This window comes from Paractinoplanes rhizophilus, assembly GCF_042664765.1.
GTDB classification, from domain to species: domain Bacteria; phylum Actinomycetota; class Actinomycetes; order Mycobacteriales; family Micromonosporaceae; genus Actinoplanes; species Actinoplanes rhizophilus.
This window is the reverse complement of record NZ_JBHTBJ010000004.1, coordinates 1-224,817: the sequence shown is the minus strand read 5'-3', so window position 1 is coordinate 224,817 and position 224,817 is coordinate 1. Positions and strand designations below refer to the sequence as shown.

General features: G+C 71.5%; 220 protein-coding genes, 1 tRNA gene, 1 pseudogene and 1 riboswitch (1 of these 223 only partly in view). Of the genes and pseudogenes, 82 read left to right on the top strand and 140 right to left on the bottom strand.

Annotated features, from left to right (window positions below):
• Positions 1 to 916, top strand: partial view of a 2-oxoacid:ferredoxin oxidoreductase subunit beta gene (locus tag ACFQS1_RS08560; RefSeq protein WP_378965657.1) — the 3' portion only. Its footprint begins 107 nt before the window's first position; only the last 916 of its 1,023 coding nucleotides appear in the window; the start codon falls outside the window, past its left edge; the stop codon is at positions 914 to 916.
• A 35-nt stretch (positions 917 to 951) separates the two neighbouring features.
• Complete coding sequence (locus ACFQS1_RS08555) at positions 952 to 1,758, top strand: SAM-dependent methyltransferase (RefSeq protein WP_378965656.1); 807 nt, start codon at positions 952 to 954, stop codon at positions 1,756 to 1,758.
• Positions 1,759 to 1,778: 20 nt separating this feature from the next.
• Here ACFQS1_RS08555 and ACFQS1_RS08550 read toward each other — a convergent pair whose 3' ends face one another.
• The gene (locus ACFQS1_RS08550; RefSeq protein WP_378965655.1) at positions 1,779 to 2,792 is read right to left on the bottom strand and encodes a potassium channel family protein; all 1,014 of its coding nucleotides are present in this window, start codon (positions 2,790 to 2,792) and stop codon (positions 1,779 to 1,781) included.
• 166 nt (positions 2,793 to 2,958) lie between these two features.
• On the opposite strand from ACFQS1_RS08550, the gene ACFQS1_RS08545 reads away from it, so the two are divergent.
• Positions 2,959 to 3,459, top strand: coding sequence for a phospholipase (locus ACFQS1_RS08545; protein WP_378965654.1), 501 nt, complete (start codon positions 2,959 to 2,961; stop codon positions 3,457 to 3,459).
• Here the strand turns inward: ACFQS1_RS08545 and ACFQS1_RS08540 are convergent.
• Together ACFQS1_RS08540 and ACFQS1_RS08535 are read right to left on the bottom strand one after the other, a co-directional pair.
• Positions 3,425 to 6,172 (bottom strand): adenylate/guanylate cyclase domain-containing protein, encoded by a 2,748-nt coding sequence (locus ACFQS1_RS08540; protein ID WP_378965773.1) that lies wholly within the window; start codon positions 6,170 to 6,172, stop codon positions 3,425 to 3,427. The genes ACFQS1_RS08545 and ACFQS1_RS08540 overlap by 35 nt on opposite strands.
• Positions 6,173 to 6,854: 682 nt before the next feature.
• A complete protein-coding gene (locus tag ACFQS1_RS08535; protein ID WP_378965653.1) occupies positions 6,855 to 7,070 on the bottom strand; it encodes an FmdB family zinc ribbon protein in 216 nt (71 codons plus the stop codon).
• 145 nt (positions 7,071 to 7,215) lie between these two features.
• Between ACFQS1_RS08535 and ACFQS1_RS08530 the strand changes: the two genes are divergently transcribed.
• Positions 7,216 to 8,763, top strand: a complete 1,548-nt coding sequence (locus ACFQS1_RS08530) for a lytic murein transglycosylase (RefSeq protein ID WP_378965652.1) — start codon at positions 7,216 to 7,218, stop codon at positions 8,761 to 8,763.
• A 91-nt stretch (positions 8,764 to 8,854) separates the two neighbouring features.
• Complete coding sequence (locus ACFQS1_RS08525; RefSeq protein WP_378965651.1) at positions 8,855 to 9,874, top strand: GNAT family N-acetyltransferase; 1,020 nt, start codon at positions 8,855 to 8,857, stop codon at positions 9,872 to 9,874.
• Between the two features lie 16 nt (positions 9,875 to 9,890).
• Here the strand turns inward: ACFQS1_RS08525 and ACFQS1_RS08520 are convergent, their stop codons facing one another.
• The 9 genes from ACFQS1_RS08520 to ACFQS1_RS08480 all read right to left on the bottom strand — a co-directional run bounded on the left by ACFQS1_RS08520 (position 9,891) and on the right by ACFQS1_RS08480 (position 18,884).
• Positions 9,891 to 10,382: a helix-turn-helix domain-containing protein gene (locus ACFQS1_RS08520; RefSeq protein ID WP_378965650.1), complete on the bottom strand. Its 492-nt coding sequence runs from the start codon at positions 10,380 to 10,382 to the stop codon at positions 9,891 to 9,893.
• Positions 10,383 to 10,665: 283 nt separating this feature from the next.
• Positions 10,666 to 11,649, bottom strand: a complete 984-nt coding sequence (gene hemB, locus ACFQS1_RS08515) for a porphobilinogen synthase (RefSeq protein WP_378965649.1) — start codon at positions 11,647 to 11,649, stop codon at positions 10,666 to 10,668.
• A 24-nt stretch (positions 11,650 to 11,673) separates the two neighbouring features.
• Entirely contained in the window at positions 11,674 to 13,260 is a 1,587-nt protein-coding gene (locus ACFQS1_RS08510) for a bifunctional uroporphyrinogen-III C-methyltransferase/uroporphyrinogen-III synthase (protein WP_378965648.1), read from the bottom strand.
• Entirely contained in the window at positions 13,257 to 14,183 is a 927-nt protein-coding gene (gene hemC / locus ACFQS1_RS08505; protein WP_378965647.1) for a hydroxymethylbilane synthase, read from the bottom strand. The genes ACFQS1_RS08510 and hemC overlap by 4 nt, the downstream gene beginning before the upstream one ends.
• Complete coding sequence (locus ACFQS1_RS08500) at positions 14,180 to 15,469, bottom strand: glutamyl-tRNA reductase (protein ID WP_378965646.1); 1,290 nt, start codon at positions 15,467 to 15,469, stop codon at positions 14,180 to 14,182. The genes hemC and ACFQS1_RS08500 overlap by 4 nt, the downstream gene beginning before the upstream one ends.
• Complete coding sequence (locus ACFQS1_RS08495) at positions 15,466 to 16,212, bottom strand: redox-sensing transcriptional repressor Rex (RefSeq protein WP_378965645.1); 747 nt, start codon at positions 16,210 to 16,212, stop codon at positions 15,466 to 15,468. Before ACFQS1_RS08495 ends, ACFQS1_RS08500 begins: the two co-directional genes overlap by 4 nt.
• 221 nt (positions 16,213 to 16,433) lie before the next feature.
• A complete protein-coding gene (locus ACFQS1_RS08490; RefSeq protein WP_378965644.1) occupies positions 16,434 to 17,075 on the bottom strand; it encodes an HAD family hydrolase in 642 nt (213 codons plus the stop codon).
• A gap of 10 nt (positions 17,076 to 17,085) precedes the next feature.
• Complete coding sequence (locus ACFQS1_RS08485; RefSeq protein WP_378965643.1) at positions 17,086 to 17,334, bottom strand: glutaredoxin family protein; 249 nt, start codon at positions 17,332 to 17,334, stop codon at positions 17,086 to 17,088.
• Positions 17,331 to 18,884, bottom strand: a complete 1,554-nt coding sequence (locus tag ACFQS1_RS08480; RefSeq protein WP_378965642.1) for an AMP-binding protein — start codon at positions 18,882 to 18,884, stop codon at positions 17,331 to 17,333. The genes ACFQS1_RS08485 and ACFQS1_RS08480 overlap by 4 nt, the downstream gene beginning before the upstream one ends.
• Before the next feature lie 378 nt (positions 18,885 to 19,262).
• Here ACFQS1_RS08480 and ACFQS1_RS08475 point away from each other — a divergent pair, with 378 nt between their 5' ends.
• The gene (locus ACFQS1_RS08475; RefSeq protein ID WP_378965641.1) at positions 19,263 to 20,252 is read left to right on the top strand and encodes an ECF subfamily RNA polymerase sigma factor, BldN family; all 990 of its coding nucleotides are present in this window, start codon (positions 19,263 to 19,265) and stop codon (positions 20,250 to 20,252) included.
• Positions 20,253 to 20,433: 181 nt separating this feature from the next.
• Positions 20,434 to 21,678, top strand: a complete 1,245-nt coding sequence (locus tag ACFQS1_RS08470) for a DUF5667 domain-containing protein (protein WP_378965640.1) — start codon at positions 20,434 to 20,436, stop codon at positions 21,676 to 21,678.
• A gap of 115 nt (positions 21,679 to 21,793) precedes the next feature.
• Here the strand turns inward: ACFQS1_RS08470 and ACFQS1_RS08465 are convergent, their stop codons facing one another.
• The 5 genes from ACFQS1_RS08465 to ACFQS1_RS08445 form a co-directional block, all read right to left on the bottom strand.
• Positions 21,794 to 22,795 carry a lysophospholipid acyltransferase family protein gene (locus ACFQS1_RS08465; protein WP_378965639.1) on the bottom strand — a complete coding sequence of 334 codons (1,002 nt, stop codon included), beginning with the start codon at positions 22,793 to 22,795 and terminating at the stop codon, positions 21,794 to 21,796.
• Entirely contained in the window at positions 22,792 to 23,874 is a 1,083-nt protein-coding gene (locus ACFQS1_RS08460; protein WP_378965638.1) for an NAD-dependent epimerase/dehydratase family protein, read from the bottom strand. The genes ACFQS1_RS08465 and ACFQS1_RS08460 overlap by 4 nt, the downstream gene beginning before the upstream one ends.
• Before the next feature lie 69 nt (positions 23,875 to 23,943).
• A complete protein-coding gene (locus ACFQS1_RS08455; protein ID WP_007465623.1) occupies positions 23,944 to 24,045 on the bottom strand; it encodes a 30S ribosomal protein bS22 in 102 nt (33 codons plus the stop codon).
• A gap of 218 nt (positions 24,046 to 24,263) precedes the next feature.
• Entirely contained in the window at positions 24,264 to 24,476 is a 213-nt protein-coding gene (locus tag ACFQS1_RS08450; RefSeq protein WP_020512985.1) for a helix-turn-helix domain-containing protein, read from the bottom strand.
• A gap of 137 nt (positions 24,477 to 24,613) precedes the next feature.
• Complete coding sequence (locus ACFQS1_RS08445) at positions 24,614 to 25,534, bottom strand: proline dehydrogenase family protein (protein WP_378965637.1); 921 nt, start codon at positions 25,532 to 25,534, stop codon at positions 24,614 to 24,616.
• Positions 25,535 to 25,612: 78 nt separating this feature from the next.
• Here ACFQS1_RS08445 and ACFQS1_RS08440 point away from each other — a divergent pair, with 78 nt between their 5' ends.
• Positions 25,613 to 26,149: a CGNR zinc finger domain-containing protein gene (locus tag ACFQS1_RS08440; protein ID WP_378965636.1), complete on the top strand. Its 537-nt coding sequence runs from the start codon at positions 25,613 to 25,615 to the stop codon at positions 26,147 to 26,149.
• A gap of 104 nt (positions 26,150 to 26,253) precedes the next feature.
• On the opposite strand, the gene ACFQS1_RS08435 is transcribed toward ACFQS1_RS08440, so the two are convergent.
• Positions 26,254 to 27,087: a sugar phosphate isomerase/epimerase family protein gene (locus tag ACFQS1_RS08435; RefSeq protein WP_378965635.1), complete on the bottom strand. Its 834-nt coding sequence runs from the start codon at positions 27,085 to 27,087 to the stop codon at positions 26,254 to 26,256.
• 111 nt (positions 27,088 to 27,198) lie between these two features.
• Between ACFQS1_RS08435 and ACFQS1_RS08430 the strand changes: the two genes are divergently transcribed.
• Positions 27,199 to 28,038, top strand: coding sequence for a DUF3109 family protein (locus ACFQS1_RS08430; protein WP_378965634.1), 840 nt, complete (start codon positions 27,199 to 27,201; stop codon positions 28,036 to 28,038).
• Between the two features lie 26 nt (positions 28,039 to 28,064).
• On the opposite strand, the gene ACFQS1_RS08425 is transcribed toward ACFQS1_RS08430, so the two are convergent.
• Positions 28,065 to 28,748: a response regulator gene (locus ACFQS1_RS08425; protein WP_378965633.1), complete on the bottom strand. Its 684-nt coding sequence runs from the start codon at positions 28,746 to 28,748 to the stop codon at positions 28,065 to 28,067.
• A gap of 31 nt (positions 28,749 to 28,779) precedes the next feature.
• The gene (locus ACFQS1_RS08420) at positions 28,780 to 30,075 is read right to left on the bottom strand and encodes a sensor histidine kinase (protein ID WP_378965632.1); all 1,296 of its coding nucleotides are present in this window, start codon (positions 30,073 to 30,075) and stop codon (positions 28,780 to 28,782) included.
• A 176-nt stretch (positions 30,076 to 30,251) separates the two neighbouring features.
• On the opposite strand from ACFQS1_RS08420, the gene phoU reads away from it, so the two are divergent.
• Complete coding sequence (gene phoU / locus ACFQS1_RS08415) at positions 30,252 to 30,905, top strand: phosphate signaling complex protein PhoU (RefSeq protein ID WP_378965631.1); 654 nt, start codon at positions 30,252 to 30,254, stop codon at positions 30,903 to 30,905.
• A gap of 69 nt (positions 30,906 to 30,974) precedes the next feature.
• Here phoU and ACFQS1_RS08410 read toward each other — a convergent pair whose 3' ends face one another.
• Positions 30,975 to 31,730: a phosphoglyceromutase gene (locus tag ACFQS1_RS08410; RefSeq protein ID WP_378965630.1), complete on the bottom strand. Its 756-nt coding sequence runs from the start codon at positions 31,728 to 31,730 to the stop codon at positions 30,975 to 30,977.
• Positions 31,731 to 31,853: 123 nt separating this feature from the next.
• On the opposite strand from ACFQS1_RS08410, the gene ACFQS1_RS08405 reads away from it, so the two are divergent.
• Positions 31,854 to 33,101 (top strand): MDR family MFS transporter, encoded by a 1,248-nt coding sequence (locus tag ACFQS1_RS08405; RefSeq protein WP_378965629.1) that lies wholly within the window; start codon positions 31,854 to 31,856, stop codon positions 33,099 to 33,101.
• A gap of 461 nt (positions 33,102 to 33,562) precedes the next feature.
• On the opposite strand, the gene ACFQS1_RS08400 is transcribed toward ACFQS1_RS08405, so the two are convergent.
• The gene (locus ACFQS1_RS08400; protein ID WP_378965628.1) at positions 33,563 to 34,048 is read right to left on the bottom strand and encodes a type III secretion system chaperone family protein; all 486 of its coding nucleotides are present in this window, start codon (positions 34,046 to 34,048) and stop codon (positions 33,563 to 33,565) included.
• On the bottom strand, positions 34,042 to 35,310 hold the full coding sequence (gene mshA / locus ACFQS1_RS08395) for a D-inositol-3-phosphate glycosyltransferase (RefSeq protein WP_378965627.1): 1,269 nt from the start codon (positions 35,308 to 35,310) through the stop codon (positions 34,042 to 34,044). The genes ACFQS1_RS08400 and mshA overlap by 7 nt, the downstream gene beginning before the upstream one ends.
• 130 nt (positions 35,311 to 35,440) lie before the next feature.
• On the opposite strand from mshA, the gene ACFQS1_RS08390 reads away from it, so the two are divergent.
• Together ACFQS1_RS08390 and ACFQS1_RS08385 are read left to right on the top strand one after the other, a co-directional pair.
• Positions 35,441 to 36,193, top strand: a complete 753-nt coding sequence (locus ACFQS1_RS08390) for an SDR family oxidoreductase (protein WP_378965626.1) — start codon at positions 35,441 to 35,443, stop codon at positions 36,191 to 36,193.
• Positions 36,190 to 37,005, top strand: coding sequence for a class I SAM-dependent methyltransferase (locus ACFQS1_RS08385; RefSeq protein WP_378965625.1), 816 nt, complete (start codon positions 36,190 to 36,192; stop codon positions 37,003 to 37,005). The genes ACFQS1_RS08390 and ACFQS1_RS08385 overlap by 4 nt, the downstream gene beginning before the upstream one ends.
• On the opposite strand, the gene ACFQS1_RS08380 is transcribed toward ACFQS1_RS08385, so the two are convergent.
• From ACFQS1_RS08380 to ACFQS1_RS08370, 3 genes are all read right to left on the bottom strand, one after another.
• Positions 37,002 to 38,627, bottom strand: a complete 1,626-nt coding sequence (locus ACFQS1_RS08380) for a DNRLRE domain-containing protein (RefSeq protein ID WP_378965624.1) — start codon at positions 38,625 to 38,627, stop codon at positions 37,002 to 37,004. The genes ACFQS1_RS08385 and ACFQS1_RS08380 overlap by 4 nt on opposite strands.
• Positions 38,628 to 38,798: 171 nt before the next feature.
• A complete protein-coding gene (locus ACFQS1_RS08375) occupies positions 38,799 to 39,203 on the bottom strand; it encodes a response regulator (protein WP_378965623.1) in 405 nt (134 codons plus the stop codon).
• Positions 39,204 to 39,297: 94 nt separating this feature from the next.
• A complete protein-coding gene (locus tag ACFQS1_RS08370; protein ID WP_378965622.1) occupies positions 39,298 to 40,425 on the bottom strand; it encodes a S8 family peptidase in 1,128 nt (375 codons plus the stop codon).
• 309 nt (positions 40,426 to 40,734) lie between these two features.
• Between ACFQS1_RS08370 and ACFQS1_RS08365 the strand changes: the two genes are divergently transcribed.
• Together ACFQS1_RS08365 and ACFQS1_RS08360 are read left to right on the top strand one after the other, a co-directional pair.
• Entirely contained in the window at positions 40,735 to 40,947 is a 213-nt protein-coding gene (locus tag ACFQS1_RS08365; protein WP_378965621.1) for a DUF7455 domain-containing protein, read from the top strand.
• 56 nt (positions 40,948 to 41,003) lie between these two features.
• The gene (locus tag ACFQS1_RS08360; RefSeq protein ID WP_378965620.1) at positions 41,004 to 42,776 is read left to right on the top strand and encodes a sensor histidine kinase; all 1,773 of its coding nucleotides are present in this window, start codon (positions 41,004 to 41,006) and stop codon (positions 42,774 to 42,776) included.
• A 31-nt stretch (positions 42,777 to 42,807) separates the two neighbouring features.
• On the opposite strand, the gene ACFQS1_RS08355 is transcribed toward ACFQS1_RS08360, so the two are convergent.
• The 7 genes from ACFQS1_RS08355 to ACFQS1_RS08325 all read right to left on the bottom strand — a co-directional run bounded on the left by ACFQS1_RS08355 (position 42,808) and on the right by ACFQS1_RS08325 (position 48,174).
• Positions 42,808 to 43,665 carry an SRPBCC family protein gene (locus tag ACFQS1_RS08355; protein WP_378965619.1) on the bottom strand — a complete coding sequence of 286 codons (858 nt, stop codon included), beginning with the start codon at positions 43,663 to 43,665 and terminating at the stop codon, positions 42,808 to 42,810.
• Between the two features lie 89 nt (positions 43,666 to 43,754).
• Positions 43,755 to 44,480 carry a hydrolase gene (locus ACFQS1_RS08350; protein WP_378965618.1) on the bottom strand — a complete coding sequence of 242 codons (726 nt, stop codon included), beginning with the start codon at positions 44,478 to 44,480 and terminating at the stop codon, positions 43,755 to 43,757.
• A 149-nt stretch (positions 44,481 to 44,629) separates the two neighbouring features.
• A complete protein-coding gene (csrA, locus tag ACFQS1_RS08345) occupies positions 44,630 to 44,866 on the bottom strand; it encodes a carbon storage regulator CsrA (RefSeq protein WP_378965617.1) in 237 nt (78 codons plus the stop codon).
• A 54-nt stretch (positions 44,867 to 44,920) separates the two neighbouring features.
• Positions 44,921 to 45,319 (bottom strand): flagellar assembly protein FliW, encoded by a 399-nt coding sequence (fliW, locus tag ACFQS1_RS08340; RefSeq protein WP_378965616.1) that lies wholly within the window; start codon positions 45,317 to 45,319, stop codon positions 44,921 to 44,923.
• A 41-nt stretch (positions 45,320 to 45,360) separates the two neighbouring features.
• Positions 45,361 to 46,272 carry a flagellin N-terminal helical domain-containing protein gene (locus tag ACFQS1_RS08335; protein WP_378965615.1) on the bottom strand — a complete coding sequence of 304 codons (912 nt, stop codon included), beginning with the start codon at positions 46,270 to 46,272 and terminating at the stop codon, positions 45,361 to 45,363.
• 13 nt (positions 46,273 to 46,285) lie between these two features.
• Entirely contained in the window at positions 46,286 to 47,689 is a 1,404-nt protein-coding gene (gene flgK, locus ACFQS1_RS08330; RefSeq protein WP_378965614.1) for a flagellar hook-associated protein FlgK, read from the bottom strand.
• Positions 47,689 to 48,174, bottom strand: coding sequence for a flagellar protein FlgN (locus ACFQS1_RS08325; RefSeq protein WP_378965613.1), 486 nt, complete (start codon positions 48,172 to 48,174; stop codon positions 47,689 to 47,691). The genes flgK and ACFQS1_RS08325 overlap by 1 nt, the downstream gene beginning before the upstream one ends.
• A gap of 255 nt (positions 48,175 to 48,429) precedes the next feature.
• Here ACFQS1_RS08325 and ACFQS1_RS08320 point away from each other — a divergent pair, with 255 nt between their 5' ends.
• From ACFQS1_RS08320 to ACFQS1_RS08255, 14 genes are all read left to right on the top strand, one after another.
• Complete coding sequence (locus ACFQS1_RS08320) at positions 48,430 to 49,764, top strand: flagellin N-terminal helical domain-containing protein (protein WP_378965612.1); 1,335 nt, start codon at positions 48,430 to 48,432, stop codon at positions 49,762 to 49,764.
• A gap of 117 nt (positions 49,765 to 49,881) precedes the next feature.
• Positions 49,882 to 51,306, top strand: coding sequence for a flagellar filament capping protein FliD (gene fliD / locus ACFQS1_RS08315; protein ID WP_378965611.1), 1,425 nt, complete (start codon positions 49,882 to 49,884; stop codon positions 51,304 to 51,306).
• Between the two features lie 36 nt (positions 51,307 to 51,342).
• Positions 51,343 to 51,795 carry a flagellar export chaperone FliS gene (locus ACFQS1_RS08310; protein ID WP_378965610.1) on the top strand — a complete coding sequence of 151 codons (453 nt, stop codon included), beginning with the start codon at positions 51,343 to 51,345 and terminating at the stop codon, positions 51,793 to 51,795.
• 4 nt (positions 51,796 to 51,799) lie between these two features.
• Positions 51,800 to 52,117, top strand: a complete 318-nt coding sequence (locus ACFQS1_RS08305) for a hypothetical protein (RefSeq protein WP_378965609.1) — start codon at positions 51,800 to 51,802, stop codon at positions 52,115 to 52,117.
• 184 nt (positions 52,118 to 52,301) lie between these two features.
• Positions 52,302 to 52,649, top strand: a complete 348-nt coding sequence (gene flgB, locus ACFQS1_RS08300) for a flagellar basal body rod protein FlgB (protein ID WP_378965608.1) — start codon at positions 52,302 to 52,304, stop codon at positions 52,647 to 52,649.
• A 3-nt stretch (positions 52,650 to 52,652) separates the two neighbouring features.
• Positions 52,653 to 53,045 (top strand): flagellar basal body rod protein FlgC, encoded by a 393-nt coding sequence (locus ACFQS1_RS08295; protein WP_378965607.1) that lies wholly within the window; start codon positions 52,653 to 52,655, stop codon positions 53,043 to 53,045.
• 11 nt (positions 53,046 to 53,056) lie between these two features.
• Positions 53,057 to 53,392 (top strand): flagellar hook-basal body complex protein FliE, encoded by a 336-nt coding sequence (fliE, locus tag ACFQS1_RS08290; protein WP_378965606.1) that lies wholly within the window; start codon positions 53,057 to 53,059, stop codon positions 53,390 to 53,392.
• A 1-nt stretch (position 53,393) separates the two neighbouring features.
• Positions 53,394 to 55,010 (top strand): flagellar basal-body MS-ring/collar protein FliF, encoded by a 1,617-nt coding sequence (gene fliF / locus ACFQS1_RS08285; protein ID WP_378965605.1) that lies wholly within the window; start codon positions 53,394 to 53,396, stop codon positions 55,008 to 55,010.
• Positions 55,011 to 55,100: 90 nt separating this feature from the next.
• Positions 55,101 to 56,126 carry a flagellar motor switch protein FliG gene (fliG, locus tag ACFQS1_RS08280; protein WP_378965604.1) on the top strand — a complete coding sequence of 342 codons (1,026 nt, stop codon included), beginning with the start codon at positions 55,101 to 55,103 and terminating at the stop codon, positions 56,124 to 56,126.
• Positions 56,110 to 56,790, top strand: a complete 681-nt coding sequence (locus tag ACFQS1_RS08275; protein ID WP_378965603.1) for a FliH/SctL family protein — start codon at positions 56,110 to 56,112, stop codon at positions 56,788 to 56,790. The genes fliG and ACFQS1_RS08275 overlap by 17 nt, the downstream gene beginning before the upstream one ends.
• 19 nt (positions 56,791 to 56,809) lie before the next feature.
• Entirely contained in the window at positions 56,810 to 58,117 is a 1,308-nt protein-coding gene (locus ACFQS1_RS08270) for a FliI/YscN family ATPase (protein WP_378965602.1), read from the top strand.
• 131 nt (positions 58,118 to 58,248) lie between these two features.
• A complete protein-coding gene (locus ACFQS1_RS08265; protein WP_378965601.1) occupies positions 58,249 to 58,701 on the top strand; it encodes a flagellar export protein FliJ in 453 nt (150 codons plus the stop codon).
• Positions 58,698 to 59,705: a transglycosylase SLT domain-containing protein gene (locus tag ACFQS1_RS08260; protein ID WP_378965600.1), complete on the top strand. Its 1,008-nt coding sequence runs from the start codon at positions 58,698 to 58,700 to the stop codon at positions 59,703 to 59,705. Before ACFQS1_RS08265 ends, ACFQS1_RS08260 begins: the two co-directional genes overlap by 4 nt.
• A 38-nt stretch (positions 59,706 to 59,743) precedes the next feature.
• Complete coding sequence (locus ACFQS1_RS08255) at positions 59,744 to 61,483, top strand: flagellar hook-length control protein FliK (protein WP_378965599.1); 1,740 nt, start codon at positions 59,744 to 59,746, stop codon at positions 61,481 to 61,483.
• Positions 61,484 to 61,528: 45 nt separating this feature from the next.
• Here the strand turns inward: ACFQS1_RS08255 and ACFQS1_RS08250 are convergent, their stop codons facing one another.
• From ACFQS1_RS08250 to ACFQS1_RS08130, 25 genes are all read right to left on the bottom strand, one after another.
• Entirely contained in the window at positions 61,529 to 61,780 is a 252-nt protein-coding gene (locus tag ACFQS1_RS08250) for a hypothetical protein (protein ID WP_378965598.1), read from the bottom strand.
• Entirely contained in the window at positions 61,777 to 63,285 is a 1,509-nt protein-coding gene (locus ACFQS1_RS08245) for a flagellar biosynthesis protein FlhF (RefSeq protein ID WP_378965597.1), read from the bottom strand. Before ACFQS1_RS08245 ends, ACFQS1_RS08250 begins: the two co-directional genes overlap by 4 nt.
• Positions 63,263 to 65,305: a flagellar biosynthesis protein FlhA gene (gene flhA / locus ACFQS1_RS08240; RefSeq protein WP_378965596.1), complete on the bottom strand. Its 2,043-nt coding sequence runs from the start codon at positions 65,303 to 65,305 to the stop codon at positions 63,263 to 63,265. Before flhA ends, ACFQS1_RS08245 begins: the two co-directional genes overlap by 23 nt.
• Positions 65,306 to 65,397: 92 nt before the next feature.
• Positions 65,398 to 66,489, bottom strand: coding sequence for an EscU/YscU/HrcU family type III secretion system export apparatus switch protein (locus ACFQS1_RS08235; RefSeq protein WP_378965595.1), 1,092 nt, complete (start codon positions 66,487 to 66,489; stop codon positions 65,398 to 65,400).
• A 55-nt stretch (positions 66,490 to 66,544) separates the two neighbouring features.
• Positions 66,545 to 67,309, bottom strand: a complete 765-nt coding sequence (locus tag ACFQS1_RS08230) for a flagellar biosynthetic protein FliR (RefSeq protein ID WP_378965594.1) — start codon at positions 67,307 to 67,309, stop codon at positions 66,545 to 66,547.
• Positions 67,306 to 68,154: a flagellar type III secretion system pore protein FliP gene (fliP, locus tag ACFQS1_RS08225; protein WP_378965593.1), complete on the bottom strand. Its 849-nt coding sequence runs from the start codon at positions 68,152 to 68,154 to the stop codon at positions 67,306 to 67,308. The genes ACFQS1_RS08230 and fliP overlap by 4 nt, the downstream gene beginning before the upstream one ends.
• A gap of 3 nt (positions 68,155 to 68,157) precedes the next feature.
• A complete protein-coding gene (locus ACFQS1_RS08220; protein WP_378965592.1) occupies positions 68,158 to 68,532 on the bottom strand; it encodes a FliO/MopB family protein in 375 nt (124 codons plus the stop codon).
• A gap of 11 nt (positions 68,533 to 68,543) precedes the next feature.
• Complete coding sequence (fliN, locus tag ACFQS1_RS08215) at positions 68,544 to 69,293, bottom strand: flagellar motor switch protein FliN (protein ID WP_378965591.1); 750 nt, start codon at positions 69,291 to 69,293, stop codon at positions 68,544 to 68,546.
• Positions 69,290 to 70,237, bottom strand: a complete 948-nt coding sequence (locus ACFQS1_RS08210) for a flagellar motor switch protein FliM (protein ID WP_378965590.1) — start codon at positions 70,235 to 70,237, stop codon at positions 69,290 to 69,292. The genes fliN and ACFQS1_RS08210 overlap by 4 nt, the downstream gene beginning before the upstream one ends.
• Before the next feature lie 111 nt (positions 70,238 to 70,348).
• Positions 70,349 to 70,804 carry a flagellar basal body-associated FliL family protein gene (locus ACFQS1_RS08205; RefSeq protein WP_378965589.1) on the bottom strand — a complete coding sequence of 152 codons (456 nt, stop codon included), beginning with the start codon at positions 70,802 to 70,804 and terminating at the stop codon, positions 70,349 to 70,351.
• Positions 70,805 to 70,819: 15 nt separating this feature from the next.
• Positions 70,820 to 71,863: a flagellar motor protein MotB gene (locus tag ACFQS1_RS08200; protein ID WP_378965588.1), complete on the bottom strand. Its 1,044-nt coding sequence runs from the start codon at positions 71,861 to 71,863 to the stop codon at positions 70,820 to 70,822.
• A 3-nt stretch (positions 71,864 to 71,866) separates the two neighbouring features.
• Positions 71,867 to 72,658, bottom strand: a complete 792-nt coding sequence (locus tag ACFQS1_RS08195; protein ID WP_378965587.1) for a motility protein A — start codon at positions 72,656 to 72,658, stop codon at positions 71,867 to 71,869.
• On the bottom strand, positions 72,658 to 72,951 hold the full coding sequence (locus ACFQS1_RS08190) for a flagellar FlbD family protein (RefSeq protein WP_378965586.1): 294 nt from the start codon (positions 72,949 to 72,951) through the stop codon (positions 72,658 to 72,660). The genes ACFQS1_RS08195 and ACFQS1_RS08190 overlap by 1 nt, the downstream gene beginning before the upstream one ends.
• A 200-nt stretch (positions 72,952 to 73,151) precedes the next feature.
• Positions 73,152 to 74,414 (bottom strand): flagellar hook protein FlgE, encoded by a 1,263-nt coding sequence (locus tag ACFQS1_RS08185; RefSeq protein WP_378965585.1) that lies wholly within the window; start codon positions 74,412 to 74,414, stop codon positions 73,152 to 73,154.
• A gap of 32 nt (positions 74,415 to 74,446) precedes the next feature.
• Positions 74,447 to 74,956 carry a flagellar hook assembly protein FlgD gene (locus ACFQS1_RS08180; protein ID WP_378965584.1) on the bottom strand — a complete coding sequence of 170 codons (510 nt, stop codon included), beginning with the start codon at positions 74,954 to 74,956 and terminating at the stop codon, positions 74,447 to 74,449.
• Between the two features lie 122 nt (positions 74,957 to 75,078).
• Positions 75,079 to 75,567, bottom strand: a complete 489-nt coding sequence (locus tag ACFQS1_RS08175) for a hypothetical protein (protein WP_378965583.1) — start codon at positions 75,565 to 75,567, stop codon at positions 75,079 to 75,081.
• 7 nt (positions 75,568 to 75,574) lie between these two features.
• Positions 75,575 to 75,937 (bottom strand): response regulator, encoded by a 363-nt coding sequence (locus tag ACFQS1_RS08170; RefSeq protein ID WP_378965582.1) that lies wholly within the window; start codon positions 75,935 to 75,937, stop codon positions 75,575 to 75,577.
• A complete protein-coding gene (locus ACFQS1_RS08165; protein ID WP_378965581.1) occupies positions 75,934 to 76,422 on the bottom strand; it encodes a chemotaxis protein CheX in 489 nt (162 codons plus the stop codon). Before ACFQS1_RS08165 ends, ACFQS1_RS08170 begins: the two co-directional genes overlap by 4 nt.
• Positions 76,419 to 76,796, bottom strand: coding sequence for a response regulator (locus ACFQS1_RS08160; RefSeq protein ID WP_378965580.1), 378 nt, complete (start codon positions 76,794 to 76,796; stop codon positions 76,419 to 76,421). The genes ACFQS1_RS08165 and ACFQS1_RS08160 overlap by 4 nt, the downstream gene beginning before the upstream one ends.
• A gap of 15 nt (positions 76,797 to 76,811) precedes the next feature.
• Positions 76,812 to 77,657 carry a CheR family methyltransferase gene (locus ACFQS1_RS08155; protein WP_378965579.1) on the bottom strand — a complete coding sequence of 282 codons (846 nt, stop codon included), beginning with the start codon at positions 77,655 to 77,657 and terminating at the stop codon, positions 76,812 to 76,814.
• Positions 77,654 to 78,850 carry a protein-glutamate methylesterase/protein-glutamine glutaminase gene (locus ACFQS1_RS08150; protein WP_378965578.1) on the bottom strand — a complete coding sequence of 399 codons (1,197 nt, stop codon included), beginning with the start codon at positions 78,848 to 78,850 and terminating at the stop codon, positions 77,654 to 77,656. The genes ACFQS1_RS08155 and ACFQS1_RS08150 overlap by 4 nt, the downstream gene beginning before the upstream one ends.
• A gap of 13 nt (positions 78,851 to 78,863) precedes the next feature.
• Complete coding sequence (locus ACFQS1_RS08145) at positions 78,864 to 79,736, bottom strand: hypothetical protein (RefSeq protein WP_378965577.1); 873 nt, start codon at positions 79,734 to 79,736, stop codon at positions 78,864 to 78,866.
• Positions 79,736 to 80,173, bottom strand: a complete 438-nt coding sequence (locus ACFQS1_RS08140; protein ID WP_020513051.1) for a chemotaxis protein CheW — start codon at positions 80,171 to 80,173, stop codon at positions 79,736 to 79,738. The genes ACFQS1_RS08145 and ACFQS1_RS08140 overlap by 1 nt, the downstream gene beginning before the upstream one ends.
• The gene (locus ACFQS1_RS08135; protein ID WP_378965576.1) at positions 80,174 to 82,546 is read right to left on the bottom strand and encodes a chemotaxis protein CheW; all 2,373 of its coding nucleotides are present in this window, start codon (positions 82,544 to 82,546) and stop codon (positions 80,174 to 80,176) included.
• Positions 82,547 to 82,632: 86 nt separating this feature from the next.
• A complete protein-coding gene (locus tag ACFQS1_RS08130) occupies positions 82,633 to 83,331 on the bottom strand; it encodes a response regulator transcription factor (protein WP_020513053.1) in 699 nt (232 codons plus the stop codon).
• Between the two features lie 334 nt (positions 83,332 to 83,665).
• Between ACFQS1_RS08130 and ACFQS1_RS08125 the strand changes: the two genes are divergently transcribed.
• Complete coding sequence (locus ACFQS1_RS08125; protein ID WP_378965575.1) at positions 83,666 to 84,172, top strand: CAP domain-containing protein; 507 nt, start codon at positions 83,666 to 83,668, stop codon at positions 84,170 to 84,172.
• 11 nt (positions 84,173 to 84,183) lie between these two features.
• Here the strand turns inward: ACFQS1_RS08125 and ACFQS1_RS08120 are convergent, their stop codons facing one another.
• Positions 84,184 to 85,227 (bottom strand): UDP-N-acetylmuramate dehydrogenase, encoded by a 1,044-nt coding sequence (locus ACFQS1_RS08120; protein ID WP_378965772.1) that lies wholly within the window; start codon positions 85,225 to 85,227, stop codon positions 84,184 to 84,186.
• A gap of 107 nt (positions 85,228 to 85,334) precedes the next feature.
• Between ACFQS1_RS08120 and ACFQS1_RS08115 the strand changes: the two genes are divergently transcribed.
• The 3 genes from ACFQS1_RS08115 to ACFQS1_RS08105 all read left to right on the top strand — a co-directional run bounded on the left by ACFQS1_RS08115 (position 85,335) and on the right by ACFQS1_RS08105 (position 88,635).
• Positions 85,335 to 86,099 carry a maleylpyruvate isomerase family mycothiol-dependent enzyme gene (locus tag ACFQS1_RS08115; protein WP_378965574.1) on the top strand — a complete coding sequence of 255 codons (765 nt, stop codon included), beginning with the start codon at positions 85,335 to 85,337 and terminating at the stop codon, positions 86,097 to 86,099.
• A 96-nt stretch (positions 86,100 to 86,195) separates the two neighbouring features.
• The gene (locus ACFQS1_RS08110) at positions 86,196 to 87,620 is read left to right on the top strand and encodes a GH1 family beta-glucosidase (protein WP_378965573.1); all 1,425 of its coding nucleotides are present in this window, start codon (positions 86,196 to 86,198) and stop codon (positions 87,618 to 87,620) included.
• 4 nt (positions 87,621 to 87,624) lie between these two features.
• Complete coding sequence (locus ACFQS1_RS08105; protein WP_378965572.1) at positions 87,625 to 88,635, top strand: LacI family DNA-binding transcriptional regulator; 1,011 nt, start codon at positions 87,625 to 87,627, stop codon at positions 88,633 to 88,635.
• A gap of 872 nt (positions 88,636 to 89,507) precedes the next feature.
• Here ACFQS1_RS08105 and ACFQS1_RS08100 read toward each other — a convergent pair.
• From ACFQS1_RS08100 to ACFQS1_RS08060, 9 genes and pseudogenes are all read right to left on the bottom strand, one after another.
• Positions 89,508 to 90,308: an EI24 domain-containing protein gene (locus ACFQS1_RS08100; RefSeq protein WP_378965571.1), complete on the bottom strand. Its 801-nt coding sequence runs from the start codon at positions 90,306 to 90,308 to the stop codon at positions 89,508 to 89,510.
• Positions 90,309 to 90,333: 25 nt separating this feature from the next.
• On the bottom strand, positions 90,334 to 90,750 hold the full coding sequence (locus ACFQS1_RS08095; protein WP_378965570.1) for a hypothetical protein: 417 nt from the start codon (positions 90,748 to 90,750) through the stop codon (positions 90,334 to 90,336).
• A 67-nt stretch (positions 90,751 to 90,817) separates the two neighbouring features.
• Positions 90,818 to 91,705 (bottom strand): alpha/beta fold hydrolase, encoded by an 888-nt coding sequence (locus tag ACFQS1_RS08090; RefSeq protein ID WP_378965569.1) that lies wholly within the window; start codon positions 91,703 to 91,705, stop codon positions 90,818 to 90,820.
• Complete coding sequence (locus tag ACFQS1_RS08085; protein ID WP_378965568.1) at positions 91,702 to 92,016, bottom strand: DUF2516 family protein; 315 nt, start codon at positions 92,014 to 92,016, stop codon at positions 91,702 to 91,704. Before ACFQS1_RS08085 ends, ACFQS1_RS08090 begins: the two co-directional genes overlap by 4 nt.
• A 58-nt stretch (positions 92,017 to 92,074) precedes the next feature.
• A complete protein-coding gene (locus ACFQS1_RS08080; RefSeq protein ID WP_378965567.1) occupies positions 92,075 to 92,566 on the bottom strand; it encodes a hypothetical protein in 492 nt (163 codons plus the stop codon).
• Between the two features lie 41 nt (positions 92,567 to 92,607).
• A pseudogene (locus ACFQS1_RS08075) lies at positions 92,608 to 92,952 on the bottom strand (helix-turn-helix domain-containing protein); the annotation flags it as partial.
• An 88-nt stretch (positions 92,953 to 93,040) separates the two neighbouring features.
• Positions 93,041 to 93,874 (bottom strand): beta-keto acid cleavage family enzyme, encoded by an 834-nt coding sequence (locus ACFQS1_RS08070; RefSeq protein WP_378965566.1) that lies wholly within the window; start codon positions 93,872 to 93,874, stop codon positions 93,041 to 93,043.
• A 15-nt stretch (positions 93,875 to 93,889) separates the two neighbouring features.
• Positions 93,890 to 94,930 carry a CAF17-like 4Fe-4S cluster assembly/insertion protein YgfZ gene (ygfZ, locus tag ACFQS1_RS08065; protein WP_378965565.1) on the bottom strand — a complete coding sequence of 347 codons (1,041 nt, stop codon included), beginning with the start codon at positions 94,928 to 94,930 and terminating at the stop codon, positions 93,890 to 93,892.
• 1 nt (position 94,931) lies between these two features.
• The gene (locus tag ACFQS1_RS08060) at positions 94,932 to 95,327 is read right to left on the bottom strand and encodes a Fur family transcriptional regulator (protein ID WP_378965771.1); all 396 of its coding nucleotides are present in this window, start codon (positions 95,325 to 95,327) and stop codon (positions 94,932 to 94,934) included.
• A gap of 46 nt (positions 95,328 to 95,373) precedes the next feature.
• Here ACFQS1_RS08060 and ACFQS1_RS08055 point away from each other — a divergent pair, with 46 nt between their 5' ends.
• The gene (locus ACFQS1_RS08055) at positions 95,374 to 96,105 is read left to right on the top strand and encodes an aminotransferase class IV (RefSeq protein WP_378965564.1); all 732 of its coding nucleotides are present in this window, start codon (positions 95,374 to 95,376) and stop codon (positions 96,103 to 96,105) included.
• Between the two features lie 14 nt (positions 96,106 to 96,119).
• Here ACFQS1_RS08055 and ACFQS1_RS08050 read toward each other — a convergent pair whose 3' ends face one another.
• Both ACFQS1_RS08050 and mtfM read right to left on the bottom strand, forming a co-directional pair.
• On the bottom strand, positions 96,120 to 96,722 hold the full coding sequence (locus ACFQS1_RS08050; RefSeq protein ID WP_378965563.1) for a heme-binding beta-barrel domain-containing protein: 603 nt from the start codon (positions 96,720 to 96,722) through the stop codon (positions 96,120 to 96,122).
• Entirely contained in the window at positions 96,719 to 96,823 is a 105-nt protein-coding gene (mtfM, locus tag ACFQS1_RS08045) for a small membrane protein MtfM (protein WP_020513070.1), read from the bottom strand. Before mtfM ends, ACFQS1_RS08050 begins: the two co-directional genes overlap by 4 nt.
• A gap of 14 nt (positions 96,824 to 96,837) precedes the next feature.
• Here mtfM and ACFQS1_RS08040 point away from each other — a divergent pair, with 14 nt between their 5' ends.
• A complete protein-coding gene (locus ACFQS1_RS08040) occupies positions 96,838 to 97,212 on the top strand; it encodes a DsrE family protein (RefSeq protein ID WP_378965562.1) in 375 nt (124 codons plus the stop codon).
• Here the strand turns inward: ACFQS1_RS08040 and ACFQS1_RS08035 are convergent.
• Positions 97,206 to 98,018 (bottom strand): hypothetical protein, encoded by an 813-nt coding sequence (locus ACFQS1_RS08035; protein WP_378965561.1) that lies wholly within the window; start codon positions 98,016 to 98,018, stop codon positions 97,206 to 97,208. The two genes, ACFQS1_RS08040 and ACFQS1_RS08035, sit on opposite strands and share 7 nt — an antisense overlap.
• Before the next feature lie 56 nt (positions 98,019 to 98,074).
• On the bottom strand, positions 98,075 to 100,177 hold the full coding sequence (locus ACFQS1_RS08030; RefSeq protein ID WP_378965560.1) for an ATP-dependent DNA helicase: 2,103 nt from the start codon (positions 100,175 to 100,177) through the stop codon (positions 98,075 to 98,077).
• A gap of 55 nt (positions 100,178 to 100,232) precedes the next feature.
• On the opposite strand from ACFQS1_RS08030, the gene ACFQS1_RS08025 reads away from it, so the two are divergent.
• Positions 100,233 to 100,736 (top strand): DUF402 domain-containing protein, encoded by a 504-nt coding sequence (locus tag ACFQS1_RS08025; RefSeq protein WP_378965559.1) that lies wholly within the window; start codon positions 100,233 to 100,235, stop codon positions 100,734 to 100,736.
• Here the strand turns inward: ACFQS1_RS08025 and sigJ are convergent.
• Complete coding sequence (sigJ, locus tag ACFQS1_RS08020; RefSeq protein WP_378965558.1) at positions 100,719 to 101,603, bottom strand: RNA polymerase sigma factor SigJ; 885 nt, start codon at positions 101,601 to 101,603, stop codon at positions 100,719 to 100,721. The two genes, ACFQS1_RS08025 and sigJ, sit on opposite strands and share 18 nt — an antisense overlap.
• Positions 101,604 to 101,691: 88 nt before the next feature.
• On the opposite strand from sigJ, the gene ACFQS1_RS08015 reads away from it, so the two are divergent.
• The 3 genes from ACFQS1_RS08015 (at position 101,692) to ACFQS1_RS08005 (ending at position 104,391) form a co-directional block, all read left to right on the top strand.
• Positions 101,692 to 102,651, top strand: a complete 960-nt coding sequence (locus tag ACFQS1_RS08015; protein WP_378965557.1) for a PI-PLC domain-containing protein — start codon at positions 101,692 to 101,694, stop codon at positions 102,649 to 102,651.
• 108 nt (positions 102,652 to 102,759) lie between these two features.
• The gene (locus ACFQS1_RS08010; RefSeq protein WP_378965556.1) at positions 102,760 to 103,386 is read left to right on the top strand and encodes a DUF47 domain-containing protein; all 627 of its coding nucleotides are present in this window, start codon (positions 102,760 to 102,762) and stop codon (positions 103,384 to 103,386) included.
• Between the two features lie 3 nt (positions 103,387 to 103,389).
• Entirely contained in the window at positions 103,390 to 104,391 is a 1,002-nt protein-coding gene (locus tag ACFQS1_RS08005; RefSeq protein WP_378965555.1) for an inorganic phosphate transporter, read from the top strand.
• Positions 104,392 to 104,415: 24 nt separating this feature from the next.
• Here ACFQS1_RS08005 and ACFQS1_RS08000 read toward each other — a convergent pair whose 3' ends face one another.
• From ACFQS1_RS08000 to ACFQS1_RS07990, 3 genes are all read right to left on the bottom strand, one after another.
• Positions 104,416 to 105,831, bottom strand: a complete 1,416-nt coding sequence (locus tag ACFQS1_RS08000; protein ID WP_378965554.1) for an FAD-dependent monooxygenase — start codon at positions 105,829 to 105,831, stop codon at positions 104,416 to 104,418.
• A 191-nt stretch (positions 105,832 to 106,022) separates the two neighbouring features.
• Positions 106,023 to 106,316: a LacI family DNA-binding transcriptional regulator gene (locus ACFQS1_RS07995; protein WP_378965553.1), complete on the bottom strand. Its 294-nt coding sequence runs from the start codon at positions 106,314 to 106,316 to the stop codon at positions 106,023 to 106,025.
• A 25-nt stretch (positions 106,317 to 106,341) separates the two neighbouring features.
• Positions 106,342 to 107,322: a Gfo/Idh/MocA family protein gene (locus tag ACFQS1_RS07990; RefSeq protein ID WP_378965552.1), complete on the bottom strand. Its 981-nt coding sequence runs from the start codon at positions 107,320 to 107,322 to the stop codon at positions 106,342 to 106,344.
• 137 nt (positions 107,323 to 107,459) lie between these two features.
• On the opposite strand from ACFQS1_RS07990, the gene ACFQS1_RS07985 reads away from it, so the two are divergent.
• Entirely contained in the window at positions 107,460 to 108,224 is a 765-nt protein-coding gene (locus ACFQS1_RS07985; RefSeq protein WP_378965770.1) for an NUDIX hydrolase, read from the top strand.
• An 8-nt stretch (positions 108,225 to 108,232) separates the two neighbouring features.
• On the opposite strand, the gene pstB is transcribed toward ACFQS1_RS07985, so the two are convergent.
• The 4 genes from pstB to pstS are packed head-to-tail and all read right to left on the bottom strand — an operon-like array spanning position 108,233 to position 112,152.
• Positions 108,233 to 109,009 carry a phosphate ABC transporter ATP-binding protein PstB gene (gene pstB / locus ACFQS1_RS07980; RefSeq protein WP_378965551.1) on the bottom strand — a complete coding sequence of 259 codons (777 nt, stop codon included), beginning with the start codon at positions 109,007 to 109,009 and terminating at the stop codon, positions 108,233 to 108,235.
• A gap of 10 nt (positions 109,010 to 109,019) precedes the next feature.
• Entirely contained in the window at positions 109,020 to 110,054 is a 1,035-nt protein-coding gene (gene pstA, locus ACFQS1_RS07975; RefSeq protein WP_378965550.1) for a phosphate ABC transporter permease PstA, read from the bottom strand.
• Positions 110,051 to 111,055 (bottom strand): phosphate ABC transporter permease subunit PstC, encoded by a 1,005-nt coding sequence (gene pstC, locus ACFQS1_RS07970; protein ID WP_378965549.1) that lies wholly within the window; start codon positions 111,053 to 111,055, stop codon positions 110,051 to 110,053. The genes pstA and pstC overlap by 4 nt, the downstream gene beginning before the upstream one ends.
• Before the next feature lie 2 nt (positions 111,056 to 111,057).
• On the bottom strand, positions 111,058 to 112,152 hold the full coding sequence (gene pstS, locus ACFQS1_RS07965) for a phosphate ABC transporter substrate-binding protein PstS (protein ID WP_378965548.1): 1,095 nt from the start codon (positions 112,150 to 112,152) through the stop codon (positions 111,058 to 111,060).
• A 123-nt stretch (positions 112,153 to 112,275) separates the two neighbouring features.
• Between pstS and ACFQS1_RS07960 the strand changes: the two genes are divergently transcribed.
• Genes ACFQS1_RS07960 through ACFQS1_RS07950 form a run of 3 tightly spaced genes read left to right on the top strand, consistent with a single transcriptional unit; the run spans position 112,276 to position 113,312 of the window.
• Complete coding sequence (locus ACFQS1_RS07960; protein ID WP_378965547.1) at positions 112,276 to 112,425, top strand: hypothetical protein; 150 nt, start codon at positions 112,276 to 112,278, stop codon at positions 112,423 to 112,425.
• 42 nt (positions 112,426 to 112,467) lie between these two features.
• On the top strand, positions 112,468 to 112,899 hold the full coding sequence (locus tag ACFQS1_RS07955; RefSeq protein WP_378965546.1) for a MarR family winged helix-turn-helix transcriptional regulator: 432 nt from the start codon (positions 112,468 to 112,470) through the stop codon (positions 112,897 to 112,899).
• 2 nt (positions 112,900 to 112,901) lie between these two features.
• Complete coding sequence (locus tag ACFQS1_RS07950; protein WP_378965545.1) at positions 112,902 to 113,312, top strand: MarR family winged helix-turn-helix transcriptional regulator; 411 nt, start codon at positions 112,902 to 112,904, stop codon at positions 113,310 to 113,312.
• Here the strand turns inward: ACFQS1_RS07950 and mshD are convergent.
• Together mshD and ACFQS1_RS07940 are read right to left on the bottom strand one after the other, a co-directional pair.
• Positions 113,293 to 114,147 carry a mycothiol synthase gene (mshD, locus tag ACFQS1_RS07945; protein WP_378965544.1) on the bottom strand — a complete coding sequence of 285 codons (855 nt, stop codon included), beginning with the start codon at positions 114,145 to 114,147 and terminating at the stop codon, positions 113,293 to 113,295. The genes ACFQS1_RS07950 and mshD overlap by 20 nt on opposite strands.
• Positions 114,144 to 114,866, bottom strand: a complete 723-nt coding sequence (locus tag ACFQS1_RS07940; RefSeq protein ID WP_378965543.1) for a winged helix-turn-helix transcriptional regulator — start codon at positions 114,864 to 114,866, stop codon at positions 114,144 to 114,146. Before ACFQS1_RS07940 ends, mshD begins: the two co-directional genes overlap by 4 nt.
• A 286-nt stretch (positions 114,867 to 115,152) precedes the next feature.
• Between ACFQS1_RS07940 and ACFQS1_RS07935 the strand changes: the two genes are divergently transcribed.
• From ACFQS1_RS07935 to ACFQS1_RS07915, 5 genes are all read left to right on the top strand, one after another.
• A complete protein-coding gene (locus ACFQS1_RS07935) occupies positions 115,153 to 116,145 on the top strand; it encodes a hypothetical protein (protein ID WP_378965542.1) in 993 nt (330 codons plus the stop codon).
• Positions 116,146 to 116,208: 63 nt separating this feature from the next.
• Complete coding sequence (locus ACFQS1_RS07930) at positions 116,209 to 116,988, top strand: LmeA family phospholipid-binding protein (RefSeq protein WP_378965541.1); 780 nt, start codon at positions 116,209 to 116,211, stop codon at positions 116,986 to 116,988.
• Positions 116,989 to 117,057: 69 nt separating this feature from the next.
• Positions 117,058 to 117,135 carry an Ms5788A family Cys-rich leader peptide gene (locus ACFQS1_RS07925; RefSeq protein ID WP_322112171.1) on the top strand — a complete coding sequence of 26 codons (78 nt, stop codon included), beginning with the start codon at positions 117,058 to 117,060 and terminating at the stop codon, positions 117,133 to 117,135.
• A gap of 175 nt (positions 117,136 to 117,310) precedes the next feature.
• On the top strand, positions 117,311 to 118,159 hold the full coding sequence (locus tag ACFQS1_RS07920) for a sulfurtransferase (RefSeq protein WP_378965540.1): 849 nt from the start codon (positions 117,311 to 117,313) through the stop codon (positions 118,157 to 118,159).
• A 4-nt stretch (positions 118,160 to 118,163) separates the two neighbouring features.
• The gene (locus ACFQS1_RS07915) at positions 118,164 to 118,496 is read left to right on the top strand and encodes a DUF1416 domain-containing protein (RefSeq protein ID WP_378965538.1); all 333 of its coding nucleotides are present in this window, start codon (positions 118,164 to 118,166) and stop codon (positions 118,494 to 118,496) included.
• Between the two features lie 61 nt (positions 118,497 to 118,557).
• On the opposite strand, the gene ACFQS1_RS07910 is transcribed toward ACFQS1_RS07915, so the two are convergent.
• On the bottom strand, positions 118,558 to 119,832 hold the full coding sequence (locus ACFQS1_RS07910; RefSeq protein ID WP_378965537.1) for an AI-2E family transporter: 1,275 nt from the start codon (positions 119,830 to 119,832) through the stop codon (positions 118,558 to 118,560).
• A 183-nt stretch (positions 119,833 to 120,015) separates the two neighbouring features.
• Between ACFQS1_RS07910 and ACFQS1_RS07905 the strand changes: the two genes are divergently transcribed.
• Positions 120,016 to 120,312, top strand: coding sequence for a GroES family chaperonin (locus tag ACFQS1_RS07905; protein WP_378965769.1), 297 nt, complete (start codon positions 120,016 to 120,018; stop codon positions 120,310 to 120,312).
• Position 120,313: 1 nt separating this feature from the next.
• Here ACFQS1_RS07905 and ACFQS1_RS07900 read toward each other — a convergent pair whose 3' ends face one another.
• Positions 120,314 to 122,476: a PrsW family intramembrane metalloprotease gene (locus ACFQS1_RS07900; RefSeq protein ID WP_378965535.1), complete on the bottom strand. Its 2,163-nt coding sequence runs from the start codon at positions 122,474 to 122,476 to the stop codon at positions 120,314 to 120,316.
• 213 nt (positions 122,477 to 122,689) lie between these two features.
• Positions 122,690 to 123,859, bottom strand: coding sequence for an FUSC family protein (locus ACFQS1_RS07895; RefSeq protein WP_378965534.1), 1,170 nt, complete (start codon positions 123,857 to 123,859; stop codon positions 122,690 to 122,692).
• Positions 123,860 to 123,882: 23 nt separating this feature from the next.
• Here ACFQS1_RS07895 and ACFQS1_RS07890 point away from each other — a divergent pair, with 23 nt between their 5' ends.
• A complete protein-coding gene (locus tag ACFQS1_RS07890) occupies positions 123,883 to 124,530 on the top strand; it encodes an HD domain-containing protein (RefSeq protein ID WP_378965533.1) in 648 nt (215 codons plus the stop codon).
• Here the strand turns inward: ACFQS1_RS07890 and ACFQS1_RS07885 are convergent.
• Both ACFQS1_RS07885 and ACFQS1_RS07880 read right to left on the bottom strand, forming a co-directional pair.
• The gene (locus ACFQS1_RS07885) at positions 124,504 to 124,764 is read right to left on the bottom strand and encodes a DUF4031 domain-containing protein (protein WP_378965531.1); all 261 of its coding nucleotides are present in this window, start codon (positions 124,762 to 124,764) and stop codon (positions 124,504 to 124,506) included. The genes ACFQS1_RS07890 and ACFQS1_RS07885 overlap by 27 nt on opposite strands.
• Positions 124,761 to 126,575, bottom strand: a complete 1,815-nt coding sequence (locus ACFQS1_RS07880) for a glycerol-3-phosphate dehydrogenase/oxidase (protein WP_378965530.1) — start codon at positions 126,573 to 126,575, stop codon at positions 124,761 to 124,763. The genes ACFQS1_RS07885 and ACFQS1_RS07880 overlap by 4 nt, the downstream gene beginning before the upstream one ends.
• An 85-nt stretch (positions 126,576 to 126,660) precedes the next feature.
• Between ACFQS1_RS07880 and ACFQS1_RS07875 the strand changes: the two genes are divergently transcribed.
• Complete coding sequence (locus tag ACFQS1_RS07875) at positions 126,661 to 132,087, top strand: Ig-like domain-containing protein (RefSeq protein ID WP_378965529.1); 5,427 nt, start codon at positions 126,661 to 126,663, stop codon at positions 132,085 to 132,087.
• Between the two features lie 124 nt (positions 132,088 to 132,211).
• Here the strand turns inward: ACFQS1_RS07875 and groL are convergent, their stop codons facing one another.
• Complete coding sequence (gene groL, locus ACFQS1_RS07870; protein ID WP_378965527.1) at positions 132,212 to 133,834, bottom strand: chaperonin GroEL; 1,623 nt, start codon at positions 133,832 to 133,834, stop codon at positions 132,212 to 132,214.
• Positions 133,835 to 134,239: 405 nt separating this feature from the next.
• Between groL and ACFQS1_RS07865 the strand changes: the two genes are divergently transcribed.
• Complete coding sequence (locus ACFQS1_RS07865) at positions 134,240 to 134,701, top strand: GNAT family N-acetyltransferase (RefSeq protein WP_378965768.1); 462 nt, start codon at positions 134,240 to 134,242, stop codon at positions 134,699 to 134,701.
• Between the two features lie 71 nt (positions 134,702 to 134,772).
• Here ACFQS1_RS07865 and ACFQS1_RS07860 read toward each other — a convergent pair whose 3' ends face one another.
• The 4 genes from ACFQS1_RS07860 to ACFQS1_RS07845 form a co-directional block, all read right to left on the bottom strand.
• Complete coding sequence (locus tag ACFQS1_RS07860; RefSeq protein ID WP_378965526.1) at positions 134,773 to 135,750, bottom strand: GNAT family N-acetyltransferase; 978 nt, start codon at positions 135,748 to 135,750, stop codon at positions 134,773 to 134,775.
• Positions 135,751 to 135,992: 242 nt separating this feature from the next.
• Positions 135,993 to 137,273: a threonine synthase gene (thrC, locus tag ACFQS1_RS07855; protein WP_378965525.1), complete on the bottom strand. Its 1,281-nt coding sequence runs from the start codon at positions 137,271 to 137,273 to the stop codon at positions 135,993 to 135,995.
• A 10-nt stretch (positions 137,274 to 137,283) separates the two neighbouring features.
• Positions 137,284 to 137,422, bottom strand: a riboswitch (SAM riboswitch).
• Between the two features lie 76 nt (positions 137,423 to 137,498).
• Positions 137,499 to 138,356 carry an ABC transporter permease gene (locus ACFQS1_RS07850; RefSeq protein WP_378965524.1) on the bottom strand — a complete coding sequence of 286 codons (858 nt, stop codon included), beginning with the start codon at positions 138,354 to 138,356 and terminating at the stop codon, positions 137,499 to 137,501.
• Positions 138,353 to 141,097, bottom strand: a complete 2,745-nt coding sequence (locus tag ACFQS1_RS07845) for an alpha/beta fold hydrolase (RefSeq protein WP_378965523.1) — start codon at positions 141,095 to 141,097, stop codon at positions 138,353 to 138,355. The genes ACFQS1_RS07850 and ACFQS1_RS07845 overlap by 4 nt, the downstream gene beginning before the upstream one ends.
• 57 nt (positions 141,098 to 141,154) lie before the next feature.
• On the opposite strand from ACFQS1_RS07845, the gene ACFQS1_RS07840 reads away from it, so the two are divergent.
• Positions 141,155 to 143,416: an AAA family ATPase gene (locus ACFQS1_RS07840; RefSeq protein ID WP_378965522.1), complete on the top strand. Its 2,262-nt coding sequence runs from the start codon at positions 141,155 to 141,157 to the stop codon at positions 143,414 to 143,416.
• A gap of 52 nt (positions 143,417 to 143,468) precedes the next feature.
• On the opposite strand, the gene ACFQS1_RS07835 is transcribed toward ACFQS1_RS07840, so the two are convergent.
• From ACFQS1_RS07835 to ACFQS1_RS07820, 4 genes are all read right to left on the bottom strand, one after another.
• Positions 143,469 to 143,831: a DUF3263 domain-containing protein gene (locus ACFQS1_RS07835; protein ID WP_378965521.1), complete on the bottom strand. Its 363-nt coding sequence runs from the start codon at positions 143,829 to 143,831 to the stop codon at positions 143,469 to 143,471.
• A gap of 80 nt (positions 143,832 to 143,911) precedes the next feature.
• Positions 143,912 to 144,919, bottom strand: coding sequence for an ABC transporter permease subunit (locus tag ACFQS1_RS07830; protein WP_378965520.1), 1,008 nt, complete (start codon positions 144,917 to 144,919; stop codon positions 143,912 to 143,914).
• Complete coding sequence (locus tag ACFQS1_RS07825; protein ID WP_378965519.1) at positions 144,916 to 145,893, bottom strand: ABC transporter ATP-binding protein; 978 nt, start codon at positions 145,891 to 145,893, stop codon at positions 144,916 to 144,918. Before ACFQS1_RS07825 ends, ACFQS1_RS07830 begins: the two co-directional genes overlap by 4 nt.
• Before the next feature lie 142 nt (positions 145,894 to 146,035).
• Positions 146,036 to 146,821, bottom strand: a complete 786-nt coding sequence (locus tag ACFQS1_RS07820; RefSeq protein WP_378965517.1) for a DeoR/GlpR family DNA-binding transcription regulator — start codon at positions 146,819 to 146,821, stop codon at positions 146,036 to 146,038.
• Between the two features lie 192 nt (positions 146,822 to 147,013).
• Between ACFQS1_RS07820 and ACFQS1_RS07815 the strand changes: the two genes are divergently transcribed.
• The 3 genes from ACFQS1_RS07815 to nagA are packed head-to-tail and all read left to right on the top strand — an operon-like array spanning position 147,014 to position 149,971.
• Positions 147,014 to 147,937, top strand: a complete 924-nt coding sequence (locus tag ACFQS1_RS07815; RefSeq protein WP_378965516.1) for an SIS domain-containing protein — start codon at positions 147,014 to 147,016, stop codon at positions 147,935 to 147,937.
• A gap of 52 nt (positions 147,938 to 147,989) precedes the next feature.
• The gene (locus ACFQS1_RS07810) at positions 147,990 to 148,868 is read left to right on the top strand and encodes an ROK family protein (protein WP_378965767.1); all 879 of its coding nucleotides are present in this window, start codon (positions 147,990 to 147,992) and stop codon (positions 148,866 to 148,868) included.
• Positions 148,865 to 149,971 (top strand): N-acetylglucosamine-6-phosphate deacetylase, encoded by a 1,107-nt coding sequence (gene nagA / locus ACFQS1_RS07805; protein ID WP_378965515.1) that lies wholly within the window; start codon positions 148,865 to 148,867, stop codon positions 149,969 to 149,971. Before ACFQS1_RS07810 ends, nagA begins: the two co-directional genes overlap by 4 nt.
• Here the strand turns inward: nagA and ACFQS1_RS07800 are convergent.
• Positions 149,922 to 150,620, bottom strand: coding sequence for a phosphatase PAP2 family protein (locus ACFQS1_RS07800; RefSeq protein ID WP_378965513.1), 699 nt, complete (start codon positions 150,618 to 150,620; stop codon positions 149,922 to 149,924). The two genes, nagA and ACFQS1_RS07800, sit on opposite strands and share 50 nt — an antisense overlap.
• 10 nt (positions 150,621 to 150,630) lie before the next feature.
• On the bottom strand, positions 150,631 to 152,025 hold the full coding sequence (locus tag ACFQS1_RS07795; protein ID WP_378965512.1) for a trypsin-like serine peptidase: 1,395 nt from the start codon (positions 152,023 to 152,025) through the stop codon (positions 150,631 to 150,633).
• 116 nt (positions 152,026 to 152,141) lie between these two features.
• Here ACFQS1_RS07795 and ACFQS1_RS07790 point away from each other — a divergent pair, with 116 nt between their 5' ends.
• Positions 152,142 to 153,362, top strand: a complete 1,221-nt coding sequence (locus tag ACFQS1_RS07790; protein ID WP_378965511.1) for a DUF4032 domain-containing protein — start codon at positions 152,142 to 152,144, stop codon at positions 153,360 to 153,362.
• On the opposite strand, the gene ACFQS1_RS07785 is transcribed toward ACFQS1_RS07790, so the two are convergent.
• Positions 153,342 to 155,120 carry a potassium channel family protein gene (locus tag ACFQS1_RS07785; RefSeq protein WP_378965509.1) on the bottom strand — a complete coding sequence of 593 codons (1,779 nt, stop codon included), beginning with the start codon at positions 155,118 to 155,120 and terminating at the stop codon, positions 153,342 to 153,344. The genes ACFQS1_RS07790 and ACFQS1_RS07785 overlap by 21 nt on opposite strands.
• 114 nt (positions 155,121 to 155,234) lie before the next feature.
• Between ACFQS1_RS07785 and ACFQS1_RS07780 the strand changes: the two genes are divergently transcribed.
• Positions 155,235 to 156,371: a hypothetical protein gene (locus ACFQS1_RS07780; protein ID WP_378965508.1), complete on the top strand. Its 1,137-nt coding sequence runs from the start codon at positions 155,235 to 155,237 to the stop codon at positions 156,369 to 156,371.
• A gap of 81 nt (positions 156,372 to 156,452) precedes the next feature.
• Here ACFQS1_RS07780 and ACFQS1_RS07775 read toward each other — a convergent pair whose 3' ends face one another.
• From ACFQS1_RS07775 to ACFQS1_RS07760, 4 genes are read right to left on the bottom strand one after another with little or no spacing between them, the layout of a single operon-like run.
• Positions 156,453 to 156,881 carry a YkvA family protein gene (locus ACFQS1_RS07775; protein ID WP_378965507.1) on the bottom strand — a complete coding sequence of 143 codons (429 nt, stop codon included), beginning with the start codon at positions 156,879 to 156,881 and terminating at the stop codon, positions 156,453 to 156,455.
• Between the two features lie 9 nt (positions 156,882 to 156,890).
• Positions 156,891 to 158,069 (bottom strand): low temperature requirement protein A, encoded by a 1,179-nt coding sequence (locus ACFQS1_RS07770; protein WP_378965505.1) that lies wholly within the window; start codon positions 158,067 to 158,069, stop codon positions 156,891 to 156,893.
• Entirely contained in the window at positions 158,062 to 158,493 is a 432-nt protein-coding gene (locus ACFQS1_RS07765) for a GNAT family N-acetyltransferase (protein WP_378965503.1), read from the bottom strand. The genes ACFQS1_RS07770 and ACFQS1_RS07765 overlap by 8 nt, the downstream gene beginning before the upstream one ends.
• A gap of 35 nt (positions 158,494 to 158,528) precedes the next feature.
• Positions 158,529 to 158,927 (bottom strand): nuclear transport factor 2 family protein, encoded by a 399-nt coding sequence (locus tag ACFQS1_RS07760; protein ID WP_378965502.1) that lies wholly within the window; start codon positions 158,925 to 158,927, stop codon positions 158,529 to 158,531.
• A gap of 70 nt (positions 158,928 to 158,997) precedes the next feature.
• Here ACFQS1_RS07760 and ACFQS1_RS07755 point away from each other — a divergent pair, with 70 nt between their 5' ends.
• Together ACFQS1_RS07755 and ACFQS1_RS07750 are read left to right on the top strand one after the other, a co-directional pair.
• Positions 158,998 to 159,558 (top strand): TetR/AcrR family transcriptional regulator, encoded by a 561-nt coding sequence (locus tag ACFQS1_RS07755; protein ID WP_378965501.1) that lies wholly within the window; start codon positions 158,998 to 159,000, stop codon positions 159,556 to 159,558.
• A gap of 66 nt (positions 159,559 to 159,624) precedes the next feature.
• Positions 159,625 to 162,879: an Hsp70 family protein gene (locus ACFQS1_RS07750; RefSeq protein WP_378965499.1), complete on the top strand. Its 3,255-nt coding sequence runs from the start codon at positions 159,625 to 159,627 to the stop codon at positions 162,877 to 162,879.
• Between the two features lie 58 nt (positions 162,880 to 162,937).
• Here the strand turns inward: ACFQS1_RS07750 and ACFQS1_RS07745 are convergent, their stop codons facing one another.
• Positions 162,938 to 164,023, bottom strand: coding sequence for an ABC transporter ATP-binding protein (locus ACFQS1_RS07745; protein ID WP_378965498.1), 1,086 nt, complete (start codon positions 164,021 to 164,023; stop codon positions 162,938 to 162,940).
• Positions 164,024 to 164,159: 136 nt separating this feature from the next.
• On the opposite strand from ACFQS1_RS07745, the gene ACFQS1_RS07740 reads away from it, so the two are divergent.
• A tRNA-Thr gene (locus ACFQS1_RS07740) sits at positions 164,160 to 164,233 on the top strand.
• A 139-nt stretch (positions 164,234 to 164,372) separates the two neighbouring features.
• On the opposite strand, the gene rlmB is transcribed toward ACFQS1_RS07740, so the two are convergent.
• The 4 genes from rlmB to ACFQS1_RS07720 are packed head-to-tail and all read right to left on the bottom strand — an operon-like array spanning position 164,373 to position 171,238.
• Positions 164,373 to 165,491 carry a 23S rRNA (guanosine(2251)-2'-O)-methyltransferase RlmB gene (rlmB, locus tag ACFQS1_RS07735; RefSeq protein ID WP_378965497.1) on the bottom strand — a complete coding sequence of 373 codons (1,119 nt, stop codon included), beginning with the start codon at positions 165,489 to 165,491 and terminating at the stop codon, positions 164,373 to 164,375.
• Positions 165,491 to 166,903: a cysteine--tRNA ligase gene (gene cysS / locus ACFQS1_RS07730; protein WP_378965495.1), complete on the bottom strand. Its 1,413-nt coding sequence runs from the start codon at positions 166,901 to 166,903 to the stop codon at positions 165,491 to 165,493. The genes rlmB and cysS overlap by 1 nt, the downstream gene beginning before the upstream one ends.
• Positions 166,904 to 166,925: 22 nt before the next feature.
• The gene (locus tag ACFQS1_RS07725) at positions 166,926 to 168,281 is read right to left on the bottom strand and encodes a class II fumarate hydratase (protein ID WP_378965765.1); all 1,356 of its coding nucleotides are present in this window, start codon (positions 168,279 to 168,281) and stop codon (positions 166,926 to 166,928) included.
• Between the two features lie 41 nt (positions 168,282 to 168,322).
• Positions 168,323 to 171,238, bottom strand: a complete 2,916-nt coding sequence (locus tag ACFQS1_RS07720; RefSeq protein WP_378965494.1) for an AfsR/SARP family transcriptional regulator — start codon at positions 171,236 to 171,238, stop codon at positions 168,323 to 168,325.
• A gap of 404 nt (positions 171,239 to 171,642) precedes the next feature.
• On the opposite strand from ACFQS1_RS07720, the gene ACFQS1_RS07715 reads away from it, so the two are divergent.
• Positions 171,643 to 172,158, top strand: a complete 516-nt coding sequence (locus ACFQS1_RS07715) for a hypothetical protein (RefSeq protein ID WP_378965492.1) — start codon at positions 171,643 to 171,645, stop codon at positions 172,156 to 172,158.
• 174 nt (positions 172,159 to 172,332) lie between these two features.
• On the opposite strand, the gene ACFQS1_RS07710 is transcribed toward ACFQS1_RS07715, so the two are convergent.
• A complete protein-coding gene (locus tag ACFQS1_RS07710; protein ID WP_378965491.1) occupies positions 172,333 to 173,442 on the bottom strand; it encodes an ROK family protein in 1,110 nt (369 codons plus the stop codon).
• Between the two features lie 52 nt (positions 173,443 to 173,494).
• Here ACFQS1_RS07710 and ACFQS1_RS07705 point away from each other — a divergent pair, with 52 nt between their 5' ends.
• Complete coding sequence (locus ACFQS1_RS07705; protein ID WP_378965764.1) at positions 173,495 to 174,694, top strand: MFS transporter; 1,200 nt, start codon at positions 173,495 to 173,497, stop codon at positions 174,692 to 174,694.
• Between the two features lie 15 nt (positions 174,695 to 174,709).
• Here the strand turns inward: ACFQS1_RS07705 and hisC are convergent, their stop codons facing one another.
• The 3 genes from hisC to hppD form a co-directional block, all read right to left on the bottom strand.
• A complete protein-coding gene (gene hisC / locus ACFQS1_RS07700) occupies positions 174,710 to 175,798 on the bottom strand; it encodes a histidinol-phosphate transaminase (protein WP_378965490.1) in 1,089 nt (362 codons plus the stop codon).
• Positions 175,795 to 176,895 (bottom strand): RDD family protein, encoded by a 1,101-nt coding sequence (locus tag ACFQS1_RS07695; protein ID WP_378965488.1) that lies wholly within the window; start codon positions 176,893 to 176,895, stop codon positions 175,795 to 175,797. The genes hisC and ACFQS1_RS07695 overlap by 4 nt, the downstream gene beginning before the upstream one ends.
• Before the next feature lie 120 nt (positions 176,896 to 177,015).
• Entirely contained in the window at positions 177,016 to 178,164 is a 1,149-nt protein-coding gene (gene hppD / locus ACFQS1_RS07690; RefSeq protein WP_378965487.1) for a 4-hydroxyphenylpyruvate dioxygenase, read from the bottom strand.
• A gap of 142 nt (positions 178,165 to 178,306) precedes the next feature.
• On the opposite strand from hppD, the gene ACFQS1_RS07685 reads away from it, so the two are divergent.
• The 3 genes from ACFQS1_RS07685 (at position 178,307) to ACFQS1_RS07675 (ending at position 181,886) form a co-directional block, all read left to right on the top strand.
• On the top strand, positions 178,307 to 178,792 hold the full coding sequence (locus ACFQS1_RS07685; protein ID WP_378965486.1) for an Lrp/AsnC family transcriptional regulator: 486 nt from the start codon (positions 178,307 to 178,309) through the stop codon (positions 178,790 to 178,792).
• A gap of 63 nt (positions 178,793 to 178,855) precedes the next feature.
• Positions 178,856 to 180,157: an outer membrane protein assembly factor BamB family protein gene (locus ACFQS1_RS07680; RefSeq protein ID WP_378965484.1), complete on the top strand. Its 1,302-nt coding sequence runs from the start codon at positions 178,856 to 178,858 to the stop codon at positions 180,155 to 180,157.
• A 70-nt stretch (positions 180,158 to 180,227) separates the two neighbouring features.
• Positions 180,228 to 181,886, top strand: coding sequence for a fumarate hydratase (locus ACFQS1_RS07675; protein ID WP_378965483.1), 1,659 nt, complete (start codon positions 180,228 to 180,230; stop codon positions 181,884 to 181,886).
• Between the two features lie 56 nt (positions 181,887 to 181,942).
• On the opposite strand, the gene ACFQS1_RS07670 is transcribed toward ACFQS1_RS07675, so the two are convergent.
• The 4 genes from ACFQS1_RS07670 to ACFQS1_RS07655 form a co-directional block, all read right to left on the bottom strand.
• The gene (locus ACFQS1_RS07670) at positions 181,943 to 183,079 is read right to left on the bottom strand and encodes an outer membrane protein assembly factor BamB family protein (protein WP_378965482.1); all 1,137 of its coding nucleotides are present in this window, start codon (positions 183,077 to 183,079) and stop codon (positions 181,943 to 181,945) included.
• Between the two features lie 14 nt (positions 183,080 to 183,093).
• Positions 183,094 to 183,552, bottom strand: coding sequence for an SRPBCC family protein (locus tag ACFQS1_RS07665; protein WP_378965480.1), 459 nt, complete (start codon positions 183,550 to 183,552; stop codon positions 183,094 to 183,096).
• Positions 183,553 to 183,715: 163 nt separating this feature from the next.
• Complete coding sequence (locus ACFQS1_RS07660; protein ID WP_378965479.1) at positions 183,716 to 184,813, bottom strand: fumarylacetoacetate hydrolase family protein; 1,098 nt, start codon at positions 184,811 to 184,813, stop codon at positions 183,716 to 183,718.
• On the bottom strand, positions 184,810 to 185,655 hold the full coding sequence (locus ACFQS1_RS07655) for a hypothetical protein (RefSeq protein WP_378965477.1): 846 nt from the start codon (positions 185,653 to 185,655) through the stop codon (positions 184,810 to 184,812). The genes ACFQS1_RS07660 and ACFQS1_RS07655 overlap by 4 nt, the downstream gene beginning before the upstream one ends.
• A 96-nt stretch (positions 185,656 to 185,751) precedes the next feature.
• On the opposite strand from ACFQS1_RS07655, the gene ACFQS1_RS07650 reads away from it, so the two are divergent.
• Positions 185,752 to 186,912 (top strand): homogentisate 1,2-dioxygenase, encoded by a 1,161-nt coding sequence (locus tag ACFQS1_RS07650; RefSeq protein ID WP_378965476.1) that lies wholly within the window; start codon positions 185,752 to 185,754, stop codon positions 186,910 to 186,912.
• On the opposite strand, the gene ACFQS1_RS07645 is transcribed toward ACFQS1_RS07650, so the two are convergent.
• Together ACFQS1_RS07645 and ACFQS1_RS07640 are read right to left on the bottom strand one after the other, a co-directional pair.
• The gene (locus ACFQS1_RS07645) at positions 186,913 to 187,464 is read right to left on the bottom strand and encodes a hypothetical protein (RefSeq protein ID WP_378965475.1); all 552 of its coding nucleotides are present in this window, start codon (positions 187,462 to 187,464) and stop codon (positions 186,913 to 186,915) included.
• A gap of 24 nt (positions 187,465 to 187,488) precedes the next feature.
• Positions 187,489 to 188,688 (bottom strand): chitosanase, encoded by a 1,200-nt coding sequence (locus tag ACFQS1_RS07640; RefSeq protein ID WP_378965474.1) that lies wholly within the window; start codon positions 188,686 to 188,688, stop codon positions 187,489 to 187,491.
• Between the two features lie 202 nt (positions 188,689 to 188,890).
• On the opposite strand from ACFQS1_RS07640, the gene ACFQS1_RS07635 reads away from it, so the two are divergent.
• The 6 genes from ACFQS1_RS07635 to ACFQS1_RS07610 all read left to right on the top strand — a co-directional run bounded on the left by ACFQS1_RS07635 (position 188,891) and on the right by ACFQS1_RS07610 (position 195,508).
• On the top strand, positions 188,891 to 190,066 hold the full coding sequence (locus tag ACFQS1_RS07635; protein WP_378965473.1) for an ROK family transcriptional regulator: 1,176 nt from the start codon (positions 188,891 to 188,893) through the stop codon (positions 190,064 to 190,066).
• Between the two features lie 82 nt (positions 190,067 to 190,148).
• The gene (locus ACFQS1_RS07630) at positions 190,149 to 191,420 is read left to right on the top strand and encodes an ABC transporter substrate-binding protein (protein ID WP_378965471.1); all 1,272 of its coding nucleotides are present in this window, start codon (positions 190,149 to 190,151) and stop codon (positions 191,418 to 191,420) included.
• Positions 191,421 to 191,425: 5 nt separating this feature from the next.
• Positions 191,426 to 192,361 (top strand): carbohydrate ABC transporter permease, encoded by a 936-nt coding sequence (locus ACFQS1_RS07625; protein WP_378965470.1) that lies wholly within the window; start codon positions 191,426 to 191,428, stop codon positions 192,359 to 192,361.
• On the top strand, positions 192,358 to 193,242 hold the full coding sequence (locus ACFQS1_RS07620; RefSeq protein ID WP_378965468.1) for a carbohydrate ABC transporter permease: 885 nt from the start codon (positions 192,358 to 192,360) through the stop codon (positions 193,240 to 193,242). Before ACFQS1_RS07625 ends, ACFQS1_RS07620 begins: the two co-directional genes overlap by 4 nt.
• Entirely contained in the window at positions 193,239 to 194,495 is a 1,257-nt protein-coding gene (locus tag ACFQS1_RS07615) for a family 4 glycosyl hydrolase (protein WP_378965467.1), read from the top strand. The genes ACFQS1_RS07620 and ACFQS1_RS07615 overlap by 4 nt, the downstream gene beginning before the upstream one ends.
• Positions 194,492 to 195,508: an N-acetylglucosamine kinase gene (locus ACFQS1_RS07610; RefSeq protein WP_378965466.1), complete on the top strand. Its 1,017-nt coding sequence runs from the start codon at positions 194,492 to 194,494 to the stop codon at positions 195,506 to 195,508. Before ACFQS1_RS07615 ends, ACFQS1_RS07610 begins: the two co-directional genes overlap by 4 nt.
• 59 nt (positions 195,509 to 195,567) lie before the next feature.
• Here ACFQS1_RS07610 and ACFQS1_RS07605 read toward each other — a convergent pair whose 3' ends face one another.
• The 5 genes from ACFQS1_RS07605 to ACFQS1_RS07585 all read right to left on the bottom strand — a co-directional run bounded on the left by ACFQS1_RS07605 (position 195,568) and on the right by ACFQS1_RS07585 (position 199,136).
• Complete coding sequence (locus tag ACFQS1_RS07605; protein WP_378965465.1) at positions 195,568 to 196,797, bottom strand: tetratricopeptide repeat protein; 1,230 nt, start codon at positions 196,795 to 196,797, stop codon at positions 195,568 to 195,570.
• 118 nt (positions 196,798 to 196,915) lie between these two features.
• Positions 196,916 to 197,308 (bottom strand): PPOX class F420-dependent oxidoreductase, encoded by a 393-nt coding sequence (locus ACFQS1_RS07600; RefSeq protein WP_378965463.1) that lies wholly within the window; start codon positions 197,306 to 197,308, stop codon positions 196,916 to 196,918.
• A gap of 19 nt (positions 197,309 to 197,327) precedes the next feature.
• A complete protein-coding gene (gene ispF, locus ACFQS1_RS07595; RefSeq protein WP_378965462.1) occupies positions 197,328 to 197,801 on the bottom strand; it encodes a 2-C-methyl-D-erythritol 2,4-cyclodiphosphate synthase in 474 nt (157 codons plus the stop codon).
• Between the two features lie 115 nt (positions 197,802 to 197,916).
• Positions 197,917 to 198,609: a 2-C-methyl-D-erythritol 4-phosphate cytidylyltransferase gene (gene ispD, locus ACFQS1_RS07590; RefSeq protein WP_378965461.1), complete on the bottom strand. Its 693-nt coding sequence runs from the start codon at positions 198,607 to 198,609 to the stop codon at positions 197,917 to 197,919.
• 41 nt (positions 198,610 to 198,650) lie between these two features.
• Positions 198,651 to 199,136 (bottom strand): CarD family transcriptional regulator, encoded by a 486-nt coding sequence (locus ACFQS1_RS07585; protein WP_030443670.1) that lies wholly within the window; start codon positions 199,134 to 199,136, stop codon positions 198,651 to 198,653.
• Between the two features lie 333 nt (positions 199,137 to 199,469).
• Here ACFQS1_RS07585 and ACFQS1_RS07580 point away from each other — a divergent pair, with 333 nt between their 5' ends.
• Entirely contained in the window at positions 199,470 to 200,240 is a 771-nt protein-coding gene (locus tag ACFQS1_RS07580) for a hypothetical protein (RefSeq protein WP_378965459.1), read from the top strand.
• Between the two features lie 24 nt (positions 200,241 to 200,264).
• On the opposite strand, the gene ACFQS1_RS07575 is transcribed toward ACFQS1_RS07580, so the two are convergent.
• From ACFQS1_RS07575 to ACFQS1_RS07560, 4 genes are read right to left on the bottom strand one after another with little or no spacing between them, the layout of a single operon-like run.
• The gene (locus tag ACFQS1_RS07575) at positions 200,265 to 200,723 is read right to left on the bottom strand and encodes a DUF6023 family protein (protein WP_378965763.1); all 459 of its coding nucleotides are present in this window, start codon (positions 200,721 to 200,723) and stop codon (positions 200,265 to 200,267) included.
• On the bottom strand, positions 200,723 to 201,793 hold the full coding sequence (locus ACFQS1_RS07570) for a type III polyketide synthase (protein WP_378965458.1): 1,071 nt from the start codon (positions 201,791 to 201,793) through the stop codon (positions 200,723 to 200,725). Before ACFQS1_RS07570 ends, ACFQS1_RS07575 begins: the two co-directional genes overlap by 1 nt.
• On the bottom strand, positions 201,787 to 202,941 hold the full coding sequence (locus ACFQS1_RS07565) for an acyl-CoA dehydrogenase family protein (RefSeq protein WP_378965456.1): 1,155 nt from the start codon (positions 202,939 to 202,941) through the stop codon (positions 201,787 to 201,789). The genes ACFQS1_RS07570 and ACFQS1_RS07565 overlap by 7 nt, the downstream gene beginning before the upstream one ends.
• Positions 202,938 to 203,654 carry a methyltransferase domain-containing protein gene (locus ACFQS1_RS07560; protein ID WP_378965455.1) on the bottom strand — a complete coding sequence of 239 codons (717 nt, stop codon included), beginning with the start codon at positions 203,652 to 203,654 and terminating at the stop codon, positions 202,938 to 202,940. Before ACFQS1_RS07560 ends, ACFQS1_RS07565 begins: the two co-directional genes overlap by 4 nt.
• 46 nt (positions 203,655 to 203,700) lie before the next feature.
• Here ACFQS1_RS07560 and ACFQS1_RS07555 point away from each other — a divergent pair, with 46 nt between their 5' ends.
• From ACFQS1_RS07555 to disA, 4 genes are all read left to right on the top strand, one after another.
• Positions 203,701 to 204,528 carry a UbiA family prenyltransferase gene (locus ACFQS1_RS07555; protein WP_378965454.1) on the top strand — a complete coding sequence of 276 codons (828 nt, stop codon included), beginning with the start codon at positions 203,701 to 203,703 and terminating at the stop codon, positions 204,526 to 204,528.
• A gap of 92 nt (positions 204,529 to 204,620) precedes the next feature.
• Entirely contained in the window at positions 204,621 to 205,253 is a 633-nt protein-coding gene (locus ACFQS1_RS07550; protein ID WP_378965453.1) for a hypothetical protein, read from the top strand.
• A gap of 30 nt (positions 205,254 to 205,283) precedes the next feature.
• The gene (radA, locus tag ACFQS1_RS07545) at positions 205,284 to 206,696 is read left to right on the top strand and encodes a DNA repair protein RadA (protein ID WP_378965452.1); all 1,413 of its coding nucleotides are present in this window, start codon (positions 205,284 to 205,286) and stop codon (positions 206,694 to 206,696) included.
• Between the two features lie 83 nt (positions 206,697 to 206,779).
• Positions 206,780 to 207,967 carry a DNA integrity scanning diadenylate cyclase DisA gene (gene disA / locus ACFQS1_RS07540; RefSeq protein ID WP_378965450.1) on the top strand — a complete coding sequence of 396 codons (1,188 nt, stop codon included), beginning with the start codon at positions 206,780 to 206,782 and terminating at the stop codon, positions 207,965 to 207,967.
• Between the two features lie 48 nt (positions 207,968 to 208,015).
• Here disA and ACFQS1_RS07535 read toward each other — a convergent pair whose 3' ends face one another.
• From ACFQS1_RS07535 to ACFQS1_RS07515, 5 genes are all read right to left on the bottom strand, one after another.
• Positions 208,016 to 208,399, bottom strand: coding sequence for a GNAT family N-acetyltransferase (locus ACFQS1_RS07535; RefSeq protein ID WP_378965762.1), 384 nt, complete (start codon positions 208,397 to 208,399; stop codon positions 208,016 to 208,018).
• A gap of 105 nt (positions 208,400 to 208,504) precedes the next feature.
• On the bottom strand, positions 208,505 to 209,017 hold the full coding sequence (locus ACFQS1_RS07530) for a 2'-5' RNA ligase family protein (RefSeq protein WP_378965449.1): 513 nt from the start codon (positions 209,015 to 209,017) through the stop codon (positions 208,505 to 208,507).
• A complete protein-coding gene (locus ACFQS1_RS07525; RefSeq protein ID WP_378965448.1) occupies positions 209,018 to 209,725 on the bottom strand; it encodes an adhesin in 708 nt (235 codons plus the stop codon).
• Positions 209,726 to 209,864: 139 nt separating this feature from the next.
• Positions 209,865 to 210,392 (bottom strand): peptide deformylase, encoded by a 528-nt coding sequence (gene def, locus ACFQS1_RS07520; protein WP_378965447.1) that lies wholly within the window; start codon positions 210,390 to 210,392, stop codon positions 209,865 to 209,867.
• A complete protein-coding gene (locus ACFQS1_RS07515) occupies positions 210,389 to 210,892 on the bottom strand; it encodes a glycine cleavage system transcriptional repressor (RefSeq protein ID WP_378965446.1) in 504 nt (167 codons plus the stop codon). The genes def and ACFQS1_RS07515 overlap by 4 nt, the downstream gene beginning before the upstream one ends.
• A 21-nt stretch (positions 210,893 to 210,913) precedes the next feature.
• On the opposite strand from ACFQS1_RS07515, the gene ACFQS1_RS07510 reads away from it, so the two are divergent.
• Complete coding sequence (locus ACFQS1_RS07510; protein WP_378965445.1) at positions 210,914 to 211,837, top strand: HhH-GPD family protein; 924 nt, start codon at positions 210,914 to 210,916, stop codon at positions 211,835 to 211,837.
• Between the two features lie 30 nt (positions 211,838 to 211,867).
• On the opposite strand, the gene ACFQS1_RS07505 is transcribed toward ACFQS1_RS07510, so the two are convergent.
• Entirely contained in the window at positions 211,868 to 212,797 is a 930-nt protein-coding gene (locus ACFQS1_RS07505) for an arabinan endo-1,5-alpha-L-arabinosidase (protein WP_378965444.1), read from the bottom strand.
• Between the two features lie 238 nt (positions 212,798 to 213,035).
• Between ACFQS1_RS07505 and ACFQS1_RS07500 the strand changes: the two genes are divergently transcribed.
• Genes ACFQS1_RS07500 through ACFQS1_RS07490 form a run of 3 tightly spaced genes read left to right on the top strand, consistent with a single transcriptional unit; the run spans position 213,036 to position 215,070 of the window.
• Complete coding sequence (locus ACFQS1_RS07500) at positions 213,036 to 213,407, top strand: hypothetical protein (RefSeq protein WP_378965443.1); 372 nt, start codon at positions 213,036 to 213,038, stop codon at positions 213,405 to 213,407.
• The gene (locus ACFQS1_RS07495) at positions 213,338 to 213,937 is read left to right on the top strand and encodes a carbohydrate binding domain-containing protein (RefSeq protein ID WP_378965442.1); all 600 of its coding nucleotides are present in this window, start codon (positions 213,338 to 213,340) and stop codon (positions 213,935 to 213,937) included. The genes ACFQS1_RS07500 and ACFQS1_RS07495 overlap by 70 nt, the downstream gene beginning before the upstream one ends.
• The gene (locus ACFQS1_RS07490; RefSeq protein WP_378965441.1) at positions 213,862 to 215,070 is read left to right on the top strand and encodes a family 43 glycosylhydrolase; all 1,209 of its coding nucleotides are present in this window, start codon (positions 213,862 to 213,864) and stop codon (positions 215,068 to 215,070) included. Before ACFQS1_RS07495 ends, ACFQS1_RS07490 begins: the two co-directional genes overlap by 76 nt.
• Positions 215,071 to 215,127: 57 nt before the next feature.
• Here the strand turns inward: ACFQS1_RS07490 and ACFQS1_RS07485 are convergent, their stop codons facing one another.
• The 7 genes from ACFQS1_RS07485 to ACFQS1_RS07455 all read right to left on the bottom strand — a co-directional run bounded on the left by ACFQS1_RS07485 (position 215,128) and on the right by ACFQS1_RS07455 (position 224,520).
• On the bottom strand, positions 215,128 to 217,650 hold the full coding sequence (locus ACFQS1_RS07485; protein WP_378965440.1) for an ATP-dependent Clp protease ATP-binding subunit: 2,523 nt from the start codon (positions 217,648 to 217,650) through the stop codon (positions 215,128 to 215,130).
• Positions 217,651 to 218,052: 402 nt separating this feature from the next.
• Positions 218,053 to 218,409, bottom strand: coding sequence for a histone-like nucleoid-structuring protein Lsr2 (locus ACFQS1_RS07480; protein WP_378965439.1), 357 nt, complete (start codon positions 218,407 to 218,409; stop codon positions 218,053 to 218,055).
• 181 nt (positions 218,410 to 218,590) lie between these two features.
• Positions 218,591 to 220,099, bottom strand: a complete 1,509-nt coding sequence (lysS, locus tag ACFQS1_RS07475) for a lysine--tRNA ligase (protein ID WP_378965438.1) — start codon at positions 220,097 to 220,099, stop codon at positions 218,591 to 218,593.
• 53 nt (positions 220,100 to 220,152) lie between these two features.
• Positions 220,153 to 220,911: a type III pantothenate kinase gene (locus ACFQS1_RS07470; RefSeq protein ID WP_378965437.1), complete on the bottom strand. Its 759-nt coding sequence runs from the start codon at positions 220,909 to 220,911 to the stop codon at positions 220,153 to 220,155.
• Positions 220,912 to 221,040: 129 nt separating this feature from the next.
• Entirely contained in the window at positions 221,041 to 221,889 is an 849-nt protein-coding gene (nadC, locus tag ACFQS1_RS07465; RefSeq protein ID WP_378965436.1) for a carboxylating nicotinate-nucleotide diphosphorylase, read from the bottom strand.
• Complete coding sequence (locus tag ACFQS1_RS07460; RefSeq protein WP_378965434.1) at positions 221,886 to 223,532, bottom strand: L-aspartate oxidase; 1,647 nt, start codon at positions 223,530 to 223,532, stop codon at positions 221,886 to 221,888. The genes nadC and ACFQS1_RS07460 overlap by 4 nt, the downstream gene beginning before the upstream one ends.
• Positions 223,533 to 223,617: 85 nt before the next feature.
• The gene (locus ACFQS1_RS07455) at positions 223,618 to 224,520 is read right to left on the bottom strand and encodes a septum formation family protein (protein WP_378965433.1); all 903 of its coding nucleotides are present in this window, start codon (positions 224,518 to 224,520) and stop codon (positions 223,618 to 223,620) included.
• Between the last annotated feature and the right edge of the window lie 297 nt (positions 224,521 to 224,817).

The following is a 224,817-nucleotide window of genomic DNA, read 5'->3' as shown; positions in this document are numbered from 1 at the left end:
GCAGCGGTTCATGCCCGAGCTCGGCGTTCCGCGCGAAAAGATCGTCTTCATCTCCGGCATCGGTTGCTCGTCGCGCTTCCCGTACTACATGAACACGTACGGTATGCACTCGATCCACGGCCGCGCCCCGGCGATCGCGACCGGCCTGTCGTCCTCCCGCCCCGACCTGTCGGTGTGGGTGGTGACCGGCGACGGCGACGCGCTCTCGATCGGCGGCAACCACCTGATCCACGCCCTGCGGCGCAACGTCAACCTCAAGATCCTGCTGTTCAACAACCGGATCTACGGCCTGACCAAGGGTCAGTACTCGCCGACCTCCGAGCTCGGCAAGATCACCAAGTCGACGCCGGCCGGCTCGGCCGACTCGCCGTTCAACCCGCTCTCGCTGGCCCTGGGCGCCGAGGCCACGTTCGTCGCACGCACGATCGACTCGGACAACAAGCACCTGCAGTCGGTGCTGCGGCAGGCCGCCGAGCACGAGGGCAGCGCGTTCGTCGAGATCTACCAGAACTGCAACATCTTCAACGACGGCGCGTTCGAGCTGATCAAGGACCCGAACACCCGCGACGACCACCTGATCCGCCTCGAGCAGGGCCAGCCGATCACCTTCGGCAGCGAGCGCCAGTTCTCGGTGGTCCACCCGGCCGGCAGCTTCGGCCTCCAGGTGCAGGAGGGCGGCGACGCCCTGGTCCACGACGCCACCGTCGACGATCCCGCGTACGCCTTCGCGCTGTCCCGGCTGTCCGGCTCCGACCTGAACACCACCCCGATCGGCGTGTTCCGCGACGTCCGGCGGCCCACCTACGATCAGCTGATCCAGAAGCAGCTCCAGGACGCCAAGGCAAAGGCCGACGGCACACCCGACGAGATGCTCGACGCACTGCTCAACGCGGCCGACACGTGGACGATCATGTGACCGTCCACGAGGGAGACGCCACCAGGGGGGTTGCCATGACGGACGAGTCAGACCTGAACGCCTTGCTCAAGACCGACGTGCCGCACTCCGCCCGGCTGTGGAACTACCTGCTCGGCGGCAAGGACAACTTCGCCGCCGACCGCGAGGCCGCCGAGTACGCGCTGGCCCTGATGCCCGAGCTGGTGCAGTCGGCCCGGGCCAACCGCGAGTTCCTCGGGCGCGCCGTCCGCTTCCTGGCCGGCGAGGCCGGCATCCGGCAGTTCCTCGACATCGGCACCGGCCTGCCCACCGCCGGCAACACCCACGAGATCGCGCAGGCGACCGCCGCCGACAGCCGCATCGTCTACGTCGACAACGACCCGATGGTGCTCGTGCACGCCCGCGCGTTGCTGACCAGCACGGCCGACGGCGCCACCGACTACGTCGACGCCGACCTGCGCGACACCGCCAAGATCCTGGCCGACGCGGAAAAGACGCTCGACTTCGGCCGTCCGGTCGCCGTTATCCTCTCCGGCATCCTCAACTTCGTCGTCGACGACGCCGAGGCCCAGGCGATCGTCACGCGCCTGGTCGCCGCCGTTCCGCCGGGCAGCTATCTGGTCATCTCGCACCCGACCGAGGAGGTCAACGGCCCGGCCGTGCGCGAGTCGATGCGCCAGTGGAACGAGAGCGGCGCCGCGCCCATCACGGCCCGCACCCCGGCGGCGATCGCCGCCTTCTGCGCCGGCCTCGAGATCCTGCCGCCGGGCGTGGTGACGTGCACCGCCTGGCGCCCCGACCCGGCCCACCCCGGCATCACCGACACGGTCTCCGAGTTCGCGGTCGTCGCCCGCAAGGCCTGACGCAAGGTCATCGAGACCGCTCAGACGGTCACTCCGACGCTGCTGTCGTCGGCACGGATGTAGACCAGCATGTCGCCGGTCTCGATCGACATCGCCTGCTCGCCGCCCAGCGGCAGCACCTTGCCCCGGCGGATCAGGGCCACCACCAGCGTCACCAGTTCGCGCGGGTTCTGGCCGACCTCGCTGCGTTCCGCGCTCCGCATCGCCAGGGCCATGCCCTGGCCCGGGGTCAGCAGGTCCTCCACGACGTCGATCAGCGGGGGCGCGGTCGTGGTCAGGCCGAGCAGGCGGCCCGCGGTGGCCGACGAGACGATCACGTGGTGGGCGCCGCTCTGCTTGAGCAACGCGGCGTTCTCCTGCTCGCGGACGGCGGCGATGATGCGCACCTGGCCGGCGGTGAGCTGGCGGACCGTCAGCGTGATCAGCACGGAGGCCTCGTCGCTGTCGGTGGCGATGATGACGGCCTTGCAGTTCTTGACGTCGGCCTGGTTGAGGATCGCGGACCGGGTCGCGTTGCCTTCGATGGCGGCCAGGCCGTTGGCCGCGGCCTGGCGGATGCCGGCCTCGCGGTTCTCCACGACGACGATGCGGGACTTGTCGTACCCGTTCTCCAGCAGCGCGGCGACCGCGGCCCGGCCCTTCGTGCCATAGCCGCAGACGATGACGTGGTCCTTCAACTTTCGCCTCCACCGGCCGATCCGCAGGCTGTTGCGGTACTGGTCGGTGAGCACCTCGAGGGTCGTGCCGACCAGGATGATCAGGAAGAGCACCCGCGCCGGGGTGATCAACAGGACGTTCACCAGCCGGGCTCCCGGAGCGACCGGGGTGATGTCGCCGTAGCCGGTCGTCGAGAGCGTCACGACCGCGTAGTAGAAGCAGTCGAGGAGGCTCAGGCCGTCCCCGTTGATGTCCCGGTACCCATGCCGGTCGACGTAGATGATCAACACGGTGACCAGCACGAGGAGGACGGCCAGCGCCACACGGACGGCGAGCGCGCGCAGAGGGCCCTGGCGGACCAGGGGCAGATGGATCATTTGTCGTCCCGCACAGGCACACGATAGTTGCCGGTGTACAGGCCCGCCCTCCAGGACATCACATTAACGCCCGTTAAGGAATACCGGCCGGTAGCTTCGAGCGGCTGACGGCAAAGCGAATCGACACATCTATATGTCAACTGTGACCCCGGCCGAAACTGCCCGTATGACCCGACGCCTCCTCCTCGTTCTGGTCCTCACGATGGCAGCGCTGGTCCCCGCCGGCGCGGCGTTCGCAAGCACGGCCGACAAGGCCACCGTCCTCCTCGGCTGGAGCCAGCCCACCGCGGCCAGCACCAACGCCTGGAACGCGGCCCGCCTCGACCGCGCATCCTGGGAGTCCTACCACTTCGACTGGTCCACCGACTACTGCTCGGCCAGCCCGGACAAGCCGCTCGGCTTCGACTTCACGCTGTCCTGCTGGCACCACGACTTCGGCTACCGCAACTACAAGGCCATCGGGGCGTTCCCGGCCAACAAGGACCGGATCGACGACACCTTCTACGCCGATCTCAAGCGGAAATGTGCCACCTACAACGTGGTGGTCCGCTCGGCCTGCTACAGCCTGGCCTGGACCTATTACCAGGCGGTGCACAACTTCGGCTCGCTGTCCGCCGTCAAGCAGGCAGACCTCAATCGAGCGTCAGCCCTGATGCGGCAAACCTAGCCGCGCCCTCCTCCAGGTCCGGGTGCTCCACCGCCAGGGCCATCGCCACAATCCGATCAAACCCGAGACCAACACCATCGGCGTACGCGGCATCGAACGCCACATCGCCGAGCGAGGCCCGCAGCGCCACCTGCTGTTCCGACCAGAACCGCCCGAACATGTCGGTACGCCGGGCGCCGCGGGCCGCCTCGGCCCCGCCGAACAGGACGGCCGCCATCACCGCGTCGCCGCCGATCGAGCAGCGCACCGCGATCGCCGCGACCGCGTCCGCCGCCTCGCTCCGGAAGCCGTGACGCAGCCGCGACCGCAGCGCCACCACCAGGTGGTCGTGGGCGGCGACCAGGTCGCGGCGGCGAAGCGCCACCATCCCCAGCAGCCAGTCGACGGTGCGCCGGCCACGGTCCTCGGGCCGGCCGGCCTCCAGCTGGCGGGCCCCGCCGAGCAGCTCGGCGGCCTCGTCGATGGCGTCCCGCCGCCACAGCAGCCCGGCCAGGGTGACGACGGCCGGCAGCGCCGCCTCGGCCGCGCCGGCCTGCTCCGCCCGCGCCGTGATCTCCCGGCAGAACCGCTCGGCCTCCTCGTACCGCCGGTCCTCCAGCAGCGTGATCCGATGGCCGGCCAGCGCCCGGATCCGCAGATTCTCGCTGTCGGCGACGTCCCGGGCCCGCTCGAAGAAGCGCGCCCGCTCCTGGGGGTCGTCGGCGAGACCGGCGTGCGCCAGGTAGGCGCTCGCCAGATCGGCCGGGGCCACGGCGTCGTCGAGCCGCCGGTAGAGCCGGAAGAGCAGGTCACGGCCCTCCCGCGCGCCCCCGTGCTCGCGCCACCAGGGATCGAGAGCGCCGGCCAGCCGCAGGCCCGCCGCCACGCTGCCCTCGGTGGCGGCCCAGCGCAGCGCCGCGTGCCACTCGCCGACGAAAGGGGCAAGCTCCGTGAGGGAGACCGTGCGCGGCTGGCCGTCGGTGTCCACGGTGACCGCGCCGAGCGTGTGCAGCGACCAGGCCACGTGCCGGTCCCGCGCGGCGCGCTCGTCGCCGGCCGCGGCGAGCTGGCGGACCGCGTACGCCCGGACCTGCTCGGACATCCGATAAGCGGGACCGGGCACCACCTCGATCAGCGACTTCTCGGCCAGCTCGGCCAGCGAGCCGATCGCGTCGGCGCCGCACCATTCGATCGCGTCGAGGTCGACCGGGCCGGTGAAGACGCTCAGCCGGCGAAGCAGGGCGGCGGACCGCACGCTGAGCGTGCGATAGGACCAGTCGAGGCAGGCGGTCAGGCTGTCGTGCCGGTCCCCGCCGTTCTCCGGGTCGAGGTGCATCGGGCCGAGGTGCATCGGGTCGAGGTGCATCGGGTCGAGGGCGGCGATCGGATCGTCGAGGCGCGCCAGCAGCTGGGTGGCCGTGAACAGCCGCAGCCGAACGGCGGCCAGCTCGGCGGCGAGCGGCGAGCCCTCCAGCCGGGCGGCCACCCGGGCCAGGTCGGTGCTCTCGTCGACCGGCACGGGCCGTCCGCCGCGCGCGGCCTCGGCCCGCTCGGTGAGCAGCTGGAAGGCGTCGGCCGGGGAGAGCGGCGGAATCCGCCACACGACCTCGCCGTACACGCCGAGCGGCTCCCGGCCGGTGACCAGCACATCGACGCCCGGGCAGGCGGCCAGGAGGCGGCGCACCAGGCCGGCGCAGGCGGCGGGGGCGGCGTCGCAGGTCTGGAGCAGAAGCAGCATGCGCCGGTCGGCACAGTGGTCGAGCAGGGTGTCGAGCACCGGACGGCCCGGCTCGGGGCGCAGGCCGAGAACCGCGGCCAGCGTGGGGGCCAGGCCGGTTGCCGCGCTGACGGCATCGACCGTCCAAATTCCGTGCGCGTACGCGGTGAGCACGTGCTCCCCCACCGCATGCGACAGCCGGGTCTTCCCGGCGCCGCCCGGCCCCGCGATCGTGACGATGCGGTTGCCGGTGAGCAGGTCGGCGAGCTCGGCCACCTCGGCGCGGCGACCCACGAACGAGGTCAGCGGTGCGGGCAGGTTGTGGCGGGCCGCGCTCGGCGTGCGGGGGCGGGGGAACTCGCGGTCGAGGCCGGCCGCGACGACCTGGAAGAGGCGCTCGTCGTCGTCGAAGCCGCGCAGCCGGTGCGGCCCGAGGTCGAGCAGGTCGACGCCGGCCAGGGTGTCGGCGATCGGGCGCTCCAGGATGAGCGTCGCGGTATGCACGGCGCCCGTGGCCGCGCCGGCTCCCGCAGCCGCCGCCCCGCCGATTCCCGCATCTCCGACTGCTCGCGTCCCTGCGGCTCCGGCGTTTTCGGCTGCTCCGGCGTTTTCGGCTGTTCCCGCGTGGCGGACGGCCCGGGCGGTCGCGCCCGAGCACAGGATCTGACCACCGTGGGCCGCGGCGGCAACTCGGGCGGCACGGTGGACCTCGATGCTGGCGTACTCGTCGCCGTTCGGCTTCGCGTAGCCGGTGTGCATGCCCATCCGCACGCGCATCACGTCGCGTCCGGGCCACTCGTGTGCGGACAGTCGCCGCTGCGCCTCCACACAGGCCGCCAACGCCGCCCCCGCCTCACGGAACGCCACGAAGAAAGAATCACCCTCGGTGAAAAGCTCGACACCACCGAAGTCGGCCAAGGCATCCCGCAATAACGTTCGGTGAGCACCGAGGACGGGTCCGTAGTCGTCACCGAGCATGCGGGCCAGACGAGTCGAGCCTTCAATGTCGGTGAACATAAAGGTCACCAGGCCGCTCGGCAGCTCGGTCCGTCCCGACACGGTGAACCTCCGCCTCCTTTGGGAAGTCGTCACTCATGCTGCCGTATCACAGCGTCACTGTGCATCGTAGAAACGGACGGTAACGATCTCCGCCACGGCCGACCCCGCAGGGAGGACACTCGCCGGACGTAGTCATCAACGTTCTCTATGCACTACGCGTGACGTAACGAAATGGATCGAGCCAGGACACGCCGCACTCGGTCAGTTCCGGCCGACCGTTCGGACGTACCGCAGGGCCCATCGCACCCGCCGTCCCTCCACGTCGCACGGCCATTCCGCCCCGTGACCACCCCGGTTGATCGACCGCGCCGGGCACCATATGCCCGGCCGCCGCCGAAGGCCACCCTTTCTGGACGCCCTTCCCGGACACCAAACCCGCACGCGGACACCGCAATCACGTCCACGAGGCAGTTCCGGGCGAGGCACTCCGGGCGAGGTAGTTCCGGGCGAGGCAGCTTCCGCGGCACGCTCCCGCGCGGCCGCTCGTTGCAGGGGGCGATCTCGTTTATGCGACGCGAGGCCGACGAGCGCGGCACGCCCTGTCGCTGCACGCGCCCGACACCGTCGCTGGAGGCGACACACCCCGCCGCTCCGCCCGCCGCCGTCGCGAGAGCGACACACCCCGCTCGCCGGGCAGGCGTCAGCAGCCGCAGGCGCCGCCGCAACAGCCGCCGCCGGACGGGGCCGGGGCCGAAGGACCGCCGGCGGCGCCTCGGGCCACCGCGACGGTGGAGAGGAGCTTGACCGTGTCGTCGTGGCCCTGGGGGCAGGCGGCGGGCGCCGACGCCTCGACCATCGGGCGGCTGACCTCGAACGTGTCGCCACAGGCGCGGCACCGGAACTCGTAACGCGGCATGGGCAAAGAGTAGGCCCCCGGTATGACAGAACCGCACGCGGCGGCCCTACCCAGCCGTAACGCCATTCGCTCCCGTCGACGCGGGCTCTTGCGGTGAGCCTCCGGCGGGTATGGTCGGGCCGTGGCGAACGGGCAGGAGACACCGGTGGGACGACCTGAGCTGCGCGCTGCGGCGCCGCACCAGGGCGGACCACTCGGCAGTTCCGGCGCGGCCCCCGAGACGAGCGACCTGATGCCGCCCGAGCGGGCCGATGCGGCGGCGCCCGAGCGGACCAGCGCGGCCGGCATCACGAAAGAGGCCAAGCCCGCGGAAAAAGCCGAGCCCGCGGAAAAGGCCGGGCCCGCGGAAAAGGCCGGGCCCGCGGGCGCGCCGGTGACGGACGCCCCGGTGGCAGCGAGCGGACTGCCCGCCCAGCCGGCCGCCCCATCGGCCACGCAATCGACCGCCGCGCCTACCGCGGGAAGCCGGTTGCCGACCTCGGGTGAGGAATCCGAAAAGAGCGACAAAGCGGTCGATACCAAGCCGTCGGCCGCGACGAGCGGCAAGCACGCCGCGCCGGAGAACGCCGAGCTGTCCGCGGAGCAGCCGAAAACCGAGCAGCCGAAAACCGAGCAGCCAAAGGCGGAGCCGGCAAAGGCGGAGCAGCCGAAGAAGGCAGCGCCCACCGGGCTGCGCAACGCCTGGCCCGTGCGGGCCGTCCGGCAGGCGGGTCGCAGCACCTCGGCCTGGGCCAAGCGCCCCAGCGGCCGCCTCGTCCTGCCCGGCGTCATCGCCCTGCTGCTGCTCGGCGCGGCGGGCACGGCTGGGGCGTACCTCGTACCGCAGGCTCTTGAGGCCGCACCCACGCCCAGCGCGACCCCGGCCTTCCCGGGCGAAGCCGGCAACGGCGTGGGGGTGTCCGCGCCGCCGGGCGGCCTTCCCACCGACCTGCCCACCGGCTCCGTGCCCGCCGGCGGCGTCGGCGGCTTCCCCACCGGGACGGCGATTCCGGGCCAGACCGCGCCTGGTCAGACCATGCCCGGCCAGAACGGGCCGGGCCAGACCATGCCGGGTCAGACCATGCCGGGCCAGACCATGCCGGGCCAGACCGTGGCGGGCCCGTTCGGCGGGCAGGCCGGCGCGCGGCCGGCCGATGCGCTGGCGGGCTGGGCCGAGCAGATCGGCACCAAGGTCGGCATCCCGGTCGTGGCCGTGCAGGCCTACGGGTACGCCGAGCTCGTGGTCGGCAAGACCATGCCCTACTGCCACCTGAGCTGGACCACGATCGCCGCCCTCGGCAAGGTCGAATCCTCGCACGGCAGCGCGAACGGCGCGGTGCTCGGCGCGGACGGCTCGGTGCAGCCGCCGATCTACGGCCTTCCGCTGGACGGCAAGGGCGGCCGGCAACTGATCCGCGACACCGATCAGGGCACGATGGACGGCGACGCCACCTTCGACCGGGCCATCGGTCCGCTGCAGTTCATCCCGTCGACGTGGAACAGCTACAAGATCGATGCCGACAACAACGGCGTGGCCGACCCGAACGACATCGACGATGCGTCACTGACCGCCGCGACCTACCTGTGCCAGGGCGGCCGCGACCTGTCCAAGGCGGAATCCTGGTGGGACGCGATTCTCTCGTACAACGCGGTTCAGCCGTACGCCCAAAAGGTCTTCGAAGCGGCGAACGACTACGGCCGGCGGAGTCGATGATGGGCACCCAACGTAGACGCACAGTGACGGTACCCGCACATTTACGTTCCCGGCACTTCCCTGAAGGTCCGCTGCACGGCAAGCTGTACGGGTGAGGGTGCGTGAATGGGACCCCCGGTCGGCGTCGGACGGGGAGATCCGATCGCTCGTGGAGACGGTGAACTCGGTGCTGGCCGTGGATCTCCCCGACGATCCACCGTGGCAGGACGTGCAGGTCCGGGAGTATCTGGCCGAGACCGTCCCCGGCGAGCGCCGGATCTGCTGGGTGGCCGAGGACGACCGCCTCCCCGAGGGTGAGAGCGAGATCTTCGCGCACGTCAGCATCCTGTTGCTCGGCGACATCGGCGTGCTCGAGGTGATGGTCAAGCCGTCGCTGCGCCGCCGTGGCCTGGGCCGGCAGCTGGTGGCGGTGGCCGCCCGCCGGGCCTACCTCGAGGGGTTCTCGTCCATCGGCGTGGAGGCGATCGGCGACACCCCGGCGATCCCGTTCTACGAGTCGCTGGGCTTCGAGAAGGAGTACGTCGAGACCCGCAGCGTGCTCAACCTGGAGTCGGTCGACTGGCCGGCGCTGCGCGAGATGGCCGACAGCATCGCGGCCGGCTTCCGGGTGGAGTATCACCCCGGCGGCCCGCCCGAGGAACTGCTGGAGGCGTACGCGCAGGCCAAGCTGGAGGCGCAGGACGACGATGACGACCTCGACCTGGCGCCCCGATCGTCCGACCCGCAGCGCCTCAAGGATTCGCTGGAGACGCTGCACAAGCGCGGCCTGAAACCGTACATCGTGCTCGCGATCCACCAGGCGAGCGGCGACGTGGCCGGCCTGACCGAGGTGGTCGTGCCGGCGCAGCATCCCGAGCGCGCCGACCAGTACGACACGATCGTCGTGCGGGCACACCGCGGCTACGGCATCGACCGGTCGATCAAGGCGCGGATGCTGTTCGAGCTGCGCGCGGCCGAGCCGGGCCTGCGCGAGGTGCAGACCTGGAACGCGCACAACAACGAGTCGATGCTCAAGGTGAACGCCGAGCTGGGCTACCAGCCCGACCGCGACTGGTTCGAGTACGGCGCCGACGTCGCCCAGCTGGTCCAGATGCTCGAGCCGGTCGATTAGCGCGCCGTCGAACCGCTCAGTAATAATCTGGCACCTTGGGCGGCGGCGGTTCATGACGGTGCCGCGCCACCCGCACTTCCCACTGGCTCCGGCGTCGCTGCATGTCACGCCTTGACCGATCCCGATGGAAGGTCTCCGGTGGCCGCGCCAGGCCATAAATGTCGCCCCACCATTCACCGGGTTCGGGATCGAGGATGGTGTCCAGGTGGCTGGGGTACCGCCGGTCCGCGCCATCGTGAGCGTCGGCCCGGTCAAGCATCGGTCGGATCACCCTGCCCTCGTCGTTGACAACCACTATTCCGAGGCCGGCCACGCCGAGGATCCGTTCGAGCACGGGCAGGGTTGGCATCGACGTCCCCTTCTCAATGCGTCCGATCACCCCGTGGGAGATCCGCGCTGCCCGTGCCAGCTCGCGCTGGCTGATGCCGGCAATGCGCCGGACGCGGCGCACCAGCCCTGGGACGGGGAGAGAGTACGGATCTGGCTCTGCTCGTTTGCCAACTGACATGCCATGACTATCGCCCACGTGCCCGGCCGGATTCTGGCCCTGTGGACAGCCACCCTGGACCTGGGGATAACTCTTCCGGTCCGCCCCTCCGGGGCTGTCGTGGTGCTATGTAAATACGAGGTGGGTCGATCTTCATCCGTTAGTGACGGCTGAGGACGTGTCAGGCATGGCTACGCCGGGCCCGTGGGCTTTGGTGAACAAGCGGGCAGGGGAGCCCGGCGGCGAGACCGGGGCTGGCGTGGCCGTCCGGGCCGGTGGTTGGTGGGTGGTGGCGTCAGTGCGGTCAGCGCAGGCGCTGGGCGACCTCGGTGGCCCAGTAGGTGAGGATGATCTGGGCGCCGGCCCGCTTGATCGAGGTCAGCGTCTCGGTGATGACGCGGTCGCGGTCGATCCAGCCGTTGGCGGCGGCGGCCTCGACCATGGCGTACTCGCCGGAGACCTGGTAGGCGGCGACCGGAATGGTGACCCGGTCGCGGACGGCGGCGATCACGTCGAGGTAGGCCAGGGCCGGCTTGACCATGACGATGTCGGCGCCCTCGGCGACGTCGAGGTCGACCTCGCGCAGCGCCTCGCGCAGGTTCGGCGGGTCCTGCTGGTACTGGCGGCGGTCGCCCTGGAGGGTGGACTCGACGGCATCGCGGAACGGGCCGTAGAAGGCGCCGGCGTACTTGGCCGAGTAGGCCAGGATGGAAGTGTCCTGATAACCCGCTTTGTCCAGCGCCTGCCGGACGACGCCGACCTGCCCGTCCATCATCCCGGAGGGGCCGACCATGTGGGCGCCGGCGGCCGCCTGGGCGACCGCCATGTCGGCATAGATGGCCAGGGTGGCGTCGTTGTCGACCGAGCCGTCGGGGGCCAGCACCCCGCAGTGGCCGTGCGAGGTGAACTCGTCCAGGCACAGGTCGCTCATGATCACCGTGGCGTCGCCCACCTCGGCGACCAGGTCGCGGATGCCGACGTTGAGGATGCCGTCGGGGTCCAGGCCGACCGAGCCGGTCGCGTCCTTGTGCTCATTGGTGGGCACGCCGAAGAGCATCAGGCCGCCGACCCCGGCGCTGACCGCCTCGTGCGCGGCCTTGCGCAGCGACTCCCGGGAGTGCTGCACCACGCCGGGCAGCGAGCTGATCGGCTTGGGCTCGGTCAGCCCCTCCTTCAGGAAGAGGGGCAGGATCAGCTCGGCCGGGGCGAGGCGGGTCTCCTCCACCATGCGGCGCAGGGCCGGGGTGCGCCGGAGGCGGCGCGGGCGGATGTCCGGAAACGATGACATGTCAAACCTCAGCGAAAGCTAGAGCTATCGGAAACGCAGTGCGGTGGGTCCCTGGACCTTGGAGCCCCTTCGCTGCTTGGCCGGCATGGCGGCCAGCTTCTCGCGCAGTTCGACCGCGTACGACGCGAGCGCCTCGACCAGATCCGGCACCGACGCGTGCTGGGGCTGGACGTCGACGCGCAGGCCGAACTCGGTCGCGGTCTCGGCGGTCTTCGGGCCGATCACCGCGACGACCGTGCGAGCGTGCGGCTTGCCGGCGATGCCGACCAGGTTGCGTACGGTGCTGGACGAGGTGAACAGCACGGCGTCGAAGCCACCCGACTTGATCGCGTCGCGGATCTCGGCCGGCGGCGGGGCGGCGCGGACCGTGCGGTACGCCGTCACGTCGTCGACCTCCCAGCCGCGCTCGATGAGCCCGGCGGCGAGCGTCTCGGTGGCGATGTCGGCGCGGGGCAGCAGCACCCGCCCGACCGGGTCGAGGATCTCGTCGTGCGGGGAGAACTCGGCGAGCAGCCCCTCGCTCGACTGGTCGCCGGCCGGGATCAGCTCGGGCTGGATGCCGAAGGCGCGGACCGCCTCGGCGGTGGCCTCGCCGATGCAGGCGATCTTGACGCCGCCGAAGTGGCGGGCGTCGAGACCGTGCTCGCCGAACTTCTCCCAGACGGCCCGGACCGCGTTCACCGAGGTGAAGACGACCCAGGCGTACCGGCCGTCGACCAGGCCCTTGACCGCCCGCTCCATCTGCGCCGGGGTGCGCGGCGGCTCGACCGCGATGGTCGGCACCTCGCACGGGATCGCGCCGTACGCCCGCAGCCGCGCGCTCATCGCGCCGGCCTGCTCCTTGGTGCGCGGCACGAGCACCTTCCAGCCGTACAGCGGGCGGTTCTCCCACCAGCTCAGGGTGTCGCGCTCGGCCACGTCGGCGCCGACGGTCAGCACGACGCGGCCGGTGAAGCCGAGCGCGGCCGCGACGAAGCTGTCGACGGTGGAGGTGGTCGTGTACTGGGTCTCGCCGGTGCCGTCGCCGGTCACCGCGACCGGGGTGCCGGGCTCGACACCGGACGCGAGCAGGCCGTCCCGCACGGCGGCCAGGTCGCCGGCGTCGACCGCCACGGCGAACGAGCCCTTGCGCGACGAGGCGGCGAGCGCGTCGAAGTCGAGCGCGGCCACGTCGCCGACGTCGGCCGTGGTGCGCACGGCCGGCAGCGGGACGCCCGCGTACGTCGCGACGCCCTCGGCCTGGCCGATGCCCGGCACGACCTCGAAGTGCACCGCGGTACGGGCGACCGCCTGCACCTCCTTGACGACGGAGTCGTGCCCGAACGGGTCGCCGGCCACCAGGTGCACGGCGGACAGACCGGACTTGGCCGCGGAGAGCAGCACCTTGGCGACGTCGCCGTGCGATCCCTCGGCCGGGCTGAACTGCGCGTCCGCCTTGGCCTCCGCCTTGATCGCGGAGAGCAGGGAGTCGGGGACTCCCCGGTCGTACACCACCTGGTCGGCGTCGGTGAGCGCGGCGTGCGCGCGACGGGTCAGCAGCTCCGGGTCGCCGGGGCCGGCCCCGACGAAGGCGATGCGGCCTGCTGGCTTGCGGGCGGTGCGGGTGGTCATTCTGTGCTCCCCATCAGGGTGTCGGCGCCGGCGTCGAGGAGATCGGCGGCGAGCGCCTTGCCGATCTCCGCCGCGTCGGCGGGCGTTCCGGTGCGCGACAGCCGGATGGCTCGGGACCCATCCGGGCTGATCACCGCACCGCGCAGGTAGATCTCGTCGCCGTTCTCGCCCTCGGCGAGCTCGGCGTGTGCCGCGACCGGGGCGGAGCACCCGGCCTCGAGCGTGGCCAGCATTGCCCGTTCCGCCACGACGGCGGCGCGGGACGGTGCGTGGTCGAGCGCGGCCAGCAGCTCGACCAGGTCGGAGTCGGCCCGGCACTCCACCGCCAGCGCGCCCTGGGCCGGGGCGGGCAGCATGAGCATCGGGTCGAGCGTTTCGGTGATCTCGGCGGCGCGGCCGAGACGGGCCACCCCGGCCCGGGCGAGGACGACGGCGTCCAGATCGGCCGCAGGCCCGTGGACCCGGGCGATCCGGCTGTCGACGTTCCCGCGGATCGGCGTGACCTGCAACTCTAGGCCCAGAGCGCGCAGTTGCGCGATGCGCCGCACCGCGCCGGTGCCGATCGTGGCGCCGGGCGGCAGCTCGGCGAGCGAGCGTTCGCCCTTCGAGATCAGCACGTCTCGGGGGTCCTCCCGCGGCGGGACGGCCGCGATGTGCAGGCCCGGGTGGTCGCCGGTGGGCAGGTCCTTGTAGGAGTGCACGGCGAAGTCGATCTCGCCGGCCAGCAGCGCGTCCCGCAGCGCCGAGACGAAAACGCCCACGCCGAGCTGCGCGACCGGGGCGGTGGAGCGGTCGCCGGAGGTGACGATCCGGACCAGCTCGACCGGCCGGCCGGTGGCCGCGGTCAGCGCGTCGGCGGTGAGCTGGGACTGGGCGAGGGCCAGCGCGCTGCCACGGGTGCCCAAGCGAAGGGGGGCGGTCACGCTTTTCCTCCGATCTCGGGTACGGCGTCGGCCTGGGTCGCATGCGGGATGTCGAGGTCGAACAGCTCACGCAGCAGCGCCGCGTACTGATCTCCGCCCGGTTCGGCGGCGAGCTGACGGACCCGCACGGTCGGCGAATGCAGCAGCTGCTGAACGACCCGATGCAGCGTACGGGAAACATCCGCGCGCTGCTCATCGGTGAATTCCGAGCGCTTGCCGTAGAGCTTGCGCAGCTCGGCCGTGACCACGTCCTCGGCCCGGGTGCGCAGGGCGGCGACGGTCGGCGCGATGTCGGCGCCGCGCAGCCAGCCCAGGAAATGCTCGACCTCGCTGGCGACGATCTGCTCGACGGCGGCGGTCTCGGCCGCGGCCGGCAGCGCCCGCCGCGAGGTGGCGAGGCTGTCGATGTCGATCACGGTGAGGCCGGGCAGCCCGGCCGCGTCGGGGGCTACATCGCGCGGGACGGCCAGGTCGAGCACGACCAGCGGGCCGGCCGCCGCCAGGCGGGCCCGGGTCAGCACCGGCTCGGTCGCGGCGGTGGCGGTGATGACCAGGTCGGCCTCGCGCAGGGCGGCGTCCAGCTCCGCGTACGGCACGGCGACCGCACCGTACGCCTCGGCGAGCCGGTCGGCCCGCCCGGCGCTGCGGTTGCTGATCCGCACCGGGCCGACGCCGGCCCGGGTGAGCGTGGCGACCGACAGCGCGCCCATCGCGCCCGCGCCGATGACCAGCGCGGTCCGGCCCTCGAGCTCGCCCAGGTGCCCGGCCGCGACCTCGAGCGCGGCGGTGACCACGCTCTGGCCCGCCTTGTCGATGCCGGTCTCGGCGTGCGCCCGCTTGCCGACCCGCAGCGCCTGCTGCATGAGCTCGTGCAGCAGGCGACCGGCCGTGTCGGCCTCGCTGGCCGCGTGGTACGCGTCGCGCAGCTGCCCGAGGATCTGGGCCTCGCCCACGACCATCGAGTCGAGCCCGGACGAGACCTGGAACGAGTGCAGCACCGCCGCCTCGTCGTAGTGCACGTACAGGTGGCCGGCCAGCTCGGCGGCCGGGATGCCGGACGCCTCGGCGAGCACGTTGCAGACGTCGCCGAGCCCGCCGTGGAACCCGCTGACCGCGGCGTAGATCTCCACCCGGTTGCAGGTGGACAGCACCACGGCCTCGCCGATGTACGGCTGGCTCACGAGCTTCTGCAAAAGCGCGGGAACGGCCTCCTCCGCGATGGTGAGCCGTTCCAGCGTGCTGACGTCGGCGGTGCGGTAGGACGCACCGACGCTGAGGAGGTTCACGACCCGACCGCCTCCTGACTTCCCGCCCCCGTGGCGGATCGTCCGCCCGGCAGCGCGGTGAGCGTCGCCTTGCGGTGCTCGTGGAATGAGAGGATCTGCAGCTCGATGGCGAGGTCGACCTTGCGGACGTCGACGTTGCCCGGCACCGACAGCACGCACGGCGCGAAGTTGAGGATGCTGGTGACGCCCGCCGCGACCAACTCGTCGGCGACCGCCTGGGCGGCGCCGGCCGGAGTGGCGATGACCCCGATCGCGATGCTCTCCTCGACCGCGACCTGGCCCAGCTCGTCGATGTGCCGCACGGTCAGGCCGTGGATCTGTTCGCCGACCTTGGCCGCGTCGGCGTCGAAGAGGGCCACTATCTTGAACCCGCGGCTGGCGAAGCCGTCGTACCCGGCGAGCGCGTGACCGAGGTTACCGACGCCGACCAGGCACACGGCCCGGCGCTGGTCGAGGCCCAGCACGTACTCGATCTGCTCGATGAGCAGGGCGACGTCGTAGCCCACCCCGCGGGTGCCGTACGACCCGAGGTGCGAGAGGTCCTTGCGGAGCTTGGCGGAATTCACCCCGGCGGCGGCCGCGAGACCCTCGCTGGAGATCGTGTCGGCCCCGCCCTCGCCCAGGTTGTGCAGGGCGCGAAGGTACTCGGGCAGCCGGGCGATCGTCGCCTCCGGGAGATCCGGGAAGGCCGGGACGTTGCCCGAGCCACTGCCGGGCGTGCTTCCGTGACGCTGCTGACTCATCTGACTCCGTGCCGACGAGGTGTCGAACCTGCGGTGCGAGCCCTCTTACGCCCGGCTCGACCGGCTGTGGTAGCGGGGCTCTTCGAAGTCACAGAGTAGGCGCTTGTGAAGGCGTGCACAAATCGCGATCTTGACGTTACGAATGGACAAAGATCCACTAGCGTGCTAATGGATCCACCCCCGGGAAAGTATGCCCCGCTCGACGGGGCAACGACCACCCGCTACAGCGACTCGGCGATCTTGACCGCCTCGACCAGGGTGTCGGCAACCGGACGCCCCGACGCGCGCAGCCGGTCGGGGTGCGTGAAGCCGCCGGTGTACAGCACGATCCCGGCGCCCACCGAGTCGGCCGCGGCGGCGTCGTCCAGCGAGTCGCCGATCAGCACCGTCCTGGCGCCGGGAACGGCCAGCTCCGCCAGGTGGGCGGCCAGGTGCCCGGCCTTGAGGTGGCCGCCGACCTCGGTGCGCAGGCCGTCCACCCGGGTGAAGATGCCGTTCAGGCCGTACGTCTCGACGGCCGGCACCAGCTCGCTGTGGAACCACATGGACAGCAGCGATTGCGAGCCCGGCCACGACGTCAGCGCCTGGGTGGCGTCGGCCGCCAGCGTCATGCTGGTCAGCCCCAGCCGGTACGCGTCGTGGAAGATCTTGTCGAGCCGGCCGAACTCCTCATCGCCGACCGCCCGCCCCAGGATCTCGGCGTAGAACTCGGCGACCGGGCGGCGGAACCGCGCGCGGTGCTCGTCGCTGTCGACCTCGCGACCGCCCACCGCCGCGAAGGCGTGGTTGGTGGCCGAGACCACCAGGCTGAGGTCGTCGAGAAGGGTGCCGTTCCAGTCCCAGACAAGGTGAGTGCGTGTCACGGCAGACAACCTATATGCGGGGCTCCCCCGGTTGTCTCGCCAAATCCCGCAGCAGGCGAGCCTCCTCGACCCGCCAGTACCCGTGCTCGGCGCCGTCGAGGAGCACGACCGGCACCCGATCGCCGTAGTCGCGTTGCAGCTCCACGTCCGAATCCACGTCGACGCGGCTCCACTGACCGGGCAGGATCCGGTCGAGCGTGGCCTCGGCCTGCTCGCAGAGATGGCAGCCGTCCCGGCTGATCAGCGTGACCCGGCTCACGAGGCGATCTCCCGCTTCCGTACCTTCCCGATGATCGAGTGGGGCAGCTCACGGACCAGCTCGATGCTCGGGAGCTTGAACCGGGCCAGCTGCCCGGCGCAATAGACCTGCAGCTCGGCCGGGGTCGGCGCGGGATCGAGCGCGGCGACGACGTACGCGTGCGGCTTCTGTCCCGACTCGTCGTCGGGCACCGCGACCACCGCCGACTCGGCCACCGCCGGATGCGCGTCGAGCACCCGCTCGATCTCGGCCGGATAGACGTTGAAGCCGTTCACCAGGATCAGCTCGCCGATCCGGTCGACCAGGTGCAGATCGCCGTCGCCGTCGGCGTAGGCCACGTCGCCGGTCGCCCACCAGCCCTCGGCGTCCGGCCCGTCGCGGCCGTCCGGCCAGTAACCGGAGAAGAGGTTGGCGCCGCGCACGACGATCTCGCCCGGGTCGGTCCCGTCCGAGTCGGCGACCGCGAGATCGAGCTCGGCCAGGTCTTCCTCCGGCGACGCGGTGCCGTCCTCCCACAGCACGTCGGCCGCGACGGACCACGGCACGTCCCCGCCGGTCGCGCCGGCCCGTGGCGGAGCACCGGCGCCGAACCCGCCGACGGCGCGCAGCCGCAGCGAGACGCCGGGCAGCGGACGGCCGATCGAGCCGGGCTTGCCGCGCTCGCTGACCGCCGTCGTGGTCAGCACCGGAGCGGTCTCGGTCAACCCGTACCCGATCAGGATTGTCTTTCCGGTTGTCGCGGCGAAGTGGGCCGCGTCGGTCGGCGCGAGGGGCGCCGCACCGCACACCGCCGTGCGAACGCCGGCGAAGGCGGTGCCGACCGACGGCTGCCGCGACCACTCCGAGTACATGCCGGGCACGCCTATCGTCACGGTGACGCCACGTTCGGCAATCACGGAGAGCGACGCGGCCGGCTCGAAGCGGTCGATCAGCACCCCGGTCGCCGCATGATGCACGACCGTGCCGAGGCCGGTGTTCAACCCATATGCGTGAAACAGCGGCATGGCCAGCAGCACCACGTCGTCCGGCCCGACCACCGGAGGATCGATCGCGTCCAGCTGGTCGTGGTTGGCCGCCAGCGCCGCACGCGTGAGCATCGCGCCCTTCGGGCGCCCGCTGGTACCGGACGTGTAGAGCAGGACCGCGAGATCATCTGCCGACACTTGCGGCAGGTCGCCGCTCGGCCCGGGAAGATCCGGGGGTACGCAGGGGGGAGTCGACGACCGCAGTTTGGGGCGGGCCGCTTGTTCGGCCACCACGACCGCGGCCTGGCAATCCGCGATCGCGTAGTCGAGCTCGTCGCAGGTGTAGCCGGGATTGAGCGGCACGGCGACCCGGCCGGCGCGCAGCACCCCGTAATAGGTGACCGCGAAGTCGATCGAGTTGCCCAGCACGATCGCCACCCGCTCGCCCGGCCGGGCCAGCATCACCAGCCGGCGCGCGGCCGCCTCCACCCGGGCATCCAGCTCGGCCCAGGTCAGCGTGGTGTCCGGGGTGATCAGCGCGGGATGGTCCGGTCGCGACGTGGCGGCGGCGGCGATCTCGTCCACGAGGCACGAGTCTGGCACAAAGGCGCCGTCGGGGGGATGGCGGACAGCCTGTCCGTCGACGCGAGAGTCGTGTCCACCATCGTGGCAGACGTTCCTTGTGTCTTGTCTGCGCCACTTCGTACTATTTTCGCGCAGCGCACACGGTGTGCGACTCCGTGTGTTCGGTGTCCGTGATACTTCGCGTCTGTGTAACGGACTCCACAGCCCTGGGTGAGGTTGGTCTGACGTTTTATGGGCCACCCCACCCCTTTTGCTATGAGTGATCACCCCTCATCCCGAGGAGGCCGCTGTGCCACAAAACGCACGGAATTACCGCCCATCCGCGCCTGGCGGAACGGATGCGCGGTCGGACCAGAACCGCCGGGTTGAGGAGGCGCAGTGAGCCATGTCTACGCCGGGGATCCGTACCACCTGGCCTTGCCGGGAGGCCTGAGTGCCCTCCGAGAGTCCGTCGACTCGATGATCACCAACGCGATCCGCGGCGAGGGCGCCAAGCGCACCAGCAACCGCCGCCACGTCAACGAGTCACCGGGCGTACGGATCCCCCCGACCGGCAACGCCAAGCCGCTGCCCAGCGGAGGCCTGACCGGCGGAGGACTGGCCGGCGGCGGCCGGGTCGCGGTTCCGGGCCGGCCGGCCATGCCGGCCCAGCCGACCGCCGGGCAGCGCAGCAACCTGCCGGAAAGCCCGGCCAACGACCTCACCGTGGTGGTGCCGGCCCAGAGCACGTCCGGGCCGCCGACCCCGACCGAACCGCCCAAGGCCGAGCCGCCCAAATACGGGGCCCGTCCCGACCCCGGCGATGCCGCCGCCGAGGTCTGGGCGCTGGTCGAGCGGGCCCAGGCGGGCGAGGCCGAGGCGTTCGGCCTGATCTACGACCGGTACGTGGACACCGTCTTCCGGTTCGTCTACTTCCGGGTCGGCAACCGCCAGCTCGCCGAGGACCTGACCTCGGACACGTTCCTGCGGGCGCTCAAGCGGATCGGCAGCTTCACCTGGCAGGGTCGCGACCTGGGCGCCTGGCTCGTCACGATCGCCCGCAACCTGGTCGCCGACCATTTCAAGTCCGGCCGCTACCGCCTCGAGGTCACCACCGGCGACGTGCTCGACGCCGACCGCGAGGACCGCGGGCCCGAGGGCAGCCCGGAGTCGGCCGTGGTCGACCACATCACCAACGTGGCCCTGCTCACGGCGGTCAAGCAGCTCAATCCGGAGCAGCAGGAGTGCATCGTGCTCCGGTTCCTTCAGGGCTTCTCGGTGGCCGAGACCGCCCAGACGATGGGCAAGAACGAGGGCGCCATCAAGGCCCTTCAGTACCGGGCCGTCCGGGCGCTCGCCCGGCTGCTGCCCGAAGGGTTCCAGTGGTGACCCGGCGCCCGGACATGTCGATCTACGCAGCCCGATATCAGCCGTTCGTTCCCGTAACCGGGGCAGAGTCTCACGCGTTTGTCCGGGTGCGACCCCGGCCCGCCTCCGCGGCCACCGGCATCGTCGCGACCGTCGGCCACGCCGCCGACGAGACAGTCACGAGCGAGGGGAGGTGCCCGCGATGAGTTTCGATTTCCTGGACCGGCGGCGCGCCGAGCGCTTCGCGGAGTATCTCGACGGGCCCTCCGGCGGCCGTCGGCCCAGCCACGGCCAGCCCGACGAGAGTCTCGCCGAACTGGTCGCCGTCGCCGCCGCCGTCACGGCGGCCAAGCCCGAGATCCAGGTCGATTCCGAGTTCCGCGACGGCCTGCGGGCGATGCTGGTCGCCACCGTCGAGCGGGACGGCATCGGAAGCGACCTCGCCTCCGCCACATCCACGACCATGGCCCCCGCCGGGGCCGGGTACTCGACGCCGTCCTGGGGAGCGGGCGACCGAGCTCCGGCAGGGTCCGGGTCCGGCATGCCGCCGGCCGACGCCGACGGCCGACGCGGCCTGCGCGGGTTGCTCCTCGGCGGCGGCGGCCGGCGGACCCGGGCACGCGGCGCGATCGTGATCGGCGTGGCCGCCGGCGCGCTGGCGGTCTCCGGCATCTCCGCGGCCAGCGAGAACGCGTCGCCCGGCGACGCCCTGTACGGGGTCAAGCGCTCCACCGAACGCGCCCAGCTGGCCATGGCCGGCTCCGACGTCAGCCGGGGTCAGCTTTCCCTGGACTTCGCCCGCACCCGGTTGGCCGAGGCGGCCGCCATGCCCGGCGACGCGACGGACTTCGCCGGGGTGCTCGACGACATGGACGCCAGCACCCGCCGGGGCGTACGCCTGCTGGACACCTCCGCGGTCGCCCGCCGTGACATCAAGCCCCTGGCCACGGTCGACGACTTCGCCGACCGGCAACGCCGGACCCTGGCGCCGGTGCTGGGCCGGCTGAGCCCGGCCAACCAGGAGCGGGCCGCGGCGTCGCTGGCGCTGCTCGACGCGGTCACCCGGCGCACCGGCGACCTGCGGTCCGGGCTGAGCTGCCCGACCGTGCAGCCGGCCGGCGCCGACACGCTCGGACCCAAGCTGCGCGAGTGCGCGACGACGACGCAGGGCGCGGACACCTCCACCCGGCCGTCCGGCAGCAACGGCAAGGCGACCACCCGCGATCCGCGGGACGCGAAGGTCAAGCCGGAACGGGCCGGCCCGTCGGCCAAGCCGTCGACGACCACCGACGTCGCGGACCCGGACGCCCCGGCCCAGTCGCCGGCGCCGGCGCTGCCGCTCGGCGGCACGCCGCTGGTCTCACCGTCGCCGGACGCCGGGACCGGAACCGACGACGACGGCGACACGGTGGGTGGCCTGCTCGGGGAGCTCTTCGGCTTCCACTGAACCGGACAAATGCGTGGCGAGGGGCGGTTGCCGGGAATTACCGGACCGCCCCTCGTCTGCATTTTAGCCCCGTCCGACCGCCCCGCCCGCCGCCCGAAAACGGACTGAAGACGATCTAGATTCCGAACGGATCGGGCCTTTTCTCCAGCAGCTCGAGCAGCGTGGCCTGGATCGTCTCGCGCACCTGATCGGCGAGGTTGTAGACGACCATCGGGTCGTCGGCGTGCTCGGTGAGGTGCGCGGTGGGGATCGGCGGGCAGAACTGGATGAGCCACTTGCTCGGCAGCGGCACCAGCCCGAGCGGCCCGAGCCACGGGAACGTCGGGGTGACCGGGAAGTACGGCAGGCCGAGCAGCCGGGCCAGCGGTTTCACGTCGGCGAGGATCGGATAGATCTCCTCGGCGCCGACGATCGCCACCGGGACGATCGGGGTGCCCGTCCGCAGCGCCGCCGAGACGAAGCCGCCCCGGCCGAAGCGCTGCAGCTTGTACCGATCGGCGAAGCGCTTGCCGATGCCCTTGAAGCCCTCGGGGAAGACGCCCACCAGCTGGCCGCTGCTCATCAGGCGCTCGGCGTCGGGGTTGCAGGCCACGGTGGCGCCCGACTTGCGGGCGAGCTCGCTCAGGAACGGCACCCGGAACACCAGGTCGGCGCCGAGCAGGCGGAGGTGACGGCCGCCCGGCGTACGGTCGCGGATCGCCACCGAGAGCATCAAGGCGTCCAGCGCGAGGGTGCCGGAGTGGTTGCCCACCACCAGGCCGCCGCCGTCGGCCGGGAGGTGCTCGACGCCGTACACCTCGGTGCGGAACCAGTCGTGGTAGAGCACGCGCAGCAGCGGGTGGAAGACCGCGTCGGTGAGCTCCCGGTCGAAGCCGAAGTCGTCCACCTCGTACGTGCCGGCGAGGCGGCGCCGCAGGAAGGCCAGGCCCTTCGCGACACGCTGATCCCAGATGTCGACCGCGCCCGCGTCCGCGGGCTCGTCGTCCTCGAGATGGCCGGTCATCTGCGGCACCTCCGGGATCGGCCGCCGGCCGTTCATCCGGGCCGGGGCGGCCGACTGGGGCAGCGTGAAATCGGCGTGGCCGGGCAGCATGTCACGGTACTCGTGCTGGCTCATCGCACATCACCCCCGACGGACGGCTTCTCGCCCATCGCGGCGCGGGTCCGGCGGATGCCGTCCAGGATGGCCTGCTCGGCGGCGACCAAGCGGTCGGCGGTGAGCGACGAGCCGGTGGCGTGCGCCGAGATGAAGTCGTCGAAGGCGGTCGCCGTGTCGCGCGGCGTGAAGCCGAACTCGCGGATGAGCCGGGTCGTGTCGACCACGCGGCCGTGCACGAACAGGTCGATCTGATCGAGGCCGATCTCGCCGATCCCGACGTTGCGGGCGAGCGCGAGCACGGTGGAGAGGGTGCCCTCGGGCAGCGGCACGGCGATGCGGCCGGCCCGGCGCACCGCCTGGGACAGCGCGAGCACCCCGGCGCCGGCGACGTTGAACGTGCCCGGGTGATCCTCGATCACCGCCCGGCGCAGGATCTCGAGGGCGTCGTCGACGTGCACGAACTGCAGCCGGGCGTCGCGGCCGAGGACCGTCGGCACGAACGGCTGGGCGAACAGGCGGGTGAGCGTGGTGCGCGCCTCGCGGCCGATGAACGGGGCGAACCGCAGCACGGTCGCGGTCACCTCGGGCCGGCGGCGGCGGAACCCGCGGACGTATCCCTCGATGTCGAGGATGTCGCGGGCGAACGAGCCGCGCGGCACCGCCCGGGGCTCGGTGTCCTCGGTGAAGACCGCCGGGTCGCGGAACGACGCGCCGTAGGCCGCCGTGGACGAGCGCACGACCAGTTTGCGCAGGTTGGGTGCGCCCTGGGCGGCGGCGAGCAGCTGCATCGTGCCGATGACGTTCTGCTCTTTCATCGCCTGGCGGCCGCCGTGCTGGCCGTCCGGCGTGCTGCCGATCGCCATGTGCACGACCGCCTCGGCCCCGAGGTCGGCGAAGGCGCCGGAGGCCGCGCGGGCATCGGCCCGGATCAGCTCGACGTCCTCCAGCTCGGCCCGCAGGGACGAGGGAGGCTCGTGCGGATCCAGGCCGACGACGCGTTCGATGCGGGGATCGGCGGCGAGGCGGGCGGCCACCCGGGCGCCGAGGGGCCGGCTGACGCCGGTCACCACGACGACGCGGGGCGGTGAGGTCACCACAGGCGCACCTTCCGACGCTGCGGAGTGCGGCAAGCGCGGCACCGGGCTGGCGTTACGCCCGGTACGCCGTCACTTGCCGAGACGGCGACGCTGGACGCGGGTCTTGCGCAGCAGCTTACGGTGCTTCTTCTTCGCCATACGCTTGCGGCGCTTCTTGACCACGGAGCCCATACGAATTGCCTCTCGAAACCATGTGGGCGGACCCGGGGTGCCCACCGGCACGCACCGCATCCGAACTGGACGGCGTCCCGATCTGGTCGCCGCGCGAGCAGCGGCGAGCGACGGACCGGGAACCAACCGGTCCAGCGTACCGGCCTCGGGGCGGCTGAGCCAAAGCGGCCCCGGCGGGCCCGGATTGTCCGCGCCGACGCCGGACCGGGCGCCGGTGGCTACGCGGTCTGAGAGAAGGCGCCCCGCAGGTAGTCGTGTACCGCGTGCTCCGGCACGCGGAACGAACGGCCGACCCGGACGGCGGTCAGATCGCCGCCGTGCACCAGCCGGTAGACGGTCATCTTCGAGACCCGCATCAGCGCGGCCACCTCGGCCACGGTCAGGAAGCGCACCTCCGAGAGGCGTTCCTCGGTCTGGGCTGGACCCGTCATCCCTACGCTCCGATCCTTTCGCAAGCACGGCTTACGCACGTGTCATCAGAACGTTATCGATACGGCTGTGACCGACGCGATGCGTTCCGTGAAATGCCTATAAAAAGTCAAGGCTGACACGCCGGATCTGAGCGGTTTTAGCCCGTTTTGGGGATTCCGCGGCCGAATCGTAGGACCGTCGAGGGTCGTTCCGCCAGCCTGCGCAACAGGTAGCCGTACCACTCGGTCCCGTACGGCAGATAGACCCGGACGATGTTGCCGCTCGCCGCGAGCCGGGCCTGCTCCTCGGTGCGCATGCGGTAGAGCATCTGGAACTCGTACTCCTCGGCGGAGCGGTCGAACCAGCGGGCCCGGTCCTCCGCGATCGCGATCAGCCGCGGGTCGTGGGTCGCCACCATCGGATAGCCCTCGCCGGACATCAGGATGTTCAGGCAGCGGACGAACGACTTGTCGATGTCGAGCGCGTCGGTGAACGCCACCGACTCGGGCTCCACATACGCGCCCTTGCAGAGCCGCACCCGCGAGCCCGCGTGGGCCAGCTCCCGGCAGTCGCCCTCGGTGCGCCGCAGGTACGCCTGGAGCACCGCGCCGGTGGACGGATACTCCTTGCGGAGGTCGGACAGGATCTCCAGCCTGGAGTCGGTGGTCGTGTGGTCCTCGGCGTCCAGCGTCACCGAGGTGCCCGCCTCGGCCGCCGCGGCGCAGACGGCGAGCGCGTTCTCGTACGCAAGCCTCTCGTCAAGCCGTTGACCCAGGGCCGAGAGCTTCACGCTCACCTCGGCGGCCGGCGTCAGCCCGGCCGCCCGGAGCCGGCCCAGCAGGAGCACGTACTCGTCGCGGGTGGTCCGCGCGTCCTCCGCCGTGGCGGTGCCGGATGCCAGATGGCCCAACGTGATCGACAGCCCGTCGTCGGCCAGCTCGCGCGCCGCGGCCAGCGCGGCGTCGACGTCGTCACCGGCCACGAAACGGCTGGCCACGTTCTTGCTGAGAGACGCCGAGGAGACCAGCCGCCCCAGACGGGGAGAGTCCGCGGCGGCCAGGATGACGGAACGGAGCATGCGCCGAGGGTATCGCCCGAAACCGCGCCGGTCGCGGCAACCGTGTCCGTCGGGGCGCGGTGCGGCTACCGTTGTCGCGTGAACTTCGATGAGTACGCGCGGACCGCCGTCGACCTCGTCAACGCGGACCTGGGCGACCTCGCGGGCATGCGCGGCCTGTTCGCCGACGACCAGGGCTGGATGCGCGAGCACCTCACCGAGAAGGACCTCGGCGCGTTCCGCCGCGCCCAGCGCCGGCTGCGCGACGTCTTCGAGCTCGGCACCACCGGCCGGGACGCCGACGCGGTCACCGAGCTGAACGCTCTCCTCGAGAATTTCCCGGTCCAGCCGCGCATCTCCGGGCACGACGCCAGCGACTGGCACATGCACGTGAGCAGCCGCGGCGCCTCGGTCAGCGCGGAATACCTGGCCGGCGCGGTCTGGGGCCTGTCGGTCTGGCTGTGCGAGTACGGCAGCGCCCGCTTCGGCATCTGCGCCGACGAGCGCTGCGGCAACGTCTACCTCGACACGTCGTCGAACAACTGCCGGCGCTTCTGCTCGGAGCGCTGCGCGACCCGCTCGCACGTGGCCGCACACCGCGCCCGCAAGCGAGCCGCCAACCTGACCCCGGCCTGACCACCGTCGCTGCCGACCGCGATCGCCCCGCCGATGAGGAGGCAGTCGGTTTTTCGTCGCCGCGGGGTTTGCGGCGCCGGAAAACCGCCTGCCTCCTCATCGGCCTAAAAGGGGCGATCGCCCGCGGAGCGAAGCGGAGCCAGAGACTCAGCCGGGGCCAGGTGGCGCCGGGCGAACTCCAGCGACTCACGCAGGTCGGCCTCGCGCGCGGCCCGGCTCGCGGATCGGCGGGTCGAGACCTCGAGCGCGACCGAACCGGTGAACCCGCGCGCCACCAGCGTCCGCAGCACCTCGCCGCAGGGCTGGTTGCCCCGGCCCGGCACCAGGTGCTCGTCGCGGCCCTCGCCGGTGCCATCGCCCAGATGCACGTGCCGGAGACCGCCACCCATCTTGTCGAGCATGTCCAGCGCGTCGATGCGCGAGGCCGCGCAATGCGACACGTCCAGCGTGTACGCGTCGAAGCCGGCCGCCGTCGGATCCCAGCCCGGCGTGTAGGGCACGAACCAGCGGCCAGCCATCTTCACCGGGAACATGTTCTCGATCGCGAAGCTCAGGTGCGGATGCTTGCGCTGCACCTTGGCCAGGCCCTCGGCGAAGTTCTTGGCGTAGTCGCGCTGCCAGCTGAACGGCGGGTGCACCACCACGGTGGGCGCGCCGAGCGTCTCGGCCAGCTCGGCCGCCCGGGTCAGCCTCTCCCACGGGTCGGAGCTCCACACCCGCTGGGTCACCAGCAGGCACGGCGCGTGCACCGACAGGACCGGCACGCCGTAGTGCTCGGCGAGGCCCTTGAGGGCGCCGGCGTCCTGACTGACGCGGTCTGTCCAGACCATGACCTCGAGGCCGTCGTAGCCCACCGTGGCGGCCATCTCGAAGGCGGCGGCCGTGGGCTCGGGGAAGACCGAGGAGCTGGACAGCAGGACGGGGACGCGGGACTTCACGAGGTAAAGGGTAGACCCGATCGTCTCGTACGCCCTCCTCCCGGGCGGGCAAACTGGGTGATACCGGGCGGCAACGCGGTAATAGTCACCTGCACGCGTACCCTGTCCCGAGTGACCCGCCGTGACCAGGACCGCCCCCGCGAGGTCGGTCTCGATTTCCCTCGCGAATGGATCGAGTTCCTCGACCCGGCCGACGAGCAGCACCTGATCCGCGCCGATCTGACCTGGCTGCTCTCCCGGTGGACGTGCGTCTTCGGCTCGGCCTGCCACGGCATCGTGGCCGGCCGGGCACGCGAGGGCTGCTGCACGCACGGCGCCTTCTTCACCGACGCCGACGACGAGAACAGGGTGCGGGCCGCGGTCGCCAAGCTCACCCCGCAGACGTGGCAGCACCACCGCAAGGGTTTCAAGAACTGGACCGAGATGGACACGGTCGACGGCTCGAATCCGGCCCGCCGCACCGCGATCCGCACCGAGGACGGCCCGTGCGTCTTCCTCAACGACGCCGGCTTCCCCGGCGGCGGCGGTTGCGCCCTGCACGCCCAGGCCCTGCGCGACGGCGTCCACCCGCTCGCCTACAAGCCGGACGTCTGCTGGCAGCTGCCGGTCCGCCGTGAACAGGACTGGATCAAGCGCCCCGACGGCACCAAGATCCTCCAGTCCACCCTGACCGAGTTCGACCGGCGCGGCTGGGGCGCGGGCGGCGCCGACCTCGACTGGTGGTGCACCTCGTCGCCCGAGGCCCACGTCGGCACCGACCCGATGTACGTGAGCTACGCCCCCGAGCTGACCGCACTGATCGGCGAGCCGGCGTACGCCAAGCTGGCCGAGCTGTGCGCCGCCCGGGAAAAGACCGGCCTGATCGCCATCCACCCGGCCACGGCCGCCGCCGGCCACCCCGCCGAGCCGGGCGGCCGCGAGCCGGCCTCCCCCCGGTCCGCCCGGAGTTGACACCGAGCGGTCGTCACTCCTGGGGCCTACGGCTCGAACTTGTAGCCGAGGCCGCGCACCGTGACGATGTAGCGCGGCGCGGACGGCTCCGGTTCCACCTTGGACCGCAACCGCTTGACATGCACGTCGAGGGTCTTGGTGTCGCCGACGTAGTCGGCGCCCCAGACGCGGTCGATCAGCTGGCCCCGGGTCAGCACCCGGCCGGCGTTGCGCAGCAGCAGCTCGAGCAGCTCGAACTCCTTCAGCGGCAGCTGCACGCCGGCGCCGTCGACCGTGACGACGTGGCGCTCGACGTCCATCCGCACCGGGCCGGCGGCCAGCGTCGAGGCCGACACCTCGGCCGCCTCGGTGCCCTTGCGGCGCAGCACGGCGCGGATGCGGGCGACCAGCTCGCGCGGGGAGTACGGCTTGGTCACGTAGTCGTCGGCGCCGATCTCCAGGCCGACCACCTTGTCGATCTCGCTGTCCCGGGCGGTGACCATGATGATCGGGACGGCGGAGCGTTGCCGCAGCTGGCGGCAGACCTCGGTGCCGGACATCTCGGGAAGCATGAGGTCGAGCAACACGATGTCGGCGCCGGTCCGGTCGAACTGCGTCAGCGCCGAGGTTCCGGTCGGGGCGACCGACACCTCGAAGCCCTCCTTGCGCAGCATGTACGACAGGGCGTCGGAGAACGACTCCTCATCCTCGACCACGAGCACGCGGGCCAATGTGGTTCCTTCCGTCTTCCGGTTCCGGGGACTAGCGCCCGGCCGCACCGGACTCGATCTCAATCGCCGCGGGTAACGGCAAACGGGCTTCGGAGGGTCGCGCCGGTAGGCGCAGGGTGAACGTCGAGCCATCGCCCAGGGTGCTGGTGACGTCGACGCGGCCGCCGTGGTTGGTGGCGATGTGCTTGACGATGGCCAGGCCCAGGCCGGTGCCGCCGGTGGACCGGGAGCGCGCCTGGTCGGCCCGGTAGAACCGCTCGAAGATCCGGTCGACGTCGTGCGGGGCGATGCCGATGCCCTGGTCGGCGACGTCGATCTCGACCCAGTCGTCGCCCTGGCGCAGCGTGATCGACACCTTGGTGTCCTCGCCCGAGTACGCGATGGCGTTCTCCACCAGGTTGGTCACCGCGGTGGCCACCTGGCTGTCGCTGCCGTACACCGTCGCGCCCTTCGGGCCGGCGTACGTGACCTCGATGCTCTTGGCCGAGGCGGTGGTGCGGGTGCGGTCGATCACCTCGGCGATCACCCAGTCGATCGAGACCGGCTCGGGCGTGGGCAGCGGGTCGGCGCCCTGCAGGCGGGTCAGCTCGAGCAACTCGTTGACCAGGCGTCCCATCCGGGCCGACTCGTGGTGGATCCGCTCGGCGAAGCGCCGGGCCGCGACGAGATCCTCGTTCATCTCGTCGCCGGGCTCGACCTCGGCGGCGGTCTCGGTGGCGTCCAGCAGCGCCTCGGCCAGCAGCTGCAGCGCCCCGATCGGGGTCTTGAGCTCGTGACTCACGTTGGCCACGAAGTCGCGGCGCACCCGGGCCAGCCGGTGCGCCTCGGTGACGTCGGCGGCCTCGATCGCGACGTGCGTCGAGTTGAGCGCGACCGCGCGCAGGTGCAGGCCCAGCGGCGCGTGGGCGCCGCCGGCACGGCCGCGCGGGAGGTCGAGCTCGACCTCGCGGCGCGCGCCGGTGCGTCGGACCTGGCCGGCCAGCGTACGCAGGATGGGATGCGCCGCGATGGTGCCGGGCGCGCCGCCGGAGCGGAGCAGGCCCATGGCCCGGGCGGCCGGGTTGACCAGCACCGGGTGGTCCTCGGCGTCGAGCACGACCACGCCCACGCGCAGCGAGTCGAGGCTCTTGCGGCCGAGCCCCTTCATCGCCGGCTTGGCGGCGCGCGGCGCGTCGTCCGTTGCGATGGTGCGTCCCCCCTCGTCCGGCCGGGCGCCGGCGGCGTGCGCCCGCTCCGGCGACCTGCGGGCACGGGCATACAGCGAGCCCGCGACCACGCCCACGGCGAGCGCGACGAGGCCGAGGAGGATGCCGTACGCCAGGTCCACGAAGCGATCGTAGGGTCATTGTTTACCTGTCCCCTATGACGAACCAGGCATACCGGGCGCACGTCGAAGAATGTTCACCACCAGGCCCGGCGCCGTTCACCGGTGTTCACAGTGCGGCCGCCGGACGGACCTAGCGTGGGGGTCAGCCAAGTGACCCCAACCCCCGGGACGAGGACATGCGCGAGGAGTTCCAGGCAGATCTCGACGAGATCAGTCGCCTGCTGGTGACCATGGCCGAGGCCGCGCGGGCGGCCATGCGGAAGGCGACCACGGCGCTGCTCACCGCCGACCGCTCGGCCGCCGAGGCGGTCATCGAGCGGGACGCCGAGGTCGACGCGATCTACGGACAGGTCGAGGCGAAGGTCGCCGACACCATCGCGCGGCAGGCGCCGGTCGCCGGCGACCTGCGCACGGTGATCACCGCCCTGCACATCTCGGCCGACCTCGAGCGGATGGGCGATCTGGCCGAGCACGTGGCCAAGACCGCTCGGCGGCGGCACCCGTCGCCGGCCGTGCCGGCCGAGCTGCGCCCGGTCTTCACCGGCATGGCCGAGGTCGCCGACCGGATGGCCGGCGAGATCGCCACGCTGCTCGGCAAGCCCGACGCCGAGCCGGCCGCCAGGCTGGAGACCGCGGATGACGAGATGGACGCCCTCGAGCGGCGGCTGTTCCAGGTGCTGCTCGACGACGACTGGCCGTACGGCGCGGAGACCGCGATCGACGGGGCGCTGCTGGGCCGCTTCTACGAGCGGTACGCCGACCACATCGTCAACGTGGGCGAGCAGCTGGTCTACCTGATCACCGGGGAGCCGGCGACCGACCGGAGCTGAGCGCGGGACGCGAAGGCCGGAACGCCGCAGGGGGCGTCCCGGCCCGTTCGCGAGCAAGCGCGCGCGGAACTATCGGCCCTGGTTGGCGACCGCCGCGGCGGCCTCCTTGGCGGCCTCGGGGTCGAGGTAGGTGCCGCCCGGGTTGGTCGGCCGGAAGTCGTCGTCGAGGTCGTAGCGCAGCGGGAAGCCGGTCGGGATGTTCAGCTTCGCGATCGCCTCGTCGGAGACGCCGTCGAGGTGCTTCACGATCGCCCGCAGCGAGTTGCCGTGCGCGGCGACGAGCACGGTCTTGCCGGCCGCGAGGTCGGGCACGATCGCGTCGTACCAGTAGGGCAGCGCGCGCTCGAGCACGTCCTTGAGGCATTCCGCCTTCGGCATCAGCTCGGGCGGGAGGTCGGCGTACCGCGGGTCGCCGAACTGGGCGAACTCCGAGCCGGCCTCGATCGGCGGCGGGGGCACGTCGTACGACCGGCGCCAGAGCATGAACTGCTCCTCGCCGTACGCCTCCAGGGTCTGCTTCTTGTCCTTGCCCTGCAGGGCGCCGTAGTGACGCTCGTTGAGCCGCCAATGCCGCTTCACCGGGATCCAGTGCCGGTCGGTGATGTGCAGCGCGATCTCGGCCGTCCGGATCGCGCGCCGCAGCACGCTGGTGTGCACCACGTCCGGCAGGACGCCGCGCTCCTTCAGCAGCTCGCCGCCGCGCCGGGCCTCGTCCTCGCCCTTGGCGTCCAGGTCGACGTCGACCCAGCCGGTGAAGAGGTTCTTGGCGTTCCACTCGCTGTTGCCGTGTCGCAGCAGCACCAAAGTCCCTGTCATGGGCTCCATCCTCCCTCAGCACCGGTACCGGCGAGCAGCGACCCCGGGTGGCGACCACCACATGGAAAACCGCTTGCCGGGGCCCCTAGGTTGTAAGTGCAGAACGGGTGAGCGGCACTTACGGGGGACGGCGTGCGGGGTTGGTTGGGGCAGGCGGCGGGTGGATTGCCCCGGCAGTTCTGGTTCCTGTGGGCCGGCACGCTGATCAACCGCCTCGGGTCGTTCGTGGTGATCTTCCTGGCCATCTACCTCACCTCCGAGCGGCATTTCAGCCAGAGCCAGGCCGGCCTGGTGATCGGCGTCTACGGCGTCGGCGGCGCGATCGGCACCACCATCGGCGGGGTGCTGGCCGATCGCTGGGGACGGCGACCCACCATGCTGACCGCCCAGTTCGGTGCGGCGGCGTTGATGCTGGCGCTGGGTTTCGCGTACGGCTACTGGCAGATCCTCGCGGTGACGTTCCTGCTCGGGGTCGCGACCGAGGCCGTGCGCCCGGCCTTCTCGGCGATGATGGTCGACGTCGTGCCGGACCGGGACCGGGTGCGCGCGTTCTCGCTGAACTACTGGGCGATCAACCTCGGCTTCGCCCTCTCCGCGGTCGGCGCCGGGCTCGCCGCGAAGGCCGACTACCTGCTGCTGTTCGTCGTCGACGCGGGCAGCACGCTGGTGACCGCGCTGATCGGCCTGATGTTCCTGGCCGAGACCAGGCCGGCCACCGGTCACCACCAGCGCAAGCAGCCCGGCGGCGGCCTAGTCCTGGCGCTGCGCGACCGCACGTACGTGCTGTACCTGGTCATCAGCCTGGGCAGCGTGGTCGTGATGATGCAGCACCTGTCCACGCTGCCGATCGCGATGGCCGCCGACGGGCTCTCCGCGGCGACGTACGGCTGGGTGATCGCGGTCAACGGGGTGCTGATCGTGCTCGGGCAGCTGTTCGTGCCCCGGCTGATCGAGGGCCACGACCGGTCCCGGGTGCTCGCCCTGGCGGCACTGATCATCGGGGTCGGGTTCGGGCTGGTCGCCTTCGCCGACGCCGCCTGGTTCTTCGCGCTGACCGTGGTGATCTGGACGCTCGGCGAGATGCTCCAGTCCCCGTCCAACGCGGCCACCGTCGCGGCCCTGTCCCCGGCCACCCTGCGCGGGCGCTACCAGGGCCTGAGCTCGCTGAGCTGGTCGGCCGGCACCGCGCTGGCCCCGATCGCCGGCGGCTTCACCCAGGAGCACCTGGGCGACACGGCGCTGTGGATCGGCTGCTTCGCGATCTGCGCGCTGGTGGCGGCCGGGCATCTGATCACCGGACCGCGGCGCGAGCGGCGGATCGAGCAGCTGCTGGCGACGCCCGCGGCGCCGGCCACCGCCGACACGTCGGTGCCGGCGTAGCGCACCCAGCGCCCCGCCACGGCTGAGGGTGACGACGTCATGGGCCCAAAAAAATGCACCGGCGGCGGCGGACGACGCCCATCCCCATAGGCGTCGCCCGCACTAACCGCCGGTCTCGGGTCGCGCCGTCCCCCAACGGCATATGCCACCCGTCCCCAAACGCCGACCGCGGTGACCATTGCTGATCAACCAGTTCCCCGAACTAACGGTTCGGCGTCCATTGATTACGCTAGTTGGGGCGGTCAAGGCTTACAAGCCAGTTGGCTGTCTGCCATCTGTCTGGACCGTCACAGTCACCGACAAATGGCCGATCGGCGGATCGCCCGTCCGACATCCGGGCCGCTCACACCACCTCCGCGAGGGGTGTCGTGCGCCACTTGTCCGCGCCACGGAGTGTCGATCACCACTTTCGGCGATCGATCAACACTCCGCGCCGACGCATGATTATGCGGCGCACCCTATCAATCGGGATAATCGGGCGCGAGATGCTTGAACGCCTGCAGATTGGCCAGCGATTCGCCCCGCTTGACGCGCCACTCCCACTCGCGGCGGATCGACGAGCCGAAGCCGATCTCGAGCATCGTGTCGAACGACTCGTCGGCATAGGTGAGAACCGCGCCCAGCAGCCGGTCCAGCTCGTCCTCGTCCAGTGCCCGCAGCGACACCCGGCCGGTCAGATAGACGTCGCCGGCCGCGTCGATCGAGAACGAGACGCCGTACATCCGGGCATTGCGCCGCAGCAGCCACGCCCACAGCTCCTGGTGATTCTCGTCGGGGTGGCGCATCACGAAGGCCTCGATCCGCAGCGCATGCTCGCCGACGATCAGGTTGCAGGCCGTTTTGAGCTTGTGCGTGCCCGGAAGAGTCACAACATAGGAGGATTCGCCGGTCCGCTCCCACTCCAGCTCGCGCGAAGTGAGGACCTCCTCGACAAGAGCATTCACCACGCGTACGCCTCCAGGCGCGCGGCGATCATCGCACGGTGCTGCACCACGGCTTCACGGTAGACCCGGAGCAGCCCCTCGGCCGTACGGTCCCAGGAGAAGCCCGAAGCGTGCGCGACCGCCCCGGCGGACAGCGCGGCGCGCAGCCGCGGAGCGGCGAGCAGCGAGCCGAGCGCGTGCGCCCAGTCGCGCGGGTCGTGCCCGTCGACCAGCAGGCCGCTCACCCCGTCGCGGACGGCCGTGACCAGGCCGCCCACCGAGGCCGCCACCACCGGCGTGCCGCAGGCCTGGGCCTCGAGCGCGACCAGTCCGAACGACTCGTTGTACGACGGCACCGCCACCACGTCGGCGCAGCGGTAGAGCGCGGCCAGGTCGTCGCCGGTCTGCGGGGGCAGGAACAGCACCCGGTCGGTGACCCCCAGCGAGGCCGCCAACTCGATCAGCGAGCTGGGCCGGTCGAGGCCGGTGCCGCTCGGGCCGCCGCAGATCACCAGGGTGGTGTCCGGATCGTCCAGGAAGGGAAGTGCCGAGATCAGCACGTCGGGCGCCTTCAACGGCTGGATGCGGCCGACGAAAGCGATGATCCGGCCGCGCGGCGGCAGACCGAGCCGCCGCCGCGAGGCGAATCCCGGGCGGAAGCGATCGAGATCCACGCCGGGCTGCACCACCACGGTGTGCGCCGGCGGGGCGTCGTAGTAGGCCACCAGATCCTGCGCCTCGAAGCGGGTGTTGGCGACGAGCCGATCGGACTCGGCGACCACCTGCTCCTCGCCGATCACCCGGGCCTTGGGCTCGGGCCGGTCGCCGGCCGCGATCAGCCTGTTCTTGACCTTGGCAAGGGTGTGCGCGGTGTGCACGTGCGGCACGCCCCAGCGCTCCCGGGCCAGCCAGCCCACCTGGCCGGAGAGCCAGTAGTGGGAATGGATCAGGTCGTATCGGCCCGGCGGGTGCGCCGCCTCGGCGCGCAGCACGCCGTTGGCGAACGCGCACAGCTGTGAGGGCAGATCCTCCTTGGCGAGCCCTTCGAACGGGCCGGCGGTGACGTGCCGCACACTCACGCCGGGCGCCATCTCGACGATCGGGGGCAGCTCGCTGCGGGTGGCCCGGGTGAAGATCTCCACCTCGACGCCGAGGCGGGCGAGCCGCTTCGACACCTCGACGATGTAGACGTTCATGCCGCCGGCGTCGCCGGTACCGGGCTGTTCCAGGGGGGATGTGTGAACCGAAAGGGTGGCGATGCGCCGCGGGGTCGGCCAGTCAACCACGATATTTCCTCCCGAAGCGGTCAAACGTAACAGCTATTTGTTACGTCAAGCTCAATCTTCCCCACGGCCGGGCGGCGAACCACCATGCAGGCGGCCGGGGGTGACTCAAGTCATCGGGAAAGATGGAGGCATGGTGAACATCGCAGTGGTGACGGGTGCATCGAGCGGAATCGGCGCGGCCACGGCCCGCCGCCTGGCCGGGGAAGGTTTCCACGTGGTCGCCGCGGCCCGGCGCGTCGATCGGCTCGAGGCGCTGGTCAAGGAGATCGGCACGGCGACCGCGGTCGAGTGCGACGTCACCGACGACACCTCGGTGGCCCGGCTGGCGGCGGCGGTGGCGGGCCTCGACGGCACGCTCACCCTGCTGGTCAACAACGCCGGCGGCGCGCGCGGGGCCGACGAGGTGGCGAACGGCTCGGTCGACGACTGGCAGTGGATGTACGACGTGAACGTGCTCGGCACGCTGCGGGTCACCAAGGCGCTGCTGCCGGCGCTCGAGGCGAGCGGGCGGGGGACGATCGTGACGGTCGGCTCGACCGCGGGGTTCGTGGTCTACGAGACCGGCGGCGGGTACACGGCGGCCAAGCACGCGGAGAACGCGCTGATGGGGACGCTGCGGCTGGAGCTCGCCGGCAAACCCGTACGCGTCATGGAAATTGATCCTGGAATGGTGCGCACCGACGAGTTCGCGCTCAACCGCCTGGGTGGCGATCGGGCCCGGGCCGACGCGGTCTACCAGGGCGTGCGCGAGCCGCTGGTGGCCGACGACATCGCCGACTGCATCGCGTTCATGGCGACCCGCGCCCACCACGTCAACATCGACCGGCTGGTGGTGCGCCCGATCGCGCAGGCCGCGCAGCACAAGGTCGTCCGGGAGAAATGACCCATCCACTCGGCGCGATCACCCGGGGGACGACGAATCCCAACCGGTTGCGCCGCGTGGACAACTTCATCGCGTACCGCTGCGGCGACCTCCTCCGCGCGGCCACCGAACCACTGGTCGTCGACCTGGGTTACGGTGCGACGCCGGTCACGGCGGTGGAGTTGCGCGGCCGTCTGGCGACGGCCGTCCGGGCGGACGTCGCGGTCGTGGGTCTGGAGATCGATCCGGTACGGGTGGACGCGGCGCTCCCCTTCGCCGACCCACCCGGTCTCGAGTTCCGCCGCGGCGGCTTCGAGCTCGCCGGCCTGCGCCCGGTGGTCGTGCGGGCGTTCAATGTGCTGCGGCAGTACCCCGAGCCGGAGGTGGCGGTGGCCTGGCGGCAGATGACCGCGACCGGGGCGCTGCTGGTCGAGGGCACCTGCGACGAGCTGGGCCGGATAGCGACCTGGGCGGTGGTCGAGCACGGCGAGCCGGCGACGCTGACGTTCTCGGCCCGGCTGTCCGATCTGGACCATCCGGCCCGGTTCGCCGAGCGGCTGCCCAAGGCGCTGATCCATCACAACGTCGACGGCGAGCCGATCCACGAGCTGCTGCGGGCGCTCGGCCGGGCCTGGGAGTCGTCGGCGACGCCGTTCGGGCCGCGGCAGCGCTGGCTGGCGACCTGCCGCCGGATGCGCGACGACTGGCCGGTGCGGGACGGGCCGGCCCGCTGGGGGCGCGGCGAACTGACGGTTCCGTGGCCGGGAACGAGGTCGGGCCGGTCCTCCGCAGCGGACCGGCCCGACCCCAGGGGGGTGAGTAAAGCCTTCTAGTTCTTGATCTTGACGTTGAAGATCGGCGACGCCGCGGCCTTCTTGAACGCGGCGAGGCTGTCGGCGGTCGAGTCGACCGCGATGTTGCGGTCGCCCTCGTCGTCCTTCGCGGTGTCGAAGTAGACGATCGCCTTCACCTTCGGGTGCTTCGCCAGCTCGGGCACCACGGTGGCGAACGCGGCGGCCTTGCTGGTCGGGTACTTGACCCGGTGGTACATGCCCCACTCGGCCACCATGATCGGCTTGGTCGGGTGGTTCTTGACCGACCAGTCGTAGAAGCCGAGGCCGCCGCCGGTGGGCTGGCGGTCCAGCAGGCTGCCGAAGTCGCCGAAGTGGTAGTAGCCCTTCTCGACGCTCACGTACGAGTCGAGGCCGATCCAGTCGACGACGTCGTCACCCGGGTAGAGGTCCTTCCACCAGGACTGCGCCATCCACTTCTCGTTGCCCATCAGCGCCAGCACGTTGACCACATTGGTCACGCCCTTGGCGCGGAGCCGCTGGATGACGTGCCGGTACATGGCCGAGTAGTCCTTGGCGGTCATGCCGGAGCCGGCGGCCGGCTTGACGTCGTTCTCCGGCTCGTGGTGCAGGGCCAGGAAAAACTTCTGGTCGCCGTAGTTGGCCTTGACGTACGCGGCCCACGCGTCGATCCGCGCGTCCTTGGCGCCGGACGCGACCTTGGCCCACGTGGTGCCGTAGGCGACCTTCCAGTTGAGCAGCAGGACCCGGGGGCGCGCGGCGTCGCGGGTCATCGCGATCTCGGCCTTGGTCGGGAACTTCTCGTCGCCCTTGTGGTAGGTGTGGTAGATCGTCGAGGTGCGGCCGGTGCGGGCCTCCCACTCCTTGAGTGCGGTGTCGCGCGGGGTGTCGGTGAAACCGCCGGCCGCCGCGCCCCACAGCACGCCGCAGCTCGGCACGAGCAGGGCGCCGGTGACGCACGAGTCCGGATCGGCCGTCGGGGCTGGGGCGGGCGTCGTGGTCGCCGGGGGTGTGATCGCCGGGGGCTTGGTCGACGGCGGCGTGGTCGCCTCGGCCGCCGGGACGTAGTTGATCACCAGGCGCGGGCCGGCCGTCTTCCCGTCGCCGGACTCGGCCGACAGGAACCGGGTCATGGCGGTGGCCGACGCCGAGCGCAGCGCGAACGCATACGTCCCGGCCTGGGTGACCGTACCGGTGAGGTCGATCGTCACGGAGGAGTCGGTGGTCCGCGGCACGGCCGAGCCGACCGCCGCCGCGCCGACCGCCGGCCGGCTGCCGCCGGTGATCGTGTTCTCCGACCAGGCGCCGGTCACCGGGTACACGCTGACCCGGGCCGTCTCCGGCTTCGCGTCGTACGGCAGGATCAGGCGGGCGTTGGTGATCGCCGCGCCGGCCGGGAACGAACCGGTCGCGAACCGTACGAACGACGTCTTGGTCTCGCCGTCGACGGTGCCCACCACGAGCTTCTCGGCCGCGCCGAAGTTGGTCTTCGTGCGCGTGCTGGACACGTACGCGTCGTCGCCCGCGAAGACAGTGCGGATCGCCGGCGTGGTCGCCGCGTCCGCCATGCCCGGGATCGCGAAGCCGGCGCTCACCGCCGCCCCGATCGCCGCGGCCCCGATCGCTGTCTTTCTGGCACCCACGTGCTTACCCCCGTGAATAGTCGAATTCTTCGTTCGAACTCCACGGTCGGCCGGTGCGGGTGCCGGCCAGTTGTATGCGGGGGTGCAGATGGGGTGCGGACAATGTGGACAGTCGGGGCGCAGAAAAGCGCCGCCGTCAGATCGACGGCGGCGCTTTCCGTACCTCTATATCTAGGGTGTGGCCTTCTCGGACAGCACCGAGCGCAGCGCCTCGATGAGCAGCTCGGTGCTGAACGGCTTCTTGACCAGCAGCGCGTCCGGCTCGATCAGGCCGTCGGCGACGGCCATCTCCTTGGGCAGGCCGGAGATGTAGACGACCCGCATGGCGGGACGCAGCTCGGTGGCGGAGCGGGACAGCTCGCCACCGGACACCCCGGGCAGGCCCAGGTCGGTGACCAGGACGTCGATCTCGCCGGGATGCTCCCGGCAGAGCGCGATGGCCTGCTCGGGGTCGCCCGCGACCAGGGTCGCGAAGCCGCGGCGTTCGAGCATCCGCCGCATGATGTCGCGGAGATCCTCCTCGTCGTCGACGACGAGAACTGTCGGCCGGTCATCCGCGCCGGGCGTCTGCGGCATGGGTGCACCTCCGGTACGCGTCGGGTTCCTTCAAGCTATCGGCGCCAGGTTGCACCAACCGGCCTTTGCCACATCCCGTCCGCTCGGCGGCCGGTCAGCGGTTTGAGCGGGCCTTCGCCGGCGCCTCGCCGGTGAAGAGCAGCTTGTTCGGCGAGCCGGCGCCCGGGTTGCGCACCAGGCCGGATCCGGCGCGGCCGACCAGCTCGGTGCGCACCTGGGCCGGCGTCCAGTTCGGGTGGGCGGCCAGCACCAGCGCCGCCGCGCCGGCCACGTGCGGGCTCGCCATCGAGGTGCCGCTCATCAGCTTCGTGCCGGTGTTGGAGTCACCCGCCGCGGACGGGATCCGGACTCCGGGCGCGAAGATGTCGAGACAGGACCCATAGTTCGAGAACGTGGCGCGGGTGTCTTTCTGGTCGGTCGCGCCCACCGTGATGGTGTTCGGGTCGTGGGCCGGCGACTGCTTGCACGCGTCCCGGTGGTCGTTGCCGGCCGCGACGACGTACGTGATGCCCTTGGCGATCGAGCGGTCGACGGCGTCGTCGAGCGCCTTGCTGACCGTGCCGCCGAGGCTCATGTTGGCCACGGCCGGCTTCACGGCGTGCGCGGTGACCCAGTCGACGCCGGCGATGATGTTCGAGTACGTCCCGCTGCCCTTGCAGTCGAGCACGCGCACCGAGACCAGCTTGACGCCCTTGGCGACGCCGTAGGTGGCGCCGCCGATCGTGCCGGCCACATGGGTGCCGTGTCCCTTGCAGTCGTCGGCCCGGGCGTCGTCGTCGACGAAGTCCCAGCCACTCGCCGCCCGGCCGCCGAACTCCCGGTGGGTGGTCCGGACGCCGGTGTCGATCACGTATGCGGTGACGCCGGCGGCCGCGGGCGCCGTGTACGACTTCGACAGCGGCAGGGCGCGCTGGTCGATGCGGTCCAGTCCCCAGGCCGGTGCGGCGGTGGTGGCGACGGTGGCGTCCTGTTCGACGTACCGGACGGCCGGATCGGCGGCGAGCCGCGCGGCCTGGGTCTCGGTCATGGTGGCGTGGAAGCCGCGTACGGCGGATGTATAGGTGTCGGCGATCTGGCCGCCGTACCGTTGAATGAGCCGGCGCGAGACGGCGCCGACGCCGGAATCACCCGGCTGGAGCACCACGATGTAGCTGTTCGCGATGACGTCGGCGGAGCCGGCGTCGAGGATGACGCCGGTGGGCGCGACGGGCGGGGCGGCCACGGCGGCAGCCCCTCCGCAGAGTGTGGTGGCGGCGCCGATGAGCAATGCGACGCCAGCGGCGACACGGCCGGTGTCGATACGCAAAGTGACGGTCCTCTCGGTTGGATGACCTCCTTCGTGGGAAATGGTGGGTAGGCCGCCTTGCAGGGCCGGGTTCCTTCCGGTGGCGGCTGTGGTGCAAGGACTTTCGTCGCGTTTCGCCCAGCGCGGACGGACGGGAAGACCGGAGGGAAAGAGCTAAGGCTGTGCGTCGGAGGGCCGATCTACCCGCTGTACCGCTGCACACCGCCACCGAGCAAGGAGAGCGATATGACCAGCCTGCTGTCGCCCGAGATCACCACGTCCGCCGAGCTGACCGACCGCTGTGACCGTTGCGGCGCGGCGGCGAAGCTGGTGGTGAGCCTGACCAGCGGCGGCGAGCTGTCCTTCTGCGGTCACCACGCCAACCGCCTCCGGGACGACATCGTCCGGGTCGCCGAGCGCGTCGTGCTCGAGGAGGGCTTCGAGTGGGCGGGCAAGTAACCGCTTGACCTCATACGCCGCGATATGCTCAATTCCTCTCATATAAGGGGAATTGTGTGCGAATACGGACCCGTGACCTGGGCAGGCTCTCCCGGCTGACCGCCGGGTGCGCCGGCGTCGCGGTCGCCGTGATCGGGCTTGTCGCACCACCATGGCCGCCGGCCGGAGCTCTCTCCGACCCGGCGGCCGCGCTCGTTCCGGCCGGGACGGCGCTGCTGCTGCTCGCGCTGCCCGGCGCCCGCCGGGCCGTACGCGTGCCGGCGCTCCTGCTCGCCCTGCTCGCCGCCGCGATCGGCGCCGCCTCGCTGGCCCGCCATCCGGCCGCGGCCGTGGCCACCGTGCTCGCCGGACTCGGCCTGGCGTGCCTCGACCTCCGGGTCGCACGGTCGCGCTTGCGGGTCGCCGACCCGCTGGTGGCGGGGACGGCGACCATCGCGCTGGTCGCGCTCGTGCCGCGGATGTTCGATCCGACCTTTCCGCCCGGCCGCGGTCCCGGCGGCGTGATGGCCCCGGCGGCGGCCGGCGGGCTGCTCGCCCTCGCCCTCGGCACGATACTGGCCCGTCCCGAGACCGGCCCGCTGCGCACCGCCGACACGGTCGCCGGGCCGGGCACCACCCTGCGCCGGACGCTCCCCTTGCTGATCGCCGCGCCGGCCCTCGCGGCGCTGGTCAGCGCCCTCGCCGCGCGCAGCGGCATCGGCCGCCCGGCCGCCGCGATCAGCACCGGCGCGGTGCTCGCCGCGCTCGCATTGCTCGGGCTCGTCGGCTATCTGGTGCGCACGCTCGACCGCGCCGACCGGCGGCAGCGGCGGCTGGTCGGCGAGCTGCGCGACCGGCAGGAGTTCGCGGCCACCCTGTTGCAGTCGATGAACGAGGCCGTGATGGTGCTCGACGCCAATCACCGGGTCATCGACGTCAACCGGCGCTGGCGGGAGCTGACCGGGCACGGGCCGGACGAGCCGATCCGCATCGACCCGCAGCTCCCGCCGTCCGGCAGCGGCGACTGGCTGATGCCGCGCGTGGACGGGACGGCCGTCCCGGTGCTGGCGACGGTGGCCGCCATCCCGGACGAGGAGGGCGCGCCGCGGGCGTACGTGGCGACGTACGTCGACATCGGCGACCGCAAACAGGCCGAGGACTCGCTCGGGGCGCAGAACGCCGAGCTGCGCGACGCGAACGCCCGGCTCGAGGCGGCGCTGGCCTTCAAGAACGACCTGACCTCGATGCTCACCCACGATGTGGCGCAGCCGATCAGCTCGATCGCGAGCCTGGCCGAGCTGCTCCGGGCCGACTGGGCCGACCTGCCCGACGACATCCGGCTCGAGCTGGCCACCAAGATCGACAAGAACACCCAGCGGCTGATCAAGATGATGAACGACCTGCAGCTGCTGTTCCGGCTGGACACCGGGTCGGTGACCGCCCGGCGCGCGCCGGTGCCGCTGCTCGAGGTCGCCGCGCAGGCCGCGGCGGCCGCCGGCGCGGACCTCGAGATCGCCATCGAGGAGGACCTCGCCGTGCTGGCCGACTCGGGGCACCTGCGGGTGGTCACCCAGAACCTGGTCGCCAACGCGCTCGCGTACGGCGACCCACCGGTGCGGATCGCCGCCCGGCGCCGCGGCGACCTGGTCGACCTCGTCGTGCAGGACAGCGGGCCGGGCGTGCCGGAGGAGCTGGTGCCGAGCCTGTTCGGCCGATTCGTGCGCGGGGCCGGGCTCGGCCTGTTCATCGTGCGGCACCTGGTCGAGGCGAACGGCGGCTCGGTCCGCTACGAGCGGGCCGAGCCGCGCGGGGCACGCCTCGTCGTGACGCTGGAGGCGGCGCCGATCTAGACTCCCCCGCCGATCTAGACTCCCCGCCGATCTAGACGCCCCCGGAGCCCCGTTCCTCTTCGTTGATCATGCCGTCGCCCCAGGTGTCCCTGTGCGTGGTGCGCCCGCCCATCGGCGCGGTGCCGGCCGCGCCGCCGCTGATCGGGCCGGACTTGGCGACCCGGCGGCCCGGCGCCAGCACGTCGTCCAGGTCGTGCTCGCTCGTGATGCCCGGTGCCGAGGTGATGTCCACGTTGGTGCCGGCCCCGGCCCCGAGGTCGTGCCGGGGCAGGTTGGCCCGGCTGGCGGTGCTCCGCTCGGCCGCGCTCGTGCCCCAGCCGGCGCCGGTATGCGGGTTCTGGTTGCGGATCCGGGCCGCCACCGCGGCCGGGCTGGCCGCGGCGTTGTTCATGCTCGACAGCCGCTTCGTGCTCGCGCCGACGGTCGGGCGCTTCGGCGACGGCCGGGTGCCCACCGCCTTGGGGCGCCCGCCCAGCACGCCGCTCTCCACCAGGCCCTTGAAGGTGGTCAGGTCCTCCTTGAGCCGCCTGGTGAGCGAGGCCTGGCCGTGCCGGTCGCTCGGCATGAGAAACGCGATGTCCGCCTCGAGCTGCGCCACGACCTGAGTCTTCGTCTCGCCCAGCGGACGCAGCGTGAGTGTCTCGGCGAGCAGCGGTCCCTCGGTCGTCGCCCAGGCGACGCGCTCGTCGAGGGAGCGCTCGGTGATCCGCGCGTCGAACTCGCGGCGCTTGCCGTCGACCTCCATGATCCAGTGCGTCTGATCGCCGCCGACCGTGGTGACCTCGCGGACCCCGCTCATGAACCGCGGGTAGTTCTCGAACGCGGCGAGCTGTTCGTACACCGTGTGCAGCGGCGCACTCACCTCGATGGCCTGCTGAACCATACTCATCGCATCTCTCCCATGCCTTGGATGATTCCGGCATGACCGAGCGTACGGAGATGACTACTGATCGTGTTTGCTTTCGGGCCGTTTGGGAGTCAGACCCGGCGCAGGTACTGCCAGTGACCCACTTCGCCGGCGTACCGGGCGTCACTCGCCGGCACGAGCGTCACCCGGGCCGCGCGCAGCAACGCCACCAGCCGGGCGGACGGGCAGCGCCACGCCTCGCTGACCTCGACCACCGTGCCGGTCTCACGGCAGGCGGCGGCGAGGGCGGAGACCAGGTCCGGGGTGATCACGGCGTCGTCCAGGCCCACCTGGGCGAGCAGGCTCAGCGGGCGGGCGAGCTGAGCCGGCGCGTACCGGGAGGCGCGCTCGATGCCCTGCACCGTGGCGCCGACCAGAGCCTCGGCGACCCGCTCCGGGCTGAGCTCGCCGGCGGCCAGCATGGCGCGCACGTCCCGCGGTCCGTACAGGCCGCCCGGCAACGGCAGCCGGGAGACCGCGACCGAGACCGCCTCGAGGTGCCTGAGGTCGGCCGGCCAGGCCAGCCAGCCGTCCGGCTGGACGACCTCGACCTCGGCGGCGACCCGCAGCGACATCTCGGTGCGCTGGCGGGCCCGGCGGACGGCGTCGGCGTACGCGGACAGCCACGTGGTGTCCGGGCCGACCTGATCGGCGAAGGTGAGCGCGGTGAGGCCGGCCTGGTCGGCGGCCGAGACCACGACGCCGACGCTGTCCCGGCCGGCCGCGAAGCCGGTGTGCACATGCGCGTCCACCGTCAGGTCCAGGGCATCGATCACCGATTCCCGCTCTGCGTCCACCTGTCGCTCCCCGGCTCCGAGTCGACGGGCTCTTCCCGTCCTGAAACAGAGTGGGGTGCAGGGGTTGACAAGCGTGGTCTGCGGGCGGTGCAGGTCGGTTTCGCTTGGACCGCGTTTTTCTTGACCGCGCGGGCCGGAGGAGTCGGCTGTCACTCCTCCGGCGTCTGCAGCATCTCGGCCACCGCCCGGACCGCGTCCTCGGTGGGTGAGGCCGCCTCCCGGTTGGCCGCCTGCAATTCCCGGAACACTTCCTCGCGATGGACCTGCACGTCGCGCGGGGCCTGGATGCCCAGGCGGATGACGTCCCCGCGCGCCTCGAGCACGGTGATGATCACGTCGTTGCCGATCATCACGCTTTCCCCCGCCCGCCGGGTCAGCACAAGCATCGTCCGGTGCCCTCCTCCATCCGCAGTCCCGGCGACCGCGCCGGCGACGGGACGTCAGTAGGCCCGGTGCATGATCGCGCGCACCGGGTACCCGGAGCCGCTGAGCACCACCTGCATGGCCCGCATGCTGTCCCGGTCGAGAACGATAGGCGCCAGCAGGTTGGCCGTGGTCTCGTCCACGCCGGCCGTGATGACGGTCATCAGCAGCAGGCGGTCGGGGTCCTTGGTGTTCAGGGCCGCGAACACCTCGTTCTCGATCTCCGGGGCGTAGTCCGGGAAGAACGGCTCCGGCGGGGCCACGAGGAAGCGCAGCTCCGGGTCCTGGATGGACGTGAAGGCGTAGAGCAGTCCGTCGTCGTTGAGCCGCACCAGGACGAACTCCCGGTGTGCCGGGAACCCGGGCATGGGGACCGCCATGGTGATGGTCGGCAGACCCAGCGATGGGTCGATCATCGTGGCCTCAATCGGTCGGGACGCGGTGCGAGTACTCATGGTCACCTCAGGAAATCGATGAGCGAGGGCTGGATCACCTTGGCCGTGGCGGCCAGGGCGGCCTGGTACGAGGTCTGCTGGATCTGCAGTTCCATGATCGCCTTGGGCAGGTCGACATCCTCGATGTCGGACAGTTGCGACGACACGGATAACAGATGGTCGTCTGCGGACTGCTTCATCTGTTCAACCCGATTATATCGGGCGCCTACGTCCGAAAGCGCGGATTTTAGTAAATCGTGGGCGGTATCGAGATTTTCCAGGCTCTTGTTAAGAGTATCCTGATCGTTGTTCCGGATGCTCTTCGCAATGGTGTCGAGAACCGTGAACAACTCGGTGTCCGTGCCCGGAGCGCCGAACGCCTCGGGGCCGGAGGTCTCGATGCGCACCTTGGCGTTCGGGCCGACCGTCCGCGTCGTCGGGTTCTTGTTGCCGACGAACTCGTACTCGCCGGTCACCGTGTTCGGCTCGTACGCCACCGAGCCCGGGGTGGTGCCGCCGAAGACCGGGCGGTTCATGTACTTGGCGTTGGCCTGGCCGAGCAGCGTCTGGCGGATGTTGTCGATCTCCACGGCCAGCGCCTCACGGGACTGGTCGCTGTTGCCCGAGCTGAGCGCCTGGACGGTCAGGTCGCGCACCCGAATGATCGAAGTGGACGCGCCGCCGAGAGTGTCCTGAATGGTGCCGAGCCAGCCGAGCCCGTCGTCGGCGTTGCGCCCGTACTGCTGGGTCGCCCGCACCTCGCCGCGCAGTTGCAGCGACGTCACCGTGCCGGTCGGCGAATCCGACGGCCGGGTCAGCATCTTGCCGCCGGAGATCTGCGACTGGAGCTTCTGTCCACGCGCCAGCGACCGTTGCAGGTCGCCCAGCGCCTTGTTCATCAAGCTGGTATCGGTGACCCTGCTGGGAATTGTCATGGTTACTCCCCGATTAGCGGCCCACCAGGCCCGTTCGGTTGATCAGCTGATCGAGCATCGAGTCGATCGTGGTGAGCACGCGCGAGGCCGCCTCGTAACCGCGCTGATAGGTGAGCAGATGGGTCATTTCTTCGTCGAGATTCACGCCGGACTCCCCCTCGCGGGAAACGTCGACCTGGTCCCGTACGGCATCCTGGATCTCGCTGCGGCGGGACGCCGCCTGCGCCGCGACGCCGAGCCGGCCGATCATCGCCTGGTAGGCGGCATCCGGGCCGGTGGCGGAATTCCCGACGTCGGCGAGCGCGTCGGCGACGTTGTGGTCGAGCGCCGGCGCGGTCGGGTCGTTGGGGTCGCCGGCCGAGAACGCGACCTGCGCCGGATCGGTGATCGCGACGTCGATCGTGGCCGCCGTCGTGCCGGTGAAGAAGTTCGCGCCCGGGGTGCCGTCCATGGTGAACCCGCCCGACTGAGCGGCGTTCACGGTGTCGTGGATGCTCTTCGCGACCGCGTCCAGGTCGGTGAGGATGCCCGGGATGATGGTGTTCATCGTGTCGAGCATGGCGCCCATGGTGCCGCCGGGAGTGGCGTTCTCCTTGGTGTCGGTCCATTGCAGCGCCACCTGGTTGGCGGCGTTGATGCCGTCGAGGGTGGTGGGGCCGGTGAGCTTGAGGGAGCGGGCGGTGAAGCCTTCGACCAGCGCGGTGTTGCCCACGTAGACGTTGACGCCGCCGTTCGGCTTGGCCTGCGCGCTCGCGCCGACCAGCTCGGAGAGCTGCATGATGTTGCGGTCGCGCTGGTCCTGGAGCTCGTTGGCGGGCAGGCCGGACTGCTGCGCGATGACGATCTCGTGGTTCATCTCGGCGATCGAGGCGGCCATGGCGTTGACCTGATCGACGAACGCGCCCATCTCGCCGTTCTGCGAGGCGAACTGGTTGGCCAGCGATGCGTGCGTGTCGTTCAGCGTGATCGCCACGGTCCGGCTGCGCTCGATCAGGGCGGTCCGGGTCGACGGGTCCTGCCAGTTGTTGGCCACGTCGTTCCAGGCGTCCCACATGTCGTGCAGCCGGGCTTGCAGGGCGGTGTCGCTGGGCTCGGCCAGGACGCTCTCGATACCGTCGTACGTGGCCCGCTGGCTGGCCAGATACGCCGAGTTCGCGTGCTCGGTGCGACCGCGCGCCTCCAGGTAGGTGTTGCGCCCGCGCTCCACCGCGGCCACCGTGACACCGGTGCCGACCTGATCGGTCGTGGCGTACACGCCGGGGTTGAGGCTGCCGGTCTGCGCCTGCATCCGCACCCGCTGCCGGGTGTATCCCTCGGTGTTGGCGTTCGCGATGTTCTGCCCGGTGACATCCAGGCCGCGGCGCTGTGCGTAGAGCGAGGTGAGCGCCGTGTTGATACTGCCGAAGGTGCTAGCCATCAGATCGCCTCATCAACCAGGCTGGAGCGGCGGACGCCGCCGGAAACGGTCTGGCCCTGCGGTCCGTACGTTTCCACAGTTTCGGCGAACGCGAGCATGGTTTCGCGTGCCGCCCGCTGGCCGGCGGTGAGCAGGTCGCGGTTGACATCGGCGAGCGCGCCGATCTCCGAGGTGAGCATCAGGAACGCCTTGCGGTGCTGGTGAAGCAGGTCGGACCAGGGCGGGGGCGCCGCGTCGGCCAGCTCGCCGAGCGATGCCTCGGGGTCGAGGCCGAGCTCGACGGCGACGTCCTGCGAGTACGCCGCCCGGATGACCTCGGTCTGCCGGATCTGGTCGAGCACCACCTCCACCTCACGGGTGGCGTGGCTGAGCCAGCGCGAGCGATTGGAAGCGAGGAGCAGCTGCTCCTCCTCGAGCTTGAAAAGCAGCATCTCCAGCAGCTCACGTGATCGCCACAGGACGCTGGCCAGGTCGGTCAGGCTCACCCTGGTCCTCCGTCTCGCCTGTCTCGGGCGTGCCCCCTCGACATGCCCGCTCATTCGGACAGGTCGGCACGTCCGCCGCTCCGCTGAGGGATTTCGCCCGATCGGGCCTTCCCGGGCTTTCTTCCGGTTCGCCGGAAAAGGACGAATAAATCTCGGAGACTGCTCATGACCGTCGGCGACACGCCGATCGGACCCGGTGTAACGCCACGGCCCCACGGACGGGCCGGACGGACCCTGATCAAGGAGGACAAGCTCATGGGTCTCCGCATCAACCAGAACATCGCCGCGCAGAACGCCTACCGGAACCTGTCGGTCACCGACAGCCAGATGTCGAAGTCCCTGGAGAAGTTGTCCAGCGGTTTCCGCATCAACCGGGCGGCGGACGACGCGGCCGGCCTCTCGATCTCCGAGGGCCTCCGCGCGCAGATCGGCGGCCTCAAGGTCGCCGTGCGCAACACCCAGGACGGCGTCAGCGTCGCGCAGACCGCCGAGGGCTCGCTGAATGAGGTCACGTCGATCCTGCAGCGCATGCGCGACCTCGCCGTCCAGGCGTCCAACTCCGGCGCCACCGACGCGGACGCCGCGGATGCCGCCAACAAGGAGATGGCACAGCTCAACGCCGAACTCGACCGGATCGGGTCGACCACCGCCTTCGGCAAGCAGAAGCTGCTCGACGGCACCTTCGGCGCCACCGTGAAGACCCACTACACCGACGCCGCCACCAACTCGGTCGCCGCGACGGACACGGGCAAGATGGCCGCGTTCGACCCGGCCGGCGTGATCACGACCCCGACCCGCGACCGTGGCGACGGCGTCATGGTCTGGGGTTTCGACCTCACCAAGGTCGCCGGCCTCACCAAGGCGCCGAACGACACCGGTACGACCGATCTGTCCTCGCTCCCGATCAGCGTCGAGATCCAGGCGCTCGACGCCGACGCGACGCCGCAGGACCTGGTCAAGGCCGTCAACTCCGCTATCTCCGACGCGCTCAAGGCGCGCGGCTTCCAGGGCAACGAGGTCACCATGTCGGCCAAGGTCGACGCCAACAACGTGACCACCTTCGGCATGAGCGGCGCGGGCGACTTCGCGATCACCGACACCGACTCTGTCCTGTCCACCGCGGCCACCGTCGCGGCCGGCGACGCCTTCGCCACCGGCGGGCTCGGCATCGACCTGACCACGGACCTGGACCCGACCGGTGGCAACAAGGGCGCGTTCCAGGTCGGGGCGAACGCCAACCAGAAGATCAACATCCAGATCGGCGCCGTGGACTCGCAGAGCCTCGGCACCGCCGCCCTGGACCTCACCGGCGACCCGGACGGCGCGATCACGATTCTGGACAAGGCGCTGCAGTCGGTGTCGGACTCGCGGGCCTCGCTCGGTGCGTACCAGAACCGGTTCGAGCACACCATCAACAACCTCAACGTCGCGGTGGAGAACCTGTCCGCGTCGGAGTCGCGGATCCGGGACACCGACATGGCGCAGGAGATGGTGTCGTACACCCGGGCGCAGATCCTGACCCAGGCCGGCACCTCGATGCTGTCGCAGGCGAACCAGTCCGCGCAGAACGTGCTCTCGCTGCTCCGCTAACCGAGTTGCCACCCTTCCGAACTGAATACGTAACGCTCACGGCCGAATAGGTGGGGGTAGCTGGCAGACGGCGCCGGCTACCCCTGCTTCTATTTCCGCACCGAAAGGCAGGCCACTGTGACCAGCTCTGTTGACGGACTCGTCAGCGGCCTCAGCACGTCTTCCCTGATCAGCCAGCTCATGACGGTCGAGGCCCAGCCGCAGACCCGCCTCAAGTCCAAGGTCACCACGGCACAGACCGCGGTGACCTCGTATCAGTCGGTCAACGCCAAGGCGGCCGCGGTCAAGAGCGCCGGGGACGCGATCAGCCAGCTCAGCACCTGGCGCTCGATCAAGGCGACCTCGAGCTCGCCATCGGTCACCGCCACCACGTCGAACAACCTCAACGCCACCACCGGCAGCCTCACCTTCAACGTGACCGCACTGGCGACCAAGCAGTTCACCTCGCTGCCGGTGGACACCACGATCGAGGACAAGGGCGTCGACGCGAACAACAAGCCGGTCAAGGGACCGATCGACATCACCGACTCCACCAAGATCACAGTCACCAAGGGCGTGTTCGACAACCTGGGCAACCCGACCGGAGACACCACGACGGTCGACATCGACATCACCGCCGACAGGTCGGCGGCCGGCATCGCCAAGGCCATCAACGCGGCCAACACCGGCCTCTCCGCGTACGTGATGAAGACCGGTGACAACGCCGGCGTCCTGCAGATCTCCAGCACGGCCACCGGTACGGCCAACGGCTTCGTGATCAGCGGCCTCGAGGACGCCGGCCTGGGCCCCGCTTCGTCCACCACCTGGGCCGAGGATGCGTCGATCAAGGTCACCGGCGGTGGCGGCTCCACATATGAGCTCACGAGCAGCTCCAACACGTTCACCGGGCTGATGGCCGGCGTGACGCTGACCGTGTCGAAGGTCGAGGACGGCGTCACGGTCGAGGTCGCCAACGACAGCGACGCGATCGCCGACAAGTTCCAGGCGATGGTGGACGCGGCCAACGCGGCGCTCGCCGAGATCGGCACGCAGACCGCGTACGACGCCTCGACCAAGAAGGGCTCGCCGCTCACCGGTGACTTCGCCGTCCGCGAGATGTCGCAGAAGATCCTCAGCCTGATCAGCCGGGGTGTCGACTGGAGCCCCGAGAAGAAGGCGACTCCGCCGATCGACGTCAGCGGCGAGATCCACACGCTCCGGGACCTCGGCATCCAGCTCGACTCGACGGGTCAGCTCAGCTTCGACCGGGCCGCGTTCCTGAACACGTACACGTCGGACCCCGGCCGTGCCCAGAAGGCCGGCATCCGCTTCGGCGACACCGTGGAAGCCCTCGGCGACTCGATGACGACCAACATCAAGTCGATCATCCTGAACCGCAACAACGAGATCAGCACGATCAACGACCAGATCAGCAACTGGGATGTCCGCCTCGCCGCGCGGCGGGAAGCGCTGCAGAAGGAGTACTCCGACCTCGAGGTCGCGCTCGGCAAGCTCAAGGACCAGTCCAACTGGCTCGCCGGACAGCTCGCCGGCCTCTCCTGACCCGTACGCCCCGTCCGCCCCTGACCGAGGAGTCCGATGACCGCCCCGCACCTGCGCGACCGCTACCTGCAGGATTCGATCACTACCGCTTCGCCGGCGAAGCTTCTGCTCATGCTGTACGACCGGCTCGTGCTCGACCTCATGCAGGCCGAGGAGGCCCTGCGTTCCGTGCATCGGATGCAGGAGCAGGGGTGGGTCAGCGACCCCGAGGAGCGCGAGCGCAAGCAGAATCAGCGCGCCGAGGAGCGCACCGCGGCCAACGAGCGGCTCACCCATGCTCAGGAGATCGTTCTGGAGCTGCGTACCAGCCTGGATGTCGACGCCTGGTCGGGTGCGCCGGCCCTGGCCAACCTCTACGGCTGGATGCTCACCGAGCTGATCGGCGCCAACATCAACAAGGACGCCGACCGCGTCGCGGCCTGCCGGGCCCTGGTGGAGCCGCTGCGCGACACCTGGCGAGAAGCGGCCGCCGCGGCCGTCGCGGGCTGAGGCGATGACGGACTGGCGCGGCGCCTGGACCGCCGCCCTGGACGAGCTCGAGCTGGATGTGGCCCAGGTCGAGGCCATGCTGGCCGACGAGCACCGGAACGCCGAGACGCCGCCGGCCGACCTGTGGCGTCCGCCGACCGAGCTCGGCGCCCTGCCGCTCGAACTGAAGCCGCGGGCTGACGAGATCCTCACCCGCCAGCTGCGGGTCGCCGAGGAGATCGCCCGCCGCCTGGTGAGCAACCGTCAGCAGATGGCGATGACCTCGCGGATCGAGACCGGCGAGATGGTCAAGCGGCCCGTGTACGTCGACTGCGCCATGTGACACCGCGTCCCACGTCCCGGGGTCCCCTGCACAAGGGGGCTCCGGGACGTTTTTGCGTGCAACCGCGCGGCAACCGATACGCGCTCAGCGGATCGCGGGCCAGGCCGAACTGCATGGTACGAGCACGGATTGCTCAGAGGAAATAGCCAAGGATCGGCGCCCTGGACCCATCCAAGGAGCTGCTGTGTTCGACGATCTCTCGTCGTCCTCCCTTCGCGTCGCCGCCGCGGGTCTGGCCGCCCGGCAGAGCGCCATCGCCAACAACATCGCGAACATCGAAACCCCCGGCTACCGGGCCCGTAAGGTGGAATTCGAGCAGGCGCTGCACGGCGCGATCGCCCGGGGTGAGTCGCCGGCCCGCGTCTCCCGGGAGACGCTGAACTCGCTGGAGCCCACGCGGCTCAACGGCAGCAACGTCAACCTCGACGAGGAGACGCTGTCGCACATCGACACCACGATGCGCTACCAGCTCACGATGCGAGCCCTGGACAGCAAGTACGGCATGCTGCGCGACGCGATCAAGGGGGCCTGATAAATGAGCACGTTCAACGCGATCGGCGTCGCCGGCTCCGGCGTCACCGTGTACCGCAAGTGGCTGGACGCGGTGTCGGACAACATCGCCAACATCGACAATGTCAGCCGCACTTCCGAGAAGGCCTTCCAGGCCCGCTACGTCGTCGCCCAGGAGGCGGCGGACGGCAACGGGGCCCAGGTCGGCGGGGTCGCGTTCGGCAGTGCCAACGGCGTCCTCGCGTACGACCCGGAGAACCCGCTGGCCGACGCCGAGGGCTACATCCGGCGGCCGGACATCGACCTCGGCGGCCAGATGGCCCAGATGATGATGGCCCAGCGCGCCTACCAGGCGAACCTGGCGGTCGTGGACCGCGCCAAGGACTCGTACACCGCCGCGATCAACCTCGGAAAGTGAGGAGCACCTAGATGACCTCTCCGATCAGTGCCATCAGCGGTCTCTCGGCGGTGGGCGGCATCGACGCGCTCCAGGGCGTCGACGGCCTCTCCGCGAGCGCCGGCGTCCCGGCCCCGTCGGGACCGAACAACGACTTCGTGAGCATGCTGTCCAAGGGGCTGGAGGGCGTGCAGGCCTCGCAGACCAGGGCCGACAACCTGGCCGTCCAGGTCGCCGACGGGACGCTGCAGGACCCGGCGCAGTACACGATGGCCGCCAACGAGGCGTCCCTCGGACTTCAGCTCACGCTCGCCATCCGGAACAAGGCCGTCGAGGCCTTCCAGGAGATCATGAGGATGCAGGCCTGATATGACGGACCGCCTTCCCGCTCCGGTTCGCCGCATCACGGACGCCTTCCGGTCCTTCACGCCGGGTCAGAAGGCCGTCACCATCGCGGCGGTGATCGCTCTTGTCGTCGGCGCGTACTTCTTCGCCACCTGGGCGTCGAAGCCGACGTACTCGATCCTGTTCAACAACCTGTCGACCAAGGACGCCAGCGCGATCGTCGAGTCGCTGCAGAAGTCGAACACGAAGTACGAGCTGGCCAACGACGGGCAGACCATCATGGTCCCGCAGGACCAGGTGAACAGCCTGCGGCTTTCGCTGAGCGGCGAGGGCCTGCCCGGCGACGCCGGCACCGGTTACGCGCTGCTCGACCAGCAGGGCATCACCACGAGCGACTTCATGCAGCACACGAACTACCAGCGAGCCCTGGAGGGCGAGCTCTCCAACACGATCAAGTCGATCGAGGGCGTCGAGGCGGCCACCGTGCACCTGGTGATCCCGCAGAAGGACGTCTTCGCCGACGACCAGGACAAGCCGACCGCGTCGGTGCTGGTCGCGTCGAAGAGCACCCAGCCGCTGAGCGGCCAGCAGGTGCAGGCCATCGTCCACCTGGTCGCCTCCAGCGTCGAGGGCCTCGACCCGACCGAGATCACCGTGGCCGGCGCGGACGGCCGGATCCTGTCCACCGGCGGCGGCGCGGCCGTCGGCAGCGGCGCGGACAGCGGCAACGAGGCCCAGACCGTCGCGTTCCAGAGCCGGATGAACGCCTCGCTGCAGAAGATGCTGGACAGCGTGGTCGGCCCCGGGCACGCGGTGGTCACGACCACCGCCGAGCTGGACTTCGACCAGACCCAGACGACCAGCAAGACGTACAACTCCGACCCGTCGCTGCCGGCGCTGTCGGAGAGCAACAGCCGGGAGGCGTACAACGGGGCCGGCAACTGCGCCGGCGGCGTCCTCGGCCCGGACAACATCTCCGGACCGGGCTGCACCACCGGCACGACCGGCACCGGCCAGTACGAGAACAGCCAGTCCGTCAAGAACAACGCGATCAACGAGACCAACGAGGTCCGCAAGAGCGCCCCGGGCAGCATCAAGCGGATGAACGTGGCCGTCCTGCTGGACAGCACCACCGCCGGCACCATCGACCCGGCCCAGGTGCAGCAGCTGGTCACCGCGGCGGCCGGCGTCGACGCCAGCCGCGGCGACACCATCGCGGTCAGCGCCATGCCGTTCGACACCAGCGCGGCCCAGGCCGCCCAGCAGGCCCTGAACGCCGCCACCGCGGCCGAGCAGTCGGCCAAGCAGACGACGCTGATCAAGACCGCGGCGCTCGCCGCCGTGGTGCTGGCGCTGATCTTCCTCGCCTGGCGGGCCAGCCGCCGGTCGAACAAGCGCAAGGCCCTGACCCCCGAGGAGCGCAAGCACCTCGAGGACATGCAGGCCGCCCTCGAGCAGCAGCGACTGATCGAGCTGAACGAGGCCATCCCGGCCCAGATGCTCGAGGCCCCGCCCGAGTCGTACCCGGACGGGCAGGCCCGGCAGGAGCGGGTCCGCGAGATCGAGCAGATGGTGCAGGACCAGCCCGACGAGATGGCGGTACTGCTGCGCGGCTGGCTTGCCGCCGACTCCACGCACTGAGCCCGGACGGGCGGCCGGCTTTCGCCGGCCGCCCGTTTTGCTGCGTTCTGCGGTTTAAGATGGCTTAGGTCGGGCCTGAGGGAGTACGCGTTGACGACACCGCAACTCACCACGCTGTCCATGACGGGCGTGCGCAAAGCGGCAATCATGATGGTCCAGTTCGGCAAGGAACACTCCGCCCAGATCCTGGCGAACATGTCCGAGAAAGAGGTCGAGATGATCTCGGCCGAGATCGCGCGGCTGGGCAAGCTCGACCCGATCGTCGTCGACGACGTGATGGACGAGTTCTACGCCATGGCGACCACCCGGTACGCCGGCTCCGGCGGCATGGACTACGCCCGCGAGCTGCTTGAGGCGTCCCTCGGCAAGGAGCGCGCCGCGCTCATCCTGGACCGCCTCGAAGCCTCGATGAACGACATCCCGTTCAACTTCCTCAGCCACGCCGACCCCCGGCAGCTGCTCTCGTACGTGCAGTACGAGCACCCGCAGACGATCGCCCTGGTCCTCGCGCACATCCCGGCGGCGCTCGCCTCGTCGATCCTGGCCGGCCTCTCGCTGGAGGTGCAGACCGAGGTCGCGCACCGGATCGCGGTGATGGACCGCACCTCGCCCGAGATCATCCGGCAGGTCGAGGCGGCGCTGCAGCGCAAGCTCTCCACCGTGCTCCAACCGGACGAGCTCTCCACGGTCGGCGGCCTCCAGCCGCTGGTCGACATCATCAACCGCGCCGACCGCACCACCGAGCGGCTCATCCTGGAGGCCCTGGACGCCCGCAGCCCCGAGCTGGCCGAGGAGATCCGGCGCCGGATGTTCATGTTCGAGGACATCATCAACCTCGACGACCGCGCGGTGCAGCTGGTGCTGCGGCAGGTCGAGCCGGCCGACCTCGCCACCGCCCTCAAGGGTGTGCCCGAGACCGTCCGCGACAAGGTCACCAAGAACCTCTCCGAGCGCGGCCGGGAGAACCTGCTCGAGGAGATCGACCTGCTCGGCCCGGTCAAGGTCAAGATGGTCGAGGAGGCCCAGGCGAAGATCGTCTCGGTCATCCGCTCGCTCGAGGACTCCGGCCAGATCGAGGTCCAGCGCGGCGGCGAGGCCGATGAGCTCATCGCCTGACCCGCGCAACCCGGTGATCCGCGGCACGGTCGCGCAGAGCGCGGCCGCCGCCAAGTTCGCCAAGGACCTGCGCACCGAGGAGCCCGGGGGCAGCGCCGAGGCGCTGGAACGCGCCAAGGAGCGGGCCCGCACCACCGGGTACGCCGAGGGCTGGGCCCAGGGCCAGCGCGAGGCCGCGGTGGTCGCCGAGGAGGCCGCGGCCCGCGCCAAGATCAGCGAGCAGCAGTACGAGCAGCGGCGCGCGGCCGCCCTCGCGCAGGCCGTCAACGCGCTCGGCCGGGCCGTCACCGAGCTCGAGACCCAGCTCATGCCGACCTTCACCGAACTGCAGGAGGTGCTGCTCACGCACGCCTTCGAGCTGGCCGAGGCGATCGTCGGGCGCTCGCTGGACGACCCGCAACGGCGTACCGCGGACGCGCTGCGCCGGGCCATGGCCGCGGCGCCGGAGTCCGGCACGCTGGTCGTGCACCTCTCCCCCGACGACTACCAGACGCTGGTCGGCGCGGACGGGCCCGCCGACTTCGACCACGAGGGGCGGCACGTGAGCCTGCGACCCGACCCCGCGCTGCGCCCGGGCGACGCCACCGCTCAGACCGGCATGGCGACCGTGGACGCCACCATCGCGGCCGCGGTGGCCCGTGCCCGGGAGGCGCTGCGCCTCTGAACCCGCTTGGGGGTCCCGCATGACCGATCTGTTCCGCCACCGGATGGAGGCGGCGATGAAGGCGGCCCGGCCGCTGTCCCGCGGCAAGGTGATCGGCGCGGTCGGCCTCCGGGTGACGGTGAGCGGCCTCGCGGCCCGGGTGGGCGACCTGCTCCAGATGGGCGACGGCCCGGACGCGGTGCTGGCCGAGGTGGCCGCGATCGACGGCGACAAGCTCTCCTGCCTGCCGCTCGGCCCGCTCGCCGGCATCGGCGGCGGCACCCCGGTGACCACCACCGGCGGCCCGCTGCGGGTGGCGGTCGGCCCCGATCTGCGCGGCCGGATCCTGGACGGCCTGGGCCGGCCGATGGACGACGGCCCGCCGCTGCGCGGCGAGATGGTGAGCATCGAGGCGGCCCCGCCCTCGGCGATGGAGCGCCAGCTGGTCGATGCCCCGATGCCCTTGGGCGTACGGGTTCTCGACACGCTCGTGCCGTGCGGCCGGGGCCAGCGCATCGGCATCTTCGCCGGCTCCGGAGTCGGCAAGTCCAGCCTGATGAGCATGATCACACGAGGCACCTCGGCCGAGATCAACGTGGTGGCGCTGGTCGGCGAGCGCGGCCGCGAGGTGCGCGAGTTCATCGAGCACGACCTGGGTCCGGAGGGCCTGGCCCGCTCGGTCGTGGTCATCGCCACCTCGGACGCGGCGCCGCTGGTGCGGTTGCGGGCCGGCGCCGTGGCCACCCGGATCGCCGAGTACTACCGGGACGAGGGCGCCGACGTGCTGCTGCTGATGGACAGCGTGACGCGGGCGGCGATGGCGCAGCGTGAGGTGGGCCTGTCGGTGGGCGAGCCGCCGGCCACCCGCGGGTACCCGCCGTCGGTCTTCGCCATGCTGGCCTCGCTGCTGGAGCGGGCCGGGCCGGGCGCGCGTGGCAGCATCACCGGCCTCTACACCGTGCTGGTCGAGGGCGACGACCACAACGAGCCGATCGCCGACGCGGCCCGCTCGATCCTCGACGGCCACGTCGTGCTCGACCGCAAGCTGGCCACCGCCGGCCATTTCCCGGCCGTCCAGGCGCTCGACTCGATCTCCCGGGTAGCCAACAAGATCACCACCCGGGAGCAGCGGGCCGACGCCACCGAGCTGCGCCGCCTGATGGCGGCCCACCGCGAGGTACGCGAGCTGATCGAGATCGGCGCCTACGTGCCCGGCACCAACCCGGATGCCGACCGCGCCAACGCCATCTGGCCCCGGATCACCGCCTTCCTCCGGCAGGACCTCGACGAGCGCGTGACCCCCGAGGAAGCCTGGGCGCAGCTGCACGCCATCGTCACCGCAACCTGAAGAAACGCCGCGATGCCGGAGGCGACGCCAGCCAGCTCTGTTGCTATGCGGGTGCAGGGGCTCAGCGATGGGGGCCCGGGGCCGAAGCGGTCAGGTGAGGGAAAGCCCGCCCGCTAGGAGGCAGAGAAACCTTGAACCGCTTCTTCCGACTCAGCCCGGTGCTCCGCGCCCGCAAGGCGCAGGAGGACGCGGCCCGCGGCGCCGTGAACCAGTCGCGCGCCGAGATCCGCGAGGCTCAGGCCCTGGTGAAGCGCCGCCACCTCAACCTGGTCGGCGCCGAGGCCCCCAACGAGGGCACCGCCCGCGCCCTGGTCGCCTCGCTGGTGGCCCGGCAGTCGCTGGCGGCCGGCCTCTTCGACGCGCAGCGCATGGTGACCGACGCCGAGCAGGTCGAGCGGGAGCGGACGGCCGCCCTGGCCGACGCGACCAAGCGCCGCCGCGCCGTCGAGCTGATGGCCGAGCGGCACGCCGAGCTGGTCCGCGTCCACGACCTGCGGGTCGACCAGGCCGCCCTGGACGAGCTGGCGGTGACCGCCAAGGCCCGCAACGCAGCCCGCGGCCTCACCGAGGGGAGCCCGGCATGACGATGATGGGTGTGACCGGGGTGCTCTCCCGGATCCAGCAGCTGCAGGGCCAGCTCGGCCTCGACCCGGTGAGCCCGGACGGCGCCACCTCCGCCGGCACGGTGACCATGAGGACCGGCGTCGGCGCCGACCCCACCTTCGCCTCGCTGCTCGCCGACGCCACCGGCGGACGGCCGCTCACCTCGGGCGGCGGCGTCTCCGGCGACGACGTCGTGTCCGCCGCCAAGAAGTACCTCGGCACGCCGTACGTCTTCGGCAGCACCGACCCGGGCAAGGGCCTGGACTGCTCGGCGCTGGTCCAGCGCGCGTACGCGGATCTGGGCATTCAGCTGCCGCGCAACTCGTGGCAGCAGGCCAAGGCCGGCCAGCCGGTGGCGAGCCTCGCCGCGGCGCGCCCGGGCGACATCCTGGCCTTCGACAAGCCGGTCGACCACGTCGCCATCTACCTGGGCAACAACCAGATGATCGCGGCGCCCAAGCCGGGCGACCACGTCAAGATCCAGAAGGTGTACGAGAAGCCCACGCACATCCGCCGGGTGATCTCCGATGCCGACCAGGTCGCGGCGCAGAACATGGCCGCGGTCCGGCCGGCCGCGCTGAACGGGAGCGGGTCGCTCGCCGGCGTCCCGTACGGCGACCTGTTCGTCAAGGCCGGCACGAAGTACGGCGTCTCGCCGAAGCTGCTCGCGGCCGTGGCCAAGGTCGAGTCCGGCTACGACCCGCGCGCGGTGAGCAAGGTCGGCGCCCGCGGCCTGATGCAGCTCATGCCGTCCACCGCCAAGGGCCTCGGCGTCGAGAACGCCTTCGACCCCGAGCAGGCGATCCTCGGCGGGGCCAAGCTGCTGGCCCGCAACCTGCGCGAGTTCAAGTCGCTGCCGCTGGCGCTGGCCGCCTACAACGCGGGTGGCGGCGCCGTGAAGAAGTACGGCGGCATCCCGCCGTACGCCGAGACCCAGGCCTATGTGCCGAAGGTCCAGAACGCCCTCGCCGCGCTCGGCGGCTGACCCGCTCTCCCTCGACCCCGAACAGGAGAATCATGAAGATGCCGAGTTCCGTGACGGGACCGGAGCGCGCCGGCGCGCCCGACGCCGGACGACGGGCCGGTAACCGTTCGCAGGGTGGCGAGGACTTCGGCTCGGCGCTCTCCGCCGAGCTGGACAAGCCTGGGCGCGACCGGGAGTCCCCGGCCGAGACCGGGCGCAACGCCGCGCAGCGCTCGGAGGCGGCACGGCGGGCCCGCGCGGCCGCCGACCGCGCGGCCGCGCAGCGATCCGACCGAGCCGACGCCACGCACGGCGCCGGCGACCGGCCCGACGCCCGGCGCGCCGAGAACCGCCGCCCCGCCGGCCAGGACGACACCGGTACCGACCAGATGCGCGCCCGCCAGGTGCGCGCCGGCGAAACCGAGGACACCCCGCACGCCGCCGCGACCGCCGAGGTCGAGGACGGCGGCGAGGTCAAGGACAAGGACGAGGCGAAGAGCAAGGACGGCGCTGACCCGGCCGAGGCCGCCGGCACGCCGGCTCTTGGGGCGACCGTGCCCGGCCCGGTCCCGGCCGCTCCCGCCGTGCCCGTGCCCACCGCCCCGACCTCCGCGGGCGCCGCCGACGCCGCGAAGCCGAACGCCGCCACCGGCGTCACGTCGGTTTCCGGCGTCGCCGCTGGTCCGTCGGCACCGGGTCCCGACGCCGCCACGAGCACCGGCCCGACACCGGGTTCGCCCCCTCCGAACGCCGACGCCGCCGCGCCGGCCGCGCCGGCCGGCACGGTCCGGGACGCCTCGGGCAAGCCGGCCGCGACCGCCGACCCCGCCCAGACCATCGGGGCGCCCGGCAGCGGGACAACGCAGTCCGTGGGCCAGGCGCAGGGACCGGCACAACCTCAGCCTCGGGATCAGGCCGGCCAGGCCGCGACCGGCACACCGGCCGCTACGACCGGCCCGGCCACCGGCCAGGCGACCCCGCCCGGCACCGCCACGGCGGCTCCGGACGCCCAGGCACCCACCCCGGCGTTGGCGACACCGGCCACCGCGTCGGCGGCTTTGGGAACCGGAAGCACCGAGACCGCGGCACCGGCCGACGCGTCGACGGCCAGCACTCCGAGCATCGGCGACCAGCCGGCCCCGGCCCCCGTGCCGGCCGCCTCCGCCGACGAGCCGGTCACGCCCGGCCTTGCGACCGCGGAGGCGACCGGCCTTCCGCCCGCGCCGGCCACGACCCCGGGGGTCGCGGCCGATGGCGCCGCCAATCCGGGCGTACTCGGTCAGGCGGGCCTCGCCGGTGTCACCGGACCGCAACCCACCGCCCCGGCCGCCCCCGCGGCCGGCACGCCGCCACCCACCACGCCGGTGCCGACGCCGCCCGCCGCCGCCCAGGTGGCGATGCGGATCGCGCCGCTGCGGCTGGAGCCCGACGGCGTGCACCGGCTGACCGTGCACCTGCACCCGGTCGACCTCGGCCCGATCCAGGTGGTGGCCGAGATCCGCAACGGGGACATCAACCTGCAGCTGACCGGCACCACCGACGCCGGCACCGGCGCCCTGCGCGACGCGCTGGGCGACCTGCGGCGCGAGCTCGAGGACTCCGGCTTCGGCAACTGCACGCTCGACCTCCGGCAGGGCACCGCCCAGCAGGAGCAGGCACGGCAGCAGTTCGCCGCGGCCGGCTACGCCTCGGGCGGACGCCGCGACGCCGGATCCGCCGTCCCGTCCGCGCCGGTGACGCCGGCCGAGCCCAGCACCCGGCGCACGCCGGGCAGCGGCCGCCTGGACGTGCACGCCTGATCGCCGAACGACGCCGGTGGACACGTTCGGTGTCCACCGGCGTCGTCATGCGGGCTTCTCGACCTCGTGCACGTCCACCGGGGTGGGCGTCACGGGGGTGCCCTCCGGCTCCTCGTCGTCGGTGCGGCCGTAGCCGGCCGTCACGAAGCGGAGCGCCGCCAGCAGCAGGGCCGCGATCGGCACCGCGATGATGAAGCGGATCAGCACGTCGGTGAGGTCCAGCTGGTCGAGCACGTATCGGTACAGGGCCGGCGCGCTGATCACGAACGCGAACAGCAGGACCGACGGACGGATCACTGCCTCGTGCGTGACGTCCGGCGAGGCGGCGCCGCCACCGGCATCACGTCCGTCGCGATCCGGGCGCACAGCATCGCCGCCCAGACGTGCGGGGTGGCCGACCTGCCGTCCAGCGAGTAGATCGGCAGGTCCAGCCCGAGCACCGAGGCCGGGTCGGCGGTGATCTCCACGCTGTGCACCACCAGCGCCTCGACCTCACCGAGCGTCCGCAGGTGGCGGGCCGTGTCGGCGGTCTTGCGGGTGGCGTCGACGATCGCCCAGACCGCGGTGGCCCCGATCGCGTCGCACATCTCGTTGACCCACAGCGGGTCGGTGCCGCCCACCGGCGCATCCAGCACGACGATCCACGCCTGATCGGCGTTGTGCAGCTTCTCAGCCCGCGACTCGGCCGCCAGCTGGTCGGGGATCAGGCGGGACGAGTGCAGCCCGGTGCCAGCCGTCGACTCGGCGGCGAGCAGCAGGTGGTTCTCCGGCACGCCGATCTGGTCGAGCAGCTGCCGGCCGATGTGCACGCCGAGGTTGATGTCGCCGGCCAGCACCAGGATCTCGCCCGGCCCGTCCGGGACGGCGGGCGCCGAGGGCCGGGCCGCGAGCACGCTGAGCACCCCGGCGTACGTGTCGGCGCCGGTGATCTGCCGGGCCATCGACTCGGGCATGCCGACCGACATGAGGTTGCGAATCACCGGCTCGTTGTCCGCCGTCGGCGCGGCGTGCGCGGGCGACATCGCGGCGGCCGGCTTCGCCTCGGGCATGGTGATCGGCGCCGGCTCGGCCTCCGCCTCGGGCGCCCGGATCGGCGCGTCCTGCTCGACCTCCACCTGCCCCGCCAGTCCGCCGATCCGCTCGGCCAGGCTCGGCATCGTCGCCTTCGGCGGCGTGTTCACCGGTGTCTCGGTGGTCGCGGCCGGCCGGAACGGCCGCACCGTCGGCGCGTCTTCCCCACGCGCCGGCGTTGCGGTGGCCGGCTTCGGCGGCGTCCGCTCGATTCCGGGTTCGGCCGTGGCGTCCAGGCCGGCCATGAGCTCGGCGAAGGCCGCGCTGGTGTCGCTGAGCCCGGCGCCGCGGCTGACGTCCGCGTCCGGGCTGCGCACTTCGGCCGGCGGCTGGGCGCGCGGCGGTTCGGCCGGGCGCGGCGCGGTGGCCGGCCGGGCCTGGGCGGCCGGCCGGGAGAACGTCGTCTCCCCGGGCCGGGCCGTGCCGAAGGTGGCGGGCGTGACGGTACGGGCCGGCTCGTCCACCCGGTCCTGCGACTCGGCCCGCTCAAGCAGCCGCTCCAGCGTGTGCGCGTTCTCGGTCGTCGTACGTTTCGCCATGTCATTCCTGTCCTCGTTCGGGTCCGGAACCTCCACGGAAAGCTCGTAATGCTGCTTCGCGAAGAAGCCACCGACGCCGCCACTGCGAACCTTGTCGGCGGAGATGATCCGGACACCGGAGCCGTACTCATCGCGTACCTGAGCCAGCAAAGGCTCGATGGCCGGTCCCTCAAGCAGCACCCGCGTAGGCACCGTTCACCACCCCTATCGTCTCGATCTGTGCTGTGGAACCAGAGATTTCGCCGTACGACAGCACCTGCACCCGGCGTGAGCCGGCGCGCAGCAGTCGCATCAGTGGCAGCCGCAGCTGTGGCGAGCACGCAAGCACGGGCGTGAGGCCCTGCTGCTCCGCGGTCTCGGCCAAGCGTGCGGCTTCGCTGACGATCGCCTCGGCACGCAAGCCGTCGATCGCCATGAAGGCTCCCGTCTCGCTCGGCCGCAACGATTCGAGCAGTTGTTGCTCGAGCATGGGATCGAGGGTGATCACCGTGAGCCGGCCGCCGGACACATAGCTGGCGGCGATGGCCGGGCCGAGCGCGGAACGGGCCGCCTCGACCAGGCCGTCGGGATCGACGGAGACCTTCGCTCGCAGACTGAGCGCCTCGAAGATTCGGACCAGGTCGCGAATGGGCACGCCCTCGTCCAGCATGGCCTGCAGCACCTTCTGGATCTGACCCAGGCTGAGCACCGAAGGGGTCAGCTCCTCCACCACGACCGGATGGGTGCGCTTGACCATCTCGGTCAGCGCCCGGACGTCCTCGCGGCCGAGCAGCCGGCTCGCGTTGCTGCGGACCACCTCGGCCAGGTGCGTGATGATCACGCTGGCCCGGTCGACGACCGTCGCCCCGGAGAGCTCGGCCTGATAGTGCAGCTCGGCCGGCACCCATTTGCCGGGCAGGCCGAACACGGGCTCGATGCCGGCGCGGCCGGGCAACCCTTGCAGCCCCTCGCCGATCGCCAGCACCGTGCCGGGCGGAGCTTCGCCGGTTCCGGCGTCAACCCCGGAAATTCTGATCGCGTACGACGAAAGCGGCAGATCCAAGTCGTCGCGCGTCCGCACCGGCGGCATGATCACGCCGAGCTCCATCGCCATCTTGCGGCGCAGCGCGCGTACCCGATCGAGCAGGTCACCGCTGCTGGTGTCGACCAGGTCGACGAGGTCGGGCGAGAGCGCGAGCTCGAGCGGGTCGACCCGCATCTCGCCGAGCAGCTGCTCGGGCGAGTCGGGCGCGGGCATCTCGACGGCCTCGCTGACCGCCGCCTCGGCCTCCGGGACCGGGTCCTTGACCCGTTGCGCGATCACCAGCACCGCCACGCCGACCAGCAGGAACGGCACCTTGGGCAGGCCGGGGATGACGCAGAGGGCGAGCGCCGCGCCGCCGCCGATGCGCAGCGCCAGCTTGTTCTGGCTGAGCTGGGCGGTGACGCTGGAGCCCATGTCGCCGGAGGTGGCCGAGCGGGTCACGATCAGGCCGGTCGCGACCGACAGCAGCAGCGCGGGGACCTGGGAGACCAGGCCGTCGCCGACGCTCAGCAGGCTGTACTGGTTCATGGCGTCGGTGGCCGACAGCCCGTGCTGGGCGATGCCGACCGCGAAGCCGCCGACCAGGTTGATCAGCGTGATGATGATGGCCGCGATCGCGTCGCCCTTGACGAACTTGGAGCCACCGTCCATGGCGCCGTAGAAGTCGGCCTCGGCGGCCACCTCGGCCCGGCGCTTCTTGGCCTCGGACTCGTCGATCAGGCCGGCGTTGAGGTCGGCGTCGATCGCCATCTGCTTGCCGGGCATGGCGTCGAGGGTGAACCGGGCGCCCACCTCGGCGACCCGCTCGGCGCCCTTGGTCACCACGACCATCTGGACGATCACCAGGATCAGGAAGATGACCAGGCCGATGACGAGGTTGCCGCCGACCACGAAGCTGCCGAACGCATGGATGACCTTGCCGGCGTCGCCGTCGCGCAGCACGAGCCGGGTGGCGCTGATGTTGAGCGCCAGGCGGAAGAGGGTGGCGACCAGAAGCAGCGCCGGGAAGACCGAGAAGTCCAGTGGGCGCTGCACGAACATGCTGGTCAGCAGGATCAGCAGGGCACCGGTGATGTTGAACGCGATCAGCGTGTCCAGCAGGAAGGTCGGCAATGGTACGACCATCATGATGATGATGCCGATGACCCCGATGGGTACGGCAAGCCGGCTGATGTTGCGGTTCTTCACGGCACCTTCCCGAGAACAGGGTGTAGCTCACCCATCAGCCAGATCCTCCCTCGTTCGAGGGACGCATGTGAGGAAATCTCCTAAATTTTCGGTTATGCGGCCTGTGAGGCGGAGGAGGGGTTGCGGTGCAGACCAGCAGCCGAACCCTTCGCTTTCAGGCTCATCACGAACGCCAGCACCTTCGCCACCGCGCCGTAGAACTCGGCCGGGATCTCGGCACCCACGTCGCAGCCGCCGTGCAGCGCCCGGGCCAAGGGCACGTCCTGCACCATCGGCACGCGGTGCTCGGCCGCGATCTCGCGGATCTTGGTGGCGATCGGCCCCGATCCCTTGGCCACCACCCGCGGCGCGCCCTTGGTGGGCTCGTACCGCAGCGCCACTGCGACGTGGGTCGGGTTGACCAGCACCACGTCGGCCAGCGGCACGTCGGCCATCTGCCGGTTGCGGGCCATGGCCATCTGCCGCGCCCGGATCTGCGCCTTGATCAGCGGGTCACCCTCGGCGTTCTTGTTCTCCTGCTTGACCTCTTCCTTGGTCATCCGCAGTTGCTTGTTGGTGCGCCGGCGCACCACGAAGTAGTCGGCCGCGGCCATCACGATGCCGGCCACCGAGGCGGCCCGGATCAGCCCGATGGTGGCGTCCTTGACGGTGGACACGAGCGCGGCCAGCGGTAGTTGCCCGGCCGTCATCAGGGTCGGGATGAGGTCCTTGGTCGTGGTGTACAGCACGGCGGCCAGCACCGCGGTCTTGACCAGGGCTTTCGTGCCCTCCCAGAGGGCTTGCGGGCCCAGCATCTTCTTGATCCCGGGCAGCGGGTTGAGCCGGCTGAACTTTGGGATGAACAGCTTGGTGGCGACCCGGATGCCGCCCTGCGCGCCGGCCGCCGCGATGCCGACCGCCATGAGCGTGGCCGACAGCGGCAGCACGGCCCAGGCGGCGGCGAACCCGGCGTCCTTGAGCATGTGCAGCGCCAGCGCCGGTTCCGGGTTCTCGATCACCTGGGGCACCCGGGCCAGCAGCTCGCGGGCGTGGCCGAGCGCGGAGCCCATGGTCTTGGGCAGCATGATGCTGGCCGCCAGCATGCCGAACCACGCGCCGATGTCCTGGCTGCGGCCGATCTGACCCTCGCGCTTGGCCTTCTTGAGCCGCTGCTGGGTCGGTTGTTCGGTCTTCTCGCCTGGCATCTCACCTCCCTCTCCAACGGTTTTCCTGTTGTTTTCCGCCGCGGAGAAAGCTCAGTCAGCCGCCAGTGAGCTTGAGCACGGCGGTGACCGAGCGGTCCACCAGCGCCTCGATCACCTGCGGCAGGGTGGTGATGGCGATCCCGGAGAGGAGCAGCACCAGAAAGATCTTGGCCGGGAAACCGAGCTGGAACGCGTTGAGCGCGGGCGCCACCCGGTTGAGCAGGCCGAACGCCACGTCGGTGAGAAACAGCACGACCACCAGCGGCCCGGCGATCTGCAGCGCTGCCAGGAACATCTCCCCGATGCCCTTGAGCAGCAACTGGCTGTAGGTCGAGAGGTCGAAGGTGAGGTTCAGCGGCATCGTCTTGAACGACTGCAGGAAGCCGCGCAGGATCACCTGGTGGCCGTCGGTGGCGAACAGGATGGTGACCGCCACCAGGTTGTAGAAGCGGCCGAACACCGAGCTCTGGTTGAGCGACAGCGGGTCGTACCCCATGGCCAGGGTGAAGCCGCCGAACAGGTCGAGCAGGTCGCCGGCGGCCTGGATGGCCGCGAACAGCAGCGCGGTGATGAAGCCGAGCGCGGCGCCCACGAAGACCTGGAGCGCGGCGCTGGCCACGATGTCGGCGGTCGCCAGCGACGGGACGGTGCCTCTCAGGTACGGCGCGAGCGGCAGGGTGAGCGCGACCGACAGCAACGCCTTGACCGTGCCCGGGATGAACCGCGAGTTGAACGGCGGGCTGATCATCAGCCAGGCCCCGGTCCGGGCCGCGCCCAGCAGGATGGCGAGCAGGTCGGCGGTCGGGACGTCCCAGTTCATCGGTACGACGCCACGAGCGCGGTGAGAATCAGCCCCCACCCGTTGACCAGCACGAAGAGCAGCAGCTTGAACGGCAGGGAGACAGTCACCGGGGGCAGCATCATCATGCCCAGCGACATCAGCGAGGCCGACACCACCATGTCGATCAGCAGGAACGGGATGAAGATGACGAACCCGATGATGAAGGCGGCCCGCAGCTCGGACAGGATGAACGCGGGGATCAGCGTGGTGAGCTCGACGTCGTCTTTGTTGCGCGGCTTCGCCGATCCGGACAGCTTGATCATCAAGGCGACCTCGTCCTCGCGGGTCGTCTTCCACATGAAGTCGCGCAGCGGCTGCACGCCGTCGCGGAAGGCCACCGACTGAGTCTTGTCGCCCCGGAGGTAGGGCTGGACGCCCTGCTGGTTCATGGCGGAGACGGTCGGGCCCATGATGAACAGGCTGAGGAAGAGCGCCAGCCCGGCGAGCACCTGGTTGGGCGGCATGCTGGTGAGGCCGAGCGCGTTGCGGGTGATCCCGAGGACCATGAAGATCTTGGTGAACGAGGTGCACAGCAGGAGCAGGGCCGGCGCCACCGACAGCACGGTGAGGCCCAGCAGGATCACCAGCGACGAGGCCGGGCGGCTCCCGTCCGGGTTGGTGCCGTTGACGTTCAGGTTGATGCTCGGCGGGCTCGGCCGGGCCGGCGTGGTCGGGGCCGGCGCCTGCGGCACGCGATCCGGCAGGCCGACTTGAACCATTGCTGGGGGCGCGGGCGCCGGGCGGGGATCGGCCGAGGCCGTGCCGGGAAGCAGCACCAGCGCCAGCCCGGTGGCGGCCAGCAGGATCAGGATCGCGCGTCGCATCAGTCATCGCCTCGATGTCCGGTCGCGGAGGAAATCGAGCAAGGTCCGGTCGAGGCGGCTCGCGCCGCCGGACCGCGGATGGGCGCCCGGCAGATCGACGGTGTCGCGATGTTCCTCGGGGTGCGATTCGAAGTCGGCGATGTCGGCGTCGCCCAGGAAGCTGACCTGCTGCTCGGTGACGCCGAGGACCATCGCCCGGTCGGCCACCTTCACCACGGTGACGGCGGCGCCCCGGGTCAGCTGCTGCCGGTTCAGCACCGTGAGCTGACCGTGCGCCCGGCCCACGCCCAGCGGCCGGCGTACCACCCGCGCCAGCACCCACATCAGGCCCAGGACGACGAACAGCGAGAAGCCGATCCGCAGGACGAGCTCGAACAAGGCCGCTACCCCTACTCGGCGCCCGGCGCGACGATCTCGGTGATCCGGATGCCGAAGTTCTCGTCGACCACGACCACCTCGCCGCGGGCGATCAACCGGCCGTTGACCAGCAGGTCGGCCGGGCTGCCCGCGGCCCGGTCGAGCTCGACGATCGCCCCCGGCGTCAGCGACAGCAGCTCCCGCACGCTCATCCGGGTGCGGCCCAGCTCGGCGGAGACCTCCATCTCGACGTCGTGCAGCATGTCCAGGCCGCCACGCATCATCGACTGCGCGGGCGCCGCCGGGCGGGGCACGTCGACCTGTCCGGGCTCCTCGTCCGGCCAGGGGCTCAGCGCGAGCGCGATCACCGCCCGTACGTCCTCGCCCTCGACCAGCGGCACCAGCACGGCGTCGTCCTTGGCGGCCAGCGCGCTCAGCGCGACCCCGGGTTCCATGATCTGCCCGGGGTCGAGAACGACCGGCCCGAAGACCCGCGACGCCGCCTCCAGGGCCGGCCGGACGGCCGCGGTCAGGTCCAGCTCGCCGAGCGGGCTCTCCTTGAGCGCGTCCGCGAGGTCCTGGCCGACCACCACGACGACCTCGCCGCCGGCCGCGCCGCTGAACCTGGCCGTGACCGCCTGACCCGCGGGCAGGATGTCGGCCGTCGCGGCCATCGGCGCGGCGACGGCGAGCTCACGGCTGGTGGGCAGGACCGCGAGGGCGGCCTGTGCGGCGTTCCGGGCGAGCGCCAGCTGCGACGCGGTGATGGTGGGCGCGGTCATGGGCGGCCAGACTCCTTGGACGACTCCGGGGGCGACGGCACCACGAGGCACGCGAGGCGGGCGCCCTGATTACCGGGAACTGCGTGAGCGAAAACGGTCTCGTTGACGGTCACCTCGAGCGGCCGGGTGGTCGCGTGCGCCAGCGGCACGACGTCACCGGGACGCAGATCCACGATGTCATCGGTGCGCATGCGAATGGGCTGGAATCGCACCGCGACGTCGATCGGGGCCGAGAAAAGACCGGCCGTGAGGTTGCGCAGCGCCAGGTCGCGGCTGGCGCGCTCGCTGTCGCTGAGCACGACCGCCTCGGTGCGGGACAGCACCGGCAGGATCATGGTGAACGGCATGCAGATGCTGGCCAGGCACTCCTCGGCGCCGATCTTCATGTCGAAGGTGGCCACCACGCAGGCGTCGCCGGGCGCGTGCGCGCGCAGGAACTGGGCGTTGTACTCGATCTCTTTGAGCTTCGGGCGGATGTCGACCAGCGTCTCGAAGCCGTACCGCAGCTCGCCCAGCATGCGCTCCATCAGCCCGCGCAGCAGCGGCATCTCGACCTCGGTCAGCGGGCGTTCCGGCTGGGGGCCGCCGGGACCGCCGAGCATGTGGTCAATAGCGGTCATCACGGCCGAGGAGGACATCTCCATGAGCGCCGTGCCGGGCAGCGGGTCGAGGTTCACCACGGCGATCACCGTGGGGTTCGCGAGCGAGGCGACGTACTCGTCGTAGTTCAGCTGCTCGATGGCGGCGAGCGTGACGCTGCTGACCACGCGCAGGCGGGTGGTCAGCAGGGTGCCGCAGCTGCGCGCGTACGTCTCGAAGGCGATCTGCAGCGTGCGGATGTGTTCCCGGGAGAGCTTGATCGGGCGACGGAAGTCGTACGGCGCCGGCCCTCCGCCGTGGCCGCGACGCGACATCTTGCCCGGAGATCGAGTAGCGGAGGTCACGTCGTCCCCATCGGCTCATTTCCGGAGCCGCTGAGCGCGAGGGCCGTTTTCTCCCGAAGATCGGCGAATGGGCGGGTTCACCGGAGTGCGCCCGCCCATCCTGCTGGTCGATTACTGGGTCACGAACTGCGTGTAGTAGATCCCCATGACCATCTGCTTCTTGTCCTCGGTGTAGGCCTTCACGATCTTGGAGAGCAGCTCTTCCTTGATCGTCTCGCGGCCCTTCTCGGTGGAGAGCTCCGCGACGGTCTTGCCGGTGTACTCGTCGATCGCCAGCTCGATCGCCTCGCTGGTGTCCACCGACTCGGAGCCGGCGTCGGCCGTCTGCTGCAGGGCGAACTGAAGCTTGAGGTAGTGGCTGTCGGCCAGGTTGATGGTCAGCGCGTCCTCGATCGCGGTGACCGAGCCCTTCTCCGGCGTCTTCGCCTCGGCCTCGGCCGAGTCGCCCTTCATCATGAAGAACGCGCCGCCGCCACCACCGAGCAGCACGACGGCCGCCACGATGATGATCAGCATCTTCTTGCTGGACTTCTTCGACGCCTCGGCGCCATTCTTCTCGTCTGCCATCGCGGAATCCCCCCGTCAGTCGTGTGTGGTGGTGGTAGTGGTGGAACCGGTCGAGCCGGTCGAGCTGGTGATGCTGTTCGCCTCGCGGATCGCCTTCTCGATCGCCGCGGCCTGGGCCGTGGTCTGGCCCGTGTGCAGCTTGGCGTCGGGGCCCGCCGCGGCCGGCAGCAGCGCCGCCTGGTCGGCCGGCAGGGTGGTGAGGACGACGACGTCCACCCGGCGGTTCATGGTGATCGACCGGGGGTCGGCCGGGTCGATCAGCGGCTTGGTGTCCGAGAAGCCGACCGCGCTGAGCCGGTTCTTGGCGACACCGTGCCCGGAGAGGTACCGGACGGTGGTCGAGGCCCGGGCCGCGGAGAGCTCCCAGCCGCTCGGGTAGTACGTGGTGACCGCCTTGAGCTGGTTGGTGTTGCCGTCGACCTCGATGTTGTTCTTCAGCTTGGTCAGCGTCGGCGCCAGCGCGTCGAGGATCGCCCGGCCGCCGGGCTTGAGGTCGGCCCGGTTGCCGGCGAACACCACCTCGTTGGTGACGATGGTGACCACCAGGCCGCGCCGGTCGATCACGAATTGCACCGAGTCGAGGAGCTTGGCCTTCGCCAGCGCGTCGGCCAGCTTGTTCTCGATCTTCTTGAGGTTCTCCGCCTCCTTGGCCGCCGCCTGGGCGTTCCGGGAGGCCTTGAGCCGGTCCTCGGCCTGGATGGCGGCCTTGACCGCCGCCTTCTCCTTCTCGGTCATGTTCGAGGTGCCGGTCTTGCCGTCACCCGGGTTGGCGCCCGGGTCGATCTTCACGATCTCGGCCGCCTGACCGGCGCCGTCCAGCGTCGAGGTCTGGCCGGAGAAGGCCGCGCTCTGCGCGCCGAAGCCCGCGGACAGGCCGGCCGCCAGCTCGGCGAACTTCTTCATGTTGACGTCGGACATCGAGTAGAGCACCACGAACAGCACGAACAGGAGGGTGAGCATGTCGGCGTACGACACGAGCCAGCGCTCGTGGTTGACGTGCTCCTCGTGTTCCTCGTGCCGGCCCTTCCTGCGTTTGGCGCCCCCGCCGCCTGAGCTCATGGGTTACGCCGCCTTCTTGGTGTTCGCGGCCGCCTCGGCCTTCTTGGCCTCGTCCGGCGGGAGGAGGCTGCGGAGCTTCTGGGCGACCAGGCGCGGGTTGGAGCCGGCCTGGATGGCCAGCACACCGTCGACCACCAGCTCCATCTCCTCCGCCTCGACCGCGCTGAGGCGGGTCAGACGGGCGGCGATCGGCAGCCAGATCAGGTTGGCGCTGAGCACGCCCCAGAGGGTCGCCACGAACGCCGCCGAGATCGAGTGGCCGAGCGTCTCCGGCTTGTTCAGGTTCTCGAGCACGTGCACGAGGCCCATGACCGTGCCGATGATGCCGATCGTCGGGGCGTAACCGCCCATGTTCTCGAACAGCTTGGAGCCGGCCTTGTCGGCCTTCTTCTTGGCCGCGATCTCGGCGTGCAGGATGTCGTGCAGCTCCTCCGGGTCGGTGCCGTCGATCGCGAGCTGCAGGCCGCGCTTGAGGAACGGGTGCTCGACGGTCTTGACCGCGTCCTCGAGGGCCAGCAGGCCCTCGCGGCGGGCCCGCTCGGCCAGCTTGACGACGTTGTCGACCAGCTGGGTGGGCGGCGTGACCTTGGCCAGGAACGCCTTCTGCAGCTGCTTGCCGATGCCGGTCGCGTCCTTGAGCACGCCACCGGCCATACCGGCCATGAACGCGCCGCCGAACACCAGCAGCATCGACGGGATCAGGATGATCGAGGCCGGCGAGCCGCCCTCGAGGATCTGGACGGTGAAGACGATGGCAAGGGATGCGACTACACCGACGATGGTGGAGATGTCCATCAGCGTTCCTTCCGGTGCAGCGGAAGCACCTTGGCGTCGTGGTCTTGATCGTCGTCCGGGGACGACGGGGCGATGGCCGTGGGCTCGGCCTCCATGCGGCTCGCCTGGGCGATGAGCGAGGCGCGGTAGTGGCGTACCGAGTCGATGAACTCGGGCACGGACTCGGCGATGACGTACTTGGTGCCGTCCACCAGCGTGATGACCGTGTCGGGCGTGCACTCGGCGCGCTCGACCAGGTCCGGGTTCAGGGCGAACACGGCACCGTTGATGCGGGTTACGAGGATCACTTGCATCCGTCCTTGGGTGGTGGTGTGGTCCTGGGCTGGTGGGCCGTCCCTGGCCCGTCTTCACCTGTCAGATCGGCGACCTGACGGTTGCTCATGAGATCCGCCGGGTCGCATTGCGGGTGCAGCCGAACGGCTACACAGCGACGGCCGGGACAGGCACGTCAGTGCCCGTCCCGGCCGCCGGCCGGACGCTTGGTGCTAACTCACTAGCGCTTCATGCTGACGAGTTCCTGCAGGATCTCGTCGGAGGTGGTGATGACGCGGGAGTTGGCCTGGAAGCCGCGCTGGGCGATGACCAGGTTGGTGAACTCCTGGGCGAGGTCGACGTTCGACATCTCCAGCGCACCGCTGATGACCTGACCCATGCCGGCGCTGCCCGGCTGGCCGACCTGGGCGTAGCCCGAGTTGACCGTGGAGCGGTACATCGAGTCGCCGGTCTTCTCCAGGCCGTTGACGTTCTTGAAGGTCGCCATCGCGACCTGCCCGAGCACCTGCTTGAGCCCGTTGCTGTAGACGCCGATGATCTGCCCGGTGTCCGAGACCGTGTACGACAGCGAGGTGAGCGCGCCCGCTGCCTGCCCGTCCGTGTCGAACACCCGCGCGTCGGAGAGCCCGGAGAACGACGTGACGTCGGCGACGTCGACCTTGTAGATACCGAAGTCGAGCACGCCGTCCGGTGCGGTCCCAGCGTCGGGCTTGCCGCTGGCGAACGTCAGCGGGACGGCCGCGTTCGCGCCGGTGAGGGGCGTCGTCCCGTCCGCCTCGAAGAGGTCCACGGTCCAGTTGCCCGCGGTCGTCTCGTCGCGGGTGAACTTGGCGATGACCGAGCTGGTCGCGCCTTGGACGTCGTACACCTTGACCGGGATCGTGGTGGTGTAGGGAGTCGTGCTGTCGTAGACGCCGCCCGGGGGCGGGTTGTTCGGGTCCGGGATCGGGTCACTGCTCAGGTTGCCCTTGAGCGTGATGTTCTCGGTCGCCTTGGGCGGGATGGAGGTGCCCAGCGGCATCCGGATGTCGTCCGGCTTGCCGGCCGAGTTGACCACGCCGTCGGTGGCGGTCCAGCCCTGCACCGCCTCGCCGGTCGCGTTGACGAGCAGGCCGTTGGCGTCGAAGGTGAACGAGCCGGCCCGGGTGTACAGGTTCTCGTTGCCGCTGCGGACGACGAAGAAGCCGTCGCCCTGGATCATCATGTCGCCGGACCGGCCGGTGGTCTCCTGCGAGCCCTGCGCCCAGTTGGACAGGATGCCGGCGTTGCGCACGCCGAGCCCGACCTGCGCCGGGTTCGTGCCGCCCTGACCGTTCTGCGGGGCGCCGGCCGCTCCCATCATCTGGCTGAGCGTGTCCTGGAACTGCACGGTGCTGGCCTTGAAGCCGACGGTGTTGACGTTGGCGATGTTGTTGCCGGTGACATCCATCATCTGCTGGTGCGCATGCAGGCCGCTGATGCCGGAGTAGAGAGAACGCAGCATGAAACGAATTCCTTTACGGAGAGGGAACAGGCTTAGGCGGTCGCGGGACCGGTCGTCGGGCCGACCTGCTTGTCGTCCGACTGCGGGGCCGTCGCCGGACCGGTTGAGGTGCCGGTCGGCAGGGCCGTCGTGAGGACTTCCATGACCTTGGACAGCTGCACATCCGTGTTCCCGATCCGCAGAGTCGGTTCGCTGTCTCCGTTGAGCTTGGCGGCCGATATGACACCCGTCTGCCGGGCGCCGTTCTCGTCCATGTACGTGACGCTGTGCCCGACCAGCCCGCTCGCCCCGACGAGGCGCTGCGACTTGAGCAGATCGGCGATGTTGCCGAGCTTCTCGACCTGGGTGAACTGGGCGGTCTGCGCCAGGAACTGGGTCGAGTCGGCCGGGTTGCTGGGGTCCTGGTACTTCAGTTGTGCGACGAGCAACTTGAGGAAGGTGTCCTTGTCCCCGAGCTCCTTGCTCTTGTCCGCGATGCTCTTGGAAGACGAGGCGGCGCCCGCTCCCGAAGTGCCGGAAACTCCCGAGGTCGGCGAGGTCATGACTTCTCCTGTCCGTTTGCTTGCTCGACCTAAGCTTCGACCGCCCCCGGATTTTGCTTAGCCCAGAAAAATCGCGGGCCCGCCCGGAGGCGGACCCGCGATGGCGCTGCTGATGTGCTCGGTCAGGGCGCGAGGGACAGGCTGAACTTGCCCTTGCCGTACCGGTGGACGTCGACCTGCAGGTCGACCCGCCGGCCCAGGGCCATCAGGTGGGCCCGGGCGTCCTCGGGCAGCGGGTCGCCGGGGTAGACCACCTGGTACAGCTTGATATGCGGGCCGCCCTCGCGGTTGAGCAGGCTGGTCAGGACGTTGCACAGCTCGAAGACGTTCTCGGCGAGGTTCGGGAAGAGCTGCTTCTCGTCGATGCTGTCCTCGGCCGCGCCGGCCGGCAGCAGACCCAGCGCCGCGCCGGCGTTCGCCGCCAGCGGCAGGTCCATGCCGAGCACGCCGTAGACCTTCTGCGAGGCGTCGGTGAAAATCGCGACCGTCGAGGTGGCGATCTCCTCCGCGGAGATCGGATCGCCAGGGTGGACGGTCACCTCTCGGCCGAGCAGGTCCTCGAAGAGGTTGCGAACGGCCAAAGTGCCAGGAAGAACCGAGACATCGGACATGTCGTAATCATCCCAAAATAGGAGCGAATACCTCATCAAAACGCTCAGCTGAGAACGGCTTCACGATGAAAAAGAGCGCGCCGGCCGCCTCGGCCTGGTCCTTCATCTCGGGCGTGCTCTCCGAGGTGACGAACCCGAACTTGACGTCGTTGCCCGCCGCGCGCAGCTGTCGCAGCACCTCGATGCCGGTCATCTCGGGCATGTTCCAGTCCGAGAGGACCAGATCGGGGTTCTCCGACTTGGCCATGTCGAACGCCTCGCGCCCGTTCGACGCCTCGATCAGGTCGTGATCGCCGAAGCCGGCCTGCCGAAGGGTACGGACCACGATCTGCCGCATGACCCGGCTGTCGTCGGCGATGAGAATCTTCATGCGCCTTCCTCCTGATTGTTGTCCGCGCGGCTATGCCACATGGAAATCGACACGGGTTCGCCGTCCCAGATGCCGTACACGCCACTGATCCGCTCGGTGTTCGGGAAGCGGGCCATGGATTCCGGCGCCAGGACCACCTGGGGCAGGGAGAGAAAAGCGCCGGGCGGCAGCATGGCCTTCACGTTGCCGCCGACGATGTTGGCGAGCTCGCCCAGCACGTCCGAGAGGTCGTCCTCGCTGACCTCGTCCGGCTCCATGGCGAGAAAGGCCGCGGCGGCCCGGCGCGCGGCCTGGGTGGAGCACGCGTAGACGACATGTCCGGTCCAGGAGCCGGTGATGGAGACCGACGAGTGCACCTCGGACGGCTGGTTCTCGTCGTACGTGGGGATCAGCGGGTTGATCCCCTCCGGGTCCAGGTACGACTCCCAGACCTGTTCCACCATCTCGGCCAGGTCGTTCTCGTTGACCTCGACTTCGACGCTCATGAGTTGGCTCCGGTCGGAACGAGGCCCAGCAGGGCCAGCTTCTCGATCATGGCGCCCTCGGTGAAGGGCTTGATCACGTACTCGTGGGCGCCCGCGGCGAGCGCCCGTACGATCTGGCTCTGTTCGCTCTCGGTGGTGACCATGACCAGGGTCATCTCGCGCAGACGCGGGTCGGCCCGGACGTGGGTGACGAACTCGAGCCCGTTCATGTTGGGCATGTTCCAGTCGATGAGGGCCAGATCCGGCACCTCCGGCATCTCGGCGAGCAGGTCGAGAGCCTCCTGGCCGTCGCCCGCTTCCACCGCCTCGAAATCCAGCTTGGTGACGATGCGCTTGAGGATCATGCGCATCGCGCGGGAGTCATCGATCACCATGGCACGCATGCGACGTCATCCCCTTCTCGCGGCGCCCGCGGGCACCCCGGTACGAACTCGGTAGGCGGAGGTGCGGCCGGCGGCCACCCGCTCGTAGTTGTCGTCGATCCCGATCGTCGTCTCGGCCGCGCCGAGGAACAGCCAGCCGTCGGGACGGAGCAGTTTCGCCACGTTGTGCAGCACGGTCCGCTTGGTCGCCACGTCGAAATAGATCAGGACGTTGCGCAGGAAGATGATGTCGAACGGCTGCATCGCCGGCAGTGGCGCGGTCAGGTTCAACAGCTTGAACGAGACGTTCTTGCGTAGCTGTGAGGTGACCCGCCAGTGCGCGCCAGCCCGCTCGAAGTACTGCACGAGCTGGCTGGCCGGAAGTCCGCGGTTCACCTCCACCTGGCTGTACTCGGCGGTCTCCGCCCGCTTGACCATCTCGGTGGAGATGTCGGTGCCCACGATCTCGTAGGACCAGCCCGGCGGCAGCGTCTCCTGCAGCGTGATGGCCAGGCTGTACGCCTCCTGCCCGCTGGAGCTGGCGCCGGACCAGAGCCGGATCTTGCGAGTCGCCGAGCGTGCCTTGATCAGCTCGGGCAGCACCACGTCGGTCAGCGCGGCGAACGGCTCCCGGTCCCGGAACCACGAGGTCTCGTTGGTGGTCAGCGCGTCGATGATCTTGCGTTGGCACACCGGGTCGGGCCGGCGCTGAAGGTCGGCGAGGAACTCGTTGACGTTGGCCGCGCCCACCGCCCGGGCCACCGGGATCAAGCGCGCCTCCACCAGGTATTCCTTGCCCGGCGCCAGGACGATCGAGGCTTCCTTGCGGACGAGCGTCGAGACGAAGGCGAACTCGGTCTGGGAAAGCGTCATCGGGCCACCGCCGCCGACCGGCCGGTCTTGACCCGGTTGACCAGAAAGGCCGCGATCCGGTCCAGCGGCAGGATCTCGTCGGCCAGGCCGGCGCCGACCACGGCTCCCGGCATGCCCCAGACCACCGAGGTGGCCTCGTCCTGGGCCAGCACCTCGGCACCCGCGTCTCTCAGCACCTTCGCACCACCTCGTCCATCTTGTCCCATTCCTGTCAATACCGCGGCAAAAGCGGACGACCCGTAGAGGCCCGCGACCGACCGGAACATCACGTCCACGGCCGGTCGGCAGGAGTTCTCCGGGGGCGCTCCGCTGAGCTGCGTCAGCGTCGCCGTGCCCCGGCGGTGCAGCACCAGGTGCGAGTCGCCGGGAGCGATGTAGGCCCTGCCGGGCATCAGCTCCATCCCGTCGGTGGCCTCGACCACGCGCAGGGGGGTGCTGCGATCCAGCCGCTCGGCGAACATCCGGGTGAAGACCGGCGGCATGTGCTGAGTGATCACGATCGGCACCGGCAGGTCGGCCGGGATCGCGGTCAGCACCTTGGTGAGCGCGTCCGGCCCGCCGGTCGAGGAGCCGATCGCGATGATGTCGACCTTGCCGCCCGCACCGGCGCGCTTGACCGGCCGCGGCCCGGCGGCGGCCGCACCGGGCGGTGCGACGCCCGGCCGCCCGGGACCCGACGGCGGGAGGCCGGCCCGGGGCGGGGCGGGCGACGGCCGCGCGGGGCGAACCGGGGCCGCGGCCGGGCGGCTCGGGGCCGCCGGCACGCCGGGCGACACGCCGACCGGCCGGCGCCGGCCGCCGAGCGCGTAGATCTTGGGGACCAGCTCCTCGCGGACCGCGGCGATGGACTCGTTCACCGAGCCGACGTTGCTGGGCTTGGTGACGTAGTCGGTCGCGCCGGCGGCCAGCGCTTCCAGCGTCGCGCTGGCCCCGGCCGCGGAGAGCGTGCTGAACATGATCACCGGGGTCTGCTTGTGTCGCTTGCGCAGCTCCTTGACGGCGGCGATGCCGTCCATCTGCGGCATCTCGATGTCCATCGTGATCACGTCGGGCTTGAGCTGGTCGATTTTCGCCTGGGCCAGCAGACCGTTGGACGCGGTGCCGACCACCTCGATGTTCTCGGCCCCGCCGAGAGCGTCGACGATGAGCCGGCGGACCACCACGGAGTCGTCAACGACGAGGACCGAAATCATCCGACCACTCCCTTCACCCGAGCCACGCCGGGCCCAGAGCCGCGACCACCGGCGCGAGCAGCCGATGGGCGGTTGAGGTGTCCAAGAGGTCACGGACCACCAGCGCCTGCACGGCACCGCTGAGCATGTTCCAGACGCCGCCGGCCCGGTCGGCCAGTGGAATGTCGGCCGTGTCCACGGCCTGTACCAACAGCATCTGCGCGGCGGCGGCGGTGCGGACGCGATCGGAGAGATACGCGGCCCAGGAGGCCGAGTGCACGGCCGGCGACCAGCCGCCGGCGTTGCGCCGCGCGTCCTCCGCCGAGGACGAGAGCCGTTCGAGGTCCATCGACCGCAGCGAGCGGAGCCGGTCCAGCAGCGCCGACACCACATAGTGGTGCGGTCCCAGATCGATCGGGGCGCCGACCGGAAGCTTGCGCATGGCGGACACCCAGCCGGCGCCGAGGCGCCGGCGCGATTCGACGTCCAGCACCTCGCGCAGGTAGCTGCCCACCGCCGCGTCGCACAGCAGGGCGGTGGCGGCCGCCGCCGTGTCGCTCTGCTTGGCGTCGCGCCCCGTCCCGCTCCAGGTCCACGACATGACGTCGTAGCGCAGGCAGGTGAGCAGCGCGTCGACCGAGCCGATCGGCGCCCGCTCGACCAGCGCGAGGCTGCTCGCCGGGTCCTCCTTCGACAAGCCCTTGAGCGACGGCATCCGGCGGGCCGCGCTCTCCACCTCCACCCACAACGGGCCACGGACACCCTCGTCCGGCAGGCGCTCGGCGAGCACCGGCAGGTCGTCGCTCTGCAACCGCAGGCCGCGCAGCACCACCTCGGCCGTGGCCGACCCGCCGGCGAGGCGGGTCAGGTCGAAGCCGAGGACCGGGGCGCTGACGAGGCTGTACATCAGGTGGTGGCGCGGTACGTGTCGACGGCCTGGTTGACGTCGAGCGCCAGCATCAGACGCCCGTCGAGCTTGAACGTGCCCACCACCAGCTCCCGGGTCGGGCCGCTGAGCGTGTCCGGCGGCGGCTCGAACCGCTCGTCGTCCAGGTCGACCACCTCACCGATCTTGTCGACCAGCAGGCTGACCGGCTCGCCGTCGCCGCGCAGGATCACGTTCATGACCGGGCCCTGCAGCGCCTTGCGCGCCATGCCCAGCTGGACCCGCAGGTCCACCGCCGCGATCACCTGGCCACGGAGGTTGAACAGGCCGCCCACCGCGGGCGGCGCGAGCGGCACCGGGGTGTACTCGTTGTACGAGAGCACCTCCTGCACCGTGTGCACCTCGACCCCGAAGAGCTGACCGGCCACCTCGAACGTGGCGAACTGTCGGCTCGCCATTTACGCCTCCACCAGCATCTCGTCGGTCTCCAGGTCGGAGTAGAAGTTCGGGTCGGCGGCCAGGATCGCCCGGCGCACGTCGAGCAGCTCGGTCACGCGCTGCTGGATCACCGCGGTGCCGACCAGGCCGTCCTCCTCGGCGTCCCGGCGCGCGGTGGTCGAGTTCTCGGCGATGTCGACGATCCGGTCCACCACCAGCGCCACGCTCCGTCCGCCCTCGCTGTAGACGACCACCGACACGGTGTCGCCCTCCGGCTCCTCGCCGTACGCCCCGAGCAGGTGCGACAGGCGCACCAGCGGGAGGATCTGCCCGCGGTACTGGACGACCTCGCGGGAACCCGCGTGCTCGATCCGGTCGCGCGGGAACTCCTCGAGCCGGGTGACCGTGTCCAGCGGGATCGCGACCCGGCGCTCGCCGACCGCGGTGACCAGCAGCCGCTCCCCGGTTCCGGTGCCGGCGTTCGCCCGGGCCGAGGCGTCCATGCTCTGCCGGTCGGCGTCGGCGGCCAGGTGGCTGCGCCGGGCGAGCGAGGAGACGTCCAGGATCAGGCCGACCTTGCCGTCGCCCAGGATGGTGGCGCCGGCGTACAGGCCGATGTCCTTGAACCGGGTGTTCAGGGCCTTGACCACGACCTCTTCGGTGTTCAGCACCCGGTCCACGACCAGGCCGAACCGGCGCCCGTCGGCCTGCAGCACCATGATGTAGACGCCCTGGTCGCCGCCGACCTCGAGGCCGAGGGCACGGTCCAGCCGCACCAGCGGGAGCAGCTTGCCCCGCAGCCGGTAGACGGGCGCGCCGGAGGCGTACTCGATCTTGGTGGAGTTGCCGTCGATGAAGACCAGTTCGAGCACGGCGACCTGGGGCACGACGTAGCGCTGGTCACCGCAGTCCACCGTCAGCGCCTGGATGATGGCCAGGGTCAGCGGGATCGTGAGCCGCCAGACCGTGCCCTCGCCGGGCGTCGAGTCGACGCTGACCGCGCCGCCGATGTTCTCGATGTTGGTCTTCACCACGTCCATCCCCACGCCGCGGCCGGAGACGTTGGTGACCTTGGCGGCGGTGGAGAAGCCGGGCTGGAAGACCATGGCCATGATGTCGCGCTTGTCCATGTTCGGGATCTGCTCGGGTCGGAGCAGCCCGTTCTCGACCGCTTTCTGCGCGATCCGCTCGACGTCGAGTCCCGCGCCGTCGTCGGCCACCTCGACCGCGACGTGGCCGCCCTCGTGGTACGCGCGCAGGGTCAGCGTGCCCTCGGGACCCTTGCCGGCCGCCGTACGCCGATCGGGCACCTCGATGCCGTGGTCGACCGCGTTGCGTACCAGGTGGGTCAGCGGGTCCTTGACCGCCTCGAGCAGGCTCCGGTCGAGCTCGGTCTCCTTGCCCTCCATGACCAGCTGAACCTGTTTGCCGAGCGAGCTGCTCAGGTCGCGGATGACTCGGGGCAGCTTGGACCAGATGTGCTCGATGGGCTGCATCCGGGTCTTCATGATGCCCTCTTGCAGCTCACTGGTGATCATGCCGAGCCGCTGGGCGCTGCGCACCAGGGTCGCGTCGCCGGTCTCCATCACCCCGCGGACCAGCTGGTTACGGGCCAGCACCAGCTCGCCGACCATGTTCATCAGGGTGTCGAGCAGGTCGACGTCGACGCGGATCGCGCTGTCCGCGATGCTCCGCTTCGGCGCCTGCTGCTGCAGCGCCTCGTTGACCGCGGCCGGCTTGGCCTTGCCCTGGTCGAGCAGGATCGTGCCGAGCTTGCGCTCGTCGCCCTCGATCTGCTGCGCCAGCGCCGAGCCCACGTCGGCCGGCTGGGCCGCGCCCTGCTCCACCAGGATCTCGCCGAGCGGCTTGCGCTGGTTCTCCACCGGCTTGGGCGCCGGGCGTGCGGGCTTCTCGACGGGCTCGGGGGCCGGCTCGGCGGGCGCCTCGGCCGCGGGCGCCTTCGGCGCCGGGGTCGCCGGGGCTGCGGGCGCCTCCGCGGGCTGCTCGCCGGCCTTCATCTGCGCGTTGACCTGCGCGATGATGACGTCGACGTCGACATCGCCCTCGGCCTGCGTCTCCTCGATCGAGGACAGGATCGAGCGGACGCCGTCGATCGTCGCCAGCAGCGTCGTGATCGTGGCGGGCGTCACCGGCATCACGCCGTCACGCAGCTTGGACAGCAGCGACTCGCCGGCGTGGGCGAGCTTCTCCAGACGGCTGAACGCCAGGAAGCCACTCGTGCCCTTGATCGTGTGGATCGCCCGGAAGATCCGGGAGATCAGGTCGCGCGAGTCCGGCTCCTGCTCGAGAGACACCAGGTCGCGGTCGATCTGGTCCAGGTTCTCGTGGCTCTCCATGAGGAACTCGCCGACGATTTCACCAAGGTCTTCCACGCTCACGTACCTCCAACTCGGCTCCACAGCTCTCATCGACGGGCGGGCCAGTCATCTGAGAGCACCTGTGACCAAGACGACGAAAATCAGGACTCGCCGCCGGGCCGGCGGTAGCGGTAGCCGAATCCGCGCACGGACTCGATCGGCGACTCGTCGGGATCCGACCAGCCGAGCTTGCGGCGCAGCCGCAGAACCGCGAACTTCACCCGCTCCTGGCCGATGCCGGTGGGGTCGTCCCAGGCCTGGGTCAGCAGTTGATTCGGCGACAGCACCGCCCCGGCATGCCGGACCAGGGCGTTGAGCAGCCGGAACTCGGTGGGGGTCAGCCGCTTCTCGTCGCCCTTGACGTACACCCGGCGCTTGGTCGGGTCGAGGTGCACCAGCCCGTCGTCGTAGACCTGGCTGGCCCAGCTGTTCTGCCCGCTCGACGAGCGGCGCAGCAGGGCCTCGACCCGCGCCAGCAGCTCGTTGTTGGCGAACGGCTTGGTGAGGTAGTCGTCGGCGCCGCCGCGCAGGCCGCGCACCTTCTCGGCTTCTTGACCGTGCGCGGTGAGCACGAGCACCGGGACGTCCGAGACGTCGCGCAGCCGCTCGAGCACCTGCCAGCCGTCCATCTCGGGCAGGCCGACGTCGAGCACGACCAGGTCGGGATGCTCGGCGTACGCCTCCTTGAGGCCGGTGCGGCCGTCGCCGGCGTGCGCCACCTCGTAGCCCGCCCGGCTGAACAGCAGCCGGAGGGCGAGCGCGATGTCGGGGTCATCCTCGACGACGAGAAGGCGACTCATCGTGTGCTCACCCTGCCCCCAACCCCTCGCTCGTCCAGGTCCGGATCAGGCCGAGGCGGACGATTAACCGCGCAAAACCCACGATAGCGTGATGTCACGGCTTATTTACGGACAGTGACAGTCTAGCGAGCTATTCGCCGCGTGGGGGCCGTCCGCAGGGATCCGGAACGGGAACGAAGAGGCCGCTGAGGCTGGTGCGCCGGGCCATCCCACCAGCCTGACATTTTTGCGTGGGCCAATGCCGTTTTCGCGCAAAAAAGAGACGTACGTCCGAGAAACCGGTGCGATATCCCTGGAGGGCGATACGGTTCGCCCCGGACACCGGAGGCATTCCGTGCTACGACGTCTCGCCCTGCTCACGGCCGCACCCACGTTGCTGCTGCTGATCAGCTCGCCGGCGCGTGCGGGAGTGCCGGCCCCGCCGCTTCCGCCGGGCGCCCCGGCCGGCGCCGTCACCCCGGCCGAGCTCATGTCCGAGGTGGTCACCAAGACCAACCAGCGACGGCACGCGAACGGGTGCGGCCAGCTCGCGGTCGATCGGGAGCTGACCGTCGCGTCGATCCGGCAGAGCATCTACATGGCCCGCACCGGCCTGTTCAGCCACGTCTGGCGGGACGGGACCACGTTTGTGGCGCGCTCGCACGCGGCCGGGTATGCGCAGCCGTCCGGCGAGAACATCGCCTGGGGATATCGCACCGCCGATGAGGTGGTGGACGCCTGGATGGCCAGTCCCAGCCATCGCGAGAACATCCTGAACTGCGGGGCCCATTCGATCGGCACCGGGGTGGCGTACGGGGTCAACGGGTTGCCGTATTACACCCAGGTGTTCGGGTGGGATTGATTCGCAGCTTTTCAGAGAGTGCAGTTGACCAGTACCGGCTCGGGGTGGAGCTCGATGCCGAATCTGGCCTGTACGCCGTCCCGGATGGTGCGGGCCAGGGACAGCAGAGCCGCCGTGGTGCCGGCGCCACGATTGGTCAGGGCCAGCGTGTGCTTGGTGGAGATCGCTACCGTGCCCGCGCTGCCCGGATAGCCCTTGGGGAAGCCGGCCCGCTCGATCAGCCACGCCGCGGGAATCTTGACGGTGCCGTCGTCGGCGGGCCAGTGCGGGGCGTCCAGGGCCAGGGCGGTCCAGCGCTCCGCGGGGAGCACCGGGTTGGTGAAGAACGAGCCTACCGACCAGGTGTCCTTGTCGTCAGGATCCAGGACCATCCCCTTGCCGGCCCGCAGCTTCAGCACCGTGTCGCGGGCCTGGCGCAGCGCAACCCGGTCGCCCGGATTGGCGCCCAGGCTGCGGGCCAGCTCGGCGTAGCGGATGGGCGCGGACTCGTCGCTGACCTCGAGCCGGAAGTCGACGTGGGTCACCAGGTAGCGGTCGTTGTGCTTGAAGACGCTCGAACGGTAGGCGAAACCGCACTCGGCGGGGGTCATGGCCCGGATCGTGCCGTGCTCGCGGTCGTACGCGTGGACAGCCACGATGGTGTGGGCGACCTCCTGACCGTAGGCGCCCACGTTCTGGATCGGGGTGGCGCCGGTCGAGCCGGGGATCCCGGACAGGCACTCGACGCCGGACCAGCCGTTCGTCACCGCGTACTCGACAAAATCGTCCCAGACCTCGCCCGCGGCAACCCGCAGCACCACGCTCTCCGGCCGCGCCCGCACCACCTCGATGCCGCGCGTCCGCAGCAGCAACACCTCGCCGGCAAAGCCGGCGTCGCCGACGACCACGTTGCTGCCGCCGGCCAGGATCAGGAGCGGGCTTCCGGTCGCGTACGCGTTACGCACGGTAGCGACCGCTTCGTCCGTTTCGGTGGCGACGGTCAACGTGCCGGCCGGCCCGCCGAGGCGTAGCGTCGTGTACGTCCCGAGTGCCTCGTTACCCAAGGGGGAAGGCACTGGTGCGTCGAGTTGGCGTTCGCGACTAACGTCAGGCACGACGTTCACCCTAGGCTCATGGGGCCAAGGCACCTCATCGGCGGTCCGGTGGAGTGGAGAGAATCGCGATGAACAGGCTGCACGCGACAAAGGACTTCTGGCTCGCGGCATTGCGGGCCGACAGCCCCGCGTTGCAGGACGCGGTGGCACAGGCGGGAGCGGACGCCGAGGTGCCGTCCTGCCCGGGCTGGACCTGCGCCGACCTGGTCGAGCACGTGACCACGCTGCTGCACTGGGTGCGCGAGACGGTGCCGCGCGGCACGACCGACCCGCCGACCACCCGCCCCGATCGCGAGGGCGAGCGCCCGCCCTGGGAGGCGGCGCTGGACGAGTTGCGCCGCGAGCTCACCGGCACGATCGAGACGCTGGAGGCGATCGAGGCCGACTTCCGGGCGTGGAACTGGGCACCCCAGAGAAAACAGGCCGCCTTCTGGCACCGCCGGATGGCGCACGAGATCTCCCTGCACCGCTGGGACGCCGAGGCCGCGGCCGGGCGCCCGACGCCGATCGAGACCAAGCTGGCGGCCGACGGGATCAGCGAGGTGCTCGACACCTGGCTGCCGGCCGGCAAGCGCAAGGGCCCGACCGACCTGCACGGCGTGGTCCACCTGGTGGCCTCCGACGCCGGGCACGAGTGGTTCGTGCGGCTGCGCGGGGCCGGGGTGGCGCTGCTCGACACCGGCACGATCCTGGACTCCGACGACCACCACGCGCGCGCCCAGGCGACCGGCTCGGCGAGCGACCTGCTGCTCGCGCTGATGGGCCGGCAGCGGATGGATCGCCTGGTGGTGACCGGTGATCCTCGGCTGATTGGCGCCCTTCGGACGGGCTGACCCGTTTAAATTCGTCTTACCGGCACATCGCGGCTTCGCTCCGGCGCCTATGATTAACCGGTTAAGTTCGAGTGCAAACAGGGAAGCGGGGAACGCATGACGGCAACCGTCACGTCCACGTCGGCGCAGCCGGCCCTCGCCGGGATCACTTTCCCCGACGGCTTCGTCTGGGGCGCGGCGACCGCGTCGTACCAGATCGAGGGCGCGGCGCGGGAGGACGGTCGCGGCCCATCCATCTGGGACACGTTCAGCCGTACGCCGGGGCGGGTCCACGCCGGGCACACCGGCGACGTGGCCTGCGATCACTACCACCGCTACGTCGACGACGTGGCGCTCATGGCGGATCTGGGTCTCGCGTCGTACCGGTTCTCGGTCGCCTGGCCGCGGATCCAGCCGGACGGCACCGGCCCGGTGAACGTCAAGGGCCTGGACTTCTACGACCGGCTGACCGACGAGCTGCTCGGCAAGGGCATCGACCCGGTGGTCACGCTCTACCACTGGGACCTGCCGCAGACGCTGGAGGACCTGGGCGGCTGGGCCAACCGGCGGACCGCCGAGGCGTTCGCCGAGTACGCGCAGATCGTGCACGCCCGGCTCGGCGACCGCGTCGCGACGTGGACGACGCTCAACGAGCCTTGGTGCTCGGCCTACCTGGGATACGCCAGCGGCCGGCACGCGCCCGGCAAGCAGGACCCGGCGCTGGCCTTCGCGGCCGTGCACCACCTGCTGCTCGGGCACGGCCTGGCGACGCGGGCGCTCAAGGACGCGGGCGCGCGCTCGCTCAGCATCACGCTCAACCCGTCGGTCGCCTTCCCGGTCGACCCGCAGAGCGCCGCCGACCGCGAGGCCGTCCGGATCATCGACGGGCTGTCCAACCGGATGTTCCTCGACCCGCTGCTCAAGGGTCAGTACCCGGCCGACATGCTGCAGCACATGGCCCGGTTCACCGACCTGTCCTACATCCAGGACGGCGACCTGAAGGCCATCAACGCCCCGATCGACGTGCTGGGGATCAACTTCTACCAGCCGGCCTACGTGTCCGCGAAGCCCGGCACGCCCGCCGCGCCCGACCAGCCGGGCAGCGAGGGGATCGCGTTCCGCGACCCGGACGGGCCGGTGACCGAGATGAACTGGCTGATCGAGCCGTCCGGCCTGACCCGCCTGCTCCAGCGGATCCACGACGACTACGACGGCATCCCCATGATGATCACCGAGAACGGGGCGGCCTACCCGGAGGTGCCGGGCGAGGACGGCGCGGTGCACGACACCCGGCGCGTCCAGTATCTCGACGGCCACCTGCGAGCCTGCCATGATGCCTTGGCGGCCGGCGTCGATCTGCGCGGATATTTCGTCTGGTCGCTGATGGACAACTTCGAGTGGGCCGAGGGGTACGCGCAGCGCTTCGGGATCGTGCACGTCGACTACGCGACGCAGGCACGCGTCCTCAAGGACAGCGCGAAGTGGTACCGGGAGGTGATCCGCCGCAACGGCATCGCCGACCCGGGAGAGAGCGAGGGGTGACCTGGTGGTGACGCGGGAGCGGCCGACCCTGGAAGCGGTGGCGCGACGCGCCGGCGTGTCCAGGGCGACCGTCTCCCGCGTCGTCAACGGCTCGACGTCGGTGGCCGCCTCGATCCGCGAGGCGGTCAACCGGGCGGTCGAGGAGCTGGGCTACGTGCCCAACCAGGCCGCCCGCAGCCTGGTCACCCAGCGCACCGAGTCGATCGCGCTGATCCTGCCGGAGACCGCCAACCGGGTCTTCTCCGACGACCTCTTCTTCCCGGCGATCATCCGGGGCGTGGGCGGCGAGCTCGAGGCCGCCGACAAGCAGCTGGTGCTGATGATGGCCGGCTCGGCCAAGAGCCACGACCGGGTCGAGCGCTACGCGGTGGCCGGCCACGTGGACGGCGTCATGTTCGCCTCCATGCACGGCGCCGACCCGCTGCCCGGCACGCTGGTGCGGCTGGGCATCCCGGTGGTGTGCAGCGGCCGCCCGATCGGCGAGGCCGCGGTGCCGTACGTGGACGTCGACCATTTCGGCGGCGTCTGCTCGGCGGTGCGCCACCTCGTCGCCTCCGGCCGCCGCCGGATCGCCACCATCGCCGGCCCGCAGGACATGGTGGCCGGCATCGACCGCCTCGCCGGCTATCGCGCCACCCTGGATGAGGCCGGCCTCGCCCAGCACGTGGCGATCGGCGACTTCACCCGCGAGTCCGGGATCGCGGCGATGCGCGCCCTGCTGGCCGACGACCCGCAGCTGGACGCGGTCTTCGTGGCGTCCGACATGATGGCGCACGGCGCGCTGATCGCGCTCAAGGACGCGGGCCGCCGGGTCCCGGCCGACGTCGCGGTGGTCGGCTTCGACGACTTCGAGATCAGCCGGTACAGCGAGCCGCCGCTGACCACCGTGCGCCAGCCGATCGTCGAGATGGGCCGCACGATGGCCCGCCAGTTGCTCGGCCTGATCAACGGCGAGCCGCATCAGGCCGACGCCGTGGTCCTGCCGACCGAGCTGGTGATCCGCGAGTCGGCCTGATTTCCTACGCTGGGCGTCCGGTCGCGCTGCTTTATCGGGTACGCGTGACGCGCCCCGTCCACAGCCACAGTCAGCACCCGACCCGCAGTGCACCGCGAGCCCGCACACCCCCACACCCGGCACGCGCCCCACCGCGCGCCACCGCCACACCACGCGCACCGCCACACCGCGCGCACCGCCACACCACGCGCACCGCGGGCACCGCGCGCACCGCGGGCACCTCGCACCGCGGGCACCCCCCACACCGCGCGCACCCCCGCACCGCGCGCACCCCCGCACCCCCGCACCGCGCGCACTGCCACACCGCGCGCACCCCCGCACTGCCACACCGCGCGCACCTCGCACCGCGAGCACCCTCGCACCGCGCGCACCTCGCGCCGCGGGCACCCGCGCACCGCGGCACCTCGCACCGCGGGCACCCCGCACCGCGCGCACCCCGCACCGCGCGCACCCCCGCACGCGATCTTGATAAGTTGCCGTTTGCCGCTAACGGGAACTCACCACCGCTAGCGGCCTCGGATCAGCTACTGGTGGATATAAACCGATATGTCGGGCTCATGCGAGTCCAGGTTCCCATCGAATGGACTCATCGCCCAGGTACCGGGACGTCCGACCGGTAAGTGGGACCGCGTCCCGTGCGCTGAGAACGATCGCCACATAGCGAGACGACGGCCCGGCGTAACCGGCCGCTCCCACCGCCACCAAGCACGCCCCGGCCATGGCGAGCCATGCCCCGCCGCAGTCACCGCAAAATTTGTGGATCACCCGCCGCCCACAGACCTCCCCCACCCCCGTCCTGGGCGGGGCCGAGTAGAGCACGTGGGTCTGACAGGAATTTGGGGTTGTCCACAGGGGGTGCGCCGAGATGAGCTCTAGGTGTGTTCCAGCCGGCCGGATGGCTCGAGTCGTGGCGTGGAGTCGCTCAAAGGCAGGCCCAAGACCGTGCGGGCGAGCAGCGTCGCGCCGGTCACCGCGGCCGGCATGAGCAGGACGGCGCCGAGCGGGATCAGGAAGCAGCAGAACACCGCCACGCCGAAGCCGAGCACGAGCGGCCGCCGGGTGCGCAGCACGGCCCGCCGGTCGGCCAGGCGCTTGCCGCGCCGCTGGAACGGCACGCCGGTCAGCTCGACCGCGAGCAGCCAGCCGCCGACCAGCGCGCCGATCACCGGGATCACGGTCTGCCCGACGAACGGCAGGAAGCCCAGCAGGAACAGCGGTATGCCGACCAGGATCGACAACCCGATCAGCCGGAGCGAGTCGACCAGGCTGCGGCCCAGCGAGCGCCAGAAGCCGACCTCCACCTCGTCCGGCACGCCGCCGAAGCGGTCCTCGATCAGCTCGGAGATGCGCTCGTAGAACGGGTCGCCGATGAGCAGGGTCACCGCGGTGAAGGTGAGGATGCCGAGCAGCGCCGAGACGCCCAGCAGGCCAGCGCCGCCGAGCACGCGCATGAGGTCGCGCCAGCCCTCGGACCAGTCGTCGGCGAACCAGGTGACGCCCCGGGAGAGCTGGGGCAGGAAGTCGATCAGGAGGATCAGCGCCGTCCCGTAGAGGATGCCGGCGATCACCGCGGGCAGCAGGCCGAGCCCCAGCAGCTTGGGGCTGCGCAGGATCAGGCCGAGGCCACGGACGAGGAGGGAGGCGCCGGACAGGAACTGCCGAACTGCGGTCACGACCCGGCAGTTTAGGGCCCGGTCGCTAGCCGCCGGCGGACGGCGTCGCGCTCGGGTCGGCGGACGGCGCGTCGGAGGCGCTCGGGGTCACGGTGATCTCGGTGGGCGTGGGGACCGGCGGGTCGATCAGGGTCGGCAGCGGCGAGGCCGACGACTCGATCGGGGCCGAGCCGGACGGGATCGCGGTGGTCGGCGACGGCGCCGCGGACGGCGCCGAGGCGATCGGCGGGACCACCGAGCTGGGCGTCAGCGGGCGGGGCGAGAACTGGACCTCGATCAGCCGCTGCGAGCCGGCCCGCCGCGGGGCGGTGCCGATCCCGCCGCTGCCGCTGCCGGCGCCGAGTCCGCCGGTGCCGGCCGGCGCGCCGACGTGGAACGGCTTGCGCGCTGGCGTCGCCAGCGTCCAGCCGATCGCCACCGAGATCGGCAGCCCCAGCGCCACGAGTCCGAAAAAGATGGTTTTAGGGGATAGCCGCACGTGGAGAACACCGGACAAGGGCGGTCAAAAGTTACGGGGAGTTCAGAAACGATGAGATGCGTTCCCGGAGCTCCGCCCGATTTGTCCAGAGAACGGCGGGGCGGTCGTACACGTGCAGGGAAGCCCCCGGCAAGAGCGACGCCAACCGCTCGGCCCAGCCCACCGGATGCACCTCGTCGCCCTGGCAGCCGATCACCAGGGCCCGGCCCGGAAAGCTGCGCAGCGCCGACAGGTCGACGACCGCCGGCTCGTGCCACAGCGTGGTGAGCTCGGCCGCCAGGCCGTCCCGCTGCAGCTGCTCGACCCGTTGCCGCAGATAGCTCCAGCCCGTCGGCGTGTTGCGCACCGAGGCGGGCAGCTCATACTCCACGGCGGCGGCGATCGACGCGGCCTCGCCCGACTCCACCGCGGCCAGCAGGCGCTCGGCCCGCGCCTCGGCGGCGGCCGGCCGGGTGCCGTCGAGCGGCGCCGGCAGATAGCAGACCACCCGCTCGAACCGCTCCGGCGTCTGGCTCAGCAGCCGGCACAGCGCCGCGGCGCCCATGCTCACGCCGAGAGCCCGGGTGGCGCCGGCCAGATCGGCCACCGCACGCAGATCGTCGGCGAGGTCGCCGAACGTCCACGGCCCCACCGGCGCGTCGGAGCGGCCGTGCTCGCGGAAGTGGAAGAAGACCCGGCGGCCGGCGACCGCGCTGCCCATCGGGCGGGTGCCGGCGATGTCACCGCCGAGGCCGTGCGCGAAGACGGTGACCGGCTCACCGACCCCGGCGACCAGCTGCTCGAGCCGCACGCCGGAGGGGGTGGAGACCAGCTCGGTGGGCGGGCCGGGCAGCGTCGGCCGCCCGGAGCGCGGGCCGGTCGGCTCGCGGCGCTGCAGGCGGGGCCCGCCGTCGGGTGGCGGCGGGCCGAACCGCCTCACCAGGACCCTTTGCCGTCCGACAGGTCTTTGAGCCCGGGACGGACGTCGAGCAGGTAGATCAGGGCGGCGGCGATGCCGATCAGGCTGAAGATGCCGATGGCGCTGCTCACCAACAGCGTCAGCACGATGCAGACGGCCAGGATCGCCGCCCAGGCGCCCTTGGGCAGGGTTCCGATGGCCTGGAACCCGTCCCCGCGCTGGGTCAGGCAGTGAATCAGGGCGACCGCCTGCACGACCAGCGAAAAGATGAGGATGAGCAGCTCGATGTAGCTCTGCACATCGCGGTAGAAGATCGGCGCGGAAAGGGCCATGACGAAAAGTCTATGCCGCGGGCCCCAGCGTTCGCCGGGGCCCGCGGGTCAAGATTGATTACTCGGCGGCCGGCTTGGCGGCGCGCTTGCGGGGCTTCGGAGCTGCGCCGTTGGCGGCGGCCACGGACGGCGCGGCGGACCCGGTCGCCTGCGGGGCGGCCTCGACAGCCTTCGGCGCCTCGGTGGTCTCGATGTCGGCGTTCACCACGTCGGCGGTGCTGACGACACCGCTGCCTACGACCTTCTCACCGCGGGCGACCAGTGCGGTGTACGCCGCGACGGTGCGCTCCTGGGCCAACTGGGCGAGGGAGGTCGCCACGCTGGCCGCGTTGCCGCGGAGCGCGTCGAAGTCGGTGGTCTGCGCCTTCTCGCGGAGCTGGGCGGCCTTGACGTTGGCCTGCTCGTTGTACGTGCGCAGCGACGCCGCGGCCTTCTCGCTGAGCTCGGTCACCACGGCCGGCAGCTTGCGCAGCTGCTGGTAGGCCAGGTCGCCGGCGCCGGCGGCGGCGTACAGCGGGGCGGGGAATCGGGTCTTGGTCTGGTCGGTCATTTCGTCTCCTCGGCTTGCTCGGTCTCGGGCTCGGGCTCGCGCCGGGCGTTCTCGTTGCGGAACGTCTCGTAGATCTGCGACAGCGACTGCTTCTGGGCGATCGTCAGGTCGGGGTCGACCGCGATCGCGGCCAGCACCCCCTGCTGACCCTCGCCGTCCAGCAAACCCGCACGCAGGTACATCGCAGGGGTGGAAACCCGCAGCGCGCTGGCGATCTGCTGCAACACCTCGGCGCTCGGCTTGCGCAGGCCACGCTCGATCTGGCTCAGATACGGATTGCTCACGCCCGCCTTGTCGGCGAGCTGGCGCAGCGAGATCTTCGCATTTTCCCGCAGGTCACGGATGAAACTCCCGATGTCCTGCGGCAGATCCTTGGGCGTGGCCATGCATCCGACCGTAGCTCGGAGTGCTAGCTGTTGCAAGCAGAATGCTAACTCCAGCTAGCGTGAGGCCGCTCACCGCTGCTCGCGACGATCAGCGGCGAGGGATCCCGAGCAGGTCGCGGGCCGCGGCGGTGGTGAGCGGCGGGCGCTGCGCCAACTGGGCGAACCCGGCGGCCCGGGCCACGAGCTGCATGTTCGACTCGACCGGCTGGCCCTTCGCGTATGTGACCGTGTCCTCCATCCCGACGCGCAGGTGGCCGCCCGCCGACAGCGAGGCCAGCATCACCGGGATCGTGGTGCGGCCGATGCCGGTGGCCGAGAACGTGGTGCCCGCCGGCAGGTCGCGGATGGCGTGCTCGCAGGCGGCCAGCGCCGCGGTCGTGCCCGGCATCCCGCCCGGCACCCCCATCACCAGGTCGACGTGCACGTGGCCGCCGGCCGGCAGGTCGTACTGGCCGAGCAGCCGCTGCAGCGTGGTGAGCTGGCCCAGGTCGAAGATCTCGTACTCCGGCACGATGCCGCGCTCCTGCATGCGGACGTGCAGGTCGACGATGAACTCCCAGCGGTTCATGAACACGCCGTCGCCGAAGTTGACCGTGCCCATCGTGCAGGAGGCCATCTCGGGACCGGCGTCGAGCACGGCCAGCCGGCCGGCTTCGGGGTCGGTCACCGCGCCGCCCGACGAGAGCTGCACGATCAGGTCGGTGGCGTCGCGCAGCGCGGCCACGGTGGCGCGCAGGCGGCCCTGGTCGAGGGTGGGCTCGGCGGCAGCGTCGCGGATGTGCACGTGGATGATGGAGGCGCCGAGCGCCTCGCACTCCTTGGCGGTCTGCACCAGCTCGTCGAGGGTGACGGGCAGGGCGGGCACGGCCGCCTTGCTGACTTCCGCGCCGGTCGGAGCAACGGTGATCACGGTCCCGGTCATGCCGTGAACGTTAGTTCAGGCGGGATCTATGGAAGCCACCGAGTCGCCGATTTTCAGCTCGGCGTCGTCGGGGACGTTGCGCTTGATCACGGCCAGGGCGATCATGCCGAGCTCGTGGTGGCGCACCGCGGTGCCGACGAAGCCGACCTCGCGGTCGCCGCTGACCACCGGCGTGCCGTGGGCCGGTGGCTGGTCGGTGGCGATGCCGTCGAGGTGCAGCAGCACCAGCCGGCGCGGCGGGCGGCCCAGGTGGTGGACCCGGGCGACCGTTTCCTGACCGCGGTAGCAGCCCTTGTCGAGGTGCACGGCGTGCTGGAGGAACGAGGCCTCGGCCGGGATCGTGCGGTGGTCGGTCTCCCAGCCCAGGCGCGGCACGCGGTGCTCGACGCGGATGGCCTCGTAGGCCCACAGGCCGGCCATCGGGAGGCCGAGCTTCTCGATCACGGCCGTCTTCGCCGAGCGGGGCACCAGGAGGTCGACGCCGAGCGGCACCCGCCGGGCCAGGCCGCCCTCGTATGCCCGTACGGAATAGCGGCTGGTGGCCTGCGGCGGCACGGACCCGGCGGCGAATTTCGGGCCCGGCACCGCACCCACCCGGGGCTCTTCCAGGTCGGGGAAGAGATCGCCGGCGCCCGGCCCGACGAGCGACAGCACGGCCAGCTCGGCGGTCGCGTCCCGCGGCTCGACCCGGGTGAAGAAGCGCATCATCTCCAGGTATTTCAGGAGACCGGCGCCCGCGCCCGGCTCGGTGTCGAGCCACGCGGTCTCGCCGTCCTCGGTGACGAAAGCATGCTGCTCGACGTGCCCGTGCGGGGACAGCACCAGCAGCTCGGAGCCGGTGAACGCCGACAAATCAGATAGATGTTGCGTGGTCAGCGTGTGCAGCCAGGACGCCCGCTCCTCGCCCGGCACGGCGAGCACGTCGCGGTTCGAGCGGTCGACCAGGCCGACCGCGGTGGCCAAGGTGCGCTGCTCCCGCATCGGATCGCCGTAGTGGGCGGCCACCCCGGCGTCGGCGGACGAGGGATCGAGGTCCTCGACCATCACGACGGTCATCTCAACACTCCTTGCAGTCCTCGCAGACCCCGAAGAGCGAGACGTGGCCGACGTCGACCCGGAAGCCCCGCTCCGCGAGCAGCCGGTCGGTCACCGGCAGCATCACCGTCGGGTCTACCTCAGAAATCGATCCGCATCCACGACAGACCAGGTGAACGTGCTGATCCTCACCGGCGGCGTGATAGGTCGGCGAGCCGTGCGAGAGGTGGGTGTGGTTGACCAGGCCCAGCTCCTCGAGCAGCTCGAGGGTGCGATACACCGTGGTGATGTTGACCCCGGCCACGCGCTCGCGCACCGCGGTGTGCACCTGCTCGGGCGTGGCGTGCCCGAGATCGTGCACCGCTTCCAGGATCAGCTGGCGCTGCGGGGTGAGCCGCAGCCCGCGCTCCCGGAGCATCTCGGCTAGCGATGTGGCGGACACGTCACCAGGTTACGCTCCGGCGGTGACGCTCTCGGTCTCGCCGGACGAGCTGTTCGGCGACGGGGTCTTCGAGACCATTCACCTGCGCCCGGCCGGCCCGTTCCTGCTCCCCGCGCACCTGGCTCGGCTGGCCGGATCGGCCGCGTTGCTCGACATCGCCGTGCCGGAGATCACCGTGGACGCGCACGGATCGGACGGCGCCGAGGAAGCCCTGCGGATCATCTGCACGCGGCGGTCGCACCGGGTGACGGTCTCGCCGATCCCGCCGGAGACGCTGCGCGAGCGACGCGAGGGCGTGCGGGTGGTCAGCGCCGGCCTCGGCTTCGCCATCGGCGGCAAACCCCCGTGGTCGCTCTGGGGGGCCAAGACTTTGTCGTACGCGGAGAACTTCGCCGCCCGCCGCTGGGCCCGCGCCCGCGGCGCCGACGATCTGCTGTGGCTCTCGACCGAGGGGTACGCGCTGGAGGCCCCGACCGCCTCCCTGGTCTGGCTGGCCGGTTCCGACCTCTGCACCGTGCCGTACGCGGAAGCGCAGATCCTGCCCGGCACCACCGCCGGCCACCTGCTCTCGCTGGCGCCGTCGGTGGGCCTGCGCCCCTGCCACCGGATGGTGACCATCGACCAGTTGCGCGGGGCGGACGCGATCTGGCTCGCCTCCGCGCTGCGCGGCTTGGCCTTCGTCACCGAGCTGGACGGCGTCCCGCGGCGTCGCTCCCGCTGGACGCCGATCCTGCTCGACCTGCTCGGCTACTGACGGCGCGAGCCGGGCTAGCCGCCGATGCGCAGCAGGCGGGCCGACATGTGGTCGCGCAGCTCGCTGCCGTCCACCGCCATGCCGTGCGCGTAGAGCAGCGCCCCCTCGACGATGCCGAACAGCCGGTGCCCGCCCGTCACGTGCAGGCCGCCCGGCGTGTACGCCACCGCGTCGGCCTCCATCTCGAGCCGGGTCGGGCCGAGGGTCTTGCCCAGGTAGAGCTCCGCCGTGCCGTCGGGGGTGATGAAGGTCGCCTCCATCTCGTCGCCGGCCCGCCCGTCGACCAGCACCGGCCGCCAGAAGCCCGACTCGACGATCCACTCGCCGGCCGGTTTCGACTCTTCGTCGAGCAACCACGAGCGCGACTCGAAGCGCAGGAACGGCCGCCCGTCGTGGCTGATCCGCACCTCCTGCGCGAAGTTGTAGTCCTCGTCGGCCGGGAAGCCGCCCTGCCCGCGCCCGCGCCACAGCCCCACGAACGGCAGCAGGCCCAGCAGCGCGGGGTGCAGGTCGGCGCCCTGACGCAGGTCGTGCGTCTCCTCGTAGGGGTAGGGGTCGACCGGCGGCGCGTTCAGCCACGGCGGTGGGCCCAGTGGGTTGTCCGACTCGCCGCTCACCAGCGCCCCCTCGAAATCCGAATGGCCAGATAGCCGAAACCGCCCGCCAGCGCGCCCAACCCGGCGACCAGCAGGCTCACGAACCCGATCTCCGTAACCATGACCGGCCCATCTTATGCTGGCGCCCATGGCACGTTTGCTGGTCGTCAAGGCAACCGCCGGCGCGGACGCGCCCGAGCGCTGCTCCCAGGCTTTCACGGTGGCGTCGACGGCCGTCGCGTCCGGCGTGGACGTCAGCTTCTGGCTGACCGGCGAGTCGACCTGGTTCGCCCTGCCCGGCCGGGCCGCCGAGTTCCAGCTGCCGCACGCCGCGCCCCTGCCCGACCTGCTCGACCTGTTGCTGGCCGGCGGCAAGGTGACCGCGTGCACCCAGTGCGCCGCCCGCCGCGAGATCACCCCCGACGACGTCCTCCCCGGCATCCGCATCGCCGGGGCCGCGGTCTTCGTCGAGGAGGTCACCGCCGAGGGCGCGCAGGCCCTGGTCTACTGACAGCCGCCACTCACACCGACCCGCAACGTCTTGCCGTCGGAGACGACAACAACAGATTCCAGGCCTTTCCGGTACGCCCACACGCCCTCATCCGACCGCACGACCTCCGCCCCCGCGGCCGCCTCGCGCAGCCGCGCCGGCCAGTCCCGGGGCGCCGGAACCTCCACGGTGTAGCTTCCCGCCACCCCGCCCCCGGGACAGTCCACGGCCCGCGCCGCCGGCGTGCCACTTCCACCCAGCTTCCGGAGAAGCGCCGTCATCTCGGCCGGCACCGCGCCCGCCGCCGGGTCGCTCCGGTCGGTGCCGTCGAGCGGCCCCGGCCGGCACCCGCTGGTGAGCCGCAGCGTGAGCACCTTGGTCTCGGCGTCGGAGGCCGCGTCGATCCCGATGAAGTTGCCCGCGTCGGCGTGGAACGAGAGCCGCGTGCCGCCCCGGCTGACCGCGACCCCCGCCCGGTAGGCCGCCGGCAGCGCGTCGGCGATCCCCTTGAGCGCCGCCTCGGCCTCCCCCGGCCGCACGTAGAGCGTGAGATCCCGGGCCGCCACATACCCATGCCGCACCGGCGTGATCCGGCAGTCCCCGACCACGTCGAGCTCACCGATCACTACCGCCGCCTGCCGGCCCTGACCCGCGGCCGAGTAGACCACCCCCGCGGCCCGCTGCAACTCGCCCACGGCATCGGTGATGTCCCGCTGCTCGGGCACGGTAGGCGGCGAGTGCCACACCGACCAGGTCGCCAGGACGGTCAGCACCGCGATCCACCCCGCGACGATCCCTAATACCCACCAGCGCCGCCGTCCCGTCACGGCAGCCATGGTGACACGCCCGCGAAGGGAGCGGCGCCGGGCCATCAGCCGGACGATCAGCTCCTGGCCAGGCGCTGGAGGGCGCCGAGCGCGACGTCGGGGCGGGTGGTGTACCAGAACGGCGGCAGGGACTTGCGCAGGAAGCCGCCGTATCCGCGGGCCGTCTCGAGGCGGGAGTCGAGGACCGCCACCACGCCCTTGTCGCCGGTCGAGCGGATCAGCCGGCCCACGCCCTGGGCCAGGCGGATCGCGGCGATCGGGACGCTCACCGAGGCGAAGCCGGAACCGCCGGCCGCGTCGACGGCGGCCGAGCGGGCGGCGGCCAGCGGCTCGTCGGGGCGGGGGAACGGCAGGCGGTCGATCACCACGAGCTGACACGAGTCGCCGGGGACGTCGACGCCCTGCCACAGGGACATGACGCCGAACAGGCAGCTCGCCCGATCCTCCCGGAACTTGCGGACCAGCAGCGGCAGCGCCTCCTCGCCCTGGAGGAGGATCGGCACGTCGGTGCGGGCGCGCAGCAGCTCGGCGGCCTGGGTCGCGGCCCGGCGGGACGAGAACAGGCCCAGCGTGCGGCCGCCGAGGGCGGTGACCAGCTTGAGCAGTTCCTCGCCGGCGGCGTCCGGCAGGCCGGAGGCGGCGGGGCGGGGCAGGTGCGCGGCCACGTACAGGATGCCCTGCTTGGGATAGTCGAAGGGCGAGCCGACGTCGAGCGACGTCCAGCCGTCGCCGGAGGCGGCGGGCGCCTCCGGGGTGAGCGCGCCGGGAGCGGCCGTCTCGGCGACGGCGGTGCGGGGCGACGGCGCCGGGCCGCTGCCGGCGCCCGCGGCCGGCGCGGCGAGACCCGGACCCTTCGGAGCCGAGACCGGCAGGCCGAGCGAGCGGGCGACCGTGTCGAAGCGGCCGCCCAGGGTCAGCGTGGCCGAGGTGGCGACGACCGTGCGGTCGGTGTAGAGCCCGTTGGAGAGCGTGCCGGCCACCGAGAGCGGCGCGACCACCAGCGCGCGGCGGCCGCTGCCCAGGTCGGACTTCTCGACCCAGGCCACGTCGAAGTCGGACTCCTCCAGCAGCCGCTGGGCGGTCTCGCCCAGGTCACCGATGGCGGCCTTGGCCTGCTGTTTGCGTACCGGATCGGGATCGTCGCTCTTGATCTCGCCGATCGCGCTCAGCGCGGCGCGCGTGGCCGATTCCAGCAGGGTGACCGCCTGGTGCAGGGCCGGCGGCAGCCCGGTGGTGAGCCGGCCGGCCGGCACGTCGGCGAGGCCGACCGTCAGCGCGTCGGCCGCCTCGGCCAGGGCGTCGGTCGCGGCCTGCGGGATCAGCTTGCCGGCGCGGCGGGCCGAGCGCTCGATCGCGTCGGGCGTCAGCTCGGCCTGCGACGCCGAGGAGACCCGGTCGGCCAGCTCGTGGGCCTCGTCGATGATCAGCAGCCGGTGCGGCGGGACGATGTGCCGGTCGGCGAGCATGTCGACGGCGAGCAGGCTGTGGTTGGTGACCACCACGTCGGCATCGCGGGCGCGGGCGCGGGAGGCCTCGGCGAAGCACTCGGCGCCGTACGGGCATTTGGCGGCGCCGACGCAGTCGCGGGCCGGCATCGACACCTGGCGCCAGGCCGTGTCGTCGACGCCGGGGTCGAGCTCGTCGCGGTCGCCGGTCGTCGTCTTTTCCGACCAGGCGCGCAGCCGCTGGATCTGCTTGCCGAGCTTGCCCGCCTCGCCCAGCCACTGGGTGGCCCGGGGCGGCGCGTCGTCGAAGAGCGTGTCGGTGGGCGCCTCCTCGTCGGCGTGCTCCATCTTGGCCAGGCACAGGTAGTGGTGGCGGCCCTTGAGCACCGCGTACGTCGGGCGGCGGCCGAGGACCGGCTCGACCGCCTCGGCCAGGCGGGGCAGGTCGTGCTCGACGAGCTGATTTTGCAGGGCGAGCGTGGCGGTGGAGACCACCACCGGGCCGTCGACCAGCAGGGCGGGCGTCAGGTAGGCCAAACTCTTGCCGGTGCCCGTGCCGGCCTGGACGAGCAGGTGCTCGCGATCGCGCACGGCCCGGTCGATGGCGGCGGCCATGGCCTGCTGGCCGGGGCGGGCCGACCCACCCGGGACGGCGCCGACGGCGGCGGCGAGGAGGTCGTCGGCGGTGGCTTTCTTCCGAGTGGCTGCGGGCACGCACAGAAGGTACCCGCCACCACCGACAGAAGCCGACCACCGTTAGTGTTCTCGCATGCCGCACGACATGGTCCGGGTCGTCTACACGAAGTACGACGGCTCGGCCCACCGGGACTATCCGGCGCGCCGCTTCGACTCCGATGACCTGGGCGTCTGGGTCGGCGTGACGCGCGGGACGCCGTCGGTCTACCACGGCCGCCCGTCGGTCGAGCAGATCCCGTTCATCCTGCTGATCCCGCATCACGCGTGGTGGACGGGCATGTTCAACCCGCCGCCGCGCACCAGCGAGGTGTATTGCGACATCACCACGCCGGCCCGGTGGGAGGGCGACACGGTGCACATCATCGACCTCGACCTCGACGTGGTGCGCCGGCGCGGGACCGGCCTGGTGGAGCTGCGCGACGAGGACGAGTTCGACGAGCACCGGGTGCAGTTCGGCTACCCCGACTACCTGGTCGACGAGGCCCGCGCAGCGGCGAGCAGGCTGATAGGCGCGCTCGGCGACGGCAGCGAGCCGTTCGCGACGCAACACCGCAAGTACCTAAACGAGGTCGCGTAACTCCAGCTTGTTCGGGTTGAGCTGGTTGAAGAGGCCGGTGATCCGGCCGTCGTCGATCGCGACGGCCAGCACCGAGCGGACCATCCGCCCGTTGGCGAGGCGGCCGCGCGCGAGCAGGCCCAGGGAGCCGTTGACCAGCACCGTCTCGATCTCGACGTCGCCCAGCCCGGACATGATGCCGAGGAAGAAGCGGGCCACCTTGTCGGCGCCGAGGACCGGGCGGGTGCCGACGCCGGGCACCAGGCCGCCGCCGTCGCCGATCGACACCACGTCCGGCGCGAGCAGGGCCGCGAGCGCCGTCAGGTCGCCGCCGTCGGCCGCGTCGAGGAACGCGCCGAGCACCCGGCGCTGCTCGGCGAGGCCGGCCGTGTGCCGCACGCTGTCCTGCGCGACGGCCCGGCGGCCGCGGGAGGCGTGCTGGCGGGCGGCGGCCTCGGTCGTGTTGAGGACCGTGGCCACGTCCTCGAACGGCATGCCGAACGCGTCGTGCAGGACCAGCGCCACCCGCTGCTCCGGGGTCAGCTTTTCGAGGACCACCAGCAGCGCGAGGCCGACCTGGTCGCTCATCTCGGCGCGGGCCGCGGGCCCGGCGTCGGGCTCCACCACGTACGACGGAAGCCATTGTCCCGGATAGACCGCGCGGCTCACCCGTGCCGACTTGAGCACGTCGAGGCAGATGCGCCCGGTGACGGTGGTGAGCCAGCCGCGCACGTCGCGGATCTCGCCGCCGTCGCGTGCCTTGGCGTAGCGCAGCCACGCCTCCTGCACCGCGTCCTCCGCCTCGGCCCGGCTGCCGAGCATCCGGTACGCGACGGCCAGCAGGTGTGGTCGTTCGGCCTCGAATTCGGTGGCGATCAGGGACGGCATGAGGGAATTCTGCGCGACATTGCCCGGGCGCGGGTATCGGATGTGACACAGTAGTAAACACGCATTTCGGATGAATCGGATGGTGCGCGTGAACGGTGCGACTATCGCCGGTGGTCTGGCCGGCCTCGCCGGAGCGGCCGGGGTGATCTCGGCCGGGACCGTTCTGATCCGCCGGCCGCGGCCCTTCCAGCCGTCCGGGCACGCGATCGCCCCGCCCACGTCGATCGACCCGCTGCCCGAGGTGATCCGGCGAGGGCTGGGCGGCCTGACCGTCCCGGTCACCCCGGGGCCGCACGGCGAGTTGTTCCTCGGACCCGGCGGCCCGCAGCCCGGCCGTACGCTGCGGCGGCTCGTGCTCACCCCGCTCTTCGCCCGGATCGCCGGCCGCGGCGGCCGGCTCAGCCGCGAGCAACGCACGCCGTTCCGGCTCGCCGTCGAGTTCACCGGCGCCATCCGCGAGCCGGAGACGCTGCTGCGCGCGTTCCGGATGCTCGACCAGCAGCTGCGGGACCACGCCGGGCTGCTCAGCCACAGTGACGGCGAGACCCTCGTGCCGGGCGCGGTCACCGTCTCGGTGTGCGGCATCGTCGACGTACGCGAACTGCTCGCCACCCAGAGCGAGCGGTACGCCTTCGCCGACGGCACCTTCGACGACCTCGGCTCGCGGTCGTCGCCGCCGGCCCTGGTCCCCACGATCAGCGAGCCGTGGAGCCGCCGGTTCGGCTGGGACGGCCGCGAGCCGATCCCGGCCGAGGAGCGGCACCTGCTGCACGCGCTGGTCCGCCAGGCGCACGAGGACGGCCGGACGGTGCGGATCGCCGGGCTGCCGGAGGGCTCGCGGCTGGCGCGGCGGGCAATCTGGACCGAGCTGAGCGCCGCCGGGGTCGACGTGATCGCCGACCGTGACCAGCGTGGACTCGTACGTCACCTGCGCCGGCACCCGGTCGCGCGGCGGACGCCCGCCACGCCGCCGCCGGCCCGGGCGGTCCGCCGCTCGTCCCCCCGGCCGCATGCGCCCCGGCCCGATCGCCGCCACGAGCCGGTGTAGAAGCGGCTGTCACGGGGCACCATGGCGGGCGAACGCCAGGTGAACCGGGGAGGACCGCTAGCATTCCTGGAGATCCATCCCGCACGCCCGTCGATCGAGGTCCGCGCTGTGAAGTTCTCCTTCCGCCCCGTCGAGGGCGCTTTCTACGATCTCTTCACCAGCGCTGCGCTGAATCTGGTCAAGGGCACCGAGCTGCTCAACGAGCTGGCGCTGCCCGGCGTGGACGTGCAGTCGGTCAGCGATCGGCTGACCGATGTGGAGCACGACAGCGACCAGATCACCCACGACCTCTACAAGAAGATCAACTCCACCTTCATCACCCCGTTCGACCGGGCCGACATCTACTCGCTCGGCTCCCAGCTCGACGACGTGATGGACCACCTGGAGGCGGTCGGCAACCTGCTCTACCTGTACGGGCTCACCGAGCTGCCCTCGCTGCCGCGCGAGATGCACGAGCTGATCAACGTGCTCGACCAGCAGTCCAAGGTGACCGCCGAGGCGATGCCGCGGCTGCGCACGATGAAGGATCTCGAGGAGTACTGGATCGAGGTGAACCGGCTGGAGAACGACGGCGACCGGGCGTACCGGATGTTGCTGGTCCGGCTCTTCTCGGGCGAGTACGACGCGCTCACCGTGCTCAAGATGAAGGAGGTCGCCGACGAGCTGGAGGCCGCGTGCGACGCCTTCGAGCACGTGGCGAACACGGTCGAGACCATCGCCGTCAAGGAGTCGTAGACGTTGTCCGCCGAGCTCATCGCCGTCCTCGCGGTGATCGTGGTGGCGATGGTGTTCGACTACACCAACGGCTTCCACGACGCGGCCAACGCGATCGCCACCAGCGTCAGCACCCGCGCCCTCACCCCACGGGTGGCCCTGCTGATGGCGGCCGCCGGCAACTTCATCGGCACCCACTTCGGCGAGAACGTCGCCAGGACGGTCAGCGGCATCATCACCGTCCCGGCGTCGGTGGCCGGCCTCGGCGCGGTCTTCGCCGCCGTGCTGGGCGCCATCGCGTGGAACCTGATCACCTGGTACTTCGGCCTGCCGTCGTCCTCGTCGCACGCGCTGATCGGCGGCCTGGTCGGCGCCGCGCTGGTGGCCGGATACCGGGTGCAATGGGACGCGATCCTCGAGAAGGTGGTCATCCCGATGGTGGCCTCGCCGCTGGTCGGGTTCGTGGCCGGTTTCCTGTTCATGATCGCGATCGTGTGGATCTTCCGCAACGGCCGCCCGGCCAAGCTCAACCGCGGTTTCCGCTACGCGCAGACGGTGTCGGCCGCGGCGATGTCCATCGGGCACGGCCTGCAGGACGCGGCCAAGACGATCGGCGTGATCGTGCTGGCCCTGTACGTGGGCGGCTACCAGGACTCGACCGACCACATCCCGCAGTGGGCGTACTGGACGTCGGCGACGGTGCTGGCGCTCGGCACGTACGCCGGCGGCTGGCGCATCATCCGCACGCTGGGCCGGAAGATCATCGACCTGGGCCCGCCGGAGGGCTTCGCCGCCGAGACGGTCGCGAGCGTGCTGCTGTTCGTCTTCGGCATCAACCTGGGCGCGCCGATCAGCACGACCCACACCATCACCTCGGCCATCATGGGCGTCGGCGCCACCAAGAAGCTGTCCGCGGTCCGCTGGGGCGTGGCCGGCAACATCGTCGGCGCCTGGATCCTCACGTTTCCAGGCGCCGGCGCCATTGCCGCGGTCATGTACTTCGTGACCCGCCCGCTCTTCACCTGAAGACCAAGCGGGCCGGACGCCCGATCAGGTGGTGGGCCGGCCGAACCAGCGCGCCAGCCGGTCGTCCAGGTCCCGCTGGTTGTCGCCGACCCAGGCGACGTGGCCGTCGGGTCGCAGCAGGACGGCCACGACGTCCAGCGCCGCGGTGGGATCCGCGAGGTGGTCGACCCGGTCGGCCCAGCCGCCCACGGTCAGCCGCTCGGTGCGGTCCAGCAGCAGGCCGCGGCCGCGATGCAGCAGCCGGTAGAGGCGGCCCGATCGCACCTCGGTGTCGGGCAGTCGGCGGCCGACCAGGTCGGGGCCCGCGCCGAGGTCGTAGCGGACGCCGATCGCGCTGATCTTCTCGAGCAGGTGGCGGTTCACCTCGTCGAAGTCCATCAGCTCGGTGAGCAGCCGGCGCACGGCCTGCGGGCCCGGCCCGGGCGACAGCAGCTCCATCTGGGCCCGGGTGTTGTCGAGCACGTCGGCGGCGACCGGACGCCGTTCCGCGTGGTAGGAGTCGAGCAGCTGGTCCGGCGCCCAGCCGCGGATCTGGGCCGCCAGCTTCCAGCCGAGGTTGACCGCGTCCTGCACGCCGAGGTTGAGGCCCTGGCCGCCGGTGGGCGGATGGATGTGCGCGGCGTCGCCGGCCAGCAGCACGCGCCCGATCCGGTATCGCTCGGCCAGCCGGGTGGCGTCGCCGAAGCGGGACATCCAGCGCGGGGAGTGCACCCCGAAGTCGGTTCCGACGATGGCTCGCAACTGATTCCGGAAGTCCGCCAGGGTCGGCGGCTCGGCCCGATCGCTGACTTCCGCGGCGGGCACGATGACCTGATAGGCCCCGTCGCCGAACGGCCGGAGAGCGAGCCGCAAGCCGATTCCCCTCGTCCGGGCGGCGATCTCGGCCGGCGGCACGCCGACCTTCATCTCGCCCATCAGCGTGTCGTTCCGCGCGGGCTCGCCGGGGAAGCCGACACCGAGAAGCTTGCGCACCGTGCTGCGCGCGCCGTCGCAGCCGACGGCGTAGCGGGCGCGCAGCCGCTCGCCGTCGGCCAGCTCGACCGTCACACCCTCGTCGTCCTGCTCGAGGCCGGTCACCGCGCAGCCGTGCCGGACCTCGGCGCCCAGTGCGATCGCATGGTCCTCGAGAAGCTGCACGATGACCGGCTGCGGGATGCCCAACAGGTAGGCGTGCGCGGTGTCCAGGCCCGGGGGCGCGGGCTTGTCGATGGCAGCGAAGTACGCGCCGGCCGGACGCTTTCGTCCTCGTTCGAGCACGCGCTCCAGCAGCCCGCGCATCGCCATCAGCTCGATGCTGCGGATGTGCAGGCCGACGATGCGGACGAAGGATGCGGGCTCGGTGTCCTTCTCCAGGACGAGCACGCGCACGTCGTGCAGCCGCAACTCGCCGGCCAGCATCGCACCGGTCGGCCCGCAGCCGGCAATGATCACGTCAAACATAGGTGTTGCCTTTCGGGAGTGCCTCGCGCTCCCGGCGACACCTACCTCGATCGCCCAGCCGTGACAGCAAGGGGGAGCACCCACATCGGTACAGCGTTCATGGGTCTCACCTCCTCGGGCCGTGTCACGAGCAACTGCAAGCTACACCAGCGGACGCCGGAGTGACCACCAAACGGCGGTGTCCGGCGGGATCAGCACCGTCCCGTTCTCGATCGTGACCGGACCGCTGGGTTCTCCAGGATCTGGGCCAGCCGCTGCGGCAGCAGCAGCACGCCGATCGAGTTGGTGGTGCCGGCCTGCAGCATCCGGGCCAGCGTGTTGGGCGTGTAGCCGAGCTCGGCGGCCGCCGCGAGGATCCGCTCGCGGGTGGCCGCCGAGATGCGCTGGGGATTGTTGAACGCGAACGAGACGGCGGACCGGGAGACTCCCGCGGCGGCGGCCACATCGCTCGACGTCGGCTTGCCGCCGACCTTCCTCGACGGCATGCAGCAACTCTAGGGCAGCCCGGCTCTAGTTGTACGTCACGCCGATCTCCTCACGGATGGCGTCGAGCAGGGTCATGATCTCGAGCGTGGTGGTGTGCGGCATCAGCGGGCTCTCCAGCTCGCCGGCAAGCAGGCACCGCTGCACCTCGGCCGCCTCGAACTGGTAGCCGTTGCCCTCGAACGGGAACTGGAACGTCTCGGGCGCCTTGCCGGCCCTCGTCAGGGTGAACTCGCGCGGCACGTAGAAGCCCGGCGGGATGTCGATCCGGCCGTCGGTGCCGGTGATCGACGCGGCGTTGCGGCTCTCGCCGTTGATGCTGCAGGTCAGCGCCGCGACCGCGCCGGCCTGCCAGCCGAGCAGCACGCCGGTGTTCTCGTCGACGCCCTCCGGGGTCAGGTGGGCCCACGACTGCACGCTCGCCGGGCTGCCCATGATCAGGTGAGCCAGGTTGATCGGGTAGACGCCTAGGTCGAGCAGCGCGCCCCCGCCCAGCCGCGGGTTGCGCAGGCGGTGCTCGGCCGGGAACGGGCCCTGCAGGCCGAAGTCGGCGTGGATCGCGCTGACCCAGCCGATCGCGCCCTCCTCGACCAGCTCGGCGATCTTTCGGATGGCCGGGTTGAGGCGCATCCACATGGCCTCCATGAGGAAGACGTTGCGGCTGCGCGCGGCCTGCACGAGCTGGGCGGCCGACGCGAGGTCGAGCGTGATCGGCTTCTCCACCAGCACGGCCTTGCCCGCCTCGACGCAGAGCAGGGCGGCGGCGAGGTGCTGCGCGTGCGGGGTGGCCACGTAGACGACGTCCACGCCCGGGTCGGCGGCGAGCTCGGCGTAGGAGCCGTAGGAGCGGGCGAATCCGTGGCGCTCGGCGAACGCGGCGGCGGTCTCGGCGGACCGCGACCCGACGGCGGCCAGCTCGGCGCCGGGCGCCAGCGGGAGGTCGTTGGCGAACTGGGCGGCGATCCCGCCGGGGCCGACGATGCCCCAGCGGACCTTCTTGTCGGTCATGATCAGTACCGTATCCCTCTTGGTGGAAGAAAGATTTAGTCAGGTCAAGGGTGGTGGGCCGGGCGGTGGGATGGGGCAGGATCGAGCGGGTGACCGACCCGAACCCCGCCACCCTGACTTTTCCGATTCCGGAGGCCATGGTCCGCCGGGCCCGCGAGTTCCGTGGGGATCCGGCGCCGACCCGGCCCGCGGCCACCGTCGTACTGTTGCGCCCCGAGGGCGAGACATTCCAGGTGTACGTGTTGAAGCGCGCGGCCAGCATGGTTTTCGGCGGCCTTTATGCGTTTCCCGGCGGCGGCGTGGACCCCTCCGACCGTCCGGACACGATCCGTACCGATTGGGCCGAGCACCTCGGTGTGCCGGACGAGCGGGCCCGCGCCATCGTCGGCGCGGCGGCCCGGGAGCTGTTCGAGGAGGCGGGCATCCTGCTGGCCGGCCCGGTGGAACAACCGGATCGCACGGTCGCGGACGTCAGCACCGAGGACTGGGAGGCGGATCGGGCCCACCTGGCGGCCCGCCGGCTGACCATGACCGAGCTGCTGGAGCGGCGCGGGCTGCGGCTGCGCGACGACCTGCTGCTGCCGTGGGCGCGATGGATCACGCCGGAGTTCGAGCCCAAGCGCTTCGACACGTGGTTCTTCGTCGCTCTCCTGCCGGAAGGCCAGACGGCGCGCGACGTGTCCGGCGAGAGTGAGGTCGCCGCGTGGGTCAGCCCGAAGGCAGCCGAGGAGCTTGCCATGCTCCCGCCGACTCGGTCGACCGTGAACTCTCTGTACCCGTACCGGAAAATTGCGGACGTCATCGCGGCCTCGAGCCGCCGCAATGCCGCAAGCCCGGTCACGCCTCGCGTGGAGTGGAACGCGGACGGAAGCGCCGTCCTGCACGTGGCGCTCCCCTCCTGACCCGGGGATCAGCCGAAGCGGCCGGTGATGTAGTCCTCGGTCCGCTGCTGGGCCGGGTTGCTGAAGATCTTCTGGGTGTCGTCGTATTCGATCAGGCGGCCGGGCTCGCCGGTCCGGTCGATCGAGAAGAAGCCGGTCCGGTCGCTGACCCGGGCGGCCTGCTGCATGTTGTGCGTGACGATGATGATCGTGAAGCGGTCCGTCAGCTTGACCATCAGGTCCTCGATCGCCAGCGTCGAGATCGGGTCGAGCGCCGAGCACGGCTCGTCCATGAGCACGACCTCCGGCTCGACCGCGATGGTGCGGGCGATGCAGAGGCGCTGCTGCTGACCGCCGGAGAGGCCGGCGCCGGGGCGGCCGAGCCGGTCCTTGACCTCTTCCCAGAGGTTCGCGGAGCGCAACGATTGCTCGGCGGCGTCGTCCAGAATGGACTTCTTCTTGACGCCGTTGAGCCGCAGGCCGGCCACCACGTTCTCGTAGATCGACATGGTCGGGAACGGGTTGGGCCGCTGGAAGACCATGCCGATCAGGCGGCGGACCGCGGTGACGTCCACGTCCGGGTCGTAGATGTTCTGGTCGTCGATGGTCAGCCGGCCCTCGATGCGGGCGCCCGGCAGCACCTCGTGCATCCGGTTGATCGACCGGAGGAACGTGGACTTGCCGCAGCCGGACGGGCCGATCAGGGCGGTGATGGTCTTGGGCTCGACGGTCATCGAGATGCCGTCGATGGCCTTGAACGAGCCGTAGTACGAGGTGACGTCGCTCGCCTCGATGCGCTTGGCCATGGGATACCTCTCAACGGGTCGAGCTGCTGCGCCGGGCGAGCATCTTGGCGGCGACGGTCAGGATCAGCACGATCGCGACCAGGGTCAGCGCGGCGGTCCAGGCGCGCGCCGGGGCGTACTTCGAGGCGTCCCCGGCCTGCTGGTAGACGAAGAGCGCCAGCGCGGACTGGTTGCCGGTGAACGGGTCGAAGTTGATCGCCGCGGCGCCGCCGGCGACCAGCAGGACCGGTGCGGTCTCGCCGGCCGCGCGGGCGATCGCGAGCATGACGCCGGTGACGATGCCGGCCCGGGCGGCCGGGATGACGATCTTGAGGACGGTCTTCCACTGCGGGACGCCGAGCGCGTAGGCGGCCTCGCGCAGCGGGCCGGGCACCAGGCGGAGCATCTCCTCGGTGGACCGGACGATCGTGGGCAGCATCAGCACCGAGAGCGCCAGCGCGGCGGCGAAGCCGGAGAAGCGTGGCTGACCGTGGTTGACCCACGGGCTCACGATGAGCACCCAGAACGACAGGACGAACAGACCGGCCACGATGGACGGGACGCCGGTCATCACGTCGACGAAGAAGCGGACCGTGCCGGCGAACCGGCCGCGGCCGTACTCGACCAGGTAGATCGCGCCGAGCACGCCCAGCGGCACGGCGATGACGGTGGCGATGCCGACCTGCTCGAGGGTGCCGATGATGGCGTGATAGGCGCCGCCGTTCGGGTCACGGGCGCCGATGTTGTTCATCGAACTGCGGAAGAAGTCGCCGTCGAGCCGCCCGGCGCCCTTGGCGATCAGCGTCCAGACCACGCTCGCCAGCGGCAGGATGGCCAGCACGCAGGCCGAGTAGATCAGCGACCGCCAGGCCCGGTCGCGGGCCGCGCGGCGGCCCTCGACCCGGCCGGCGGCGACCAGGATGCCGAGCAGGTAGAGCGCCCAGCCGAGCACGACGACCAGCACCCCGTTGCCGATGCCGGCGCCGAGCACGATCGCCGCGGACAGGCCGAACGCGACGGCGGCGACCAGCAGGTTGACGGCCGGCGAGAGCCTCTTGACCCTCATGCGGCGGCGTCCCGGAACTCGCGGCGGCGGTGGATGATCGCCCGGGCCGCCATGTTGACCACCAGGGTGATGGCGAACAGCACCAGGCCGGAGGCGATCAGCGCGCCGCGGCCGACGTCGCCGGCCTCGCCGAAGGTGTTGGCGATGTTCGCGGCGATCGAGTTGCCGCCGGTCCGGATCAGGTTGACCGAGATGCCGAAGACCGTGCCGAGGGTCAGCGCCAGGGCGATGGTCTCGCCGAGCGCGCGGCCGAGGCCGAGCATCACGGCGGCGATCACGCCGGGCTTGCCGTACGGCAGGACCGCCGTGCGGATCATCTCCCACTTGGTGGCGCCCAGCGCGAGGGCGGCCTCCTCGTTCATCCGCGGGGTCTGCTGGAAGACCTCGCGGGAGAGCGAGGTGACGATCGGCAGCACCATGATCGCCAGAACCAGCGAGCCCAGCAGGATCGAGCGGCCGAACGGGCCGTCGCCGCCGAACAACGGGATCCAGCCGAAGTACGTGTTGAGCCAGACCGAGAAGTCCTGCACCGGCTGGGCGAAGACGTCCCGCCCCCACAGTCCGAAGACGACACTCGGCACGGCGGCGAGCAGGTCGATCGCGAAGCCGAGCGGGTCGGCCAGCCGCCTCGGCGCGTAGTGCGACAGGAACAGCGCGATGCCCAGCGCGATCGGCACCGCGACGATCAGCGCGATCACCGAGGAGAGCACGGTGCCGAACGCGATCGCCGCGATGCCGAATCTGGGCCGCGCGTCGTTCGGGAACCACTGCTCGTACGTGAAGAAGTTCGCCGTGTTGGCGCGCAGCGCCGGTACGGCCTTGGCGATCAGGAAGATCGCGATGGCCACGATGATGACCAGGACCATCGCGCCGGCCGCCACGGAGAGGCCGCGGAACCCGGTCTCCAGGGAGAACCGGGCCTTCCGCGGCAGGGCGTCCCCGCCGCCGATCGGCAGCTCCCGGTGGCGGCCCGGCGAAACGCCGGCGAGGTGGGCACTCATGGTCAGCCGATCGCGGCGACCGAGGTCGCGACCTTGGCGCGCACCGTCTCGGGCAGCGGGGCGTAGCCGAACTCGCCGAGCGCCGACTGGCCGCCGGTGCTGGCGGTGTAGTTCAGGAAGGCCTTGATGTCGGCGGCCTTCGCCGAGCCCTTTTCGCAGGCGATCTCGTAGGTGACCAGGACGATCGGGTACGCGCCGGCGGTGCTGGTGCGGTAGTCGATCGACAGCGTCAGATCGTTGCCGGTGCCGGTGATCTTGGCGCCCTCGATGGTCTTGCCGGCGCTCTCGCCGGTCAGCTCGGTGAACTCGCCGGCGCCGTTCTTGATCTTCGCCGTCGTCAGGTCGCTGTTCTCGGCGAACGAGAGCTCGACGTAGCCGATCGTGCCGACGGTGCTCTTCACCAGGGCGGCGATGCCGTCCGAGCCCTTGGCGCCGGTGCCGCCCGGCGCCTTCCACGCCTTGGCGTTGCCGAAGGCCCAGTCGGCCTCGGCGGCCTTGCTCAGGTACTTGGTGAAGTTGTCGGTGGTGCCGGACTCGTCCGAGCGGTGCACCGCCTGGATGGCGGCCGACGGCAGCTTGGCGCCGGAGTTGAGCGCGGCGATCGCCGGGTCGTCCCACTTGGTGATCTTGCCGGCGAAGATCTTGGCGATCGTGGGCGCGTCCAGTTGCAGGCTGTCGACACCGTCCACGTGGTAGGCCACCGCGATCGGTCCGACCACCATCGGCAGGTTCAGCGCCGCGCCGCCGCACTTGGCGTCGGCCTTGGTCTTGTCCTCGTCCTTGAGGGCCGAGTCGGAGCCGGCGAAGTCGGCCGTGCCGGCGATGAAGGCCTGGATGCCGGCGCCCGAGCCGGTGCCCTGGTAGTCGACCTTCGCATCCGAGCACTGCGCCTGGTAGTTCTTGATCCACTCGTCCATGGCGTTCTTCTGAGCCGTCGAGCCCTGCGCCGTCAGGCTGCCCGCGCCGCAGCTACCCGGGGCGGCCGAAGCGCCGGCGCTCCCGGAACCGCCGGCGGTGTTGTCCGAGCCGCAGGCGGCAAGCGCGAGCGTCGCAGTCAAGGCAATGCCGGCGAGGTGACCGGACCGGTGGAGCTTCACGATTGTCCCTTCGAGGTGAGGTGCACGGCCGATCTCGCATCGGCACACCCCGAAGCTAGGAGCGCCAGGTAGCCGGTGGACCGGTCGCGAATGAACGAGCGGTGAACACGTAGGTTCTCGGCCATGGGTTCCTTCGAACTCGGCACGGACGGCCCCGGCGCGATCGTGGTCGGCGTCGTCGGCTCCTCCGCCGGCTTCGGCCACCGCATCGCCGGCTCCCTGGCGGTCCGCCTGGTCCGCCTCGGCAAGTGGCCGGTCACCGTCGTCCCCTGAAGCAAATGGTTGCCATGTTTATGGTTGCCATGTTTAGCTTTGGTGGTGGAGACGGTAGGGGCGTTGTTGTGGCGGGTCACCAACCGGTGGCGGGCCGCCGTCGATCGGGCGCTGGCTCCGCTCGGGCTCACGCACGCCCAATACTCGCTGATGGCCACCCTCTACGGCATGGGCCGGGCGGGGATCACGCCCAGTCAGCGGGAGCTCGGCGAGCGCGCCGGGTTCGAGCCGATGTACGTCTCCAAGGTGGCTCGCCAGCTCGAGCAGGCCGGACTGCTCGCCCGGGCCCGCCATCCGAACGATCCGCGGGCCTTCGGGCTCGCCCTCACCGAGCGCGGCACCGAGGTCATCCAGCGGGCGATCCCGGTCGTCCGCGGGCTGCAGGCCGAGTTGACCGCGCCGATCGGCGGGCCCGACGGGGCGCGCGCCAAGGAGCTCGCCGACGTTCTTCGTGTGCTGCTGGGATTGGAGTGAATGTGCCTACCCTGACCGGACAGACCATCGCCGAGGCGCAGGGCGCGGTGCGCGCCCTGCTCGACCGGACGCTCGCGGGCAGCGGGCTGACGAGCAACGAGTACGTGGCCCTGCGCGTGGCGGACGCGCGCCGGGTGGACGACCTCGCGGGATTCCTCGCGGGGCAGCGGCAGCTGGGCCTCGGCCCGGCGGGCGCCGCCGAGCTGGTGGACGGTCTGCGCAAGCGCGGGCTGCTGTGCGAGGACGCGATCACGCCGGCCGGGACCGAGCTGTTCGCCCAGGTCGACGCCAGGGTGAACGCCACCACGGCACGGCTGTACGACGCCATGGACGCCGACGACCTGGCCACCGCCCAGCGGGTGCTGACCGACGTGATCGCCCGGGCGGCGGAGCTCAGCCGCGCTGGTAGTTGACGTCCGCCTGGTGGATCTCGAAGCCGAGCTTGCGGTAGAGGCCCACGGCGGCGGTGTTCGACTCGTCGACGTAGAGCAGGGCCTGGGTGAGGCCGGCGTCCGCGAGGTGGCGGAGGCCGGCCACGCTCAGCGCCACGCCCAGGCCGCGCCGATGGCCGCCGGGGTCGACACCGAGCACGTAGATCTCGCCCAGCGCGGGCTCGTCGCCGGCCGGCGGGTGCACCTTGGTCCAGTGGAAGCCGAGCAGCTTGTCGGAGATGTCCACGGCGAGCAGGAAGCCGGCCGGGTCGAACCACGGCTCGGCCTCGCGCAGCCGCAGGTCGTCGAGGGTCCACCGGCCCTGCTCGGGGTGGTGGGCGAAGGCCCGGGAGTTGACCTCGAGCCAGGCCTGCTCGTCGTGCCCGGGCCGGAAGTGCCGAAGGGTCACGCCTTCCGGAAGCACGCTTTCTTCCGAAAAATCAGCAAGCGACCGACGCATCTGCCACAGGACCCGAGCACGCTTGAATCCGGTTTTCTCGGCCAGAGCGGCGGCGGCCGGCAAGTCGCCATGCGCCCAGAAAGCCAACGGTCCCGCACCCGAGGCGGCCAGCAGGGCAGTGCCATGCCCCCGGCGCCGATGCGCGGGGTGAACGACCAGCTCACCGCCGCCGGCATAGCCGACCAGCGTGCCGTCCGAATAGGCCAGCAGCTGGGCGCCGCCGCCCCGGCGTACCAGAAAGACCGTGTCCTCGGAGAGCGGGTAGACCCCGTCAGCCTGCTCCGCAGCGGTGGCCAACGCCAGAACGTCGGCCGCCGCGGCGTCGCTCAACCGGTCGAAAGACCGGACCTCACTCATACCGGCAGCGCGACCGGCTCGTGGTCGGGCAGCTGGCGCCCGGTCGGCGGAACCACGAACTTGTAGCCCACCTGGCGGACCGTGCCGATCATCGACTCGTACTCGGAGCCGAGCTTGGCGCGCAGGCGACGGACGTGCACGTCGACCGTGCGGGTGCCGCCGAAGTAGTCGTAGCCCCAGACCTCGCGCAGCAGCTGGTCGCGGGTGAACACCCGGCCGGGGTGCTGCGCCAGGAACTTGAGCAGCTCGAACTCCTTGTACGTGAGGTCGAGCGGGCGGCCTTTGAGCTTCGCCGCGTACGTGTCGGGGTCGATGTTGAGCTCGCCGGCCCGGATGGAGCCACCGGCCCCGGCGGTCGCGTTGCTGAGCCGGCCGACGCCCAGGCGCAGCCGGGCCTCGACCTCGGCCGGGCCGGCGCTGGCCAGGATGACGTCGTCGACGCCCCAGTCGGCGTTGAGCGCGATCAGGCCCGCCTCGGTGACGACCGCGACGAGCGGGACGCCGATGCCGGTCGCGTGCAGCATTCGGCAGGTGGCGCGGGCCTCGGAAAGCTCGGAGCGGGCGTCCACCAGAACGGCGTCCGGACTGGGCCCGGACACCAGGGTGCGGACGTCGCGGGGGGCGGTGCGTACGGAGTGGGGAAGCAGATCCAGCGCGGGCAGCACCGCGGAAGGCTCACCGGCACGAGCTGTCACCAACAGAAGGATTTCCACACTCACCTCCGTCCTCGGCGGCGCGAACGGCCGCTCGGGTGACCCGGTTCGCAGCGGATGAAACCGCCGCTCCCGGAGGATGGTTTCCCCGGCGTCACCGACGGGTGGGCTGGCGTTACCTTAACCGATACGGACGCTCGATCGCCTCGATCGATCGTGCGAGTGATGTAGTAAACGCTCGTAAGGTGGCCTTTTAAGTCGCTCGTAACAAGCCTTTTACACGGCCGTGGCCAAGAGCGCGAAATTGGGTCCGGACGACGAATTCTGGCACCATCGCAGGGTGTTCCCCTCCATGCCGCAGGACGACGCCTGGGATGCCGACGCGTCGCGCGAGATCGCGCGCTCGGGCCCGGGCCGGCCGCCCGCCGGCTTTTACGGCGCCGTGCCCGACGACGAGGCCGCCCCGCACGACGAGCCGGACGACGCCGAGGAGGAGGACTTCGAGGAGGTCGCGGTCGTCCCGGTCCGCCGGCAGCTGTCGCTGGCGATCGCGGGCTTCGCGGGGCTGCTCGGCCTCGGGCTCGCGCTGGGCGCGCAGACCTCGGCGCCGGACAATCGCCTGCCGTACGTGATCGTGCTCTTCGGCGTGCAACTGCTCTATCTGCTCGCCTGGATCATGGCCCTGCACCCGCCGGCCCCGGGCGCGACGGCCGCGGTCTGCGCCGTGGTCGCGCTGGCCGCCGACTATTTCGCGGTCACCCGTACGCCGGCCGGGCTGTTCCCGCTGTTCTTCGTCGCGCTCGGCGGGTTCGTGGCGGCGATCGCCGGTCAGCTGTTCCGGGCGGAGGATCGCGCGCGGGTCAAGGATTCCTGGCGCGCGACCCTGTGGATCGTGCTCGGCGTGGTGGCGTACGCGATCCCCATGATCCTCACCCGCCAGCCGGTCGGCACCCAGACGATGATCGTCAGCGCCGCCGGCGCGGGGGCGGCCCTGTTCGTCGCCCGGCTGGCCGACGCCATCTTCCCCAAGCCGCGGATCGCGTTGCAGGTCCCGCGGGGCGCGACCGGCGTGGTGCTGGGCGCGATGCTCGGCACGCTCGCCTCGGCCGCGCTGGGCAGCGTGCTGGTGCTGCCCTTCACCCCGGCCAAGGGCGCGATCGTCGGCCTGGTCGCGGCGGTGGTGGCGTGCCTGGTCGACCTCGCGGTCAACTTCGGCGAGGCGGGCCGCCGGCTGGCCGGGGACGCCCCGACGTTCTGGGTGGCCCGGCACATGCAGGGCCCGCTGGGCGCGTTCGCGTTGGTCGCCCCGGCCGCGTACGCCCTGGCGCACTGGTATCTCGCTTAGCGGTTTCGCGGTCACCTGGAAAGGGGCATGTACCGTCCACCGCAGTCGATGTCGGGAGGACCGGTGAGCGAGACGTACCGCCCGCGGCGGCGCTGGGGACGACGCCTGTTCATCAGCTTCGTCGTGCTGCTGATCCTGGTGGCCGCGGCGCTCGCGGTCGGCGACCGGGTGGCCGCCTCCTACGCCGAGCGCCGGATCAGCGACCGGGTCGCGCAGGAGGTCGCCGAGCAGAAGGCGACCAGCGAGAAGCCCGACGTGACGATCGAGGGCTTCCCGTTCCTCACCCAGGTCGCCCGCGGCGTCTACCACGAGATCAAGATCGAGCTGGCCGACTTCACCGGCCCGGCCGTCGAGGGCCGCACGATCCGGATCAAGCTGCTCGACATCCGCGCCAACGACGTGACCGCGCCCCTCGACACGCTGCGCTCGGGCAGCGGGAAGGTCACCGCGGGCACGGTGACCGGCACCGGCCTCATCGACTACGCGCAGCTGACCGAGCTGATCGGGCAGCCCGGCGTGACCCTCGCCGAGAAGGACGGCAAGCTGGTCGCGTCGGCGCCGGTGACGGCGCTGGGCCAGACCGTCGACGTCAGCGGCAACGCCGAGCTCACCGTCAAGGGCGATGTGGTGCAGGTGCGTTTCAGCGATGTGAAGGCCGCGGGCCTGCCCGACAACGCGCTCGTCCGGGGGCTGATCAACTCGTACGTCCAGAAGCTGGCCTTCCAGCTCACCGTGCCGCCGCTGCCGCTGGATCTGCAGGTGAAGAAGGTCGAGCCGCAGGCCGACGGCCTGGAAATCACCGCGGCCGCCAGCAACGTGGATCTCAGCTCCGCGGGGCTGTGACCCCGGACTCGTTCCCGGATCGTGGTCGAGGCTGTCCGGGGTCTGGAACCGCTGGTAGGGTCGGTTTCCATGAGCCCGTTGCTCACCAAGAGGCGTGCGGTCGACCTGTGCCGCATGGCCGCCTGCCTGTGTCGCCCTGTCATCTGACGGGGCCACCTGTGCTGAGCACCTTCTAGCTCGCTCGCGAAGCAACGCGAAGCCCAAGCCCGGCAGTGGCGCCGTCGCACAAGCACGAGATCTGTAACCAGGGGTCCCGCGCGGGGTGCGACAAAAGACCTCCGTGCGCTGACTCTCCCCCGCCACCCATCAAGGGAGTGAACCGATGAGTCGCGACACCGCACTCGTCTCGGCCGACTGGGCCGAGAAGAACCTGGAAACCCCGGGCGTTGTCTTCGTCGAGGTCGACGAGGACACCACCGCCTACGACGGCGGCCACATCCCCGGCGCAGTCAAGATCGACTGGAAGAAGGACCTGCAGGACCCGGTCCGCCGGGACTTCGTCAACCAGGAGCAGTTCTCCGCCCTCCTCTCCGAGCGCGGCATCTCCAACGACGACAAGGTCGTCCTCTACGGCGGCAACAACAACTGGTTCGCGGCGTACGCGTACTGGTACTTCAAGCTCTACGGCCACGGCGACGTCGTGCTGCTCGACGGCGGCCGCAAGAAGTGGGAGCTCGACGCCCGGCCGTACACCAAGGACGTGCCCGCCCGCGCGAAGACCAACTACCAGGCCCAGGCGCCGGACCTGTCGATCCGCGCGTTCCGCGACGAGGTCGTGCAGGCCATCGGCGTGCAGAACCTGGTCGACGTGCGCAGCCCCGACGAGTTCGCGGGCCGGCTGCTCGCCCCCGCGCACCTGCCGCAGGAGCAGTCGCAGCGGGCCGGCCACATCCCGACCGCGCTGAACGTGCCGTGGAGCAAGGCGGCCAACGAGGATGGCACCTTCAAGTCCGACGACGAGCTCGCCAAGATCTACGGCGACGCCGGCCTCGACGGCAGCAAGGACACCATCGCGTACTGCCGGATCGGCGAGCGCTCCTCGCACACCTGGTTCGTGCTCAAGGAGCTGCTCGGCCAGCAGAACGTGAAGAACTACGACGGCTCCTGGACCGAGTACGGCTCGCTCATCGGCGTGCCGATCGCGCTCGGCGACGAGCCCGGGAAGGCGTGATCGTATGACTTCCCCGTCCAACGTCGCGGCCGGTTGCGCCGCTCCGGACCAGTCGGCGCCCCTCCCCGCCAGCGTCGACCTGGAAAAGGAAACCGTCATCACCGGCCTGGTCAACACCGCCGAGGGCGAGGTGGTCGGCGGCGCCTACGTGCGTCTGCTCGACTCCTCCGGCGAGTTCACCGCCGAGGTGGTCACCTCGCCCGAGGGCGTGTTCCGGTTCTTCGCCGCCCCCGGGTCGTGGACCCTGCGGGCGCTGAGCCGGGCCGGCAACGGCGAAGTGCTCGTCGACGCCACCCGCGGCGTCAACGAGGTCGCGATCGGCGTCGCTGCGGCCTAGCCGCCCACGCTCTGTCGTCGCCGCGGCGCTTCGTCGTCGCGGCGGTCTAGCCCACGCTCTGTCACCGGGCGGGATCCCCGTTGGGGGTCCCGCCCTTCGCCGTCACGACGACCGCGTTGGCCGGCACCGCGGGCAGCCGCCGGGACAGCCGCCGGATGCCGGTGTTGAGCACCGCGATCAGCGGCACCGCCACCAGGGCGCCGATGATGCCGGCCAGGGTCGCGCCGCAGGCGATCCCGATGATCACGACGAGCGGGTGGATCGCCACCGCCCGGCCCATGATCAGCGGCTGGAGGACGTGGCCCTCCACCTGCTGCACCAGGATCACCGCGCCCAGCACGATCAGCGCGATCACCCAGCCCTGGTCGACCAGCGCCACCAGCACCGCCACCGCGCCCGACACGCTCGCCCCGACGATCGGGATGAACGCGCCCAGGAACACCAGCGCGGCCAGCGGGAACGGGAACGGGATGTCCAGGATCACCAGCGCGGTGCCGATGCCGACCGCGTCGATGAACGCCACCAGCACGGTCGCCCGCACGTACGAGCCGAGCGTCGCCCACGAGGCGTCGCCGGCGTCGGCGAGCGACCACCGGGCCTGCACCGGGAACAGCCGCACGATGAACCGCCAGATCTTGCGGCCGTCCCGGAGGAAGAAGAAGGTCGAGAACAGCACCAGCAGCATGCCGGTGACCACCTCGAACAGGGTGGCGGCGGTGGCGATGCCGGTCGAGGTCAGCTGCGAGGTGTGCTCGTTGACCCACTGCTGCGCGTTGTCGATCGCCTGGTTCACCTGGGCGTCCGACAGGTGCAGCGGGCCGGTGCGCGCCCAGTTCTGGATCTGCCGGACGCCCTCGCTCGCCTTCTGGGTCAGCTCCCCGACGCCGTCGACGAACTGCGAGATGACCAGCGTGAGCGTGCCGGCCACCGCGGCGATGCCGCAGATCAGCACGAGGAACGTCGCCAGCGAGCGGGGCACCCGCATCTTGAGCAGCCAGCGGACCGCCGGGGCGAGCAGCGCCGAGAGCAGCAGCGAGATCGCCAGCGGGACCACCACGATGCTGACGATGCCGATGAAGTGCAGCAGCGCCCAGCCGACCACGCCCACCACGATCAGCCGCCAGCTCCAGGCGGCGGCGATCCGCAGCGAGTGCGGCACCTCGGCGTCGTCGCGGCTGTTCGTCGAGTCGTGCACCACCTCGGGCTCGGCGGGCGGCGGCGCGAACTCCTCGTCCTCCCGATCCGGCTCCACCACGGCCTCGTCGGCGCGTGCCTGGCGCACCGACTCCCGGCCCGAGTCGTAGGCACGACGCAAGTTGTCTCGGACACGCTGCATACGGCTCAACCGGTCAACCCCCTCGCCCGACTCCGCGCCGCGTCACGGCACGCGGTAACCACCGTAGTGGTCCCGTGCCGCAGTGTCCCCGCAGCCACCACCCGCAAAACCAAACCGGGCGGCGGCGTACCGTCTGCAATCGTGAGCGCCGACACCCGCACCGAGTCCGGACTGCCGATCCGGATGCTGCACGACCGTGTACTTGTCCGCCAGGACGGTGGCGAGGGAGAGCGGCGGTCGTCTGCCGGCATCGTGATTCCGGCCACCGCCTCCGTGGGACGCCGCCTCTCCTGGGCGACTGCGGTCGGCATCGGCCCCAACGTCCGCTCGATCATCGTGGGCGACCGCGTCCTCTTCGACCCCGACGACCGCTCCGAGGTCGAGCTCCACGGCCGCGAGTACGTTCTGCTGCGCGAGCGCGACGTGCATGCCGTAGCCGCCAGCCGCGTCGAATCCGACGGCACGGGGTTATATCTATAGTTCACCCTTGGCGGGTGGCGTCCGGGTCCGTCGGGGGCGCGCTTTCCGACGATGACACGTACGGCGGTGGCAGCGCATCGCGCTGCGTCGAAGGTACTGCGGTCCCCGCGTCCGGGGCGGGCGGTGGGAGCTCTGGGCTTGGCCGGCTCGGGTCAGATCCGGGAGATGGCGGCTGCGCGGAGGGTGACGGGCCGTAGGTGCCCGGGGCCGGCGGGCGGATGTAAGGGTCCGGGCCGTAGGAGGGCGCACCGTAGGCCGGCTGCCCGTAACCGGGCTGCGCCTGACCATAGCCGGGCTGCGCCTGACCATAGCCGGGCTGGGTCTGGCCATAGTGCGGCTGAGCGTCGCCGGGGTGGCCGTTGTTGGGCTGAGCCTGCCCGTAGCTGGGCTGGGCCTGGCCGTAGCCGGGCTGGGCCTGGCCGTAGCCGGGCTGGGCCGGGCCGTATCCGGGCTGGCCGTAGCTTGGTGGGCCGTAACCGGGCGGGCCGTAAGCCGGTGGTCCATAACTCGGCGGCGCGTAACTGGGCGAGGCGTAGCCCGGCGAGGCGTAACTGGGCGGGGCGTAACCGGGCGGGGCGTAAGCGGGTGGGCCGTAACCCGGTGGGGTGTAGGCGTAGGCCGGGTGGGCGGGGGCCAGGCGGATCGGGACGGGGACCACCGGGTCGGCGGGGGGCGGCAGGGTGCGCGGGACACCGTCGGGGAAGACGATGTGGTAGTTGATGCCGTCCCAGAAGGACTGGGGCGTGGTCGGGTCCTTCGCGGTGAAGGACTGGCGGTGGGTGTAGATCTCCTGGAGGAGGCGCTGCTCCTCGGCGGTCGTGCGGTACTGGTCGATGGGTTTGGTGTGCAGGCCCCGCTGCATGCCGTCGCGCAACAGGGCGAGCTGGGTGGCGGCGAGCTGGAAGTCGCGCATCGCCCTCTGGCCGGCGGCGCCGGCGACGCGCCGGGCCCACTGGCGGGCCGAGTGGCGGCGGCCGAGGCTGCCGAGCGACGCCACCTCGGGCGGCGAGAACCAGCCGGCGCGGACGTAGAGCGGCAGGATCCGCTCGGTGAGGCGGCCCTCCCAGGCGCGCAGCGCGATGGCGAAGCCGACCACGGCGAAGAACAGCGGCACCATGAAGCCGAGGTAGCCGTAGAGCATGATGAACGGCTTCTCGAGGCTGGCCGAGAGCGTGGGCAGCAGGTTGAACGTGCCGTGCAGGATCATCGCGAGCAGCAGGCCCGCGATGGGGGCGAGCCAGCGCACCCGGCGGTCGCCCGAGCGGGCCGAGATGCCCAGGCCGATGCCGGTCATCGAGGTGAACAGCGGGTGCGCGAAGCCGGTGAACAGGATGCGCACGATGAAGATCAGGAAGAGGTTCTGCAGGCCGGTGGCGGGGCCGTACTCCTCGACGCCGGTCGCGTAGCCGTGCTTGCCGAGGTAGAGCACGTTCTCCACCATCGCGAAGCCGAGCGCCGACAGGCCGCAGTAGACGATGCCGTCGGTGATGCCGGACCACTCGCCGCGCCGGCGCCACATCAGGAAGATCGGGCCCAGCGCCTTCATCGACTCCTCGATGAACGGGGCGACCAGCACGGCGACCAGCGCGTCCGGGAAGCCCCACCGGTCGAAGAGCTTGGACGCCTCGGTGTTGACCAGCAGGGCGGCGGCGGTGGCGATCGCGGCGCCCCAGGTGAAGCAGAAGGCCAGGTATCGAATCGGCTCGGGCTCGTAGCGGTCGAGCCAGAGGAACGCCGCCACCAGCAGCGGCACGGGCAGCACCGCGGCGATCAGGCCGACGGTCAGGCCGGTGAGGCCGATGTCGACGCCCAGGAAGAACAGCATGCCGACCGCGCCGGCCAGCAGGAACGCGACGACGCCGACCATGGGGAGCCAGCGGCGATAGCCCGTGCGGGCGACGGGCGGGCCCAGGACAGGCCCCCCGGCCGGGTATTGCCCGGGGTAGCGCGTGTCGGGCCCCGGAGGCTGCTCGAAGGCGCCGGCCGGAAAGGCGCCGACCGACGTGTCGGACGCCGGCGCCGGAGTGGGCAGCGCCGGGCTGGGCAGCCCCGTAGTCTGGTGCGGCGGGGTGGGTAGCGGCGGGGTGGGCAGCGCCGACGGATGCGGCCCCGCCGGAGTCGGGGCGCTCTGGTCGGGCGGCCCGCCCGGCGAAACGTCGGCCATGCCAGCCAGCGTAGTCACCCGGACGCGGCCGAGCGGCCCCGCGGGTTGCGCGCCCGCCCGAGCGGGCCGGCGCCACGAAGCGTCACGAAGCGGGCCGGCGTCACGAAGCGGGTCGGCGCCACGAAGCGGGCCGGCGCCCACCAAGCCGGGTATGGGCCCACCGAGCGAGCCGGCGCCTCACCAAGCGGGTACGGCGCTCGCCGAGCGGCGGCCTCAGGTGTGGCCCGGAGCCGGCGGGCGGCGGCCGGCTCGGCGGGCGCCGCGGGAGCGTTTGTGCCGGCCCGCCGCCCGGCGGACCAGGCGTGGCGCCTCGGCGAAGTCCACCCCGGTGGCGCGCAGCAGGTCGGTGGCGGCCGAGCGGATCTGGGCCACCACGACGCCGCCCGAGAAGCCGACCCCGTCGTCGTACGCCTTGGCGGCCTCGGACACCGCGCTCAGCACCCGCTGCCGGGCCGCCAGCGGCTCGGTCGCCTTGGCCCACTCCTGGCGCATCAGGTCGACCGCGTCGCCGAGCAGGGCGATCGCGGTGGACAGCACCTCGGGCATCTCCTCCTCGTCGCCCAGGCCGGTGCTCACCCGCCGGACCAGCACCCGGGTGTTGCGCAGCGCGTGGGTGACCTGCACGGCGCCGTCCATGTACAGCGCCAGCGCGCCCCGGGTGCGCCACCGCGCGGGCGCGAACGCCACGTTCTCCCGGGCCGCGGTGACCGCCGCCGAGAACGCGGCGAACGACGTCTCGGCGGCGCGCAGGTCGGTCAGCGCCGCGTCGACCCCGTCGCCGTCCCGCTCCCGCGACGCCGTCGCGACCCGGTGCAGGCCGTCGGCCAGGGCGCGCAGCGCCGGGTCGGCGGCCCGCTTCACCACGGTGAGCGGGTTCAGCGGCAGCAGCACGGTCATCACGACCAGGCCCACCCCGCCGCCGATCAGCGCGTCGAGGAACCTCGTCCACGGCAACCCGGTGGCCGAGGTCAGGGTGGCGACCAGCACCGCCGACGAGGCCGACTGCACCACCAGCGAGGGTCCGCCGCCGACCGCGGTGGCGACCAGGATGGCGAGCAGCACGATCAGGCCGATCTGCCCCGGGCCGGTGCCGATGAGCAGGATCAGCGCGTCGCCGATGCCGATCCCGATCGCCACGCCCAGCACCAGCTCGGCCGTGCGCCGGGCGCGCTGCCCGACCGAGGAGGCCAGCGTGATCACCGCCGCGATCGGGGCGAAGAACGGCTGCGGGCGGCCGATCACGTCGTGCGCGAGGAACCAGGCGATCGCGGCGCCCACCCCGGCCTGGACGGCCAGCGCGACGCCGACCCGCGCCCGGTGAGCGCCCGCCCGCAGGCCGGTGCGGACGCTGCCGGTCAGCCGGGGCGCGGCGGATGGGGTCACGATCTCTGACCATACTGGCGGATGTGACATCTCTCGTGGACGTGTTCGTGACGGCGGCTCGGCAGGCAGGCGCCACCGCCGACGACGCCGATCTGACCGCCGCCGGTGAGTACCTGTTGTCCCGGTGGTCGGAGCCGCAACGGCACTATCACACGGTGGCGCATCTGTCCGCCGTACTCGATGTGATCGACCGCCATGCCGGTCTCGCGGCACACGCGGAACGGGTCCGATTGGCCGCGTGGATGCACGACGCCGTCTACGACCCGCGTGCGCTGGGGGACGCGAACGAGCGGGACAGCGCCGAGTTCGCCGCCGGGCTGCTGACCACCCTGGGCGTGCCGGAGGCGGGCGCGGCCGAGGTGGCGCGACTGGTCGGGCTGACCGCCGGGCACGCCACCGGGGCGGACGATCCCGACGGCGAGCTGCTCTGCGACGCCGATCTGGCCATTCTGGCCAGCGACGAGGACAAGTACGCCGAGTACACCGCCGCCATCCGCCGGGAGTACGCGCACGTTCCCGAGGACGCCTTCCGCGACGGCCGTTCCCAGGTGCTCAAGGCGCTGCTGGAGCTGCCGTCGATCTACCGCCTGGAGCAGTTGCGCACGCGGTGGGAGGAGAAGGCTCGCGCGAACCTGCGGCGCGAGCTAGACGAGGTGCTTGGGGCGGCGTAGGCCGGCCGCGCGCAGGCGGAACGCCAGCTCCCGGGACGGCAGCAGGGTGGCGCCGAGCCAGAGCGCGCTGCGGAACCGCTCGACCGGGATGTCGTAGTGATCCCGGTCGAAGCCGCGTCGGGGCGCGCCCAGCATCTCGGCGAACACGTGCAGCTCGGCGTAGCACAGATCGCTGACGAGGTGGGACCAGAGCCGGCCCCGAGCCGGCCACAGCGGCTCATCGACGAGGATCAAAGATCGCCGATCGCGGGCAGATCGGCCAGGAGGTCGACCCCCCGGTCGGCCGCGAAGCCGCGCACGTCGGGCACCCCGACCCGGGCGGCGTCGGCGGTCAGGTCGTCGGGCATGGTCTGCGACTGCCGTTCGGCGGCCACCCGGGCCAGGTAGTGCTCGACCTCCCGCTCCCGGACCGCGTTGTCCCAGCCGAGCGCGTCCCCCATGATCGCGGCCGCGTGGGCGGCCGACTCGGTGCCGCGGTGCGGCGTTTCGATCGAGATCCGGGTACGCCTGGTCAGCACGTCGTCGAGGTGGAGGGCGCCCTCGGCCAGCGCCGCGTACGCCACCTCGGCCGCAAGGTATTCCGGTGCGCCGGTGAGCGGCGTCGCCAGCGCCGGATCGGCGGAGATCATGGCCAGGATGTGCACGGTCAGGGTGCCGTACCGCTCCAGGAGATGCTCGACCACCCCGGCGCTGACGCCGTGCCGCTTGGCCGCGTCCTGCCGGTCCCGCCACGCGGCGGCGTAGCCGTCCGCGCCGAGCAGCGGCAGCTGGTCGGTGCGCGACGGCCGTCCGGGCCCGCCCAGCCGGCGCACCGCCCGGTCGATGACGTCGGCCGCCATCACCCGGTACGTCGTGTACTTGCCGCCGGCCACCAGCAGGAGCCCGAGCATCGGCTCGACCACGGCGTGCTCGCGGGACAGCTTGGAGGTCGAGTCGGCCTCGCCGGAGAGCAGCGGCCGCAGCCCGGCGTAGACGCCCTCGATGTCGTCGGTGGTCAGCGGCCGGTCGAGCACCGTGTTGACCTGGTCGAGGATGTATCGGATGTCGCGGGCCGAGGCGGCCGGGTGGGCGCGGTCGAGCGTCCAGTCGGTGTCGGTGGTGCCGATGATCCAGTGGCCGCCCCACGGGATCACGAACAGCACCGAGGTGGGCGTGCGCAGGATCAGGCCGGCCTCGCCGGTGATCGCCGAGCGGGGCACCACGAGGTGCACGCCCTTGGAGGCGCGCACCCGCAGGCCGGGGCGGACGCCGACGTCGCTGAGCATCTGCGACATGTCGTCACTCCAGACGCCGGTGGCGGCGACCACCGTGCGCGCCCGCACCTCGAACTCGGGCTCGCCGGGCGCCTCGAGGTCGCGGACCCGCACGCCGACCACCTCGCGGGCCTCGCGCACGAAGCCGACCACCCGGGCGCTGGTGACCACGGCCGCGCCGAGGCTGGCCGCGGTGCGGGCCAGGGTGACCACCAGGCGGGCGTCGTCGACCTGGCCGTCGTAGTAGCGGATCGCGCCGCTCACCGCGTCGGCCCGCAGGCTCGGGAAGAGGTGGCGGGCGCCGTCGCGGGTGAGGTGCCGGTGCAGCGGCATGCCCCGGCCGGTGCCGAAGACACCGGCGAACGCGTCGTACGCGGCGACGCCGAGGCCGTAGTAGGCGCGATGCCAGACCCGGGCCGGCGGACTGCCCGGCGGCAGCGGCACCAGGATCGGCACCGGGCGCACCAGGTGCGGCGCGAGCCGGGTGGAGAGCAGGCCGCGCTCGGTCAGCGCCTCGTGCACCAGGTGCAGCTCGAGCTGCTCGAGGTAGCGCAGGCCGCCGTGGATCAGCTTGCTGGACCGGCTGGACGTGCCGGCCGCCAGGTCGCGCGACTCGACCAGGGCCACCTTGAGCCCGCGGGAGGCGGCGTCGAGTGCGGCGCCGGCGCCGGTGACCCCGCCGCCGATGACCAGGACGTCGAACTGCTCGTCGCGCAGGCGCCGCAGATCGGCCATGCGCCGGATCGGCGACAGGCGACCGGCCGCGTAGCGGGAAACGGAGGGATCACGCACCCGTCCCACGTTAGCGCTCGCGGGCGTCACCCTGGCGAGGGAAAAATGCGAACAATTGTGATCCCTTTTGTCCTAGCCTCGGGTGGTGGGGGTGCGCCGGACGTCCGCGGCCCTGGTCGTGGTCGTCGCCGTGCTGCTGGCCGCGGCGACGCTCATCACCGGACGCGCCGATGCCGGCGTCACGACGACCTCGTTCAACGCCCGGTTCGAGGTCAACACCAACGGGGCGATCCTGCTGCGCGGCAACACGGTGCTCACCTGCACCACCCTGGCGACCTGCCCGCAGGCGCAGAACGGCACCGCCACCGGCGGCAACGCCAACAACAACTCGTACCCGATGGCGTTCACGAACACCGACGCCGACCCGCTGACCTTCAACAGCAGCACGGCGACCCTCGACATGCCGCCGGGGAGCACGGTGCTGTTCGCCGGCCTGTACTGGGCCGCCTCCTCGAGCCTGGCGAGCCGCAACCAGGTGCGGTTCAGCACCACCGGCGGCGCGTCGTACCTCCCGGTCACCGCGAGCACCCTGCACGTCAACGGCGCGATCTACCAGGGCTTCGCCGACGTGACCGCACAGGTGGCCGGCGTCGGCAACGGGGTGTACGGGGTGGCGAACATCCAGGCGTCCACGGCCGCCGGCATGTTCGCGGGATGGGCCCTGGTGGTCGCCTACCGCAACCCGGCCGAGGATCTGCGCGCCCTGCGCGTCTACGACGGCTTCGCCCAGGTCAGTCCGGACGAGGCGCAGATCTCGGTGACCGGCTTCGAGACCCCGCACTCCGGCACCGTGCACGCCAAGATCGGCGCGGTCGCGTACGAGGGTGACCGCGGCACCACCGGGGACAGCTTCGAGGTCGATGGGCAGCGACTGAGCGACGCCCAGAATCCGGCGAACAACTTCTTCAACAGCACGGTGAGCGACTCGGCCGCGATGGTGGGCGGGCGCAACCCGGGCTACGTGAACACGCTCGGCTTCGACGTCGATCAGGTGGACGCGACCGGGATGTTCGCGAACGCCGCCACCTCGTCGACGCTCAACCTGACCACCAACGGCGACCAGTACTTCGCGGGCGTCATCACGTTCACCATCGACCTCTACGCCCCCAACATCACCACCACCCTCGCCGGCACCGACGTCAACGGCGGCGACCTGCAGCCCGGTGACGTGATCGAGTACCGGATCACGGCGCAGAACGTCGGCAAGGACATCGCCGACGGGGTGAAGCTCGCCGACGCGATCCCGCCCTACACCACGTACGTCCCCGGCTCGCTCACCCTGCAGGGCGTCCCGCTGACCGACGCTGCCGACGGCGACGGCGGCTCCTACGCGTCCGACGCCGCCGGCTTCAGCCTGGGCAGCATCCCGTACCTGGGCGGCACCTGGGTCACGCTCCGCGTCGTGGTCCAGGGCGGCGCGCCGATCGGGTACGCCATCACCAATGTCGTGAACGTCAGCTACACCGGGCGCACGACCAGCGTCAACGTCGCCACGAGCGGCGGCTCGGTGGCCACCACCGTGCAGCCCCCGCACGTGGATCTGGCGGCCGTGCTCGCCGTCGCCCCGGCGTACGTGCAACGGGCCGGCACCCCGGTCACCGTGAGCTACACGGCCACCGTGACCAATGTTTCCGGGGCCACCGAGCCGGCCGCGGTCGCCACCTTCACCCTGCCGCCCGGCGTCTCACCCGGCACCGCGCCGGCCGGCTGTTCGATCGCCGGTCAGGTGGTCACCTGCGCGGTCGGCCCGCTGGTCGCCGGCAGTTCGGCGAGCGCCACGATCCCGGCGACCGTCGACAACACCGCGGCGGCCGGCTCGATCGCCTCGGTGCGGGCGAGCGGCAGCGGCGCGGACGCCGACCCGGCCAACGACACCGCCACCGCCGCGCTCGCCGTCAACCGCCCGCCGCAGCCCGGCGACGACACCGCCACGACGCCGCCCGCAACTTCGGTCACCATCGCGGTGCAGGCCAACGACACGGACCCGGACGACGCGCCGGGCACCCTGGTGTACTCGGTGGTGGGCGGCGGTCCGGCGCACGGCGTCGCGGTGGCCAACGCCGACCGGACCATCACCTACACGCCGGCCGCGGGCTGGGCCGGCGTCGACACGTTCACCTACCGGGTGGACGACCCGCACGGCGGCTCGGCCACCGCCACGGTCACCGTGACCACGCAGAACGCGCCGCCGGTAGCCCACGACGACATGGTCAACACGCCCGGGACGGTTGCGGTCACGTTGGACGTGCGGCAGAACGACGCGGATCCCAACGGCGACGTGCTCACCGTCGTCGCGGTCACCCCGCCAACGTCTTCGGACACCGGCACGGTGACCTTCACCGGCACCAGCGTCACCTTCACCCCGGATCCCACCTTCGGCGGGGTGGCGACCTTCACGTACACGGTGCGCGACCCGGGCGGCCTGACCGCCACCGCCACGGTCTTCGTCGACGTCGCGAACCTGGCGCCCACGGCCGCCGACGACGTGCTGAGCGTGGCATACGCGGCGGTCCGGGCCGGCGTGACGGTGCCGGTGACCGCCAACGACACCGACCCGAACCACGACACTCTCGCCGTGATCGCCGTAGGCCCGGCCGCACCAGGGTCGGTCGCGCTCACCGCCGGTGTCATCACCTACACCGCGCCGGACGGCTTCCGCGGGGACGCGTCGTTCTGGTACACGATCAGCGACGGCCACGGCGGCACGGACATCGGCACGGCCACGGTCACCGTGGCTGACGCCCCGCCGGTCGCGCTGCCGGTCGCGACGACCACCGGCTACCGGGCGCCGCTCGTGCTGAACGTGCTGGCCGTGGCGACCGACCCGAACGGCGACCCGCTGACCGTCTCCGGCGTCACCGCTCCCGCGCACGGCGTGGTCACCCGCGACCCGTCCGGCACGATCACCTATCTGCCGGACGTCGGATACTCCGGAATCGACTCGTTCACGTACACGATCGACGACGGCTACGGCGGGACCGGCACCGCGACCGTGACGGTGACGGTCGCCAACGGGGTCGCGGTGGCCCGCGCCGACTCGGCCACCGGCCCGGGCGGCGGGCCGGTGACGATCGACGTGCTCGCCAACGACGACCCCGACCCCAACGGCGACCCCATCGCGTACGCGATCGACGGCGCCCCCGGCCACGGCCTCGCCGCCTTCGGCCCGGGCAACCGGATCGTCTACACCCCGAACGCCGGCTTTCTCGGCGTCGACATGCTGCACTACACCACCGACGACGGCCGCGGCGGCCTGGCCGGCGCGACCGTGACGATCACCGTGATCAACACCGCGCCGGTGGCCCGGCCGGACACGGTGGCCACCGACACCAACACCGGCGTGACCGTGCCGGTGCTCGCCAACGACGACGACCCGAACGGCGACCCGGTCACGCTCACGGCGGCCGCGGCGGGCGGCCACGGCACGGTCACCGCCGACCCGGTGACCGGCACGATCGCGTACGTGCCGGAGACCGGGTTCTACGGCGACGACTCCTTCGTCTACTCGATCCGGGATCCGTCCGGCCGCACCGACTCGGCGCTCGTGACGGTCACCGTGCGCAACGCCCCGCCGGTGGCGAACGACGACATCTTCGCCGCCCGGCCGGGCGTGCCCGTCGTGCTACCGGTGCTGGCGAACGACGCCGACCCCAACACCGGGCAGGCGATCCAGATCGTCTCGGCCACCGCGCCGGCGAAGGGCACGCTGACGTTCTCCGGCGGGGTGCTGACCTACCGGGCCGACCCGGGCACCGCCGGGACCGACGGCTTCGACTACGTGCTCACCGACGACCTGGGCAAGACCGGCACGGCGCACGTCACGATCGTCATCAACGGGTCGCCGTCCGCGGTCGACGACGCGCAGTCCGTCCCCGCGGACACCATGGTCGACGTTCCGGTCCTGGCGAACGACACCGATCCCGAGTCGCGGCCGCTCGCCGTGACCTCGGCCGGGCCGGCCGGGCACGGCGCGATCCGGATCAACGCGAACGGGACGGTGGAGTACCGGCCGGATCCCGGGTTCTTCGGGACGGACGTCTTCCCGTACACGATCGCCGACGACGTCGGGAACTCCGCGTCCGCGCAGGTCACCGTGCAGGTGGCCAATGCCGTGCCGGTGGCGCGGGCGGACACCGCGGCGCTGCTCTCGGACCGGACGGTGGTGGTGGACGTGCTCGCCAACGACACCGACGCCAACCCGGGCCAGACTCTCACCATCGTCTCGGCGAGCGCGCCGGGACACGGCACGGCCGCCATCGTCTCCGGCCGGATCCGGTACGCCCCGGCGATCGGCTACGTGGGTCCGGACGCCTTCACGTACGTGATCAGCGACGGCAACGGCGGCGTCGCGACTGGGACGGTCGCGATCAGCGTGTCCAACGGCGTGCCGGTGGCGGTGCCGGATTCCGGCCGGACGCCCTATCAGCACGCGGTCGTCGTCGACGTGCTCACCAACGACCTCGACCCGGCCGGCACGCTGACCCTCACCGCGGTCACCACGCCGGCCCACGGCTCTCTGACCTTCACCGCGAGCGCGATCACCTACACGCCGCCGGCCGGTTTCGCCGGGGTCACCACGTTCGGCTACACGGCGGTCGACGACGCCGGGCACCACACCGGCGCCGACGTCGAGATCGTGGTGGGCGTGCCGCCGACGGTGCCGAACAAGCAGGTCACCGTGCTGGACGGCCGGTCGGTGCGGATCGGCCTGCCGGACACCGGCCAGGACGGGCGGGTGGTCAGCCCGCTCCGGATCGGACGGGCGGCGCACGGCACCGCCGTGCTGAACGCGGACGGGACGGTCACCTACGTGCCCGACCCGGGTTTCGCCGGGATCGACAGCTTCACCTTCGAGATGGTCGACGCCGACGGCAACGTGGCGCAGGGCACGGTCTACGCGATCGTGCCGCCGGTGCCGGTGGTCGCGCCACCTGCCGCCACGCCGCCGACAACGCCGCCCGGCACGCCGCCGGTCACGCCGTCCCCGTCGCTCCCCGGCTCACCCACGCCCGCGCCGGGGCACAGCACGCGGCCCGGGCCCGGCGCGCCTCCCGGGCCCGGCACGCCGCCGCGGCGCAACCGGCCGCCGGTGGCGGTGGACGACCGGGTCACGGTGGCGGCCGGGGACCGCGTGGTGATCCGGCCGCTGCTCAACGACCGGGATCCGGACGGCGACCCGCTGCGGATCCTGACCATCCGCAAGCCCCGGCGCGGCACGGCGACGATGACGGCCACGACCGTCACCTACACCGCCGACGGCCGAACGAACACCGAGTTCGCCACGGCCGCGGCGGATACCCTCGGCTACACGGTCGGCGACGGGCGCGGCGGCCGGTCGACCGGCGGCGTGACGATCCGGGTCGTGGCGGTCGCCGACCTGCCGGCCACCGGCCACGACCTGCTGGCCGTGATCCTGGCCGGCCTGCTCGCCGTCGCCGCCGGCGCGACGCTGTGGTGGCTCGCGGAGCGCCCCGGCCCGCGCCGGCCGCGCCGCCGCCCCGGCCGCCGCTGACCCCGACGCCGCGCCGACCGCCCGGCCGCCGCTGACCCCGGGCTGTCGCGCTCACCGCGGCTGGGCATGCGAAAGGCGGGCCGCTGAAGCGACCCGCCTTCCGGATGTTGCTGTGGGGCTGGACTCAGAAGTCCATGTCCCCGCCGCCCGGGGCACCGGCCGGGGCCGGGGTCTTCTCGGGCTTGTCGGCCACGACGGCCTCGGTGGTGAGGAACAGCGCGGCGATCGACGCGGCGTTCTGCAGCGCCGAGCGGGTGACCTTGGCCGGGTCGATGATGCCCGCGGCCAGCAGGTCGACGTACTCGCCGTTCGCGGCGTTGAGGCCGTGACCGGCGTCGAGGTTGCGCACCTTCTCCACCACGACGCCGCCCTCGAGGCCGGCGTTCACGGCGATCTGGCGCAGCGGGGCGTCGAGCGCGAGCTTCACGATCTGCGCGCCGGTCGCCTCGTCACCCTGCAGGTCGAGCTTGTCGAACGCGGTCTTGCCGGCCTGCACGAGCGCGACGCCACCACCGGGGACGATGCCCTCCTCGACGGCCGCCTTCGCGTTGCGAACGGCGTCCTCGATGCGGTGCTTGCGCTCCTTCAGCTCGACCTCGGTGGCCGCGCCGACCTTGATCACCGCAACACCGCCGGCCAGCTTGGCCAGGCGCTCCTGCAGCTTCTCACGGTCGTAGTCGGAGTCCGACTTCTCGATCTCGGCCCGGATCTGGTTGACCCGGCCCTGGATCTGCTCGGCGTTGCCGCCACCGTCGACGATCGTGGTCTCGTCCTTGGTGATGACCACCTTGCGGGCGGTGCCCAGCAGGCTCAGGTCGGCGTTGTCGAGCTTGAGACCGACCTCCTCGCTGATCACGGCGCCACCGGTCAGGATCGCGATGTCCTCCAGCATGGCCTTGCGGCGGTCGCCGAAGCCCGGCGCCTTGACCGCGACCGACTTGAAGGTGCCGCGCACCTTGTTGACCACCAGGGTCGCCAGGGCCTCGCCCTCGACGTCCTCGGCGATGATGATCAGCGGCTTGCCGCCCTGCATGACCTTCTCCAGGACCGGCAGCAGGTCCTTGACCGCGGAGATCTTGCTGTTGGCGATCAGGATGTACGGGTCGTCGAAGACGGCCTCCATCCGCTCGGCGTCGGTCATGAAGTACGCCGAGATGTAACCCTTGTCGAAGCGCATGCCCTCGGTCAGCTCGAGCTCGAGACCGAAGGTGTTGCTCTCCTCGACCGTGATGACGCCTTCCTTGCCGACCTTGTCCATGGCCTCGGCGATGATCTCGCCGACCGTGGAGTCACCGGCGGAGATGGACGCGGTGGAGGCGATCTGCTCCTTGGTCTCCACGTCCTTGGCGATCTGCGAGAGGCCCTCGGACACGCTCGCGACGGCGGCCTCGATGCCCCGCTTCAGGGCCATCGGGTTGGCGCCCGCGGCGACGTTGCGCAGACCCTCACGAACCAGCGCCTGGGCGAGGACGGTCGCCGTCGTCGTGCCGTCACCGGCGACGTCGTCGGTCTTCTTCGCGACCTCCTTGACCAGCTCGGCGCCGATCTTCTCGTAGGAGTCCTCGAGCTCGATCTCCTTGGCGATGGATACCCCATCGTTGGTGATCGTGGGCGCGCCCCACTTCTTCTCAAGGACGACGTTGCGGCCCTTGGGGCCGAGCGTCACCTTGACGGCGTCGGCGAGCTGGTTCATGCCCCGCTCGAGGCCCCGACGAGCTTCCTCGTCGAATGCGATGATCTTGGCCATTCGGCTGTGTCCTCCTGGACATTCGCGGTGCGGGGCCCGCATGGACCCTGCTCTCCGCACGTTGCGAACTCTGCGGACGTCACCACCTGGCGATGTGACGTCCTCAGGCCGAGCCGGATAGCCCGCGACGACCGGTCCCGTGCCCCGGCGCCGATGGCGGCACCGCGACCGGAACCCCACCGTCCCGACCTGCTTGGCACTCAGCAGTCGTGAGTGCCAATGACCTGTTTAGCACTCCCGGGGGTCGAGTGCAAGAAAACCCGGGGGTAACGGCGATCGGGCGACGACCGCGCCGCCCCGGTCCGGTTCCCGCCATCCGGGTTGCCGGGGACCCCGGCACAGGGTAGGGAGAACAGCGTGAACAGCTGGCGCGTGCACCGGGTGACCGTCGAGGACGCGGCACGGATGCGCGCGCTGCGGCTGGAGATGCTGGCCGACAATCCGCTGGCGTTCCTCGAGACGCTCGCCCAGGCCGCCGCCCGCCCGCACGAGGCGTACCGGCAGCGCATCGCCCAGGCGGCACGCGGCGGACGGCTGGCCCAGTTCGTGGCCGACCCGGGCGGCCGGTCGCGGCTGATCGGGCACGCGGGCGGCACGGTCCTGCCCGAGGAGCCGGACGTGACGGTGATCTTCGCGGTCTACGTGACTCCCGAGCAGCGCGGCGGCAAGGTGCTGGCCGACCTGGTCGAGGCGGTCGGCGAGTGGTCCCGGGCGAATGGGCGGGACCGGCTGATGCTCGAGGTGGTGGCCGGCAACGCACGCGCCGTCCGGGCGTACGAGAAACTGGGTTTCGAGGACACCGGCGAGCGCGTGCCGCACCCGGTGCTGCCGGTGCTCACCGAGCTGCGGATGCGCCGCGGGATCTGAGAGGCCGCCGGACCTGAGCGGCCGCCGGACCTGAGCGGCCGCCAGATCTGAGAAGCCGCCGGATCTGGGGGTCAGACGGTCAGCTGCCAGAAGGTCACCGAGTCGAGCGCCCGGAAGCCCAGCGCCCGGTTGATCCGCAGCATGTGCTCGTTGGTAGCCGCGTTGAGCGTGTCGATCGCCTCGAGGCCGGGGCGCAGCTCCCGGACGTGGGCGAGGTTCGCCAGCTTCACCAGCATGCCGAGCCGGTGGCCGCGGTGCTCCGGATCGACCAGCGTGATGTTCTGCCAGGCGTGCGCCGGGTCGGTGGCGTCGCCGGCGATCCTGGTCCACGCGACCAGCCGGTCGCCGTGCAGCGCGCCGGCGTGATAGCTGGACCGGCCGCGCCGGGCCGCCCGCAGCTCGCCCTCGCGGACCTTGGCGGCATCCACCTTCTCGGGCTCCCAGGCCAGCTCGCCGGTCGGGGCGTCGGCGTTGAGACGGCCGTCCAGGTAGGCCACGTCGTCGATGATCTCGTCGGGCGCCACCCCGGTCCACAGGATCAGCCGGTATCCCGCAGCGTGCTCCCAGGCGTCGGCCAGCAGGACGGCGTGCCGGGCCTGGTCGACCGTGCCGAGATCGAGCCGGCTGCGCACCTCTTCGAGCGCGGGTTTGGCGTCGACCGCGGTGGCGAACAGCGCGCCGTCGGGGTGGCGGGACATCGCCGGGGCGATCACGTGCTTGCGGCCCAGCTCCCGGACCCGCCGGACGGCCAGGTCGAGCAACGCCCGGCCGGCTCCCCGCCGCCGCCACGACGGCAGGACCGTGAGGTCGACGTTCGCATTGTCCAGATTGTCGAGCAGGGGCAGCTCGATGCTCAGATAGCCGACGGCGCGTCCGTCCAGCCAGGCCAGATAGTGCTCGTTGTCCGCGCCCGGAAACGGATTCGCGAGCCGCGCGACGAAGCTCTCCAGCGACAGCGGCGGAATGTCCGGCGTGTCGCGCTCCGCGCAGACCCGATAGATCTCGTACGCGTCGGCCGGGTCGTCCAGCCGGCCCATAGAAAGATTCATGGCCGCAACCCTGCCGGGCTGACGGCCATGAACGCTAACGATTTTGGTCGGGAGGGCGGACGCACAGCGCCTCCGGCACTGGGTCGTTGGGCACCTCGAGAGATTGTCGCCAAGCTCGAAGGTGAGGGGCCACGTACGGCGTCGGCCCTCCCGCAGAGAGCATCCTGCCGAGACTGTGACCGGTTCGCAAGTCCTCCGGGGGTGGAAACTTCAACTAATGGCAGACTCGCGATTACCGACCGTCATCCCAGCAGGCCAGCATCGCGGGCCCCGCGCAGCGACGGCTTGATCCGGTGGGTCGGCCCGACGAGGGCGGCAACCGCGTCCAGCGTCTTGAGGCCCTCGCCGGTGTTGTAGAAGACGGTCTCCTTCTCGGGGTCGAGCTTGCCGCTCGCCACCAGCTTCTTGAGGACCGCGACCGTGGTGCCGCCGGCCGTCTCGGCGAAGACGCCGGTCGTCTCGGCCAGCAGCCGGATGCCCTCGCGGATCTCCTCGTCGTCGGCGTAGTCCATCCAGCCGCCGGTGCGGCGCACCGACTCGATCGCGTACGCCCCGGCGGCCGGGTCGCCGATGTTCAGCGACTTCGCGATGCCGGTCGGCTTCACCGGGACGATCTCGCCGGTCCCGTCGTGCAGCGCCACCGCGATCGGGTTGCAGCCGGCCGACTGGGCGCCGAAGACTCGCCAGCCGCCCTCGGGCGCGGTGGCCAGGCCGATCTCGACCAGCTCCTGGAACGCCTTGTCCACCTTGGTGAGCAGCTCGCCGGAGGCCATCGGGATGACCACCTGGGCGGGGATGCGCCAGCCGAGCTGCTCGGCCACCTCGTAGCCGAGCGTCTTGGAGCCCTCGGCGTAGAACGGCCGCACGTTCACGTTGACGAACGCGGTGTCCTCGAACTCGTCGGTCTCGACCAGCTCGCCGCAGAGGCGGTTCACGTCGTCGTACGACCCCTCGATGGCGACCAGCTCCCCGCCGTAGACCGCAGTCGTGATGACCTTGCCCAGCTCCAGGTCGTACGGGATGAAGACGATGCTCGGCACGCCGGCCCGGGCCGCGTGGGCGGCGACCGAGTTGGCCAGGTTGCCGGTCGAGGCGCAGGCGAAGCGGCGGAAGCCGAGACCGCGGGCGGCGGTGAGCGCCACCGAGACGACCCGGTCCTTGAACGAGTGGGTCGGATTGGCCGAATCGTCCTTGACGTACAGCGGCGCGCGCAGCCCGACGGCGGCGGCCAGGGCGGGGGCGCTGACCAGCGGGGTCAGGCCGGGGTCGAGGGTGACCCGGGTAGCCGGGTCCTGGCCGGCCGGCAGCAGGCCGGCGTAACGCCAGATGTTCTGCGGACCGGCCTCGATCTGCTCCCGGGTCACCCGCGCGAGCGCGGCCTGGTCGTAGGCCACCTCGAGCGGGCCGAAACACTCGTAACAGGCGTGCTGGGCGATCAGCGGGTACTCCGCGCCGCACGCGCGGCAGGCGAGCCCGCGGGCGGGCGAGTCGGTGGTCGAGGGTGTGCTGACGGCAGACGTCATCGAGGCCTTCCTCTCATCTTTCCCCGCCGGCGACCTGCCGGGCCGGGGACGGAATTAGCACCTGCCACGCGTGAGGCCTCTTCATCGAGACATGCGTAGTGGTTGCCGGGGCTTCATCGGGCCGTTCCCTCTGCCCCTCTGGATGAGGTATTCAGTTGTGTTTCCCACACCCTACGTCGCGGTCCGGCCAACCCGGAGTCGGTATCCCAGGGTGTGAGCCAGGACCTACGACGTGATGTCCTTGCGGGTGAACCGCCAGAACGCCAGCGACCAGAACAGCGTCGCGTAGCAGACCGCCGCGATCGCGCCCTTGACCAGGTCGTCGACCTGCGCAGGGGTGGAGAGCAGGCCGAGCCAGGCGTCGCTGTAGTGGGTGGGCAGGCCGACCCGGAGGCTGCCGAGCGCGGTGATCTGGTCGAGGATGCTGGACAGGATCCAGAGCAGCACCGCGCCGCCCACCGCGCCCAGCGCCGCGTCGGTCAGCACCGAGAGCAGGAACGCCAGGCCCGCCACGACGAGCAGGATCACCGCCAGGTAGGCGACCACGCCGAGCAGCCGCAGCAGGCCCTCGCCGGCCGGAATGGCGGCGGCCACGGTGCTGCCGAGCGGGTGCCAGCCGTACCGCAGCGTGCCGATCAGCAGGGCGGTGGTAACCAAGATCAAGAGCGCCAGCAACGAGTACGCCAGCGCGACCACCAGCTTGACCGCGAGCAGCCGGGCCCGGGGCACCGGGATCGCCAGCAGGTAGCGCAAACTCCCCCAGCTGGCCTCGCTCGCGATCGGGTCGCCGCAGAACAGCGCCACCACCACGACCAGCAGGAAGCCGGCCGAGACCGCGAGGCAGAACAGCGCGAAGTTGAGCCCGCCCGAGGTGGCCAGGTCGACCAGGCTGCCGAACGCGCCGCCACCGTTGCGGTCGTCGTCCCCGCCGCTCCCGCCGAACTCGAAGGCGACCAGGATGATGATCGGAAGCAGAACCATGAAACCCAAGGCCAATTGGGTACGCCTGCGCGTGGCCTGCCGCCGCACCTCGGCCCACAGGGGCAGCGTCGCCGACGACGAATACCCCGTCACCGCGCTCATCGGTCCCCACTTCCCCGCGAGTTGTCGCCCACCAGGGCCAGGAACGCGTCTTCGAGCCGCCGCCGCGGCACCACCCGGTCGACGTCGACGCCCGCCCGCACCAGCGACGCCACCACCTCGGCGCGCGGCGTGCCGTTCATGTCCACGATCAGGCCGGTCGCGCCGTCCGGCGTCACCGACCGCACGCCGAGGTCCTCGAGCACCCGCGACGCGGCCGGCACGTCGGAGACGTCGAGCAGCACCGACGGCGACTCGCCGACGATCTCGTCGACCGGGCCGGACGCCACGATCCGCCCCTTGTTGACCACCACCGCGTGCGTGCAGGTCTGCTCCACCTCGGCGAGCAGGTGGCTGGAGACCAGCACGGCCCGGCCGTCGGTCGCGTACCGCTTGAGGACCCGGCGCATCTCGGCGATCTGCGGCGGGTCGAGCCCGTCGGTCGGCTCGTCGAGCACCAGCAGCTCGGGCAGGCCCAGCATGGCCTGGGCGATCGCCAGCCGCTGCCGCATGCCGTGGCTGTACTTGCGGGTCTTGCGGTGCACCGAGTCGCCCAGACCGGCGATCTCGAGCGCCTCTGCGAAGTGGGCGTCCTCCTCCGGCCGTCCGGTCGCCCGCCAGTACGCCCGGAGGTTGTCGTAGCCGCTGAGGTGCGGCAGGAAGCCCGGCCCCTCGACCAGCGCGCCGACCCGGGACAGGACCGGCGCGCCCGGCGTGAGCCGGTGGCCGAAGACCAGGGCGTCGCCGCCGGTCGGCATGGTCAGGCCCATCAGCACCCGCAGCGTGGTGGTCTTGCCGGCGCCGTTCGGGCCGAGCAGGCCGACGACCTGACCCCGCCGCACGGTGAAGCTGATCTCCTCGACGGCCACGAACCCGTCCGCGTACGCCTTGCGCAGATCGCGCACGACCAGCGGCGTGTCGGCGTACTCGCCGATCACCTCGTCGTGCCGGCGCCGCCGCAGCCGCCGGCGCACGAGCAGCACCACCGCCAGGCCCAGCACGATCGCCACCACCAGGCCGGCGAGCACGTAACGCCAGATCGTCTGCGGATTCGCGATCGGGGTGCCGACCACGGTCGGCAGGGTGATCTCTCCGCCCGCCCGCACGGTGTAGACGGCCGGCCGCGCCGGGGTGAGGAAGGCCTGGTCGCTGGTGGCGACCACGACGCGTACGGTGTGGCCCGCGTCGATCCGCCGCACGATCGCCGGCAGCGTGACCGGCACCTCGCTCGCCTGCTCGATCGAGGCCGGCAGGCCGGTCAGCCGCACCGGGGCGACCAGGCCGGCGCTCAGCGTCTCGGCGCCCGCCTCGTCGACGTCGTAGAGCTTGACGAACAGCGTCGCCTCCCCGGTCGGCGAGGCCGCGCGCAGCCGCACGACCGGCGCGCCGGCCACCTCGATCGCGCTGGTCAGCGGCGTGGACTCGAACGTCGCGAACTGGCCCGGGATGTCGCCCGCGATGCCGCCGAGCAGCTGGCTGAGCCGACCGCCGGCGCCGGGCAGCGAGGAGAGGGCGGCCGGGTTGCCGTTGGGCGGGTTGGCGATCGGCTGCGCCGATCCGGCGAGGGAGACCTGGGTGCTTCCGGTGCCGCTCAGGCCGGGGTACGACTTCGTCGAGTACCCGTTCGTGACCAGGTCGCGGTCGAGCGCGCTGAAGCCGGCCACCCGGGAGTAGGTGAAGCTGTTCTCGGGGGCGTCGCCGGCACCCTTCACGTAGTGGTCGAGCCATTGGACGGTCAGGAACTTGAGCCTGTCCTGGTCGGTCTGCGGCCCGGCGCCGCCGTCGTGGCCGCCGGTGAACCAGGCCACCCGCACCGGGGTGCCGTTGGCGGCGATGCCGCGCGCGTTCGCGTCGCCCTCGGAGAGCGGGAACAGCGTGTCCACCTCGCCCTGGATCAGCAACGTCGGCGCCTTGATCCGGTCGAGCACGGTGGCCGGGCTCGACCTCGTCAGCAGGGCGGTGGTCGCCGCGTCCGGCGTGCCGGTGGTGGCGAGCTGCAAATACGCCTGGCAGACATCGGCGGCGAACCGCCCGCACGCGGGATCGCTGTGGCCCGTCGCCGGGGCGTCCGGCTGCCCCACTGCGGCGCCGTTGCCGAAATACAGGCCGGCCCAGCCCTTCTTGAACACGCCGGTCGCGGCGGTGCCGGCGGACTGCGGCAGGAAGACCTTGGTCAGGTCGTTCCAGGTGATCGACGGGACGATCGCGTCGACCCGCTGGTCCTGGCCGGCCAGCAGCAGCGCGAGGCCGCCGCCGTAGGAGCCGCCGACCACGCCCACCCGCGGGTCGCCGGCCGCGTCGAGCCGCACCTCGGGGCGCGCGGCCAGCCAGTCGAGCAGCCGCTGCGCGTCCTTGACCTCGTAGTCGGGGCTGTCCAGGTGGATCTGGCCGCCGCTGCGGCCGAAGCCCTGGGCGGTCCAGGTCAGCACCGCGTAGCCGCGCTCGGCCAGCGACTCGGCGTCGTCGCGCACCGACTCCTTGGTGCCGCCGAAGCCGTGCGCGAGCAGCACCGCCGGCACCCTCTGGTCGCGGTCGCGGGGCAGGTAGAAGCGCGTGTCGAGCTGGACCGTCTCGGCGTCGGCCGGGCCGGTGCGCACGGTGATCCGCTGGTCGGTGGCCCGCCAGCCGGGCGTGTCGGGCCAGACCGCCCAGCCGACGAGCCCGGCCACCAGCACGAGAACGGCGGAGCCGGCGATGACGCGGCGACGAGTGACCGCTTTGCGCAGGCGGCCCGACAATGACATGCGCCAAAGCTATCCGGCGCGATCTGAGCCTCGGCTGTGAGCGCTACTTTGTATGCCGTGGCCGATGAACTGACTCTGACCGTGACCCTTCGGCCTGCGGCCCTCGACGCCCGGCGCGGCATCGTCCGGCTCCACCCCGAGGTGATGGCCGCCCTCGCGATCAACCCCGGCGATCCGGTACGCCTGGCCGGCGCCCGCACGACCGCGGGCGTGGCCGCCCGGGCCGAGGCGACCGCGAGCCGGGCCCTGCTGTACGCCGACGACCTGACGATCGGCAACCTCGGCATGCGCGACGGCGGCCAGGTCACGATCGCGCCGCTGCCGGTGGTCGAGGCGCGCCGGGTCACGCTCACCGGCCCGCCCGAGATCGTCGCCGTGGTCTCCCCCGAGATGCTGCGGCTCGCTCTGCTCGGCAAGGTGGTCAGCGCCGGCGACGACGTCTCGCTGCTGCCGCAGGACGTGCTGCCCGACGCCGGCAACCGCTCGCTGGTCGAGGCGGCCCGGCGCAGCCTCGCCAACCGGGTCGGGTACGGCTGGACCAGCGCCCTGCTCACCGTGGCGGCCGTCGACGACATCGACGCGGCCCTGGTGACCATGGACACCGTGGTCGGCTGGACCGACGGGTACCACACCACCGGCGGCACCGCCGCCACCCCGGCGGTCCGCGCCGGCGCGCCGGCCGCCACCGACCCCGAGGTGCCGCCGCCCAGCCTCGACGACCTGCCCGGCCTGCGCGCCCAGGCCAAGGAGCTGGAGGAGCTGCTCGACCTCGGCTTCCACCACGGCGAGGTGCTGGCCCGGCTCGGCACCAAGGTGTCGCTCGGCGTGCTGATCTCCGGGCCGTCCGGCTCGGGCAAGTCGGCGCTGGTCCGGGCGGTCGCCGCCAAGGTCGGGGCCCGGGTGCTGCCGGCCTGGGCGCCGGCGCTGGCCGCGCTCACCAACGACGCCGCCGCCCACCAGCTGCGCGCCCTCGCCCGCGAGGCGCGCGGTTCGGCCCCGGCGCGTCCCGGGTCCGCCACGCCCGCCGCCGGGCCGGACGCCGGCGGCCCGGCGGTGCTGCTGCTCTCCGACGTCGAGGCGCTCGCCCCGCGCGCGGATCCGGGCCCGCTCGCCACCGTCTTCCGGCAAATGCTCGAGGAAACCGTGCGGGCCGGCGTCGCCGTGGTCTGCACCACCAGCCGGCCCGAGTCGGTCGATCCGTCGCTGCGCGCGCCCGACCTGCTCGCCGTCCAGCTGGCCGTGCCGCTGCCGGACGCGGCCATGCGCCGCGAGCAGCTCGGCGTGCTCACCCGGGGCATGCCGCTCGCCGAGGACGTACGCCTGGACGAGGTCTCCGGCCGTACCCCCGGATTTGTCGCCGCCGACCTCGGCGCGCTCGCCCGCGAGGCCGGTGTCCGTGCCGCCTTGCGGCAGAAGGACGCCGAGTCACCCACCGTGACCATGGCCGACTTCGAGGCCGCGCTCGACGTCGTGCGCCCCACCTCGATGGCCGAGTCCACGCTCGAGGTCGCCGCGGTGACCCTCGACGACGTGGGCGCCCTCACGGACGTCAAGCAGGTGCTCACCGAGTCGGTGCTGTGGCCGCTCACCTACCCCGACACGTTCGCCCGCCTCGGCGTCTCCCCGCCGCGCGGCGTGCTGCTCTACGGCCCGCCCGGCTGCGGCAAGACGTACCTGGTCAAGGCGATCGCCGGCACCGGCAAGGCCAACGTGCTCTCGGTCAAGGGCGCCGAGCTGCTCAGCAAGTGGGTCGGCGACAGCGAGCGGGCCGTACGCGAACTGTTCCGCCGGGCCCGCGAGGCCGCACCGACGCTGGTCTTCCTGGACGAGGTGGACGCGCTCGCGCCCACCCGCGGGCAGTCCACCGACGGCGGCACGGCCGACCGGGTGGTGGCGGCGCTGCTCACCGAGCTCGACGGGGTGGAGGAGCTGCGCAACGTCGTGGTGATCGGCGCGACCAACCGGCCCGACCTGATCGACCCGGCGCTGCTGCGGCCGGGGCGGCTCGAGCGTCTGGTCTACGTGCCGCCGCCGGACGGTTCGGCCCGCGCCGCGATCCTGCGCGCCTCGGCCAAGAGCGTGCCGCTCGACGAGTCGGTCGACCTGGACGAGCTCGGCGCCGATCTCGACGGCTTCTCGGCGGCCGACTGCGCGGCGCTGATCCGCGAGTCGGCGCTGGCCGCGATGCGCGACTCACTTGAGGCGACCATCGTGACGGCCGCGAATGTGGCGACCGCCCGCGAGCGGGTGCGGGCCTCCCTCGACCCGGCGCAGGTCGCCTGGCTGGCGACGTACGCGAAAGCCCATCAGCCCGGCTGACGGCCACCGGCCGGCGCAACCTTCGGCCGGCCGTGCGCCGCCCGGCGGAAGGTCAACGACGGCGCGTGCGGGCCCGGGTGGCCCGGAGGCGCCGCAGGCGGCCGACCAGAACCGGATCGTGCTCGGTGGCCTCGGGCTTGTCGAGAAGCGCGTTGAGCAGCTGGTAGTAGCGGGTCGAGGAGAGCGCGAAGGTGTCGCGGATCGCCTGCTCCTTGGCGCCGGCGTGCTTCCACCAGCGGGCCTCGAAGGCGAGGATCTCGCGCTCGCGATCGGTGAGGGCGGGCTTGTCCCCGGCCGCCTCCCCGGTTGCTCGCTGGGCCGGAATCTGCTGCGGCGCGCCGGACTCGTCGGGCGAGCCGTCGCTCGGGTCAGGGGCGGGGCGATCCGACGAGGGGTCCGCGGCGGCGGGCTGCATGCTGCTCCAAACACGAGGGCGGGGGCCGCCAGCAGCATAAATCGCCGGCGGCCCCGGTGCACGGGCAGCTCGACGTTACCTCACGTTATGTCCCGCCTACGCATTGTCCAAATTGCGCCGCCCACCACGAGCAGGAACAGCGCCGCCATGGCGCCGCCCGCCAGCTGCCAGGTGATGGTCAGCGTCTCGGGCTGACAGCCGCCGAGCGGCGAGACGTCGCAGGAGGTGTAGTCCTGGGCGACGTACTCCTTGTTCAGCCAAGCGAAGATCCAGAACGGCGCCAGATAGAGCTCCGGGAACTTCACGTTGGCCAGGCTGAGCACGGTGAGCAGGCCGAACTGGAGCACGACGATCACGCCGATGGCCACGCCCAGGGCCATCGCGGTGTGCCGGCCCAGCGAGGCCAGGCCGAAGCCGAGCGCGCCGGCCAGCAGCACGAGCACCAGGCCGCGCACCTCCATCAGCCCGATCGACTGCCAGGCGCCGCCGGTCATGCTCTCGGTCGAGCCGCGCGCCTGCGCGATGAGATAGAAGCCGACCGTCCACAGCACGCCGAGCACCGCCGTCAGGGCGGCCGCGCTGGTCAGCAGCACCAGCAGCTTGGTGCCGAGGACCTGCAGCCGCCGGGGACGCCAGAGCAGCAGGTTCATCATGCCGCCGCTGCTCCATTCGGCCCCCACGAACGAGGCGCCGACGATGTACGCGACGAGCGCCAGCACCGCCGCGAACGTGGTCACCATCTCGGGGAACTTGTCCCGGAAGTCGAAGGTGGCCGGCATGTACCACTCCGGGTCGAAATCGGACTGCTGCGGCGCCGAGATCTCGCAGTTCGGCGGGAAGTTGCCGGCGTCGGCCGTACCCTGCGCCGCCTGGCACTCCTGCACGATCCGGTTCGTCTCCTGCACCGACTCCTGGTAGTTCCGCTGGGCCTCGGCCTTGGCCCGCGCGACCGTCTCCGGGCCGACCCGCTGGTTGCTGAGGAAGACGCCGGCCGCCACGGCGGCCAGCACCAGCAGGCCGCAGAGCACGAAGAGCTTGGTGAAACGGCGCTTGACCAGCCGCCGGGTCTCGGCTTTGTACAGGCTCACTGACCCCACCCACCCGGCGCGCTCACCTGGTCGACCTGACGGTTCTGCCCCTCGACCGGTGCGGTGCCGGTGAGCTCCAGGAAGACGCTCTCCAGGTCGGCCGCGATCGGGGCGAGCTCGCTGACATAGATCTGCTTCTCGGCGAGGATCCGGGTGATCTGCGCCGGGTTGCCGGCGTTGCCCACCACGAAGTGATCGTCCCGCAGGGTCACCTCGGCGCCGTTGCCGCGCAGCAGCTCGGCCGCGCCCAGCAGGTCGACGCCCGGCTCCAGCCGCACCTTCACGCTGCTCGAGGAATGGCGGGCCAGCACGTCGGCGACCGAGCCGGCCGCCACCCGCCTCCCGGCCGAGATGATCGTGACCTGGTCGCAGATCAGCTGGATCTCGCCGAGGATGTGGCTGGACAGCAGCACGGTCATCCCCGACTCGGCGAGGTTGCGCATCAGCGTGCGCATCTCCCGGATGCCGCCCGGGTCGAGCCCGTTCGCCGGCTCGTCGAGAATCAGCAGCTTGGGCTCCTTGAGCAGCGCCGAGGCGACCGCGAGCCGCTGCTTCATGCCGAGCGAGTAGGTGCGCACCCGCTCCCGGGCCCGATCACGCAGGCCGACCAGCTCCAGCACGGCGGTGACCCGCTCCTTCTTCAGCCCGCCGGCGTCGGCCAGGAGCGAGAGCGTGTCCCGCGCCGTGAAGTTGCCGAAGAACTGCGGGCTCTCCACGATCGCCCCGACGCTCCCGGCCACCTCGGGCAGCCGTCGCGGCACCTCCTGCCCGAACAACGCCATGCGCCCGCCGTTGGGCCGGATCAGCCCGAGCAGCGTACGCAGCGTGGTCGTCTTGCCGGACCCGTTCGGCCCCAGGAACCCATGCACCTGCCCGGCCCCGACCACCATGTCGAAGCCATCGAGAGCGCGGCGCACGCCCTTCCGGCTGCGATAGGTTTTCCGCAGCCCAGCTATCTCGAGTACGGCATCCATGCCGCGAGACTCTAGGCAGCCTCGTCAATATCCGGCAGCCCGGAACGCGGAAATCTCCCCCGGCAGCGCATCGTCGTTCACCTCGCCCACGTCGACCGCTCGCAGCCTCGCCGCCAGAGATCGCTCGATCAGGCGTCGACGTTCACGCGGTGATGACGTGGACGCCGGCCTCGCGGAAGGCGGCGACCGTCGCCGGCGGGGCGCCGGAGTCGGTGACCAGGGTTTCGATCTTGGTGATGGGGCAGATGCGGGCGAACGCGTGCCCGCCCAGCTTCGACGAGTCGGCGATGACCACGACCCGCTTCGCGCGGGCGACCATCAGGCTGTTCATCGCGGCCTCGCCCTCGTGGTGCGAGGCGGCGCCCAGCTCCACGTCGAGGGCGTCCACGCCCAGCAGCACGATGTCGAGGGTGACCTCCTTCAGCAGGGCGCCGCCGAGCGGGCCCACCACCTCGAAGGACTGCGGGCGGACCACGCCGCCGGCGACCACGATCTTCATGCGGGAGCGGACCAGCAGCTCGTTGGCGATGTTCAGGGCGTTGGTCACCACCGTGAGCTGGCTGCCCTCGCCGCCGGCGTTGAGGTCGGGGCGCACGGCCAGCGCCCGCGCGACCTCGGTGACCGTGGTGCCGCCGTTGAGGCCGACGACCGTGCCGGGGGTGACCAGGCCGGCCGCGGCCTCGCCGATGCGCTGCTTCTCGGCGCTGTGCTTGGCGCTCTTGTAGCGCAGCGGCAGGTCGTAGGAGACGCCGTTGGCGACCGCGCCGCCCCGGGTGCGGGTGATCATCTGCTGCTGGGCCAGCTGGTCGAAGTCGCGCCTGATGGTGGCCTGCGAGACGGCCAGGCGCTCGGACGCGTCCTCGACGCTGACCCGGCCGTTCTCGGCGAGTAGCTCGAGCAGGGCATTCCACCGCGCGTACCGGTCCACCACCACACTCCCGATGCACGTTCTGTGATAAGTGTGTGCACATTAGTGCGCGAAAGGCCGGGAAGCAAAGCTCCGCGCTGCGCGGTCCAGCGACGACGGTTGCGTCGGTGCGTCCGTTCCGCGCAGAATGGCGCTCGAAAAAGCCGGGAACCGAGCGCTTATGCGCATCCGCGACGGTGTGAAGGGTGGCCCATGACGCACGTCAAGGCGGAGATCGCGAGCCAGCCGGACTGCTGGCGTCTCGCCGCCAAGCTGGCCGGCTCTCCGGGCCTTCCGGCCCGCGGCGAGCGGGTCGCGGTGGTCGGTTGCGGCACGTCGTGGTTCATGGCGATGGCGTACGCGTCGTTGCGCGAGCGCGCCGGCGAGGGCGAGACCGACGCGTTCCAGGCCTCCGAGTTCCCGCACGGCCGGCGCTACGACCGGGTCGTGGCGATCACCCGCTCGGGCACCACCACCGAGATCGTCGACCTGCTGAACGCCCTGGACGGCCACATCCCGACGACGGTGCTGACCGCGGCCGCCGAGCAGCCCGCCGGCCGGACGGCCACCAGCGCGATCGTGCTCGACTTCGCCGACGAGGAGTCGGTGGTGCAGACCCGCTTCGCCACCAGCGCCCTCGCGCTGCTGCGCGCCCACCTCGGCGAGGAGATCGACCCGGTGGCCGCGGACGCCGAGGTCGCGGTGCGCCTGCCGCTGCCGGTGCACCCGGCGCTGGCCGAGCAGATCACGTTCCTGGGCCGGGGCTGGACCATCGGCCTGGCCCACGAGGCGGCGCTCAAGTGCCGCGAGGCCGCGTCGTACTGGGCCGAGGCGTACCCGGCCATGGACTACCGGCACGGGCCGATCTCGATCGCCGGGCCGCGCCGCGTGGTGTGGGCGTTCGGCGACGTCCCGGTGGGCCTGGCCGACGACGTGGAGGCGACCGGCGCCGCGTTCGTGCACAGCCGCTACCACGGCGGGTACGCCGCGCTGGGCCGCTGGTGCGGCGGCCGCGCCCCGCTCGACCCGATGGCCGACCTGGTGCTGGCCCAGCGGGTGGCGGTGCTGCTGGCCACCAGCCAGGGCCTCGACCCGGACAGCCCGCGCCACCTGACCCGCTCCGTCGTCCTCGGGTGAGAGCCAAGTGAGCGACCACGTCGTCGTTGCCCTCGATGTCGGCGGCACCGGAATGAAGTGCGCCCTGGTCCGCCCGGACGGCACGGTCCACCACGAGGAGCGGCACCCCACCCTGGCCAGCCGCGGCCCCGAGGCGGTCACCGAGAACATCCTGCAGATCGCGGCCGGCCTGGCCGCGAAGGCCCGTGCCGACGGGCTCGAACCGGTGGCCGTCGGCATCGCCGTGCCCGGCGTGGTCGACGAGGAGAACGGCGTCGCGGTCTGGTCCGCCAACGTCGGCTTCCGCGATGTGCCGATCAAGCAGCGCCTGGAGGAGCGGCTCGGCCTCCCGGCGGCGCTCGGTCATGACGTACGCGTCGGCGGCATCGCCGAAGCCCGCCTCGGCGCCGGTCGGGGCGAGCGCCACGTCCTTTTCGCGGCGATCGGCACGGGGATCGCCGCCGCCCTGGTGATCAACGGTGTCGGCTACCACGGCGCCCATGGCGCGGCCGGCGAGCTCGGCCACATCGTCGTCCGTCCCGGCGGCCCGGAATGTCCCTGCGGGGCGAGGGGCTGCCTGGAGGCGATCGCCTCGGCCCGCGCGATCGGCGCCAGATATGCCGAGTTATCCGGCAAAAGCGATGCGACGGCGTTCACGGTGGTCAGCAGCATAAATACCGACAAAGTGGCGCGACTCGTGTGGCACGAGGCCATCGAGGCGCTCGCCGACGGTCTCATCACCGCTCAGGCATTGTTCGACGTGAGCGTTCTCGTCCTCGGCGGGGGCCTGGCGGAGGCGGGCGACACCCTGATAACGCCGCTGACCAGGGAGATGGAGAAGCGGCTCACCTTCCACCGCATGCCCAGGATCGTCACCGCCGCCCTGGGCGACACCGCCGGCTGCAAGGGCGCCGCCCTGCTCGCCCTCGACCACCTGGAGCAGACCAAGTGACCCGGATCAGCGGCCGCATCGTCCGCCCCGGCGCGGTCGTCCCCGGCCACGTCGAGATCGACGGCCCCACCATCGTCGACGTGGCGGCCGACAACCGGGCCGGCGACGACATCATCGTGCCCGGCTTCGTCGACCTGCACTGCCACGGCGGCGGTGGCCACACGTTCACCACCGGCGACGCCGCCGACGCCCGCGCCGCGGCCGCGTTCCACCTGGCGCACGGCACCACGACGATGCTCGCCAGCCTGGTCAGCTCGCCGTTCGAGCTGATGCGCGACGCCACCCGCGACTATCTGCCGCTGGTCGCCGACCGCACGCTCGCCGGCGTGCACTACGAGGGCCCGTACCTGTCGGGCGCCCGCTGCGGCGCGCAGAACCCGGAGTTCCTGCGCGACCCGTCCGTCCCCGAGCTCGCCGAGCTGATCAGGGTGGGCGAGAGCCGGGCGGTGCGCATGGTGACCCTCGCCCCCGAGCTGCCGGGCGCCACCGAAGCCATCGCCTTCCTGCGCGAGCACGGGGTGCTGGCGGCCGTGGGACACACCGATGCGACGTACGCGGAAACCAAAGCCGGCCTGGCGGCCGGCGCGACCGTCGGCACCCACCTGTTCAACGGCATGCGTCCGCCGCACCACCGCGAGCCCGGACCGGTGATCGGGTTGCTCGACTCGATCGCGGTGTGCGAGCTGATCGCGGACAACATCCACCTGCACCCCGGGATGCTGGCATTCGCCGCCCGCAGCGCCGGCCCGGACCGCGCCGCCCTGGTCACCGACGCGATGGACGCCGCCGGCATGCCGGACGGCAAATACGAGCTGGGCGGCCAGGAGGTCGTCGTGGCCGACCGGGTGGCCCGGCTGGCCCGCAACGGCTCGATCGCCGGCAGCACGCTGACCATGGACGCGGCGCTGCGCAACGCGGTCGCCGCCGGGATCCCGCTCGAGGACGCGGCCGCGATGGCCTCTACCACCCCGGCCCGGGCGCTGGGCCTGGACGACGAGGTCGGCGCCCTGGAGGCGGGTCTGCGGGCCGACCTGGTCGTGCTCGACGCCGGCCTCACCGTCCAGCGCGTGATGCGGGCAGGAACCTGGGTACCGACCGGGTGATGAGGCGCGCCAGGACGAGGCCCAGCAGCACCCCGGCGACCGAGTCGGTCAGCCAGTGGAATCCGGTGTAGACGGTGGTTCCGAAGAGGATCACCACCGGAACGACGCGGATGGTCCAGAACTCCCAACCAACGAGTGGCCGGCGCAGGATGAAGGCGACAAGGATCGCGATCACCGCATACCACGCGAGCGAGTTGCCCATGTGCCCCGAGGGATAGCTCATCGCCTCGGCGCCGGACGCATACGGGTTGAACATCACCACGGCGTCGGGGCCGTCGAAGCGGGGCGCGGCCCGATCGGCCCAGATCTTGAGCGGGCCGATGGTGATGTAGGTCAGCACGAACGCGGCCACGAACGGCAGCACCGCCCGCCACGACCGCGTGCGGTAGGCCAGGATGCCGGTCAGGATCAGCGCGACCGGCATCAGCACCTGGCCGCCCTGCCCGAGGTAGTTGAGGACCCGGGCGGTCCAGTAGACCGGCGCCGGCTGGTGCGCGAGGGCCCAGTCGGCCACCCGCTGATCGAGCGTCAGCAGGTGGCCTCTCGCCAGCGCGAACGTGAGCCCGGCGAACGCCGCGACCAGCACGAGGTCGAACCACCAGCCCAGGATCGGGCGGGTGCGCACGGGCGTCGGGATCGTCTGGGTCACGCCCTCAAAGTTAGAGGTACGCGCGCAACCGGCTCGCCAGCAGGTCGCCGCGCACCCCCGAGTTGGGGCAGCCGCCGAAGTGGTGCAGGGCGACGACCCGGTTGGTGGCGCGGGACAGCACCGGCGAGCCGGACGACCCGCCCTCGGTGTCGCAGTAGTACGCGACGTCGGAGTTCGCGGCGTACCCGGTGTAGCTCGGGTCCGCCACGGAGCAGTTGCCGGCCCGCTCGCCCAGCGAGCCGGCGATCCGGGTGGGCTCGCCGGCCGGGTGCTGCGGCACGTAGAGCTCCTGGTTCTTGGCCGGGCGGGTGGAGTCGAGCAGGAGGTACCCGAACTTCTTCACGGCGTTGAAGTCGCCGACGCTGAACAGCGTGTAGTCGTACACGTGGTCGGTGGAGAGCACCTTCTCCCCCCAGACCTTGGTGGGCCGGAAGACGTCGTACCCGCCGCAGCTCGCGCACTGGTAGTTGAACCAGACCTCGGTGTCGTAGGCCTCGCTCGACGTGGTGAAGCAGTGGTTGTTGGTGAGCATGCGGTTGTTGGGGCCGACCCGCCAGCCGGTGCACAGCTCGGTTCCGTTGATCAGCAGCCGGGCGATCGCCTTGGACTTGGTGTAGGCGACCGGGTCGGCCGAGCGGTAGCAGACCGCGTCGGCCGAGGTGTCGCTGCCGCAGACCGACTCCTCGCGTCCGGTGCTCCCCGGCGCGGTGAGCTGCTCGTCGGGCTGCCGGGCCTGCTCGGTACGGCTGAAGCCGCGGGCCACCTTGTCGATGTCGACGCCGAGCCGGCCGAGCACCGCGCCGAGGCCCAGGGCGTCGGCGGTGCGATGCATCTCGACCACCGCGGTGTCGCCGGTGACCGACATCGCCCACTTGTCCACCGCGCCGGTCTCGAGCAGCTTCGGCGCGTCGTACCGGTAGGACTCCTTGCCGTCCGGGCTGGAGACGGTGAGATAGTCGCCGGGCAGCATCGCCATCTTGCGGAAATGCAGCTTGACGTAGGAGGCGCCGGGGTAGCGGAAGGTCTCCTTCCGCGGCCCCCGGCCCAGGTATCCGAGCAGCCGGTCGACGCGGAGCAGCTCGCCGACGCGCTGCCGGCCGTCGGCCGCGACGGCGGACTCGAGCGGCCGCTGCCGGCCCTTCTCGGTCCGGTCCGGGGTCGCGGTGGCCGGGCCGGCGGTCGCGGCGGGTGAGACCGTCTGGCCGGCGGCTGCCTGCGGCGCCGCGGAGGTCGGTGGTCCGGCCAGTCGTTGCTGTTCAGCGGCTACTTGCGTACGGGTGACAGCAGGCGCCTCGTGCCAGGTGCCGACCGGGCCCTTCGCGGTCGGCCACGCCGTCGCGCCGGCCACCCCGGCCAGCGCCAGGGCCGCGCACGCCCCGAGGGCTAAGCCTGACTTCCGTCGCATCCTCAACCGCCATTCACGTCATACCAGGGGACATATGTGCTATTCCGGCGTTCTCGCACTTGTGTAACGAGACACCCGCGCCCACGACGCGCGGCCGAGACGGGCACACTTAGTCGGTGCGCATCACGTCCGCCCTCATCGACCCGGCGCTGCTGGACCTGCCGTGGGGCGTCCCGCTCGAGGAGTGGCCGGCCGATCACCTGGTCGCCCTGCCGCAGGGCATCTCCCGGCACATCGTCCGGTTCGTCAAGCTCAACGAGACGGTCTACGCCCTGAAGGAGACCCGCGAGCGGATCGCCGAAAAGGAGTACGACCTCCTGCGCGCGCTCGAGCGGATCGACTTCCCCGCGGTCGAGGCGGTCGCGACCGTCACCGACCGGCACGACGCGAACGGCGAGCCGCTCGAGACCATCCTGATCACCCGGCACCTGCAGTTCTCGCTGCCGTACCGCGCGCTCTTCTCCCACGTGCTCCGCCCCGAGACGCTCAACCGGCTGCTCGACGCGCTGGTCGCGCTGATCGTCCGGATGCACCTGACCGGCTTCTCCTGGGGCGACTGCTCGCTGTCCAACACGCTGTTCCGGCGGGACGCGGGCGCGTTCGCGGCGTACCTGGTGGACGCCGAGACCGGCAACCTCTACCCGAAGCTCTCCGAGGGCCAGCGCAGCGAGGACATCGAGATCGCGCGGCTGAACATCTTCGGCGAGTGCCTCGACCTGCAGGCCGCCGAGCTGCTGCACGAGTCGATCGACCCGGAGATGGTGGTCGACGACATCGTGGCCCGCTACGAGCGGCTGTGGCACGAGGTCACCTACGAACAGAAGGTCGCGCGGCCGGCCGCGCGGCACGACATCGAGCGCCGGATCCGGCGGCTCAACGAGCTCGGCTTCGACGTCGCCGAGGTGGACATGTCCACGGTGGACGAGGGCTATCGGGTACGCCCGAAGGTGGTCGACGCCGGCTATCACACCCGCCGCCTGCTGCGCCTGACCGGCCTCGACGCCGAGGAGAACCAGGCGCGTCAGCTGCTCAACGACCTGGACACGTACCGGGCGGAGAGCGACCTGACCGACGAGCAGCAGGCCGCGCACCGCTGGCTCACCGAGGTCTTCGAGCCGGTGGTGCGGGCGGTGCCGGCCGGCATGCGCCGCAAGCTCGAGCCACAGGAGATCTTCACCCAGGTCATCCAGCACAAGTGGCTGATGTCGGAAAAAGCCGGCCGCGACGTCGGCATGGCGGCGGCGGTGCAGTCGTACCTGGCCGACGTCCTGTCCCGCAAGCCCGATGAGCAGGCCATCCTGGGCGTCGAGGTCAGCTCACTGGCCGGCGGACTCTAGCGCCGGGGTCGCCTCCTGGAGGAGGGCCCGCAGGCCGGCCCGGCGGGCCACCACCACGACCTCGTCACCGGCCGCCAGCACCCGCCGCCGGTCGGGCGACCAGTCGACCCACTCCTCGCCGGCCGCCCGCATGCTGATCACCCGGGCGCTCCGCGGGCGGTCGAGGCTGGCCAGCGGCGCGCCGTCCAGGGCCGACCCGGCCAGCACCTGCACCGTCGCCACGAGCACCGCGTGCCGGTCGACCGGGATCGTCGCCAGCACCTCGCGGTCGAGCATCGCGGCCGCGAAGATCGGCGCGCACAGCCGGGAGACGCTGCGCGAGATGTTGATGTTGAAGGCGTCGCCGACCCGGCGGGCGAAGTCGTCGTCGAACAGGCGCAGCACCAGCCGGATGTCCGGGCGGGCGGCCCGGGCGTGCAGCGCGGCCTGCAGGTTGACCGCGTCGTCGGTGGAGAGCACGAGCAGCGCCCGGCACGTGTCGATCGAGGCGGCCCGCAGGATCTCTTCGCGGGACGCGTCGCCGACGATCAGCGGCACGCCCAGCTCGTCGGCGACCCGGGCGCCGCGCGCGTCCGGCGCGCGGTCGATCGCCACCACGTCGATGCCGAGGTCGTCGAGCTGGCGCAGCACCCGGGTGCCGACGTTGCCGAGGCCGACCAGCACCACGTGGTCGGCGTGCAGGCCGAGCACCTCGCCGCGGTCGCGGGCCAGCCGGGCCTTGACCACCCCGTCGACGATCGCCGCGGTGATCAACGGGATCAGCGCGACGCCGGCGATGGTGAGCACGACCTGGGCGGCCTGCGCCACCGGGTTGCGGTCGGGCTCCACATCGGACGAGCCGACCACGGTGAGCAGCGTCAGGTAGACCGACTCCCAGAAGCCGTGCACGCCGGTGCGGCCGGCCAGGACCGCACCGGCGGCCACCATCACCACCAGGGCGATGAGCACCGGGATCAGCAGCTTGCGGGTCACCCCGACGCGCAGCACGCGGCGCAGCGACAGCCAGGGACGATACCGCCGGCCCGCGCGGGCCAGCCGGCGGGTGGCCGCGTCCTCGCCGGCCGAGCGGCCCACCGCCTCGGCCAGCACCAGGTCGCTCGGGATCCGCTCGCCGGGACCGGGCTCGGCCGGCAGCACCGCGATCTCCGCCTCGCCGGCCGGGGCGGTCAGCGTGAGCACCACCGAGCTCTCGGCCACCTCGCCGCGGCGGGCGACGTAGAGCGTGCGGCCGGCATACCGGAAATGGGTGGGCGCGACGCCGCCGAGGGCCGAGGCGACGAACGCGGGCGCAGCCATCCCGGCATCGGAAAGCACGGCGCAGTCGGTGAACAGACGGCGCACACCTTGTGCGAGACCGGTGGTGAACATGCGGATCACGAGACGCAGATCGCCCTCGACCGCGCGGGCACACAACGCCGCATGCAAATTGACCATATCGTCCGGCATAACTAGGGCGAGCGCGGCGGCGCCGGCCAGACCGGCGTCGCGGAAGGTGGGCTCGTCGAGGCGGGCGGCGGTGATGACGCGTACGCCCCGGGCCTGCAGATCGTCGAATCCGGGCACGTCGGGCCGCAGATCGGGCGGGACGATCACGGTGAGGCGCAGCGGGCGGCCGGAACTGATCAGCTCCTCGGCGAGTGTCCAGACCAGAGCGTCGGCGCCGCACACCAGATAGTGCGGCCGGTCGTCGCCGGTGCGGTCGCGCAGCCGGGACACCAGCGACCGGCGCGGGATCTCTTTTGCCGGTTCGAGCGCCACGCCCGCGATCGTAGCCAGCCGGAACCCGTTCGCGGGGCCGCTCGTTGCCCCTTCCGACGCTATTCGTCCGAGTTTGCACAGTTACCGCAATCCCGAATTGCCAGGAGGAGATCAGTGCGCAAGTGGTGGTATGCCGGGGCCGTGGTCGCGAGCGGGGTGTTCCTGTTCGGCGGCGCCGGGCCCGCGCAGGCCGACCTGCTGCCCGGAACCGGAACAGCCGAGCAGCAGGCGGACGAGCAACTAGCCCGAATCCTCGGTCAGAGCAACGGGATCAACGTGGAGAACCCGCTCCGCTACAGCACGATGGGCGCCACGCCGGTGGGTTCGACGCCGGTGCTCCAGTTCAAGGCCGGGCAGAACACGCCCGACCTCAACCCGGTGCTGCCGGGCGAGTCCACTCAGGACACCCGGCCCGACGGGGTCCTGCCGGCCGCCGACGTGGTCGGCCGGCCGCACCGGCTCGGCGACCGGCTGGGCGTGCGGAACCTCAACATGCCGCAGACGTCGGTGGCCAACATGCGGTTGTTCCGCGCGTGGTTCGCCGGGCTGCTGCCGGACGGCGACCTGTCCGGCGCGATGCGGTGGCCGACGCCGCGCCAGGCCGAGACCTTCGACGGCGGGATGCCGCTGCTCGGCGGGCTGGGCGGGCTGCTGCCGGTGAACGGGCGGCCCGCGGCCGGCAACGGACCGGACACCGGGAGCCTGCCGGCGGGTGGCATCGCCATCGTCCCGGGCGCCGCGGCCACGACGCCGCCGACGTTCGGCCAGACCGCCGCCAACCCGGGCGCCGCCGCCAATGCCGGTGCCGCCGACCTCGGTGCCGCCACCACCGGTGCGAACTCCAGTGCGGCCGACCCGGGTGCCGCCACCACCGGCGCGACCAACCCTGGTGCCACCACCGCCGGCGCGGCCAACCCAACCGGCACCAACCTGACCGGCACCAACCCCGCCGGTGTCGCCAACCCGGTCGGGCTGGCCAACCCGGTTGGCTTGATCAACCCAGGGGGCCTGACCAACCCCGCCGGCGCCGGCGTGCAACTGCCGGCGGCCCAGCAGAACAAGCCGGCCGCCGCCGGGCAGAAGCCGGCCCAGCACAAGCCTGCCCAGCAGAAGCCCGCCCAGCACAAGCCCGCCGCGAGCCCCGCCGACCCGCGCTTGCACGAGGAGCCCGTCGACAACGACGCGTCGGCTCGCCGGGCGTTCTCACCCGGCGGCCGCCCGGTCGCGGGCGTCGACGAGCAGTATCGCTAAGAGAACCACGCAGAATGCCCGCCGCAACCGGCGGGCATTCTGCGTTCTATGAGCGTCCGCCGCAACCACAGCGGGGGACGCTCAGCGTCCGGCGGCGTCCGCGGCCGGTGGGAGGCCGGTCAGGCGGCTCAGTGCCGCGAAGCCCTCGTCGGTGCCGGGCCAATGCCGGCGGACGGCGTCGAGGCCGGCGCGGCGGACGGTGGAGCGCAGGACGGCGACCACGATGATGGCGTCGTCGGCGTGGCCGAGGACCGGGATGAAGTCCGGGATCAGGTCGAACGGGACCGCCAGGTAGGCGAGCAGCAGCCCGAGGCGTACCCGCACGCCGCGCGGCAGGCTGCGGTCGGCGGCGAGCCGGCTCAGCAGCCGCAGCAGGTCGGGCAGGAGCCGCAGCGCCTCCCTCAGCTGCGCGCGACCGGGCTTGGCGACCAGCAGGGCGATCAGGAGCGCGAGCCAGACGATCAGCAGCGCCGCGGCGACGCCGATCAGCGTCCGCCACCACCAGGCCATGACCGCACGTTAGCCGACCCGGTCGGGGACGCGGCGGCCAAGCGTCACGTTGATGGCGACCAGAACGGTCAGCAGGACGGCCAGCAGCTCCAGCGTGGCCGGGGCCAGTGGGGTCAGCAGGGCCAGCACCGCGGCGACCGGGAAGGCTGCCAGCATCGGGCCGCTCTGGTGCGGGCGGATGTGCAGCAACCAGACGAAGAACAGGTAGACCGCGACCGGTACGGCGATCGCGTAGCCGGCCAGCACCGAGGAGATCTCGGCGTGGTGGGTCACGTGGTCGATCGAGACGCCCAGGCCGGCGCCAACCGCGGCGGCCGACGCGAAGATGAAGTAGTGGCCGTAGCCCCACAGCATCGAGGCGCGCAGCGAGCTGAGCAGGTGGTGGGCCGAGCGATCGAAGTACAGCCACCAGAGGCCGAAGACGACCACCAGGCCGGACACGGCCAGTTGGATCAGCCCGGCCACGTGCTCGCCCTCGTCGAGCGCGCCGCGGAAGGCGACGGTGGCGGCCGCGACCGACTCGCCGAGCACGATGATGGTGAACAGGCCGTACCGCTCGGTGACGTGGTGCGGGTGGTAGGTGGTCGGGCCGCCGGGCGCGCGCTCGGCCCAGATCGGCACCGCCAGCTCGAGGATGACGAGCAGGACAAAGACGGGTACGACCGGCCACGACTCGGGCACGGCCAGGCGCAGCAGCCAGAACACCTGGAGGGCGCCCACGCCGATGGCGTAGCGCAGCGCGGTGGCCCTGCGCCGCGGGTCGGACCGGGCGGCGCGCAGCCATTGGAAGACCAGGGCGAGCCGCATCACCACGTACCCGATGGTGATGACCCGGAAGTCGCTCTCCTCGAACGCCGGGCTCACCCCGGCCGCGAGCACCAGCGCGCCGGCGATCTGGACGAACGTGGTGATCCGGTAGACGTCGTCGTCGGTGTCGTAGGCCGAGGCGAACCAGGTGAAGTTCATCCAGGCCCACCAGATGGCGAAGAAGACCATCAGGAAGCCGCGGAGACCGTGCAGCACGTGGTGCTCGGCGATGCTGTGGTGCAGGGGCGCGGCGGCCTGGGCGACGGCCACCACGAAACAGAGGTCGAAAAAGAGCTCGAGTGGGGTGGAGACGCGGAACTGCTCGTCGGACGACCGGCCCACCATCGGCGTGAGGAAACGCCGCTCGCGCTGCTCAGACATCGATCCCTCCGTCGATCAGATCCCAGTTGAGCAGCCGGAACGGCGCCTCGTCGGTGGCGCCGGCGCGGCGGTACGTGGCCAGGGCCGCGTCGTTGTCGACCTCGGTGCCGACCCACATGCCGTAGCAGCCGTTGCGGCGGGCGATCGCGGCGAGCTCGGCCACGAGCCGCGCCCCGATGCCCTGGAGGCGGGCGGCCGGTGCGACACCGAGCTCGTAGATGAACATCTCGGTGCCCTTGTCGGGATGGATCATCTCCACACCCGAGATCATGCCCACGGCACGACCGCTTTCGTCGTACGCGAAAAGCAGATGATGCCCGGGGTGCGCGAGAAATCGCTCGGTCGCCGCCGGGATCGGCGGCGCATCGAAGAGGTCCGCCGCCGCTGCCACCGCGTCGGAGCTCAAGATCCGTTCGATCCGCATGCGGAGCACTTTAGGCAGCGATTATCACGGCCGGGTCATGCTCCCATCGCCTGGGCGATCGCCTGGGTGTCCTGATACTCCCGCCAGTGGACGACCTTGCCGTCGCGGACCCGGAGCACGCAGATCAGGTCGGTCGCGCCGCGCTCGCCGGTCGCGAGCCGCACGCCGCCCAGCGTGTACTCCACCACGATGACCTCGGGGTCGGAGGTCTCGTGCACGGCGCCGACCGAGCACCGGTCGATGCGGAACGGCATCGCCTCGCGAGCCGCGGCGGCCATCGCCAGGAACGCGGACTTTCCCTCGATCCGGCGCGGGCGGCCGGGCGCGGCGAACGGCCACTCGACCACGACGTCGTCGGCCAGATGGTCCCCGGTCACCTCGCCGGTCAGAGCCTCCGGTCGCATCGCCCTCTCGAACACCTCGCGCGGTTCCATGACGCCTCCTAAGATGAGTCACGACTCAGGTAAATTATGAGTCTCGACTCACTTTGTCAACGGAGCTGCCATGTCGCCACGCGCCGACGCCGTCCGCAACCGCGCGAAGATCCTGGAGGTCGCCACGCGGGTCTTCGCCGAGCAGGGCGCGGCCGCCTCCACCGAGCAGGTCGCGGCCGAGGCCGGGGTCGCGATCGGCACGATCTTCCGGCACTTCCCGACCAAGGCCGACCTGCTCGCCGCGATCATGAAGGACACGCTGGCCGGGCTGGCCGAGCGGATGGCCGCCCCGGACGCCACGCTGTTCGGCGTCTTCACCGCGCTGGTCGCCGAGGCCGCCGCCAAGCGCTCGGTGATCGACCTGCTCCCCGGGCTGGAGGTGGACGAGGCGATCGCCCGGTTCCGGGAGGTCGTGGCCGGGCTGCTCGCCCGCGCGCGGGAGCGGGGCGAGGTCAGTCCGGAGATCGAAGCCGACGAGGTGATGGCGCTGCTCGTCGCCGTCTGCCAGGGTGCGTTGCGTGGCGGGTGGCCGCCCGCGCTGCAGCGCCGCACCCTGTCGATCGTCTTCGACGGCCTGCGGCCCGCGCCGGCGGCCGGAGTGCGGCCCGCACCGGGCACGGGAGTGTCGTAGGCGGGTCGTAGCATGACGGGGCCGAGGCGGGCAGCTGAAGGGCCGCGTGACCGGAAGGACGCCAGCGTGACCGAGATCCACGGCTTCGTGCTCGGTGTCGACCTGGGCACCTCGCACACGGTCGCCATGCTGCGCCACCCCGACGGGCGCACCCGGCCGCTGCTGTTCGACGGCAAACCGCTGCTGCCTTCGGCGGTCTATCTCGACGCGACCGGCCGCCTGCACGTCGGCGCCGACGCGCTGCGCCTCGGCCAGGCCGAGCCCGGCCGGCTCGAGCCCAACCCCAAGCGCCACGTCGACGCCGGCTCGGTGCAGCTCGGCGATACCACGATCGGGGTCGCCGACCTCTTCGCCGCCCTGCTGGACGCGGTCGCCCGCGAGGCGGTCGCCACGGCCGGCCAGCTGCCGGCGGCCATCCTGACCTATCCGGCGGCGTGGGGCGCTCCCCGCCGCGCGGTGCTCACCGAGGCGCTCGGCAAAGCCGGGTGGCCGCCCGGCGCGCGGTTGGTCGCCGAGCCGGTCGCCGCCGCGCGATACTTCGCCGGGGTGCTGCGCCGCCCGGTGCCGTCCGGGGCGTCGCTCGCGGTCTTCGACTTCGGCGGCGGCACGCTCGACGTGGCCGTGGTGCGCAACGACGGCCCCGGCGAGGGCGGCCGCCCCAGCTTCTCGGTGACCGCCTCGGGTGGCGCCGACGACCTCGGCGGTCTCGATCTCGACGCGGCGCTCGTCGAGCACCTGGGCAAGACGCTGGCCGGGGCCGAGCCCGAGGCGTGGCAGCGACTCACCCAACCGGCCACGCTCGCCGCTTGGCGCGCCCGCCGCCAGTTCTGGGAGGACGTGCGCGGCGCCAAGGAGATGCTGTCCCGCGGCTCGTTCGCCCCGGTCCCGGTGCCCGGGGTCGAGCACGCGGTGCACCTGACCCGCGACGAGCTCGAGGCCGCGATCGACCCGCTGGTGCGCCGCGGCGTGGCCGAGGCCGCCGCGGTGCTCGACGCGGCCGGCCTGCGCCCGTCCGACCTGGCCGGCTTGTTCCTGGTGGGCGGCTCGTCGCGGGTTCCGCTGGTGGCCCGGCGGCTGCACGCCGAGCTGGGCATCGCCCCGACCGTGCTGGAGCAGCCCGAGCTCCCGGTCGCCGAGGGCGCCATCCTCGCGGCCAGCTACGCGACAGCAGCCGCACCGTCGGCAGTCACGCCGTCGGCTGCCCCCGCTTCCGGTGGCCCCGCCGGCGCGGGCGGCTCGGCGACGCCGGAGCCCACCGCGTCGGGCTCGCCGACGTCCCACCCGCCGACGCTGCCCGACGCCACGCCGCCGATCACCGACACCCGGGCGGAGCCGGCACCCGTCCCGGAGCCGCCGACTCCGGTGCCGGCTCCAGCGGCGGCATTCCAGTCCGAGCTGGTTCCCCCGGCCTTGCGCACACCGCCCGAGGAGGTCACCGACGAGCGGCTCAAGTCCGAGCCCGTCGACCCCTGGGCCACCGGCGAGGCGGCCGCCCTTGCCGCCGCGGGCCACATCGCGCCGCCGCCCATGACCCCCGTCTCACCACCGCCCGGCCCCATCTCGGCGCCGCCACCCGGCTCGGTCTCCCCGTCGCCACCCGGCTCGGTCTCCCCGTCGCCACCCGGCCCGGTCTCCGCGTCGCCGTCCGGCCCGGTCTCGGCGCCGCACCCGGGAGCGACCTCACCGCCACCGTTCGGCGCCCACCAGCCAGGCGTGCAGCAACAATCCGGCGGTCGGAACGGCGGCTACCCACAGCCGGGCAGCCAGCAAAACGGCGTCCACCAAACCGGCGGGTATCAGCACGGCGGCGGCTGGGCACCACCCCACCAGCAGCGCATCGCCCGCCCGGGTCAGCACGATGCCGGTTCGCACGCCCGTCCGGGTCCGCATGGCCCGGGCCCGCACGCTCAGCCCGGCGGCTGGGTCCCGGGCGCGACCACCCCCGATGCGGCCCCTGCGCGCCGGGGACTCCGGAAAAGCTCGTACGCGTTAATCGCCGCGGCCGTCACTCTCATGCTTGCCGCCGGCACCGCCCTGGCCTGGTATTTGTGGGCCGGCGACCGGGCCATCGGCTATCGGCCGCTCAGCGAGCCCACCCGGATCCCGGCCCTCGCGCCGGTCAGCTCGGACTGGTCGGACGCGGAGATCCTCGGGGATCGGGTCTACTTTGCCAGCTCCGACAGCTCGGCCGGGACGGTTGGCGTCGTCGCGGTGCGGGTGGGCGGCACGAAACCGCTGTGGAGCAACTACGTGCCGGGCAGTGCCAAGGGTGGCTGGAAGTCGATGGTCGCGCTGCCGGTCGGCATCGCACTCTTCAGCGAGACGAACTCCGACACCAGCAGCCGGCGGGTTGTGGTGCTCGGCGCCGACGGCGGGTCGGTGCTGTGGGATCGCAGCATCGGCAGCCAGGACCTGGTGCTTTTCGCCGGCGACACCGCCGTCGTCGCCGACCGGGCCGGGCGCAAGCTGGTCGGCCTGCGGCTCTCCGACGGCAAGCAGCGCTGGTCGCTGGACGACCCGAAGCTCACCTACCCGGCCGACACCACCGTGCTCGCGGTGACCACGCCCGCCGACCTGGACGGGCCGGCCACCGTCTTCGGCCGCCCGTACCAGCCCGACCTCACCGACGACCGGCGCATCGTGCAGATCGCCGCCGACAAGTCGGCCCGGGTCATCGACGCCGACACCGGCAAGGTCCTGGCCACGCGGCAGAACGTGGCCGAGCCGGACGACGCGATGATCGCGCACAACGGACGCCTCATCGTGCTGCAACCGGACGACAAGCAGATCGTCGCCCACGACCTCGGCAAGTTCGGCAGCACGCAGCCGCGGGTCCTCTATACCGTGCAGACGCCGAACAGCCAGATGAAGTACGTCGCGCCCTGCGGTGACGACCGGGTCTGCTTCGACGAGGAGGTCGGCTACGACGGCAAGACCGCCACCGTCGTGGCGCTCGACGTGGCCGACGGCGGGCAGGTGTGGGACTACCCGCTGCCGAACGTCGACACCATCGTGCCGGTCGGCGAATCCGTGCTGGTCACCACGACCAACTCGGAGATGACGCTGCTCGACCCGGCCGGCAAGAAGGTTTGGACGCACACCGGCGAGGCGGCGCGGCTGGACGGCGGCAACATCCTCGAGTTCTCCAAGCCGCTCAGCCGTTCGCCCGGGGAGACCGCGCTCTACGGCCGGCACATCGGCGACGACGCCGTCCCGCTCGGATCGCTCGCCGACACCCGCTCGGACACCTGCTCCTGGGACAAATCGACCCTGGCTTGCGTCGCGGACAAGGACTTCGTCCTGCAGACCTTCGCCAAGTAGGGCGGAACACGAAACGGGCGGCCCTCCCCTCGGAGGACCGCCCGCCGTGCGATCAACTTCAGATGCGCTTGCCGCTCTCGGCGTTGAAGACGTGGATGCCGTTGACCTGCGGCTTCACGAACACCGTCTCACCCATCGACGGCATGTGCCGCCGGTCGGTGCGGACCACGAACCGCTCCGAGCCACCGTCGAGCTCGGCGTGACCGTAGACGTTCGCGTCCGAGCCGAGGTCCTCGACCAGGTCGACCACGATCGGGAAGCCGCCCTCGCCCTCGGACACCAGGTCGGCGGCCTCCGGACGGAAGCCGATGGTGACCTTGCCGCCGCCGCTCTGCGCGCCCGCGACCTGCTCGCGGGTCAGCGGAACGGCCAGCGTGCCGAAGTGGCCGCCCGCCTCGGTCAGCGGGACGGTCTTCAGGTTCATCGCCGGGGAGCCCATGAAGCCGGCGACGAAGACGTTGCCGGGGGTGTCGTAGAGCGCCCGCGGGGTGTCCACCTGCTGCAGCACGCCGTCGAGCATGACGGCCACGCGGTGGCCCATCGTCATGGCCTCGACCTGGTCGTGCGTGACGTAGACGGTGGTGACGCCCAGCTTGGCCTGCAGCGTGGCGATCTGCGAACGGGTCTGGACGCGGAGCTTGGCGTCGAGGTTCGACAGCGGCTCGTCCATGAGGAACACCTGCGGCTCGCGGACGATCGCCCGGCCCATCGCGACACGCTGGCGCTGGCCACCGGAAAGCGCCTTCGGCTTGCGGGACAGGTACTCGTCGAGCTGCAGGAGGGCCGCCGCCTCCTTGACGCGCCGGTCGATCTCGGCCTTCGAGGTCTTGCGGAGCTTCAGGGCGAACGCCATGTTCTCGTACACCGACATGTGCGGGTAGAGAGCGTAGTTCTGGAAGACCATCGCGATGTCGCGGGACTTCGGCGGGAGGTTGGTGACGTCCTTGCCCTCGATGAGGATGCGACCCTTGTCGACGTCCTCGAGGCCGGCCAGCATGCGCAGGCTCGTGGACTTGCCGCAACCGGAGGGGCCGACCAGGACCAGGAACTCGCCGTCGCCGATCTCGAGGGTCAGCTCGTTGACGGCGGGACGGTCCGACCCGGGATAGATCCGGGAGGCGTGGTCATACGTAACGGTGGCCATGGTGAACCAGACTTCCTTTCCACCGGCAGGAACGTGCCGGACGATCCGAGTGGAGGAACAGCGCTGTAAACGTAAAGCTTTTTCAGCCAAGTGCCAAGCAAGTCCCAAAGTCACAAGACGTTATGCTGGCCCCCACGCCCCTGTAGCTCAGCTGGCCAGAGCACCCGTCTTGTAAACGGGAGGTCGTCGGTTCGATCCCGACCGGGGGCTCGTCTTTCCCGTGCCGTGCCCGCGGAGAGCGCGGGCCTTGGCGCCTCGCATGCTGGCCGGGGGGCCGAGCCCCCCGAACCCCCACGTTTCTGTGGTTGCGCTTTGCCTGGTGGTTGCGGTTGGTGGGGGGTTACAGGGCTTATTCCGCGTACGTGCGGCGGCGGGCTACCTCGGCCAGGGTTACGGCTGCTGCTACTGAGGCGTTGAGGGACTCGACCTCCGAGGCCATGGGGATGCTCACCCGCAGGTCGCAGGTTTCGCCGACCAGGCGGGAGAGGCCGCGGCCCTCGGAGCCGACCACCACGATGAGCGGGCCGATGGCGGCCTCGAGCTGGTAGAGGTCGGTCTCGCCGTCGGCGTCGAGGCCGATCGCGGTGAAGCCGGCCTTCTGGGCGGCCTTGATGGCTCGGGTCAGGTTGACCACCTGGGAGACCGGGACCCGGGCGGCCGCGCCGGCGCTGGTGCGCCACGCGGTGGCGGTGATGCCGGCGGCCCGGCGCTCGGTCATGAACACGCCGTGCCCGCCGAACGCGGCGACCGAGCGGATCACCGCGCCCACGTTGCGCGGGTCGGTCACCCCGTCCAGCGCCACCAGCAGCGGGGCGGTCTGCTCGAGCGCCGCGGCGACGAGGTCGTCGAAGTCCTCGTACGCGAACGGCGGCACCTGCAGCCCGATGCCCTGATGCAGCACGCCGCCGGTCATCCGGTCGAGCTCGTGCCGGCCGATCTCCAGGATCGGAATGCCGCGGTCGCCCGCGGTGCGCACGATCTCGGCGATCCGCTCGTCGATGTCGATGCCCTGCGCCACGTACAGCGCGGTCGCGGGCACCGCCGCGCGCAGCGCCTCGACCACCGGGTTGCGGCCGAGCAGCAGCTCCGGCCCCTCCCTGGTGGGGTTGGAGCGGCGGCCCGGGGCGACCCGCGGCCCGCCGCGGCCGGGCAGCTTGCCGCCCCGCTGCGGCATCGGCCGGCCGGTGTTGCGGCCGCCGCGACCCCAGGTCGTGTCCTTGGTGCCGGGAATGCCGACCTTGGGCGCGCGGCCCTCGGCGGCCGCGGCCCGGCGCTCTTTCTCCTGCTTGCGGGCGGTCTTCTCGGGCAGCTTCTCGGTGCCCGAATACCCCTTGTGCCAGGGGCGCTCGTCGGCGGGCAGGGTCTTGCCGCGGCCCTTGAGGCTCGCCCTGTTCTTGCCGCCCGAGCCCGAGGTCGCGCCCTTCTTGGACACGACCCGCTTGCTCACGTTGCGGGAGTTACCCGGCATCAGTGCTCTCCTACCGTCCAGCGCGGCCCGGCCGGAGTGTCCTCCACCTGAATTCCCGCGTTCTTGAGCTGATCACGGACCGAGTCGGCGGCCGACCAGTCCTTGCGTGCCCGCGCCTGCGACCGCTGCTCGAGCGCGAGCTTGACGAGCGAGTCGACCACCGGCTTGAGGTCGCTCTTGGTCTCCTCGCCGGACCACGCGGGGTCGAGCGGGTCGAGGCCGAGCACGCCGAGCATGGCCCGCACCTCGGTGAGCGCGCCGCGGATGCCGGTCTCGTCGCCGGCCGCGAGCGCCGTGTTGCCCTCGCGGATCGTGTCGTGCACGACGGCGAGCGCGGCCGACGTGTTGAGGTCGTCGTTCATCGCCGCGGCGAACGCGGGCGGCACGTCCTTGGGCCGGCCCGGGCCGACCACCTCGGCCGCCCGCTGCACGAACCCCTCGATCCGCCGGTACGCCACCGCGGCCTCGCGCAGCGCCTCGTCGGAGTAGTCGATGCGCGAGCGGTAGTGCGGGGTGCCCAGGTAGTACCGCAGCTCGACCATGCGGATGCCCATGGCCTGCACCGACGCCGCGTCGATCACGTTGCCCAGCGACTTGCTCATCTTGGCCTCGCCGAGGTTGAGCAGCGCGTGGTGCACCCAGTAGCGCGCGAACGGCAGGCCGGCCGAGCGGGACTGGGCGATCTCGTTCTCGTGGTGCGGGAAGGTCAGGTCGAGGCCGCCGCCGTGGATGTCGAACTCGTCGCCGAGGTAGCGCCGGGCCATCGCCGAGCACTCGATGTGCCAGCCGGGACGGCCCCGGCCCCAGGGTGAGGGCCAATTGGCGTCCTCGGGCTCGTCGGCCTTGACGCCCTTCCATAGGGCGAAGTCGCGGTAATCCCGTTTGTCCGGCTCGCCGCCGTCGGTCGGCGGGCGCATTTCATCCGGGTTCTGGCCGGACAGCGCCCCATAGTCCGCATACGACGGCACATCGAAATACACGTCGCCGTTTCCGCCCGTGGCCGGATACGCGTGCCCGAGTTCGATCAGCGCCGAGATCAGCTCGTGCATCTCGGGGATGTGCGCGGTCGCGAGCGGCTCGTACGTCGCCGGCAACACGTTCAGCCCGCGGTAGTCGGCGTCGAGGAGCAGGCGGTTCGCGTACGCGATCGACCAGAACGGCCGCCCGGAGGCGGTCGCCTTGTCGAGGATCTTGTCGTCGACGTCGGTGATGTTGCGGATGAAGGTGACGTCGTGGTTGGTGTGCAGCAGCCATCGCCGCAGCACGTCGTAGTTCACCGCGGAGCGCAGGTGCCCGATGTGCGGCGTGGACTGCACGGTGAGACCACACAGGTAGATCCCGACCTGACCGGGCGTCTTGGGCACGAAGTCCCGGACGGATCGGGTCGCGGTGTCGTACAAGCGCAGCGTCACCGTACAAGGGTAGCGAGCGCGCTCAGGGACGGGTCATCCGGAGCACGTCGAGAGCCTCGTCCAGCTGGGCCTCCGTCAATTTGCCGGAAGCCACGTGACCGCGCTCGATCACCAGCTCGCGAATCGTGCGTCCGGAGGCCAGCGCGGCCTTGGCGATCGCGGCGCCCTCCTCGTACCCGATGTAGCGGTTGAGGGGGGTGACGATCGACGGCGATCCCTCCGCGTACGCGAGCGCGACCTCGACGTTCGCCTCCAGGCCGGCGATGCAGCGGTCGGCGAGCAGCCGGGACGCGTTGCCGAGCAGCCGGATCGACTCGAGCAGGTTGCGGGCCATCACCGGGAGCATCACGTTGAGCTCGAAGTCGCCCTGGGTGCCCGCGAACGCCACGGTCGCGTCGTTGCCGATGACCTGGGCCGCGACCTGGCGGACCGCCTCGGGCACCACCGGGTTGACCTTGCCCGGCATGATCGACGAGCCCGGCTGCAGGTCGGGCAGGCGCAGTTCGCGCAGGCCGGCCCGCGGGCCCGAGCCCATCCAGCGGATGTCGTTGACGATCTTGTAGAGGCTCACCGCGACCGCGCGCAGCTGACCGGACGCCTCGACCAGGCCGTCCCGGGCGCCCTGCGCCTCGAAGTGGTTGCGTGCCTCGGTCACCGGCAGCCCGGTGCTCTCGCGCAGCCGCTCGATCACCGCGGGCGCGAAGCCGGGCGGCGTGTTCACGCCGGTGCCCACGGCGGTGCCGCCCAGCGGCAGCTCGGCGAGGCGGGGCACGGTGGCGTGCAGCCGTTCGATCCCGGCGGCCACCTGGGCCGCGTACCCGGAGAACTCCTGACCAAGCGTGACCGGCGTCGCGTCCATGAGGTGCGTCCGCCCGCTCTTGACCACCGTGGCCCAGGACTCGGCCTTCGCCGCCAGCGCCCGCTGCAGATGCTCGAGCGCCGGGATCAGCTGGTTGACCACGGCGTCGGTCGCCGCCAGGTGGATCGACGAGGGGAAGACGTCGTTGCTGGACTGCGAGGCGTTGACATGATCGTTCGGATGCACCGGCCGGCCCAGCTCGCGGGCGGCCAGCGTCGCGATGACCTCGTTGGCGTTCATGTTCGACGACGTGCCCGACCCGGTCTGGAAGACGTCGATCGGGAATTGATCCTCATAACCCCCGGCGGCCACATGGGCCGCGGCGGTCGTTATCGCTTTGGCGAGACCTTCATCGAGTACGCCGAGAGCCGCGTTCACCTGCGCGGCCGCACCCTTGATCCGCGCCAGCGCGGCGATGTGCGCGGGTTCGAGCCCGCGCCCCGAGATCGGGAAGTTCTCCACCGCCCGCTGCGTCTGCGCCCGCCACAGGGCGTCGGCCGGCACCCGGACCTCGCCCATCGTGTCCCGCTCGACCCGGTAGCCGGTCTCCTCGTCGGTAGTCACCCCACCATCGTCCCTCGCCCGGCCGCGGGCCGCAGATGATCCTCACCACCGAGAGCCGCCAGCCGGCGCTTCACGTCGAACTGCTCGGGCGCCCCCATCTCGCGGAAGGCTTTGAGCGCCGCCTTCCACGAGCGGCGCGCCTGCTCCGGATCGTCGTCGGCCAGGCACTCGGCGATGCCGGCCTCGGCGCACGCGGCCAGGTGCGGCGCGTGCAGCGTCTGGGCCAGCCGCCGGGCCCGCCGGTGCAGGTCGAGGGCGGCCGGCCGGTCGCCGGCCAGGCCACGGGTGACCGCGAGATCGTAGTAGTAGGTGGCCTCGTAATGCCGGTCCGAGGTCTGCCGCATGAGGGCGATCGCTGCCTCGTGCCGGGCGGTGGCCTCGGCGTACCGACGCTGGTCGCGCAGCAGCAGCGCCCGTTCGTTGGAGATCTCCGCCTGGAGCGCCCGGTTGCCGCCGCGCCGTGCCAGCCGCAGGCCGGCCCCCAGGTAACGCTCGGCCGTCGCGGGCGAGATCTCGCCCAGGGCCCGCTTCTGCTTCTGAATGTTGACCAGCGCAATGGCCACGGCGTCGGCGTCGCCCACGTCGATCGCCGCCAGCAGCGCCAACCGCCGGTACCGCAGCGACTCCGTGTGCCGGCCCAGACTCGCGTACCCCTCGGCCAGGTTGTGCAGCGGCGCCCGGGCCCAGTTGGGGTCGCCGACCAGCGCCCGCAGGCGCAGCGCGTCCCGGGCCGACGCGACGCAGTCGGCGAACCGGCCCATCGCCTCGTAGATCCCGGCGCGGTTGCCCAGCACCGTGGCGACCGCGCGCCGGTTGCCCAGCTCCTCGTGCCCGAGCACCGAGCGATCCAGCAGCTCCAGCGCGCGCGGGTAGTCGGACACCCGGATGTAGGCGGAGGCCAGGTAATTGGCCACCACGGCGATGCCCGGCCGGTCGCCCGCTCGCTCGACGATCGCCATGCTGCGCTCGAACAAGGCTCGCAGGTCGTCGATGTAACCCCGGCTGAACAGGTGCCACCACGCCGCCCGCGGGAGCCACCAGGCGTAGCGGGTCGCGCCGGCCGCGGCCGCGGCCTCCACGTGCGCGATGAGCTGCGGCCGCTCCCATTCCCGGCGGGCGGCCAGCTCGGACCGCGCGGCGATCAGATCGGGACGGAGCGGCTCCGGCGACCCAAGGTCCCGCTGCACCACGGAGCGCTGGGTGGAGGGCCCCGCCGCGGTCCACGCGTACGTCTGCAGGTCCAACACCGCGACCAGGGCCGCATGCCGAGTCTCGGGCGACAGTTCGGCCGCCAGCGCGGACGCGTATTCCCGCAGCAGGTCGTGCAGCCGGAAGACGGCCGCCTCCGGCTCGTCGACCAGGTGCGCGTCGACCAGGTCGTCGAGCACGTCCCGCGCCGCGGTCGGCGACAGCCCGCTGGCCGCGGCTGCCACCGGCACGTCGAACAGCGGTCCCGGGCAGACGCCCAGCAGCCGGAACATCCGGCGGGCCGGTTCCGGGAGCTGCCGGAAGGACAGCGCGAACGCGGCACCCACCGAACGGTCCTCGGCGGCCAGCTCGGGCAGCGCCGACTCGCCCAGGCGCCGCACCAGGTCGGCGACCCGCCAGCGCGGCCGGTGGGCCAGCCTGGCCCCAGCCAGGCGCAAAGCCAGCGGCAGGCCACCGCAGCGGCGGACCACCTCGGCGGTGGCGGCGGGCTCGGCACGGACCCGATCGCCGACGATCCGGGTCAGCAGCGCGGTGGCCTCGTCGTCCGCCAGCACCGGCAGCGACTCGGGGTGCACGTCGTCCAGCCCGGCCAGCCGCCGCCGGCTGGTCACCAGGGCCAGCGTGCCCGGCGAGGTGGGCAGCAGGTCGGCCAGCTGAGCGCTCGACCGGGCGTTGTCGAGCACCACCAGCACTCGGCGTCGAGCCAGCTCGCTGCGCCACAGCGTGACCCGGGCCTCCCGCTCGACCGGGATCAGGTCGGCGGCGATGCCGAGCTGCCGTAACAGGGCCTGCAGAGCCGCCGACGGCTCGACCGGCTCGTGGTCGCCGTGCCCGTGCAGGTCGACGAACAGATGTGCGTCCGGGTAACGGTCGCCGACCAGCGCGGCCAAGTGCAGCGCCAGGGTGGTCTTGCCACTGCCGGCCATCCCGTCGATCACGGCCACCGCCGGGTCGGACCGCTCCAGCCGGGCCAGCAGGCGGGCCACGATCTCGTCGCGCCCGGTGAAGTCCCCGACCGTACGCGGTAGGCTGCGGATCGCGTCCGTGGCCGGCTCCCCGCCGAGGACCCGCCGGTGCAGCTGCTGCAGCTCGGCGCCCGGCTCGATGCCCAGCTCGTCGCGCAGCACCGCGCGCGACCGGCGGAACTCGGCGAGCGCGTCAGCGGCCCGGCCGTCCGCCACCAGCGCCCGCATCAGCTGCCCGCGCAACCGCTCGCGCAGCGGGAACCGCTCGGCCTGCCGGCCCAGCTCGCCGATCAGGTCACGCCCGTGCCCGGCGGCCAGCTCGAGCTCAGCCCACTCCTCGAGCGTCGCCGCGTACCTCTCGTCGAGGACCGCGGCCGCCGAGCGCACCGGCCGGCTATCGATGCCGACCAGCGCCTCGCCGCGCCACAGATCGAGCGCTTCCCGGTGCATGTCTGGTTCGCCCGCTGCCCGCGCGCGGGCCACCAGCCGATCGAAGACCGACGCGTCCAGTTCGTCCGGCCCGGCGCGCAGCCGATACCCGGCCGGATCGGTGGCGATGGCCCCGTCCGGCAACGCCCGGCGCAGGCGGGAGACGCACGCCTGCAGCTGGGCGCGCGCGGTCGGTGGCGGATCCTCGTCCCAGAGGGCGTCGACCAGCTCGCCGAGGCTGACCACCCGGCCGGCGTGCAGCAGCAGCATCGCGAGCACGATGCGGTCGCGCCCCGCCGTGATCGCCACCTGCTGTCCATCGACGGTGACGGACAGTGGCCCTAATATGCGGTACCGCACGGGAGCCACTCCGATCCGTAAGAGTGCCCAGAGCCTAGGGTCTGTGTCGAAGTCGGAGACGGGCTGCGGCCCCGACTTCGACACAGACCCTAGAGCAGGCCGCGATAGCGGATCGACAGCAATCCGATAGCGCGGGGGACAACTCTGTTCCTGCGTCGTCCCACCGTGGATCAACCCAGAATCACCCCCAGCGCGGTGGGGCGTCGCTCCGGCACGGGGGTCGCACAGCCCGCCCGCACGGTCGCGCGCGGGCGGGCTGTTCGTATCGTGCTGATCACTGTCGGTTGGACGATGGCCGCGCCGGAACGTAACGTCGGCCGGGTTCGGACGTACCCGACGAGAAGGATCACCTCATGCGACGCGCCCTCCTGGCCGTGCTCGCCGGCGGCGCCCTGCTGACCGGCGCCGCCTGCGACAGCGACGCGAAGGCCGACCCCGAGGCGGCCGCGGCCACCCGTACCGCGCCGACCGCCGCGTCCACGCCGTCGGCGGCGCCCGACTACTCGACCAGCACCAAACTGGTCTGCGACAAGCTGCAGACCCTGTACTCGGTCGAGCTGCGCGCCTTCGGCAGCGCGATGGGCAAGATGGTCACCTACAAGGAGCAAAAGCAGGCCACCGACGCCGAGAAGGCGGAGGCGAACGCCGCCGGCCAGCTGAAGGCGGCGGCCACCAAGATCCGGCGGGAGACGGCCGCGGCCGAGGACCCCGACTTCCAGGCGGCCGGCAAGGTCTCGGCGTCGAAATTGGAGAGCAGCGCCACCGACCGGCGGTACTTCGACCGGGTGAAGACGCTGGCCGACCTGAACAAGACCGTCCAGGCCCAGTTCACCGAGTGGCTGACGCCCGTCGCCGGGTATTGCGGCTGACCCCCGGAACTTGATGAGTTCCACTCCCGGGCGAGCAGTAGCTCATCATCGTTGGCCACCGAGGGTCGGCAGCGGGCCAGGGATGGTTAGTTAGCGCTTGCCCCGCACCGGAAGTCTTCAAGACCTCGCGATGTCCGGCGGGCGGAGGGCCGGGAGCCGACGCGGCGGCGGCGGTCAGGCGAGCTCGGGCAGCAGCCGGGACCACGCCTCCTCGGCGGCGCCCGCGATCGGCCCGTCGTCGCCCAGCGCCGCCGGGACCACCGGGGGTGGCGCGGCCCGGTGCACCTGCATCAGGCCCGCGCGATAGGCGGCGTCGATCTCCAGTGGGGCCGCCGCCAGCAGGTCGACCCCGACGCCGCCCAGCGTGACCAGGTCGGCGTCGAATCCGTTCACCAGGCCGGCCATCCCGCGGCCCAGGGCGGCGGCGACGGTGCGGACGGCGGCGCGAGACGCCGGGTCGGGCGCGGCGATCACGCGGCGGGCGTAGCTCACCGGGTCGGGCGGGGCGGGCCGGCCCAGCAGCCGAGCCAGGGCGGTGCCGTCCACCGCCGTGCCCCAGCAGCCGGCCGCGCCGCACGGGCAGGCGATCGACGGGTCGCCGAACGGCATGTGGCCGAACTCGCCGCCGGCGCCGCGGGCGCCGAGCAGGGCGTGCCCGTGATCGACCACCGCGCCGCCGAGGCCGCCCTCGATGCGCAGGTGCAGGGCGACCGTCGCGCCGACTGCGGCGCCCCGGTGCGACTCGGCGGTGGCGGCCAGGGTGGCGTCGTTGCCGGCGGCCAGGACCGGTCCGGGCCACAGCGTGGTCAGGTCGACCTCGTCCCAGGCCAGGCCGCTCGCGGTGAGCCGGAGCCGCGGCGAGACGGTGCCGGGGACGGAAACGCCCATGGCACGCAGCCTCCCGCCGTACGTGTGCCGGAAGGAAGCGACGGCGGCCGTGACCGCCGCGGCCACCGTGACCCACGCGGCGCCGGCGTGCGGGCCGGCCGCCGAGGCCAGGGTCTTGCCGCCCAGCTCGACGACGTCGATCCGCCACCTCTCGTGGGTGATCGCCACCGCGAGCACCAGTGGACCGGCCGGATGCGGCACGAGCATCGTGGTGGGACGGCCCCGATTGCCGCTGGGCGCGGCCGGCGCCTCGGCCAGAAGCGACTGCTGGGCGAGCCGGGTGACGATCTCAGTGGCCGCGCCGGTGCCCACGCCGAGCAGCCGCGCGGCGTCGGCGCGGGTCACGCCGGGGCGCGTGTGCGCCACCCGGAGCAGCTCTGTTGAGCGCGTCGTCACATCCCGGTCCCTTCTTTTACTCTGGTGCGGAGCTTAATCTGCGAGGGTGCGCATGAACCGCCCGGCGCTGGCCGTCCTCGGCAGCTCCGCCTTCTGCTTCGTCACCGCCGAGACGCTGCCGGTGGGGCTGCTCCCGCAGATCGCCGACGGCCTGCACGTGGGTGAGGCGCGCATCGGGCTGCTGCTGACCAGCTATGCCGTGGTCGCGGCGATCAGCACCATCCCGCTGACCGCGCTCACCATGCGGGCGTCGCGGCACCTGCTGCTCGCGATCACCATGGCGGTCTTCGTGGTCTCGCAGGGCGCGGCCGCGTTCGCGCCGACCTTCCTGGTGCTCGCGGCGACCCGGCTGATCTGCGCGCTGGCGCACGGCGTCTTCTGGTCGATCATCGGGCCGGTCACCGCGCGGCTCGCTCCGCCGGGACAGGCCGGCCGGGCGACGGCGCTGGTCTTCGTGGGGAACTCGCTGGCGATCGTGGCCGGCGTCCCGGTCGGCACCGCGCTCGGGCAGTGGCTGGGCTGGCGGGTGGCGATCGGCGCGGTCGCGGCCGGTGGCGCGGTCTGTGTGCTTCTGCTGCGCCGGGTGCTGCCCGCGCTCGACCCGCTGCCGCACGACCGCGAGACGCGCCTCGGCACCCAACTGCGGGCCTCCGTGGCGATCATCCGGGACCGCCGGGTGGCCCTGCTCTGCGCGATCACCGGGATCCTGGTGATCGGCCACTTCGCGGCCTACACCTACATCGCCCCGCTGGTCCGCCGGGACGGCGGATTGCAGGGCTTCGGGCTGAGTGCACTGCTTCTGGGGTACGGTGCGGCCGCGCTCGTCGCCGGATACGCGGTGGGCCGCCACGTCGACCGCCGGCCCGGACCCGCGCTGATCCTGCTGCTCGCGGTGCTGGCCGGCGCGGTCGCCCTGCTCGCGCCGGTGCTCGGCCCGGTGCCGACGATCGTCGCCGCGCTGCTGTGGGGCGGCGCCTTCTGCGCGATCCCGGTCTGCTTGGCCGCCACGGTGCTGCGGATCGCGCCGCTGGCCCGCGACGCGGCCTCCGCCGTGTACGTGGTGTCGTTCCAGATCGGGATCGGCGCCGGCGCGTTCGTCGGCGAGCGCTTCGCCTCGGCCGGGCTGCTCGGCGGTTTGCCGCTGCTGGCAGCCGGCCTGGCCGTGGTGGCGCTGGTGATGGTCGCGCGGGCCCGGGCGGTGTTCCCGTCCCGCCTGGCCGAGGCCGACCACCACCTCGCCGCGACTCACTGAGGGTTGTTCACTGACTCAGCCGATTTGGTCGAGGGCGACCTCGGCGGCGGCCAGGAAGGCGTCGTTCTCCTCGGGGGTGCCGATGGTGACGCGGACGCCGTCGCCCTGGAACGGCCGCACGATCACCCCGCGGCCCTCGCAGACCGCGCCGAACGCGGCGGCCTGGTCGCCGAGCGGCAGCCAGACGAAGTTGGCCTGACTCTCCGGCACGTCCACGTGCAGCTTGCGCAGCGCCTCGGTGACCCGCGACCGCTCCGCGACGACCAGGCCGCAGCGGCGCCGGACCTCGGCCTCCTGGGCGAGCGCGGCCATCGCGGCGGCCTGCGCGACCAGGCTCGTCGAGAACGGGGTGAGCACCTTGCGGATCGCGCCGGCCACCTCGGGCTGCGCCACCAGGAAGCCCATCCGCAGGCCGGCCAGGCCCCACGCCTTGGACATCGTGCGCAGCACCAGCACGTTGGGCCGGTCGGCGTAGGTGCTGATGCCGTCCGGCACCTCCGGGTCGGTCACCATCTCCCGGTACGCCTCGTCCAGCACCACCAGCACGTCGGAGGGCACGTCGGCGAGGAACCGGTCGATCTCGGCCGTGCGCACCGAGGTGCCGGTCGGGTTGTTCGGGTTGCACACGAAGACGAGCCGGGTGCGCTCGGTGATCGCGTCGGCCATCGCCGCGAGGTCGTGGCCGTGCGCCGCGGTGTTCGGCACGCGCACGCTGGTCGCGCCGGCGCCGGCCGAGATGATCGGGTACGCCTCGAACGAGCGCCACGAGTAGACGATCTCGTCGCCGGGCAGGCAGGTCGCCTTCACCAGGATCTCGGTGAGCGCCACCGACCCGCATCCGGTGACGATCCGGTCGGGCGCCACGCCGTACCGCTCGCCGAGCGCGCCGCGCAGCTCGACCGCGCCCATGTCGGGATAGCGGTGCGAGTGCAGCATCGCCTCGGTGACCGCCTCCACCACGCCGGGCAGCGGGCCGTAGGGCACCTCGTTGCTGGCGAGCTTGATCGCCTCGGCGATGCCGAGCTCGCGGGTCAGGTCGGCGAGGTTGCGACCGGGCACGTAGGCGGGAAGCCCATCCAGGTCGGCGCGGGTGAGCCGGGTCATTGTGAAGGTCCTTTAGTCCGGTCTTGGGTGGTGGGCGGGGCGGTTGGATGGCCCTTCGAGATGCTGCTGCCGTTGCTGCTGCTGCCGTTGCCGCCGGTGGAGGCGTCGACGGGCTGCCGGTCGTGGGGTGGCAGCGCGATGACGACCGTCCGGGCGGTCTTGTCGTGGTACGCCTGCCGGAGCTGCTGGTCGAACACCGGCGAGATCGAGTCGATGAACTGCAGGACCAGACCCAGGCCGGCGCAGCCCCAGGCCGGGGTCCAGAGACCGAGGCGGGCCCAGCGGCCGAACGCGCGGCCGAAGCCTAGCGGCTCGGTGTTCTCGATCGCGACCACCTTGATGCGCATGACCCGTTTGCCGAGGGTCTGACCGCTGCTCGCGATGGCCGGCGCCTCGTAGAGCAGCCACAGCAGGGTGGCCACGATCAGCATGGCCCAGAGCAGGCCGTCCATCCGGCCGGACGCCTGCGAGGTGGCATCGAACGCGTCGCCGCCGTTGGCCACCGTGTCCATGGCGGAGCGCCAGATGGGCCGGAACTCCTGCCACCATTGGTACGCGAAGTAGCCGTTGACCACGACGTTGAGCACCAGCACGGCCAGGATGTCGAGCAGGCGGGCGACCAGGCGCGGGCCGAGGCCGGCCAGGGCGAAGCCGTGCGGGCGCGCCTCGACGCGGTAGGGGTAGGGGTAGGGGTAGGCGGCCATCCGCATCTCGGGCGACATCTGCTGCCAGCCGGGCGGCTGCTGCCAGCCCGGCGGCGCGCCCGGGGCCGGCGGCTGTTGCCGGCCCGACGGCGTGCCCGGCGTGCCCTGGGCCGGCGGTTGCCAGCCCGGTGGCGGCTGCCAGCCCGGCGGCGGCGGGGGCATCGGACCCCACCCCGGCGGGGCCGGCTGCGGCGGGGGCGAGACCGGCCGCGCGGCCGGTTCGGCGGGGTCGGGCGCCGGAGCGGGCGGCGGCTCCTCCTCCACCGGGGGCGGGCCGTCCGGCGGGACCGCGTCGGCCGGGATGGCCTTCCCGATCCAGCCTTCACCGTCCCAGTAGCGCTGGGTGGTGGTGTCGGCCGGATCCTTGTACCAGCCGGCGGGCAACGAGCTCATGCGAAAACCTTAACCACCGCGGTCGGAGCGACCTCGTCGTGCCGGGCCGGGCCGGATCGGGTCGGCCGGGTCGCGGGCGCCGGAGCCGGCCGTGGCCGGCTCCGGACCGCCCGGCGAGCGTTACAGGTTGCCGCGGCGCTCCTGCTCCCGCTCGATCGCCTCGAAGAGGGCCTTGAAGTTGCCCTTGCCGAAGCCGAGCGACCCGTGCCGCTCGATCAGCTCGAAGAACACGGTCGGCCGGTCCTGCACCGGCGCCGTGAAGATCTGCAGCAGGTAGCCGTCCTCGTCCCGGTCGACCAGGATCCCGCGCTTCTTGAGCTCGTCGATCGGGGCCCGCACCTCGCCGATCCGGGCCCGCAGCTCGGGGTCGTCGTAGTACGAGTCGGGGGTGTTCAGGAACTCGACGCCGGCCGCGCGCATGGCGTCGACGCTGGCCAGGATGTCGTTGGTGGCGACGGCGATGTGCTGGGCGCCGGGGCCGCCGTAGAACTCGAGGTACTCGTCGATCTGCGACTTGCGCTTCGACACGGCCGGCTCGTTGAGCGGGAACTTCACCTTGCGGTGGCCGTCGGCGACCACCTTGCTCATCAGCGCCGAGTAGTCGGTGGCGATGTCGTCGCCGATGAACTCGGCCATGTTGGTGAAGCCCATGACCCGGCCGTAGAACTCGACCCACTCGTCCATCTTGCCGAGCTCGACGTTGCCGACCACGTGGTCGACGGCCTGGAAGAAGCGCTTCGGCTGCAGGCCGGCCGCGACCGCGGCGCTGCGGTCGACGATCGGGGCGCGGGTCACGAAGCCGGGCAGGAACGGGCCGTCGTATCCGGACCGGTCGACCAGCGAGTGGATGGTATCGCCGTACGCGGCGATCGCGGCGATCCGGACGGTGCCGTGCTCGTCCTTGACGTCGTGCGGCTCGGTCACGCCGCGCGCGCCCGCGTTGATCGCGTGCAGGTAGGCGGCGTCGACGTCGGGCACCTCGAGCGCGATGTCGTGGATGCCGTCGCTGTGCTTGGTGACGTGGTCGGCGCCGGGCGCCCCCGGGTGCACGGCGCCGGTGATCAGGAACCGGGCCGAACCGCTGACCAGCACGTACTCGGCGTGGTCGCGATAGCCCTGCTCGGGACCGCGGTAGGCGACACAGATCATGCCGAACGCGGTCGAGTAGTAGTGGGCCGCCTGCTTCGCGTTGCCCACCAGGAACTGCAGGTAGTCGACGCCCTTGACGGGGAAGACGTCGGCTTTCGTGGTGGCGTGCTCCATCCCCATCGGGGTTTCTTCTTGAAGTGCGGCGGAGCCGCCTTTTGAGTAGCTCTGCGTCATGTTCCGAGGCTGCACTTGCCCGCTTTCCTGGGCAATGGTTGGCATTTTCTCTGGGCAGCTTGCGCAACTCGTACGGTAACTTGCCGGAATGACCATGCAAGTTGTCCAGCTTGACGTACTCGACGCAAGAATTGTGGAACTGCTGGCGGCGGAACCGCGCATCGGCGTACTCGAAATGTCGCGACGTCTCGCCGTCGCTCGCGGGACCGTTCAGGCCCGGCTGGACAAACTGATCGCGCGCGGCGCGATCAAAGGCTTCGGGCCCGAGGTGGTTCCGGCGGCCATCGGGTACGGCGTGATGAGCTTCGTGACCCTGGAGATCAGCCAGCGGTACGGGCACCACGCGGTCACCGACCACCTGGCCGAGATCCCGGAGGTGCTGGAGGCGCACACGATCACCGGCAGCGGCGACCTGATGTGCCGGATCGTGGCCCGCTCGAACGCCGACCTGCAGCGGGTGATCGATCAGATCGTCGGCTACGAGGGGATCGTCCGGGCATCGACCATCATCGCGCTGGCCGAGCTGATCCCCTACCGCACGTTGCCGCTGGTCCGCGCGGCATCGGGGACATAAGCGATCGACACGGGCATATCGAGATCCATCGCGCGGGGGATTGACGTCGTTAGCGTGTCGCGCATGGCGTCGGGTGGCAGCCCCTGGAGGGGCTACGGGCTGGCCGCCCTCGTGCTGGTCATCGTGCTCGCCACCACCGGCGTCTGGAACCCGTGGCCCAAGGTCTGGTCGTGGATCAACACGAGCGAGCCGATCGCCGCCGGCGTCTCCCGCTGGCAGACCACGATCGGCGGCAGCCCGCAGAGCGTCACCATCGCCGGCGACGCGGTGATCGTCGAGTACCGCACCTCGGTCGAGGCGTACGGGCTGACCGCCGGCCTGCAGCTGTGGAAGAGCGACGCCGACTGGGCCGCCGTGGCCGGCGAGGGCAACGACGCCGTGGTGGTCACCGGGCGCCTGCTCGAGAAGGGCTATCAGGTGCTCGACCCGCGCAGCGGGGCCATCCGCCGCACCGACACCCAGGCCACCGCGGTCTGGACCTACCGCACCGGCATCCTCGACCTGCGCTGCGCCAAGGGCGGCGACTGCGAGCTCACCGCCTGGGACCTGCGGGGCACCGCGCGCTGGCGGGTCGGCACCGGCGGCATCGGCTTCGTGCTCGACGCCGCCAACCCCGACCTGCCCGACACCAACCCGCTCACCGCGAACGGCATCGACGATGACGTGGCCGGGACGCGCCCGATGCCGGCCCTGATCGGGCTCCCGGACGACCGGAAGGTCCGGGTGATCGACACCGCGACCGGCAAGCTGGTGCAGACCGTCGAGCCCGCCGCCGACCAGCGGGTGGCGATCACCGGCGGCCGGGTGCTCACGGTGACCGGCACGGCCGACGACGGCACCTGCTACTACGGCGTGGTCGCCACCGACCCGCCCGACGGCGGCACGGTGTGGCGGAAGGACGGGCTCAACCTGCGGACCGCGGCCAACGGCTCCGGCTGCAAGCAGGACCGCGACCCGGCCGGCGGCGAGGACGTGGTGCTCGGCGTCGACCCGGTCGGCAAGCAGGAGCTCATCGCGGCCCACGACGGCCGGGTGCTGTGGCACGGCGCCAAGGGCGAGGAGGTACTCGCGATCAACGACAGCTTCGCGGTGATCCGCAGCGCCGACAAGGCGACCCTGCGCGGCTTCTCGATGGCGACCGGCCGGACCGCCTGGAGCCGCCCGGCCGGCTCCGGGGCGTCCGCCGCGGTCACCCCGTACGCCGTGATCATTGTCACGGTCAAGCCCGGCCGGGTGGCCGCGCTGTCGCCGTCGAGCGGCCGCCTGCTCGCCGAGGTCCGGACAAGTGCCAAGATTTTTACATCCGGACCGAGCGGAATGATCGCCGTCGACGGCCGCGACATGGCCTACCTGCCGTTCGCTTGACCAAATCCATGAGTGCGCAGGGCCGGAGCGGTTCGCACGACCGGGCGGCGCTGTCCTAGGCTTGCCCGTCATGAGCAGAGGCGCAGCATTCTCGTACTCGCCGCTGTTGCCGATCGGCGACGACCTGACCGAGTACCGACTGGTCACGGACGAGGGCGTGGACGTGGTCAACGGGCCCGGCGGGCGGCGGTTCCTGACCGTCGATCCGTCCGTGATCACCCAGCTCACCGCCGAGGCGATGCACGACATCGCGCACTTCCTGCGCCCGGCGCACCTGTCCCAGCTGCGCTCGATCATCGACGACCCCAAGGCCTCGCCGAACGACCGGTTCGTCGCGCTCGACCTGCTGCGCAACGCGAACATCGCGGCCGGCGGCGTGCTGCCGATGTGCCAGGACACCGGCACGGCGATCGTGATGGGCAAGCGCGGGCGGCACGTGCTCACCGACGGCACCGACGAGGAGGCCATCGCGCAGGGCGTGTACCAGGCGTACACCCGGCTCAACCTGCGCTACTCCCAGCTCGCGCCGCTCACCATGTGGGACGAGCGGAACACCGGCTCCAACCTGCCGGCCCAGATCGAGCTGTACGCCGAGGACCCGGGCGGCCAGCCCGACGCGTACAGATTCCTGTTCATGGCCAAGGGCGGCGGCTCGGCCAACAAGAGCTACCTGTACCAGGAGACCAAGGCGCTGCTGAACCCCGCGCGCATGATGGAGTTCCTGGACGAGAAGCTCCGCCTGATCGGCACGTCCGCCTGCCCGCCCTATCACCTGGCCGTGGTCATCGGCGGCACCAGCGCCGAGTACGCGCTGAAGACGGCCAAGCTGGCCAGCGCGAAATACCTCGACAACCTGCCCCGGCACGGCACGATGTCCGCCCACGGCTTCCGCGACCTCGAGCTCGAGGCGGCGGTGCTCGAGCTGACCCGCGACTTCGGCATCGGCGCGCAGTTCGGCGGGCGGTACTTCTGCCACGACGTACGCGTCATCCGCCTGCCGCGGCACGGCGCGTCCTGTCCCGTCGCGATCGCGGTCTCGTGCTCGGCCGACCGTCAGGCCCTTGCCAAGATCACGCCCTCCGGTGTCTGGCTGGAGCGCCTGGAGGCCGACCCCGCCCGCTTCCTGCCCGACGTCGAGCTCGACGAGGGTCCGGTGGTCGAGGTCGACCTCAACCGGCCGATGGCCGAGATCCGGGCCGAGCTGTCCCGATACCCGGTGAAGACCCGCCTGTCGCTGTCCGGCCCGCTGGTCGTGGCCCGCGACATCGCGCACGCCAAGATCTCCGAGCGCCTGGCCGCGGGCGAGCCCATGCCGCAGTACCTGCGCGACCACGCCGTCTATTACGCCGGCCCGGCGAAGACGCCCGAGGGGTACGCGTCCGGCTCGTTCGGCCCGACGACGGCCGGGCGGATGGACGCGTACGTCGAGCAGTTCCAGGCCGCCGGCGGCTCGCTGGTGATGCTCGCCAAGGGCAACCGCTCGGCCCAGGTGACCCGCGCCTGCCAGTCGCACGGCGGCTTCTACCTGGGCTCGATCGGTGGCCCGGCGGCCCGGCTGGCCCAGGACTGCATCCGCCACGTCGAGGTGCTGGAGTACCCGGAGCTCGGCATGGAGGCGGTCTGGAAGATCGAGGTCGAGGACTTCCCGGCCTTCATCGTGGTCGACGACAAGGGCAACGACTTCTTCGCCGAGGTCACCAAGCCGACGTTGCAGATCAGCCGGCGATAAGGCAGGTTCAGCCGACGGACCGGACCGGTGGCGCGAGCGGACAGGCGAAACAGTAGTCAGATCGCGGCCACCACCACGGGGTCGGCCGAGAAGTAATAGCCCGGGGTGTCGGGGTCGTCCGGGCGGTCGGGTCGGAGCCGCTCGACCGCCACGTACCGCTCGGTGACCTGCCAGCGGCCGGGATCCCAGTCGGTGCCCTCGCGCTTGTGCACCAGCGGGAACGAGGCGATGGTGACGCCGGTTCGCGGATCCACGGCGAGCAGTGTGCGGTCGGGCGTCAGCAGAACGGCCCGCCCGGACGAGGCGCCCAGCACCTGCGTGCCGGCCGGATAGTCGTGGCGCGCCGCGCCGGTGACGGCGTCGACCGCGTGCCCGTCGGGGTCGACGACCAGGCCGGCCGCCACGTCCGCGTCGGGACGGTCCAGCGGCGTCGCGCGGACGGGCGCCGGCGACGTGGTGAGCCACCCGTGGCCGGCGCCGTCCCGCAGCCCGGCGCACGACGACGACGCGACATCGCAGCCCACCGGCGTGTAGGGGCCGGGCGGGAACGACGCGACGGGTGCGCCGGTCGCGGCGTCGAAGACGCCCGAAGGGCAGACGACCTGGGCGGCGGCGGCGGTGGTGAAGGCTTGCGCGCAGGTCGCGCTCCAGATTGGGGTTCCGGTGCTCATCGCGTACGCGAAAAGCTGACCACCCGCCGTGACCAGGACGCTCGGCCCGGCCACCCGCAGGCCTGCCGGCGCCCACACGGTGGCGGAACCGGTGCGGTGTCCCTCGAATCCCGGCCCCGGCGGGCCGGCCGCCCGCCAGACGATCCGGCCGGTCGCGCCGTCGATCGCCACGAGATCGCCGTCCGACCAGCGGCTGACCACCGTCGCGCCGGACGCGACCACCCCGGACAGTTGCTCGGGCCAGCGCCGGAAGCTCCAGACGGCGGTGTAGACCGTCTTGGCGTCGACCGGCGCGTCCGCCCGGACCTGGCGCTTCGACGCGTAGACCCGGACCTGACCGGCGACGATCAGCGGGGCGGTCGCGAGCTGGCCGGTGGCGCCCGGACCGTCCATCCGGGCCGGGGCGAGGGGCGGCCGGACCGTCGCCAGCACCTCGGCCGGCTTGAGCACGCGCCACCCGATCAACACCGCCGCGGCCACCACGGCCAGCGCGAACAGCGACCGCAGCAGCACCCGGGACACCAGCAGAGACTATGTCAGGCGGCGGCGGCCAGATCGTCCAGGTCTCGGCGCAGGGCGCCCTCGGCGGTGCCGGCCGCGAGCCCGCCGAAGATCAGCGCGAGGAAACGGCCGGCCGGCGCGGTGGCGCCGCCGTCCTGCACGACGGTGACCATGGTGCCGCCCTTGTGCCGGCCGGCGACCACGGGCACGAACGAATACGTCATGCGGTAGTCGGCGCCGATGCCGGGCGAGGCGACCACGAACCGCTCGGGGATCACGCACTCCAGGACCCGGAACTCCTCGGTGATCTCGCCGCCGTCGGCCATCCGGCGGCTCTCCCGCCAGCTCGTGCCCGCACCGAACGGACCGCGGGTAAGCACCTCGACGGCGGTGACGGCGGACAACCACTCGCGCCGGCGGCCCAGGTCGGTGAACACCTGCCAGACCGCGGCGACGGGCGCCTCGATCAAGCGTGTCACCGCGACCGTCGACATAGCGTGACCTCCCGCATACACGGTAACCAACGTACCCGCGATCGCCGCCGGTGAGATGGCATGCGGTTTTTCGCTCTCCGCGGTGTTTGCGGAGCGCGGGAAACCGCCTGCCATCTCACCGGTTACCAGGCGATCGCCCGCGGAGCGAAGCGGAGCCAGCCAATCAGGGAAGGATCGTTCCGATCACTTCGCCCAAACCGATCTCTACGCCGGCCGCGCCGATCGTCGTGCCGGTGATGGTCACCTTGTCGCCGTCCTCCAGGAAACCGCGCGTGCTGCCGTCGGAAAGCTTCACCGGCTCGGCGCCGCTGAGCGTGAGCTCGAGGAACGAGCCGACCTGGTCGCGTCGCGGGCCCGAAACCGTGCCGGAGGCGAAGAGATCGCCCGTTCGGACCGACGCGCCGTTGCTGGTCAGGTGGGCGAGCTGCTGCGCCGCCGTCCAATACATCGAGGCGAACGGCGGCCTGCTCACCCGCGTGTCGTTCCATTCCACCGAGAGTCGCAGGTCGTAAGCGGGTCCGGCGGGCTGGAGGTAGTCGAGCGGCGGCGGATCCTGCGGCAGGTGATCAACAGCGGTCAGCGCGGCTAGCGGCACCACCCAGGGCGAGACCGAGGTCGCGAACGACTTCGCGAGGAAGGGGCCCAACGGGCGGTATTCCCAGGCCTGGATGTCGCGCGCCGACCAGTCGTTGACCAGCGTCAGGCCGAAGACGTGCTCCTCGAAGTCCGCCGTGCCGAGGCGCCGGCCCGGCACGCCGACCACGAAACCGACCTCGGCCTCGATGTCGAGCCGCCGGCTGGGCCCGAAGACGCCCGGCCCGAGCTGCCCCGACGGCCGCCGGATCGGCGTGCCCGACACCACCACCGTGCTCGACCGGCCGTGATAGCCGATCGGCAGGTGCCGCCAGTGCTCGGGCAGGCCGGGCGCGTCGGGCCGCAGGATCGCCGACACGTTCAGCGCGTGGTGCTCGGAGGAGTAGAAATCGGTGTAGTCGGCCACCTCGAACGGCAGGTGCAGGGTGACCTCGCTCAGCGGGATCCGCTCCGGCGCGGCCGCCACGAACGCCACGATCGCCTCGCGCGCCGCCGTCCACTGTGCTCGCCCGGCCGCCATCAGGGGGTTGAGTGAGTGCTGATTGAGCAGGCCGCCGAGCGTCGAAAGATCCACGACCGAGGACCCCAGGCGTACGCCGAGGCGCGGCGCCTCGTTGGGACGGCTGAACACGCCGTAGGGCAGGTTTTCGATGCCGTACAAGGTCATTGCTGTCCCCCGTTGATCAGGCCGAGCCGGACCAGCTCGGTGAGTGGCTCCACCACGTTGGCCGCGCCGAAGCCGGCGAACAGCGGCCGCGGATCGTCCCGCCGCATGCGGGCCGGCTCGACCAGCGGCAGCGGGTGCGTGGCCGCCAGCACCTCGGCGACCTCGGCCACCTCGGCGCCGTCGGTCGCGAGGATCGAGGCGGCCAGCACGTTGAGGAAGCCGTGATGGGTGAAACCGGTCTCGGGGTCGGTGTGCCGGATCGCGTGCCGCAGCCCGGCGGCCAGCCGGAACGGCAGCTCCCGCTCGCGGCAGGCGCACAGCACGGCGGCCAGTTCGACGGGGGTCGGGAACAGCTCGGCCGCGAGCCCGCCGACCCGGAACTTGGGTGCCAGGCGCAGACCCGCGGCCCGGCACTCGGCCACCGTGTCGAGGGCGCCCAGCAATCCCCAGCTCAGCGGGATCTCCGCGTACACGTCAAGGTCTTTGTCGGCGCCCGCCAGCGCGCGCAGCTCGGTGAGCCCGGGTTGCGGATCTTCCCCGCGGCGCGCCACCGGCACCTCGATGTGGAAGACCACGGCCCCGGCCGCCCGCAGTTTCTCCAGCGCCGCCGGCACCGCGCCCACCGGGACGTCGCCGATGAGCGCGACCGGCAGCTCCCGGGCCGGCAGCTCGCCGCCGATCAGCGACGCCGGCACCAGCAACGGCCCGAGCAACCGGGCGAACCACGCCGCTCGATGCTCGCCATGCTTGGCCTCGGCATCGGGCAGGCTGGTGAAGCTGGGTGGGAGCAGGGACGCGTCATCGACCAGCCCGGCGAAGAGCGGAGGCACCAGCGTTGACACGAAACTGAACCTAATAGACGCTTCGAGAAGCGGACAACCACGTCCGCTATGTCGGATTTTACCGGCTGGGTCTTTTCTCAGAGGTGGGAGGCAACGATGCCGTACTACCGCAGCGTCGGCGAGGTGCCACACAAACGGCACACTCAGTTCCGGCGCCCCGACGGCGGCCTGTACGCCGAGGAGCTGATGGGGCAGGAGGGATTCTCGTCCGACTCGTCCCTGCTCTATCACCGGCACGCGCCGACCGCGATCGTGTCGGCCGACGAGTTCACGCCGCCGCCCGCGGCGCAAACGGCCAACCTGCCGCTCAAGCCGCGGCACCTGCGCACGCACAAGCTCGACGAGGGTCCGGCCGACGCGGTGCTCGGCCGGCGGCAGCTGCTGGCCAACAACGACGTCCGGATCGGCTATGCGATCGCCGACCGCCCGTCCCCGCTGTACCGCAACGCGGTCGGCGACGAGTGCCTGTACGTCGAGGAGGGCACCGCGATCATCGAGTCGACGTTCGGCCGGCTCGAGGCCGGCACCGGCGACTACGTGATCATCCCGACGTCGGTGATCCACCGGATCGTGCCGCAGGGCCGCCCGGTGCGGATGCTGACCATCGAGGCCACCGGGCACATCGGCCCGCCCAAGCGCTACCTGAGCGTGCGCGGCCAGTTCCTCGAGCACGCGCCGTACTGCGAGCGCGATCAACGGGCGCCCGACTCGGTCCTCAACGTCGACGAGACCGACGTCGAGGTGTACGTGAAGCACCGGGCCGGCTGGACCAGGCACGTGTACGCCCACCATCCGTTCGACGTGGTCGGCTGGGACGGGTGCCTCTACCCGTGGGCGTTCTCGATCCACGACTTCGAACCGATCACCGGCCGGGTCCACCAGCCGCCGCCGGTGCACCAGACCTTCGAGGGGCCCAACTTCGTGGTCTGCTCGTTCGTGCCGCGCAAGGTCGACTACCACCCGCTGGCGATCCCGGTGCCGTACAACCACCACAACGTCGACTCCGACGAGGTGCTGTTCTACACCGGCGGCAACTACGAGGCGCGGCGCGGCTCCGGCATCGAGCAGGGCTCGATCTCGCTGCACCCGTCCGGCTTCACCCACGGCCCGCAGCCGGGCGCGGTCGAGCGGGCGCTGGGCGTCGAGGCGTTCGACGAGCTGGCGGTCATGGTCGACACGTTCCGCCCGCTCGACCTGTGCGAGGCGGGACTGTCCGTCGAGGACACCGGATACGCCTGGACCTGGAGCCGCTCTTGATCAGATGCCCCTGGTCTCGGCGACGAGGGTCGGGCCCGAGCGGGTCAGCCGCAGCGTATGCAGGCCGGTGAAGGTGGCGTCCGGGCGTACGCAATAGCTCTGTCCGGTTTGGATGGCCTGCCGCCCGGCGCTGAACGTCACGTCCTGGAAGCACGCCAACCGGTCGGTGCGCGGATCACCGTTCGCCGGCCCGACCCACACCTCGCGGTCGAGCGGGTCGATCGCCAGCGCCGAGCAGTCCGGCTTGGTGCAGACCACCGCGAGGTTGGCGTCGACGGTCGCCCGCGGTGGATCGCCGCTCGGCTCCAGCTCGATCCGGTACGTGGCGAACGAGCCCACGTTTCCGCCGCTGATCCGGAACGCGGACGCGTGCACGACGATCTGCATGGGCGGGGCGAGCTGCCAGCGATGGTGCTGCAGCGACACCAGCACGCCGCCCGAGGCCAGCAGGATCAGCACGACGCCGGCCCAGCGCGCCCGGTGGCGCAGCACCAACACTGTCACCGCCACGGCCAGCAGGAGCACCGTGGCGGTGACATAGAGGTCGATCATGCCGACAAGTTACCTGGCCGTAGCTCAGCCGATGTGGAAGCCGTCGCCGTAGACCTGGAAGTCGAGCGGCGTGGTCAGGTCGAGGTTGCCGTTGGCGAGGAAGACCCGCTGTGCCGTGTCCACTCGGGACGTGTCGGAGTGGGCCTCCTCCTTCCGCATCTCGGTGACCCGCTCGTCGAGGAAGGCGGTGAGCCAGGTCCGCTCGTTGCCGCCCTGGGCCGGCGGCTTGGCTCGGGCCAGCGCGCGGTTGCGGATCGCCCGCATGCCCTCGTACCCATGCATCACCGCGGCGTCGTAGTAGGCGAACTGGCCGAGCGCCCGGACGCCGTCGGACTTGCCGTCGCGCACCGACGGGTTGAAGTAGACGCGGTCGCGCTCGGCCTCCTGCGCGGCCTGGAACACCGGGTCGGCCGCCGCGGTCCGCCAGTCGCGGGTGAAGTTCGGGTCGAGGCCGGTGTGCGAGGCGGTGCCGTCGACGGTGCGCAGCGCCGGGAGGTACTTGGCGAGCACATTGGACGGCTTGGTGTTCGTGTACGCCTGGACCAGCTCGAGCATGTCGCCGGTCCCCGAGCAGAAGCCGATGATCCCGGCGGTGTAGCCGCGCCCGTCGCCGATGTCCTCGATGTAGGAGAACTGGGCCCGCCAGTCGAGCGAGGAGTTCTCGGCCGCCGAGACGATCTGCATGGCGACGTCCTTCTTGGCCGGATCGTCGAGGTTCTTGCCCGAAGGGGCAGTGGTGGGTGCTGCTCCGCCGGGCATGGCCCAAGTCTGGTTGGCGGCGTTCGTGCACGTCCAGATCTGCAGCCGGGTGCCGTTCGCCGAGCTTTGGCCGGTGGCGTCGAGGCACTTGCCCGACCCGGTGTTGACCAGCGCGCCGTTGGCGACGGACCACTTCTGGGCGCCAGTGCCGTTGCAGTCGTAAAGCTGGATCTTCGCTCCGTTCGTCGTGGCCGCCGCCGTGACGTCCATGCATTTGCCGAGCGCTCGGATCGTGCCGTCGGTGGTGCCGACGGTCCACTGCTGGGCGGCGGTGCCGTTGCAGTCGTAGAGCTGGATCGCGGTGCCGTTGGCGGTCGCGGCGCCCGCGACGTCGATGCACTTGCCACCGATGCCGGTGATCGGCCCGGCGGTGGCGGCGCTGGCCGGCAGCAGCCCGTAGGCGACGGCTGCAACGGGGATGACCAGGCCCAATGAGGCGTACGCGAGTGTCCTCACGCGGTTCATGGCGCTCCTGTGAAGAGGGGGATTTCGGGGACGGCGCGCGCGTTGGACCGAGACGCTACAACTGTTAAAGAGGTTTATCAATCCCCGTCGATGGCGAGGGTAGGGTCTGTCCTGCCGGAGTGGGCCTTGACACACGCCCGGCCCGTGCCTACCGTCCGAGGCAACTGTTAGCCAGTTTGCCAATCACCATCCGGGAGCCCCGTTGACGCGTCTGGCCGGCTCGTCCAAGCTGCTCCGCGCCATGAACGAGAGCGCGGCGCTCGCGCACCTGCTCGACCCGGGCATGCTCACCCGGTCCGACCTGCGCAAGCTGACCGCGCTGTCCACCCCGACCATCTCCGAGGTGCTGCGCCGGCTCACCGACGCCGGCCTGGTCAACGTGGTCGGTCACAACAGCGGCCGGCCGGGGCCGAACGCCGAGATCTACGCGGCCAACCCGGAGGCGGCGTACACGGCGGCCGTCTCGGTGCGCGACATCGGCACCAGCGGCACCCCCTCGGTCACCGCCGCGCTCTGCGACCTCACCGGCTCGGTCCGGGCCCGCTTCGAGTCCCGCGTCGACTTCCTCGCGACCGAGCCGGCCGCCGCGCTGGCCGACGTGGTCGCCCGCCTGCGCGAGGAGGCGCTGGTGCCGGCCGACCGGATCCGGCACGTGCAACTCGGCGTCCCCGGCTCGTACGACCCGCGCACCGAGACGATCCGGCACGTGGACGTGCCCGGCTTCGGCCGCGCCGGCCTGGTGCCCGAGATCGCCGCGGCGCTCGGCACCCACATCGGCGTCGACAACGACGTCAACCTGGCCGCCGTCGCCGAGCGCAAGCGCGGCACCGGGCGCGGCGTGGACGGCTTCGCGCTGCTCTGGATCGGCCAGGACGGTCTCGGCCTGGCCATCGACATCAACGGCTCGCTGATCCGCGGCGCCCGCGGCGGCGCCGGCGAGATCGGCTACATGCCGCTCTACTCACCCGACTCCACCCACCGCAAGCTCGACCTGCAAGACCTCTTCGGCGGCGCGGCCATCCTCGCGCTGGCCCGCGACAACGGCATCCCCGGGCACACCCCGGCCGATGTCGTACGGGCCGCTGCTGCCAAACCCTCAGGTGACTTCCTCACCACGCTGGCCGACCGGATCGCGGTCGGCCTGGCCGCCGTTACCGCCGTGCTCGATCCGTACCTGGTGGTGCTGGCCGGCCCGATCGCCCAGGCCGGCGGCGACACGCTGCTGACCGCGGTTACCGCCGCCGCCCGCCGCACCGCGCCGCTGGAAAGCACGATCGCGGTCACCACCATCGACGACGACGCGGTGCTGCTCGGCGCGCTCGACGCCGGGCTCACCGCGGTCCGCGAAGCCCTGATCACCGCAATTCGCGACAGCTGATCCCCCGCTGCACTGAGTCAGTTGAGAGGCCGAAGTGAACAAACGGATACCCCCTGCCCTTTTTGCCCTCGGTACGGCCGTTTTGCTGACCGCCGCGTGCACGCCCGCGCCCAAGCAAGAGACCAAGATCGCTGACCCCGGCACCCAGGTCTCCGGGACGGTCGAGCTCTGGCATTTCTTCACCGAGCGCGAGGCCGACGCCATCGACCAGGTCATCAAGGACTTCGAGTCGACGCATCCGAACATCAAGGTGACGGTGAAGTCCGGTCAGGACGACTCGAAGGTCACCCAGGCCATCGGCGCCGGCAACGGGCCCGACGTCGGGCTCTCCTACTCCACCGACATCGTCGGCAAGTTCTGCTCGTCCGGGGCGTGGGTGGACCTCGCGCCGTACATCAGCCGTGACAAGGTCGACCTCAACCAGCTCAACGCAACGACCCGGTCGTACACCGAGTTCGGCGGCAAGCGCTGCGCGATGCCGTTCCTCGCCGACGCGTACGGCATGTACTACAACAAGGACATGTTCGCCAAGGCGGGCATCGCCGGGCCGCCCAAGACGCTCGACGAGCTCACCGAGGACGCCAAGAAGCTGACGGTCAAGAACCCGGACGGCTCCCTCAAGTCGGTCGGTTTCCTGCCGCTCTACGACTTCTACGAGAACGCGGCCGCCCACCTGGCCCCGGCCACCGGCGCGAAGTGGCTGACCGACGACGGCAAGTCGGCCGTGGCCGCCGACCCGAACTGGAAGACGCTCCTGACCTGGCAGAAGAACCTGGTCGACTGGTACGGCTACGACAAGCTGACCAAGTTCAAGGCGTCGCTGGGCGACGAGTTCAGCGCCGACAACGCCTTCCAGAAGGGCCAGGTCGCGATCAACATCGACGCCGAGTTCCGGCTGGCGTTCCTCAAGGACCAGAGCCCCAACCTCAAGTACGGCGTCGCGCCGATCCCGACCGCCGACCCGGCCCGATACGGCGGCGGCTACGTGACCGGCAACATCATGGGCATCTCCAAGAACGCGAAGAACCCGGAGGCGGCCTGGGAGCTGATCAAGTACCTCACGACGAACGACGCGGCCATCACCAAGCTGGCCGGGCTGCTCAAGAACGTGCCGACCACGCAGAAGTCGGCGGCCGACCCGGCGCTGAACGGTGACGCCGACTTCAAGACGTTCATCGACATCTTCAACAACCCGAACTCGATGACCACGCCGCCGTCCGCGTCCGGCCCGGCCTACCAGGAGGCGTTCGGCCAGTTCCTGACCAACTACCAGTCCGGCAAGGTGAAGGACCTCGACGCCGGCCTGGCCGATGCCGACAAGCAGATCAACAGCGTCATGACCCTCGGCGGCTGATTCCGATGAGCACCGTCCGCCTGCGCATCCGGAAAAACTTGACGATCCTGTCATTCCTGGCGCCCGCGCTGATCGGCATCGCGGTGTTCTTCCTGTACCCGCTGATCTCGGCGGTGTACTTCTCGTTCACCAAGTTCGACCTGCTCTCGGTGCCGGAGTGGGTCGGGCTGGACAACTACAAGCGGATGGCGGACGACCCGTTCCTGCTCCAGTCGGTACGCAACACGCTGTGGATGGTGGTGATCTTCGTCCCGGCCCGGATCATCGGGGCGATCGGGCTGTCCATGTTGCTCACCCAGATCCGGCGGGGCGCGGGCTTCTTCCGTACGGTGTTCTACCTGCCCGCGCTCGTCCCGCCGGTGGCCGCCACCATCGCGTTCGTCTACCTGCTCAAGCCGGGCACCGGCCCGGTCAACCATCTGCTCGAAAAGGTGGGCATCGACGGCCCGCTCTGGTTCAACTCGCCGGTCTGGGCCAAGCCGTCGCTGGTCCTGCTGGGCCTGTGGGCCATCGGCGACCTCATGGTGATCTTCCTGGCCGCGGTGCTCGGCGTTCCGGAGAGCCTCTACGAGGCCGCGTCGCTGGACGGCGCGAACGCCTGGCACCGGTTCAAGTCGATCACGCTGCCGTCGATCCGGCCGGTGATCCTGTTCGCCGCGGTCACCGGCGTGATCTACACGTTGCAGTACTTCGACCAGGCGGCGGTGGCCGGCTCGATCGCCAGCGGGCAGGCCACCACCGGCGGCGGCATCTCGTCGTCGTTCGGCTATCCCGAGGGCTCGACCTTCACCTACCCGCTCTGGCTCTACACCGTCGGATTCCGCTACAACGCGCTCGGCTACGCGAACGCCCTGGCCATCGCGCTGTTCGTGGTCGCCTTCGCGGTCACCGTGATCCTGATGCGCCGCGCCAAGGCGTTCTCCGGGGAGGAGACAGCATGACCGCCGCGGTTCTGGAAGTCCCGGCCGAGCCGGTCATCCATCCCGCCGGCAAGGGTGTCAAAAAGCAGAACACGCTCGCCTGGATCGCCAAGCACAGCATCGCGATCGTGCTGGTCGTCATGTTCCTCACGCCGGTGGCCTACCTGGTGCTGCTCTCGCTGATGACCAGCAACCAGGCGCTGACCAGCGACTACTGGCCCAACACGTGGCACCCCGAGAACTACGTGAAGGTCTTCGAGGCCACGCCGATGCCTCGCTACCTGCTCAACACCGTCCTCTACGCGGTGACCTCCACGGTGCTGACGCTCGCGTCGAGCGTGCCGGCGGCGTACGCGTTGGCGAAGTTGAAATTCCGCGGCCGCAACGTGCTGTTCCTGGTCATCATCTGCGTGATGATGCTGCCACCGCAGGTGGTCACCGTCCCGCTCTATCTGATGTGGGCCCGATACGGCCTGACCGGGTCGCTGGCGCCGCTGATCATCCCGGCCCTGTTCGGCGACGCGTTCTGCATCTTCCTGCTGCGGCAGTTCCTGCTCACGATCCCGGGCGAGTATCTCGACGCGGCCCGGGTCGACGGCTGCGGCGAGTGGCGAACGCTGCTGCGGGTGGTGCTGCCGATGGCCAAGCCGGGCATCGCGGCCGCCGGCCTGTTCCAGTTCTTCTACTGCTGGAACGACTTCTACGGTCCGCTGCTCTACACGAGCGAGAACGAGAAGGCGTGGACGCTGTCGCTGGGCCTGGCGTCGTTCCGGACCGTCCACCACGTCGACTGGAACCTGGTCACGGCGGCGACGGTGCTGGCCATGGCTCCGCTGATCATCATCTTCTTCTTCGCTCAGCGCGCGTTTGTGCAGGGCATCACGATTACGGGGTTCAAGTGAGAATCGCAGTCATCGGTGGCGGATCGACCTACACGCCCGAGCTGGTGGACGGCTTCGCCCGGCTCGGCTCGATGGTCGACGAGCTGGTCCTGATCGATCCGGCGTCGTCCCGCTTGGAGATCGTCGGGGCGTTCGCGGCCCGGATCTTCGACCACTACGGCCACCCGGGCAAGGTCACCTGGACCACCGACCTCGACGCCGGCGTGACCGATGTGGACGCCGCGGTGATCCAGCTGCGGGTCGGCGGGCAGAACGCGCGGATCAGCGACGAGACGTTCCCGCTCGAGTGCGGCTGCGTCGGCCAGGAGACGACCGGCGCCGGCGGCCTCGGCAAGGCGCTGCGCACGGTCCCGGTCGTCCTCGACGTCGCCGACCGGATCCGCCGGCGGGCCAAGCCGGGCGCCTGGATCATCGACTTCACCAACCCGGTCGGCATCGTCACGTGCGCCCTGCTCGACGCCGGTCATCGCGCGGTCGGCCTGTGCAACGTGGCGATCGGCTTCCAGCGCCGCTTCGCCTCTTATCTGGGCGTCGCACCGTCCGCCGTCGTCCTGGACCACGTCGGCCTCAACCATCTGACCTGGGAGCGAGCGGCCTATGTGGACGGCGTGGACCGCCTCCCTTCGCTGCTTTCCACGCACTTGCCGGAAATATCGGCCGAAGTCGACGTCGCACCCGACGTGATCACGGCTCTTGGCAACGTTCCTTCCTATTACCTCTCCTACTTCTACAGCCACGACCGACACGTACGGGAGTCGCTCGGCGCCCCGACGCGGGGGCAGCGTGTCGCCGAGATCGAGGCGATATTGCTGGACATGTACCGCGATGTCCGCCTGACCGAGAAGCCGGCCCTCCTCGGCGAGCGCGGCGGCGCCTTCTACTCCGAGGCCGCGGTCGGGCTCCTCGCTTCGCTGCACGGCCTCGACTCCCACTCCGTCCACAGTGTCAACGTGCGCAACAACGGCACGCTGCCCTTCCTCCCCGACGAGGCGGTCATCGAGGTCTCGGCCCGGGCGGGCCTCGAGGGCCCGGCGCCGTTGCCGGTCACCCCGGTCACGCCCGACCTGGCCGGTCTCATCACGCACGTCTGGGGGTACGAGGAGTACGCGATCGACGCGGCGCTGCGGGGCGGGCGCGAGCGGGTGTACCGCGCCCTGCTCGCCCATCCGCTGATCGGCCAGCACGAGTACGCGGACGCGCTCGCCGACAAGCTGATCGCGACCGGCCGGGACCATCTCGCGTGGGCCCGATGAGAGCGCTCCATCTGGCGGTCGACGGGGGCAACTCGAAGACCGATGTGCTGCTCGGCGACGAGTCCGGCCGGATCCTCGGCTTCGTCCGCGGCGGCACGTCCTCGCCGCACAACGTCGGCCTGCCCGGCGCCGTCGAGGTGCTGACCGGGCTGATCCGCGCGGTGCACGCCGACGCCGGCCTGCCGTTCGGCGCCCCGATCGAGACGATCGCCGTCTACCTGGCCGGCGCCGACCTGCCGATCGAGGTGACCCGGCTGCGGCAGGCGATCGAGGCGGAGAGCTGGGCCCGGCACACGATCGTCGACAACGACTGCTTCGCGATGCTGCGGGCCGGCACCGCGATGCCCGACGCCGTGGTGGTGGTCTGCGGCGCCGGCAACAACTGCGTGGGCCGCGCCGCCGACGGCCGCACCGCCCGGTTCCCCTCGCTCGGCCCGATCACCGGCGACTGGGGCGGCGGCCACGACCTGGCCGAGCACGCGCTGCGCGAGGCGGCTCGCGGCGAGGACGGCCGGGGGCGCCCGACGGCGCTGAGCCGGGCGGTCGCCGACCACTTCGGACTGCCGACGGTCGAGGACGTGGGCATCGCGCTGCACTTCGGCGACCTGCCGACGGAACGGATCTTCGAGCTGGCGCCGCTGCTGTTCGACGTGGCCGCGGCCGGCGACGAGGTGGCCGCGGCGCTGATCGACCGGCAGGCCGCCGAGATCCTCGCCCAGCACCGGGTGGCCGCGGGCCGGCTCGGCCTGCTGGACCGCCCGCACGCGCTGGTGCTCGGCGGCGGCGTGCTGCGGGCCCGCCACCCCCAGCTGCACGACCAGGTGGTGGCCGGCGCGCGGGCCCAGGCCCCGCTCGTCGAGATCACCGTGCTGGAGTCCCCGCCGGTCGTCGGCGCCGCCCTGCTGGCCCTCGACGCCCTGGGCCTCGCCACGGCCGCCGAGCCCACTTTGCGCGCCGAGATCGCCGCCCGCCGCCCCCACCGACCGCTGCTCGGCCAGCCCGTCGCGGACTGACGTCGCTTGAACCCGCGCCCCGCAACCCCGTCGGCGCGACCCTCCCCGAGCGCGTAGCGCTAGCGCCTGATCAGGACCGACATGCCCGCCACGGCCGCCAGCACCATGCCGGCGACCAGCGGCACCACGCCCCCGATTGCCGTGTACACCAGGAACACCAGCGGCGCGGCCAGGCTCAGATACACCGCCGCGGCCAGCCCTCGGTCGCCCGCGCGCAGCCGGCTCAGCGCCGCGCCCAGTGGGCCGGTCACCTTCCGGTTGAGCCAGACCGCCACGCCGATCGCGATCAGCACCCCGACCAGGCCCGCCCAGGCCCGCGAGATCCCACCGCTGACCAGCGTCATCGCCGCGGTCATCACGCCCGCGATCATCGTGGCGTTGGAGGCGATCCGCGTGCCCTGCCGGAACGTCGCGGCCTCCTCGCCCGACGCGTCGAGCACCGGCCCGCTGGGACGCACCACGGCCTCCCCCGCCCAGCTCGCCGATGTGCGCGCCGGCGGCAGGTCGGGCTCGGGCCGGTCGGGCGGCTGGTAGGCCCGCGGAAACGGATTCGGATACGGGCTGTCATCCGGCACCGGCTCATCGGCCCCTAGCCCCTTTTCCGGCCCATCCACCCCTTGCGGCCCGCCGGCTTCGAGCGGCCCGTCGGCGCGCATCGGCAGCGTCGCGTCGTCGGCCAACTCCTCCAGGGCCTGCGCCCAGCGCCGCCGCTCGAAGCGGACGATCCCCACCTCGGTCTGCGCGTCCCCGATCGCCGGATCAAGATCAAGTGCTTCCGCGTACGCCCGCTGCGCCAGATCGAAAAGCCGCAACCGCGCCGCGACGACGGCCAGGACCAGGTGCGCCTCGGCCTCGGCCGGCGCCACCCGCACGCCGTTCCACGCGGCGTTGAGCGCCTCCTGGCCGTTGCGCGACTCGCTGAGCAGGGCGGCGCCGGTCCGCTGCGCGTACGCGTCGGCGGGCCATCGCCGCAGAATGTCGGACGCGACCCGGGCGGCGTCCGCGTAGCGCCGGCTGTCGGTGAGCGCCATCGCCCTGACCACCAGCGTGCTCAGCGTCTCGGGTGCCGCCGCGACCGCCCGCTCGGCGGCCGCCAGCGCCTCGGCCGGCTGCTCCGCCGCCAGATGGATCCGGGCCAGCGTGGCCAGCAGGCTCGGCTCGCCGGGCGCCGCGCTCAGCCCAGCCGCGATCTCCCCGGCCGCCTCGTCATAGCGGCCCAGGTCGGCGAGCAGCAGCGCGCGCTGCCGGTACTCCTCCGGCGTCGTCTCCGGGTCCAGATCGGGGGCCACGGGTCGAGCCTATGCGCTCCCCGCCACCACGAGATCACCCGGCCTCGCAGACCGGAGGCCCGAGTCCATCGCCACGACGCAGTCCGTGCGCTGGCGCATGAAGCGCGTGCTGCTGGGATCACTCCTGGCGGGCGATCACCCGGGTAGGGGTGAGGCGGCAGACCACCCGGGTCGCGCCCGGGGTCGGCGTGAACGGCTTTCCGTCGTACTTGTGGCTCAGCTCGTCGATCAGCTCGTCGCCGCCCTCCTCGACCAGCGTGACCGTGCCCTCCACGGTGAAGTAGACGTACGGGTTCGCCGGGTCGTAGGCGCACAGCGACACCCGCGGGTCGCGCTCCATGTTCCGGGTCTTCTTGCGGCCGCGGATCGTCGAGAACAGCACGTCGTCGCCGTCGCGCTTGATCCAGACGACGGTGGACTGCGGACTCGAGTCCGGGTTGATCGTGGTGATCACGGCGAAGGTGTTGCCGTCGATCAGGTGGCGGACGGTTTCCGGCAGGGCAACGGTCATGAGGTGATCCTGCCGGAGATCAGGGGCCGGTGACCATGGCCACTGCGATCGCGGCCAAGCCCTCGCCGCGACCGGTGAGGCCGAGCCCGTCGCTGGTGGTGCCGGCGACCGTGACGGGGGCGCCGACCGCCTCGGAGAGCACCTTCTGCGCCTCGTCCCGGCGGGTGCCGATCTTGGGGCGGTTGCCGATCACCTGGATCGAGACGTTGACGACCTCGAACGACGCCTCCCGCAGCAGCCGCACGGTCTCGGTGAGCAGCGCCGCACCAGACGCCCCGGCCCACTCCGGCCGGCTGGTGCCGAAGTTGCTGCCCAGGTCGCCCAGCCCGGTCGCGCCGAACAGGGCGTCGCAGGCGGCGTGCGCCGCGACGTCGGCGTCGGAGTGCCCGGCCAGGCCCACCTCGCCCGGCCAGAGCAGGCCCGCCACCCAGCAGGGCCGGCCGGGCTGGAACGCGTGCACGTCGGTGCCGATGCCGACCCGCTGATTGACCACGAGATCAGGTTACGGGCAGCCCCGAGACCAGGTTGCGGGCAGCCACGAGTTCAGATTGCGGGCGGCCGCAAGATCGGCTGCGGGCGGCGGGATCACGGCTGCGGGAGTGGCGAGATCAGGTTGCGTGCAGCAGCGCCTCGGCCAGCACCAGATCCAGGGGTCGGGTGATCTTCATGGCCAGCTCGGAGCCGGGCACGCAGGTCACCGGCAGGCCGGCCTTTTCCACCAGGCCGGCGTCGTCGGTGAGCGCGCCGGCGGCCGAGGCGTGCGCCGCCGCCAGCACGTCGTGCCGGAACCCCTGTGGCGTCTGCACGCTGCGTAACACGCCGCGATCCACGGTGCCGAGCACGATCTCGCCCGGGCCGACCTCCTTGATCGTGTCGACCACCGGGAGGACCGGAATCACCGCGGGGCTGCCCGCGCGCACGGCCGCCGCCACCGACTCGATCAGCTGCGGCGGCGTGAGCGCGCGCGCCGCGTCGTGCACCAGCACGATCCCGATCTCGGCCGGCACCGCGGCCAGTGCCAGCGACACCGACTCCTGCCGCTCGGTGCCGCCGGCCACCACGGTCACCGGCGCCACCGGGGCGAGCAGGTCGCGCACGGCCCCGACCTCGACGGCCGGAGCGGCGACCACGATCATCCGCACCGAGGGCGCGGCCACGACCCGGCGGATCGCGTGCACCAGCAGCGGCTCGCCGGCGAGCAAGCGCAGGGCTTTCGGGCCGCCGGGGCCGAGCCGCAGGCCCGCGCCGGCCGCCGGAACGAGGACCGCGACGTCACCCCGAGCGTTGAGCTGCGGGGTCACGTCGCGGTCCTGTGCAGAGATCTTCAGAGATGAAGCGCCGATCAGGCTTCGGTGAGGACCTTGTCGAGGAGAACCTCGGCCTCGTCCTTGGTGCTCTTCTCCGCAAGAGCCACCTCGCCGACCAGAATGTCGCGGGCCTTCGCCAGCATGCGCTTCTCTCCGGCCGAGAGACCGCGCTCGCGCTCGCGCCGCCAGAGGTCACGAACAACCTCAGCAACCTTGAGGGGGTTACCGGAGGCCAGCTTCTCGAGATTGGCCTTGTAACGCCGCGACCAGTTGGTCGGCTCCTCGGTGTGCGGTGCGCGGAGGACGTCGAAGACCTTACCCAGGCCTTCCTCGCCGACCACTTCCCGCACGCCGACGATCTCGGCGTTCTCAGCGGGCACCCGAACAGTCAGATCACCCTGGGCAACACGCAGAACGAGGTACTGCTTCTCCTCGCCCTTGATGACCCGAGTCTCGATTGCCTCGATGAGTGCGGCCCCGTGGTGGGGGTAAACAACGGTCTCGCCGACACTGAAAACCATAGGTTCGAAGCCCCTTTCGCTGTGTCTAGGGTAACACGCTCAGCCAGCTATGTCCCGCCCAGCCGGTGACTGTTAGTGCAGCTCAGGGCCCTTGTGATGGGCGCTTCTACGGCTTGACACGAGCGCCGGGAGCTGCCTCGGTAACGGAATGTGACGAAAGCGTGACCGCTTTGCCCAGCGAGTCGGATATTTCGCACCTATGGCGTTTGTGAGGTCAAGCTTATCGCTAAGGTCCGGAAGCGCGCACTACTGGCGGTGCGACGAAGGTTGAGGAAGGCTGGACTTCAGGTCCCCGACCGAAGATTCCTGGTCGGCCAGGGGGGAGGGTGAGTTATGGCTGGGCCCAGCGACAACGGTGGATGGACGCACGACGGCGGATCCTCCGATGACCTGCCTGACCTCCCCGAGGAGTGGGGCGTCATCGTCATCCCCGACGATCTGTCCGAGCTCTCCGACGAGGTCGACGCCGTCCGCGCCGAACTGCGCCTGGCCGCCGAGCCGACCCGCTGGCGCCGCTTCGCCAACCGCCCCGCCATGCGCCGGCTCCGCAAGGTCACCACCGCCGCGGTGCGCGCCCCGGTTTTGATCATTTCGATGGCCGTGCTGGTCACGGTGGCCAGCCTGTTCGCCTCGGCCTGGCCCGGGCCGCCGCGCCAGCCGGTGACCCAGCGGACGGCCAGCACCACCGAGGACCACCTCGACACGCTGCCCGCGCTCGAGCTGATCGGGCCGGACGGGCAGACCGTGCCGCTGCGCGGGCAACTACCCGCCGTGATCCTGCTGATCGACGGCTGCGACTGCGCGGGTCTGGTGTCCGACACGATCGCCGCCATCCGCCCCGAGATCGCCGTGGTGACCGTCGCCGGCACGACCGGCGCCCCGGCCCAGGCCGGCACCCCGCCCACCGGCGCGACCCCGCAGGCCCAGGGCAAGACGGTGCGGGTGCTGCAGGATCCGAGCGGCAGCGCTCGCACCGAGCTCAAGGTCAACAAGGCCGACGGCACCGCCGCCGCCCTGCTGGTCGACAAGAGCGGCGCTGTCGTCCGCACCTTCCCGCGCCTGGCCTCGGTCGACGCGATCCGCCCCGACCTGGCCCGCCTGTAGCCCGTTCCCGAGCCGCGCCGCGAGCTAGTCGCCGCGCCGCAGCAGGGTGTATCGGAAGACCACCGGCCCCGCGTCGTTGACCGAGACGAACATCCGCAGCCGGCCCGACGTCGCCACGTCGAAGCGGTCGCGCACGGCGCCGTCCGCGCAGTCCAGCCCGTGTCCCGAGTCGGTGCCGGCCTCGCCGAGGCTGACCCGGACCTGGCTGCGGGCGCCGCCCACGCAGACCACCGACACCCGGTAGTTCCCGCCGTCGACCTTGGCCAGCACCTGATGGTCGGTCTCGGGCGCCAGTGCCAGCATGTCGGCGTCGTCCTGCTCCGGCTGATCCGGCAGCAACCGCATCGCGGTCTGCCGCCACCGCTCGATGGTCGGGTCCACGGCCGCGTCCCGCGGGGCCGCCCACACCCACCAGGTGGCGCCGCCCGCGAGCAGCACGGCGGCGCAGCCGTACAACACCGCACCTCGCGCGCGATCGCCCATCACGCTGTGACTGTAGAGGTCTCGAGCAGCGTTCCGTAGAGCGTGAGTCCCGGCCCGAAGGCCAGCATCAGGACGCGGCGCGGGGGCGCCGCACGGCGGCGCAGAGCGTCGAGCACCAGCAACACGGTGGGTGACGAGCAGTTTCCGTACGTCGCCAGCACCTCACGCGACGGAGCGATCGCCGCCTCGTCCAGCCCGAGCTCGTCCCGCACCACGTCGAGGATCTTGGGGCCGCCCGGATGGACCGCCCAGCCGTCCACGTCGCCGATCTCCAGACCGTGCCGGGCCAGCAGGTCCACCACCAGCGCCCGGACGTGCACGGCGAGCACCGCCGGCACCCGCGGCGACAGCCCCATCCGGAAGCCGAGATCGGTGACCTGCCACGTCATGTGGTCGGCGGTCGTGCTGTCGGTGACCGCGGCGACCTCACGGACGGCGTACCCGAAACGGGTTTTGTCGCCCGGAGTGACCACGACGGCGGCCGCCGCGTCCGAGAAGAGCGCGTGCGAGACGATCTGCTGGATGTCCGCCCGGACGCCGGGCGGCTGCAGGTGCAGGCTGGTCAGCTCGGCGCAGAGCAGCAGCGCCGGACGGCCCTGGGCCAGCACGAAATCGGCCGCCGTGCCGAGCGCCGGCAACGCCGCGTAGCAGCCCATGTGGCCCACGAAGAGCCGCCGCACGTCCGCCGCCATGCCCAGGTCGCGGGCCAGCAGGATGTCCAGCCCCGGCGTCGCGTAGCCGGTGCACGAGCAGACGGCGAACAGGCCGATCTCGTCGGCCGTCAGGCCCGCGTCGGTCAGCGCCCGCGACGCCGCCTCCTTGCCCAGCGGCACCGCTTCGACCTGGTAGCGGCGCATCCGGCGCTCGGTCGACCAGTCCGAGACGTCCTCGAGCAGCGGGCTCACCGCCGCCTGCCGGGTGCGGACCCCGGAGTTCGCGAAGATCCGTTCGGCCAGGACGCGGCGCGCCCCGCTGTGCTGGCGGGCGAAGTAGCCCGACCAGACCTCCTCCTGCCGCACGGCGGGCGGCAGCGCCACACCCACCCCGGCGATCGTCGCTTGGCTCACCATCGGGGGGCGAACCCCTCCGAGTCGGGATCGCCGCCGAGCGCGTCCACGCCGAGCCAGTCGGCGCAGACGTCGCTGGTGGCCGGCTGCAGCGAGCCCGCCCGCGCGTCGCGGTACAGCCGCTCGAGCGGGTGGCCCCGGCGCATCGCGGACGTGCCGGCCGCCTCCAGCATCGACGCCGCCACCTCGGCCGCGGTCGTGCCGGCCAGCAGCTTGGCCCGCCACACCCACCGGTTGGTCTCGGCGTCGCCGGGCGCGCTGTCCACCCGCCGGGCTGCCTCCATGACCGCCAGGTGCGCCGCCGCCACCGCCGCGTCGGCCCGGCCGATCCGGGCCCGGATGGCCGGCAGGTGCGCCAGCTTGCGCTCGTTGACGTGCTCGATCGCGGCGTCCACCGCGGCCCGGGCCACGCCCACGTAGACGGCCGCATAGCTGGCCACCATCCAGTGCGGCGCAAGCTGGGCGACGACCAGGGCCAGCCCTTCCACCCCGCCGAGCAGCGCCCCGGCCGGCACCGTCACGTCGACGTGCAGGTCGTGCGAGGCGGTGGCGCGCATGCCGAGGGCATCCCACGTCTTCTCGACCCGTAAACCTTCCCCGGCCGGCACCAGGAATTGCGACACCTTGTCGGGCTCCTCGGCGCTGCGGGCCGCCACCAGGTACGCGTCCGCGTTGCCGGCCCCCGAGCAGAACGTCTTGGCCCCCTCGATCCGGTAGCCGCCGTCGACCGCCCGATAAGAGGTGGACATCTGCGACAGCCTCGACCCGGCGCCGCGCTCGCTCATCGCCACCGCGTACCAGGCTCCCCCGGCCGCCGCCCGCAGATGGTCGTCGCGCGCCGCCAACGCCGACGGCGGCAGGCCCAGCGCCTCGGCCAGCTCGTCGGTGACCCCGCTGAGCGCGCCGGTGACCGACGCGTGCATGTTGAAGATCAAGGCGGTCGCGCCGTTGCCCCGGGCCAGCTCGTACGCGACCGCCGCGTAGTCCGCGAAGCCGGCGCCCGCCCCGCCCAGCCGGGCCGGGGCCATCAGCCCGAAGAAGCCCGCCTCGCGCAGATCGGCGAAGTCGTCGGCGGGGAAGGCACCGTCCCGGTCGTGTACGGCCGCCCGCGCCGCGAATCGTGGCGCCAGCCGGCGGGCTTCGTCGATCATGAGCGCTCCCTCTCCTTGCGTCCGGTGCCCTGGTAGAGCACCGTCGTCAGCCCCGACGGCACGATCCGGCCGCGGGTGCGCTCGCTTCGCAGGACCCGCCAGCGGAACAAGCCGGTCAGCGTCGGCCGGGCGCCGCGAACCTCCAGGCGTACGCCATGGCGGGCGAACTCCGTGATCAGCCGGCGCGGGCGCACGAACAGCGACGGATCGTGCAGCCCCGGCGGGGCGAAGCCCAGCCACTCGCCCGCGGTGACCGTGATGAACCGGCTGAGCGGGTTGTCGTTGACCGTGTCGAGCACGATCAGCCCGCCCGGCCGCAGCACCCGGGACAGCTCGGCCACCGTCCCCGGCAGGTCGGTGACGTGCTCGAGGATCTCCCCGGCCGCCACCACGTCGGCGGCGCCGGTCGCGATCGGCAGCGCGGTCACGTCGCCGTTGACCGCCTGCAGCCCGTGCCCGGCGGCCATCCGCAGCCCGTGCCGGCGCAGGTCGACACCGACGTGCCGATATCCCTTGCCGGCCAGGTGCGGGGCGAGCAGGCCGCCGCCGCAGCCCGCGTCGACGAGCACCGCGCCGTCGCGGCCGGCCGGCGGGATCAGCTCGGCCCGCGCCGCGGCGAGCCAATGCAGCAGCTCGAAGCCGCCACCCGGCCGCCACCACTGGTCGGCCAGCTCGTCGTACTGACGCGGATCGTTACGGGGCATCGACCGCATGTGATCGAGCGTGGCACGCATCCGGCACATGCACCACACTGGCCGCATGGCCCGAGCGCTAGGTGTGATCAAGGCATCTCATCCGGAGCCCGGGCTGGCGGTCACGGTGGCCATGACGCTGCTCGCCGCCGGGGTGGGCCATCGCGGCTGGGCGATCGCCGGGATCTTCCTCGCCGTGGCGGCGACCCAGCTGTCGGTGGGGTGGGTCAACGACTGGCTCGACGCGTCGCGCGATCGGCAGGCCGGCCGGCCGGACAAGCCGATCGCGGCGGGCGCGGTCTCCCGGCGTACGGTCGGCATCGCCGGTCTGATCGCGACGCTGGCCGTGCCCGTGCTCGCCGCGCCGTTCGGTCTCCGACCGGCGGTGATTCTGACGGTGGCGAGCCTCGTCGCGCTCTCCTACGACTGGCCGCTGAAGTCCACGGTGTTCTCGGTGGTCCCCTATCTGATCGCGTTCGGCCTGCTCCCGGCGTTCGTGGTGAGCGCGCTGCCCGGCCATCCCGCGCCGCCGGCCTGGCTGGTCACGGCGGGCGCGCTGCTCGGCGGCGGCGCGCACTTCGCCAACGTGCTGCCCGATCTCGAGGACGACGCGGCCACCGGGGTGCGCGGGCTGCCGCATCGCCTCGGCGCCACCGGCTCCACCGTCGCCGCCGCGCTGCTCCTGCTGGGCGCGACGCTCACGCTGGTCGTCGGGCCCGCGGGGCGGCCGTCGTGGCCGGGCTGGGCGGCCGGTGCGGCCGCCATCGTGGTTCTTCCCCTTGGCTGGTACGCGCAGCGGCGCGCCACGGGACGCCGGGTGGCCATGTTCCGCGCGGTGATCGTGGTGGCCCTGATCGACGTCCTGTTGCTGATCTTCAGTGGCCGGGTGGTGTGAATGGACGGGTCGGCGCACGCGCCGGATCACCGCCCTCTACGCTGAGCCGTAGGCTCCGCCGAGTCTTTGGTGTCTTTTCTTGGAGGATCGTGATGCGCTCGCTGGGAACCCGCCGCGTCGCACTGGCCGCGGGTGCCGCGATGGCCGCCGTGATCGCGCTGGCCGGCTGCTCGGCCGGACAGGTCGCCGAGACAGCTCTTCTCAAGGCGCCGACCTCGGGCCTCAACACGCAGAGCCCCGACGGCACCCTGCTGATCCGCAACCTCCAGGTGGCCTACAACAGCCCCGCGGGCTACCCGGCCAACGGCACCGCGCCGCTGCAGGTCAGCCTGTTCAACCAGACCGAGCAGCCGATGACGGTGACGATCAGCAGCCGTCCCCAGACCGACGTCACGCCGGGCATCGTCTCGGCGCAGCAGGTCGGCGTGGGCGCGCTCGCGCCCTCCGCGGAGCCGTCGCCGTCCGCTGCCCCGCCGTCCGCTCCGGCTTTGGAGCCGGCCAAGTTCACCATCCCGCCGCTGGGCACGCAGATCTTCAACCCCGGCACCGGTAAGAACCTGGTGGCCGTCGGCCTGACCAACGACCTCAAGCCCGGTTACTCGCTGGCCCTGACCGTCCAGGCCAACGACGGCGAGGCGCTCGACGTGCTGGCGCCGTTCCAGATCCCGACCTCGCCGGCCTCGCGCGCGCCCGGCAACACCGACGAGAACACCGAGTCCGAGTAAGTTGTCGTACCCTCCGGCTAACTTGTCCGGGTGACGACCACCAAGGCCGCCAAGGCCGCCCGACCCGCCTTCGTCTGCGACGCCTGCGGGCACCAGCCGCCGAAATGGCTCGGCCGGTGCCCCGAGTGCGGCGAGTGGGGCTCGGTGATCGAGTCCACCTCCAGCCCGCTCGGCGCGGGCCGGGTGGTCAGCTCGCGGATGCCGGCCGAGCCGGCCCGCCCGATCGCCACGATCAGCGCCGCCCCGGCCAAGGCGGTGCCGACCAACGTCAGCGAGCTCGACCGGGTGCTCGGCGGCGGCCTCGTCCCCGGCGCGGTCGTCCTGCTGGCGGGCGAGCCCGGTGTGGGCAAGTCCACACTGCTGCTCGACGTGGCCCAGCAGTGGGCCGCCGGCGCCGGCACGCCGTCCCTCGTGGTCAGCGGTGAGGAGTCGGTCAGCCAGGTCCGGCTGCGCGCCGAGCGGATGGATGCCCTGCACGACAACCTGTTCCTGGCCTCCGAGAGCGACCTGAGCGCCGTCCTCGGCCACCTCGACGCGGTCAAGCCCGGTTTGCTGGTGCTCGACTCGGTGCAGACCATCTCGGCCCCCGGCACCGAGGGCGTGCCCGGCGGCGTCACCCAGGTCCGCGCCGTCACCGCCGCGCTGGTCGGGGTGGCCAAGGAGCGCGGCATCGCCACCGTCCTGGTCGGTCACGTCACCAAGGACGGTCAGGTCGCCGGCCCGCGCGTCCTCGAGCACCTGGTCGACGTCGTGCTCCACTTCGAGGGCGACAAGCACTCGTCGCTGCGCCTGGTGCGCGGGGTCAAGAACCGCTTCGGCGCCGCCGACGAGGTGGGCTGCTTCGAGATGCACGAGGGCGGCATCGCCAGCCTGCCCGACCCGTCCGGCCTGTTCCTCACCCGCTATGCCGAGCCCGTCCCCGGCACCTGTGCCACGGTGGCCATGGAGGGTCGCCGGGCGCTGGTCACCGAGGTGCAGGCCCTGATCGGGGCCGAGGTGCAGGGCTCGCCGCGGCGCACCGTCTCGGGTCTCGACAGCGCTCGCCTCGCGATGGTGCTGGCCGTGCTCGAGCGCCGCACCAAGCAGCTCAAGCTCTACAACCGCGAGGTCTTCGCCGCCACCGTCGGCGGCATCCGGCTGATCGAGCCGAGCGCCGACCTCGCGATGGCGCTGGCCGTCGCCTCCGGCGGCCTCGATCTGGCGATGGCGCCCCACCTGGTCGCGATCGGCGAGGTCGGCCTGACCGGCGAGATCCGCCGGGTCGGCGCGGTCGGCCGCCGGCTGGCCGAGGCGGCCCGGCTCGGGTTTCGCGAGGCGCTGGTCCCGCCGGGCGGCACCCCCGAGGGCGCCCCGCCCAAGGGCATGCGGGTCACCGAGGTCGCCGACCTACGCTCCGCATTGCAGACCGCCGCCCGGGCCTCGGCCGAGCACGGCAGCCGGTGACCCAGCGTGATGTTTCATCACGCTACGGAGCATTCATCGCACCACGGGTCGGCAGCCTGGATGACAGTCCGTAGAATGTACAGGTGCCGCTCGACCGCGATGGTTCCAAGCCCGCCGCCACCACCCCGACGCCACGGCCCGGGGTCAACGGTTCGGCGCGCGCCGCAGCGACAACGTCAACCGCGGGTCTCGCGGGCGGCGGCGTGAGCGCCGACCCGCTGCGCGCCAATCTGGCCCTGATGGCCCCCGGCACCGCCCTGCGCGACGGTCTGGAGCGCATCCTCCGCGGCCGCACCGGCGCGCTGATCGTCCTCGGCCATGATCCGGTCGTCGAGAGCATCTGCACCGGCGGCTTCCCGCTCGATGTCGAGTTCTCCGCCACCCGCCTGCGCGAGCTGTGCAAGATGGACGGCGCCGTGGTCCTCTCCAGCGACGGCACCCGCATCGTCCGGGCCGCCGTCCACCTGATGCCCGACCCGAGCATCCCGTCCGAGGAGTCCGGCACCCGCCACCGCACCGCCGAGCGGGTGGCCAAGCAGAGCGGCTTCCCGGTCATCTCGGTGAGCCAGTCGATGCGCATCATCGGGCTGTATGTGAATGGTCAGCGGCACGTCCTCGACGACTCGGCGGCCATCCTCTCCCGGGCCAACCAGGCGCTGGCCACCCTCGAGCGATACAAGCTGCGCCTCGACGAGGTCTCCGGCACCCTGTCGGCCCTCGAGATCGAAGACCTGGTCACCGTCCGCGACGCCGTGGCCGTGGTCCAGCGCCTCGAGATGGTCCGCCGCATCGCCGACGAGATCTCCGGGTACGTGGTCGAGCTGGGCACCGACGGGCGCCTGCTGGCCCTGCAGCTCGACGAGCTGATGGCCGGCGTCGATGCCGACCGCACCCTGGTGATCCGCGACTACCTGCCGACCGGCCGCAAGGCCCGCACGCTCGACGAGGCGCTGGTCGAGCTCGACCTGCTCTCCGCCACCGAGATGATCGACCTGGTGGCCGTGGCCAAGGCGATCGGCTATCCGGGCGCCTCCGACGCTCTCGACGCCGCGGTCTCCCCACGCGGCTTCCGCCTGCTGGCCAAGGTGCCGCGCCTGCCCCAGCCCATCGTCGACCGACTGGTCGACCACTTCGGCAGCCTCCAGCGCCTGCTGGGCGCCACAGTGGAGGATCTGCAGGCGGTCGACGGCGTCGGCGACGCGCGCGCCCGCGGCGTCCGCGAGGGTTTGTCCCGCCTGGCGGAGGCGTCCATTCTGGAGCGTTACGTCTAGGGTTTGACGGCGGTCAGCCCGCGCCCTCGTGCCCGGCAGGCCCGGTGCCTAACCGAACGCGGGCCGTTTGTCGATCTCCATCCACCGCTCCGGGTGGGCGATCGGCACGAAGCCGACCTTCGCGTACACGCCGTGGGCGTCCAGCGTCGCCAGCGTGATCCGCTTGATGCCGTGGCGCTCGGCCCAGTCGACGGCCCAGGTGGCGAGCATGGTGCCGAGGCCACGGCCACGGTGGGCCGGGTCGACGTAGACATCGCACAGCCAGGTGAAGGTCGCGCGGTCGGAGACGATCCGTGCCACCGCCGCCTGCTGCCCGTCGGCGGCGTAGATCCCGACCGGGAACGAGTTGGCGAACGAGCGCTCGATCACCTCACGGGTGCGGCCCTTCGCCCAGTACGCGTCGAGGCTGATCCAGCGCACGACGCTGTCCATGTCGAGGTCGGTGGGGTCTTCGCTCAGCCGGTAGTCGCTCACCACCGACACTCTCGCGGCAGCCGGACCGCCGGGAAACGGCCAATCGAGGGCCGGTGGCACGTCTCAGAGCGCCAGCGAGATGTCGTTCGCGTGGTCGGTGACCGCTGCGCCCACCACCGTGGCCCGGATCGGCAGGAATTCCAGGCACCGCCGGACGGCCGCGCCCATCATCGGGTTGGGCACCCGCAGCGAGATGGTGCAGTGCGGCACCCACCGGCCCGGCTGGTAGAGATCCCACACCTCGATGCCGGCCTGGACGAGCCGCGCATGCACCTCGCGATGGTGCTCCAACAGCTCGGCCGTGGGTACCGCGCCGAGCCAGAGCACCCGCCCCACGAACTGCCCGGCGAAATCCAGGTCGAGCGTCAAGCCGCGGCCCACCGCAAACCCGGTCAGCGCTTCGGCGACGGCGTCGGGCGCGAGCCGCCGGGCCGCCGCGAGGGAAACGTGCGGCCGATGGCGCGACTCCATGAGCGACGCCATGGACGGGATGCCCTCCGCCTCCAGCGCTCCCCACAGCGTGCGGATCCGCCGGGTGGCGTCGACGTCGAGGTACAGCTCGAGCGCGGCGACCACTCAGGCAGCGATGGTGATGACGACGGGCTGGCTCACGATCGTCCCCAGCCGGGCGCGCAGCTCGTACTGTCCCGGCGGCGGGTTCGGGCCGGACGCCTGGTTCCCGGCGCAGCTGCTGGACTGCCGGCCGTTCCAGGTCACCTTGTACGGGCGGCCCTCCCCCGGCGCGAACTGCCGCACGTCGCTGCCCTTGTTGGTGCTGCACGTGTCGGACGACCAGTACTTGCGGGCGCCCTGGTCGAGATAGAGCTCCTGCGGCCCGGCGCCGACGTCGCGGCTGCACGACCTGGTGCTGACGTTCTTCACGGTGAGCGTGATCTGGAGCGACGCCCCGCGCTTCATGCTCGTGGTGGCCACGCTGGGCGCGACCGACATCTCGTTGTCGGCGCAGGAGCCGTCGGCGGCCGCCGTGACGTTGGTGTTCTGCCCGGGAGCGGCCGTCGTGGGGGTGGTGGCCGGCGCCCCGCCGTCGTCGTCTCCCGCCGTCGGCGATTCCAGATCGCCGAGGGCCGGCAGCGACGGCTGATTGCCGCCGGGCACGCCGTCGAGGAACGACGGCTCGGTGGACGGTGACGCCGAATCGCCCGGCGCCGGGGTGGGCAGCTGCGATTGCGGCGACGACGCACCCTTGCCGTGCTGGTCGTCCTTGTCGCCGCCGGAGCAGGAAACGAACAGCACGATGATGCCGAGCAGGACAGCTCCAAGCACGACCGCACGACGCCGCCAGTAGACGGCGGGTGGAAGGGGACCAACCGTCGCTCTCATGATGGGGCCACGGTAAACCCGGACACCCCCGGCAGCGGTCGCGACGCGCCGGGTACGCGACACCGACTCGCCTTACCAACCGTTAGAGATAGACCTTTCGCTGATAGATGGCGTGCGCCCCGGCCACCCGATCGAGGAAGAGCCGGCCGGCGCAGTGGTCGATCTCGTGTTGCAGGGCGCGCGCCTCGAACGCGTCGGTGGTGATGGTGACCGGCTCGCCGGTGCCCGGGACGACGGCCTCGACGACGACGCGGCCGGCGCGCTTCACGTCCCCGGTGAGGTCGGGAACCGACATGCAACCCTCCCGCCCCGCCTTCCACCGGCTGGCCTCGACGATCTTCGCGTTGCAGAGGACGAAGGTGCCGTGGGTGGTGGCCGCCTTGGGATGCCCGACCACGTCCACGGCGAAGACCTGGACGCCCACGCCCACCTGAGGCGCGGCCAGGCCGACGCAGCCGGGCGACACCTTCATCGTCGCGATCAGATCGGCGGCGAGTTGCACGATCGAGGGCTCGGTGGGGTCGACCTCCTCGCCGGCCGCGCTCAGCACGGCGGCGGGTGCGGTGACGACCGGGAGGACCCGGCCCTCGGGCAGATCCGGAGACTTCACAGAATCTCCGTGTCGGCCTGGCGAAGCGTCACGTCGATGCCCAGCTCGGCGCCGGCCACCGCGAGCCGCTCGGCGAGCTGATCGGCCTTCCCCGCGGGCAGGTCGACCTCGGCGATCAGCACGTACAGCGTGCCGACCAGCCGGGTGCTCAGGTCGGTGATGTTGCCGCCCTCGGCCGCCACCACCCGGGTCACCGCGGCGACGATGCCGAGCCGGTCGGCGCCGTGCACGCTCACCACCCACGGCTCGCCCCGGTCGGCCGGGTTCGTCTCGGCCTCGACCGGGCGCACCGACGTGGTCACCCCGGCCAGCGGCCGCAACGAGGCCGCGGCGGCCTCGGCGCTCGGGCCGGTGCAGATCAGGGTCATGGCGAAGTGGCCGCGCAGGCGGGTCATCGTCGAATCGGTGAGGTTGGCGCCGACGCCGGCGAGCGCCTCGGCCACGTCGGCGACGATGCCCGTACGGTCCGGGCCGATGACGGTGATGGCTAGCTCTTGCACCCGCCTACAGTAAGTCCTGCCATGACTTTCGCGGATGATGCCATCGCCTGGTTCGACCGGAACGCTCGTGATCTGCCCTGGCGCGAGCCGACGACCACCGCCTGGGGGGTGCTGGTCAGTGAGGTGATGCTGCAGCAGACTCCGGTGGTCCGGGTCGAGCCCGCGTGGCGATCTTGGATGACACGCTGGCCCACGCCCGCCGACCTCGCCGCCGAGCCGCCGTCCGAGGCGATCCGGATGTGGGGCCGGCTGGGATATCCGCGACGGGCGATGCGGCTGCACGCGTGCGCGGTGGCGATCGTGGAGAGGCACGGCGGGCGGGTCCCGGACGACCTGGAGCAGCTGTTGGCGCTGCCGGGGGTGGGGACGTACACGGGCCGGGCGGTGGCGACTTTCGCGTACGGGCAGCGGCACCCGGTGGTCGACACCAACGTGCGGCGGGTCGTCAGCCGGGCCGTCGAGGGCAAGCCGGACGCCGGGGCGAGCACGACCGCGGCCGATCTCGTGGCGGTGGAGGACCTGCTGCCCGCCGACGAGGCGCTGGCCGCCCGGGCCAGCATCGCGTTCATGGAGATCGGGGCGATCGTCTGCACGGCCCGGGCGCCGCGCTGCACCGTGTGCCCGTTCGAGACGGCCTGCGCCTGGCGGGCCACCGGCGAGAAGCTGCCGGAGGGGCCCAGCCGCAAGCCGCAGCGGTATGCCGGGACCGATCGGCAGGTGCGAGGGCTGCTGCTGGAGGTGCTGCGGCACGCTCACGGACCGGTGCCCCGGCAGCGGCTCGACGTGGTGTGGCCGGACGATGTGCAGCGGGCCCGGGCGTTGGCCGGCCTGGTCGAGGACGGCCTGGTCGAGCCGCTGGGCGCGGAAAATTTCGTGCTGGCCGGCGACGCGCCACGGACCGCCCCCACCCGGTGGGGTGGGGACGATCAGAGCATCCGGGTATGACAAGAAACCTCGGCCGTCCACAAGCGGCGCTCAGTACACGTACGGCCAGCCCGCGGAGTCGTAGGCCAGCAGGTTGATGCCCAGGCGGGCGGCGCCGTTGTCCGCGTAGTAGTGGTAGACGAGCACGTCGGCGTCGACGTCGGTGAAGACCGATTGGCCGCCGGGGCCGTGGATGCTGCCGTGGCCGGCCAGGATCTCCGAGCCGCCGCCGCTGGTCATGGCGATGCCGTTCTTGTCCACGAACGGGCCGGTGGGGCTGGTGGAGCGGCCGACCATGATGCGGTAGGTGCTTCCGGCGCCGCGGCAGCAGAGGTCGAACGAGACGAACAGGTAGTAGTACGAACCGTGGCGGAACAGGAACGGCGCCTCGATGGCGCCGCCGCCGCGGCCGGCCAGGGAGCGGATGGTGCCGTCGAGCCGCTTGCCGGTGGTCGCGTTGAGCTGCACCTGCTTGATCCCCGACCAGAACGAGCCGAAGCTGAGCCACCAGCGGCCGGATGGGTCCACGAAGAGGTTCGGGTCGATGGCGTTGAAGTTGTCGCTGGTCCTCGACTCGATCACCAGGCCCTGGTTGCTCCAGCTTCCGGACGCGCCGCTGGTGCTGGTGGCCAGGAAGATCGCGGAGTGGTTGGAACCGAACGTGGACGCCGAGTAATACATGAAGTATTTGCCGTTGTGGTAGGAGATGTCGGGCGCCCAGAGGTTCCTGCTGCCGGCGGTGTAGGACGTGGTCCAGGACGCGCCGCCGGGGAAGGCCTGGCCGGCCTCGCGGAAGGCCGTGCGGTCGGTCGAGGTCTTGAGCGTGATGTTGTCGCCGGTGTGGGCGATCAGGTACGTGCCCTCGGGCTTCTTCACGATGCCCGGGTCGTGCACGTTGATGCTTCCGGTGACGGTGCCCGGGTTGGGATAGGTGGCCGCGTCGGCCCGGCCTACGCCGACGGCTACGGCACCGGCGGTCACCAGGGCAACCATGCTGGCAAGCGCTTTCCTACGAAACGACATCGAACTCCCTCTCGCCGCTGACATTACCGGGGTGGTACGGCTAGGGTGAACGTTCACATAGATGGACGTCAAGGAGTTCCGAGCACTTGAGGCCGCCTTCAGCAGGCAGTCATACCGATGGCGCGGGCACCTCGGGTGGTCGGCGCCGAGTAAACGATGTTGCCGTGCACAAGGACATCTCGGGAGGGACCCCGTCATGCCCCGACTTCGGAACCGACTCGTCGGCGCGGCGGCGGCGCTGGTAACGCTGCCGCTCGCGGTGGCGCCGCCGGCCGCCGCCGCGGCCGAGCCCGACTACACGATCACGCTGCATCCGCGGCAGCGGGCCGCCGCGATCGGCGACCAGATGTACGGCGTGTTCTTCGAGGACATCAACTTCGCGGCCGACGGCGGCCTCTACGCCGAGCTGGTCCGCAACCGCTCCTTCGAGTTCCTGCCGGTCGACAACAGCTCCTACACCGGACTCACGGCTGGACCGCGACCGGCACGGCCGCCACTGTGGACGACGACGCGCGGCTCAACGAGCGCAACCGCACGTATCTGCGGACGACCGGCGCCGCCGAGCTGACCAACACCGGATACGGCGGAATCGCCACGAAATCCGGGGAGATCTACGACTTCTCGGTGTGGGCCCGCGCGGATCGGGGCGCGACGCTGACCGTGAGCCTGCACGCCGCCGACGGAACCGCGCTGGTCGCACCGCTCCGTACGAAAGTCACGTCGGACACCTGGGCGAAGTACACCGGCTCGATGCGGGCGACGGCCACCAGCGACGCCGGCCGGCTCACGGTCGGAACGGATGGTTCGTCCCGGCTGGACATGGTCTCGTTGACCCCGCGCCGGACGTACAAAAATCACGGTCTTAGAAAAGATCTTGCGGAGAAGATCGCGGCGCTGCACCCGGGGTTCGTGCGGTTCCCGGGAGGCTGTCTGGTCAACACCGGCAGATCTACGGTGTCCCGACCGTTCAGCCGCTGGTCAGCCAGCGGGCCGACCCCTTCATCACGCCGCGCACGGCCGGGATGTACTACTTCACCGGGTCGGTTCCCGAGTACGACCGGATCGCGCTGCGCGGTGCGCCGACGCTGGCCGGGCTGACCTCGGCGCCGGAGACGGTGATCTGGCGGCGCCCGGCGAGCGGCCAGATGGCCGGCCACATCTGGGCGCCCGAGCTGCACCGCATCGACGGCCGCTGGTACGTGTACTTCGCGGCCGGCGACTCCGACGACGTGTTCCGGATCCGCACGTACATCCTGGAGTCGCCGCTGGCCGACCCGCTCGACCCGGCCGGCTGGACCCTGCGCGGTCAGTTGCTGACCGAATGGGACGGCTTCACGCTGGACTCGACGACGTTCGCCCACCGCGGGCGCCGCTACCTGGTGTGGGCGCAGAGCGAGCCGGAGATCGCCGTCAACACCAGCCTGTACATCGCCCGGATGGCCACGCCGTGGTCGCTGGCGACGAAGCCGACCCGGATCACCACGCCCACCCGGAGCTGGGAGATCCAGGGCTACCGGGTCAACGAGGGCCCGGCGGTGCTGGTCCGCAACGGCCGGGTGTTCCTGACCTTCTCGGCCAGCGCCACCGACGCCCGCTACTGCATGGGGCTGCTCACCGCGTCCGCGAACGCCGACCTGCTGGACCGGGACTCGTGGGTGAAGACCGCCGACCCGATCTTCGTGACGTCTCCGGAGACCGCCCGCTACGGCCCGGGGCACAACTCGTTCACGGTGGCCGAGGACGGGGTGACCGACGTGCTGGTCTTCCACGCCCGCGACTACCGGGACATCACCGGCGACCCGCTCTACGACCCGAACCGGCACGCCCGGGTGCAGAAGCTGTACTGGCACCCGGACGGGACGCCGCTGTTCGGGGTGCCGGTGGGCGACGGCGGCCCGATCGTCCGGCTCTCCCCCGGCCGCCACGACTTCGTGCGGCACGACGACGCCGGCGTGCTCGTGATCGCGCGAGCGCCGCGGGATCTCGCGGCGACGCAGTTCCGCTTCGAGGCGCACGACGGCGGGACCGAGGTGATCCGATCGGTCGACCGTCCCGACCTTCATGTCCGCATCGACGGCCCGGCGGTGCGGCTGGATCCGACCCCCACGGCCTTCCGCCGGAGCTGGAACCGGCATGGCGTCACGATCGAGGCGGAGGGCGGCGGCTACCTGCACGCCGGCCACGGCACGATCACGGTCGCGCCCGAGCCGACGACGTTCCGGCTGAGCTGACAACGAAACGGCCCGGCCGCGTTCACCGCGGCCGGGCCGTTTTCGTGATCGAACCCTTTACTCCTCGGTGGAAGCGGCGCCCAGGTCGGCCGGCACCGCGTCCGGAACCTGGACACCCCGGTCGGCGCCGCGGAAGGTCAGCTTCGACTTCTCGATGAGAGCCGGGTCGCCCTCGCAGTCCACCAGCACGATCTGGCCGGGGCGCAGCTCGTTGAAGAGGATCTGCTCGGACAGCGAGTCCTCCAGGTCGCGCTGGATCGTGCGGCGCAGCGGCCGCGCGCCCAGCACCGGGTCGAACCCCTTGTTCGCCAGGTACTTCTTCGCGTTGTCGGTCAGCTCGAGGCCCATGTCCTTGTTGCGGAGCTGAGCCTCGATCCGCGCGACGAAGATGTCGACGATCTGCAGGATCTCGTCCTGGCGGAGCTGGTGGAACACGATGGTGTCATCGATACGGTTCAGGAACTCCGGGCGGAAGTGCTGCTTCAGCTCGTCGTTGACCTTGATCTTCATCCGGTCGTAGTTGCTCTCGGTGTCCTCCGAGGCCTGGAAGCCCAGGGAGACCGCCTTGGCCACGTCGCGGGTGCCGAGGTTGGTGGTGAGGATGATGACCGTGTTCTTGAAGTCCACGATCCGGCCCTGACCGTCGGTCAGGCGGCCGTCCTCAAGGATCTGCAGGAGCGTGTTGAAGACGTCCGGGTGGGCCTTCTCGATCTCGTCGAAGAGGACCACGGAGAACGGCTTGCGGCGCACCTTCTCGGTCAGCTGGCCGCCCTCGTCGTAACCGACGTAGCCGGGAGGGGCACCGACGAGGCGGGACACCGTGTACCGGTCGTGGAACTCGGACATGTCCAGCTGGATCAGGGCGTCCTCGGAGCCGAAGAGGAACTCGGCCAGCGCCTTGGAGAGCTCGGTCTTACCGACGCCGGACGGGCCGGCGAAGATGAACGAGCCGGACGGGCGCTTCGGGTCCTTCAGACCGGCCCGGGTGCGGCGGATCGCCTTGGAGACGGCCTTGACCGCGTCCTCCTGGCCGATGACCCGCTTGTGCAGCTCGTCCTCCATGCGGAGCAGACGGGTCGTCTCCTCCTCGGTGAGCTTGTACACCGGGATGCCGGTCCAGTTGCCGAGGACCTCGGCGATCTGCTCGTCGTCGACCTCGGACACGACGTCGAGGTCGCCGGCCTTCCACTCCTTCTCCCGCTGGGCCTTCTGGCCGAGCAGCTGCTTCTCCTTGTCGCGCAGCTGGGCGGCGCGCTCGAAGTCCTGCGCGTCGATCGCGGACTCCTTGTCGCGACGCACCTGGGCGATGCGCTCGTCGAAGTCGCGCAGGTCCGGCGGCGCGGTCATCCGGCGGATGCGCATCCGGGCGCCGGCCTCGTCGATCAGGTCGATCGCCTTGTCCGGCAGGAAGCGGTCCGAGATGTACCGGTCGGCCAGCGTCGCCGCGGCCACCAGGGCGGCGTCGGTGATGCTGATCCGGTGGTGCGCCTCGTACCGGTCGCGGAGGCCCTTGAGGATCTCGATGGTGTGTGCCAGCGACGGCTCGCCGACCTGGATCGGCTGGAAGCGGCGCTCGAGAGCGGCGTCCTTCTCCAGGTGCTTGCGGTACTCGTCAAGCGTGGTCGCGCCGATGGTCTGCAGCTCGCCACGGGCAAGCATCGGCTTGAGGATGCTGGCCGCGTCGATCGCGCCCTCGGCCGCGCCCGCACCCACCAGGGTGTGGATCTCGTCGATGAACAGGATGATGTCGCCGCGGGTGCGGATCTCCTTGAGCACCTTCTTGAGGCGCTCCTCGAAGTCACCGCGGTAGCGGGAACCGGCGACCAGCGCGCCCAGGTCGAGCGTGTACAGCTGCTTGTCCTTGAGCGTCTCGGGCACCTCGCCCTTGATGATGGACTGAGCCAGACCCTCGACGACGGCGGTCTTGCCGACACCGGGCTCACCGATGAGCACCGGGTTGTTCTTGGTGCGGCGCGAGAGCACCTGCATGACCCGCTCGATTTCCTTTTCCCGGCCGATGACCGGGTCGAGCTTGCCCTCGCGGGCGGCCTGCGTCAGGTTGCGTCCGAACTGGTCGAGCACCAGCGACGTGGACGGCGCGGCCTCGCCCGCCGCGGCGCCGGCCGCGGCCGGCTCCTTGCCCTGGTAGCCCGAGAGCAGCTGGATGACCTGCTGGCGAACCCGGTTGAGGTCGGCGCCGAGCTTGACCAGCACCTGGGCGGCGACGCCCTCGCCCTCACGGATCAGCCCGAGCAGGATGTGCTCCGTGCCGATGTAGTTGTGGCCCAGCTGCAAAGCTTCGCGCAGCGAAAGCTCCAGCACCTTTTTGGCCCGCGGCGTGAACGGGATGTGCCCGCTCGGCGCCTGCTGGCCCTGGCCGATGATCTCTTCGACCTGTTGCCGGACGCCCTCCAACGAGATGCCAAGGCTCTCGAGAGCCTTGGCGGCGACACCCTCGCCCTCGTGGATCAGGCCGAGCAGGATGTGCTCGGTCCCGATGTAGTTGTGGTTGAGCATCCGGGCCTCTTCTTGGGCCAGGACGACAACCCGTCGCGCTCGGTCGGTGAACCGCTCGAACATGCCCTCGTGCTCCTCACGTGCCGTGCGCCAATGCTGAGCCTGTCTCAACAGCTGGCGGGGCCAGCGCACGGGCATCGGTGATGCCCGTGCAGTAACTCTATCGCCGCCCGGCGGTTCTGCTGGGCCCTCGTGGCCCGGCGAGACCGACCGCAACGTTGATTTAGCCAACTTCGCACGCTCAGCGGCTGTTCCCCCACCCGAATGAGTACGCGGACAGCGAAATCGCCGTCGGACGTGCATCCACAGGCTGTGGACAACTTCGTCCACACCTGTGGATAACTCTACGGACCTTACGCACCGACCGCGTAAAAAGCTGAGGGCCGCCGCGCACAGCGCAACGGCCCCCTGCTCACACCCCTGCCACCCCCGACCGCGATGCGGAGCGAAGCGCAGCCAGCCAGCTCAGGCTCTGCCCGGGCCCTTCGAGTGGAACTCGTCGACGATCTCCTGGGGGATGCGACCCCGGTCGGAGATGTCCTTGCCGTTCTTCTTCGCCCACTCCCGGATCGCCTTGTTCTGCTCGCGGTCGGCGGTAGCCCCTCCGCGGCCACGTGCGGCCCGGCCCCCCACGACCACACCGCCGCGGGCCACCTTCGACCCGGCCCCCACGTAGGGGGCGAACACGTCCCGCAATTTAGCGGCGTTCTTCTCCGAGAGGTCGATCTCGTACTGAATGCCGTCGAGCGCGAACTTGACGGTCTCCTCGGCGTCACCGCCGTCGAGGTCATCGACCAGTTTGTGAATGATCTGCTTGGCCACGCGCCGCTATCCTCCCGAACGCAGGTTCTCCCGCAACGGTCAAGACAATAACGCCAGGGCGGCAGTATCCGTCAATGGCGGGTCGAATATTGGTGAACCTTTTTCAAGCTGGCGACGGGCCGGAGACCGCCGGGCCGTTGATCGGTGGCGGGAAGGAGGCCCCGGCCACGTTCAAAAAGGCTCACTCGGGCCGGACCAACGGGAACAGGATCGTTTCCCGAATGCCGAGGCCGGTCAGCGCCATCAACAGCCGGTCGATTCCCATTCCCATCCCGCCGGTCGGCGGCATTCCGTACTCCATGGCGCGCAGGAAATCCTCGTCCAGCCGCATGGCCTCGGGATCGCCGCCGGCCGCCAGCAGCGACTGCGCGACGAGCCGTTCGCGCTGCACCACCGGGTCCACCAACTCGGAATACGCGGTCGCCAGCTCGAAACCGTTGACGTACAGGTCCCACTTCTCGGTGAGGCCCGGAGTTTCCCGGTGGGCGCGGGTCAACGGGGCGGTCTCTTCCGGATAATCCCGTACAAATGTGGGCCGCCGCAGCTGGTGCGCGACCAGGTGCTCGAACAGCTCCTCGGCGAGCTTGCCGTTGCCCCACTTCGGGTCGACGGAAAGGTCATGCTTTTCCGCGTACCGCTCGAGTTGCGCCCGATCGGTCATCACCGTGACTTCTTCGCCGAGCGCCTCGGAGAGCGAACCGAACAGCGTCACCGCCGGCCACTGACCGCCGAAGTCCCACTCGCTGCCGTCGTAGTGCGTCACGATGTGTGATCCACTGATCGCGAACGCGGCTTCCTGAATCCACTCCTGAGCCTGCTGCTGCATGACGTTGTAGTCGGCGTACGCCTGGTACGCCTCGAGCATCGCGAACTCGGGCGAGTGGCTCGAGTCCATACCCTCATTGCGGAAGTTCCGGTTGATCTCGAAGACCCGCTCGATGCCGCCGACCACGGCCCGCTTCAAAAACAGTTCCGGCGCGATCCGCAGATAGAGATCCGTATCGAGCGCGTTGCTGTGCGTCACAAACGGGCGGGCCGCCGCGCCGCCGTGCTGCAACTGCAACATTGGCGTTTCGACCTCGATGAAATTGCGCCGGAACAGCGAGTCGCGCAGGCTCCGCACCACGGTGGCCCGGGCACGGATCACCTCGCGCGCCTGCGGGCGCACGATCAGGTCGACGTACCGCTGACGGATCCGCGTCTCCTCGGAGAGCGGCTTGTGGGCCACCGGCAGCGGGCGCAGCGCCTTGGCGCTGATCGCCCACGAGTCGGCGAGCACGGACAGCTCGCCCCGCCGGCTGGTGATCACCTCGCCGGTGACGCCGACCAGGTCGCCCAGGTCGATCAGGTGCTTCCAGTCGGTCAGGGCCTTCTCGCCCACCTTGTCGAGCGACAGCATGGCCTGCAGCTCGGTGCCGTCGCCGTCGCGCAGGGTGGCGAAGCAGAGCTTGCCGCCGTTGCGGATGAAGATCACCCGGCCGGTGATCGAGACGGTGTCGCCGCTGGCGGTGTCGGTCGGCAGCTCCGCGTACTTCTCGCGGATCTCCTTCAGGGTCGCGGTGCGGGGCAGGTTGACCGGGTACGGCGGGACGCCCTCGGCGAGGAACCGCTCGCGCTTCGCCCGGCGAACCTTCATCTGCTCCGGAAGATCCTCGGTGGCGTCGGTGGGCGGCACATTCTGCTCGGTCACGGCACGACTCTCTGTGAAACGGGGAAGGAAAAATAAAGCGTACTCAGCGGCTCTCAGAGGTTCCGCTCATATACCATCCGCAGCCCGATGAGCGTGATCATCGGCTCGTGCGCGGTCAGCGTGCGGCACTCGTCCTTCACCAGCCCGGCCAGCCCGCCGGTGGCGATCACGGCCTTGACCGGCCCGATCTCCTCGATCATCCGCTCGACGATGCGGTCGACCTGGCCGGCGAAGCCGTAGTACATGCCCGATTGCAGGCACTCGACGGTGTTCTTGCCGATCACCGAGCGGGGCTGGGCCGGCTCGACCTTGCGCAGCTGGGCGGCCCGGGCGGCGAGCGCGTCGAACGAGATCTCGATGCCCGGCGCGAACGCCCCGCCCAGGAACTCGCCTTTCGCGCTGATCACATCGAAGTTGGTGGTGGTGCCGAAGTCGACCACGATCGACGGTCCGCCGTAGAGGGCGTGCGCGGCGAGCGTGTTGACCACCCGGTCGGCGCCGACCTCCTTGGGGTTGTCGATGGCCAGCTGCACCCCGGTCTTCACACCCGGCTCGACGATCACGTTGGGCAGGTCGCCGTAGTAGCGGCCGAGCATCGTGCGCAGGCTGCGCAGGGCGGCCGGCACGGTCGAGCAGGCGGCCACCCCGGTGATCTCCACGGTGTCGCCGGCGAGCAGGCCGCGGAACATCAGCCCGAGCTCGTCGGCGGTGTTGCGGGCGTCGGTCTTGACCCGCCAGTTGTGCACCAGCTTGTCGCCGTCGAACGTGGCGAGAACGGTATTCGTATTGCCGATGTCAATACAAAGCAGCATCAAGGGCCTCATATCGTACGAGGAAGCGACTCCGACAACCGCAACAGCGACCGTCCCCGCCTTTTCGGCCGGCGTCGGCGCAGGCTGGGTTCCATGGTCGCAGGCCGTACCCGGATCGCCCTCCCTGGGTCAGCGCGCCCGTAGATCCATCGCGATGTCCAGGATCGGCGACGAGTGCGTCAGCCCACCCACCGAGAGGTAGTCGACGCCCGTCGCCGCGTACGCCTCGACGCTCGCCAGCGTGAGGTTGCCGGTCGCCTCCAGCTGGGCCCGGTCGCCGACCGCCGCCACCACCTCGGTAAGCACGGCCGGCGACATGTTGTCGCAGAGCAGGAAGTCCGCGCCCGCCTCGACCACCTCCCGCGCCTCGGCCGGCGTGGTCACCTCGACCTGCACCGGCACGTCCGGGAACTTCGCCCGCACCAGCCGATAGGCGGCGGTGATGCTGCCCGCCGCCAGCTTGTGGTTGTCCTTGATCATGGCGACGTCGTAGAGGCCCATCCGCTTGTTGGTGCCGCCGCCGGTCCGGACCGCGTATTTCTCCAGATGGCGCAGGCCCGGAGTGGTCTTACGGGTGTCCAGCACGGTGACCTTGGTGTCCGCGAGGGCGTCGGCCCACTGGCGGGTGTGCGTGGCCACCCCGGACATCCGGCACAGCAGGTTCAGCGCGGTGCGCTCGGCTGTCAGCAGCGCCCGGGTCGGGCCGGTGACCACGGCGAGCACGTCGCCCCGGCGTACCCGATCGCCTTCCGCCACCCGGAGCTCGAAGGTCGCCGTGCCGCCGGAGGTGGCGGCGAAGACCTCCAGCGCCACCGGCAGGCCGGCCACCACGCCGTCCGCCCGCGCCACCAGCTCGGCGGTGTCCACCTGCTCGGCCGGGATGGTGGCCTCGCTGGTCACGTCGCGCGGCGGGTCGCCCAGGTCCTCGCCGAGCGCGGTATAGACGATGCGGCGAACCTCATCGAGATCAAGACTCACGGCATCTCCTCGAAGATCTGGGTCAGCCCGCCCGTGCCGGACAAGCCGTTGAGCAGGTGACCGCGCCACTCGTCCTCGGCCACCGGGTGGTCCTCCCGCCAATGGCAGCCCCGGGTCTCGCGGCGGGTGCTCGCCGACGCCACCAGCGCGCCGGCCACCGTCAGCAGGTTCGTCGCCTCCCACGCCGCGTTGCGCGGGGTGGTGCGCCGCCCGGCCAGGCGGGTCAGCTCCGTCGCCGCCCCGGCCAGCGACGCGGCCGAGCGCAGCACGCCCGCGCCCCGCGTCATGGCGCGCTGCACCTCGCCCCGGATCGCCGGGTCGGCCACCCACGCCGGCCCGTCCTCCGCATCCGCGGGATCGGCCTGCGGCGGCAGGTCACGGGCGATGTCGGCGGCGATCCGCTGGGCGAAGACCAGGCCCTCCAGCAGCGAGTTGCTGGCCAGCCGGTTGGCGCCGTGCACGCCGGTGCAGGCGACCTCGCCGCACGCGTACAGGCCCGGGATCGTGGTGCGGCCGTTCAGGTCGGTGCGGACCCCGCCGGAGGCGTAATGCGCGGCCGGGGCCACCGGGATCAGGTCGGTGGCCGGGTCGACGCCGGCCGCCCGGGTGGACGCCACGATCGTCGGGAAGCGGTGCTCGAGGAACTCGGCGCCCAGGTGGCGGGCGTCCAGGTAGACGTGGTCGGCGCCGGTGGCGAGCAGCACCCGGTGGATGCCCTTGGCCACCACGTCGCGCGGAGCCAGCTCGGCGAGCTCGTGCTGGCCGACCATGAACCGCTTGCCGGCCTCGTCGACCAGGTGGGCGCCCTCGCCGCGCAGCGCCTCGGAGATCAGCGGCCGCTGCACCGAGGTGACCGCGGCGCTCATGAACGAGGTGGGGTGGAACTGCACGAACTCGACGTCGGTGACGGTCGCGCCGGCCCGCATGGCGAGCGCGACGCCGTCGCCGGTGGAGACCGACGGATTCGTGGTCGACGAATAGATCTGGCCCATCCCGCCGGTGGCCAGCACCACCGCGCGGGCCAGGATCGCGCCCACGCCGTCCTCGGCGCCCTCGCCGAGCACGTGCAGGGTGAGCCCGCAGGCCCGCCCGTCGGCGCTGCGCAGCAGGTCGAGCACGAGCGCGTGCTCGACCAGCCGGATCCAGGGGTCGCGGCGGACCGCCTCGTGCAGGGCCCGCTGCACCTCGGCGCCGGTCGCGTCGCCGCCGGCGTGCACGATCCGATGGGCGCGGTGGCCACCCTCGCGGGTCAGCATCAGCGTGCCGTCCGGGTGCCGGTCGAACTCGGCGCCGATCCGCATCAGCTCGCGTACCCGGGCCGGCCCCTCCTGGACCAGCACGCGCACCGCGGCCGGGTCGCAGAGCCCGACCCCGGCGATCTCGGTGTCGTTGGCGTGCGCGGCCGGGGTGTCGAGCGGGTCGAGCACGGCGGCGATCCCGCCCTGCGCCCATCGGGTGGAGCCGTCGTCGATGTTCACCTTGGTGACCACCGTGACGTGCAGGCCCTGCTCGCGCAGGTGCAGCGCGGCGGTCAGCCCCGCGACGCCGGAGCCCACGACCAGCACATCGGTGGTCTCGCTCCAGCCCGGAACGGCGGCGGCGAGCCGGCGCGGCAGGCCCGGAAGATCGGCCAGAATTGACATCTGCTCAGTAGACTCCGCCGACGCGCCGCGAGTCACGCCCGGGCGGCCTCTCAGTGGTGGGCGTTACTTGTTCTCGAGGTGAGCTTTACCGGTATTGGATGGGCAGGCTCTTGCCCCCCCGGCCCTTGAGCGTCGCGGTCAGGTCGGTCCCGTCCAGCCAGAGGTAGCAACGCACGCCGTAGTCGCCCAACTGCCAGACGTCGTCGTTGCCGGGCAGCGAGATCACACCCGTACGGTATTGAAGGTCTTTGTCGTCCGGGACCGCGACGTAGGCCGCGACCAGCGAGCGGCACCCGTCGTGGAAGGCCCGCCACGCCTTGTCGTCCCGGGGGTAGGCGAGATCCTTGGCGTACCAGATCCCGACGAACTCGGCGTTGTGCCGGGCCGAGCAGGCGACGCCCGGCATGCTCGCGATCGCCCCTGAGCTGTCCATCGCCACCGCATAGCAGCTCAGCAGCAGCCCGGAGGAGCCGTCCGCGAGCGCGTTCCGCAGGGTGCCGACCCGCTGCACCAGCGCGCCGTCGTCCTCGACCGAGCTGAGCTCGAGCACCTCGCACCGAAACCAGCGCGCCCCGCCACCCCAGGCCGCCTTGGTCGGATGGGTGACGCCGATCCAGACCCGCGCCGTGCGCCACGCCCCGCCCAGGTAGGTGGTCGTCTTCTCATCGCAGGTCCGATAGGCGGCCTTGGCCCCCGCCGACCCGTCGACGGGCGGTTCGTCGGCATCCGCCGCCGGCGCCGCGTAGGTGCCGACATAAGCCGTCTCCGTGCGATGCCGCAGCCCGCAGTCGATCTCCTCGTAGGTGCTGCGCGCGCCCACCGCACTGAAATTCGACGAGTGACAGGTCCCGGCCGTCGGCTCGAACCCGCGGGCCGGCCCCATCGCCGCCCACCCGTTGGTGAGATCGCCATCCACACCGCCGGGCGTGGCGCAGGCTCCGAGCAGCATCAGGCACAGCGCCGCCAGAACCCCCATACGGACGTGCATTCGCCGATCATATGGCGACAAATAACGATCAGAAGCCCAAACCTTCATTCGGGTACGGGGATGCGCCTCCCGCCGTCCGCGCCACCACTTCGCTCCGCCGCCCCCGGCACCTGCCCCGCACCGCACCGCGCCACCGGACCGCGCCACCGCCCCGCACCGCGCCACCGCACCGCATCGCATCGCGCCACGCTGCCACCGGGCCGCACCACCGCGCCGCACCGCGCCACCGCACCGCACCGCGCCACGCCGCCACCGCGCCGCGCCGCCGCACCGCACCGCGCCACCCCGCCGCGCCGC

Coding starts and splice junctions, on each gene's coding strand:
- ACFQS1_RS07770 (WP_378965505.1), bottom strand. CDS start 158,069: ATGTCTGAGCAGCGCGAGCGGCGTTTCCTCACGCCGATGGTGGGCCGG.
- ACFQS1_RS07645 (WP_378965475.1), bottom strand. CDS start 187,464: ATGATCGACCTCTATGTCACCGCCACGGTGCTCCTGCTGGCCGTGGCG.
- ACFQS1_RS08270 (WP_378965602.1), top strand. CDS start 56,810: ATGACCGATCTGTTCCGCCACCGGATGGAGGCGGCGATGAAGGCGGCC.
- ACFQS1_RS08305 (WP_378965609.1), top strand. CDS start 51,800: ATGACGGACTGGCGCGGCGCCTGGACCGCCGCCCTGGACGAGCTCGAG.
- hisC (WP_378965490.1), bottom strand. CDS start 175,798: ATGACCCGGCTCACCCGCGCCGACCTGGATGGGCTTCCCGCCTACGTG.
- ACFQS1_RS07835 (WP_378965521.1), bottom strand. CDS start 143,831: ATGCAGCCCGCCGCCGCGGACCCCTCGTCGGATCGCCCCGCCCCTGAC.
- ACFQS1_RS07765 (WP_378965503.1), bottom strand. CDS start 158,493: ATGCGGATCGAACGGATCTTGAGCTCCGACGCGGTGGCAGCGGCGGCG.
- mtfM (WP_020513070.1), bottom strand. CDS start 96,823: ATGGTTACGGAGATCGGGTTCGTGAGCCTGCTGGTCGCCGGGTTGGGC.
- ACFQS1_RS08085 (WP_378965568.1), bottom strand. CDS start 92,016: ATGGCCCTTTCCGCGCCGATCTTCTACCGCGATGTGCAGAGCTACATC.
- ACFQS1_RS07485 (WP_378965440.1), bottom strand. CDS start 217,650: ATGTTCGAGCGGTTCACCGACCGAGCGCGACGGGTTGTCGTCCTGGCC.
- ACFQS1_RS07470 (WP_378965437.1), bottom strand. CDS start 220,911: ATGCTGCTTTGTATTGACATCGGCAATACGAATACCGTTCTCGCCACG.
- ACFQS1_RS08445 (WP_378965637.1), bottom strand. CDS start 25,534: ATGCTCCGTTCCGTCATCCTGGCCGCCGCGGACTCTCCCCGTCTGGGG.
- ACFQS1_RS08235 (WP_378965595.1), bottom strand. CDS start 66,489: ATGCCAGGCGAGAAGACCGAACAACCGACCCAGCAGCGGCTCAAGAAG.
- ACFQS1_RS07795 (WP_378965512.1), bottom strand. CDS start 152,025: ATGCGACGGAAGTCAGGCTTAGCCCTCGGGGCGTGCGCGGCCCTGGCG.
- ACFQS1_RS07455 (WP_378965433.1), bottom strand. CDS start 224,520: ATGCACGTCCGTATGGGGGTTCTGGCGGCGCTGTGCCTGATGCTGCTC.
- ACFQS1_RS07725 (WP_378965765.1), bottom strand. CDS start 168,281: ATGGGCGAGGTCCGGGTGCCGGCCGACGCCCTGTGGCGGGCGCAGACG.
- ACFQS1_RS08115 (WP_378965574.1), top strand. CDS start 85,335: ATGAACAGGCTGCACGCGACAAAGGACTTCTGGCTCGCGGCATTGCGG.
- ACFQS1_RS07620 (WP_378965468.1), top strand. CDS start 192,358: ATGACCGCCGCGGTTCTGGAAGTCCCGGCCGAGCCGGTCATCCATCCC.
- ACFQS1_RS08040 (WP_378965562.1), top strand. CDS start 96,838: ATGCTGGCGCCCATGGCACGTTTGCTGGTCGTCAAGGCAACCGCCGGC.
- ACFQS1_RS07935 (WP_378965542.1), top strand. CDS start 115,153: ATGCCGCAGGACGACGCCTGGGATGCCGACGCGTCGCGCGAGATCGCG.
- ACFQS1_RS07865 (WP_378965768.1), top strand. CDS start 134,240: ATGCGCGCGCTGCGGCTGGAGATGCTGGCCGACAATCCGCTGGCGTTC.
- fliP (WP_378965593.1), bottom strand. CDS start 68,154: ATGCGACGCGCGATCCTGATCCTGCTGGCCGCCACCGGGCTGGCGCTG.
- hemB (WP_378965649.1), bottom strand. CDS start 11,649: ATGTCATCGTTTCCGGACATCCGCCCGCGCCGCCTCCGGCGCACCCCG.
- ACFQS1_RS07860 (WP_378965526.1), bottom strand. CDS start 135,750: ATGAATCTTTCTATGGGCCGGCTGGACGACCCGGCCGACGCGTACGAG.
- csrA (WP_378965617.1), bottom strand. CDS start 44,866: ATGCTTGTGCTGACCCGGCGGGCGGGGGAAAGCGTGATGATCGGCAAC.
- pstC (WP_378965549.1), bottom strand. CDS start 111,055: ATGAGTGCCCACCTCGCCGGCGTTTCGCCGGGCCGCCACCGGGAGCTG.
- mshD (WP_378965544.1), bottom strand. CDS start 114,147: ATGAGTGAGGTCCGGTCTTTCGACCGGTTGAGCGACGCCGCGGCGGCC.
- ACFQS1_RS07600 (WP_378965463.1), bottom strand. CDS start 197,308: ATGACCGTTGCCCTGCCGGAAACCGTCCGCCACCTGATCGACGGCAAC.
- ACFQS1_RS08155 (WP_378965579.1), bottom strand. CDS start 77,657: ATGACGCTTTCCCAGACCGAGTTCGCCTTCGTCTCGACGCTCGTCCGC.
- ACFQS1_RS08455 (WP_007465623.1), bottom strand. CDS start 24,045: ATGGGCTCCGTGGTCAAGAAGCGCCGCAAGCGTATGGCGAAGAAGAAG.
- ACFQS1_RS08175 (WP_378965583.1), bottom strand. CDS start 75,567: ATGTCCGATGTCTCGGTTCTTCCTGGCACTTTGGCCGTTCGCAACCTC.
- hppD (WP_378965487.1), bottom strand. CDS start 178,164: ATGGGGATGGAGCACGCCACCACGAAAGCCGACGTCTTCCCCGTCAAG.
- ACFQS1_RS08170 (WP_378965582.1), bottom strand. CDS start 75,937: ATGAAGATTCTCATCGCCGACGACAGCCGGGTCATGCGGCAGATCGTG.
- ACFQS1_RS07850 (WP_378965524.1), bottom strand. CDS start 138,356: ATGAGCGCGGTGACGGGGTATTCGTCGTCGGCGACGCTGCCCCTGTGG.
- ACFQS1_RS08540 (WP_378965773.1), bottom strand. CDS start 6,172: ATGTTCACCGACATTGAAGGCTCGACTCGTCTGGCCCGCATGCTCGGT.
- ACFQS1_RS08470 (WP_378965640.1), top strand. CDS start 20,434: ATGAGTTTCGATTTCCTGGACCGGCGGCGCGCCGAGCGCTTCGCGGAG.
- pstB (WP_378965551.1), bottom strand. CDS start 109,009: ATGGCCAAGCGCATCGAGGCGAGCGACGTCACCTCGTACTACGGCTCG.
- ygfZ (WP_378965565.1), bottom strand. CDS start 94,930: ATGACCGTCGTGATGGTCGAGGACCTCGATCCCTCGTCCGCCGACGCC.
- ACFQS1_RS08555 (WP_378965656.1), top strand. CDS start 952: ATGACGGACGAGTCAGACCTGAACGCCTTGCTCAAGACCGACGTGCCG.
- ACFQS1_RS08550 (WP_378965655.1), bottom strand. CDS start 2,792: ATGATCCATCTGCCCCTGGTCCGCCAGGGCCCTCTGCGCGCGCTCGCC.
- thrC (WP_378965525.1), bottom strand. CDS start 137,273: ATGACGTCTGCCGTCAGCACACCCTCGACCACCGACTCGCCCGCCCGC.
- ACFQS1_RS07715 (WP_378965492.1), top strand. CDS start 171,643: ATGCGACGCGCCCTCCTGGCCGTGCTCGCCGGCGGCGCCCTGCTGACC.
- ACFQS1_RS07760 (WP_378965502.1), bottom strand. CDS start 158,927: ATGGAACCGCGCGAGGTGTTCGAGAGGGCGATGCGACCGGAGGCTCTG.
- ACFQS1_RS08255 (WP_378965599.1), top strand. CDS start 59,744: ATGCCGAGTTCCGTGACGGGACCGGAGCGCGCCGGCGCGCCCGACGCC.
- ACFQS1_RS07925 (WP_322112171.1), top strand. CDS start 117,058: ATGAGCCCGTTGCTCACCAAGAGGCGTGCGGTCGACCTGTGCCGCATG.
- ACFQS1_RS08190 (WP_378965586.1), bottom strand. CDS start 72,951: ATGCAAGTGATCCTCGTAACCCGCATCAACGGTGCCGTGTTCGCCCTG.
- pstA (WP_378965550.1), bottom strand. CDS start 110,054: ATGAGGGTCAAGAGGCTCTCGCCGGCCGTCAACCTGCTGGTCGCCGCC.
- ACFQS1_RS08495 (WP_378965645.1), bottom strand. CDS start 16,212: ATGAGTCAGCAGCGTCACGGAAGCACGCCCGGCAGTGGCTCGGGCAAC.
- ACFQS1_RS08180 (WP_378965584.1), bottom strand. CDS start 74,956: ATGACCTCGCCGACCTCGGGAGTTTCCGGCACTTCGGGAGCGGGCGCC.
- ACFQS1_RS08260 (WP_378965600.1), top strand. CDS start 58,698: ATGACGATGATGGGTGTGACCGGGGTGCTCTCCCGGATCCAGCAGCTG.
- ACFQS1_RS08185 (WP_378965585.1), bottom strand. CDS start 74,414: ATGCTGCGTTCTCTCTACTCCGGCATCAGCGGCCTGCATGCGCACCAG.
- ACFQS1_RS08110 (WP_378965573.1), top strand. CDS start 86,196: ATGACGGCAACCGTCACGTCCACGTCGGCGCAGCCGGCCCTCGCCGGG.
- ACFQS1_RS07905 (WP_378965769.1), top strand. CDS start 120,016: ATGCTGCACGACCGTGTACTTGTCCGCCAGGACGGTGGCGAGGGAGAG.
- ACFQS1_RS07675 (WP_378965483.1), top strand. CDS start 180,228: ATGAGCAGAGGCGCAGCATTCTCGTACTCGCCGCTGTTGCCGATCGGC.
- ACFQS1_RS08535 (WP_378965653.1), bottom strand. CDS start 7,070: ATGCCGCGTTACGAGTTCCGGTGCCGCGCCTGTGGCGACACGTTCGAG.
- ACFQS1_RS08365 (WP_378965621.1), top strand. CDS start 40,735: ATGACCAGCCTGCTGTCGCCCGAGATCACCACGTCCGCCGAGCTGACC.
- ACFQS1_RS08060 (WP_378965771.1), bottom strand. CDS start 95,327: ATGCTCCGGGAGCGCGGGCTGCGGCTCACCCCGCAGCGCCAGCTGATC.
- ACFQS1_RS08450 (WP_020512985.1), bottom strand. CDS start 24,476: ATGACGGGTCCAGCCCAGACCGAGGAACGCCTCTCGGAGGTGCGCTTC.
- ACFQS1_RS07585 (WP_030443670.1), bottom strand. CDS start 199,136: ATGGTTTTCAGTGTCGGCGAGACCGTTGTTTACCCCCACCACGGGGCC.
- ACFQS1_RS07995 (WP_378965553.1), bottom strand. CDS start 106,316: ATGCCGTCGAGGAAGGTCGGCGGCAAGCCGACGTCGAGCGATGTGGCC.
- ACFQS1_RS07985 (WP_378965770.1), top strand. CDS start 107,460: ATGGTCCGCCGGGCCCGCGAGTTCCGTGGGGATCCGGCGCCGACCCGG.
- ACFQS1_RS07580 (WP_378965459.1), top strand. CDS start 199,470: ATGGCTGGGCCCAGCGACAACGGTGGATGGACGCACGACGGCGGATCC.
- ACFQS1_RS07565 (WP_378965456.1), bottom strand. CDS start 202,941: ATGATCGACGAAGCCCGCCGGCTGGCGCCACGATTCGCGGCGCGGGCG.
- ACFQS1_RS07815 (WP_378965516.1), top strand. CDS start 147,014: ATGACGCACGTCAAGGCGGAGATCGCGAGCCAGCCGGACTGCTGGCGT.
- groL (WP_378965527.1), bottom strand. CDS start 133,834: ATGGCCAAGATCATCGCATTCGACGAGGAAGCTCGTCGGGGCCTCGAG.
- ACFQS1_RS08410 (WP_378965630.1), bottom strand. CDS start 31,730: ATGGAGCCCATGACAGGGACTTTGGTGCTGCTGCGACACGGCAACAGC.
- ACFQS1_RS08295 (WP_378965607.1), top strand. CDS start 52,653: ATGAGCACGTTCAACGCGATCGGCGTCGCCGGCTCCGGCGTCACCGTG.
- ACFQS1_RS07825 (WP_378965519.1), bottom strand. CDS start 145,893: ATGGATGCCGTACTCGAGATAGCTGGGCTGCGGAAAACCTATCGCAGC.
- ACFQS1_RS08000 (WP_378965554.1), bottom strand. CDS start 105,831: ATGTTTGACGTGATCATTGCCGGCTGCGGGCCGACCGGTGCGATGCTG.
- ACFQS1_RS07990 (WP_378965552.1), bottom strand. CDS start 107,322: ATGACCGACAAGAAGGTCCGCTGGGGCATCGTCGGCCCCGGCGGGATC.
- ACFQS1_RS08025 (WP_378965559.1), top strand. CDS start 100,233: ATGCCGCACGACATGGTCCGGGTCGTCTACACGAAGTACGACGGCTCG.
- fliW (WP_378965616.1), bottom strand. CDS start 45,319: ATGATCGACCCATCGCTGGGTCTGCCGACCATCACCATGGCGGTCCCC.
- ACFQS1_RS08545 (WP_378965654.1), top strand. CDS start 2,959: ATGACCCGACGCCTCCTCCTCGTTCTGGTCCTCACGATGGCAGCGCTG.
- ACFQS1_RS08390 (WP_378965626.1), top strand. CDS start 35,441: ATGGTGAACATCGCAGTGGTGACGGGTGCATCGAGCGGAATCGGCGCG.
- ACFQS1_RS07685 (WP_378965486.1), top strand. CDS start 178,307: ATGACCATGCAAGTTGTCCAGCTTGACGTACTCGACGCAAGAATTGTG.
- ACFQS1_RS08320 (WP_378965612.1), top strand. CDS start 48,430: ATGGGTCTCCGCATCAACCAGAACATCGCCGCGCAGAACGCCTACCGG.
- ACFQS1_RS08205 (WP_378965589.1), bottom strand. CDS start 70,804: ATGGCAGACGAGAAGAATGGCGCCGAGGCGTCGAAGAAGTCCAGCAAG.
- rlmB (WP_378965497.1), bottom strand. CDS start 165,491: ATGCCGGGTAACTCCCGCAACGTGAGCAAGCGGGTCGTGTCCAAGAAG.
- ACFQS1_RS08375 (WP_378965623.1), bottom strand. CDS start 39,203: ATGCCGCAGACGCCCGGCGCGGATGACCGGCCGACAGTTCTCGTCGTC.
- ACFQS1_RS08070 (WP_378965566.1), bottom strand. CDS start 93,874: ATGACCGGGACCGTGATCACCGTTGCTCCGACCGGCGCGGAAGTCAGC.
- ACFQS1_RS08145 (WP_378965577.1), bottom strand. CDS start 79,736: ATGTACAGCCTCGTCAGCGCCCCGGTCCTCGGCTTCGACCTGACCCGC.
- ACFQS1_RS07745 (WP_378965498.1), bottom strand. CDS start 164,023: ATGGCCACCGTTACGTATGACCACGCCTCCCGGATCTATCCCGGGTCG.
- ACFQS1_RS07960 (WP_378965547.1), top strand. CDS start 112,276: ATGGGTTCCTTCGAACTCGGCACGGACGGCCCCGGCGCGATCGTGGTC.
- ACFQS1_RS08195 (WP_378965587.1), bottom strand. CDS start 72,658: ATGGACATCTCCACCATCGTCGGTGTAGTCGCATCCCTTGCCATCGTC.
- sigJ (WP_378965558.1), bottom strand. CDS start 101,603: ATGCCGTCCCTGATCGCCACCGAATTCGAGGCCGAACGACCACACCTG.
- ACFQS1_RS08130 (WP_020513053.1), bottom strand. CDS start 83,331: ATGAGTCGCCTTCTCGTCGTCGAGGATGACCCCGACATCGCGCTCGCC.
- ACFQS1_RS07660 (WP_378965479.1), bottom strand. CDS start 184,813: ATGACCTTGTACGGCATCGAAAACCTGCCCTACGGCGTGTTCAGCCGT.
- fliF (WP_378965605.1), top strand. CDS start 53,394: ATGACGGACCGCCTTCCCGCTCCGGTTCGCCGCATCACGGACGCCTTC.
- ACFQS1_RS08520 (WP_378965650.1), bottom strand. CDS start 10,382: ATGTCAGTTGGCAAACGAGCAGAGCCAGATCCGTACTCTCTCCCCGTC.
- fliE (WP_378965606.1), top strand. CDS start 53,057: ATGACCTCTCCGATCAGTGCCATCAGCGGTCTCTCGGCGGTGGGCGGC.
- ACFQS1_RS07625 (WP_378965470.1), top strand. CDS start 191,426: ATGAGCACCGTCCGCCTGCGCATCCGGAAAAACTTGACGATCCTGTCA.
- ACFQS1_RS08150 (WP_378965578.1), bottom strand. CDS start 78,850: ATGATTTCGGTCCTCGTCGTTGACGACTCCGTGGTGGTCCGCCGGCTC.
- ACFQS1_RS07665 (WP_378965480.1), bottom strand. CDS start 183,552: ATGTCGACGGTCGCGGTGACACGCTTGATCGAGGCGCCCGTCGCCGCG.
- ACFQS1_RS07705 (WP_378965764.1), top strand. CDS start 173,495: ATGAACCGCCCGGCGCTGGCCGTCCTCGGCAGCTCCGCCTTCTGCTTC.
- ACFQS1_RS08310 (WP_378965610.1), top strand. CDS start 51,343: ATGACCGCCCCGCACCTGCGCGACCGCTACCTGCAGGATTCGATCACT.
- ACFQS1_RS07640 (WP_378965474.1), bottom strand. CDS start 188,688: ATGAACCGCGTGAGGACACTCGCGTACGCCTCATTGGGCCTGGTCATC.
- ACFQS1_RS07500 (WP_378965443.1), top strand. CDS start 213,036: ATGCCCCGACTTCGGAACCGACTCGTCGGCGCGGCGGCGGCGCTGGTA.
- ACFQS1_RS08355 (WP_378965619.1), bottom strand. CDS start 43,665: ATGAGTATGGTTCAGCAGGCCATCGAGGTGAGTGCGCCGCTGCACACG.
- ACFQS1_RS08510 (WP_378965648.1), bottom strand. CDS start 13,260: ATGACCACCCGCACCGCCCGCAAGCCAGCAGGCCGCATCGCCTTCGTC.
- ACFQS1_RS08385 (WP_378965625.1), top strand. CDS start 36,190: ATGACCCATCCACTCGGCGCGATCACCCGGGGGACGACGAATCCCAAC.
- ACFQS1_RS08160 (WP_378965580.1), bottom strand. CDS start 76,796: ATGGTGATCGATGACTCCCGCGCGATGCGCATGATCCTCAAGCGCATC.
- ACFQS1_RS07775 (WP_378965507.1), bottom strand. CDS start 156,881: ATGGCCTGGTGGTGGCGGACGCTGATCGGCGTCGCCGCGGCGCTGCTG.
- ACFQS1_RS07680 (WP_378965484.1), top strand. CDS start 178,856: ATGGCGTCGGGTGGCAGCCCCTGGAGGGGCTACGGGCTGGCCGCCCTC.
- flgK (WP_378965614.1), bottom strand. CDS start 47,689: ATGGCTAGCACCTTCGGCAGTATCAACACGGCGCTCACCTCGCTCTAC.
- ACFQS1_RS07575 (WP_378965763.1), bottom strand. CDS start 200,723: ATGGGCGATCGCGCGCGAGGTGCGGTGTTGTACGGCTGCGCCGCCGTG.
- ACFQS1_RS08080 (WP_378965567.1), bottom strand. CDS start 92,566: ATGACCGACCAGACCAAGACCCGATTCCCCGCCCCGCTGTACGCCGCC.
- ACFQS1_RS07560 (WP_378965455.1), bottom strand. CDS start 203,654: ATGCGGTCGATGCCCCGTAACGATCCGCGTCAGTACGACGAGCTGGCC.
- ACFQS1_RS07460 (WP_378965434.1), bottom strand. CDS start 223,532: ATGTCAATTCTGGCCGATCTTCCGGGCCTGCCGCGCCGGCTCGCCGCC.
- ACFQS1_RS08465 (WP_378965639.1), bottom strand. CDS start 22,795: ATGAGCCAGCACGAGTACCGTGACATGCTGCCCGGCCACGCCGATTTC.
- ACFQS1_RS08140 (WP_020513051.1), bottom strand. CDS start 80,173: ATGGCGAGCCGACAGTTCGCCACGTTCGAGGTGGCCGGTCAGCTCTTC.
- ACFQS1_RS08275 (WP_378965603.1), top strand. CDS start 56,110: ATGAGCTCATCGCCTGACCCGCGCAACCCGGTGATCCGCGGCACGGTC.
- ACFQS1_RS07650 (WP_378965476.1), top strand. CDS start 185,752: ATGCCGTACTACCGCAGCGTCGGCGAGGTGCCACACAAACGGCACACT.
- ACFQS1_RS07920 (WP_378965540.1), top strand. CDS start 117,311: ATGAGTCGCGACACCGCACTCGTCTCGGCCGACTGGGCCGAGAAGAAC.
- ACFQS1_RS07610 (WP_378965466.1), top strand. CDS start 194,492: ATGAGAGCGCTCCATCTGGCGGTCGACGGGGGCAACTCGAAGACCGAT.
- ACFQS1_RS07510 (WP_378965445.1), top strand. CDS start 210,914: ATGACTTTCGCGGATGATGCCATCGCCTGGTTCGACCGGAACGCTCGT.
- fliN (WP_378965591.1), bottom strand. CDS start 69,293: ATGACCGCGCCCACCATCACCGCGTCGCAGCTGGCGCTCGCCCGGAAC.
- ACFQS1_RS07915 (WP_378965538.1), top strand. CDS start 118,164: ATGACTTCCCCGTCCAACGTCGCGGCCGGTTGCGCCGCTCCGGACCAG.
- ACFQS1_RS07555 (WP_378965454.1), top strand. CDS start 203,701: ATGGCCCGAGCGCTAGGTGTGATCAAGGCATCTCATCCGGAGCCCGGG.
- ACFQS1_RS07695 (WP_378965488.1), bottom strand. CDS start 176,895: ATGAGCTCGTTGCCCGCCGGCTGGTACAAGGATCCGGCCGACACCACC.
- ACFQS1_RS08165 (WP_378965581.1), bottom strand. CDS start 76,422: ATGAGCGTCGAAGTCGAGGTCAACGAGAACGACCTGGCCGAGATGGTG.
- ACFQS1_RS07755 (WP_378965501.1), top strand. CDS start 158,998: ATGTCGCCACGCGCCGACGCCGTCCGCAACCGCGCGAAGATCCTGGAG.
- ACFQS1_RS07550 (WP_378965453.1), top strand. CDS start 204,621: ATGCGCTCGCTGGGAACCCGCCGCGTCGCACTGGCCGCGGGTGCCGCG.
- ACFQS1_RS07570 (WP_378965458.1), bottom strand. CDS start 201,793: ATGGTGAGCCAAGCGACGATCGCCGGGGTGGGTGTGGCGCTGCCGCCC.
- ACFQS1_RS07490 (WP_378965441.1), top strand. CDS start 213,862: ATGTACTACTTCACCGGGTCGGTTCCCGAGTACGACCGGATCGCGCTG.
- ACFQS1_RS07845 (WP_378965523.1), bottom strand. CDS start 141,097: ATGTCATTGTCGGGCCGCCTGCGCAAAGCGGTCACTCGTCGCCGCGTC.
- ACFQS1_RS07910 (WP_378965537.1), bottom strand. CDS start 119,832: ATGCAGCGTGTCCGAGACAACTTGCGTCGTGCCTACGACTCGGGCCGG.
- ACFQS1_RS07900 (WP_378965535.1), bottom strand. CDS start 122,476: ATGGCCGACGTTTCGCCGGGCGGGCCGCCCGACCAGAGCGCCCCGACT.
- ACFQS1_RS07810 (WP_378965767.1), top strand. CDS start 147,990: ATGAAGTGCGCCCTGGTCCGCCCGGACGGCACGGTCCACCACGAGGAG.
- phoU (WP_378965631.1), top strand. CDS start 30,252: ATGCGCGAGGAGTTCCAGGCAGATCTCGACGAGATCAGTCGCCTGCTG.
- ACFQS1_RS08335 (WP_378965615.1), bottom strand. CDS start 46,272: ATGACAATTCCCAGCAGGGTCACCGATACCAGCTTGATGAACAAGGCG.
- ACFQS1_RS08230 (WP_378965594.1), bottom strand. CDS start 67,309: ATGAACTGGGACGTCCCGACCGCCGACCTGCTCGCCATCCTGCTGGGC.
- ACFQS1_RS07535 (WP_378965762.1), bottom strand. CDS start 208,399: ATGGACAGCGTCGTGCGCTGGATCAGCCTCGACGCGTACTGGGCGAAG.
- ACFQS1_RS08200 (WP_378965588.1), bottom strand. CDS start 71,863: ATGAGCTCAGGCGGCGGGGGCGCCAAACGCAGGAAGGGCCGGCACGAG.